Source organism: Erythrobacter sp. (genome assembly GCF_035194505.1).
Lineage (GTDB): Bacteria > Pseudomonadota > Alphaproteobacteria > Sphingomonadales > Sphingomonadaceae > Erythrobacter.
The window spans coordinates 280,909-506,900 of record NZ_CP136573.1 but is presented as its reverse complement, the minus strand read 5'-3'; the positions used below and the strand labels follow the sequence as shown (position 1 = coordinate 506,900).

General features: G+C 63.4%; 222 protein-coding genes, 5 tRNA genes, 1 other RNA gene and 2 pseudogenes (2 of these 230 only partly in view). 124 read left to right on the top strand and 106 right to left on the bottom strand.

Annotated features, from left to right (window positions below; genetic code table 11):
* Together RSE14_RS02590 and RSE14_RS02585 are read left to right on the top strand one after the other, a co-directional pair.
* Positions 1–79, top strand: partial view of a dienelactone hydrolase family protein gene (locus RSE14_RS02590; RefSeq protein ID WP_324075682.1) — the end only. It extends 626 nt beyond the left edge of the window; the window shows 79 of its 705 coding nt (coding positions 627–705); the start codon falls outside the window, past its left edge; its stop codon occupies positions 77–79.
* A gap of 56 nt (positions 80–135) precedes the next feature.
* Positions 136–624: a hypothetical protein gene (locus RSE14_RS02585; RefSeq protein WP_324075681.1), complete on the top strand. Its 489-nt coding sequence runs from the start codon at positions 136–138 to the stop codon at positions 622–624.
* 3 nt (positions 625–627) lie between these two features.
* Here RSE14_RS02585 and RSE14_RS02580 read toward each other — a convergent pair whose 3' ends face one another.
* Entirely contained in the window at positions 628–1,857 is a 1,230-nt protein-coding gene (locus RSE14_RS02580) for a M20/M25/M40 family metallo-hydrolase (protein ID WP_324075680.1), read from the bottom strand.
* A 203-nt stretch (positions 1,858–2,060) separates the two neighbouring features.
* Between RSE14_RS02580 and RSE14_RS02575 the strand changes: the two genes are divergently transcribed.
* On the top strand, positions 2,061–3,569 hold the full coding sequence (locus RSE14_RS02575; RefSeq protein ID WP_324075679.1) for a M20/M25/M40 family metallo-hydrolase: 1,509 nt from the start codon (positions 2,061–2,063) through the stop codon (positions 3,567–3,569).
* A gap of 3 nt (positions 3,570–3,572) precedes the next feature.
* Here RSE14_RS02575 and RSE14_RS02570 read toward each other — a convergent pair whose 3' ends face one another.
* From RSE14_RS02570 to RSE14_RS02550, 5 genes are all read right to left on the bottom strand, one after another.
* Complete coding sequence (locus RSE14_RS02570) at positions 3,573–4,469, bottom strand: alpha/beta hydrolase family protein (protein WP_324075678.1); 897 nt, start codon at positions 4,467–4,469, stop codon at positions 3,573–3,575.
* Positions 4,470–4,567: 98 nt separating this feature from the next.
* Positions 4,568–6,373, bottom strand: coding sequence for an acyl-CoA dehydrogenase C-terminal domain-containing protein (locus RSE14_RS02565; protein WP_324075677.1), 1,806 nt, complete (start codon positions 6,371–6,373; stop codon positions 4,568–4,570).
* A 52-nt stretch (positions 6,374–6,425) separates the two neighbouring features.
* Complete coding sequence (locus tag RSE14_RS02560; RefSeq protein ID WP_324075676.1) at positions 6,426–6,890, bottom strand: MerR family transcriptional regulator; 465 nt, start codon at positions 6,888–6,890, stop codon at positions 6,426–6,428.
* A 32-nt stretch (positions 6,891–6,922) separates the two neighbouring features.
* The gene (hisI, locus tag RSE14_RS02555) at positions 6,923–7,318 is read right to left on the bottom strand and encodes a phosphoribosyl-AMP cyclohydrolase (protein WP_324075675.1); all 396 of its coding nucleotides are present in this window, start codon (positions 7,316–7,318) and stop codon (positions 6,923–6,925) included.
* 373 nt (positions 7,319–7,691) lie between these two features.
* Positions 7,692–8,408 (bottom strand): ComF family protein, encoded by a 717-nt coding sequence (locus RSE14_RS02550; RefSeq protein WP_324075674.1) that lies wholly within the window; start codon positions 8,406–8,408, stop codon positions 7,692–7,694.
* A gap of 57 nt (positions 8,409–8,465) precedes the next feature.
* Here RSE14_RS02550 and RSE14_RS02545 point away from each other — a divergent pair, with 57 nt between their 5' ends.
* Positions 8,466–9,230 carry a class I SAM-dependent methyltransferase gene (locus tag RSE14_RS02545; RefSeq protein ID WP_324075673.1) on the top strand — a complete coding sequence of 255 codons (765 nt, stop codon included), beginning with the start codon at positions 8,466–8,468 and terminating at the stop codon, positions 9,228–9,230.
* Here RSE14_RS02545 and ppdK read toward each other — a convergent pair.
* Genes ppdK through RSE14_RS02530 form a run of 3 tightly spaced genes read right to left on the bottom strand, consistent with a single transcriptional unit; the run spans position 9,227 to position 14,878 of the window.
* On the bottom strand, positions 9,227–11,899 hold the full coding sequence (ppdK, locus tag RSE14_RS02540; protein WP_324075672.1) for a pyruvate, phosphate dikinase: 2,673 nt from the start codon (positions 11,897–11,899) through the stop codon (positions 9,227–9,229). The genes RSE14_RS02545 and ppdK overlap by 4 nt on opposite strands.
* A 37-nt stretch (positions 11,900–11,936) precedes the next feature.
* A complete protein-coding gene (gene glyS / locus RSE14_RS02535) occupies positions 11,937–13,949 on the bottom strand; it encodes a glycine--tRNA ligase subunit beta (protein ID WP_324076801.1) in 2,013 nt (670 codons plus the stop codon).
* Positions 13,949–14,878 (bottom strand): glycine--tRNA ligase subunit alpha, encoded by a 930-nt coding sequence (locus tag RSE14_RS02530; RefSeq protein WP_324075671.1) that lies wholly within the window; start codon positions 14,876–14,878, stop codon positions 13,949–13,951. The genes glyS and RSE14_RS02530 overlap by 1 nt, the downstream gene beginning before the upstream one ends.
* A 308-nt stretch (positions 14,879–15,186) precedes the next feature.
* Between RSE14_RS02530 and RSE14_RS02525 the strand changes: the two genes are divergently transcribed.
* The 11 genes from RSE14_RS02525 to ychF all read left to right on the top strand — a co-directional run bounded on the left by RSE14_RS02525 (position 15,187) and on the right by ychF (position 22,994).
* Entirely contained in the window at positions 15,187–15,381 is a 195-nt protein-coding gene (locus RSE14_RS02525; RefSeq protein WP_324075670.1) for a helix-turn-helix transcriptional regulator, read from the top strand.
* 79 nt (positions 15,382–15,460) lie between these two features.
* The gene (locus tag RSE14_RS02520) at positions 15,461–16,063 is read left to right on the top strand and encodes a hypothetical protein (RefSeq protein WP_324075669.1); all 603 of its coding nucleotides are present in this window, start codon (positions 15,461–15,463) and stop codon (positions 16,061–16,063) included.
* 71 nt (positions 16,064–16,134) lie between these two features.
* The gene (locus RSE14_RS02515; protein WP_324075668.1) at positions 16,135–17,049 is read left to right on the top strand and encodes a TraB/GumN family protein; all 915 of its coding nucleotides are present in this window, start codon (positions 16,135–16,137) and stop codon (positions 17,047–17,049) included.
* On the top strand, positions 17,049–17,963 hold the full coding sequence (locus RSE14_RS02510) for a TraB/GumN family protein (protein ID WP_324075667.1): 915 nt from the start codon (positions 17,049–17,051) through the stop codon (positions 17,961–17,963). Before RSE14_RS02515 ends, RSE14_RS02510 begins: the two co-directional genes overlap by 1 nt.
* Positions 17,964–18,092: 129 nt before the next feature.
* Positions 18,093–18,692 carry a 50S ribosomal protein L25/general stress protein Ctc gene (locus RSE14_RS02505; RefSeq protein ID WP_324075666.1) on the top strand — a complete coding sequence of 200 codons (600 nt, stop codon included), beginning with the start codon at positions 18,093–18,095 and terminating at the stop codon, positions 18,690–18,692.
* A 94-nt stretch (positions 18,693–18,786) separates the two neighbouring features.
* Positions 18,787–19,356: an aminoacyl-tRNA hydrolase gene (pth, locus tag RSE14_RS02500; RefSeq protein WP_324075665.1), complete on the top strand. Its 570-nt coding sequence runs from the start codon at positions 18,787–18,789 to the stop codon at positions 19,354–19,356.
* A 5-nt stretch (positions 19,357–19,361) separates the two neighbouring features.
* Complete coding sequence (locus RSE14_RS02495; RefSeq protein WP_324075664.1) at positions 19,362–19,784, top strand: DUF1330 domain-containing protein; 423 nt, start codon at positions 19,362–19,364, stop codon at positions 19,782–19,784.
* Positions 19,785–19,786: 2 nt separating this feature from the next.
* Positions 19,787–20,302: a hypothetical protein gene (locus tag RSE14_RS02490; protein WP_324075663.1), complete on the top strand. Its 516-nt coding sequence runs from the start codon at positions 19,787–19,789 to the stop codon at positions 20,300–20,302.
* Complete coding sequence (locus RSE14_RS02485) at positions 20,299–20,805, top strand: AAA family ATPase (protein WP_324075662.1); 507 nt, start codon at positions 20,299–20,301, stop codon at positions 20,803–20,805. The genes RSE14_RS02490 and RSE14_RS02485 overlap by 4 nt, the downstream gene beginning before the upstream one ends.
* Before the next feature lie 24 nt (positions 20,806–20,829).
* Positions 20,830–21,825 carry an SDR family oxidoreductase gene (locus RSE14_RS02480; RefSeq protein ID WP_324075661.1) on the top strand — a complete coding sequence of 332 codons (996 nt, stop codon included), beginning with the start codon at positions 20,830–20,832 and terminating at the stop codon, positions 21,823–21,825.
* A 68-nt stretch (positions 21,826–21,893) separates the two neighbouring features.
* Positions 21,894–22,994: a redox-regulated ATPase YchF gene (ychF, locus tag RSE14_RS02475; RefSeq protein WP_324075660.1), complete on the top strand. Its 1,101-nt coding sequence runs from the start codon at positions 21,894–21,896 to the stop codon at positions 22,992–22,994.
* A gap of 15 nt (positions 22,995–23,009) precedes the next feature.
* On the opposite strand, the gene mutL is transcribed toward ychF, so the two are convergent.
* A complete protein-coding gene (gene mutL, locus RSE14_RS02470; protein ID WP_324075659.1) occupies positions 23,010–24,866 on the bottom strand; it encodes a DNA mismatch repair endonuclease MutL in 1,857 nt (618 codons plus the stop codon).
* Positions 24,867–25,068: 202 nt separating this feature from the next.
* Between mutL and RSE14_RS02465 the strand changes: the two genes are divergently transcribed.
* From RSE14_RS02465 to RSE14_RS02405, 14 genes and pseudogenes are all read left to right on the top strand, one after another.
* A complete protein-coding gene (locus RSE14_RS02465) occupies positions 25,069–26,112 on the top strand; it encodes a rod shape-determining protein (RefSeq protein ID WP_324075658.1) in 1,044 nt (347 codons plus the stop codon).
* Between the two features lie 49 nt (positions 26,113–26,161).
* On the top strand, positions 26,162–27,118 hold the full coding sequence (mreC, locus tag RSE14_RS02460; protein WP_324075657.1) for a rod shape-determining protein MreC: 957 nt from the start codon (positions 26,162–26,164) through the stop codon (positions 27,116–27,118).
* Complete coding sequence (mreD, locus tag RSE14_RS02455; RefSeq protein ID WP_324075656.1) at positions 27,118–27,672, top strand: rod shape-determining protein MreD; 555 nt, start codon at positions 27,118–27,120, stop codon at positions 27,670–27,672. Before mreC ends, mreD begins: the two co-directional genes overlap by 1 nt.
* Positions 27,673–27,716: 44 nt before the next feature.
* Complete coding sequence (gene mrdA / locus RSE14_RS02450; RefSeq protein WP_324076800.1) at positions 27,717–29,843, top strand: penicillin-binding protein 2; 2,127 nt, start codon at positions 27,717–27,719, stop codon at positions 29,841–29,843.
* Positions 29,840–30,982 carry a rod shape-determining protein RodA gene (gene rodA, locus RSE14_RS02445; protein WP_324075655.1) on the top strand — a complete coding sequence of 381 codons (1,143 nt, stop codon included), beginning with the start codon at positions 29,840–29,842 and terminating at the stop codon, positions 30,980–30,982. Before mrdA ends, rodA begins: the two co-directional genes overlap by 4 nt.
* Before the next feature lie 118 nt (positions 30,983–31,100).
* Positions 31,101–31,176, top strand: a tRNA-Lys gene (locus tag RSE14_RS02440).
* 542 nt (positions 31,177–31,718) lie between these two features.
* A pseudogene (locus RSE14_RS02435) lies at positions 31,719–32,867 on the top strand (DUF932 domain-containing protein); the annotation flags it as partial.
* A pseudogene (locus RSE14_RS02430) lies at positions 32,868–33,161 on the top strand (ParB/RepB/Spo0J family partition protein); the annotation flags it as partial.
* A gap of 73 nt (positions 33,162–33,234) precedes the next feature.
* Positions 33,235–33,522: a putative entry exclusion protein TrbK-alt gene (trbK-alt, locus tag RSE14_RS14825; RefSeq protein ID WP_416379373.1), complete on the top strand. Its 288-nt coding sequence runs from the start codon at positions 33,235–33,237 to the stop codon at positions 33,520–33,522.
* Position 33,523: 1 nt separating this feature from the next.
* A complete protein-coding gene (gene trbL / locus RSE14_RS02425; protein WP_324075654.1) occupies positions 33,524–34,843 on the top strand; it encodes a P-type conjugative transfer protein TrbL in 1,320 nt (439 codons plus the stop codon).
* Positions 34,844–34,848: 5 nt separating this feature from the next.
* Positions 34,849–35,532 (top strand): conjugal transfer protein TrbF, encoded by a 684-nt coding sequence (trbF, locus tag RSE14_RS02420; protein WP_324075653.1) that lies wholly within the window; start codon positions 34,849–34,851, stop codon positions 35,530–35,532.
* Positions 35,529–36,494, top strand: coding sequence for a P-type conjugative transfer protein TrbG (gene trbG, locus RSE14_RS02415; RefSeq protein WP_324075652.1), 966 nt, complete (start codon positions 35,529–35,531; stop codon positions 36,492–36,494). Before trbF ends, trbG begins: the two co-directional genes overlap by 4 nt.
* Positions 36,491–37,663, top strand: coding sequence for a TraB/TrbI/VirB10 family type IV secretion system protein (locus RSE14_RS02410; protein WP_324075651.1), 1,173 nt, complete (start codon positions 36,491–36,493; stop codon positions 37,661–37,663). Before trbG ends, RSE14_RS02410 begins: the two co-directional genes overlap by 4 nt.
* Positions 37,660–37,887: a DUF2274 domain-containing protein gene (locus RSE14_RS02405; protein WP_296310775.1), complete on the top strand. Its 228-nt coding sequence runs from the start codon at positions 37,660–37,662 to the stop codon at positions 37,885–37,887. The genes RSE14_RS02410 and RSE14_RS02405 overlap by 4 nt, the downstream gene beginning before the upstream one ends.
* Here the strand turns inward: RSE14_RS02405 and RSE14_RS02400 are convergent.
* The 9 genes from RSE14_RS02400 to RSE14_RS02360 all read right to left on the bottom strand — a co-directional run bounded on the left by RSE14_RS02400 (position 37,875) and on the right by RSE14_RS02360 (position 45,582).
* On the bottom strand, positions 37,875–38,768 hold the full coding sequence (locus tag RSE14_RS02400) for a LysR family transcriptional regulator (protein ID WP_296310776.1): 894 nt from the start codon (positions 38,766–38,768) through the stop codon (positions 37,875–37,877). The genes RSE14_RS02405 and RSE14_RS02400 overlap by 13 nt on opposite strands.
* Before the next feature lie 207 nt (positions 38,769–38,975).
* Positions 38,976–39,503 carry a YybH family protein gene (locus tag RSE14_RS02395; RefSeq protein WP_296310777.1) on the bottom strand — a complete coding sequence of 176 codons (528 nt, stop codon included), beginning with the start codon at positions 39,501–39,503 and terminating at the stop codon, positions 38,976–38,978.
* A gap of 31 nt (positions 39,504–39,534) precedes the next feature.
* Positions 39,535–40,443 (bottom strand): CopD family protein, encoded by a 909-nt coding sequence (locus RSE14_RS02390; RefSeq protein ID WP_324075650.1) that lies wholly within the window; start codon positions 40,441–40,443, stop codon positions 39,535–39,537.
* A gap of 31 nt (positions 40,444–40,474) precedes the next feature.
* A complete protein-coding gene (copC, locus tag RSE14_RS02385) occupies positions 40,475–40,864 on the bottom strand; it encodes a copper homeostasis periplasmic binding protein CopC (protein WP_296310780.1) in 390 nt (129 codons plus the stop codon).
* A 16-nt stretch (positions 40,865–40,880) separates the two neighbouring features.
* Entirely contained in the window at positions 40,881–41,690 is an 810-nt protein-coding gene (locus RSE14_RS02380; protein ID WP_416379357.1) for a copper resistance protein B, read from the bottom strand.
* Between the two features lie 305 nt (positions 41,691–41,995).
* Positions 41,996–43,861 (bottom strand): copper resistance system multicopper oxidase, encoded by a 1,866-nt coding sequence (locus tag RSE14_RS02375; RefSeq protein WP_324075648.1) that lies wholly within the window; start codon positions 43,859–43,861, stop codon positions 41,996–41,998.
* Between the two features lie 6 nt (positions 43,862–43,867).
* Positions 43,868–44,440, bottom strand: a complete 573-nt coding sequence (locus RSE14_RS02370) for an RNA polymerase sigma factor (protein ID WP_324075647.1) — start codon at positions 44,438–44,440, stop codon at positions 43,868–43,870.
* Positions 44,437–44,874, bottom strand: a complete 438-nt coding sequence (locus tag RSE14_RS02365; RefSeq protein ID WP_324075646.1) for a Spy/CpxP family protein refolding chaperone — start codon at positions 44,872–44,874, stop codon at positions 44,437–44,439. Before RSE14_RS02365 ends, RSE14_RS02370 begins: the two co-directional genes overlap by 4 nt.
* 300 nt (positions 44,875–45,174) lie before the next feature.
* The gene (locus RSE14_RS02360; RefSeq protein WP_324075645.1) at positions 45,175–45,582 is read right to left on the bottom strand and encodes a MerR family transcriptional regulator; all 408 of its coding nucleotides are present in this window, start codon (positions 45,580–45,582) and stop codon (positions 45,175–45,177) included.
* A gap of 73 nt (positions 45,583–45,655) precedes the next feature.
* Here RSE14_RS02360 and RSE14_RS02355 point away from each other — a divergent pair, with 73 nt between their 5' ends.
* Positions 45,656–46,393, top strand: coding sequence for a MauE/DoxX family redox-associated membrane protein (locus RSE14_RS02355; RefSeq protein ID WP_324075644.1), 738 nt, complete (start codon positions 45,656–45,658; stop codon positions 46,391–46,393).
* Between the two features lie 16 nt (positions 46,394–46,409).
* Here RSE14_RS02355 and RSE14_RS02350 read toward each other — a convergent pair whose 3' ends face one another.
* The 7 genes from RSE14_RS02350 to RSE14_RS02320 all read right to left on the bottom strand — a co-directional run bounded on the left by RSE14_RS02350 (position 46,410) and on the right by RSE14_RS02320 (position 54,588).
* The gene (locus tag RSE14_RS02350) at positions 46,410–47,357 is read right to left on the bottom strand and encodes a cation diffusion facilitator family transporter (protein WP_324075643.1); all 948 of its coding nucleotides are present in this window, start codon (positions 47,355–47,357) and stop codon (positions 46,410–46,412) included.
* Between the two features lie 86 nt (positions 47,358–47,443).
* The gene (locus RSE14_RS02345; RefSeq protein WP_324075642.1) at positions 47,444–50,686 is read right to left on the bottom strand and encodes an efflux RND transporter permease subunit; all 3,243 of its coding nucleotides are present in this window, start codon (positions 50,684–50,686) and stop codon (positions 47,444–47,446) included.
* A gap of 11 nt (positions 50,687–50,697) precedes the next feature.
* Positions 50,698–51,897, bottom strand: a complete 1,200-nt coding sequence (locus tag RSE14_RS02340; protein ID WP_324075641.1) for an efflux RND transporter periplasmic adaptor subunit — start codon at positions 51,895–51,897, stop codon at positions 50,698–50,700.
* A gap of 2 nt (positions 51,898–51,899) precedes the next feature.
* Positions 51,900–53,117 carry a TolC family protein gene (locus RSE14_RS02335; RefSeq protein ID WP_324075640.1) on the bottom strand — a complete coding sequence of 406 codons (1,218 nt, stop codon included), beginning with the start codon at positions 53,115–53,117 and terminating at the stop codon, positions 51,900–51,902.
* Between the two features lie 70 nt (positions 53,118–53,187).
* The gene (locus RSE14_RS02330) at positions 53,188–53,526 is read right to left on the bottom strand and encodes a hypothetical protein (RefSeq protein WP_324075639.1); all 339 of its coding nucleotides are present in this window, start codon (positions 53,524–53,526) and stop codon (positions 53,188–53,190) included.
* Between the two features lie 52 nt (positions 53,527–53,578).
* Positions 53,579–53,965: a DUF3703 domain-containing protein gene (locus tag RSE14_RS02325; RefSeq protein WP_324075638.1), complete on the bottom strand. Its 387-nt coding sequence runs from the start codon at positions 53,963–53,965 to the stop codon at positions 53,579–53,581.
* On the bottom strand, positions 53,962–54,588 hold the full coding sequence (locus RSE14_RS02320) for a cation efflux transmembrane domain-containing protein (protein WP_324075637.1): 627 nt from the start codon (positions 54,586–54,588) through the stop codon (positions 53,962–53,964). Before RSE14_RS02320 ends, RSE14_RS02325 begins: the two co-directional genes overlap by 4 nt.
* Positions 54,589–54,671: 83 nt before the next feature.
* Here RSE14_RS02320 and RSE14_RS02315 point away from each other — a divergent pair, with 83 nt between their 5' ends.
* Positions 54,672–55,076, top strand: coding sequence for a MerR family transcriptional regulator (locus RSE14_RS02315; RefSeq protein ID WP_324075636.1), 405 nt, complete (start codon positions 54,672–54,674; stop codon positions 55,074–55,076).
* A 130-nt stretch (positions 55,077–55,206) separates the two neighbouring features.
* Entirely contained in the window at positions 55,207–55,545 is a 339-nt protein-coding gene (locus RSE14_RS02310; RefSeq protein ID WP_324075635.1) for a YnfA family protein, read from the top strand.
* A gap of 189 nt (positions 55,546–55,734) precedes the next feature.
* Here RSE14_RS02310 and RSE14_RS02305 read toward each other — a convergent pair whose 3' ends face one another.
* Positions 55,735–55,884, bottom strand: coding sequence for a hypothetical protein (locus RSE14_RS02305; protein WP_324075634.1), 150 nt, complete (start codon positions 55,882–55,884; stop codon positions 55,735–55,737).
* A 649-nt stretch (positions 55,885–56,533) separates the two neighbouring features.
* Here RSE14_RS02305 and RSE14_RS02300 point away from each other — a divergent pair.
* The 5 genes from RSE14_RS02300 to arsH are packed head-to-tail and all read left to right on the top strand — an operon-like array spanning position 56,534 to position 59,675.
* Complete coding sequence (locus RSE14_RS02300; RefSeq protein ID WP_324076798.1) at positions 56,534–56,890, top strand: ArsR/SmtB family transcription factor; 357 nt, start codon at positions 56,534–56,536, stop codon at positions 56,888–56,890.
* A 16-nt stretch (positions 56,891–56,906) separates the two neighbouring features.
* Positions 56,907–57,428, top strand: coding sequence for an arsenate reductase ArsC (locus RSE14_RS02295; RefSeq protein ID WP_324075633.1), 522 nt, complete (start codon positions 56,907–56,909; stop codon positions 57,426–57,428).
* Positions 57,425–57,853 carry an arsenate reductase (glutaredoxin) gene (arsC, locus tag RSE14_RS02290; RefSeq protein WP_324075632.1) on the top strand — a complete coding sequence of 143 codons (429 nt, stop codon included), beginning with the start codon at positions 57,425–57,427 and terminating at the stop codon, positions 57,851–57,853. Before RSE14_RS02295 ends, arsC begins: the two co-directional genes overlap by 4 nt.
* Positions 57,850–58,920 (top strand): ACR3 family arsenite efflux transporter, encoded by a 1,071-nt coding sequence (gene arsB, locus RSE14_RS02285; RefSeq protein WP_324075631.1) that lies wholly within the window; start codon positions 57,850–57,852, stop codon positions 58,918–58,920. Before arsC ends, arsB begins: the two co-directional genes overlap by 4 nt.
* A 14-nt stretch (positions 58,921–58,934) precedes the next feature.
* A complete protein-coding gene (gene arsH, locus RSE14_RS02280; RefSeq protein WP_324076796.1) occupies positions 58,935–59,675 on the top strand; it encodes an arsenical resistance protein ArsH in 741 nt (246 codons plus the stop codon).
* Between the two features lie 80 nt (positions 59,676–59,755).
* Here the strand turns inward: arsH and RSE14_RS02275 are convergent, their stop codons facing one another.
* Positions 59,756–61,000 (bottom strand): tyrosine-type recombinase/integrase, encoded by a 1,245-nt coding sequence (locus tag RSE14_RS02275; protein WP_324075630.1) that lies wholly within the window; start codon positions 60,998–61,000, stop codon positions 59,756–59,758.
* 313 nt (positions 61,001–61,313) lie between these two features.
* Here RSE14_RS02275 and ribB point away from each other — a divergent pair, with 313 nt between their 5' ends.
* The 4 genes from ribB to RSE14_RS02255 all read left to right on the top strand — a co-directional run bounded on the left by ribB (position 61,314) and on the right by RSE14_RS02255 (position 63,927).
* Positions 61,314–62,561, top strand: coding sequence for a 3,4-dihydroxy-2-butanone-4-phosphate synthase (gene ribB / locus RSE14_RS02270; RefSeq protein WP_324075629.1), 1,248 nt, complete (start codon positions 61,314–61,316; stop codon positions 62,559–62,561).
* Between the two features lie 5 nt (positions 62,562–62,566).
* The gene (gene ribH / locus RSE14_RS02265) at positions 62,567–62,989 is read left to right on the top strand and encodes a 6,7-dimethyl-8-ribityllumazine synthase (protein ID WP_324075628.1); all 423 of its coding nucleotides are present in this window, start codon (positions 62,567–62,569) and stop codon (positions 62,987–62,989) included.
* A gap of 161 nt (positions 62,990–63,150) precedes the next feature.
* Entirely contained in the window at positions 63,151–63,324 is a 174-nt protein-coding gene (locus tag RSE14_RS02260; RefSeq protein ID WP_324075627.1) for a hypothetical protein, read from the top strand.
* 126 nt (positions 63,325–63,450) lie between these two features.
* Positions 63,451–63,927, top strand: a complete 477-nt coding sequence (locus RSE14_RS02255; protein ID WP_324075626.1) for a MarR family transcriptional regulator — start codon at positions 63,451–63,453, stop codon at positions 63,925–63,927.
* Positions 63,928–63,939: 12 nt separating this feature from the next.
* On the opposite strand, the gene eno is transcribed toward RSE14_RS02255, so the two are convergent.
* Positions 63,940–65,226: a phosphopyruvate hydratase gene (gene eno, locus RSE14_RS02250; RefSeq protein ID WP_324075625.1), complete on the bottom strand. Its 1,287-nt coding sequence runs from the start codon at positions 65,224–65,226 to the stop codon at positions 63,940–63,942.
* Positions 65,227–65,389: 163 nt separating this feature from the next.
* Here eno and RSE14_RS02245 point away from each other — a divergent pair, with 163 nt between their 5' ends.
* The 6 genes from RSE14_RS02245 (at position 65,390) to RSE14_RS02220 (ending at position 68,184) form a co-directional block, all read left to right on the top strand.
* Positions 65,390–66,040, top strand: coding sequence for a hypothetical protein (locus tag RSE14_RS02245; protein ID WP_324075624.1), 651 nt, complete (start codon positions 65,390–65,392; stop codon positions 66,038–66,040).
* A gap of 38 nt (positions 66,041–66,078) precedes the next feature.
* Positions 66,079–66,501 (top strand): phage holin family protein, encoded by a 423-nt coding sequence (locus tag RSE14_RS02240; RefSeq protein WP_324075623.1) that lies wholly within the window; start codon positions 66,079–66,081, stop codon positions 66,499–66,501.
* Positions 66,498–66,875 carry a hypothetical protein gene (locus RSE14_RS02235; protein WP_324075622.1) on the top strand — a complete coding sequence of 126 codons (378 nt, stop codon included), beginning with the start codon at positions 66,498–66,500 and terminating at the stop codon, positions 66,873–66,875. The genes RSE14_RS02240 and RSE14_RS02235 overlap by 4 nt, the downstream gene beginning before the upstream one ends.
* Before the next feature lie 2 nt (positions 66,876–66,877).
* Positions 66,878–67,402 carry a hypothetical protein gene (locus RSE14_RS02230; RefSeq protein WP_324075621.1) on the top strand — a complete coding sequence of 175 codons (525 nt, stop codon included), beginning with the start codon at positions 66,878–66,880 and terminating at the stop codon, positions 67,400–67,402.
* 67 nt (positions 67,403–67,469) lie between these two features.
* Positions 67,470–67,700: a DUF4170 domain-containing protein gene (locus tag RSE14_RS02225; protein WP_069310170.1), complete on the top strand. Its 231-nt coding sequence runs from the start codon at positions 67,470–67,472 to the stop codon at positions 67,698–67,700.
* Positions 67,701–67,704: 4 nt separating this feature from the next.
* Complete coding sequence (locus RSE14_RS02220) at positions 67,705–68,184, top strand: GNAT family N-acetyltransferase (RefSeq protein WP_324075620.1); 480 nt, start codon at positions 67,705–67,707, stop codon at positions 68,182–68,184.
* 111 nt (positions 68,185–68,295) lie between these two features.
* On the opposite strand, the gene RSE14_RS02215 is transcribed toward RSE14_RS02220, so the two are convergent.
* The 4 genes from RSE14_RS02215 to carA all read right to left on the bottom strand — a co-directional run bounded on the left by RSE14_RS02215 (position 68,296) and on the right by carA (position 73,825).
* Positions 68,296–68,583, bottom strand: coding sequence for a hypothetical protein (locus tag RSE14_RS02215; RefSeq protein ID WP_324075619.1), 288 nt, complete (start codon positions 68,581–68,583; stop codon positions 68,296–68,298).
* 20 nt (positions 68,584–68,603) lie between these two features.
* Positions 68,604–69,080 (bottom strand): transcription elongation factor GreA, encoded by a 477-nt coding sequence (greA, locus tag RSE14_RS02210; RefSeq protein WP_324075618.1) that lies wholly within the window; start codon positions 69,078–69,080, stop codon positions 68,604–68,606.
* A gap of 121 nt (positions 69,081–69,201) precedes the next feature.
* The gene (gene carB / locus RSE14_RS02205; protein WP_324075617.1) at positions 69,202–72,540 is read right to left on the bottom strand and encodes a carbamoyl-phosphate synthase large subunit; all 3,339 of its coding nucleotides are present in this window, start codon (positions 72,538–72,540) and stop codon (positions 69,202–69,204) included.
* A gap of 103 nt (positions 72,541–72,643) precedes the next feature.
* A complete protein-coding gene (gene carA, locus RSE14_RS02200) occupies positions 72,644–73,825 on the bottom strand; it encodes a glutamine-hydrolyzing carbamoyl-phosphate synthase small subunit (RefSeq protein ID WP_324075616.1) in 1,182 nt (393 codons plus the stop codon).
* Between the two features lie 141 nt (positions 73,826–73,966).
* Here carA and RSE14_RS02195 point away from each other — a divergent pair, with 141 nt between their 5' ends.
* The 4 genes from RSE14_RS02195 to rpoD all read left to right on the top strand — a co-directional run bounded on the left by RSE14_RS02195 (position 73,967) and on the right by rpoD (position 78,854).
* Positions 73,967–74,419, top strand: coding sequence for a GatB/YqeY domain-containing protein (locus RSE14_RS02195; RefSeq protein ID WP_324075615.1), 453 nt, complete (start codon positions 73,967–73,969; stop codon positions 74,417–74,419).
* An 89-nt stretch (positions 74,420–74,508) separates the two neighbouring features.
* Complete coding sequence (locus RSE14_RS02190; RefSeq protein WP_324076794.1) at positions 74,509–74,859, top strand: GIY-YIG nuclease family protein; 351 nt, start codon at positions 74,509–74,511, stop codon at positions 74,857–74,859.
* Between the two features lie 6 nt (positions 74,860–74,865).
* Positions 74,866–76,737: a DNA primase gene (gene dnaG / locus RSE14_RS02185; protein WP_324075614.1), complete on the top strand. Its 1,872-nt coding sequence runs from the start codon at positions 74,866–74,868 to the stop codon at positions 76,735–76,737.
* A gap of 83 nt (positions 76,738–76,820) precedes the next feature.
* Positions 76,821–78,854, top strand: a complete 2,034-nt coding sequence (rpoD, locus tag RSE14_RS02180) for an RNA polymerase sigma factor RpoD (protein ID WP_324075613.1) — start codon at positions 76,821–76,823, stop codon at positions 78,852–78,854.
* 31 nt (positions 78,855–78,885) lie between these two features.
* Here the strand turns inward: rpoD and RSE14_RS02175 are convergent, their stop codons facing one another.
* Positions 78,886–80,034 carry a sterol desaturase family protein gene (locus tag RSE14_RS02175; protein WP_324075612.1) on the bottom strand — a complete coding sequence of 383 codons (1,149 nt, stop codon included), beginning with the start codon at positions 80,032–80,034 and terminating at the stop codon, positions 78,886–78,888.
* Positions 80,035–80,150: 116 nt separating this feature from the next.
* Here RSE14_RS02175 and RSE14_RS02170 point away from each other — a divergent pair, with 116 nt between their 5' ends.
* The 8 genes from RSE14_RS02170 (at position 80,151) to RSE14_RS02135 (ending at position 85,321) form a co-directional block, all read left to right on the top strand.
* Positions 80,151–80,630: an RpiB/LacA/LacB family sugar-phosphate isomerase gene (locus tag RSE14_RS02170; RefSeq protein WP_324075611.1), complete on the top strand. Its 480-nt coding sequence runs from the start codon at positions 80,151–80,153 to the stop codon at positions 80,628–80,630.
* 41 nt (positions 80,631–80,671) lie between these two features.
* On the top strand, positions 80,672–81,949 hold the full coding sequence (glyA, locus tag RSE14_RS02165; RefSeq protein ID WP_416379372.1) for a serine hydroxymethyltransferase: 1,278 nt from the start codon (positions 80,672–80,674) through the stop codon (positions 81,947–81,949).
* Between the two features lie 13 nt (positions 81,950–81,962).
* Positions 81,963–82,184 (top strand): hypothetical protein, encoded by a 222-nt coding sequence (locus tag RSE14_RS02160; protein ID WP_324075609.1) that lies wholly within the window; start codon positions 81,963–81,965, stop codon positions 82,182–82,184.
* Positions 82,185–82,192: 8 nt separating this feature from the next.
* Positions 82,193–82,654, top strand: coding sequence for a transcriptional regulator NrdR (nrdR, locus tag RSE14_RS02155; RefSeq protein WP_324075608.1), 462 nt, complete (start codon positions 82,193–82,195; stop codon positions 82,652–82,654).
* 7 nt (positions 82,655–82,661) lie between these two features.
* Complete coding sequence (locus RSE14_RS02150) at positions 82,662–83,408, top strand: RNA methyltransferase (RefSeq protein ID WP_324075607.1); 747 nt, start codon at positions 82,662–82,664, stop codon at positions 83,406–83,408.
* A gap of 103 nt (positions 83,409–83,511) precedes the next feature.
* Entirely contained in the window at positions 83,512–83,781 is a 270-nt protein-coding gene (locus tag RSE14_RS02145; protein ID WP_324075606.1) for a hypothetical protein, read from the top strand.
* Between the two features lie 186 nt (positions 83,782–83,967).
* Positions 83,968–84,582, top strand: coding sequence for a 30S ribosomal protein S4 (gene rpsD, locus RSE14_RS02140; RefSeq protein ID WP_324075605.1), 615 nt, complete (start codon positions 83,968–83,970; stop codon positions 84,580–84,582).
* Positions 84,583–84,685: 103 nt separating this feature from the next.
* A complete protein-coding gene (locus RSE14_RS02135; protein ID WP_324075604.1) occupies positions 84,686–85,321 on the top strand; it encodes an NAD(P)H-dependent oxidoreductase in 636 nt (211 codons plus the stop codon).
* Here RSE14_RS02135 and RSE14_RS02130 read toward each other — a convergent pair.
* The 11 genes from RSE14_RS02130 to RSE14_RS02080 all read right to left on the bottom strand — a co-directional run bounded on the left by RSE14_RS02130 (position 85,318) and on the right by RSE14_RS02080 (position 95,060).
* Positions 85,318–85,629, bottom strand: a complete 312-nt coding sequence (locus RSE14_RS02130; protein WP_324075603.1) for a chorismate mutase — start codon at positions 85,627–85,629, stop codon at positions 85,318–85,320. The two genes, RSE14_RS02135 and RSE14_RS02130, sit on opposite strands and share 4 nt — an antisense overlap.
* Before the next feature lie 51 nt (positions 85,630–85,680).
* Positions 85,681–87,678 (bottom strand): alpha/beta hydrolase family protein, encoded by a 1,998-nt coding sequence (locus tag RSE14_RS02125; protein ID WP_324075602.1) that lies wholly within the window; start codon positions 87,676–87,678, stop codon positions 85,681–85,683.
* Between the two features lie 58 nt (positions 87,679–87,736).
* On the bottom strand, positions 87,737–88,873 hold the full coding sequence (tgt, locus tag RSE14_RS02120; RefSeq protein ID WP_324075601.1) for a tRNA guanosine(34) transglycosylase Tgt: 1,137 nt from the start codon (positions 88,871–88,873) through the stop codon (positions 87,737–87,739).
* A 104-nt stretch (positions 88,874–88,977) separates the two neighbouring features.
* Positions 88,978–89,505 carry an outer membrane beta-barrel protein gene (locus RSE14_RS02115; RefSeq protein ID WP_324075600.1) on the bottom strand — a complete coding sequence of 176 codons (528 nt, stop codon included), beginning with the start codon at positions 89,503–89,505 and terminating at the stop codon, positions 88,978–88,980.
* Positions 89,506–89,673: 168 nt separating this feature from the next.
* Positions 89,674–90,441: an ABC transporter permease gene (locus RSE14_RS02110; protein WP_324075599.1), complete on the bottom strand. Its 768-nt coding sequence runs from the start codon at positions 90,439–90,441 to the stop codon at positions 89,674–89,676.
* The gene (locus RSE14_RS02105; protein WP_324075598.1) at positions 90,441–91,385 is read right to left on the bottom strand and encodes an ABC transporter ATP-binding protein; all 945 of its coding nucleotides are present in this window, start codon (positions 91,383–91,385) and stop codon (positions 90,441–90,443) included. Before RSE14_RS02105 ends, RSE14_RS02110 begins: the two co-directional genes overlap by 1 nt.
* A gap of 9 nt (positions 91,386–91,394) precedes the next feature.
* Positions 91,395–92,432, bottom strand: a complete 1,038-nt coding sequence (gene queA, locus RSE14_RS02100) for a tRNA preQ1(34) S-adenosylmethionine ribosyltransferase-isomerase QueA (RefSeq protein ID WP_324075597.1) — start codon at positions 92,430–92,432, stop codon at positions 91,395–91,397.
* A gap of 42 nt (positions 92,433–92,474) precedes the next feature.
* The gene (locus RSE14_RS02095) at positions 92,475–93,224 is read right to left on the bottom strand and encodes a peptidylprolyl isomerase (RefSeq protein ID WP_324075596.1); all 750 of its coding nucleotides are present in this window, start codon (positions 93,222–93,224) and stop codon (positions 92,475–92,477) included.
* Between the two features lie 94 nt (positions 93,225–93,318).
* Positions 93,319–93,831 carry a pantetheine-phosphate adenylyltransferase gene (gene coaD / locus RSE14_RS02090; protein WP_324075595.1) on the bottom strand — a complete coding sequence of 171 codons (513 nt, stop codon included), beginning with the start codon at positions 93,829–93,831 and terminating at the stop codon, positions 93,319–93,321.
* 30 nt (positions 93,832–93,861) lie between these two features.
* The gene (locus RSE14_RS02085; RefSeq protein ID WP_416379371.1) at positions 93,862–94,749 is read right to left on the bottom strand and encodes a polyprenyl synthetase family protein; all 888 of its coding nucleotides are present in this window, start codon (positions 94,747–94,749) and stop codon (positions 93,862–93,864) included.
* 29 nt (positions 94,750–94,778) lie between these two features.
* Complete coding sequence (locus RSE14_RS02080) at positions 94,779–95,060, bottom strand: exodeoxyribonuclease VII small subunit (RefSeq protein ID WP_324075593.1); 282 nt, start codon at positions 95,058–95,060, stop codon at positions 94,779–94,781.
* A gap of 68 nt (positions 95,061–95,128) precedes the next feature.
* On the opposite strand from RSE14_RS02080, the gene RSE14_RS02075 reads away from it, so the two are divergent.
* Genes RSE14_RS02075 through RSE14_RS02060 form a run of 4 tightly spaced genes read left to right on the top strand, consistent with a single transcriptional unit; the run spans position 95,129 to position 98,931 of the window.
* Entirely contained in the window at positions 95,129–95,557 is a 429-nt protein-coding gene (locus tag RSE14_RS02075; protein WP_324075592.1) for a DUF2177 family protein, read from the top strand.
* A 7-nt stretch (positions 95,558–95,564) separates the two neighbouring features.
* Positions 95,565–96,239: a hypothetical protein gene (locus tag RSE14_RS02070; protein WP_324075591.1), complete on the top strand. Its 675-nt coding sequence runs from the start codon at positions 95,565–95,567 to the stop codon at positions 96,237–96,239.
* Between the two features lie 30 nt (positions 96,240–96,269).
* A complete protein-coding gene (gene purL / locus RSE14_RS02065) occupies positions 96,270–98,519 on the top strand; it encodes a phosphoribosylformylglycinamidine synthase subunit PurL (protein ID WP_324075590.1) in 2,250 nt (749 codons plus the stop codon).
* A 4-nt stretch (positions 98,520–98,523) separates the two neighbouring features.
* Positions 98,524–98,931, top strand: a complete 408-nt coding sequence (locus RSE14_RS02060; protein WP_324075589.1) for a hypothetical protein — start codon at positions 98,524–98,526, stop codon at positions 98,929–98,931.
* A gap of 4 nt (positions 98,932–98,935) precedes the next feature.
* Here the strand turns inward: RSE14_RS02060 and RSE14_RS02055 are convergent, their stop codons facing one another.
* Positions 98,936–99,742 (bottom strand): Coq4 family protein, encoded by an 807-nt coding sequence (locus RSE14_RS02055; protein WP_324075588.1) that lies wholly within the window; start codon positions 99,740–99,742, stop codon positions 98,936–98,938.
* A gap of 105 nt (positions 99,743–99,847) precedes the next feature.
* Between RSE14_RS02055 and RSE14_RS02050 the strand changes: the two genes are divergently transcribed.
* Positions 99,848–100,534, top strand: a complete 687-nt coding sequence (locus RSE14_RS02050) for a nitroreductase family protein (protein ID WP_324075587.1) — start codon at positions 99,848–99,850, stop codon at positions 100,532–100,534.
* Positions 100,535–100,538: 4 nt separating this feature from the next.
* On the opposite strand, the gene RSE14_RS02045 is transcribed toward RSE14_RS02050, so the two are convergent.
* Together RSE14_RS02045 and serB are read right to left on the bottom strand one after the other, a co-directional pair.
* Positions 100,539–101,378 carry a Coq4 family protein gene (locus RSE14_RS02045; protein ID WP_324075586.1) on the bottom strand — a complete coding sequence of 280 codons (840 nt, stop codon included), beginning with the start codon at positions 101,376–101,378 and terminating at the stop codon, positions 100,539–100,541.
* Positions 101,379–101,496: 118 nt separating this feature from the next.
* Complete coding sequence (serB, locus tag RSE14_RS02040; RefSeq protein WP_324075585.1) at positions 101,497–102,369, bottom strand: phosphoserine phosphatase SerB; 873 nt, start codon at positions 102,367–102,369, stop codon at positions 101,497–101,499.
* On the opposite strand from serB, the gene miaA reads away from it, so the two are divergent.
* The 9 genes from miaA to RSE14_RS01995 all read left to right on the top strand — a co-directional run bounded on the left by miaA (position 102,362) and on the right by RSE14_RS01995 (position 112,056).
* On the top strand, positions 102,362–103,330 hold the full coding sequence (gene miaA, locus RSE14_RS02035) for a tRNA (adenosine(37)-N6)-dimethylallyltransferase MiaA (protein WP_324075584.1): 969 nt from the start codon (positions 102,362–102,364) through the stop codon (positions 103,328–103,330). The genes serB and miaA overlap by 8 nt on opposite strands.
* A gap of 134 nt (positions 103,331–103,464) precedes the next feature.
* Positions 103,465–105,252 (top strand): biosynthetic-type acetolactate synthase large subunit, encoded by a 1,788-nt coding sequence (gene ilvB, locus RSE14_RS02030; protein WP_324075583.1) that lies wholly within the window; start codon positions 103,465–103,467, stop codon positions 105,250–105,252.
* A gap of 9 nt (positions 105,253–105,261) precedes the next feature.
* Entirely contained in the window at positions 105,262–105,783 is a 522-nt protein-coding gene (gene ilvN, locus RSE14_RS02025; protein WP_324075582.1) for an acetolactate synthase small subunit, read from the top strand.
* Positions 105,784–105,820: 37 nt separating this feature from the next.
* Positions 105,821–106,840, top strand: a complete 1,020-nt coding sequence (gene ilvC / locus RSE14_RS02020; protein WP_324075581.1) for a ketol-acid reductoisomerase — start codon at positions 105,821–105,823, stop codon at positions 106,838–106,840.
* Positions 106,841–106,937: 97 nt separating this feature from the next.
* Positions 106,938–107,591: a YceI family protein gene (locus RSE14_RS02015; protein ID WP_324075580.1), complete on the top strand. Its 654-nt coding sequence runs from the start codon at positions 106,938–106,940 to the stop codon at positions 107,589–107,591.
* 46 nt (positions 107,592–107,637) lie between these two features.
* A complete protein-coding gene (locus RSE14_RS02010) occupies positions 107,638–108,795 on the top strand; it encodes an alpha-hydroxy acid oxidase (RefSeq protein ID WP_324075579.1) in 1,158 nt (385 codons plus the stop codon).
* A gap of 66 nt (positions 108,796–108,861) precedes the next feature.
* The gene (locus RSE14_RS02005; protein ID WP_324075578.1) at positions 108,862–109,320 is read left to right on the top strand and encodes a hypothetical protein; all 459 of its coding nucleotides are present in this window, start codon (positions 108,862–108,864) and stop codon (positions 109,318–109,320) included.
* Between the two features lie 194 nt (positions 109,321–109,514).
* Positions 109,515–111,194, top strand: a complete 1,680-nt coding sequence (gene leuA / locus RSE14_RS02000; RefSeq protein WP_324075577.1) for a 2-isopropylmalate synthase — start codon at positions 109,515–109,517, stop codon at positions 111,192–111,194.
* A gap of 82 nt (positions 111,195–111,276) precedes the next feature.
* The gene (locus RSE14_RS01995) at positions 111,277–112,056 is read left to right on the top strand and encodes a DUF2189 domain-containing protein (protein WP_324075576.1); all 780 of its coding nucleotides are present in this window, start codon (positions 111,277–111,279) and stop codon (positions 112,054–112,056) included.
* On the opposite strand, the gene RSE14_RS01990 is transcribed toward RSE14_RS01995, so the two are convergent.
* Positions 112,035–112,592, bottom strand: coding sequence for an SEL1-like repeat protein (locus RSE14_RS01990; RefSeq protein WP_324075575.1), 558 nt, complete (start codon positions 112,590–112,592; stop codon positions 112,035–112,037). The two genes, RSE14_RS01995 and RSE14_RS01990, sit on opposite strands and share 22 nt — an antisense overlap.
* Positions 112,593–112,612: 20 nt before the next feature.
* Positions 112,613–113,131 (bottom strand): SEL1-like repeat protein, encoded by a 519-nt coding sequence (locus RSE14_RS01985; RefSeq protein WP_324075574.1) that lies wholly within the window; start codon positions 113,129–113,131, stop codon positions 112,613–112,615.
* A gap of 208 nt (positions 113,132–113,339) precedes the next feature.
* Between RSE14_RS01985 and RSE14_RS01980 the strand changes: the two genes are divergently transcribed.
* Together RSE14_RS01980 and RSE14_RS01975 are read left to right on the top strand one after the other, a co-directional pair.
* On the top strand, positions 113,340–114,383 hold the full coding sequence (locus RSE14_RS01980) for an amidohydrolase family protein (RefSeq protein ID WP_324075573.1): 1,044 nt from the start codon (positions 113,340–113,342) through the stop codon (positions 114,381–114,383).
* Between the two features lie 179 nt (positions 114,384–114,562).
* On the top strand, positions 114,563–115,567 hold the full coding sequence (locus tag RSE14_RS01975; RefSeq protein ID WP_324075572.1) for an NAD(P)H-dependent flavin oxidoreductase: 1,005 nt from the start codon (positions 114,563–114,565) through the stop codon (positions 115,565–115,567).
* 3 nt (positions 115,568–115,570) lie between these two features.
* Here RSE14_RS01975 and RSE14_RS01970 read toward each other — a convergent pair whose 3' ends face one another.
* The 3 genes from RSE14_RS01970 to RSE14_RS01960 form a co-directional block, all read right to left on the bottom strand.
* On the bottom strand, positions 115,571–116,116 hold the full coding sequence (locus RSE14_RS01970) for an AHH domain-containing protein (RefSeq protein WP_416379370.1): 546 nt from the start codon (positions 116,114–116,116) through the stop codon (positions 115,571–115,573).
* Complete coding sequence (locus RSE14_RS01965; protein ID WP_324075570.1) at positions 116,088–116,837, bottom strand: hypothetical protein; 750 nt, start codon at positions 116,835–116,837, stop codon at positions 116,088–116,090. Before RSE14_RS01965 ends, RSE14_RS01970 begins: the two co-directional genes overlap by 29 nt.
* Positions 116,838–117,032: 195 nt before the next feature.
* Positions 117,033–117,527 carry an NAD(P)H-dependent oxidoreductase gene (locus tag RSE14_RS01960; RefSeq protein ID WP_324075569.1) on the bottom strand — a complete coding sequence of 165 codons (495 nt, stop codon included), beginning with the start codon at positions 117,525–117,527 and terminating at the stop codon, positions 117,033–117,035.
* A gap of 85 nt (positions 117,528–117,612) precedes the next feature.
* Between RSE14_RS01960 and recJ the strand changes: the two genes are divergently transcribed.
* From recJ to phoB, 8 genes are all read left to right on the top strand, one after another.
* Positions 117,613–119,430, top strand: coding sequence for a single-stranded-DNA-specific exonuclease RecJ (gene recJ, locus RSE14_RS01955; protein ID WP_324075568.1), 1,818 nt, complete (start codon positions 117,613–117,615; stop codon positions 119,428–119,430).
* Between the two features lie 95 nt (positions 119,431–119,525).
* Positions 119,526–119,600, top strand: a tRNA-Glu gene (locus RSE14_RS01950).
* 127 nt (positions 119,601–119,727) lie between these two features.
* Positions 119,728–120,993, top strand: coding sequence for an ATP-binding protein (locus RSE14_RS01945; RefSeq protein ID WP_324075567.1), 1,266 nt, complete (start codon positions 119,728–119,730; stop codon positions 120,991–120,993).
* Positions 120,994–121,105: 112 nt separating this feature from the next.
* On the top strand, positions 121,106–122,491 hold the full coding sequence (gene pstC / locus RSE14_RS01940) for a phosphate ABC transporter permease subunit PstC (protein WP_324075566.1): 1,386 nt from the start codon (positions 121,106–121,108) through the stop codon (positions 122,489–122,491).
* Entirely contained in the window at positions 122,488–123,759 is a 1,272-nt protein-coding gene (pstA, locus tag RSE14_RS01935) for a phosphate ABC transporter permease PstA (protein ID WP_324075565.1), read from the top strand. The genes pstC and pstA overlap by 4 nt, the downstream gene beginning before the upstream one ends.
* A gap of 17 nt (positions 123,760–123,776) precedes the next feature.
* Positions 123,777–124,544, top strand: a complete 768-nt coding sequence (gene pstB / locus RSE14_RS01930; protein WP_324076792.1) for a phosphate ABC transporter ATP-binding protein PstB — start codon at positions 123,777–123,779, stop codon at positions 124,542–124,544.
* The gene (gene phoU / locus RSE14_RS01925; RefSeq protein WP_324075564.1) at positions 124,544–125,212 is read left to right on the top strand and encodes a phosphate signaling complex protein PhoU; all 669 of its coding nucleotides are present in this window, start codon (positions 124,544–124,546) and stop codon (positions 125,210–125,212) included. The genes pstB and phoU overlap by 1 nt, the downstream gene beginning before the upstream one ends.
* 301 nt (positions 125,213–125,513) lie before the next feature.
* Positions 125,514–126,203, top strand: a complete 690-nt coding sequence (phoB, locus tag RSE14_RS01920) for a phosphate regulon transcriptional regulator PhoB (RefSeq protein ID WP_324075563.1) — start codon at positions 125,514–125,516, stop codon at positions 126,201–126,203.
* 16 nt (positions 126,204–126,219) lie between these two features.
* On the opposite strand, the gene RSE14_RS01915 is transcribed toward phoB, so the two are convergent.
* Genes RSE14_RS01915 through RSE14_RS01900 form a run of 4 tightly spaced genes read right to left on the bottom strand, consistent with a single transcriptional unit; the run spans position 126,220 to position 133,431 of the window.
* The gene (locus tag RSE14_RS01915) at positions 126,220–129,660 is read right to left on the bottom strand and encodes an error-prone DNA polymerase (protein ID WP_324075562.1); all 3,441 of its coding nucleotides are present in this window, start codon (positions 129,658–129,660) and stop codon (positions 126,220–126,222) included.
* A complete protein-coding gene (locus RSE14_RS01910) occupies positions 129,635–131,113 on the bottom strand; it encodes a UdgX family uracil-DNA binding protein (protein ID WP_324075561.1) in 1,479 nt (492 codons plus the stop codon). The genes RSE14_RS01915 and RSE14_RS01910 overlap by 26 nt, the downstream gene beginning before the upstream one ends.
* Positions 131,110–132,351: a putative DNA modification/repair radical SAM protein gene (locus tag RSE14_RS01905; RefSeq protein ID WP_324075560.1), complete on the bottom strand. Its 1,242-nt coding sequence runs from the start codon at positions 132,349–132,351 to the stop codon at positions 131,110–131,112. The genes RSE14_RS01910 and RSE14_RS01905 overlap by 4 nt, the downstream gene beginning before the upstream one ends.
* A 54-nt stretch (positions 132,352–132,405) precedes the next feature.
* Positions 132,406–133,431, bottom strand: a complete 1,026-nt coding sequence (locus RSE14_RS01900) for a winged helix-turn-helix domain-containing protein (RefSeq protein ID WP_324075559.1) — start codon at positions 133,429–133,431, stop codon at positions 132,406–132,408.
* Between the two features lie 83 nt (positions 133,432–133,514).
* On the opposite strand from RSE14_RS01900, the gene RSE14_RS01895 reads away from it, so the two are divergent.
* Positions 133,515–134,054 carry a hypothetical protein gene (locus tag RSE14_RS01895; RefSeq protein ID WP_324075558.1) on the top strand — a complete coding sequence of 180 codons (540 nt, stop codon included), beginning with the start codon at positions 133,515–133,517 and terminating at the stop codon, positions 134,052–134,054.
* Positions 134,055–134,060: 6 nt separating this feature from the next.
* On the opposite strand, the gene RSE14_RS01890 is transcribed toward RSE14_RS01895, so the two are convergent.
* From RSE14_RS01890 to RSE14_RS01875, 4 genes are all read right to left on the bottom strand, one after another.
* Positions 134,061–134,381 carry a PilZ domain-containing protein gene (locus tag RSE14_RS01890; RefSeq protein WP_324075557.1) on the bottom strand — a complete coding sequence of 107 codons (321 nt, stop codon included), beginning with the start codon at positions 134,379–134,381 and terminating at the stop codon, positions 134,061–134,063.
* A 55-nt stretch (positions 134,382–134,436) separates the two neighbouring features.
* Positions 134,437–136,044, bottom strand: a complete 1,608-nt coding sequence (locus RSE14_RS01885; protein ID WP_324075556.1) for a Y-family DNA polymerase — start codon at positions 136,042–136,044, stop codon at positions 134,437–134,439.
* Positions 135,953–136,729, bottom strand: coding sequence for a recA-like protein (locus tag RSE14_RS01880; RefSeq protein WP_324075555.1), 777 nt, complete (start codon positions 136,727–136,729; stop codon positions 135,953–135,955). The genes RSE14_RS01885 and RSE14_RS01880 overlap by 92 nt, the downstream gene beginning before the upstream one ends.
* A 101-nt stretch (positions 136,730–136,830) precedes the next feature.
* Positions 136,831–138,393 (bottom strand): amino acid permease, encoded by a 1,563-nt coding sequence (locus RSE14_RS01875; protein WP_324075554.1) that lies wholly within the window; start codon positions 138,391–138,393, stop codon positions 136,831–136,833.
* A 194-nt stretch (positions 138,394–138,587) separates the two neighbouring features.
* On the opposite strand from RSE14_RS01875, the gene panB reads away from it, so the two are divergent.
* Both panB and RSE14_RS01865 read left to right on the top strand, forming a co-directional pair.
* Positions 138,588–139,460, top strand: a complete 873-nt coding sequence (gene panB / locus RSE14_RS01870) for a 3-methyl-2-oxobutanoate hydroxymethyltransferase (RefSeq protein WP_324075553.1) — start codon at positions 138,588–138,590, stop codon at positions 139,458–139,460.
* Positions 139,461–139,498: 38 nt separating this feature from the next.
* On the top strand, positions 139,499–140,542 hold the full coding sequence (locus tag RSE14_RS01865) for a DUF475 domain-containing protein (protein ID WP_324075552.1): 1,044 nt from the start codon (positions 139,499–139,501) through the stop codon (positions 140,540–140,542).
* A gap of 142 nt (positions 140,543–140,684) precedes the next feature.
* Here RSE14_RS01865 and RSE14_RS01860 read toward each other — a convergent pair whose 3' ends face one another.
* From RSE14_RS01860 to RSE14_RS01840, 5 genes are read right to left on the bottom strand one after another with little or no spacing between them, the layout of a single operon-like run.
* Positions 140,685–141,653 carry a bile acid:sodium symporter family protein gene (locus RSE14_RS01860; RefSeq protein WP_324075551.1) on the bottom strand — a complete coding sequence of 323 codons (969 nt, stop codon included), beginning with the start codon at positions 141,651–141,653 and terminating at the stop codon, positions 140,685–140,687.
* Positions 141,654–141,686: 33 nt separating this feature from the next.
* Positions 141,687–143,162, bottom strand: coding sequence for a tetratricopeptide repeat protein (locus RSE14_RS01855; RefSeq protein WP_324075550.1), 1,476 nt, complete (start codon positions 143,160–143,162; stop codon positions 141,687–141,689).
* On the bottom strand, positions 143,146–144,510 hold the full coding sequence (gene prsR / locus RSE14_RS01850; protein WP_324076790.1) for a PEP-CTERM-box response regulator transcription factor: 1,365 nt from the start codon (positions 144,508–144,510) through the stop codon (positions 143,146–143,148). Before prsR ends, RSE14_RS01855 begins: the two co-directional genes overlap by 17 nt.
* Positions 144,510–146,639 (bottom strand): XrtA/PEP-CTERM system histidine kinase PrsK, encoded by a 2,130-nt coding sequence (gene prsK, locus RSE14_RS01845; RefSeq protein WP_324075549.1) that lies wholly within the window; start codon positions 146,637–146,639, stop codon positions 144,510–144,512. Before prsK ends, prsR begins: the two co-directional genes overlap by 1 nt.
* On the bottom strand, positions 146,636–148,021 hold the full coding sequence (locus RSE14_RS01840; protein WP_324075548.1) for a TIGR03013 family XrtA/PEP-CTERM system glycosyltransferase: 1,386 nt from the start codon (positions 148,019–148,021) through the stop codon (positions 146,636–146,638). Before RSE14_RS01840 ends, prsK begins: the two co-directional genes overlap by 4 nt.
* A gap of 243 nt (positions 148,022–148,264) precedes the next feature.
* On the opposite strand from RSE14_RS01840, the gene RSE14_RS01835 reads away from it, so the two are divergent.
* Complete coding sequence (locus tag RSE14_RS01835; protein ID WP_324075547.1) at positions 148,265–148,690, top strand: nuclear transport factor 2 family protein; 426 nt, start codon at positions 148,265–148,267, stop codon at positions 148,688–148,690.
* 15 nt (positions 148,691–148,705) lie between these two features.
* Here the strand turns inward: RSE14_RS01835 and RSE14_RS01830 are convergent, their stop codons facing one another.
* On the bottom strand, positions 148,706–150,058 hold the full coding sequence (locus tag RSE14_RS01830; protein WP_324075546.1) for a helix-turn-helix domain-containing protein: 1,353 nt from the start codon (positions 150,056–150,058) through the stop codon (positions 148,706–148,708).
* A gap of 181 nt (positions 150,059–150,239) precedes the next feature.
* Between RSE14_RS01830 and RSE14_RS01825 the strand changes: the two genes are divergently transcribed.
* Both RSE14_RS01825 and RSE14_RS01820 read left to right on the top strand, forming a co-directional pair.
* On the top strand, positions 150,240–151,838 hold the full coding sequence (locus RSE14_RS01825; RefSeq protein ID WP_324075545.1) for an isocitrate lyase: 1,599 nt from the start codon (positions 150,240–150,242) through the stop codon (positions 151,836–151,838).
* A gap of 112 nt (positions 151,839–151,950) precedes the next feature.
* Complete coding sequence (locus tag RSE14_RS01820) at positions 151,951–152,136, top strand: hypothetical protein (protein WP_324075544.1); 186 nt, start codon at positions 151,951–151,953, stop codon at positions 152,134–152,136.
* A gap of 220 nt (positions 152,137–152,356) precedes the next feature.
* On the opposite strand, the gene RSE14_RS01815 is transcribed toward RSE14_RS01820, so the two are convergent.
* The 4 genes from RSE14_RS01815 to efp all read right to left on the bottom strand — a co-directional run bounded on the left by RSE14_RS01815 (position 152,357) and on the right by efp (position 155,663).
* Complete coding sequence (locus RSE14_RS01815) at positions 152,357–153,673, bottom strand: amidohydrolase (protein ID WP_324075543.1); 1,317 nt, start codon at positions 153,671–153,673, stop codon at positions 152,357–152,359.
* 194 nt (positions 153,674–153,867) lie between these two features.
* Positions 153,868–153,952, bottom strand: a tRNA-Leu gene (locus RSE14_RS01810).
* A 229-nt stretch (positions 153,953–154,181) separates the two neighbouring features.
* A complete protein-coding gene (locus tag RSE14_RS01805) occupies positions 154,182–155,000 on the bottom strand; it encodes an inositol monophosphatase family protein (RefSeq protein ID WP_324075542.1) in 819 nt (272 codons plus the stop codon).
* Between the two features lie 99 nt (positions 155,001–155,099).
* Positions 155,100–155,663 (bottom strand): elongation factor P, encoded by a 564-nt coding sequence (gene efp / locus RSE14_RS01800; protein ID WP_324075541.1) that lies wholly within the window; start codon positions 155,661–155,663, stop codon positions 155,100–155,102.
* 174 nt (positions 155,664–155,837) lie between these two features.
* Here efp and RSE14_RS01795 point away from each other — a divergent pair, with 174 nt between their 5' ends.
* Positions 155,838–156,263: an elongation factor P gene (locus tag RSE14_RS01795; protein WP_324075540.1), complete on the top strand. Its 426-nt coding sequence runs from the start codon at positions 155,838–155,840 to the stop codon at positions 156,261–156,263.
* Here the strand turns inward: RSE14_RS01795 and thiE are convergent.
* The 7 genes from thiE to tkt all read right to left on the bottom strand — a co-directional run bounded on the left by thiE (position 156,260) and on the right by tkt (position 163,168).
* The gene (thiE, locus tag RSE14_RS01790) at positions 156,260–156,895 is read right to left on the bottom strand and encodes a thiamine phosphate synthase (protein ID WP_324075539.1); all 636 of its coding nucleotides are present in this window, start codon (positions 156,893–156,895) and stop codon (positions 156,260–156,262) included. The genes RSE14_RS01795 and thiE overlap by 4 nt on opposite strands.
* A gap of 41 nt (positions 156,896–156,936) precedes the next feature.
* On the bottom strand, positions 156,937–157,821 hold the full coding sequence (locus RSE14_RS01785) for a fructose bisphosphate aldolase (protein WP_324075538.1): 885 nt from the start codon (positions 157,819–157,821) through the stop codon (positions 156,937–156,939).
* A 112-nt stretch (positions 157,822–157,933) separates the two neighbouring features.
* The gene (locus RSE14_RS01780) at positions 157,934–158,386 is read right to left on the bottom strand and encodes a PaaI family thioesterase (protein WP_324075537.1); all 453 of its coding nucleotides are present in this window, start codon (positions 158,384–158,386) and stop codon (positions 157,934–157,936) included.
* 2 nt (positions 158,387–158,388) lie between these two features.
* Entirely contained in the window at positions 158,389–158,814 is a 426-nt protein-coding gene (locus RSE14_RS01775) for a YybH family protein (RefSeq protein WP_324075536.1), read from the bottom strand.
* Between the two features lies 1 nt (position 158,815).
* The gene (locus RSE14_RS01770; protein WP_324075535.1) at positions 158,816–160,021 is read right to left on the bottom strand and encodes a phosphoglycerate kinase; all 1,206 of its coding nucleotides are present in this window, start codon (positions 160,019–160,021) and stop codon (positions 158,816–158,818) included.
* A 126-nt stretch (positions 160,022–160,147) separates the two neighbouring features.
* A complete protein-coding gene (gene gap / locus RSE14_RS01765) occupies positions 160,148–161,155 on the bottom strand; it encodes a type I glyceraldehyde-3-phosphate dehydrogenase (RefSeq protein ID WP_324075534.1) in 1,008 nt (335 codons plus the stop codon).
* A gap of 15 nt (positions 161,156–161,170) precedes the next feature.
* A complete protein-coding gene (gene tkt / locus RSE14_RS01760) occupies positions 161,171–163,168 on the bottom strand; it encodes a transketolase (protein ID WP_324075533.1) in 1,998 nt (665 codons plus the stop codon).
* A 17-nt stretch (positions 163,169–163,185) separates the two neighbouring features.
* Here tkt and RSE14_RS01755 point away from each other — a divergent pair, with 17 nt between their 5' ends.
* The 5 genes from RSE14_RS01755 to RSE14_RS01735 all read left to right on the top strand — a co-directional run bounded on the left by RSE14_RS01755 (position 163,186) and on the right by RSE14_RS01735 (position 165,191).
* Positions 163,186–163,623: a hypothetical protein gene (locus tag RSE14_RS01755; protein WP_324075532.1), complete on the top strand. Its 438-nt coding sequence runs from the start codon at positions 163,186–163,188 to the stop codon at positions 163,621–163,623.
* Complete coding sequence (locus RSE14_RS01750) at positions 163,620–164,072, top strand: cell division protein ZapA (protein WP_324075531.1); 453 nt, start codon at positions 163,620–163,622, stop codon at positions 164,070–164,072. The genes RSE14_RS01755 and RSE14_RS01750 overlap by 4 nt, the downstream gene beginning before the upstream one ends.
* Positions 164,073–164,082: 10 nt before the next feature.
* A non-coding RNA gene (gene ssrS / locus RSE14_RS01745) (6S RNA) lies at positions 164,083–164,256 on the top strand.
* 138 nt (positions 164,257–164,394) lie between these two features.
* Entirely contained in the window at positions 164,395–164,967 is a 573-nt protein-coding gene (locus RSE14_RS01740) for a 5-formyltetrahydrofolate cyclo-ligase (protein WP_324075530.1), read from the top strand.
* Entirely contained in the window at positions 164,967–165,191 is a 225-nt protein-coding gene (locus tag RSE14_RS01735) for a DUF2842 domain-containing protein (protein WP_324075529.1), read from the top strand. Before RSE14_RS01740 ends, RSE14_RS01735 begins: the two co-directional genes overlap by 1 nt.
* Positions 165,192–165,287: 96 nt before the next feature.
* Here the strand turns inward: RSE14_RS01735 and RSE14_RS01730 are convergent.
* The 5 genes from RSE14_RS01730 to thyA form a co-directional block, all read right to left on the bottom strand.
* Positions 165,288–165,364 (bottom strand) — tRNA-Asp (locus RSE14_RS01730).
* Positions 165,365–165,482: 118 nt separating this feature from the next.
* Complete coding sequence (locus RSE14_RS01725) at positions 165,483–166,805, bottom strand: dihydrolipoamide acetyltransferase family protein (RefSeq protein ID WP_324075528.1); 1,323 nt, start codon at positions 166,803–166,805, stop codon at positions 165,483–165,485.
* Positions 166,806–166,810: 5 nt separating this feature from the next.
* Positions 166,811–167,863: an alpha-ketoacid dehydrogenase subunit beta gene (locus RSE14_RS01720; RefSeq protein WP_324075527.1), complete on the bottom strand. Its 1,053-nt coding sequence runs from the start codon at positions 167,861–167,863 to the stop codon at positions 166,811–166,813.
* Positions 167,860–169,155 (bottom strand): 3-methyl-2-oxobutanoate dehydrogenase (2-methylpropanoyl-transferring) subunit alpha, encoded by a 1,296-nt coding sequence (locus RSE14_RS01715; protein WP_324075526.1) that lies wholly within the window; start codon positions 169,153–169,155, stop codon positions 167,860–167,862. The genes RSE14_RS01720 and RSE14_RS01715 overlap by 4 nt, the downstream gene beginning before the upstream one ends.
* Positions 169,156–169,280: 125 nt before the next feature.
* Positions 169,281–170,249 (bottom strand): thymidylate synthase, encoded by a 969-nt coding sequence (gene thyA / locus RSE14_RS01710; RefSeq protein WP_324075525.1) that lies wholly within the window; start codon positions 170,247–170,249, stop codon positions 169,281–169,283.
* 111 nt (positions 170,250–170,360) lie between these two features.
* Here thyA and RSE14_RS01705 point away from each other — a divergent pair.
* Positions 170,361–170,437, top strand: a tRNA-Pro gene (locus tag RSE14_RS01705).
* 308 nt (positions 170,438–170,745) lie between these two features.
* Here the strand turns inward: RSE14_RS01705 and RSE14_RS01700 are convergent.
* The 17 genes from RSE14_RS01700 to RSE14_RS01620 all read right to left on the bottom strand — a co-directional run bounded on the left by RSE14_RS01700 (position 170,746) and on the right by RSE14_RS01620 (position 196,532).
* Positions 170,746–171,726 carry an HIT family protein gene (locus tag RSE14_RS01700; RefSeq protein ID WP_324075524.1) on the bottom strand — a complete coding sequence of 327 codons (981 nt, stop codon included), beginning with the start codon at positions 171,724–171,726 and terminating at the stop codon, positions 170,746–170,748.
* Positions 171,727–172,673 (bottom strand): IS630 family transposase gene (locus RSE14_RS01695; protein ID WP_324072659.1). Its coding sequence is split into 2 segments (ribosomal slippage): positions 171,727–172,337 and positions 172,337–172,673, totalling 948 coding nucleotides; the frame shifts between segments, so codons are not numbered across the junction.
* 142 nt (positions 172,674–172,815) lie between these two features.
* Complete coding sequence (gene dpdD, locus RSE14_RS01690) at positions 172,816–174,897, bottom strand: protein DpdD (protein ID WP_324075523.1); 2,082 nt, start codon at positions 174,895–174,897, stop codon at positions 172,816–172,818.
* Positions 174,894–175,421, bottom strand: a complete 528-nt coding sequence (gene dpdK / locus RSE14_RS01685; protein WP_324075522.1) for a phospholipase D-like domain-containing protein DpdK — start codon at positions 175,419–175,421, stop codon at positions 174,894–174,896. Before dpdK ends, dpdD begins: the two co-directional genes overlap by 4 nt.
* Positions 175,418–179,896, bottom strand: coding sequence for a protein DpdJ (dpdJ, locus tag RSE14_RS01680; RefSeq protein ID WP_324075521.1), 4,479 nt, complete (start codon positions 179,894–179,896; stop codon positions 175,418–175,420). The genes dpdK and dpdJ overlap by 4 nt, the downstream gene beginning before the upstream one ends.
* Before the next feature lie 2 nt (positions 179,897–179,898).
* Complete coding sequence (locus RSE14_RS01675; RefSeq protein ID WP_324075520.1) at positions 179,899–180,621, bottom strand: hypothetical protein; 723 nt, start codon at positions 180,619–180,621, stop codon at positions 179,899–179,901.
* Complete coding sequence (dpdH, locus tag RSE14_RS01670; protein WP_324075519.1) at positions 180,611–183,625, bottom strand: protein DpdH; 3,015 nt, start codon at positions 183,623–183,625, stop codon at positions 180,611–180,613. Before dpdH ends, RSE14_RS01675 begins: the two co-directional genes overlap by 11 nt.
* A complete protein-coding gene (dpdG, locus tag RSE14_RS01665) occupies positions 183,622–184,497 on the bottom strand; it encodes a protein DpdG (protein ID WP_324075518.1) in 876 nt (291 codons plus the stop codon). Before dpdG ends, dpdH begins: the two co-directional genes overlap by 4 nt.
* Positions 184,494–187,004 carry a protein DpdF gene (gene dpdF, locus RSE14_RS01660; protein ID WP_324075517.1) on the bottom strand — a complete coding sequence of 837 codons (2,511 nt, stop codon included), beginning with the start codon at positions 187,002–187,004 and terminating at the stop codon, positions 184,494–184,496. Before dpdF ends, dpdG begins: the two co-directional genes overlap by 4 nt.
* Positions 187,001–190,111 (bottom strand): protein DpdE, encoded by a 3,111-nt coding sequence (dpdE, locus tag RSE14_RS01655; RefSeq protein WP_324075516.1) that lies wholly within the window; start codon positions 190,109–190,111, stop codon positions 187,001–187,003. Before dpdE ends, dpdF begins: the two co-directional genes overlap by 4 nt.
* A gap of 286 nt (positions 190,112–190,397) precedes the next feature.
* The gene (gene queC, locus RSE14_RS01650) at positions 190,398–191,108 is read right to left on the bottom strand and encodes a 7-cyano-7-deazaguanine synthase QueC (protein WP_324075515.1); all 711 of its coding nucleotides are present in this window, start codon (positions 191,106–191,108) and stop codon (positions 190,398–190,400) included.
* Positions 191,105–191,479, bottom strand: a complete 375-nt coding sequence (locus tag RSE14_RS01645; protein ID WP_324075514.1) for a 6-carboxytetrahydropterin synthase — start codon at positions 191,477–191,479, stop codon at positions 191,105–191,107. The genes queC and RSE14_RS01645 overlap by 4 nt, the downstream gene beginning before the upstream one ends.
* On the bottom strand, positions 191,479–192,111 hold the full coding sequence (gene queE / locus RSE14_RS01640) for a 7-carboxy-7-deazaguanine synthase (protein WP_324075513.1): 633 nt from the start codon (positions 192,109–192,111) through the stop codon (positions 191,479–191,481). Before queE ends, RSE14_RS01645 begins: the two co-directional genes overlap by 1 nt.
* 3 nt (positions 192,112–192,114) lie before the next feature.
* Entirely contained in the window at positions 192,115–193,215 is a 1,101-nt protein-coding gene (dbpB, locus tag RSE14_RS01635; protein WP_324075512.1) for a DGQHR domain-containing protein DpdB, read from the bottom strand.
* Positions 193,202–194,491 carry a tRNA-guanine transglycosylase DpdA gene (dpdA, locus tag RSE14_RS01630; protein WP_324075511.1) on the bottom strand — a complete coding sequence of 430 codons (1,290 nt, stop codon included), beginning with the start codon at positions 194,489–194,491 and terminating at the stop codon, positions 193,202–193,204. Before dpdA ends, dbpB (RSE14_RS01635) begins: the two co-directional genes overlap by 14 nt.
* Positions 194,488–195,609, bottom strand: coding sequence for a DGQHR domain-containing protein DpdB (gene dbpB, locus RSE14_RS01625; RefSeq protein ID WP_324075510.1), 1,122 nt, complete (start codon positions 195,607–195,609; stop codon positions 194,488–194,490). Before dbpB (RSE14_RS01625) ends, dpdA begins: the two co-directional genes overlap by 4 nt.
* Positions 195,606–196,532, bottom strand: a complete 927-nt coding sequence (locus RSE14_RS01620) for a hypothetical protein (RefSeq protein WP_324075509.1) — start codon at positions 196,530–196,532, stop codon at positions 195,606–195,608. Before RSE14_RS01620 ends, dbpB (RSE14_RS01625) begins: the two co-directional genes overlap by 4 nt.
* A gap of 133 nt (positions 196,533–196,665) precedes the next feature.
* On the opposite strand from RSE14_RS01620, the gene RSE14_RS01615 reads away from it, so the two are divergent.
* The gene (locus RSE14_RS01615; protein ID WP_324075508.1) at positions 196,666–197,235 is read left to right on the top strand and encodes a hypothetical protein; all 570 of its coding nucleotides are present in this window, start codon (positions 196,666–196,668) and stop codon (positions 197,233–197,235) included.
* 18 nt (positions 197,236–197,253) lie between these two features.
* Here RSE14_RS01615 and RSE14_RS01610 read toward each other — a convergent pair whose 3' ends face one another.
* The 4 genes from RSE14_RS01610 to RSE14_RS01595 all read right to left on the bottom strand — a co-directional run bounded on the left by RSE14_RS01610 (position 197,254) and on the right by RSE14_RS01595 (position 200,453).
* Positions 197,254–197,646: a hypothetical protein gene (locus RSE14_RS01610; protein ID WP_324075507.1), complete on the bottom strand. Its 393-nt coding sequence runs from the start codon at positions 197,644–197,646 to the stop codon at positions 197,254–197,256.
* Positions 197,643–198,956: a recombinase family protein gene (locus RSE14_RS01605; RefSeq protein ID WP_324075506.1), complete on the bottom strand. Its 1,314-nt coding sequence runs from the start codon at positions 198,954–198,956 to the stop codon at positions 197,643–197,645. Before RSE14_RS01605 ends, RSE14_RS01610 begins: the two co-directional genes overlap by 4 nt.
* The gene (locus RSE14_RS01600; protein WP_324075505.1) at positions 198,953–199,399 is read right to left on the bottom strand and encodes a DUF2924 domain-containing protein; all 447 of its coding nucleotides are present in this window, start codon (positions 199,397–199,399) and stop codon (positions 198,953–198,955) included. The genes RSE14_RS01605 and RSE14_RS01600 overlap by 4 nt, the downstream gene beginning before the upstream one ends.
* A gap of 328 nt (positions 199,400–199,727) precedes the next feature.
* Positions 199,728–200,453 (bottom strand): LexA family protein, encoded by a 726-nt coding sequence (locus RSE14_RS01595; protein WP_324075504.1) that lies wholly within the window; start codon positions 200,451–200,453, stop codon positions 199,728–199,730.
* A gap of 331 nt (positions 200,454–200,784) precedes the next feature.
* Between RSE14_RS01595 and RSE14_RS01590 the strand changes: the two genes are divergently transcribed.
* The 9 genes from RSE14_RS01590 to RSE14_RS01550 all read left to right on the top strand — a co-directional run bounded on the left by RSE14_RS01590 (position 200,785) and on the right by RSE14_RS01550 (position 207,551).
* Positions 200,785–201,126: a hypothetical protein gene (locus RSE14_RS01590; RefSeq protein ID WP_324075503.1), complete on the top strand. Its 342-nt coding sequence runs from the start codon at positions 200,785–200,787 to the stop codon at positions 201,124–201,126.
* A complete protein-coding gene (locus RSE14_RS01585; RefSeq protein ID WP_324075502.1) occupies positions 201,126–201,914 on the top strand; it encodes a PD-(D/E)XK nuclease family protein in 789 nt (262 codons plus the stop codon). Before RSE14_RS01590 ends, RSE14_RS01585 begins: the two co-directional genes overlap by 1 nt.
* 79 nt (positions 201,915–201,993) lie before the next feature.
* Positions 201,994–202,578 carry a hypothetical protein gene (locus RSE14_RS01580; protein ID WP_324075501.1) on the top strand — a complete coding sequence of 195 codons (585 nt, stop codon included), beginning with the start codon at positions 201,994–201,996 and terminating at the stop codon, positions 202,576–202,578.
* A 118-nt stretch (positions 202,579–202,696) separates the two neighbouring features.
* Positions 202,697–204,715 carry an AAA family ATPase gene (locus tag RSE14_RS01575; RefSeq protein ID WP_324075500.1) on the top strand — a complete coding sequence of 673 codons (2,019 nt, stop codon included), beginning with the start codon at positions 202,697–202,699 and terminating at the stop codon, positions 204,713–204,715.
* A 193-nt stretch (positions 204,716–204,908) separates the two neighbouring features.
* Positions 204,909–205,451: a hypothetical protein gene (locus RSE14_RS01570; protein ID WP_324075499.1), complete on the top strand. Its 543-nt coding sequence runs from the start codon at positions 204,909–204,911 to the stop codon at positions 205,449–205,451.
* Between the two features lie 115 nt (positions 205,452–205,566).
* Entirely contained in the window at positions 205,567–206,106 is a 540-nt protein-coding gene (locus RSE14_RS01565; RefSeq protein WP_324075498.1) for a crossover junction endodeoxyribonuclease RuvC, read from the top strand.
* Positions 206,103–206,360, top strand: coding sequence for a DUF6378 domain-containing protein (locus tag RSE14_RS01560; protein WP_324075497.1), 258 nt, complete (start codon positions 206,103–206,105; stop codon positions 206,358–206,360). The genes RSE14_RS01565 and RSE14_RS01560 overlap by 4 nt, the downstream gene beginning before the upstream one ends.
* A gap of 156 nt (positions 206,361–206,516) precedes the next feature.
* Positions 206,517–207,128 carry a hypothetical protein gene (locus RSE14_RS01555; protein ID WP_324075496.1) on the top strand — a complete coding sequence of 204 codons (612 nt, stop codon included), beginning with the start codon at positions 206,517–206,519 and terminating at the stop codon, positions 207,126–207,128.
* 156 nt (positions 207,129–207,284) lie between these two features.
* On the top strand, positions 207,285–207,551 hold the full coding sequence (locus RSE14_RS01550; protein WP_324075495.1) for an HNH endonuclease: 267 nt from the start codon (positions 207,285–207,287) through the stop codon (positions 207,549–207,551).
* A 114-nt stretch (positions 207,552–207,665) separates the two neighbouring features.
* Here the strand turns inward: RSE14_RS01550 and RSE14_RS01545 are convergent, their stop codons facing one another.
* Positions 207,666–208,235: a hypothetical protein gene (locus RSE14_RS01545; protein ID WP_324075494.1), complete on the bottom strand. Its 570-nt coding sequence runs from the start codon at positions 208,233–208,235 to the stop codon at positions 207,666–207,668.
* Between the two features lie 133 nt (positions 208,236–208,368).
* Here RSE14_RS01545 and RSE14_RS01540 point away from each other — a divergent pair, with 133 nt between their 5' ends.
* Positions 208,369–209,658, top strand: a complete 1,290-nt coding sequence (locus RSE14_RS01540) for a site-specific DNA-methyltransferase (RefSeq protein ID WP_324075493.1) — start codon at positions 208,369–208,371, stop codon at positions 209,656–209,658.
* Here RSE14_RS01540 and RSE14_RS01535 read toward each other — a convergent pair.
* Positions 209,603–210,019, bottom strand: a complete 417-nt coding sequence (locus tag RSE14_RS01535; protein WP_324075492.1) for a thermonuclease family protein — start codon at positions 210,017–210,019, stop codon at positions 209,603–209,605. The genes RSE14_RS01540 and RSE14_RS01535 overlap by 56 nt on opposite strands.
* An 86-nt stretch (positions 210,020–210,105) precedes the next feature.
* Between RSE14_RS01535 and RSE14_RS01530 the strand changes: the two genes are divergently transcribed.
* The 17 genes from RSE14_RS01530 to RSE14_RS01450 all read left to right on the top strand — a co-directional run.
* Positions 210,106–210,588: a phage terminase small subunit P27 family gene (locus RSE14_RS01530; protein ID WP_324075491.1), complete on the top strand. Its 483-nt coding sequence runs from the start codon at positions 210,106–210,108 to the stop codon at positions 210,586–210,588.
* Between the two features lie 25 nt (positions 210,589–210,613).
* Positions 210,614–212,341, top strand: coding sequence for a terminase large subunit (locus RSE14_RS01525; RefSeq protein ID WP_324075490.1), 1,728 nt, complete (start codon positions 210,614–210,616; stop codon positions 212,339–212,341).
* Positions 212,338–213,585, top strand: coding sequence for a phage portal protein (locus tag RSE14_RS01520; protein WP_324075489.1), 1,248 nt, complete (start codon positions 212,338–212,340; stop codon positions 213,583–213,585). The genes RSE14_RS01525 and RSE14_RS01520 overlap by 4 nt, the downstream gene beginning before the upstream one ends.
* On the top strand, positions 213,582–214,241 hold the full coding sequence (locus tag RSE14_RS01515; protein ID WP_324075488.1) for an HK97 family phage prohead protease: 660 nt from the start codon (positions 213,582–213,584) through the stop codon (positions 214,239–214,241). The genes RSE14_RS01520 and RSE14_RS01515 overlap by 4 nt, the downstream gene beginning before the upstream one ends.
* 23 nt (positions 214,242–214,264) lie before the next feature.
* Positions 214,265–215,530: a phage major capsid protein gene (locus tag RSE14_RS01510; RefSeq protein WP_324075487.1), complete on the top strand. Its 1,266-nt coding sequence runs from the start codon at positions 214,265–214,267 to the stop codon at positions 215,528–215,530.
* A 54-nt stretch (positions 215,531–215,584) separates the two neighbouring features.
* Entirely contained in the window at positions 215,585–215,785 is a 201-nt protein-coding gene (locus RSE14_RS01505; protein WP_324075486.1) for a hypothetical protein, read from the top strand.
* Entirely contained in the window at positions 215,785–216,327 is a 543-nt protein-coding gene (locus RSE14_RS01500) for a head-tail connector protein (RefSeq protein ID WP_324075485.1), read from the top strand. The genes RSE14_RS01505 and RSE14_RS01500 overlap by 1 nt, the downstream gene beginning before the upstream one ends.
* Positions 216,312–216,665, top strand: a complete 354-nt coding sequence (locus RSE14_RS01495) for a phage head closure protein (protein ID WP_324075484.1) — start codon at positions 216,312–216,314, stop codon at positions 216,663–216,665. Before RSE14_RS01500 ends, RSE14_RS01495 begins: the two co-directional genes overlap by 16 nt.
* Positions 216,662–217,225 (top strand): HK97-gp10 family putative phage morphogenesis protein, encoded by a 564-nt coding sequence (locus RSE14_RS01490; RefSeq protein ID WP_324075483.1) that lies wholly within the window; start codon positions 216,662–216,664, stop codon positions 217,223–217,225. Before RSE14_RS01495 ends, RSE14_RS01490 begins: the two co-directional genes overlap by 4 nt.
* Positions 217,222–217,626 (top strand): tail completion protein gp17, encoded by a 405-nt coding sequence (gene gp17 / locus RSE14_RS01485; RefSeq protein WP_324075482.1) that lies wholly within the window; start codon positions 217,222–217,224, stop codon positions 217,624–217,626. The genes RSE14_RS01490 and gp17 overlap by 4 nt, the downstream gene beginning before the upstream one ends.
* A 27-nt stretch (positions 217,627–217,653) precedes the next feature.
* Positions 217,654–218,115 (top strand): hypothetical protein, encoded by a 462-nt coding sequence (locus RSE14_RS01480; protein WP_069309497.1) that lies wholly within the window; start codon positions 217,654–217,656, stop codon positions 218,113–218,115.
* A gap of 27 nt (positions 218,116–218,142) precedes the next feature.
* Positions 218,143–218,559, top strand: coding sequence for a hypothetical protein (locus RSE14_RS01475; RefSeq protein ID WP_324075481.1), 417 nt, complete (start codon positions 218,143–218,145; stop codon positions 218,557–218,559).
* A gap of 107 nt (positions 218,560–218,666) precedes the next feature.
* Entirely contained in the window at positions 218,667–219,014 is a 348-nt protein-coding gene (locus RSE14_RS01470; RefSeq protein WP_324075480.1) for a hypothetical protein, read from the top strand.
* A complete protein-coding gene (locus tag RSE14_RS01465) occupies positions 219,011–223,138 on the top strand; it encodes a phage tail length tape measure family protein (RefSeq protein ID WP_324075479.1) in 4,128 nt (1,375 codons plus the stop codon). The genes RSE14_RS01470 and RSE14_RS01465 overlap by 4 nt, the downstream gene beginning before the upstream one ends.
* Positions 223,135–224,028 carry a hypothetical protein gene (locus tag RSE14_RS01460; RefSeq protein WP_324075478.1) on the top strand — a complete coding sequence of 298 codons (894 nt, stop codon included), beginning with the start codon at positions 223,135–223,137 and terminating at the stop codon, positions 224,026–224,028. The genes RSE14_RS01465 and RSE14_RS01460 overlap by 4 nt, the downstream gene beginning before the upstream one ends.
* A gap of 21 nt (positions 224,029–224,049) precedes the next feature.
* Complete coding sequence (locus RSE14_RS01455) at positions 224,050–225,138, top strand: hypothetical protein (protein WP_324075477.1); 1,089 nt, start codon at positions 224,050–224,052, stop codon at positions 225,136–225,138.
* On the top strand, positions 225,138–225,992 hold the 5' portion of the coding sequence (locus tag RSE14_RS01450) for a hypothetical protein (protein WP_324075476.1). The gene runs 54 nt beyond the window's last position; only the first 855 of its 909 coding nucleotides appear in the window; the start codon lies at positions 225,138–225,140; its stop codon lies beyond the right edge, outside the window. Before RSE14_RS01455 ends, RSE14_RS01450 begins: the two co-directional genes overlap by 1 nt.

Here is a 225,992-nt window from a genome sequence, read left to right as displayed (position 1 = left end):
CTATGATGCGCGCGCCGATCGCCAGTCGTGGAACGCGCTGATGGACCTCATCGACGAAATCGCGCCGCCGCAGCACTAACCCCTCAAGCACATTGACCGATTCCTTAACCCGTGTCGTGCTAGCGCGGCGGTGTCATGAAGTTCATCAAGCTGGAATCGCGCGGCGGCAATTATCTTGTGGTGGCCGAAAACGTCGCCTGGCTGCGCGTGGCTGAGAACGGCCAGACCAGCGTCGGTATCGTCGGCGGTCAGCCGCTGCTGGTGGTCGGCTCGCTGGAGGAAGTCGCGGCCAAGCTGCTGGAAGCGACGGCCGGCGAAGACGCTCAGGAACAACAAGCACCTGCGCCCGAGATTGCCTCTGCCGCCGCACCGGCACCGGAGCCGCAACCTGCCCCTTCGCCCGTTGCGGAGGTTGCCCCCCAGCCTGCGGCCGACGCCGCGCCTGCGCCGCAACGGGTCGTCGAACCCGTCGCCGACGCTGCGCCCGAACCGCAACCGGCACCCAAGCCTGCGCCCACCATCGTCAACCTGTCGCTCAAACCCGCCCCTTCCGCAGGCGGCACCAGCCTGTCCGAGCGCCTCGCGGCAGCCCGTCCGAAGGCCCAGCGCGTCGCTGCCGAATAGGGCTTAAGGTGCGCTCGTCTGGGTCTGCGCGAGGATGATCGCGAGGCCCACCGAAACCCCTGCCACGAAACGCTCGCGTCCGGTTTCGAGATATTCCTCGACGCTATGAGTGCGCCCGCCGCCCGCGCCGGTGCCGATTGTCAACGCAGGCACGCCGAGGCTCATCGGGATGTTCGAATCGGTCGAGGATTGGTCGAGCCGCGCGTCAAAGCCCGCCGCGCGCGAGGCTGCGAGCGCATCGCTCACCAAGGGATGAACCGGCTGAGTTGTGCCTGCGGGACGGTCTCCGATCAGTTGCGGATCAAGGCTGATCGAACCGGGCCGCACCGATCGCGCGGCATTCTCGGACGCTACGCCCGCGGCTGCTGCCGCCAACACATCGTCTTCGAGCTTGCGCAGCGCGGCGGGATCGCCCGAGCGCATGTCGACTTCGAGCGTCACCAGATCGGGGATCGCGTTGACCGAGGTTCCGCCATGGACGACCGTAGCGGCATAGGTCGTCTTGGGCTCGGCCGGCACGTTGATGGCATAGATCCCGCGCACAGCCTCGGCCATGGCGGCCATCGGATTGACGATGCCGAAAGCCCCGTAAGAGTGGCCGTCCGGCCCCTTGAAGCCGAGACGGTAGCGCCGTGAGCCGACAGCTGCGTGAACCACGCGTCCTGCATCAGCATTGTCGACCGAAAGGAACGTGCCGATCCGCCCCTTCCATGCACCCTTGGTGAAGAGGTGACGCACGCCGCGCAGATCGCCCGCGCCTTCCTCGCCCACAGTGCCGACAAACAGGATGGGTTGGCGGGTCGGGATGCGGTTGGCCTCCAGAATTCGGATCCATGCCAGGATCGATGCGAGGCCGAGGCTGTCGTCACCAATGCCGGGAGCCAGCAGGCGTTCGCCTTCGCGTGTCACTTTGATGGGCGTGCCTTCGGGAAACACGGTGTCGAGATGGGCCGAGACGACGAACACGGGCGCATTTGTCTGTCCGGGGCGAAGAGCGAGGACATTGCCCTCCTCGTCGATGCTGACATCCTTGAGCCCGGCATCGCGCAGCATCTGCGCAAAAAGTTCGGCGCGCTTGTGCTCCTTGAACGGCGGCGCAGGGGTTTCGGTGATGCGGATGAGATCGGCGATGATCCGGTCATATTGCGCATCAAGCTGCGCCTTGAACGATGGCGAAAGCGCGCCGGCCTGCACCGGCTCGGCCGCGAGCGGCATCGGGGCAAGCAAAGCCATTGCTGCTGCAAATCCAAGCCAAGGTCTCGCCATTGCGTCTCGCTCCAAGTCTGATCAGTGCGCGATTGCTGTGGCCGACCCCCGGCACCCTGACCAGTATTCAAGCTCGCAGGGTCCCCAGATGCCTGCAAGCGCAAAAGCCTTTGCGCTCCCCGTGGCGCCTGATACCTCATTGTCACAACCACCGAGGGGGGAAAGACCGGATGAAACGATCATTGGCCGCAATGACCATGGCCGCCACGATTGCGCTGGCTACCGCACCTGTCGCTGCCGAAACGCCGCAGCGCGAAAAAATCGTCGCCACTGTTGAGGCCCAGCATGATGCGACCGTGAAGGCGCTCACGGACTGGGTCGCCCTCCCCACCATTGCCGCTGAAAAACGCGGAACGCCCGAGGGCGCGGAATATATGCGCAAGCTGGCGCTCGATGCCGGGTTCCAGCAGGCCAAGGTGATCCCGACCGATGGTGTGCCGGCGGTTTTCGCTACGCTTGATGCCGGGGCCAAGATCACGGTCGGCGTCTACTTCATGTATGATGTGAAGCAGTTCGATCCGGCCGAGTGGAACACCCCGCCACTCACCGCGACGCTGGTGGATCGCCCGGGTGAAGGCACGGCCATCGTCGGACGCGGAATGGTGAACCAGAAAGGCCCTGAAATGGCCTTTCTCGCTGCGGTCAAGGCGATCCAGGCGAGCGGACGCAAGCTCCCGGTCAACCTCGTGCTGGTGGCCGAGGGCGAGGAGGAGGTCGCCTCAACCCACTTCGATCAGGTGGTCGCGGTGCCCGAAGTGCAGGCCGCGCTCTCGAAGGCAATCGGCGTGTTCATCCCTGCCGCCAACCAGAACCGTGACGGCAGCGCCGGGATCACCCTGGGAGCCAAGGGAGCGGTCGAATTCCAGCTGTTGGTGGGCGGCGAGACCTCGGACAAATATCCCAAGACCGACATCCACTCTTCAAACCATGCCCGCATCGAAAGCCCGGCCTGGCGGCTCGTCAAGGCGCTCGATACGCTGGTGGCCGATGACGGGCATACGCCGACTATCGATGGCTGGTTCGAGAACGTCCAGCCCCTCAGCCCGCGCCAGAAGGAACTGATCGCCCAGAGCGTAAAGCCGGGGGCGGAAGCGGGCGAGAAGGCGCTGCTGGGTGTCGGACGCTGGATCAATGACGAGGATTACACCACCAGCCTCGAACGCTTCTTCTCGCAGCCAACGGTCAACATTCAGGGTCTGGTTGCAGGATATACTGGCGAAGGCGGCAAGACCGTGCTTCCGGGGCGCGCGGAGGCGAAGCTCGAATTCCGTCTTGTGCCGAACATGACCAAGGCCGAAGCGGTCAGCAAATTGCAGGCCCACCTTGCGCGCCGCGGTTTCGATGATGTGCGCGTCACCGTCTCTGGCGGTTATGGTCCCAACGAGACGGCCGAGGATTCGGCCCTGATCCGCGCGCAAAAGAAACTCTTCGATGCTCAGGGTATCCCCTACACCATCCGCCCGCGCAACGCGGGAAGCTGGCCGGGGGTGATCTTCAACGGTCCGCCGCTGAACCTGCCCGCCTCGCAATTCGGGCTTGGTCGTGGCGGCGGTGCCCATGCGCCCAACGAATGGTTCCTGATCGAGAGCAGCGACCCCAAGGTCTACGGCCTCGACGAAGTGACCATGGCTTACGTCGACTACCTCTATGTCCTGGCCGAGGAAGCGGCGAAGAAATAGGGATCAAGGTTTGGCGAGCAACGCGGCGGCGGCTTCGGCCATGCCCGCGTTGCTGTGGCCAATGCCGGGCACTGTGACCAGCGTCCATCCAAAGGGCGTCCCGATCTCGCTCGCCGCGGCCTTTCCACGCGCAAAGAACGTCTGCCCGCGGGAAAAGCGGGTGAGCCCCTGCGCATCAGCCTCGGGGGTCTTCCGCAGGTCGGGATCATCGCGGTCGGTATCCGCTGTGCCGAGCAGCACCGTGAGCGGCTTGCCAAGCGCGGCTCCCAGTGCCGCATCATCGACCGGGGTTTCCGCAAGGCCATAGGGAAACCCCATGGAGCGATCAGGCATGGTGTACCAGCCCGCATTGGCAGCGACGGCCTTGTTGATCCGTGCTTCGGGCATGAACAGCACAAAACGGTGCACGAACTGCGCGCCAGCGGAATGGCCGTAGATACTATAGCGCGCGGTGCCTGTGCCGAAACGCTTGCGGACATCGTCGAAAAGCGGCTCGATCGCCGCGAATGACCATAGGCTTCGTGGACGCGGGCTGCCGTCCTCCTCGCTGAAATAGCCGGTGTTGTAGCCGCGCGAGCCGGGGAAATCGGCGCGGCTGAACTGCGGGACGATAGCGATGAAGCGGTGGCGTCTGGCGAGCGCGGCCCATTCGTCGCGGTAACGATCCGCATCACGATTGACGCCGTGCATCACGAAAACCACAGGGGTCTCGGCGGTGACCTTATCGGGCAGCTGGTAATAGACTGGCAGATCCGGGCCATCCCATCCGGTAAAGACGAAACGAGCGGCCGAAGGCGCCTCGACCAGCGGCGCATCGTCCGGCGCGAGCAGCAACACGGCAGCGCCCGCCAGCAGTAAAACCCCTGCCGCAACCGACAGCCACAACCGCCGCATCATCATGTCACCACGCTCCCCACACCGTCCCGAATGAACAAGGGCCGCCATGCCTTAACATGGCGGCCCTGCAAAAGTGCCCGCAAAAATTCGCAAGGAGACGATCAGGCGGCGGTGGCAAAGGCCTCGGCCGGCAGCTTCATCATGTATTCGCTGCCCGCTTCGAGCTTGCGCCGCAGCGCGCCCGCATCGGGCAGGAAGCGTTCGGCATAGTAATTGGCCGAGACCAGCTTCGCCTCGTAGAACGCCTTGTCCTCCGGCGTGCCCGCGAGCTTGGCGAGCGCCACCTTGGCCATCTTCAGCCAGAAGAAGCCGAGCGTCACGATGCCCATGATGTGCATGTAGTGATGTGCGCCGGCGCCCAGGTGATTGGGGTTGGCCATGGCGTTCTGCATGAACCACATGGTTGCGGCCTTCTGCTCGCCAAGCGCCTTTTCGAGGCGTTCCGCCACACCAGCCAGTTCCGGCACCTGCTTGGCGGCGGCGATTTCCTCGTCGATCATGGCAAAGAAGGCCTGGATCGCCTTGCCGCCGTTCATGGCGAGCTTGCGGCCGCACAGGTCCATGGCCTGCACCCCGTTGGCGCCTTCGTAGATCATCGCGATGCGGCTATCGCGGACGAACTGCTCCATGCCCCATTCGCGCACATAGCCATGGCCGCCGAACACCTGCTGCATGTTGTTGGCGATGTCATAGCCCTTGTCGGTGCCATATCCCTTGATGACCGGGGTCATCAGCCCGATCAGCATATCGGCAGCCTCGCGCTCCTCGGGAGTCTGCGCCTTGTGGGTCAGATCGACCTGGAGCGCGCCCCACAGGCACAGGGCGCGCATGCTCTCGGTGAACACCTTGGCGTCCATCAGCATCCGGCGCACATCGGGGTGGACGAAGATCGGATCGGCCTTGGCTGCGGGATCGGCCGGGCCGGTGAGCGCGCGGCCCTGGCGGCGATCGAGCGCGTAGTTGACGGCGTTCTGATAGGCGACTTCGGCCTGGGCATAGCCCTGGATGCCGACCCCGAGGCGGGCAGCGTTCATCATGATGAACATGGCCGCGAGCCCCTTGTTCTCCTCGCCCACCATGTAGCCCGTCGCGCCGTCATAGTTGAGGAGACAGGTGGCGTTGCCGTGGATGCCCATCTTCTTTTCGATCGAACCGCAGGTCACTCCGTTGCGCACGCCCGGTTCGCCGTTTTCATCGAGGATGAACTTCGGAACGATGAACAGCGAGATGCCCTTCACGCTGTCGGGCGCGTCCGGGGTCTTGGCCAGCACCAGATGGATGATGTTGCTGGTGAGGTCATGCTCGCCGGCCGAGATGAAGATCTTGGTGCCGGTGATCGCATAGGTGCCATCGCCGTTGGGCACAGCCTTGGTGCGGATCATGCCGAGGTCGGTGCCGCAATGCGGCTCGGTCAGGTTCATCGTGCCCGACCATTCGCCCGAGATCATCTTGGGCACGAAGGTCGCCTTCTGCTCGTCCGAGCCCTTGGCGAGAATTGCCGAGATCGCACCGGCGGTGAGACCGGGATACATCGCGAAAGCCTGGTTGGCGGTGCCGGAGAATTCCTCGAAGGCAAAGCTCAGCACATGGGGAAGCCCCTGCCCGCCGAATTCCACCGGCTGGCCGAGCGTGCCCCAGCCATTCTCGACAAAGGCCTGATAGGCTTCCTTGAAACCCGGAGGGGTGGTGACGCTGCCGTCTTCGTGACGGGTGCAGCCATGCTCGTCACCCGCCTGATTGACCGGTGCAAGCACCTCAGCACAGAACTTCCCGGCCTCGTTGATCACGGTGTCGATCATGTCGGGCGTGGCATTCTCGAAGCCCGGCAGATTGCCGTAGCTGGCAAGGTCGAGCACCTCGTTGACGATGAAACGCGTGTCGCGGGTGGGCGCGGTATAAGTCGGCATCACTGGATCCCTTTGGTGATGGTGGTCGTTTGAAAGCGGGGGTGGCTACAGCTCAGCGCAGATCGAGCTTTTCGATCTCGGCGACAAAATCGGTGAGTTCGTTGATCGAACTGTCGATGTCGTCGCGCTGGGCCTTGAGCTTGGCGATATGCGCACGGCACTTCTCGACCGTGACGCGGCGCTGTTCGACGCGGCCATCGTCCAGATCGTATAGGTCGATCATTTCGCGGATTTCGGTGAGGCTGAAGCCCACGTTCTTGGCGCGCATGATCCATGCGAGCCGCGCACGGTCGCGCTTGGAATAGACGCGGGTCAGCCCGACACGGGCCGGACTGATCAGCCCCTCGTCCTCGTAGAAGCGCAGCGCACGGGCAGTGCAGCCGAATTCGCTGGTGAGATCCGAGATGGTGAACTGTTCGCGCGCGTGGATATCGGGCCGGTCGAGATGCGCGCCATTGCGACGCGGTTCTGCCTCGGGGTTATGCGCGGACGCGGAAGGTGCAGGTGCGGTAGCCATGCCGCACCAGATACCTTCCCTTTACGTGAGCGTCAAGTCTTGACCTTTACGAGAGCACGCGCGCCCTCGCCGACCTCGAGCCTGCGATAAAAGCAACTCTGTGCGCCCGTATGGCAGGTCGGACCGGCAGGCGTTGCCCGAATCACCAGCGCATCCTGATCGCAATCGACCAGGACCTCTGCCACCTCGAGAAAATGCCCCGAGGTCTCTCCCTTCAGCCACAGCTTCCCGCGCGAACGGGACCAGAAATGCACCCGTCCGCTCTCCAACGTCGCATCGAGCGCTTCGCGGTTCATATGCGCGACCACCAGCACGCCGCCCGTGAGCGCGTCGACAACAACTGCCGTCAGCAATCCCGAAGCATCAAATTTGGGCGCAAAGACAGAGCCATTTTCCTGCTCCTCGGGAGTCAATTGGGGATCAGCCATCTGGATTGTCCGCTCGTCATCATGCCGAAAACGGGCTGCTCATGCGCGGATTGTTGCACGATCACAACAGCAGGTTGCAAAAAATGTCGGCAGGCAAGGTTAGCCCTTCCGAATGAACAGGCGGGATGGAACAAGGCGCTCAGGAATTGTCGCAAGATGGTTCTCCACCGAATACCGGCATCATCTGATGCCAGGTTCAGGGGGTGACCGGACCGCAGACTGGCAGCGGGGTGCCAGTGCGACCGGTTGAACGATAAGGGACAGGATCCCGGATGGCCAAGCTAGGGGGTGGCCATTCTGGCTCGAAAGAGCGGATCCACACCGTTTCGTCACGCGGCGCCCGGAGCTCACAAGGCTCCGGGCGTTTCGTTTTTCAGCCGCCCCGCCCCGGCACAGCATCATCCACCCGCGCAAAGCTCGCTACGCTCAGGCTGCGCGCACCCGCAGCGGCGAGTGCAGCGAGGCAGGCGTGAGAGGTCGCACCGCTGGTGAAGACATCATCGACCAGCACCACATCACGGCCCGCAATCAGACCCGCCTTGCGCGGATTGATCACGATCGCGCCTGCCAGCGCCCGCTCGCGCGCCGCGCGCCCCAGCCCGCCGAGGCTCGGCGTGCGTTTCCTCCGGATCAGCCCGTCCACCAGCGCCTCACCCCTGCCAAGTTTCGCCAGCTCGCCCGCCAGCAGCGCTGCCTGATTGAAACCGCGATGCCACAGGCGCCAGCGATGCAGCGGCACGGGAACGAGCAAAGGCTGTGCGCCGCTCGCCGCAGCAGGAAGCCGCGCCGCGATCAGGCGCGCCAGCAGGGCTGACAGCGCAATCCTGCGACCATGCTTGAAATCCAGCACCAGCCTGCGCGAGGCATCATTGTAGAACGTCGCCGCATGGACAGGCACGCTCTGGCCAAGATCGGGCCATGAAGCCAGCGCATCGCAGCCGCCTTCGCCGGGAATGTCGATCTCGCTCCAGCAATCGGCGCAAAGCCCGCCCTGATCTGCCAGCGCCGAGCCGCACAGCGGACAGCGGGGCGGATAGACAAGATCCACCAGCGGCTTCATGCCGCGGCTCAAGTGTGCGACCACTGCCATAGCGCTCGAGTGTCGCATGGCTTGCACTCGGCTGGCAAGCGCGGCAGGGCGTCGCGGATGAACACCCCGGCTATCCCGACGATCTTTGCAGCGCGCCGCCGCGAGGCGCGCTTTGTCCGTGCGTGCAGCCGGCTCGGACAAGCAGATGCCGCGCGCTTTCTTGCCGACGACTGGATCGAGGATACTCTCGAACGGCTCGCCTTCCTGCGCCATGCACCGGGCCGTGCGCTGGTGCTTGGCGACTGGACCGGCGATCTTGCCCGCCAACTTGCCGCCACAGGGGCCGAGGTCGAAACACCGGAAACCCTCGATCCCGAGCAGCCCTGGCCCATCACAGGCCTTGATCTCATCGTCGTTGCGGGCCTGCTCGATGCAATCAATGATCTGCCCGGCGCGCTGATCCACACGCGCAATGCGCTCGCGCCTGCCGGGCTGGTGATCGCCCATTTCATTGGCGGCCAAAGCCTGCCTGCCCTGCGCGCCACGATGTTCGCCGCCGAGCCTGATCGTCCGGCAGCGCGCATCCACCCCTTGGTCGATCCGCGCGCCGCGCCCGCACTGCTCCAGCGCGCAGGCTGGAAAGACCCTGTGGTCGACACGCACCACCTGACGGTGCGTTATTCCTCACTCGACCGGCTGATTGCCGACCTGCGCGATCAGGGCCTCGGCAATGCCCTTGCCAAACCCGCCGCGCCGCTGGGAAAAGCGGCCCTCGCCCGCGCCCGCGCCGCCTTTTCCGCGCACGCCGACGCGGATGGCAAGGTTTCCGAGAGCTTCGAGATCGTCACCCTGACCGGGCGGCGATCGCTCGCGGGAACCTAGCCCCGCGCCAGCGCTGCCTGGGCCGCTGCAAGCCGCGCGATCGGCACGCGGTAGGGCGAGGCGCTGACGTAATCGAGGCCGACGCTCTCGCAGAAGGCGATGCTCGCCGGATCGCCGCCATGCTCGCCGCAGATGCCGAGCTTGATGTCGGGTCGGGTCGCCCGCCCGCGCTCTGCCGCCAGTTCGACAAGCTGGCCAACGCCCTCGATATCCAGGCTGACAAACGGATCGCGCGGGAAGATGCCTTTGTCGACATAGACCGAGAGGAAGCGCGCAGCATCGTCGCGGCTGACGCCGATGGTGGTCTGCGTCAAATCATTGGTGCCGAAGGAGAAGAACGCGCCCTCTTCGGCAATCTCGCCCGCCATCAGCGCGGCGCGCGGCAGTTCGATCATGGTGCCCACGAGATAATCGACCCGCACGCCGGTTTCGAGGAACACCGCGTCCGCCGTGCGCTCGACCAGCGCGCGCAGCAGCGCCAACTCACGCTTGGTGGCGACCAGCGGGATCATGATCTCAGGCAGCGGCGCCTCGCCGCTCGCGGTCTTCACCGCACAGGCGGCCTCGAAGATCGCGCGCGCCTGCATCTCGTAGATTTCGGGGAAGGTTATGCCGAGGCGGCAGCCGCGGTGGCCGAGCATCGGGTTGAATTCATGCAGTTCACCCGCACGGCGCTTTAAGTGATCGACTCCGAGGCCGGTGGCATCGGCCAGTTCGGCGAATTCCTCGTCCGCATGGGGCAGGAATTCGTGGAGCGGCGGATCGAGCAGACGGATTGTACAAGGCAGACCCGCCATCACCTCGAAGATCGCGGTGAAATCGGCGCGCTGTTCGGGCAGCAGCTTTTCGAGCGCGCGGCGGCGGCCGGCCTCGTCATCGGCGAGGATCATCTGGCGCACCGCGCTGATGCGGCTTGCCTCGAAGAACATATGCTCGGTGCGGCACAGCCCGATGCCTTCCGCGCCGAACTGGCGCGCCATCCGGCAATCGTCAGGCGTTTCGGCATTGGTGCGCACCTTCATGCGCCGCAGCTTGTCCGCCCACACCATCAGCACGCCAAAATCGCCAGCCAGCTCCGGCTCGACCGTCGGCACAATGCCGAGCATCACCTGCCCCGTCGCCCCGTCGAGCGTGATGGCATCGCCTTCCTTCAGCTCGGTCGAACCGATGCGCAAGCTGCGGCTCGCCCGGTCAATCGAAACCGCACCTGCACCCGAGACGCAAGGCCGGCCCATCCCGCGCGCAACCACGGCAGCGTGGCTCGTCATGCCGCCGCGCGCCGTCAGGATGCCTTGGGCTGCGTGCATGCCGTGAATGTCCTCGGGCGAGGTCTCGACCCGCACCAGAATGACCTTCTCACCGCGCCCGGCCCATTGCTCCGCCGTATCAGCATCAAGCACGATCTTGCCCGCCGCCGCGCCCGGCGATGCAGGCAGGCCGGTGGTCAGCACGTGTCGCTCGGCCTTGGGATCGAGCGTGGGGTGGAGGAGCTGATCGAGCGCCATCGGATCGACCCGCCGCACCGCCTCGCGCTCGTCGATCAGGCCTTCGCCCACCATCTCGACCGCCATCTTGAGTGCAGCCTTGGCAGTGCGCTTGCCCGAACGGGTCTGGAGCATCCACAGCTTGCCGCGTTCAACGGTGAACTCGATGTCCTGCATGTCCTTGTAGTGCAGTTCGAGCAGATCGAAGACGCGGGCGAGCTCGGCATAGGCCTCCGGCAGCGCCTCTTCCATCGAGAGCGGCTTGGCCCCGGCGGCCTCGCGTGCGGCTAGGGTGAGGTATTGCGGCGTGCGGATCCCCGCCACCACGTCCTCGCCCTGCGCATTAATCAGATATTCGCCGTAATAGGCGCGGTTGCCGGTGGCCGGATCGCGGGTGAAGGCAACGCCGGTGGCGCTGGTCTCGCCCATGTTGCCGAACACCATCGCCTGAACGTTGACCGCAGTGCCCCAGTCGCCCGGAATATCGTTCAACCGGCGGTAGACCTTGGCGCGGTCAGAATCCCAGCTGTCAAACACGGCGCGGATCGCGCCCCACAGCTGTTCGTGCACATCCTGCGGGAAAGGCTTGCCGAGTTCGTCCGCGACGATGCCCTTGTATTCGTGCACCAGCGCCTGCCAATCGGCGGCGTTCAATTCGGTATCGTTGTAGAAGCCCTTGTCTTCCTTGGCGATCTCCAGCGCTTCCTCGAACAGCCCGTGATCAATGCCGAGCACCACGTCCGAATACATCTGGATGAAGCGGCGGTAGCTGTCCCACGCGAAACGCGCATCGCCACTGGAGGCCGAGAGCCCTTCCACGGTCGCATCATTGAGCCCGAGGTTGAGCACGGTGTCCATCATCCCGGGCATCGACACCCGCGCACCCGAACGCACCGACACCAGCAGCGGATCGGCGGCATCGCCGAAATTCTTGCCAACGGTGGCCTCGACATGGGTCAGAGCCGACGCGACCGCACTGCGCAAACCATCAGAGAAATCCGCGCCATCCTTCAGATAGGCGATGCATTCCTCGGTCGTGATGGTGAAGCCCGGGGGCACCGGCAGGCCGATGCTGGCCATCTCGGCAAGGTTCGCGCCCTTGCCGCCGACGATGGTCTTGTCCTTCTGGCGCGGGTCAGAATGGTCGGCAGAGCCTCCGAATACATAGACCGTCTTCAACGTCATGGCAGTTCCCGCTGGAATGGTGGAGAGGCGAGAAGGATCATCCTTCAATGCGGCTGAAATCGGCAACCCGGTGGACAGCATCGCGGAACGCGCCCAGCAGCGCGAGGCGCGCGGTGCGCTTGTACGGATCGGCATCGTTGACGGTGACGTCTTCAAAGAAGCGATCGATAGGCGCACGCAAGCTGGCGAGCGCAGCCATCGCATCGGCGAATTGCTCCGCATCCACAGCCGCCGCAGCACGCGGCGCGGCGTCCGCGAGCGCGGCGATCAACGCGGCCTCTGCCGGATCGGGCGTGTAGGCGATAGCTGCCAATTCGCCCTTCCCCTCGAAGCCTTCCTTCTTGAGGATATTGGCCGCGCGCTTGTAGCCCGCGAGGAGGTTGGTGCCGTCCTCGGTGGTGACGAAGGCTTGCAGCGCATGGACGCGGGCGAGCAAGCGGACGAGATCGTCCTCCCCGCCGAGCGCGAACACTGCGTCGATCAGGTCGTGGCGGACACCGGCTTCGCGCTGCTGGACCTTGAGGCGGTCAGCGAAGAAGTCGAGGAGTTCGCCCTCGGCAACACCCATCCGCAACCCGTTTTCGGTGATGATGCGGATAATGCCAAGCGCAGCACGGCGCAGCGCGAAGGGATCCTTCGAGCCGGTGGGCTTTTCGTCAATCGCGAAGAAGCTGCGCAGCGTATCCAGCTTGTCCGCTAGGCTCACAGCCACCGTCACCGGCGCGGTCGGCACGTCATCGCCCTGCCCGACCGGCTTGTAGTGATCGCGGATCGCCTCGGCGACCTCAGACGTCAAACCTTCCTTCGCGGCGTAGTAGCCGCCCATAAGGCCCTGCAATTCGGGGAACTCGCCGACCATTTCGGTGACGAGATCGGCCTTGCACAGGCGCGCGGCTTGTTCGGCCAGTGCGGGGTCGCCTGCGACAATCCCCTCCTCGCACAGCCAGCGCGCCAGCTTGGCCACGCGCTCGACCTTGTCGGCGACGGTGCCGAGCTTCTCGTGGAAGGTGATGCGCGCAAGCTTTTCGGCATGAACTGCGAGCGGCGTCTTCTGGTCCTGCTCCCAGAAGAAACGCGCGTCCGACAGCCGCGCCGCGAGCACCTTGCGGTTGCCGTCCACCACCACGGCGGGGTCGACCGGATCGATGTTCGCGGTGCAGACGAAGGCGTTGGCGAGCTTGCCCCCCGAATCCTTGGCGCTATCCTCGCACACGAAATACTTCTGGTTCACCCGCGCGGTAAGCTGGATGACTTCGGGCGGCACGTCGAGGAAGGTCTCGTCGAACCGGCCGAGCAGCGGCACGGGCCATTCAGTAAGGCCCGCGTTCTCGATCACCAGGCCTTCGTCGGCGACCAGCGTCAAGCCAGCCTCAGCCGCAGCCTTCGCCGCGCCTTCGCGGATGCGCTGGCAGCGTTCGGAGAAATGGACGATCACATGGGCGGCGCGCAGGGTTTCGACATAGGAGCCTGCGTCGGCGATCTCGACCGGGCCGGAATGGTGGAAGCGATGCCCCATGGTGGTGCGGCCGCTCGCAATCCCGTCAACCTCGCAAGGCACCACCGCGCCATCGAGCAGCGCGATGATCCCCGAAAGCGGGCGCACCCAGCGCAAGCTTTCGGTGGTGAGCGAAGCTGCGCCCCAGCGCATCGACTTGGGCCAGGGAAAGGCGTGGATGATCGCGGGGATGGTTTCGGCCAGCACCTCGGCAGTGTCGCGGCCCTGCTTCTCGACAACGGCGAAATAGACGCCGTCACGCTCGGTCAGCTGCTCAGCGGTGAGGCCGACCTTGCGCAGAAATCCCTCGAGTGCCTGCGGCGGCGCGCCAACCTTGGGGCCCTTTGTTTCCTCGCTCACAGCCGCGGTCGCCAGCGGCAGGTCCTTGGCAATCAGGGCCAGACGGCGCGGCGTGGCAAAGGCCTCAACCGACGCTGCCTTCAACCCGGCCTTGTCCAGCGCATCGGTGAACAGCCGCGCAAGGTCTTCCTTGGCCTTGGGCTGCATCCGGGCGGGGATTTCCTCGCAGCGCAATTCGAACAGGAAGTCGGCCATCAGACGAGACTCCACCCGGGATATTTCGCTTCCCATTCCGGCGTCATCTTGGCGGCATAGGCCTCGCAGGAGGAGCGCGCGAGGTCGCGCACGCGGCCCATGTAGCTGGCGCGTTCCTGCACCGAGATCACGCCGCGCGCCTGCAACAGGTTGAACAGGTGGCTGGCCTCGATCGCCTGTTCATAGGCGGCGATGGGCACGCCCGCTTCGAGCGAGCGCAGACACTCGGCCTCGGCCCGGCGGAAGCCTTCGAACAGGGTCTCGGTATCGGCGACCTCGAAGTTCCACTTCGACATCTGGCGCTCGTTCTCGAGGAACACGTCGCCGTAACTCACGCCCGCCGTGTTGAACGCGAGGTCATAGACGTTGTCGACGCCCTGGATGTACATCGCCAAGCGCTCAAGCCCGTAGGTCAGCTCGCCCGCGACGGGCTTGCAATCGAAGCCGCCCATCTGCTGGAAATAGGTGAACTGGGTGACTTCCATCCCATCACACCAGACCTCCCAGCCCAGCCCCCATGCGCCCAATGTCGGGCTTTCCCAATCGTCCTCGACGAAACGGATGTCGTGCGCCAGCGGATCGATCCCGATCGCGGCGAGGCTCTGGAGATAGAGCTCCTGAATGTCGGACGGCGAAGGCTTCAGGATCACCTGATACTGATAGTAATGCTGGAGCCGGTTGGGGTTCTCGCCATAGCGCCCGTCGGTTGGGCGGCGGCAGGGCTGGACGAAGGCCGCATTCCACGGCTCCGGCCCCAAGGCGCGCAGCGTGGTCGCGGTGTGAAACGTGCCCGCGCCCATACGCATGTCATAGGGCTGCAGGATGACGCAGCCATTGGCGCTCCAGAAATCATGGAGCGTCAGGATCATGTCCTGAAACGAGCGCGCAGGATCGCGCGGTGCAGGGGTAAAAGACAGGGCAGCACTCATGGCGGCTCGCCATGGCGGAACACCCCCTGAGCGTCAACGCCGCAGTGCAGCAAAGCGTGGATGTGCGAACCGATGGTCACGTTCTAGCGACAGAAAGTCAGGACTGCTTGACATGGTCAGCGAATCGCGACATATAGTCATGCATACCTGACATATGGTCAGGCGAACCTGATGGAGTGTCCTGATGAATACCCTTACCGAAACGATCAGCCTCAAGCGCTTGCACGCCCTCGCCCTGCTCGCCATGAGCGGCTATGCGATCGGCAGCATCCTCGCCAAGGTTGCCACAACGCTGGGAATGTGAGGCCGTGAAAAACCGCCTCAAGGTGCTGCGCGCCGAACGCGACTGGAGCCAGGCGGAACTGGCCGGACGACTCGATGTCTCGCGCCAGGCCGTCAACGCCATCGAAACCGGCAAGCACGATCCTTCCCTTCCTCTCGCCTTCCGCATTGCGCGTCTGTTCGACATGCGGATCGAGGAGATTTTCCATGACGAATATTGATCCCCCTCGCAGCGACTCCCAAGCGCCCGAAGGATTCCAGTTGCTCGGCTGCATAGTCTTGGCGTTTGGCGCTGGCATCGTGGTGCTTTTCCTTGCCGCAGCCATGGTTGGCTACGTCAGTGTGATGATCGAGAAGGGTGATCCGGCTGCGCGGGATTTCGCCATCATCGGTGCTCTCGCCCTCGCGATTGGCGCCGCTGCCTTTACGGCCCTGCGGCTGTGGCGGCGCATGACCCCTGATGAAATCCAAACCAAAGGCCCCGGCGAGGCGCGCACCCGCCAGCGCCAGCGCCGCCAGATGCTCTATTTCGGCGTTGCCGTCATGGTCGGCGGGATCATCGGGCTTGTCACCGGCGCCTTCGATCAGGGCGACGGAAGCCTGTTCAGCAACGACTGGGACAAGCTCTCCCTCGATCCGGCGGTGGCGATCCTGCTCGCGATACTGGTGCTGTTCGGCTTTGCGGTTCTGCCGCTCTGGGGCTTCCGGACGATCGACGAGATGAAGCGCGAGCATAACCTTATCGGCTTCGCCGGTGGCTGCGTCGCGGTGCTGGCAGGGTTCCCGATGTGGGCCGTGCTTCACGCTGGCGGGCTCGGTTCCGCGCCGAACCCCTTCGGAGTGTGGCTGCTCGGATTTGTCGGGATGATGGTCGCCTATCTCTACGCCTGGTGGCGGGCCTGACCGCGACCGCACGATTGCAATTCTTCTTAACTAGCCTGCTGTTTTCTCATACCCTCAAGAAAGGAACCACCATGAAACTTACCTCTCTCCTTGCTCTCACCGCTGCACCTCTGGCGCTGTTTGCCGCCAGCCCTGCGCTGGCCGATAATCACGCTACAACCGCCGCTGCCACCCCTGCCGCCAAGCCGGCTGGCCCCGCGCTGTGGAAGGTCGCCGACGAGGACACCACGATCTACCTGTTCGGCACGGTGCACGTGCTGCCCCAGGGCATCGACTGGTATGACACCACCATCGCCAAGGCGCTCGACAGCTCGGACATGATCGTCACCGAGATCAAGATGGACAAGGCCAGCGAGGCCGAGATGCAGCAGCTCACCATGAAGCTCGGCATGCTTCCGGGAGGCACCACCCTGCGCTCGCTGCTCACCCCGGAGCAGACTGCCGCCTATGAGGCCGGCCTTGCCAAGCTTGGCGCCCCGCCGGCTGCCTTCGATCCGCTCAAGCCGTGGCTCGCCGGCCTCACCCTCTCGCTGCTGCCGCTGATGCAGCAGGGTTACACCCCCGATAGCGGGGTCGAGAAGGTGCTGCTCGGCAAGGCCGGGACCAAGGGCCAGGGCGCGCTCGAGACTGCCGAATTCCAGCTCGGCATTTTCAACGGCATGTCGACCGAAGCGCAGGTCGCCTTCATGATGGAAGCGGTCGAGGGCATGGACGAGGTCAAGCCGACGCTCGATCGCATGGTCGCCGAATGGGCCGAGGGCGATGCCGAAGGCCTGGCTGCGGTGATGAACGAGGGCATGAGCGATCCGGCCGTGGCCGAAGCGCTGCTCTACAGCCGCAATGCCAACTGGGCCGAGTGGATCGACACCCGCCTCGACAAGCCGGGCACCATTTTCATCGCGGTCGGCGCAGGCCACCTTGCGGGCGCCAAGAGCGTGCAGGACTACCTCGCCGGCAAGGGCATTGCCGTGACCCGGGTCAAGTAATGACCCTTGCGATCCGGGCGATGATCGGACGTTGCTCTGCAGCGATCATCGTCCCGCTCCTTCTCCTTGCCCTCGCCGGATGCAGCAATGCCCCCGGCGAGGAGCAAGCGGCGCCTCCCCCCAACCCGCTGCTCTATGAAATCGCCAGCAGCGATGGCGCGGTGGAGGGCTGGATGCTCGGCACCATTCACGCCCTCCCCGATGGCACCGAGTGGCAGACGCCCGCGATCTCCAGGGTCGCGGGCGATGCCGATTTTCTGGTGGTCGAGATTGCCGCGCTTGACGATGGCGACAGGGTGGCGCGCACCTTTTCGGCGCTCGCCCGCACCCCCGGCCTTCCGCCGCTCGACGCCCGCCTTCCCGCCGATCTGCGCCCTCGCCTTGCTGCCATGCTGGAGCGCGGCGGCATGGATGCGGTCAGCTTTACCGATACCGAAACCTGGGCTGCGGCCCTGATGCTCGCACGGATCGATGCCGAAGGCGATCCTGCCAACGGGGTCGACCGCGCGCTGATCCGCAGCTTCCCGTCTGACAAAGTCCGCGAGCTAGAGGGTGCAGCCGGCCAGCTCGCGATCTTCGACACCCTTCCCGAAAGCGTCCAGCGCACCATGCTGGTAGCGGTCGTCGGCGATGCCGAAGCGGCCAAGACCCGCGCTCTCCAACTGCGCAAGGCATGGCTGACGGGTGACGAGACCACCCTACTGGCCGCCGGGACGACCGGGATCATGACCGATCCGGCTCTGCGCGAGGCGCTGCTTGTGGCGCGCAACCGGCGCTGGGATGCCAGCATTGCCGCCATGCTGGCGCAGCAACCAAAGCCGTTGGTGGCGGTCGGCACGGCGCATCTGATCGGCCCGGACGGCCTTGCCGCCAGCTTGCGCGCGCGCGGATACCGTGTCACGCGCATCCCCTGACCCGGCCCAATCGGCTTGCCTTTTCGCCTTTCCCTCTCTAAGGGCCCGCGCTTCGGCGCTTCCGGTCATCCCTGGAGGCGGTCGCGCCGTGATGACTGAACTTCAAACACGCATTCGAAAGGCAAATGTATGAGCGAGACTCTTACCCTGCCGGCTGAAGCGCGCGAACGGGCTGGCAAGGGAGCCTCCCGTGCAATTCGCCGCGATGGTCGGACCCCTGCTGTCATTTATGGCGGCAAGGAAGAACCCACCCTGATCCACGTCGAGCAGAAGGAACTGGTGCGCCAGCTTGGCACCGGCCACTTCATGAACTCGATCGTCAACATCGAGATCGGTGGCAAGACCATTCGCACTCTGCCCAAGGATGTTGCGTTCCACCCGGTGACCGACCGCCCGCTTCACGTCGACTTCCTGCGCCTGACCGGCGACAGCAAGGTCGAAGTGTCCGTGCCGGTGGTGTTCGTCAACGAAGACGCCTCGCCGGGCCTCAAGAAGGGCGGCGTGCTCAACATCGTGCGCCACGAGCTTGATCTGCTGTGCCCCAACGCCGACATCCCTGAAGAAATCCAGATCGATGTGACCGGCCGCGAAATCGGCGATTCGATCCACATCAGCAGCGTGACCCTGCCCAAGGGCGTGTCGAGCGTGATCACCGACCGCGATTTCACCATCGCCACCGTGATCGCCCCGTCGGGCCTCAAGAGCAGCGAAGGCGAAGCCGCCGCTTAAGCGACGCGATGCCATTCATGGCTTATCGACGCCGGGCTTCCTTTACGGGAAGTCCGGCGTTTCGTTTTATGCGGGAGGCAAGTAGGAGCACATCATGCAGATCTGGGTCGGCCTCGGAAATCCCGGACCGCGCTATGCGCTCCACCGGCACAATGTCGGCTTCATGGCGGTGGACGTCATTGCCGAGATGCATGCTTTCGGCCCCGTGCAAAAGAAGTTCTCCAGCTGGGCGCAGGAGGGGCGGATCGGCACAAGCAAGGTGCTGCTGCTGAAGCCTGCGACCTTCATGAACGAAAGCGGCCGGGCGGTGGGCGAGGCGCTGCGCTTCTACAAGCTTGGCACGGACGCGCTCACCGTGTTCCACGACGAGCTTGATCTTGCCCCCTTCAAGGTCAAGGTGAAGCAGGGCGGCGGACATGCGGGCCACAATGGCCTGCGCTCCATCGACCAGCATTGCGGACCCGAATTCCGCCGCATCCGGCTCGGCATCGGCCACCCGGGGCACAAGGACAGGGTCACCGGCCATGTGCTCGGCAACTTTGCGAAGGACGAACAGGACGATCTCGTCGCCATGCTCGGCGCGATCGGTTCGGAGGCGGAGTGGCTCGCCAAGGGTGATGACGTGCGCTTCATGAATGATGTGGCGCTGAGGATGCAGGACTGATCCCCATGATTAAAGCGCGCGCCTATCTCGACGTCAGCTCGCAGCAGGGCGCCGCGTTCTTCGGATCGCCGGATAGAGGCCCGGTGCTGATGCTCAACTTGCTCCGGTTCCGCGAGCGGGCCGACTATTCCCATGCGCCCGAACTCGAACCCGCCGGAGGCACGACCGGGCGGGAAGCCTATGCCCGCTACATGCGCGAGATGTTGCCCCTGCTGGAAGCGAGCGGCGGCGCAGTGCTGTTTTCGGGAACGTGCGCGCCGTTCCTGATTGGTCCGCAAGACGAGAACTGGGATCACGTGCTTCTGGTTCGGCAGGCGAGCAAGGCAGCGTTTCTTGCCTTTGCCAGCGATCCCGAAAGCCAGCGCATCACCGCCCACCGCACGGCTGCAATTAGCGATTCCCGGTTGCTGCCGATCCTTGAGGACTGACCATGTCCGGCAGCGTCATCACCATCCGGCGGCGCTGGTGGGCGCATTGCATGATGCTTATCCCGATCGGCGTGTTTCCGGTGCTTTGTGCCGTCATGGCCATGGCCGCCGTTGATATCCTCGCCGAGCCGGGCGGATGGTGGAGAGCGCCCATCCTGTTGATCGGGTCGGGCGTGATGGGGCTGGCCTTCGTGATCGCACTCAATGCGCTGTTCACCTACCGGGTGGAGCTCGATGCGCGGGGGCTGAGAATCATCGGCAATCTCTACACCCATGACATCACCTGGGACGAGATCACGCAGATCACCAAGCGGCACAATTATCGCGCGCCCGGTTATCATGTCGGCATCGAAGTGGACGGCTCGAACCTGCCTGTCCGCCACTGGTGCAATTTATGGGTGAAGGGCTATCTCATCCACCCCGGCATGGAAAAGGGCGGCATCGCGCTGACCGCCTATTTGAAGCGCAAGCGGCGCGAATATCTGAAGCGTCAGCAGACGGAAACGAGCACCACATGAACCGCGTCATCATCATCGGCCCCTGCGGTTCGGGCAAAAGCACCCTAGCCCGCGAGCTTGCTCCGCGCATGGGCCTGCCGCTGATCCATATGGACCAGCTCGGCTGGCAGGCAGGCTGGGTCGAGACCGAAAAGGCCGAACTGCGCGCCCGTCTGGCCGAGGCGGTGGCGGGCGAGCGCTGGCTGATCGAGGGCAATTACGGAAGCGTCCTTCCCCCGCGGCTCGAACGGGCGGACACGGTGATCTATCTCGACTTCCCGATCCGCCTGTGCCTTGCGCGGCTGATCAAGCGGATCGTCACCCTGCGCGGCCAATCGCGGCCCGACGTGCCCGAAGGCTGCCCCGAGCGCTTCGACCTCGCCTTCTTCTGGTATGTGATGAACTGGAACACCGGTCCGCGCGTGCGCACCGAAGCGCATATCGCGCCCTATGCCGACAAGGTGATCCGCCTGCGCTCGCCGGATGCGCTTGCACAATGGCGCAAAGCCAATAACCTCGCCTGATATTCGCCAGCCAAGGATTGCCCCATGACCCTCGACCGCCGCACGCTGCTTGCCGGAGCCGCCGCCACCGCCTCGCTGGTCGCCGGCACCCGGGCGATGGCCGCTGACGAGGGAAGCAGTCCCGCGGTCAGCCTTGCCGGAAAGAGCGTGCTGATCACCGGCTGCTCCTCGGGCTTCGGGCGGCTCGCGGCGGAATTGCTGGCGCGGCAAGGCGCGCGCGTGTTTGCCTCAATGCGCGGGCTCCCGCGGCCCGAAGGCTTCGAGCTTGCCGAAATCGCGCGCATGGACCGGCTCGCCATCGCGATCATCGGGATCGACGTGTCCTCGGATGAAAGCTGCGCGCGCGGCGTCGAGATGGCGATGGAGATGAACGACGGCCCCATCGATGTGCTGGTCAACAATGCCGGCATCGGCATCACCTCCCCGATCGAGGTGCAGGACATGGAGGCCACCCGCCTGATGTTCGAGACCAATGTCTTCGGGCCCCACCGCATGGCGCGCGCGGTGCTGCCGGGGATGCGGCAGAAGGGCGCGGGCCAGATCATCCAGATATCCAGCCAGCTGGGGCGCGTTATCACGCCGTATTCAGGACATTATTCTGCCACCAAATTCGCATTGGAGGCGATGAGCGAACAGCTCGCCTATGAACTCGTGCCGCACAATATCGACGTCTCGATCATCGAGCCGGGCGGCTATCCGACGCGGGTGTGGGTCAACCGCAATGCCTATTCCGTCGCGCTCAAGGAACGGGCCGATGCGAAGTACACCGACGGCTACCCGCAGCAGGTGGCACAGATGGGCAAGGAGGACGGCTCGGGCCGCCGCAATGATCCGATGGATGTCGCCCACGCCATTTCCGGCCTGATCGCACAGGCCCCCGGCACGCGCCCACTGCGTCTGCCGGTCTCGCCCGGGAACAAGCCGCAGGTGCCGATCAACGAAGTGACCGCAAAGGTGCAGAGCGAATGGCTCGGCAATTCGCCCTATGGCCCGCTGATCCGTGCGGTGCATGATAGCTGACGCTCTGGCCATGGCGGCCAAGCGGCGCTAAGGGCCTGCCCTTTCCAGCTAGCCAAGGCACAATCATCATGGGTTTCCGTTGCGGGATCGTCGGCCTGCCGAATGTGGGCAAGTCCACTTTGTTCAATGCGCTCACCGAGACGCAGGCGGCGCAGGCGGCCAATTATCCCTTCTGCACCATTGAACCCAATGTCGGGCAGGTCGCCGTGCCGGACGAGCGCCTGCAGAAGATCGCCGCAATCGCCAAGAGCGCCAAGATCATCGAGACCCAGCTCGGCTTTGTCGACATTGCGGGCCTCGTGAAGGGCGCGAGCAAGGGCGAAGGGCTGGGCAACCAGTTCCTCGGCAATATCCGCGAGGTTGACGCGGTGGTTCATGTGCTGCGCTGCTTCGAGGATGACGACATCCAGCATGTCGCCAACAAGGTCGATCCCATTGCGGACGCCGAAGTGGTCGAGACCGAGCTGATGCTGTCCGATCTCGAAAGTCTCGAAAAGCGTGTGCCCGCGGCGGCCAAGCGCGGGGCAGCGGGCGACAAGGAAGCCAAGGCGATGGCGAGCGTGCTCGGACAGGCGCTTGAGCTGCTGCGCGACGGCAAGCCCGCGCGCCTCACTGTGCCAGCTGATGACGAGGAAGCCCGCCTGTTCAAGCAGGCCCAGCTGCTCACCGCCAAGCCCGTGCTTTACGTGTGCAATGTGGCGGAAGAAGACGCGGCAGAGGGCAACGAGCTCTCGGCCAAGGTCTTCGCCAAGGCGGCGGCCGAAGGCGCGCAGGCCGTGGTCGTTTCGGCTGCGATCGAGGCCGAACTGGTCGCCATGCCGGTGGAAGACCGGGCTGAATTCCTCGAAGCCCTCGGTCTCACCGAAAGCGGTCTCGCCCGCGTGATCCGCGCCGGATACAAGCTGCTAGGCCTCAAGACCTTCTTCACCTGCGGCCCCAAGGAAGCCCGCGCCTGGACCTTCCCCGATGGCGCCAAGGCCCCGCAGGCAGCCGGCGAAATCCACTCAGACTTCGAACGCGGCTTCATCCGCGCCGAGACCATCGCCTACGAGGACTACATCGCCCTCGGCGGCGAAGCGGGCGCGAAGGAAGCGGGCAAGCTGCGGCAGGAAGGCAAGGAATATGTCGTGCAGGACGGCGACGTGCTGCTCTTCAAGTTCAACGTTTGAGGGTGCGGCGGTGGCTCAATGCCGCCCGAACAGCTTCTCGACGTCTTCCATGCTGAGCTTCACCCAAGTCGGGCGGCCATGATTGCACTGGCCTGAGCGCGGGGTGGCTTCCATCTCGCGCAGCAGGGCGTTCATCTCCGCTACGCTGAGCGTGCGCCCTGCCCGCACCGATCCGTGGCAGGCCATGGTCGCGAGCACGAGTTCTAGGCGCTCGGCGAGCAGCAACGCGCCGCTGTCCTCCTGCTTGCCATGCTTGGCGATATCGTCGGCAAGGTCGCGTAGCAGCGCGGTGCTATCAGCCTTGGGAAGGGCGGCAGGGAGCGCTCGGACCAGCATGGCGCTTGGCCCGAAGCGTTCGATCACGAGGCCGTAGCGCGCGAGGCCTTCCGCCGCGTCCTCCAAGCGGTCGCAATCGACCTCGTCCAGCTCGACCACATCGGGGACCAGCAAGGCCTGACTGCGCCGTACATCGTCGGCGGCACCGGCGGCGCGAAGGCGTTCGAGCACGAGGCGTTCATGCGCGGCGTGCTGGTCGACCAGCACCAGCCCGTCCGGCGCTTCCGCGACGATATAGGTGTTCGCCACTTGCCCGCGCGCGATGCCGAGGGGGTAACTCTGTGCCTCAGCTGGAACAGGCGCGGCTTCTTCGGCGCGGCCCTGTGGCTGGGCCAACGGCGCGGTCCATGCAGGGCGCGCTTCGCCGAGGCGCGGTTGCGGCGCGGTCCAGTCTCGTCCGGAGAAGATGCTTTCCAACAGCGGCGATGCAGAAGCGGGAGCGGTAGTAACCGGCTCTGCCTGCCACCGCGCCATTGCGCCCCTGTCGGGTGTCTGCGCAGAGCGCCGGTCGCCCGTCGCCAGCGCCTGCCGCAGCCCCGAGACGATGAACCCGCGCACCCCGGCGCTGTCGCGGAACCGCACTTCGGTCTTGGCCGGGTGGACGTTCACATCGACATCCTGCGGCGGCAGATCGAGGAACAGCGCCAGCACCGCGTGGCGATCACGCGCCAGCATGTCGGCATAGGCCCCGCGCACTGCGCCCACCAGCAGGCGGTCCTTCACCGGGCGGCCATTGACGAAGAGGTACTGGTGATCGGCCACGCCGCGGTTCCAGGTCGGCAGGCCCGCCACGCCGGTCAGCCGCATCACCCCGTGCGGCGTTTCGCGCGCGAGTTCGATTGCGACCGAATTGTCCTTCAGCTCGTGCGCGATGATCCGCGCCACGCGGGTCGCCAACTCCTCACCGGCCTGAAGCGACAGCACCGTGCGCTTGGCCCCCTCGCCTGCCGTTTCCAGCGTGAAGCCCACATCAGGCCGCGCCATGGCAAGGCGGCGCACCACATCGAGGCAGGCGACATATTCGCTGCGGGCCGAGCGCAGGAACTTGCGGCGCGCGGGGACCTTGGCGAACAACTCCTCGACCCGCACGCGGGTGCCGGGCGGCAGCGCGGCGGGCTCGTCCGCCAGCAAGGCGCCATGATCCACCATGCGGCGCCAGCCTTCCTGTGCGCCAGCCTCGCGGCTCTCGATGGTCAACCGTGCGACGCTGGCGATGCTGGGCAGCGCCTCGCCGCGAAAGCCCAGGGTGGTCACCAGTTCGATCGCGCCATCCGGGCCGATCAGCGAATCGGGCAGCTTGGAAGTCGCGTGCCGTTCCAGCGCCAGCGCCATGCCTTCAGGGCCCATGCCGCAGCCGTCATCGACCACTTCGATCCGGGCGAGACCGCCATCGGCCAGCACCACGCCGATTCGCCGCGCACCGGCGTCAATCGCGTTCTCGACGAGCTCTTTCAGCGCGGCAGCCGGGCGTTCGACCACCTCGCCCGCAGCAATGCGGTTCACCAGAGCGGACGGGAGGCGGCGGATTTCGGGCATTTGTCGCACGCTAGCCGTCGGCGGTCGCAAAAACGAGGGTGAAGGCCCAGAAATCACCAAGGACAGCCACAATTATTTTGGCCTTTTGGCTGCGGATTCGCTAGGCGGGGCGCTTGATGTCACAACCGGGTCGAAAACCCCTGCAGCCATCCCCATCTATGGCCTGCAGTCCTGCCCCGCCACCATTGGAACACCAACCGACATGAGCTTCCTGTCCAATCTCTTCAAGTTCGGCTCGCAGAACATGGCGATCGATCTCGGGACCGCCAACACCCTCGTCTATGTGCAGGATCAGGGGATCGTGCTGAACGAGCCGTCGGTGGTCGCGATCGAGACGATCAACGGGATCAAGCGCGTGAAGGCCGTGGGCGATGATGCCAAGATGATGATGGGCAAGACCCCCGACAGCATCGAGGCGATCCGCCCGCTGCGCGACGGCGTGATTGCCGACATCGAAATCGCCGAAGAGATGATCAAGCACTTCATCCGCAAGGTCCACGGGAAGCGCAACCTGTTCCGCTATCCCGAAATCGTGATCTGCGTGCCCTCGGGCTCGACCTCGGTCGAAAAGCGCGCGATCCGCGATGCGGCCTCCAATGCGGGCGCATCCGAAGTGCACCTGATCCTCGAGCCTATGGCTGCGGCCATCGGCGCCGACATGCCGGTGACCGAGCCGGTCGGCTCGATGGTGGTCGATATTGGCGGAGGCACCACCGAAGTCGCCGTGCTCTCCTTGCGCGGCCTTGCTTACACCACCTCGGTTCGCACCGGGGGTGACAAGATGGACGAGGCCATCGTCAGCTATGTGCGCCGTCACCACAACCTGCTGATCGGCGATGCCACGGCGGAGCGGATCAAGAAGGATTACGGCATCGCCATGATCCCCGAGGACGGGATCGGCGAGACGATCACGCTCAAGGGCCGCGATCTCGTCAACGGCGTGCCCAAGGAAATCACCATCAACCAGGCGCATGTTGCCGAGGCGCTCAGCGAACCGATCGGCGCGATCGTCGAAGGCGTGCGCATCGCGCTGGAAAACACCGCGCCGGAACTGGCTGCCGACATCGTCGACCAGGGCATTGTGCTGACCGGCGGCGGCGCGCTGATCCGCCGTCTGGACGAGCACCTGCGCGAGGAGACCGGCCTGCCGGTTTCGGTCGCCGAGGATCCGCTCACCTGTGTCGCCATCGGCACCGGCCGGGCGATGGAGGATCCGGTCTACCGCGGCGTGCTGATGACGGCGTAAGCCCCATCGGCCTGACGCCGGGGGATCTGGCAGAAGGGACGGAAAAGCCATGGCGCCGCCTTCATCGCGACGGTCGGGCTTCTCGAAGAAGGCACAGTTCTCGGTGTTCGCCGCCTATCTGCTGGCGGGCACCGGTGCGCTGGCGGGCCTTGCGCTCCTGATGCTGTCCTTGTGGCAACCCACCGCCTTTGCCCCTTTGCGCGGGCTGGCGGGCGACATCGTTGCCCCAGCAGGCGAGGCCAGCGCCGCCATGCGCAATGGGCGGCAGGGCCTGTTCAGCGGCATCACCGCCTATTTCCGCGCCGGAAGCCAGAACGCGGCGCTGCGCGAGGAAATGGAGCTTGCCCGCATCCGTCTGGCCGAGGCCGAGGCGGTGAAGGACGAGAACCGCCGTTTGAAGGCGCTGCTCGGGCTTGGCGACAAGGACGTAAAGCCGGTCGCCGTGGCGCGGCTGGTCGGTTCCAGCGCCACCAGCGGACGCCGCCTTGCCTATCTTGGCGCGGGCAGCAGCGATGGCGTTGCCGAAGGCATGCCAGTGATGTCCGAGCGCGGGGTGATCGGCCGCGTGCTCGAAACCGGGCGCAAGGCTTCGCGCGTGTTGCTGCTGACCGATAGCGAAAGCGTGCTGCCGGTGCGCCGCGCCAAGGGCGATGTCGTCGCCTTTGCCGAGGGGCGCGGCGACGGGATGCTGCGGGTGCGGCTGGTCAATCTCGGGATCAATCCCCTGAAGCCCGGCGATCTGATGGTGACCAGCGGTGCGGGCGGTTATTACCGGCCCGGCGTCGCGGTGGCGATCATCACCAAGACCACGCCCGATGGCGGGCTGGCGCGGCTGGTGGCCGAACCTTCGGCGATCGGCTTTGTCGCGGTCGAGCCGGTCCATCAGCCCGAAGCTGTGGCCGCGCTGCAATCGGCACGCGCGCCGCTTGACCCGGCGCCGGCAACCTCTGTTCCCTCCCCCGCACCGAGTGCGTCCGATGCCGCTGCCCTCGAGGACAGCGACTGATGGAGCGGCTCAATCCGAACGCCCGCTCCGATCGCTATGGCAGCCGCATCAACCGCACCCAGTCCCCGCTCCGCGCAGGGCTGGTACCCTATGTCTCGATCATGCTGGCATCGCTGCTACCGGCACTGGTGCTGGCCGATGTGATGCCGCTGGTACCACCGCTGGGTTTGCTCATGCTGCTCGCATGGCGGATGGTGCGACCGGGCCTGTTGCCACTGTGGATCGGCGCGCCGCTTGGAGCGTTCGACGATCTGTTCAGCGGCCAGCCTTTCGGCAGCGCCATGCTGCTGTGGTCGCTCGCGCTGATCGCGATCGAACTGATCGAGGCGCGCTTTCCGTGGCGCGGCTTCTTCCAGGACTGGTTCTCCGCCGGGCTCGCGGCCACCATCGTCTGGCTCGCCAGCCTGATGCTGTCGGGCGCCAAGCTGACACCGGAAATGCTGGTGGTAGCCATGCCGCAGGCCTTGCTGTCGGTGCTGCTCTATCCGATACTGGCGCGTATGGTGGCCAGTCTTGACCGTTTCCGGCTCGCCCGCGCACGGAGAATCGGGTGAAGCTGCCGTTCCTCAGCGGCAAGGGCGCTTCCCGCCCTGCCAAAATGATCAACGCCTCGATCCTGCGCTCATCCTTCGAGCGGCGCTCTGTGCTGATCGGCACGGTGCAAGGCGGGATCGGCGTACTGCTGGCCGCGCGCATGGGCTATCTGGCGATTGCCGAGAACGAGAAATACCGCCTCGAGTCCGAGAGCAACCGCGTCAATCTCACCCTCATTCCGCCGCGGCGCGGGTGGATCCTTGATCGCGACGGCGCACCGCTCGCCTCGAACCGCGCTGACTTCCGCGTCGACATCATTCCCGAGCGCCTGTCCGATCCCGAAGCCACAATCGACCGCCTCGGCACCCTCCTCAGCCTCGAGCCTGCGCGGATCGCCGACATCAAGGCCAAGGTCGCCGAGGCGCGCGGCTTCCAACCTGTCGAGGTCGCCAGCGGGCTCGATTACGAACAATTCGCCGCCGTCAGCGTGCGCTTGCCCGATCTGCAAGGCGTGGTGCCGCAGCGCGGCTTTTCGCGCTTCTATCCGACCGGGTGCAGCGTCGGCCATCTGATCGGCTATGTCGGCCCGGCCTCGGCCGAGGAGTTCAAGGCAGACCCCAATCCGCTGCTGATCACGCCGGGCTACAAGATCGGCAAGGACGGGCTCGAGAAGAAGTTCGAGAAGGATCTGCGCGGTGTGCCCGGCGCACGGCGGGTGGAAGTGACCGCGGGCGGGCGTATCGTGCGCGATCTCGAAACCCGCGAGGATGTCCAGGGGCAGCCGATCCGGCTCACTATCGACGGCCCTTTGCAGGACTACGCTGCACGCCGCATTGGACTGGAAAGCGGCTCGGTGGTGGTGATGGACTGCCGCAGCGGTGACGTCCTGTGCATGGCCTCGATGCCCAGCTTCGATCCCAATTCCTTTTCCGACGGCATCGGCGGGGTGGAATATGCGATGCTGAGCGAGGACGAGCGCGTCCCGCTGCGCAACAAGGTTCTGAAGGGGCTCTATCCGCCCGGCTCGACCGTCAAGCCGATGGTGTCGATGGCGCTGATGCAGGCCGGTGTCGATCCGGAAGAGACCGTGTTCTGCGGCGGGGGCCTGCGCGTCGGCAATCGCGTATTCGGCTGCTGGAACCGGCGCGGGCATGGCGCGGTCAACATGGCCAAGGGCATCTACCAGTCCTGCGACGTCTATTTCTACGCAATGGCCCAGCGGGTCGGGATGGACCCGATTGCGGCCATGGCCCGGCGCTGCGGCATGGGGCAGGAATTCCCGCTCCCCGTCATCAGCCAGTTCTACGGCACCGTGCCCGATCCGGCGTGGAAGATGAAGAAATGGGGCCGCGAGTGGCAGACCTTCGACACGGTCAACGCCACCATCGGGCAGGGCTACATGCTCTCGAACCCGCTGCAGCTGGCAGTGATGGCATCGCGGCTTGCGACCGGGCGCCACGTGATGCCGCGCCTGAACCTCGAGACCGCGCCCAAGGGCTTCGACAATATCGACTTCCCCTCCGAGCAGGTGGAATATGTCCGCAAGGCAATGAGCGATGTCGTCAATGGTCCCGGCACGGCCGGCCGCGCGCGGCTGCCGATCGATGGTACGCTGATGGCGGGAAAGACGGGCACGGCGCAGGTCGTCTCGCTGTCGATCTCGAACGGCAAATCCGGCCCTTGGAAATATCGCGACCACGGCTTGTTCATCTTCTTCGCCCCCTATGACAACCCGCGCTATGCGGGCGCGGTGGTGATCGAGCATGGCGGCGGCTCGGGCGCGGCCTATCCGATTGCGCGCGATGTGATGACCTTCCTGTTCGATCCGGCCAAGGGGATGGACGCGCTGCGCTCGCTCGAGGCCGGATGGGGCGGCACCGCGCAGCAGCGGCTCGATGCGCGTTACGCGGCCTATGCCGCAGCGCGCGGCACGACTGTCAGCCGTCCGCCGCGGCGCGAGGAGGATATCTTCGACCGGGTCGAGGCCGAAGCCCGCCTGGCTGCGCAGCAATCGGAAGCCATCGCCAACCAGGTGATCGCCCCAAGACCCGAAGCCAATCCTTCGAGCACCCCTGGGGCAACGACGGGTACGGCTCCGACTGATCCCGCAGCGCCCGCCGCCGCTGCCGCCGCCCCTGCCCCTGCGCCTGCAGCTCCCGCTGCCGCCGCGACCGGGAGCACGCCGCAATGAACAACACCACCCTTGGCGGCGCGACCGGGATCGTCCCTGCGCCGATGGCCCGCCAGCCCTGGGAAATGCTGATCCCGGTGCTGCTGCTCACCTGTTTTGGCGGGCTGGTGCTCTATTCGGCGGGCGGCGGTTCGATGCAGCCCTTTGCCACCTCACATTTCATCCGCTTCGGGGTGTTCATGGTGATGACCGGGATCATCGCCTCCATGCCGCGCGAGGCGGTGCGGGTTCTGACTTACCCCGCCTATCTGATGGTGCTGGTGATGCTGCTCGGCGTCGATGTGGTCGGCGCGGTTGGCGGAGGGAGCCAGCGCTGGCTCGAATTCGGGCCGATTCGCATCCAGCCTTCGGAGCTGATGAAGCCAGCGGTGGTGCTGGCCATGGCGCGCTTCTACGAGACCCTGCCGCCCGGCATGATCGGATCGTGGCGTTCGCTGGTGCCGGCTGGCGGCCTGATCGCCCTGCCGATGGGCCTGGTGCTGATGCAGCCCGATCTTGGCACCTCGGTGGCGATTGCTTTTGGCGGGGTGGTCGTGATGTTCTTTGCCGGCCTGCCCCTGTGGTGGTTCCTGATGGCCGGCGGCGGGCTGGTCGCGGCCATGCCGCTGGTGTTCTTCTTCGCGCTCCATGATTATCAGCGCGCCCGCGTGACGACCTTTCTCGATCCCGAAAGCGATCCGCTCGGCGCAGGCTATCACATCGCCCAGTCCAAGATCGCGATCGGATCGGGCGGCTTGTTCGGCAAGGGCTTCAACAACGGCACCCAGAGCCACCTCGAATATCTGCCCGAACCGCACACCGATTTCGTCTTCGCAACCATGGCCGAGGAATGGGGGCTGATGGGCGGCCTGTTCGTGCTGGCGATGTACGGGATGATCCTGTGGTGGGGGACCAAGGTTTCGCGCGAATCGCAGGACCGCTTCTGCGCCCTGCTCGCCGCAGGAGCGACCGCGACGATCTTCTTCTACATCGCGATCAATCTGCTGATGGTGATGGGCATGGCGCCGGCCAAGGGCATTCCCCTGCCGTGGATGAGCCATGGCGGCTCATCGATGATGACCAACATGATCTGCATCGGCCTGTTGATGATGGTCAACCGCTGGAACCAGGACGCCCCGCGCCGCGGCCTGGCGAACTGATCGCGGGTTTTCGCGAATAGGCTCTTGCCATCGGAGCGAGAGCCGCTAAATGCAGCGCCTCACGCGAATCAAGGGCCGTCTGCGGCACGGTTTCGCGGGTTTCCGACCAGATCGGAATGGACGCATAGCTCAGTTGGTAGAGCAGCTGACTCTTAATCAGCGGGTCCTAGGTTCGAGCCCTAGTGCGTCCACCAAACTTCTCAACGACTTAGGTGCAAATATACACCCCTTCCAAGGGGCTGTCGAGCGCCACTTAATCGCCACGTAATCAACGTGTTTCGTAGCCTGGCGTAGAAGCTTGATTTTCGATGTGCGGGAGGAGGTTTCCTCCCTGGTCGAAGCCGCTGTGCATCTTCTTCACACCCACCTCAGCGGGGACACCCCGCAACGCCCCTAAACAAGGAGCGGGGCTGGCGGCGCGCTCGGTCCCGTGCGCCGTTCCGGCGCACTCCTGCGGGCGCGGCGTTTCACGACAAGGGCCCCGCACGCACTCTGAACCGACGGACATGGAACAAAGCGCAGGCCGGGAAAGCCGACAGGCCCCGGCTTTCCGCCTGCGCGAGCGATGGCATGATGCTCCGCCTCTTTCAGGGTGCAGTTTCTTGCTTTGGCGATCTCGCTGGCCGCTCGCGCGGTTGTAAGCTTTGAGGGGGGAGAGTGAGAGTCTGGCGGGCTTCGCCGTGACGGGATGAAGGTCGAGAGAGAGGCTCCCGGCCAGCCGTCATGGAGATTTCCCATGGATATGCAGGTTCTCGATACGCGCCGCGACTCAAGCGGCGGTTACAAGGTCGATGTCTCGCGCGGCTCGCGCGTGAGTCGGGTGTCTTCGGAGTGGTTCTCGCGCCCAGGTGACGAGCGGTTTCTGTCACTGGGCGATCTGGCCCGATCAGTGCGCGGTCGGTCTGACCGGAGCCGGACGCGCGTGGTCGAGACGGCGCTGATACATGTCGAAGCAAACCGCAATGATCCGGAACGCCTGGCTCTCATGTTGCCGGGTGCAGAGGCACCGGTGACGCCAACCCACTGGAGCTTTGGGCAACTGGCCAGCCAGGTAGGCGCTCCTGCTGCCTATCTACGCCAACTTCCGGCGCCGCTCGCCGCGATCAATCTGCAATACGGGCTGACCTCCAACCGAGCCGAGCAGATCAAGACGCTCGAAACCGACGATGCGGTTTCCGGGGGCCGCCTCGAACTGCGCGCCGTGACGGGCCCCGATTACGGCCGGATCTACGACCATGAGCTCGTCGAAGCGGTGCAGAAGATCGCTGGCAACGGCACCGGCGACACACGCTGGAAGGTTCCAGGCGTGCTCGACTGGTCGACCGGGGTCTACAACCCTAACGTCGACATCTCGAAGGATACGACCACGCTCTACGCGTCGGATCGCGACGTCTTCGTGTTTCTGGTCGATGATCTCAACCCGATCGAAGCCGGGCGGCTGCCCGACGGATCGCCCGATCTCTACTTCCGCGGGTTCTATTGCTGGAACTCCGAGGTCGGCGCCAAGACGCTCGGCATGGCGAGCTTCTACCTGCGCGCGGTCTGCCAGAACCGGAACCTGTGGGGGGTGGAGGACTTCGAAGAGATCAGCATTCGCCACAGCAAGTATGCCGCCAACCGCTTTGCCCACGAAGCAGAACCGGCGCTGTTGAACTTCGCGAATTCCTCGCCGCAGCCGTTCATCAACGGCATCAAGACCGCGCGGGAGCGAATTGTCGCACGTAGTGACGAAGACCGGCAGGATTTCCTCCGGGCGCGCGGATTCTCCAAGGCTGAAACCGGCCGGATCATCGAGACCGTCCTCGCCGAGGAAGGCCGCCCGCCGGAATCGATCTTCGATTTCGTACAGGGCATCACCGCATTGGCGCGGTCCAAGGCCCATCAGCCGGTCCCTTGCGTCGTGCGCGAAGCCGGGATCGCCGAAGAGGACTCACTCGCCGAAAACGTCATGCGCGTCGCGCTGCATCCGCTCGACCAGTTCCGTGCCTTCAGCGCGCTGATCGAAGCGGGCCTGTCCGAGGAAGACATCGCCGCGCGGTTCTTCGTCTCTGTCTCGACCGTACGCCAGCGCCTGCGGCTCGCGTCGGTCTCGCCCACCCTGCTCGAGATCTATGGTGAGGACGGCATCACACTCGAACAGCTCATGGCCTTCTCAGTCACCGACAACCACGCGCGCCAGAGGCCGCCAACGTCACAAGCAGCGAGGGCACGCTCAACGCACAGGCCAAGTCTGCGGCCCGCTCGGCGTTTGAATCCGCCAAGCAGCGCTTCTTCAATCATCTGATTACGGCGATGAAGAGCCTGCGCCACCGCCAGGCGATGTCATCGCCGCGGCACATGAAGCCGGAGACGATACAAAGGCCACCCTCGCCTATTGCGCCGCCCTAGGCTTTGAGGCGGCATCAGTCGATATCTGCACCGCAGCCTGGGCTGCGGAACGACGCCGGTTCCTGGGGCAAGCCGAGCGTGATGCGGCGGTCGTGGCCCCTGTGACTGACAACAGCGGGGATCCCACCCTCGATATGGCGAGGGATCGCTGACATGGGTGGCACCGGCGTCGTCGACCGCTTCCTCGACATCTTCTCGCGCTACATTGACAGCGGGTTCGGCCTTTTGGGCGGCGAAGTCGCCTTCATCGCCACGACGCTGATCGTCATCGATGTCACACTGGCAGCGCTGTTCTGGTCATGGGGCGAGCAGGACGACATCCTTGCCCGCCTCGTTAAGAAGACGCTCTTTGTCGGCATCTTCGCCTATATCATCGGCAACTGGAACAGCCTCGCACGCATCGTGTTCGAGAGCTTTGCCGGCCTTGGCCTCAAGGCCAGTGGCACCGGGTTTACCGCTGCCGAACTGCTGCAGCCGGGCCGCGTCGCGCAAGTGGGGCTTGATGCCGCCTATCCCTTGCTGGAGTCGATCTCCGAGCTGCTCGGCTTTGTCAGCTTCTTCGAGAATTTCCTGCAGATCGTGATCCTGCTGGTCGCCTGGGCGATCGTCATCATCGCCTTCTTCATTCTATCGATTCAGCTGTTCATCACGCTCATCGAGTTCAAGCTGGCCACGCTTTGCGGCTTTGTGCTGATCCCGTTCGGCCTGTTCGGCAAGACCGCCTTCATGGCCGAACGCGTGCTTGGCCATGTCGTCTCGTCGGGCATCAAGGTGCTGGTGCTCGCGGTGATCGTCGGCATCGGCTCGACCATCTTTTCCGAGTTTACAACCGCCATCGCGGGCGAGCCCACCATCGAGGACGCATTGTCGATCGTGCTGGCGAGCCTGGCGCTGCTTGGCCTCGGCATCTTCGGTCCCGGGATCGCCAATGGCATTGTTTCCGGCGGGCCGCAGCTTGGCGCAGGTGCCGCCGCCGGCACCGCGCTACTCGCTGGCGGCGCTGCCGCAGGCGCTGTCGCCGGTGCCAAACTGGCGGGCGGCGCAGTGGCCAGTGCGGCCTCCAATGTCGCGCAAGGGACGTCGCGGGCCGCAGGCGGCGCAACCATGGCTTACGCCCTCGGCTCAGCCGGCAAGTCGGGCGGCGCAGCAGTGGCAGGCGGCGCGCGTGCCGTCGGCGAATATGCCGCCAGCGCCGCGACATCGCCGCTGCGCAAGGCCGGTGAAGGCGTGAAGCAATCGTTCCGCGAAGGCAGCCGCGACGCCATCACAAAAACAGGCGGCAGCATCACGCCCGGTCCCAATACGCCGCCGTCATCGCCGTCTGCAGCTTCTGATCAGGGCCAGCCCGCATGGGCCAAGGCGATGAAAGACCGGCAGACGATCTCACACGGCGCGAGCATCGCCGCGCACACGCTCAAATCGGGCGACAGCCATGGCGGCGGCGCCTCGGTCGACACCTCAGAAAAGGACTGACGCAGATGTATCGACGACCCTCAATCCGCTACGGCAAGACCCCCGAACCGGAAACGCCGTACCAGCGCGCTGCGCAGGTCTGGGATGACCGGATCGGCTCGGCGCGGGTCCAGGCGCGAAGCTGGCGCTATGCCTTTTTCGGCGCACTCAGCCTGTCCGCCTGCCTCACAGCCGGGATCGTCTGGCAGGGTTCGCAGGGCTCGATCATCCCATGGGTGGTGCAGGTCGACAAGCTTGGCGAAGCCCAGGCCGTTGCCCCTGCGGTCAGCGACTTTGACCCGAGCGACCCGCAGATCGCGTTTCATCTGGCGCGGTTTATCGAACAGGTGCGCAGCATTCCCGACGATCCGATCATCGTTCGCCAGAACTGGCTGCGCGCCTATGACTTTGTTACCGACCGCGGCGCATTGGTGCTCAACGATTATGCGCGGACCAATGATCCTTTTGCGCTGATTGGCCGCGAACAGGTCGGGATCGATGTCACCAGCGTCATCCGCGCCTCGCCGAGCAGCTTCCGCGTTGCCTGGGTCGAACGCCGCTACCGCGATGGGAGCCTTGCCGAGACCAGTCGCTGGACCGCGATCCTGACGATCACCGTCCAAACCCCGCGCACCCCCGATGCCCTGCGCAAGAACCCGCTCGGCATTTTCGTCAATGCCATCAACTGGTCAAAGGAACTTGGCTCATGATCTCGCCCATTCCCGGTCGCCTTGCGGTGACCCTCCTGCCCGTCCTGCTTGGAACAACCGCCTGTCCGGCTTCAGCCCAAGTGGTGGCATCAGAACCGGCGCCAGTGGTCGCCGATGCGGGGACCACTGCGACAATTCAGACGCAATCCGAACCGCGGCGAGCCCCCTCCCCCGCCGCGCGCCGCTCCCAGCCATCCGCCCCCCGGGATCGGGTGGGAGCGGCAAACGCCGCCGCGCGCGTGCAGCCCGAGGGCGGGCAATTCATCAACGCGATCCAGAACTATGCCTGGGCTCCCGGCGCGCTCTATCAGGTCTATGCCGCGCCGGGACAGGTGACCGACATTGCGCTGCAGCAAGGCGAGCAGCTGGTTGGCGCCGGACCTGTTGCTGCCGGTGACACTGTGCGCTGGCTGATCGGCGATACCGTAAGCGGGCGCGGGGCCACTGCGCGCGTCCACATTCTGGTAAAGCCGGTCCGCTCCGACATCACCACCAACCTCGTCATCAATACCGACCGCCGCACCTATCATATCGAGCTGCGCGCCAATCCGTCGGTCTACATGGCGTCGGTCTCCTGGACCTATCCGCAGGACGAGCTGATCGCCTTGCAGCAGGCGCAGGAAGCCGAGGCGCGCGCCGCTCCGGTTGCCGCCAATATTCCGATCGAAGCGCTCAATTTTGCCTACCGCCTGTCGGGCGATCGGCCTGCGTGGCGACCGGTGCGCGTGTTCGATGCCGGGCGGCAGACCTTTATCGAATTTCCCGAAAGCGTTGCGCAAGGTCAGATGCCGCCGCTGTTCGGGCTTGGCGAAGGCAATCAGGCCGAGCTCCTCAACTACCGCGTATCAGGCCGCTTCATGATCGTCGATCGGCTGCTCGAGCGCGCCGAACTGCGCCTTGGCGACCGCCGTTCGCAGCAGCGCGTCGAGATCCGCAAGGAACGCCGGAGGACGCCGTCATGAGCGACGAAGCTGCCCCAACGCCAGAAGAGGCGGTCAAGCTGCGCGGCGATCCCCCGCGCGTCATGCGGCTGTCGCGCAAAGCCATCGGCATTGCCTCGGCCTGCGGCTTTGCCCTTGTCGGCGGTGCGCTGATCTATGCCCTGCAGCCCGCTAGCCAGGCCGAGCGCGAGGAGCTGCTCAACACCGAAGGCGCAGCGCGGCCCGATGCCTTGGCCGATGCCCCTCGCGACTATGGTGATGTCCCCAAGCTGGGCCCGCCCCTGCCCGGCGATCTCGGTGCGCCGATCCTGGCGGCACAACAGCGCGGCGATGTGGCTGAGCTTCCGCCGATCGGCGCTGCGCCGCCCAGCGGACCTGCGCCAACGCCAGCGCAGACGGCTGCCGAGGCGGAGCGGCAGCGGCTACTGCAGGAACGCAGCGCCGCGCGCGAAAGCCGCCTGTTCTTTGGTGGCAGTGCGGGGGCAGCTGCTGTCGGTGACGGATCGGAAGTTGCCGATGCCGGAAGTGGGCCGCCGGTGCCGCAGCTTGCAGCAGAGGCTCAGCGTCCCGCCTTTGCCGAGCGCCCCGCCGAGCGCCGGACGGTATCAGCGAGCCGGATCGAACCGCCTGCGGGCACCCATGTCTTGCAGGCGGGCAGCATCATTCCTGCAGCGCTGATCACCGGGATTCGTTCCGATCTTCCGGGTCAGGTCACCGCGCAGGTGACCGAGCCTGTCTATGACAGCGTCACCGGGGGCATTCTGCTCATCCCCCAGGGCTCGCGGCTGATTGGTGACTATAATGCCGACGTGTCCTTCGGCCAGCGCCGGGTTCAACTCGCATGGAACCGGCTGATCTTGCCCGATGGCCGGTCGATCGTGCTGGAACGCCAACCCGGCGGCGATCCGTCCGGCTTTGCCGGGCTGCAGGACGGCGTGGACTTTCATTGGGGCGGAGTTCTGCGCGCGGCGCTGGTCTCGACCTTGCTGGGCGTTGGCGGCGAGCTTGGCGCTGGCAATGACGACAATCTCACACGCGCGCTGCGCCGCGGCTCGCAGGACAGCATCGGCCGTGCGGGCGAACAGGTGGTCAGTCGCGAGCTTGATGTCAGGCCAACCCTGACCATCCGTCCCGGTTTTCCGGTGCGCGTGCTGGTGACCCGTGATCTGATGTTGGGAGGCGGATCGTGACCCGATTGAAACTGGCCGATCTGGCGGACGAAAAGCCGGTCAAGGTAACCATCGAGCTTTCATCCCGCCTCTACCGCGACCTGCTTGCCTATGGCTTGGCGATCAACGGCGGCGATACCAAAGATGCTCCCACACCCGAACGACTGATCCCGCCGATGATCGAGCGCTTCATCGCGACCGACCGGTCCTTCGCCAAATTGCGGCGCTCGGGTCAGGCCGGGTAGCGTTCGCTGATCAGTTCGAAGAAGCGCTTCAGCGCTGGGTTATCGTTATCCTCGCGCCAGTAGAAGGCATAATCGAGGCGCGCAGCACCGCCTTGATCGATAATTTCCGCGAAGGTCAGTTCTGGCCAATGCACACCGATCGATGCTTCAGTGGCCAGCGTGATGTATCGCCCGAACGGGACCGTGCTCAAAACACTTTCCAGACTCGTGTCTTGCATGATCAAGTTCGCACGATAGCCCTGATCCGATAAGCGACGTTGCAGAATTCGGGCCATCGCAGAGCCTACACTTTGGCTGGGCAATACAAAGACCTGTCGGCGAAAATCACTCCAGTGAAGCCGGTCTGACTTGGCCAGTTGATGGTCTTTCGGAAAAGCGACAAGCAATCGTTCTGACCATGCCGAGCGCCGCGAGATGCCGGCGTCGTGCGCATCCGACGGCATCAGCGCGACGTCAATGATCCGGGCCTTCAGGTCACTGAGCATCCGCTCGGGATCGGCTTCGATCCCGTCAAACTGAATGTCGGGGTGACGCCGCATATATTCGCCAATGGTCGCGCGCATATTGCCGGCCATCAGGGACGCAGAAAAGCCGACCGCGATTCTGCCTTCTTCGCCATAGCTGACGGCGCGGGCTGTCGTCTGAAGATTGTCGATATCGGTGAGGATGCGCCGGGCAACGCTCAGGAATGCCTTGCCCTGTTCGGTCGGTATCGCGCCGCGCGTGCTGCGTTCAAAGAGCTTGATCCCTAGGCGGGCTTCCAAGGCGGCTATGCGTCTGCTCAAAGTCGATTGCTTGATCCGCAATGCTTCGGCGGCGCGTGAGAAATTCTGGGCATCGGCTGTCGCAACAGCAAATCTGAGCTGACGCACTTCGATCATAGGCTACGCGACCTTTATCATCTTCTCCCCGGCCGCATTATCACCAATAATCAGGATCACCCAAATTTTTCCAATGTCTTCAATAACCAGCGGGCAAGATCGCTGCCGCTACAAGCACGTATTCGTGCTCTTCGCACCCATTAATTCACTATGGGTCATCTCGCTCGAGACCTCAGATTTCCTGCCCGATGTGAAACGAAGATCGGTTCAGGATACATCGGCCGACGACCAGTGAATGTGTACGATACGCCATTGCCCGTTCACTTGCCGGAGCATCATCGTCTCGACCGACCGGCTGTTGATCGCACGCGTGCGGTACGTTCCGGTCACCGTTTCGACACTCATGACCCAGGCCATATCGCCTTGCATACCATGCGTGCGGCTGACCAGGGTTCGCGGCACTGCGGCGCTGAAGGCAGCGTCGGCTTCCAGATGATGGCTGGCATATTCGGCGCGGCTGTTTTCAACGCCGCCAGATTCGAAAATAACGATGTCTTCAGAAAGGTGCATCAGCGCCGCGTCCGTATCGCCGCTGGCAAGTGCAGCGTGGAAGGCCATGACAGTTCCGACCGGTGTTGCAGCGTCGATAGTGGCGCTCGGCGCTCCCGAGACCGGCATTCGCGGCGCATCATGCGCCCCGGGATGCGCAGCCGTCAGACTTAGCCCGATCGCTACCATTGCAGCGAGACGCGCCGCGCGCCGCCCTGCCAATTGACCCACTTCACTCTTTAACATGACCTTGTTCCTCCCTGTGTCCCGTTTGCATTTACATCATCATTGGCATCATTGGCGACATCGTGCCCAGCACGGCAACCAGACCGATTACACCGCCGGCCAGCAGCAGCTCGCCTGCCAGGCTTCTGCGAAGGCGCAACAATGCGGTATGGGGCTCGGCAGTCTCGTGGCGTTGGTCGAGAACCTCCCATCGTCCGATCGCGGCGTTTTGAGCACCGAACGCCAGCATCATGCCAACCAGTATGACTTTGGCGACCAGCAAGATGCCATAAGGCGTGGACAAAACCGCCACGCTGTTCTCCAGTCCGAAGATCAACTGCGCGTTGATCACGCCCGTCAGTGCAGCTGCAGCGACCAGGCCGACGCCCAGCGGCGCGAACGCGTGCATCACGCGAAGCAGCGGCAAAGCAGGGATGAGATCGGGCTGCCGTTGGGCTTTGACCGTAAGCATCAGGAACCAACATATTGCGCCCAGCCACAGGCTGGTCGCCAGCAGATGGACGCCATTGTTCAAACGGTGGAACAGGCCCAATCCGCCTTCAGTCGCAGCCGCATGGCCGCTCCAGCTGAGCGTCAGCAATGCGCCAGCGAAGCACATGGCCGCAATCAGCGTGGCTTGCCTCCCTGCTCGGTCTGCCAGCAGTGCGCAAAGGCCGGCGATCAGCAGCGCAAGGCGTACCAGAAACGCCATGCCCATCTCGGTGCCGATGATCATCGCCTCGATCATCGGCCAGTCGAGCGAAGCAATCGGCGCGCCCATCATCGCTGCAATCGACACAAGCATCAGCGCGATTGACAACAGCGGCGCACAAATGGCGACGAGGGTCAGGGCAGTCCTGCCCTCATCCTGCGACACCCACTCAAGGTGCCGCAGCTTCAGCAAACGAAACGCCGTCCAACCGAACAGCCAAAGCAGCGCACCATAATGCGCGAAGCGCAACCCCTGTTCAGTCCAACTCCCCACGCTGTGGTCAGCTGACGATGAAGTTGACGGTGCCGTTCATGCGATGCCCATCGGCTCCGGCGGCTTGCCAGCGCACCTCATAGGTTCCGGCGCGCAGCGGCTGCCGCAGGGTGAGCGTCATGGTCTTGTTGCCATTGCTCCAGGCCGTCGTGAAATTGCGGATCACCATCTCGCCGTGGTTCGCCATCCCAGGCATCGCGGTCATGACGATGCTGGCGGCGGCGGTCGGCGGCAACAAGGCTTCGCTGAATGTGAGGGTCACCGCCCGCGGGCGCACAACGGTTGCGCCCTCAGCAGGAGTCGAGGCCACGACGCGCGTATGGGCAAGCGCGATCGACGGGGCCGCAAGCGGCGCAGCAATCATGGCAATTGTGGCGAGGAGAGATGCGAATTTCATGGGGTATTCCTTTACTTCAAAACCAGAAACGGATGCCGACGAGATAATTGGTAACGCTGGGATCATCGCCGCGTGCGCGGGCGTAATCGGCGCTGCCGCCGAGGCGCCAGCTTTGTTCGATGCCGATATAGGGGGCAAACTCGCGGATGAATTCGTAGCGCAGCCGCACGCCGACCTCGACCGAGTCGATCCCTGAACCGATGCCGAGGCGCGGAATGTCCTGCGCCGACAGGTTCACCTCGGCGCGCGGTTGCAAGATCAGACGCTGCGTGATCCGCTGGTCGACCTCGCCCTCTATCCGCGCCGTGAGATCGCCGCGCTGTGACAGAAACAATGCGGCGTCGACTTCGAACATATAGGGCGAAAGCCCTTGCACGCCGATCACTGCATGTGTGGTGTCGGGTCCGCCGAGGTCTTGCCGCACGCCCGCCTGCAGATCCCAGAAGGGCGCAATGGCCCGGGCGTAAAGCGCCTGAACTTCGGCTTGTTCAATCGGTTCGCCGAACGTGCCTTCACCTTCGCTCTTGAACCAGAGCCGGCTCGTCGGCCCGCCATAATAGCCCTGAATATCCCACAGATAGCCCTCACGGCCGTCGCGCACCTGCGTCTCGAAACGATCTCCCTGGAACCAGAAGACCGGGAAATCGCCATGGGTGCGTTGCAAATCCTCACGCGAAGCCCGCATCGCGTCGGCGCCCCAAATGGCATCGGCAGCACGCGGTGGACCGCTTCCGGCCTCAGGTGGCGGCGGGGTTTCCATGGCAGGTCCAGGCGATGCCGACGCTGCGCCGCCCATCATGCCATGATCCATGGTGCTGTGGTCCATGCCAGTCATCGGATCGGCAGGTGCAGCCGCCTCACCCGTCATGTCATGGCCCGCGTGAGGGTCGATTGTCTCAGAGGTCGCAGGCTGCTCAGGCATTACGTGCCCCGCGTGCGGATGGGACGGATCAGGCGCGGGCGTAGTCGGCGCGGCCGGCATGCCGTGCCCGGCATGGGGATCGCCGGGCGCTGGAGCAGGTGTCGGCGCTGGCGCTGGCGCAGGCATTGCATGCCCTTGATGCTGCGCGAAGGCCGGGACGGAGATCATCGCGCTCCCGAGCAGGGCCGCTGACAGCACAGACCGCACGCTCATGCGCCGCCTCCCGGACCGACCACGGTCACGGTCTGCATCATCCCGCCATGCATGTGATACATCAGGTGGCAGTGGAATGCCCAGTCGCCGGGTTCGTTGGCGGTGAGATCAAATTGCGCGCTGGCGCCGGGCTGGACGATCACGACGTTCTTGCGCGGCTGATGCTCAGCGCTTTCCCCGTTGACCAGTTCGAAGAACATGCCGTGAAGATGGATGGGGTGCGCCATCATCGTGTTGTTGATGAGCTTCACCCGCACCCGCTCGTTCCAAGCAAAACGGATCGGCACATCGCTGACGGCCGAATACATTCGCCCGTCAAACGACCACATGTAGCGTTCCATGTTGCCGGTGAGGTGCAGCTCTAGCAGCCGCGAAGGCTCGCGCGTGTCGTGGTTGGCCTCAAGCGCGGTGAGCATCCGATAGTTGAGCACCCGGTGCGGCACATCGCGCAGGCCGAGGCCGGGATCGCCCATTTTGTCCGTCGGTGCCATCGACACCATGTCGATCCCCGGACCAATCGCCACGTCAGGCGGTAGCAGCGTGGTGTCGCGCATCATCATGCCGTCCATGCTCATTCCGCCCATCGCCATGCCCGCCATTGCGCCATCGGCGGCGTCAGCAGGTACGGCCGGATCGCTATGGCCCATGGCGGCGTGGTCCATTTCGCCTGCTGCAGCATCTGCGGCGGCGCCGCCATGATCCATCATGCTGTGGTCCATGCCATCGGAGCCGTGGTTCATGCCCATGTCGCCCATGGTCAACAGCGGCGGATCACGTAGCGCCGGCACCGCCGCCCGCGCACCCGGGCGGCTCGCCAGCATCGCCAGTGCCATGCCTGATCGGTCCATCGATTCGCCCACGATGGCATAGGCATCAGCCTCACCAGGAGTGACGATCACGTCATAGATTTCAGCCGTGCCGATCTGGAATTCGTCGACCTCAACCGGGCGCACATTCTGGCCATCGGCAGCGATGATAGTCATCGGCAGGCCGGGAATGCGAACATTGAAGAAGCTCTGCGCCGATCCATTGATGATGCGCAGCCGCACGCGTTCCCCGGCGCGGAATAGATATTCCATCCCCTCGGTTGGGCCGCGCCCGTTGGCGAGGAAGGTGTAGGTCGGCGCGCCGATATCCATGATGTCGGTCGGCATCATCCGCATTTCGGCCCACATCCGCCGTTCTTCACCCGACATCGGATATTGGTCGGTCCAGGTGCTCAGCTGCCGATTGAAATAACCTTCGCCCGTGCGCAACCGGCTCATGATGAAATGCGGATCGAGCACGGTGAAGTCGCTCAGCAGCAGGATGTAATCGCGATCAAACTGCACCGGCTCGGCCCCTGCCGGATCGATGATCATCGGGCCGTAATGGCCGGATTGCTCCTGCAGACCCGAATGGCTGTGATACCAATAGGTGCCCGACTGACGGATGGGGAACTCGTAGGTGAAGGTCTGGCCCGGTTTGATACCGGGAAAGCTGATGCCGGGCACCCCATCCATGTGAAACGGCAAAAGGAAGCCGTGCCAGTGCACCGACGTATCGGTCTCCAGATTATTGGTGACATTGAGGCGGACATTCTGCCCCTCGCGCAGCCGGATCAGCGGGCCGGGGACACTGCCATTGACGGCAATGCCCGGACCGCGCCGCCCCTCGACAATGCGGTGGCCGCTGCCAACGGTCAAGTCGATGACATCGCCTGACAGCTCGCCAAAACCTGCAGGAATACGCGGGCCGCCGCGCCCATGGCTGCCGCTGCGGTGGACGTTATGACCCTGCGCCCAGGCCGGCATGGCAGCGAAGGCTGATCCCGCGCCAAGGGCGGCGATGAGGTGACGTCGTGTAAGGTTCGGACTGTTCATACGGTTCTATACGCGTGCGTCCGGGCCACCCCTCACAATGCCCACCAATTTTTGACGCGCGCGAAAAAGCCGCGTCTCGACCGCCTTGACACTGATGCCCAGCGTCATTGCGGCCTCCTGCTGGCTCAGGCCCTCAACCGTGCACAAAATCAACACGTCTTTCAGCTTGGCTGGAAGCTCGGCGATCGCACGGGCGGTCGCGGCAAGCTCGGCGCGATCTGCAGCAAGTGTTTCCGCCGAAGGCGCATCATCAGCAATCCAGTCCGCCGTGTGTTCCGGCATCGGCAGACCGATGAACCGCCTGACCGCGCGGCGACGAGCCCAGTCCCGGCATTTGTTGAGCGTGATGGCGCTGATCCAGGCCTTGAATGGTCGCTCGGGATCATAACGGTTCAGCGCAGCAAACGCGGCAACGAACGTTTCCTGCGCAATATCGAAGGCCTCCTCGGGATCGCCTGTCGCCGAGCGCGCAAGCCGGTACACGGTCTCACGGTAGCGCTCGACGAGCGCACGTTGCGCGCCGACCCCGCCAGCCCGTGCGTCGCGTATGAGCGCAGCATCCAGATTGTCAGAGGTCACTGCGGCTGTGCAGCGAGGCTCTTGCTAACCACCGCATCGAACCGCGCCTGTTGATCGGGGCGAAGAATGGCCCGCATCGCGAAAACATGCTCGAGCGTCGCCTTCTGGAGATCCCCCATCGCATCATGCGTATCGTCCACCGCCGCAGAAACGCGGGGACCATACTCATGTTCAGCGGCAATGGCGTCGCCAAGCAGTGCATTGCTGCGCTTCAGCCGGTCTTCGAGCGCCTCGCGCCGCGCTGCAAACTGGCGCTCCAATGCGGTCAGTTCTTGTTCCTGGGCCGGATCGAGGTCGAGCTCACCATGAATCAAGGCGTGGAGTTCAGCCCCACCATGGTGCGGTGCGGGCTGAAGCATGCGCCCGAGCCATACGCCCACCAGCGCGAGCGCAATAATTAGCCCTGCCGCCAAGGCGATACGACGAAGGTTCATTCCTGACCCAGTGCAATCAAGGGCGTAAGCGAGGCCGGCGGCCCGAACGCAGCAAGGGGCACCTCGGCGCGTGCAGGCGCCTGGAGCCCGCCAACGACCCCCATCCCAAGCGACACAACGAGCCCGAGTCCGAGCACTGCACGCGTCTGCCGGACCTCGTTCTGCGCGCGGGCCGCCAGCCTTCCGCCATCAATGGCGGAGAGATCCGGAACGGAAAGCCTAGCCAGTCGGGCGAGATTTGTGTCTAGGTCCATCATGAAGCTCCTTCGGTATTGTATACGCGGGCGCGGCAAATACCCCTCATCTTGCCACCTTCGAGCCTGTATTTTCGTGGTCAAAGCTGAAAGCATCGATGATGGGACAGAGTCCGGATCGCTCCGACGCGCAGTCATCGGCGAGCCTGACGAGGGCTCCCCGCATGGTTTGCAAGGTCGCGATTTTTTCATCGAGAGCCGCGATCCGAGCGCGCGCCAGATCCTGCGCCGCTGTGCGGTCGCCGGTATCGAGAGCAAGAAGGGTCGCGATCTCGTCAAGCGTGAAGCCCGCAGTCTGCGCCGAGCGGATCGATTGCAAGCGGCCAAGATCGCTGCGCGTATAGCGCCGTGGCCCCTCATGCCGCGCAGGCTGCGCCAGCAATCCGCGTCGCTGATAATAGCGGATCGTCTCGACATTGACCCCGCCTGCGCGGGCAAGTTCACCGATTTTCATTTTAAGCCTTGATCCCGTACCATGGTACGGAACCTATATGGGCTGCATTGCAGCGTTTCAAAGGAATTCACTAATGCCCTCACCCGCCAAAACCGCGGTGCTCCACCGCATGGTCATGCCCAATCACACCTGCCCCTATGGCCTGAAATCCAAGCATCTGCTCGAAGCGCGCGGCTACAAGGTGGATGATCGGCACCTTACCACGCGCGAACAAACGGATGCCTTCAAGGCTGAACACGGCGTTGCGACCACCCCCCAAACCTTCATCGATGGTGAGCGTATTGGAGGTCATGACGACCTGCGGCGATTCTTCGGGATCAAGGTCCCTGATCCCAATGCTACCAGCTATCGTCCGATCATCGCGCTCTTCGCCATGACCGCAGCGATGGCAATTGCGGCCGGCATCGCGGTCGATGGCACGGCCCTGAGCATTCGCGTTGCCGAGTGGTTTATCGCGTTCAGCATGTGCGTCTTGGCGCTGCTCAAGCTCCAGAACGTCGACAAGTTCGCGACGATGTTCCTCAATTACGACCTTCTGGCAAAGCGCTGGGTGCCTTATGCGACCCTCTATCCCTTCGCCGAGGGCCTGGCCGGTGTACTCATGGTTTCAGGCCAGCTGCATTGGATCTCGATACCGGTGGCGCTGTTCATCGGAACGATCGGTGCGATCTCGGTCTTCAAGGCAGTCTATATCGATAAGCGCGAACTCAAATGCGCTTGCGTCGGCGGCGACAGCAATGTCCCGCTAGGCTTTGTCTCATTGACAGAGAACCTGATGATGATCGGCATGGCGCTGTGGATGATGACGTAGGGTAGAAATCGCCAAGTCAGCGATGCATTGGCGTTTCATCAGTGCACGGCACAGCTTCTGTCTGGATCGTGACATGATGGATCGCAAACTGCGCTTTCAGCATAACAGTAACGGCGAGCCGCACCGCTTCTGCATCCTCCACGCCGCCAATCGCAACATGCGCGGTTAGGCTGGCATCGTCGCCCGCGACTGACCACAGGTGCAGGTCGTGAACCCCGTTCACGCCCTGCATCTCGGCCATCGCAGTGCGGATGGCTATGAGGTCAAACCCGCGTGGCACGCCTTGCAGGAGGATATTCGTGGTGTCGCGCAGCAATATCCACGTGCGCGGCAGCACCCAGAGACCGATCGCGATCGCGACGATCGGGTCGATCCAGTTGAGACCGGTGAAATAGATTGCGATCGCCGCACCAATGACGCCAAGCGAGCCGAGCATGTCAGCCCACACCTCAAGATAGGCCCCCTTGATATTGAGGCTGTCGTCCTTGCCACCAGCAAGGATTCGCATGGCAATAAGGTTCACGAGCAACCCGAGCGTTGCGACAATCAGCATCCCGACCGATTCAACGGGCTGCGGTGCGAAGAACCGCCCAATCCCCTCGATCAGAATGTATCCGGCGACCGCAAACAGCAGGATCGCGTTGAAGGCAGCAGCCAATATCTCGAATCGCCGATAGCCGAAGGTACGCTGATCATCAGGCGGACGCTGACCGATCTTGACCGCCGCCAGCGCAATCGCCAGCGCCGCACTGTCAGTGAACATATGCGCAGCGTCAGAAAGCAGCGCCAGGCTGTCAAAGACAAAGGCCCCGACCAACTCGGCGATCAGGAAGGTCGTCGTCAGTCCGAGTGCAATGGCAAGGCGCCGGGTGCTGGCACCAGCGCCATGGCTGTGGCCCTGGTGACCGGCACTGCCATGATCATGACCCGCGCCCATCAGCTTGCCACCAACGAGCCATTGCAAGGGCCGCCAAGAGCCGATGCACTTCGCTTACCGCTGCTGTTCATTGCGTCTCTCCTGAGCTTTGGTCTATTTTCTTGGTCATTCGTCTAAGCCATCACGGGCGAAAGCGGCTGAGGCTCTTCGTCCGGAAAGCGCCTGGCTTCCCGGCCAAGCACAAGCCGGGCCAGCGCCGGCAGGACGACCAAGGTCAGCAAGGTCGCAGAGATCAATCCGCCGATCACCACCGTCGCGATCGGTCGCTGCACTTCCGCACCTGTGCCGCTCGCCAGCGCCATCGGCACGAAACCAAGACTGGCCACCAATGCCGTCATCAGCACGGGTCGCAAACGCATCAGCGCCCCTTCGCGCACCGATTCCAGCACGCCCTTGCCGTTCTGACGCAGCGCAAGGATGCTCGACATCATGACCAGCCCATTGAGGACTGCCACGCCCGACAGAGCGATGAATCCCACTGCTGCCGAAACAGAGAAGGGCATCCCGCGCAGCCACAACAATAGCACCCCGCCGCTGAGTGCCAGCGGCACCGCCGAGAAGACCATCGCCGCACGGCTTGCCGACCCCAGCGCTGCGTAGAGCAAGGCGAATATCGCCGCGAAGACAAGTGGCACCACGATACTAAGGCGGTTTTGCGCACGTTCGAGATTCTCGAACTGGCCGCCCCAGTCGATCCACAGACCCGGAGGAATCTGCACATCATTGGCGACCGCGGCTTGCGCATCGGCAACGAACGAGCCCAAGTCCCGCCCGCGTACATTGGCCTGCACCACCACCCGGCGTTTGCCGTTTTCGCGGCTGACCTGGTTGGGACCGTTTTCGATGCGGAAGCGGACGAGTTGGCCCAGTTGTACGGATCTCGCCGTGCCATCGGCCGATGGCAATGCCACCGGCAAGGCCGCAAGCGCATCGAGATCGCGTCGCTGCTCTTCGGGCAGGCGCACCACGACATCAAACCGCCGGTCGCCTTCGAACACCAGCCCGGCCTCGCGGCCGCCGAGCGCGATCTGCACCACATCGGTCACATCGCCAACCGACAGACCATAGGCTGCAATCGCCGCCCGGTCGAAATCGATCACCAGCGCCGGCAATCCTTCGGTCTGCTCAACCTTGACATCCGAAGCACCGTCGACCGCACGCAGCGCAGCTGCAACGCGCTGCGCCGTGGCATTGAGTGTTTCGAAATCATCGCCATAGACCTTGACCGCCACATCGGATCGAACGCCCGAAATCAGCTCGTTGAAGCGCATCTGGATGGGCTGGCTGAACTCATAATTGTTGCCGAGCAGCGTGTTCAGCCGGGCTTCCACCCGGGCAATCAGCGCGGCCTTTGTTTCGGACGGATCGGTCCACTCCTCGCGTGGGCGCAGGATCACAAAGGTGTCGGACACATTGCCGGGCATCGGGTCAGTCGCAACTTCCGCCGTGCCCGTCTTCGAGAAGACCGTCGCGACCTCCGGAAAGCCAGCAATCACCCGTTCGACCTGCAACTGCATCGAGGCCGATTGCTCGACACTCGTCGACGGGATCCGCATCGCGTGGAGCGCGAAATTCTTCTCGTCGAGCTGGGGAATGAACTCGCGACCAAGGCTGGTGAAGGCGACGAGCGCGACAAGGAAAATCGCCGCTCCCGAGCCGATGGCCACCCATGGCCGGGCCAGCGCCTTGTCGAGCAAGGGCTCATAGCGGCTTCGCGTTGCTGCCAGCACGCGCGGCTCCTTCTCCTCGACCTTGCCGGTCACGAGCAGCGCCACCATCGCTGGGACGAAGGTCAGCGACAAAATGAACGCTGCTGCAAGCGCCAGCATCACCGTGATCGCCATTGGCGCGAACATCTTGCCTTCCACCCCGTCGAACGCGAGCAGCGGCAGATACACCAGAATAATGATGGCCTGACCGAACACCGACGGGCGGATCATCTCGCGCGCCGCAACCATCACTTCGTGAAGCCGCTCCTGCAAACTGAGCAGCCTGTCTTCATGGTGTTGGCGCTCGGCCAGACGGCGCAGGCAATTTTCAACGATGATGACCGCGCCATCGACAATCAGCCCGAAATCGAGCGCGCCGAGGCTCATCAGATTGCCTGAAACACCCCCTTTGACCATCCCGATTGCCGCCAGTAGCATCGACAGCGGGATCACCAGCGCCGTGATGATGGCTGCGCGGAAATTGCCGAGCAGCAGGAACAGGACGACAATAACAAGGAGCGCGCCCTCGGTCAGGTTCTTGGCCACCGTGCTGATCGTCGCATCGACCAGCACCGAACGATCAAGCACCGGCGTCACGACAATGCCGGGCGGGAGGGCCGCGCCGATCTCATCGAGCTTCGCGGCGGATTCGGCCGCCACCGTGCGGCTGTTGCCGCCTGCAAGCATCAGGGCAGTGCCAACCACAGCGCCATGACCATTGACGCTGGCTGCACCCGTGCGGACCTCGCGGCCCGACGAAATGGTCGCCACATCAATGACCCGCACCGGCGCCCCGCCCCGCTGGGCAATCACGATATTGGCAATCTCAGACCCGCGTGATACCCGGGCATCGGCGCGAACCACCAGTCCTTCCCCGCTGCGCTCGACCACACCCGCACCGCTCGACACATTGCCACGTTCGAGCGCGTCGACGAGGTCGGTCATCGAAAGACCGGCGGCGGCGAGCCGCACCGGATCGGGCGCGACTTCATATTGCTTCACGAAACCGCCGATGGCGTCGACACCCGCGACATTGGCAACCTGACGCATCTGTGGCCGAATGATCCAGTCCTGGACCGTACGCAGGTAGGTCAGCCGCTCTTCCGGCGTCGTCAGCCGCTGTCCTTCAGGAGTAAGATAGCTGTCGTCAGTTTGCCAACCCGGCTGCCCGGCCCGCGCGCGCGGAGCCCCGCGCCCGTCGGGATGCGCGAAGTCGACCGTCCACATCAGCACTTCGCCAAGGCCGGTCGACACCGGTCCGATTTGTGGATCCACCCCGGGCGGCAATGTGCCCGCCGCCTGCGTCAATCGCTCCCCCACTTGCTGGCGGGCGAAATAGAGATCGGTATCGTCGGTGAAGATCACCGTGACCTGCGCAAACCCGTTGCGCGAGATCGAGCGGGTTTCAACAAGGCCGGGCATGCCCGCCATGGCAGTTTCAATGGGATAGCTGACCTGGCGTTCCATTTCCGTCGGCCCGAGCGAGGGCGCGACGGCGTTGATCTGCACCTGCCGGTTGGTGATGTCGGGCACTGCATCGACAGGCAGTTGGACAAGTTGAGTGGCGCCATAAATGGCGGCGAATGCGGTCAGGAGGACCACCAGCACCCTTCGCTCGACGGCGAAGGCGAGGATTTTTTCAATCATGGTTCGTCCTCTCAATGATCATGTTCGGCCTCGGCCTTGCCGAGTTCCGCTTTGAGGACGAAGGCATTGACGGTCGCCACGCGTTCGCCGACGCGCAGACCCGAGATGATCGGCACAGCGGCATCGCTGCCGGTGCCCACCGTTACCGGCCGCACGACAAATCCGCGCGGCGTGCGCACGAACACAACACTGCGCCCCTCAACCTCCTGGATCGCACTGCGCGGCACGACTGGCACCCGCTGGCCATCGCTTCCGGGCGTCGTGACCCGCGCGCTGACATTCTGGCCGACACGAAGGTCGCCATCGCGATTGTCGATGGTGGCGATCGCCTTGGCCGCGCCAGTGGCCGGATCGACAGCGGGAGAGAGAAAGCGGATGCGGCCTGTGTGCGGGTGATCGCTTCCCTGGACAGAAAGCATCATCGTCTGCCCGACCAGCACACGCTGGATATCACGTGCCGGGATCATCAGTTCCGCCCAGACCGTGCGCGGATCGGCGACCTGAAAAAGCTCGCGCTCGGGCGGAACATACTCGCCGGGCGTTACGGTCACCGACGTGACTTCGCCGGCGACCGGCGACCGCAGCGTCATCAGCCTGGTGGTGCCCCCGCCCGTTCCCGCGCCGAGCGCGCGCAAGGCTTGTTCGGCCTGGCTCGCCTCAATCCGCGCCGCGTCATAGGCGGCTTGTGCTGCCTCATAATCCTGACGCGCGGTGACCCGTTGCCGGAACAGGCTTTCCTCTCGGGCGAGAACAGTGCGCGCGGCTTCGGCTGCGCGCCGCGCCCGCGCCGCTGCCCCTTGCGCTTCGGCCACCTCGCGGCTGTCGATGACAGCGAGCGCATCGCCAACCGCGACCCGGTCGCCCAGCTGGCGAAGGATCCGCACGACAACGCCCGACGTGCGCGCGGTAACATGGCCGACCGACTGTGTCGGCGGCACCAGCACTCCCGCAGTCGTCACTTCGCCCCCGGCAAAGCCTTCGCCAACCGCCGCGACCACAATCCCGGCCGTGCGCAGCTGCGCTTCAGTGACCATGATGGTGCCCTCTGCCGGTGCCGTTTCGGCTTCTGCTGCATTGCCGGGCTCGTCGCCATGGGCGGCCCCCTCACTGTGCGCAGCTTCACCGCGCAGCACATAGCCCGCGCCGCCGCCAACGAGTGCGATGATCGCGGCCCCGCCAATCAGGGCCAGCATTTTTCGGTCAATCGTCATGATCAGTTCTCCTCGCGCGCATAGGCGCGATTGAGCGCGGCAATCGCGCGGGCCCGGTCGAGCCGGGCTTCAATGATGGAACGGCGTGCTGTGGTCAGCGCGCCTCGGGCGTCGAGCAATTCAAGCAGCGAGAAGCGCCCGGCATTATAGCCAATCTGCGCCAACCTCACCGCCTCCTCGGCCTGAGCGAGGCCCGGTCCTTCAAGTGCAGCCAAGCGCGTCTCGGCAGCGTCGACCAGCATTTGTGCCTGCGCCCTGTCACGCCGCGCCTCGGCTCGCACCCGCTGCACCTGATATTCGGCTGCGGTCTCGTCGGCGCGCGCTGCCTCGATCCCGCCGCGATTGCGGTCGCGGATTGGGATGGGCAGCGACACGCCTGCAACAAGCGCGGTGTCGCGCCCGTCATTGAACCGCCGCAGCCCGCCGCTTACCGTCACATCGGGCGTTGCCGCCGTCCGGGCCAGCGTAACGCGCGCAGCCGCAACCTGACGCTCCGCCTCTGCAAGCCGTTCATCGATGCCGATAAAGGCAGGATCATTTGTGCGCTCTCGCGGCTGCGGCGCACCGGTGACCGCCGTCAGTTCCGGGTCGTCGGACCCGATCAGCACGGAAAGGTTGCGCCGCGCGGCCAGCATCAGGCTGAAAGTCTCGGCCTCGGCCGCACGGGCTTCGGCAAGTGCCGCTTCGGCGCGCAATTGCCGGAGCGGCGGATCGCGGCCCTCTGCAACCAGAATGCGCGCAGTGTTGGCCAGCGATGCCGCTTGTTCAGCATTGTCGCGGGCCAGGACCGCATGATCCGTCGCCGCGTCAAGTTCGGCAAATGCCAGTTCGACATCCCGGATCAGGTCGATGCGTTCGCGCAGCAATGCGAGCGCCGCCACGTCGCGTTCACTCGCCGCGACCGCTCGGCGGGCACCGCGCTGACCGCCAATCTCGAGCTGCTGGCTCAGTGCGAGCGTGGTCTGCGTGCTATCCAAGCCATGGAACGGACCACTTCCGGCGAAATCCTCGACCTCGAGGCTGACCTGCGGATTGGGGCCGACATTGGCCTGACGCGTGCGCGCTTCGGCAGCGTCGACACGCGCCGCAGCTGCAGCAAGGCGCGGTTGACTTGCAATGGCACGCTCGATCGCAGCCTCGAGCGTTATGGGTTCGGCCAAGGCCGGAAAGGCAGTGACCAGCGCCGCAGCCATAAGGGCGGCGCGCAAGGATATGGGCATGAAAGGCTCCTGAACTTGGCATGCGTTCAGCGCGCGAACCCACAGGTCCGTGCGCCGTTACGGTGCAAGTTCAGGCAGAAGGTGGCTGAAGCGGCGGAGCTTGCGCCAGAGAGCTCAGAATGGCGCTGTCTTGCGGCCGCATCGCGACACGGGCCAGCGACAGGCTTTCGGCCATGACCGGCGCGCCGGCATCAAGCCCCACGCTGCAATGGTGATGAACCATCGCGTGGCAGGGTGCATTCTCATCGTCGGGAGCATGTTCGCGGTGCGCTGCATCGGCATGACCGCCTGCGTCGGCTGACGCAATCACAGCACTGTAAGGCAAGGCATCATGCGCCATCGACGGCGATTCGACGCCGCCAAATGCCAGTCCAATCGCCAGCCAAAACAGAAGAAGCACGCGCGCCATCAGCGCCGCAATACCTGCAAAGGGTTAATCAAGCAATCTGACAGCTGCGATGTCACGAATCCATGTCCTGCTGGCGCAACGTGTCCGCCAGATCGGCAGGTATCGGCATCGGCGCAAACGCGCTCACATTAGATCGCCCGGTGTTGCCCACCGGCAACCGACCCGTCAGCGCGCCGAGCGGAGCCAGAATGATCCGGACCATCTGACCAAGCACTTCGCCCCAATCGCGCTGCCGGATTGCAAACCCTAGCATTGCACCGTGACTGGCGAGATGCGGGCCAAGATAGGGCTGAGAAACGATATGAACCCGCTCCAGATGGTGCCACGCACGATCATCGTCGCCCGCTGCTACCGCGAACCGGTATGCCGCCATTTCAGCCGCGATCACCCGCTGTGTGGCCTCGCGACCCGCGAAGCCTGACGATCGCGCTTCGTTCATGCCACCACCCCTTGCAGCTCACGCCGTGCCTGCCAGACAATCTGAATGCCGCCGCTGATCCCGAGCAGCGCGAGGATCGCTGCAACAATAAGGTCGGGCCAAGCCGTCCCGGTACCGAACACGCCAAGTGCGGCCGCCATCACGGCGATATTGCCGATCGCGTCATTGCGCGAGCAGATCCAGACCGAACGCATGTTCGCGTCTCCGGTGCGAAAGCGATAGAGCATGATGGCGACCCCGGCATTGGCCGCCAGCGCGAGCCCGCCGATGATCCCCATTAATTCAGGCTCGGGTGAAGCCCCGCCCAATGCCGCCAGAATGGCCGTGATCATCACCCAACAGCCGAGACCGATGAGGGTAAGACCCTTGGCCAGTGCAGCCCGGGCCCGCCATGCCAGCGCCAACCCAGCGACCAGCAGGCTGATCGCATAATTGGCGGCATCGCCCAGAAAATCGAGCGCATCAGCCTGCAATGCGCGGCTGTCAGCAGCGGCCCCTGCTGCCATCTCGACAGCGAACATGGCGGCATTGACGCCAAGCGCGATCCACAAGGCCCTGCGCCAGCGCGGGTCGTTCAGCGTTGCCGTCGTTCCGCACGCGGCCTTGCAGCAATCATCAGCCATCTTCTTACCTTCTCGACAATCGGCGAGTCGGCCCTCTATCTACACCCTGTAGCAACTACAGGGTCAAGCCCGCAGGAGTGGCGATGAAGATTGGCGAACTCGCGAGCGCCACGGCGACCAAGGTCGAGACCGTGCGCTATTACGAAAAGATCGGGCTTTTGCCGGCGCCTGCGCGGACAAGCGCCAACTATCGTGCCTATGGTCATGAACATTTGGCGCGCCTGTCATTCATCCGCCGCGCCCGCGATCTCGGCTTCACACTCGAAGCGGTGCGCGAACTGCTCACGCTGTCGGATGACAAGGCCCAATCCTGCGATGCCGTTGACGGAATCGCGCGCGTCCACCTCACCGAAATCGACCGCAAGATCGCTGATCTGAGCGCACTGCGCGGCGAACTTGACCGGGTGATCGGTTCCTGCCGTCACGGGACCGTCGCCGACTGCAAGATCATCGAGACCCTCGCTCCGCGCGCACTGCCCGCGACGTGATCGAAGATCGCTACATTGGCACCGACGCTTCTGCCTCGCGTCCATGTATTCGCCAGATGGCGTTGACGATGCTGCGACACCCGGCAATTGTCTGCCCAGCCCCTCTATCGCCACGGATCAAGCACTAACCATGCCGACCCTGCAAACCGGACTCATCTATGCGCTCGCCGCGCTGGCGGAGATCGCCGGTTGCTTTTCGTTCTGGGCATGGTTGCGGCTCGGCAAATCTGCCTGGTGGGTCGCGCCGGGCATGGTCTCGCTCGCGATCTTTGCCTGGCTCCTCACGCTGGTCGATACACCCGCTGCGGGCCGTGCATTCGCAGCCTATGGCGGCGTCTACATCGCAGCGTCACTCATCTGGCTTTGGAGCGTCGAGGGCGCGCGACCCGACCGCTGGGATGTCATTGGCGCCGCGATTTGCCTCGTCGGAGCAGGATTGATTCTGATGGGTCCAGGACGATCAGCCTGATGGCAGCTAATGGGATGGTCACTCCAAGAGCTTTTCGTGAACATCGCCGAATGCCAACGGATTAAAGGCCGCAATGAAAAGCTCTTTCGAGGTCCGCTAGACTGTTGGGCATTCGCGCGAGAGCGGCGCAAAATAAAGCGGGCGCCCAGTCGGTGACCGGACGCCCGCCCTTATGCCTTGGCTAGTCCCTTACGGGCAGCAGTCCATGGCAGCCTCGCAGCATGCGAGCACGAGGTCGCAGCAGGACATTGCGAGCGATGCGACCTGATCCGGCGCAGCGGCAAAAGCAGCCGAGCTGGAACCTAGCAGCACTGCTGCAGCGATGATGTACTTCTTCATGATGTTATCTCCGTTGAAATTGAATTGCGTCGATCAGCGGAGCATTCGGGGAGGCGGCGGTTCCGGCCCTCCGTTTCGCAAGGGCGGTGAATTGGCGAGAAGCGGGAGAAACGTGAGCGATGACAGATCGCGCACTTCAAGCGGTGAAATGCGCGCTACTGGCAGCGTCTGGCACAAGGCCAGACAATAGCTCCGACACTGCTCGCGTTCGTCATCCATGCAATCGCCGCAGTCGCCTGCGTCGGCGTTCATCTCTGCCATGGGCGCGCAACCGTTCGCTGCATAGGTTGCCTCGACGGGAAGCAGCGCGACCAGAAATGCCGCGAGATAGAGGAAGAGGCGCCGTGTCACTGGGAGGACCATAATGCGGTGTTCGGTTGGATCAAAGGCAAAGTTACACAGGTATCTCGGAGCCATCATGCCGTCTTGAGCAACGCGCACTCCAGCGCAAAATCATCACTCTCCCCGTCATCGCATTTGTGAGAGCTGAGGCGCGCGACGGTTGGGCGTTGCCCCTGCTTATATGTGAGCGCTTCAAGCCTTTCGAGCCTTGATGACGGTGTTCGCCCAGTCATTGATTCGATATTTTTGGAAACATCGATTGACTGCGCCGGTTCAAACGCTAATTCGACGCCATCGAAAGGACATAATGGTGGACGATCTCAACGCACAGGTCTGGGCGGTCGATGCGCTGGGTGCGCTGGCGCATGAAACGCGCCTGTCAGTGTTCCGTATGCTGGTAAAGGCGGGGCCGGACGGCATGATTGCCGGCGCAATCGCCGAGCATCAGAGCGTACCACCGTCCACGATGTCGCATCATCTGGCGACGCTTGAGCGTGCCGGTCTTGTCCAGTCGGAGCGCGAAAGCCGCCTGATCCATTACCGCGCCGACTTTGACGGTATGCGCCGCCTGCTGACTTTCCTGATGCAGGATTGCTGTCAGGGCGCGCCCGAAATGTGCGGCGACCTGCTGGCTGAAATCTCCTGTGAGACCGTCAATCTGTGAACGCCTGAGGCTGAAAATGTCCGATAAAATCTACAACGTCCTGTTCCTGTGCACCGGCAACAGCGCTCGCTCGATTTTGGGCGAGGTGCTGATGAACAAGCTGGGCGAAAACCGCTTTGCCGCTTACAGCGCGGGCAGCCAGCCCAAGGGTAATGTCCACCCAATGGCAATCGAGGTGCTGGACGGGTTCGGCTTTCCGACCAACGGCCTGCGATCGAAAAGCTGGGACGAATTCACCCGGCCCGACGCGCCCGAATTCGATTTCATCTTCACCGTCTGCGACAATGCCGCAGGCGAAAGCTGCCCGGTCTTTCCCGGCAAGGCGATCACTGCACATTGGGGCGTGGAAGATCCCGCCGCTGTCGAAGGCGAAGGCCAGCGCAAGGCGTTCCTGGAGGCGCTGACCTATCTCAAGCGCCGGATCGAGCTGTTCCTCATGTTGCCGATCAAGAGCATCGACGAGATGGCGATGCGCGGCAAGCTTGCCGAAATCGGGCGCGAGGAAGGCGCCAGCATCCGGGCAAAGGACACCCAATGACCACTGACATCGTCATCTATCACAACCCCGAATGCGGCACCTCGCGCAACACGCTGGCGATGATCCGCAATGCCGGGATCGAACCCCATGTGGTGGAGTACCTCAAGACGCCGCCCTCGCGTCCGCTGTTGGAAAGCCTGCTTGATCGTGCGGGCATCACCCCTCGTGCCCTGCTGCGCGAAAAGGGCACGCCATTTGCCGAGCTTGGGCTGGATGATCCCGCGCTGACCGATGCTCAGCTGATCGATGCGATGATGGCGCATCCGGTACTCATCAACCGCCCGCTGGTGGTCTCTCCGCTGGGCGTCAAGCTGTGCCGTCCGTCCGAAGAGGTGCTTGATCTGATCTCTGCCGATCAGCGCGGAGCGTTCGTCAAGGAAGACGGCGAACAGGTCGTCGATGCATCGGGGCAGCGCATAAAATGAACCAAACCCTCGCCAATCCTTCGCCTGCCGCCTCGCCGCTGGGCAACTTCGAACGGTATTTGTCGGTCTGGGTGCTGCTGGCCATTCTGGCGGGGCTGGCACTGGGTCTGGTTGCTCCCGGTGCAGTCGGAGTGCTGGCCGGGCTGGAATATGCCTCGGTCAATCTCGTCGTCGCGGTGCTGATCTGGGCGATGATCTTTCCGATGATGGTCGGGGTCGATTTCGGCAGCATCAAGGACATCGGCCGCAAGCCCAAGGGGCTCGTCATCACGCTGGTGGTCAATTGGCTGGTCAAGCCGTTCACCATGGCAGCGCTGGCGGTGTTGTTCTTCGATTACCTCTATGCCGGGCTGATGAGCGAGGGCGATGCCGATCAATACATCGCGGGCCTGATCCTGCTCGGCACGGCGCCCTGCACCGCGATGGTATTTGTCTGGTCGCAGATGACCAAGGGCGATCCGGCCTACACGCTGGTGCAGGTTTCGGTGAATGATCTGGTGATGATCGTCGCCTTTGCACCCATCGTAGCGCTGCTGCTGGGCGTCACCGACATTGTGGTGCCGTGGGATACGCTGCTGCTGTCGGTGGTGCTCTATGTCGTCGTGCCACTGGTGGCGGGGGCCATCACGCGGAACCGGGTGATCGCGTCGCATGGCGGCGATGAGGCTGCGGTGGACGCCTTCACTGCCCGATTGAAGCCGTGGTCGATCATTGGCCTGCTGGCGACCGTGGTGCTGTTGTTCGCCTTTCAGGCTGGCACGATTGTCTCCAATCCGCTGCTGATCGTGCTGATCGCGATCCCGATCATCATCCAGTCTTACGGCATTTTCGCGGTCGCCTATGCCGCCGCAATGGCGTGGAAGGTGCCGCACAATATCGCAGCCCCTTGCGCGCTGATCGGCACGTCGAACTTCTTCGAACTGGCGGTGGCGGTTGCGATTGGCCTGTTCGGCCTGTCGAGCGGGGCCGCGCTGGCGACGGTCGTCGGCGTGCTGGTCGAAGTGCCGGTGATGCTGTCGCTGGTCGCATTCGCCAACCGCACCCGCGACCGTTTTCCCGCTGCATGACTGAAAGCATCCTGATGGCCCGCCTGCGCGCTTTGCCCGATCCTGAACACCTGCCCGCGCTGCGTCCCGAATACCTGCACCGCAATCCGGCGAGCGGCCTTGGCGCGATCGATCAGCCGCCGCGAATCCTGTTGCTTTACGGCTCACTCAGGGAACGATCCTTCTCTCGCCTGGCGGTGGAGGAGGCGGCGCGCCTACTGCAAATGTTCGGCTGCGAAACGCGGATTTTCGATCCGTCAGACCTTCCATTGCCCGATCAGGTGACCGGCGACGATCATCCGGCGGTGCACGAATTGCGTGAACATTCGCTGTGGTCGGAAGGGCAGGTATGGTGCAGCCCCGAACGCCACGGCACCATCACCGGGATCATGAAGGCGCAGATCGATCACCTGCCGCTCGCCTACAAGGGCCTGCGCCCGACGCAGGGCCGCACGCTGGCAGTGATGCAGGTGTGTGCAGGCTCGCAGAGCTTCAACACGGTCAACACCCTGCGCATTCTTGGGCGCTGGATGCGGATGGTCACGATCCCAAACCAATCGTCGGTCGCCAAGGCCTATGACGAGTTCGACGAGGCGGGCCGCATGAAGCCATCCGCCTATTACGACCGCATCGTCGACGTTATGGAGGAACTGGTGCGCTTCACCGTCCTTTTGCGCCCGCACGCCGAAATGCTGGTCGACCGCTATTCCGAGCGGGTCGAGCGCGATCTGCCGGTCGCAACCCCGGTTGAAAAGGCGGGGATTGCTTCAAGCTGAAGACCGGACCATTGGATGGACGCCGTTGGCAATGAGGCACCGCTCGCAATGGTCTGGATCTGATCGCGCCCCATAACGGCCTAGGCCGACAGGAGAGACCGCAGCTTCGTATCCCAGGCATCCAAAGCGGTCCGCTTCTCATCGTCATACTTGTAGCGATTATAGATTCCCGCGACCCCTGCCCTTGTTCCGCTGATATGATTTAGCACGCTTTCGGTCACCTCCACAGGGACTCTCAGCGATTGAAGATGGGTTGCCCCGGTTCGGCGGATATCGTGCAGTCGCCAATTCGGAACCTCGACCTGGTCGGGGTCTCCCCCCTCTTCGATCTGCTTTGCCTTAAGGTATGCAATCATGTCCTTGTGGAGCGCCGCCCGTCCTTTGAAGAAGCCCGAGACGGGAGTGGTCCCTGTCGTGGTGAATACCAGGCCCTTGCGCTTCGGACCCAGCAGCTGGAGCTCTGCGAGCGCTAGGCTCGTCAGCGGGATGACGTGTTCCTGATCATTCTTCGCCCGATCGGCCGGCAAGGTCCATCGGCGCGCGTCGAGGTCGATTTCGGACCAGTCCATCTCGGCAACTTCCTGACGCCGTTGCATCGTCAGGATCAGCATCCGGACGAAGGGCCCCCACGGCCATCCGGAATTCTCGGTCGCCCGCCACAAGGCGACAATCTCCTCGTCGCTCAGCACCCGGCGGCGCGACGGGACAGCCTTTGGCGCCTTCATCCCGGCCAGCGGAGAGACGTCGATATCCTGCCGGTCGGTCGCCCAGTTGAAGAGCTTGCGCAGCAGCGAGTGGATCTCCTTGCGCCGCGCAGGGCGATCGGAATACTCGTCCAGCACCTTCACGATGTCGGCGCGGGTGATCTCATGGACGGGTCGGTTGCCCCAGCGGGGAATAAACACGTTGTTTATCGTGCAATTCGCCGAGCCCCACGTCCCCCGCCAGTTCGGCTTGAGATAGAGCTCTACGAACCTTTCGCTGTAGGTCCGAAAGTTTAGCGTCTCCTTTTTCCGCTTCGCTTCGCGCTTGGCTTCGACCGGATCGATACCTTGATAGACCTGGACCAGCAGCCGCTCGGCTTCTTTGCGCGCTGTTGCTGGGGTCCATGGACTTCCGACAGGGCCGATTGTCTTGCGGCGTGCAGGCCCGCCGTCGACCCGATATTGGAACACAAAGGACTGCGCTCCTCTTGGCGTGATACGGAGTCCGAAGCCCTTTAACCGGGGGTCCCACACGTAAATGTCGCGGTGCGGGTCCGGTGTGATGGACTGGATTGTTCGCAATGTGATTGACTGATTCGGCATGATCTGGCGCTCGTCCACGTAATCGCCACGTAATCAGATGTCGGGATTACGATGGCGTAGCGAAGGGTAATCCACGGCGGATTTATTCCAACCGTTTCAAGCCCTTGAGCGTAGTTTGGCGTAGTATTGGAAAGGAACGAAAAGGGCACAAAGCTCCGCTCTTAATCAGCGGGTCCTAGGTTCGAGCCCTAGTGCGTCCACCATCCCCTTCAATTTCCTGTTTCGCTCAGTGGCACGGCGCGGCACAAGCTCGCAGATTTGCCATGCCCGAAACCCGCGATTGGCGGCGAACCTGCCTTGCAATCACATCCTGATGTGATACATCGCCAGTATGAACACATCACTCATCACACGCGTTCGCGATCTCGTCACATCGGGCGCCATGACCCGCGCCGGCCTCGCCCGCGCCGCAGGGCTCCACGCCAATACCCTGCGCGATTGCGCAGAAGCGGGCTGGAACCCGACCGCCGAGACCCTCGCCAAGCTCGAGGCTTTCCTCGACGCCAATGACGACAAGCCGGTGCTCGCCACAATCGAGGAGATCATCGACGAGGCGCGCAATGGCCGCATGTACATCCTCGTCGACGACGAGGACCGCGAGAACGAGGGCGATCTCATCATCCCGGCGCAGATGGCGACCCCGCAGGCGATCAACTTCATGGCGATGTATGGGCGCGGCCTCATCTGCCTCGCGCTCACCAAGGAACGCGTCGACCTGCTCGGACTCGAACCGATGAGCCGCAACAACAAGGAATCGATGCAGACCGCCTTCACCATCTCGATCGAGGCGAAGGAAGGCGTCACCACCGGCATCTCGGCAGCAGACCGCGCGCGCACCATTTCGGTGGCGATCGATGCCACCAAGGGCGCGGACGATCTCGTCACCCCCGGCCACGTCTTCCCGCTGATGGCGCGCGATGGCGGCACGCTGGTGCGCGCAGGCCATACCGAAGCGGCGGTCGACATCTCGCGGCTGGCTGGCCTCAATCCGAGCGGCGTGATCTGCGAGATCATGAACGAGGACGGCACCATGGCCCGCCTCGACGATCTCGTCAGCTTCGCGCGCAAGCACGACCTGAAGATCGGCACAATCCGCGATCTCATCGCTTACCGGATGCGCAATGATCACCTCGTCGAACGGCTGGGCGAGCGCGGCTTCGAGAGCGATTACGGTGGCCAGTGGCGGATGATCACCTATCGCGACCGGGTGGCGGGTAACGAGGCCTATGTCCTCCAGAAAGGCCATGTCATCCCCGGCGAGCCCACCCTCGCCCGCGTTCACCCGATTTCGGTGTTCGACGATGTGCTGGGCCAGCCCGGCCCGCGCAAGCGCACGCTCCAGCGTGCCATGCAGGCAGTGGGAGCACATGGCTCGGGCGTCATCGTGATCCTCACCGGCCGCGTCGGCACGGGCGAATGGAGCCGCGACGAGGAGTTGCGCAGCATCGGCATCGGCTCGCAGATCCTTGTCGACCTCGGCGTAACCGACATGGTGCTGCTGTCGAACAGCCGCCCCGATCTGGTCGCGCTCGAAGGCTACGGCCTGACCATCACCGACTTCCACCCCATTCCGGAGTAAGCCCCATGTCCCGTTTCCTGATCGTCGAAGCGCGTTTCTACGCCCACCTTAACGACATGCTGATCGAGGGCGCGCGCGCCGCGCTGGAAGCGGCCGGGCACGAGGTCGAGGTGCTGACCGTTCCAGGCGCACTCGAAATCCCCGGCGCCATCGCACTTGCGGCAGAGGCCGATCTCTATGACGGCTTCGTCGCCATCGGCGTGGTGATCCGCGGCGAGACCTACCACTTCGAGATCGTCGCCGGCGAGAGTGCCCGTGCGATCATGGCGCTGACGATGGACGGCATTGCCATCGGCAACGGCATCCTCACGGTCGAGAACGAAGCCCAGGCTCTGGTGCGCGCCGATCCCGCCCAGAAGGACAAGGGCGGCGAGGCGGCCAAGGCGGCGCTGGCGCTGCTCGCCCTGCAGGATCGCTTCGGGCGTTAGGGTGACGTGGGGGCAGGTGTTCCAAATTGGGCCCGCCCCCACACTAGGTATTTTCCCTCTGTAGCTTTCCCTAAGCCATTAACGCGATATCCGAGCAGCTTCTGCTGTTGCTCGCCGGTCGCACGGGTTAGCAGCTGTTCCAGCAGCTTCGGGATATCGCATTGGAAAACTCACCTTCTCCGGCACCGGATTTTTCCGGCTTGCCTGCTATCATTACCTCGCTTGAAGCGCAGTTGTGCGCGCTTGATACCATGGGCGCACATATTGGCGCAGCCCATCTGGATGCAGCGATCCAGCAGTTGCGGCTTGATCTCGCGCGCCACAGCATGGCCTGATTTCCTCAAGGAAAAGAGCGGCCTGCGTAGTAACCCGTAAAGCCAAGGACAGCCGCGCTCGCTAGATTTGCGGCGTGATCCAAGGCAGCACCCCGTCACCCGCAACGCACGATCGGACGCTAGCCGATGGATAGCTCCGCACCTGCTGCCGAAGCGGACGAGCTTGCCGCGCGGCTGCTGCATCCGCTGGCCGATGAATTGCTCGCCATCGCCACAAGGCTGCGCGATGCGGCGAGTGCTCCCGGCGATCAGAGCCCGCGCCCGCAGCGCAGTGACCGGCGCTACCTCGCCCTCGCCCGCCAGGCCTATACCCTACGGCGCAAGCGGGCGGCGATCTTCGGCAATCCCGAGCTTTTCGGGGAACCCGCGTGGGACATCCTGCTCGATCTCTACATCGCCCATGGCGAGGGCAAACCGGTCTCGGTGTCGAGCGCCTGCATCGGTTCAGCCGCGCCGCCCACCACGGGGCTGCGCTGGCTGGGCGTGCTGGCCGATCACGGCTTTGTGCTGCGCGAGAATGATCCCGAAGATCACCGCCGCGTGCTGGTGCGGCTGACCCGCTCCGGCATCACGGCGATGGAACGTTTCTTCGACGCGATCTAGCCCGCGCAGGGCTCAACAACGCCCGCCAAAGCAGCCGCGCCCGGCATAAACGGCACTGTCGCCCAGCTCTTCCTCGATGCGGATCAGCTGGTTGTACTTGGCAAGCCGGTCCGACCGCGCGAGGCTGCCAGTCTTGATCTGCCCGCAATTGGTGGCAACCGCGAGATCGGCGATGGTCGCATCCTCGGTCTCACCCGAACGGTGGCTCATCACGCAGGTGTAGCGCGCGCGGTGCGCCATATCGACAGCGGCGAGCGTTTCGGTCAGCGTGCCGATCTGGTTGACCTTCACCAGCAGCGAATTGGCGAGACCCTTGGCAATCCCGTCAGACAGGCGCGCGGGGTTGGTTACGAACAGATCGTCGCCCACCAGCTGCACATTGTTGCCGATCTTGGCGGTGAGCGCCGCCCAGCCCGCGAAATCATCCTCGCTCATGCCGTCCTCGATCGAACGGATCGGATATTCGGCTGTGAGCTTGGCGAGGTAATCGGCCATTTCCTCCGGCGACAGGCTGAGCCCCTCGCCCGAGATTTCGTACTTGCCGTTCCGGAAGAACTCGGTCGCGGCGCAGTCCAGTGCCAGCACGATGTCCTCGCCCGGCGTGAACCCTGCCTTGGTGACGCTTTCCATGATGAAGTCGAGCGCAGCGCGGGTGCTGGCAAGGTTCGGGGCAAAGCCGCCCTCGTCGCCGACACTGGTGGCGAGGCCCTTCTGGTGGAGGCCCTTCTTCAAGGTGTGGAACACCTCCGCACCCCAGCGCACCGCCTCGGCCAGACTGTCTGCGCCGACCGGCATGATCATGAATTCCTGAATGTCGATCGGATTGTCGGCATGCTCGCCGCCGTTGATGATGTTCATCATCGGAACGGGGAGCACATGGGCCGAGACCCCGCCGAGATAGGAATAGAGCGGCAGGCCGCGCGCATTGGCCCCAGCCTTGGCCACCGCCAGCGAAGTGCCGAGGATCGCATTAGCCCCGAGGCGCGACTTGTTGGGCGTATCGTCCAATGCGATCAGCGCCAGATCGATGTCGCGCTGGTCTTCGGCATCGAAGTTCTCGATCAGCATTTCGCGGATCTCGGTGTTGACCGCTTCGACCGCCTTCAACACGCCCTTGCCGAGATAGCGCGACGCATCGCCATCGCGCAGTTCCACCGCTTCATGTGCGCCGGTCGATGCGCCCGAGGGCACCGCGGCGCGGCCGAAGCTGCCATCGTCCAGTAGCACATCGACTTCGACGGTGGGGTTACCGCGACTGTCGAGAATCTCGCGGCCGTGCAGGTCGATGATGGCGGTCATGTTTGGCTCCGGCTGGAATGTGTTGTAGGATGGTAAGACACTCTGGACGGCATGATTCTGGGTCACACCGCTTAGTGTTCGCGTCCCTATGCGCCCGAACTCTCCGGCGCAAGCGTGAGCGCCTCAGGCTGGCCCGGAGCATGAGAGACAAGGATCAAAAACCATGGCAGACGAAACCTCTCCGAAGAAAGCCCCGGCCAAGAAACCCGCGGCCAAGAAGACCCCGGCAAAACCGGCCAAGGGCGGCACGACAGCAAAGACCGCCGGTGCCACCAAGGCCGCGCCGCGCAAGACCGCCGCCACCGCAAAGAGCGCTACGCCCGCTGCTGCGCCTGCGCCGGTCGCCGCCGCCAAGAGCCGCTTCAACGCCGCGCTGGAAGAAGCCAAGGCCGGCGCCGCGGCCCTGCGCGCAGAAGCCGAAACCCGCCTCACCACGGTGAGCGGCCAGGCCAAGGACAAGAGCACCGATCTGGTCGCCGATGCCAAGGCCTACGGCGAACAGGCGCTCGGCAAGGCTGGCGAAATCGCGGTCGAGGGCAAAAAGGTCACCAGCGACGCGATCGCCTCGCTCGGCAAGGTGGTGGGCGAAAGCGCTGCCCAGATCGACGAGAAGCTGGGCGAACAATATGGCGACTATGCCCGCAAGGCCTCGCGCAGCTTGCAGGAAACCTCGGCCAAGCTCGATGCCAAGAGCGTCGAGGAACTGGGCGATGATGCCCGCGAGATGGTGCGCAAGAGCCCCGGCGTGGCCGTGGGGATTGCCGCCGTGTTCGGCTTCTTCATCGCGCGCCTCTTAGGCGGCAAGCGCAAGTAAGGGAGCCAGGCACCCTGAGCCTCGACGAGATCCCGGACATGGCTGACAGCCCGCCCGCTGCGCCGCAGGATGCTGCTTCCGGCGACGGCGCACCCGCGCCTGAAGAGGCCGCAGCAGCGGACGCGCTGGCGGCCCTGCGCGAGGAAATCGCGATCCTCGTCGAGGATGCACGCACCTACGCCGAGGCCGAGGCCGCCTTCCAGAAAACCCGCGCTGCCATAGCGGGAAAGACGGCGGGGCGCGCTCTGGTCTTCGTCGTGCTGGCGCTGGTGCTGCTCAATATCGCGCTGATCGCGCTCGCGGTGGGCGCGGTGTTCGCGCTCGCTCCACTGGTGAGCGTGTGGGGCGCGATCGCGATTGTGGTCGGCGTGCTGCTGCTGGGCGTCGTGCTGCTGGTGCTGGGCGCAAGGAATGACGGCGCGCTGCTTGCCGCGCTGTTTGCCGCCGGGGGCAAGCCATGAGCGTCCTGCCCCAGCGCTTCATTGAGGACCGGGCGCTGCGCGATGCGGCCCGTGCGGTGCTGGACGAGGACATTGCCCGCCTGCGCACCAGCCTCGGCGAACAGGGCGTGGCGAGCCGCGTTACCTCCAGCATCGGTACGACTGTCACAGGCAGATTGAAGGCCGGGGCGAGTGATGTGCTCGAATCCGCCAAAGACACCGCGATCGACAATCGCGGGGTGATCGCGGTGCTCGTCAGCGCGATCCTCCTGTGGCTGATGCGCGGGCCGCTGCTCTCACTGGTGACCGAGGAAGATTTTGCCCATGAAGAGGGCACGGATTTGGACGGCGCAGAAGCGGCGGTGGCCCCCGCTTCGCCCGCCGAGGGAGAGTAACGATGAATGACCCCACCCCTGTTCTTGGACGCGATTCGCTGCGCGCCCGGATCGAGGCGGCCGAGCGCCGCAATGCCGAGCGGAGCCTTGCCGATCAGGCCCGTGCGGCGGCGGAGAAGGCGAGCGATTTCGCCCGCGCCAATCCGCTGACTGTGATCGGCGGCGCGCTGGCGGTGGGCCTTGTGATCGGGCTCGCCACCCGTCCGGGGCGCAAGGTCGCCGGACGCGCGGTCGGCGCTGTGAGCGCAGCGGCTTCGGGCGTGGCTGACAGCGCGAGTGCGAGCGTCAAGGGTCTGGCCGCCCGCGGTGGATCGCGCATCGCCACGCTGCTGGGCGAAGCAGCGATGGCCTATGCGGTGAAGCTGCTCGACGAGATCCTCGCCGATGCCGATGCCGGGCAGGAGAAGCTCTCCGAACTCGGCAAGAAAGCCTCGGGCGCAGCCGACACGGTGATCGAGGCTGGACGCAAGACCGGTCGCAAGGCCGCTGACGGGGTCCGCAGCGCCGCGGCGAGGCGCAAGCGCTGATCGAGGCTTGCCCTAGGCGAGCAAGGCGTTAAGGGGCGCGCATCCTCCCTCCCCAAGGATTGGCAACATGGCTGAAACCACCCCTACCCAGCGGCTCCACCTCGTCATGGGCGGTCGCGTCAAAGACCCGCGCGGCATCGAATTCCAGGACCCGGAAAGCATCCACGTCGTCGGCGTCTACAGCTCCTATGACGCGGCGGTCGACGCGTGGCGCGCGCAAGCGCAGCGCACAGTCGATGATGCCGAGATGAAGTATGTGGTGGTCCACATCCACAAGCTGCTGACCCCGGAAGACTAAATCCGTGATCCGGCCCTTCCGCGCCAGTGACGCCGGGGCCGTTGCCGACCTGACGCTGGCGGCGATCCGCGCCATCGGGCCGCGCGCCTATTCGCCTGCGCAGGTCGCTGTCTGGGCGGGGCGCCATCCCGGGCCCGAGCGCTTCCTTGACCGCGTGGCCAAGGGGGATCGCATCCTCGTTGCCGTAGACGCGGGCGATGTGCCGGTGGCCTATGCCCTGACCGAGCCGGACGGGCATCTCGACATGCTCTATTGCCACCCCGATCACGCTGGACGCGGGCTCGGCCTTGCGCTGCTGGAGGCGGCCGAAGCCGAGGCTCGGGAGGGCGGGCTCGCCCATCTCTTTACCGAAGCGAGCGAACTCGCCCGCCCGGTGTTCGAGCGTGCCGGATATGCCCTGCTCCACCGCCGCGACTTCACCATCGGCGAGGGAGACGCCGCCGTCGCCATCCACAATTACGCGATGGAAAATGTGCTCGGCTAGCAGCGCAAGAGGCCGGAATGTTTCACGTGAAACACGCGCCATCCCGCGCTCATCTCGGGGTCAAAGCGAGGCTAAGGGGGGTCTAAAAATCCCGCTTTTTTCGACGACAGCCTAGCGCAGCGCGGCCACGGCGGCCGCGACACCCACGGCCAACAACGCGAACATCGCCTTGGTGCGGCGGTCCGAACGGCGGCAGGACCAGCGTTCCTCGTCGAGCCACCACCTGCCCTTGCCATCGGTGCGCAGCACATCCGCGCCCTTCAGCCGTTCAAAGGCACGCAAGCGGCTCGGACGGGCAGGCGCATAGGGGATGGCATCGGCCATGCTGGTGGCACCGGCATCGAGAAAATGCCGGGCAACCTGACGTTCGGCAATCGGATGAACGGGAACAGCAGCCACGGTGCAACCCCTTTGGCGGGTTAGATGAACTCGATCTTGTCGACGAGGTAGAACTTCTCGCCCGAAGGCACGGTCACCTCGATCTCGTCACCCACAATCTTGCCGATCAGCGCGCGCGCCAGCGGCGAGTTGTAGCTGATGCGGCCCTTGTTGGCATCGGCCTCGGTCTGGCCGACGATCTGGTAGCGCACCGGCTTGTCGTTCTCGTCCAGCAAGGTAACGGTCGCGCCGAAGATGATCTTGTCGCCCGACAGCGTCGTCGGATCGATGATCTGCGCGCGGCTTACCATGTTCTCGATCTCGCCGATCATGGCTTCGACCTGGCCCTGACGCTCCTTGGCGGCATGATATTCGGCGTTTTCCGAAAGATCGCCATGCGCGCGCGCTTCCTCGATCGCCTCGACGATCCGGGGGCGCTCGTCGCGCAGTGCCTTGAGGTCAGCGGTGAGCCGCTCGTACCCTTCGGCCAGCATCGGGACCTTTTCCACGGTAGCCATGTCTCGCGTCTCTTCCTGTATGCTCTTGGCTCTCGCCGATAGGGGATGAAACTATCATGGCCGCGCATTTGTTAAAAACGCGGCCACGACGAACATCTTATGTCGGAGGGAGCGAGGTCAGTTAAACCCCATAATAGTCTTGCAGGGAGCGGACTTCAAGTTGCTCGGGTCCAACAGCGGCAATCGCCGCCGCCGCAGCGACCGATGCGGTTGCCGTGGTGTAATAGGGCACCTTGCCCGCAAGCGCGGCCTGACGGATCGATTTGGAGTCCATCAGCGACTGCCAGCCTTCCGTGGTGTTGAAGATCAGCGCGATATCGCCATCGATGATCTTGTCGACGATATGCGGCTGACCCTCGGCCACCTTGTTGACACGCTCGACGGCAAGGCCCTGTTCGGTCAGCCAGCTTTGCGTGCCGCCGGTGGCAACAACGCGGAAGCCGTGCTCGATCAGGCGGCGGATGGCCGGCACGATCATCGGCTTGTCGGTATCCTTGACCGAAACGAACAGCGTGCCGGCACGCGGCAGCTTCATGCCCGCCCCGATCTGCGACTTGAGGAAGGCGGCCTCGAAGGTGCGATCGATGCCCATCACCTCGCCGGTCGACTTCATTTCGGGGCTCAGCACCGGATCGGCGCCGGGGAAGCGTGCGAAGGGGAACACCGCTTCCTTGACCGACATATAGGGCAGATCGCGCTTGAACGGCTCGAACGAGCTCAGCGGCTCGCCCGCCATGACCCGCGCGGCGATCTTGGCGACCGGCTGGCCGGTGGCCTTGGCAACGAAAGGCACGGTGCGGCTGGCGCGCGGATTGACCTCGATGAGGTAAACCACGCCGTCCTTCACCGCGAACTGGATGTTCATCAGGCCCTTCACGCCCAGCGCAAAGGCCAGCGCCTCGGCCTGACGCTCCATCTCGGCGATGATCGCCGGCGGCAGCGAATAGGGCGGCAGGGTGCAGGCAGAATCGCCCGAGTGGACACCAGCTTCCTCGATATGCTGCATCACGCCCGCGATCCGCACCTCGGTGCCATCGCACACCGCATCGACATCGCATTCGATCGCATCGCGCAGATACTGGTCGATGAGGACAGGGCTGTCGCCCGACACGTTGACCGCCGTGGCGATGTAGTCATCGAGCTGGGCTTCGGAATCGACGATCTCCATCGCCCGACCGCCCAGCACATAGGAAGGGCGCAGCAGCACCGGATAGCCGATGCGCGCGGCGACCGCTGCGGCCTCGTCGCGGCTGCGGGCGATGCCGTTTTCGGGCTGCTTCAGCTTCAGCTTGCTCACCAGCTTGGCGAAGCGCTCGCGGTCTTCGGCAAGGTCGATCGCATCGGGCGAGGTGCCGAGGATCGGGATACCAGCATCCTCCAGCGCCTGTGCCAGCTTCAGCGGGGTCTGCCCGCCGAACTGCACGATCACGCCCAGCAATTCGCCGTTCTGCTGCTCCACCCGCAGGATTTCGAGCACGTCTTCGGCGGTCAGCGGCTCGAAATAGAGGCGGTCGGAAGTGTCGTAATCGGTCGAGACGGTTTCCGGATTGCAGTTGACCATGATCGTCTCGAAGGCCGGGCCATGCCATTCCTCGCCCAGCGCAAAGCAGGCGTGGACGCAGCAATAGTCGAACTCGATCCCCTGCCCGATGCGGTTGGGCCCGCCGCCAAGGATGACGATCTTCTTGCGGTCAGACGGCGCGGCTTCGCACACGGGCTCGCCGAAGGTCGGGGCCTCGTAGGTCGAATACATGTAGGGCGTGATCGCCTCGAACTCGGCCGCGCAGCTGTCGATCCGCTTGAACACGGGGAAGACGCCGAGCTTGTGGCGCAGCGCGCGCACTTCCTCTTCGCTGGTGGCACCGGCCATGGCGACGAGCGCATCGTGGAGCAGGCCCGAACGCTTGGCCTGCGTCTCGGCCAGCCCGCCCGCCACACCCACCGAGCGCACCGCAAGGGTGGCAAGGCGCTTGTCGGAAAAGCCCATGCTCTTGAGACGGCGCAGGCCTGCGGCATCACGCGGCAAGCCATCGGCCTGCACTTCGCGCTCGGCCGCGATGATCTGTTCGATCTGGCGCAGGAACCACGGATCATAAAAGGTGACCGCGGCGATTTCCTCCACGCTCATGCCTTCGCGGAAGGCCTGGCCGACCTTGAGCAGCCGGTCCGGCGTGCGGCGCGAGAGCGCGGCGGTGATGACATCACGCCCGGCCCCTTCGAGCTCCGGCACGCGGTTGAAGCCGTCGAGGCCGGTCTCCAGCCCGCGCAGGGCCTTCTGCACCGACTCCTGAAAATTGCGCCCGATTGCCATGACTTCACCGACGCTCTTCATAGCGGTCGAGAGGTCATTGGCCGCACCCTTGAACTTTTCAAAGGCAAAGCGCGGGATCTTGGTGACGACGTAATCGATGGTCGGCTCGAAGCTCGCCGGGGTCGCGCCGGTGATCTCGTTGGTCAGTTCGTCGAGTGTGTAGCCCACGGCCAGCTTCGCCGCGATACGGGCGATGGGGAAACCCGTCGCCTTCGACGCCAGCGCCGAGGAGCGCGACACGCGCGGGTTCATCTCGATCACGATCAGGCGGCCATCCTTGGGGTTGACCGCGAACTGGACGTTGGAGCCGCCCGTCTCCACCCCGATCTCGCGCAGGCAAGCGATGCTCGCATTGCGCATGATCTGGTATTCCTTGTCGGTCAGCGTCAGCGCCGGGGCGACGGTGATGGAATCCCCGGTGTGCACGCCCATCGGATCGACGTTCTCGATGGCGCAGACGATGATCGCATTGTCCTTGCGATCGCGCACCACCTCCATCTCGAACTCCTTCCACCCGAGGAGCGATTCCTCGATCAGGACTTCGTTGGTGGGCGAAGCATCGATGCCTTCGCGCACGATCTTCTCGAATTCGGCCTTGTTATAGGCGATGCCGCCGCCGGTGCCGCCGAGGGTGAAGGACGGGCGGATGATGGACGGGAGCCCCGTGCGTTCGAGGATCGCGAAGGCTTCTTCAACCGTATAGGCCACGCCCGAACGCGCGCTTTCGAGCCCGATCGAATCCATCGCCTCGCGGAAGCGCTGGCGGTTCTCGGCCTTGTCGATCGCGTCAGCCTTGGCCCCGATCATCTCGACGCCGTATTTCGCGAGCGTGCCGTCGGCATCGAGCGCCAGTGCGCAGTTCAGCGCGGTCTGTCCGCCCATCGTCGGCAGCAGCGCATCGGGCCGCTCCTTCGCGATGATCTTGGCGACGATATCGGGCGTGATCGGCTCGATATAGGTCGCGTCGGCAAACTCCGGATCGGTCATGATCGTCGCGGGGTTCGAGTTGACGAGGATGACGCGGTAGCCCTCCTCCTTCAACGCCTTGATCGCCTGCGTGCCGGAGTAGTCGAACTCGCAGGCCTGCCCGATGATGATCGGACCAGCGCCAATGACGAGGATCGAGGAGATGTCAGTTCTTTTGGGCATCAGAAAACCGATCGGATGATTGTGAGACTGGCAGAGCGGTCGTTCCCGCTTACCGAAGAGGGGCGACCTTGAATGGGCAATTCAGGACCGCGCGAGAGGGGCACTAGACCAGTCCCCCCACGAATTTCTCGAACAGGTAGAAGCTGTCCTGCGGCCCCGGCGAGGCCTCGGGGTGATACTGCACCGCGAAGGCCTTCTTGCCCTTGATCGCAATCCCGCAATTGGTCCCGTCGAACAGCGACACGTGGGTCTGCTCGACATTCTCCGGCAGCGTGTCCACATCCACCGTGAAACCATGGTTCATCGAGGTGATCTCGACGAGGCCGGTGGTCTCGCCCCAGCCCTCGCCCACACGCTGCACCGGATGGTTCGCGCCGCGGTGGCCCTGGTGCATCTTGATCGTCTTCGCGCCCGCGGCGAGCGCGAGCATCTGGTGGCCCAGACAAATGCCGAACAGCGGCACGTCCGCCTCCAGCAGCGCTGCAATCACCGGCACAGCATATTCGCCGGTCGCCGCCGGATCGCCCGGGCCGTTGGAGAGGAACACGCCATCGGGTGCGAGCGCCATCACCTGGTCAAACGAGGTCTTGGCCGGCACCACCGTCACCCGCGCGCCGGCGCGCACCAGATTGCGGAAGATATTGTCCTTCGCGCCGTAATCGATCGCGATCACGTGGGGCTTGGCATCGAAGGCCGCGCGGCCATAGCCCTTGCCCAGCGCCCAGGCACCGCCCGCCCACTGCTCGCCGCCATCCCGCGTCACGCGCACGGCGAGGTCCATGCCTTCGAGGCCCGGCCATGCCTTGGCGCGCTCCAGCAGCGCGGGGATATCGAACTTGCCGTCAGGCGCATGGGCGATCACCGCATTGGGCGCGCCCGACTGGCGGATGCGGCGGGTGAGCGCGCGAGTGTCGATGCCCGAGAGCCCGATCTTGCCGTTCCTCGCCATCCATTCGCCGAAGCGTTCGATCGAGCGGAAGTTCGACGGCTCGGTCACATCCTCGCGCACCACGCAGCCCACCGCGCCTTCGACGCGGCTCTCGATATCCTCGCCATTGGCGCCGACATTGCCGATATGCGGGAAGGTGAAGGTGACGATCTGCGCGGCGTAGGAGGGATCGGTCATCACCTCCTGATAGCCCGTCATCGCGGTGTTGAAGCACACCTCGCCCACGGCAGAACCCGCCGCGCCGAAGCCCTTGCCCCACACCAGCGTGCCGTCGGCCAGAACAAGGACTCCGGTTGCCCCTGAAGGTTGCGCGCGAGTGGATGCGGGGTCGGCCATAGGGCGCTCCGTTATTGGGTTTCCGGCGATGGTGCTAAGTTTTGCCCGCTAGGCCCATGCTCCCCCCGCGTCAACCTAGGCGCGGGCCGATATTTGCGTTAGGGGGCCGCGCAAATCCCAAATCCACAGGAAATGACGCAAATGATCCGTGACGATATCAAGGCCGCCACCATCGCAGCGATGAAAGCGGGCGAGAAGGACCGCACCGCCGCGCTCCGCCAGATCAGCGCCAAGATCAAGGACCGCGACATCGAGGAGCGCACCAGCGCCAAGTCCATCCCCGACGATGAGCTGGTGGTGAGCGTGCTCCAGAAGATGGCCAAGCAGCGCCGCGAATCGATCGAGATGTATGATGCCGGTGGCCGCAAGGAACTGGCCGACAAGGAGCGCGGCGAACTCGCCGTGATCGAGGAATTCCTCCCCCAGATGATGGACGAGGCCGCCACCATCGCCGCAATCGAAGCGATCAAGGCGGAGACCGGCGCATCGACCATGAAGGACATGGGCACCGTCATGGGCGAGCTGAAGGCCCGCCACGGCGCAGTGCTTGACGGGAAGCTGGCCAGCACGCTGGTGAAGGCTGCGCTGTCTTAAGCAACATCCGTTCGTGTCGAGCGAAGTCGAGACACTTTGCGCTGAGTGTCCTCTCGACTTCGTTCGAGGGGAACGGCAGTGTGCTTGGCATGGCTTTCTGGTGCTACATATTGCGCTGTTCTGACGGCAAATATTACACGGGACACACCGATAACCTCGAACGAAGGCTGGCCGAACACCATCACGGCGGCTTTTCCGAGTTCACCTCCAAACGGCGACCGCTCACACTGCTTTGGGCACAGGATTTTCCGAGCCGGCACGAGGCCCTGGCAACCGAGTTGACCGTCAAGAAATGGTCCCGGGCGAAGAAGGAAGCGCTTGCCCGGTCCGACTGGAAAGCCCTGTCGCACTTCGCCAAGCCGCCATCGGAACGATCCACAAACGCTCCACCGCTTGGTGTCTCGACTGCGCTCGACACGAACGGAGATGAGGGGCACTAGGAAGAGATGGCTATCACCCCGCAATGGAAGGACGAGCTGCGTGCGCGGATCACGCTGTCCTCGCTTGTCCAGCGCAGCGTCAAGCTGACGCGGGCGGGACGCGAATGGCGCGGGTGCTGCCCGTTCCATGACGAGAAGACCCCGAGCTTCTACGTCAACGACCAGAAGCAGTTCTATCACTGCTTCGGCTGCGGGGCGCATGGCGATGCGATCAGCTGGATGGTGGACCAACAGGGCCTCCAGTTCATGGACGCGATCAAGGAGCTGGCGGGCATGGCCGGGATGGATGTCCCGGCGCCTGATCCGGTGCAGGCCAAGCGCGCCGAGCAGCGCGCCAGCCTGATCGATGTGACCGAGGCGGCGCAGCGGTTTTTCGTGGAGAGCCTCGCCGCGCCGGGCGGCAAAGTGGCTCGCGACTATCTCGAACGGCGCGGATTTGCCCCTGCCGTGATGCGCGAATTCGGCTTCGGCTGGGCACCGGACGAGCGGCAGGCGCTCCCCAAAGCGCTCGGGCAATTCGGCGAGGACATGCTCGAAGGCGCCGGGATGCGCGCCGCGAACGAGGCGGGCGAGCGCTATGACCGCTTCCGGGGCCGCGTCATGCTTCCCATTCAGGACGCGCGCGGGCGGGTGATCGCGTTCGGCGGGCGCATCCTCGACAAGCGGGATGGCGTCGCGAAATATCTCAACTCCCCCGATACCGAGCTCTTCGACAAGGGCCGCACGCTCTACAACCTCCACCGCGCCGCGCCCGCTGCCCGCCAGACCGGCCGCGTGGTGGTGGTCGAAGGCTATATGGATGTGATCGCGCTCGCCAATGCCGGGATTGCCGATGCGGTCGCGCCCTTGGGAACCGCGCTCACCGAGATGCAGCTCGAACTGCTGTGGCGCATGGTCGAGGTGCCGGTGCTGTGCTTCGATGGCGATGCGGCGGGCCAGCGCGCGGCGATGCGGGCGATTGCGCGGGCGCTGCCGCTGCTCGCCCCGATGCGCTCGCTCAGCATTGTGCGCCTGCCTGCGGGGCTCGATCCCGATGACCTCATCGAGGCCCAAGGCAAGGGGGCGATGGAGCGGCTGCTGGCCGAGCCTGCCAGCCTGGTCGACACGCTGTGGGAATTCGAGCGCGATGCCCAGCCCCTTGCAACGCCCGAGGCCAAGGCCGGGCTGAAGGCGCGGCTGATGGCGCATGTGGAGACCATCGCCGACCCCGAGATCAAGAGCCTCTACCGCCGCGAGCTGGGAGACCGGTTCTCGGCCTTCGCCTACCCGCCCCGCCCGCAGCGCGCGCCTTCTGCTCCCATGCCTCGTCAGGGCCAGCGCGGCCCATGGAAGGGTGCGCCGATGCCCCCGCCGGGACTTTCGGAAGAAGCACGGCGGCAGCTTTCGGGCATCATGGCAGGCGGCCAGCGCAAGGGCTTGCTTGCGGCAGTCATCGCCGGCCTCACCCGCTATCCGCAGGAGATCACCCGGCATACAGAGGCGCTCTCTGCCCTCGCGCGGCATGACCCCAGGGCCGCGCCTTTGGTCGAATCGCTGTTCGAACTTTCAGAAACGCTTGATTCGCACGCGGCAAACGCCATATGCGGAGAGTTAGGCCAACCTGCCCCGCCGGCAGACATCCGTTACGCCTTCCTTGATGAAGGCACATCCACCGGCGATGCGTGCGAGGAACTGGCTGAAGCTGTGTCGCTGCTGGTCGAACGGCCAGCGCTTGAGGCTGCGCTTGCGGCCACGATAGCCCGTTTCGAAAGCGATCCTGAAGGATCGTTTGCCGAACAGACGCGGCTGCGCGCACAGCTCATGACAGTGGACGAACGCCTCAAGGCATTCGGGCGCAGGAAAGCCGCGCAGGCGGCAACGGGTGACGATACCGCCTGACCGGCGGATCTGGGATAAACACGGCGGCGGTCCTCGGCAGGGTGCGAGGGTTGGCCATCACGGTAACGGATTGATTGCAGAATATGGCCGAAAAAGAAGATGCTCCGCTGATCGATCTCAACGAGGCTTCGATCAAGAAGCTGATCAGCAAGGCCAAGAAGCGCGGCTATGTCACCTATGACGAGCTCAACGAAGCGCTGCCCTCGGGCGAGATGAGCCCCGACCAGATCGAGGACATCCAGACCGCCTTGTCGGAAATGGGCGTGCAGATCGTCGAAAGCGACGAGGAAGCCGAAGCCGAAGGCGACGAGGACGGCGACGAGGTCGAGGATATCGGCTCGGACGACGACGATGATGACGAGGACGGCGAGAAGAAGGGCCCGTCCAAGGATGCCCGCGCCGGCAACAAGAAGCTCGTCACCGGCGAGCGCACCGATGATCCGGTGCGCATGTATCTGCGCGAAATGGGCGCGGTGGAACTGCTCAGCCGCGAAGGCGAAATCGCCATCGCCAAGCGCATCGAGGCCGGGCGCGACATGATGATCATGGGGCTTTGTGAAAGCCCGATCACCTTCCACGCGATCATCCATTGGTCCGAAGCGCTCAACAATGGCGACATGCAGCTGCGCGAGATCCTCGATCTTGACGCGATGCTCTCCAAGGAACCGCCGGCCGACAAGATGGCCGAAGGCGCCGAGGATGACGACGACGACGGCGAAATCTCCGAAGCCACCGCCGGCCCGACCATCCGCGAGGATGACGAGGTCGAGGACGAGCCTGATGCGGACGGCGATGACGACGAGGACGGCGAAGGTCGCCCCAAGCGCGAAGAGGAAGAGGAGGAGGACAACACCCTCTCCCTCGCCCAGATGGAAGCCGCGCTGAAGCCCGAGGCGCTCGAACGCTTCGCCCGCATCACCAAGCTGTTCAAGAGCTTCGAGAAGCTCCAGGCCGAGCGGGTCGAGACGCTGGGTGCGGGCAACGAATTCCCGGGCGCCAAGGAAAAGAAGTACGAGGCCCTGCGCGAAGAGCTGACCGCCGAGGTCGAAAGCGTGCAGTTCCACGCGACCAAGATCGAATTCCTGGTCGACAACCTCTACGCCTTCAACCGCCGGCTGACGACGCTGGGCGGGCAGATGCTCCGCCTTGCCGAGCGCCACAAGATCAAGCGCATGGACTTCCTCGATTCCTATGTCGGAAACGAAATGGACGATGCCTGGATCAGGGAGCGCGCCAAGAAGGACAAGAAGTGGGCCGCCTTTGCCGAGCGCGAGGAAGCCCCGATCGAGCGCATCCGCGCCGAAATCGCCGACATCGCCGCACAGACCGGCATGAGCCTCACCGAGTTCCGCCGCATCGTCAACATGGTGCAGAAAGGCGAACGCGAGGCGCGCATCGCCAAGAAGGAAATGGTCGAGGCGAACCTGCGTCTGGTGATCTCCATCGCCAAGAAATACACCAATCGCGGCCTGCAATTCCTTGATCTCATTCAGGAAGGTAACATTGGTCTGATGAAGGCGGTCGACAAGTTCGAATACCGCCGCGGCTACAAGTTCAGCACTTACGCGACGTGGTGGATCCGGCAGGCGATCACCCGTTCAATCGCCGATCAGGCGCGCACCATCCGTATTCCGGTGCACATGATCGAGACGATCAACAAGCTGGTGCGCACCTCCCGCCAGTTCCTCCACGAGGAAGGCCGCGAGCCGACGCCGGAAGAAATGGCGCAGCGCCTCTCCATGCCCTTGGAGAAGGTGCGCAAGGTGATGAAGATCGCCAAGGAGCCGATCTCTCTCGAAACGCCCATCGGCGACGAGGAAGACTCACACCTGGGCGATTTCATCGAGGACAAGAACGCGATCATCCCGGTGGATGCCGCGATCCAGGCGAACCTCAAGGAAACCGTCACCCGCGTGCTCGCCTCGCTCACCCCGCGTGAAGAGCGCGTGCTGCGCATGCGCTTCGGCATCGGGATGAACACCGATCACACGCTGGAAGAAGTCGGCCAGCAGTTCTCGGTGACGCGCGAACGTATCCGTCAGATCGAAGCCAAGGCGCTGAGGAAGCTCAAGCACCCGAGCCGGTCGCGCAAGATGCGCTCGTTCCTCGATCAGTAAACCGCGAAAGGCCCCGCTTCGGCGGGGTTTTTCATGTGCGGCCCAGCGGCCACACCAGCTGCCGCGCCCAGCCCTCCGGAGCGCGCTCTCCTGCGATGCCGTAGCCGCTCGGCCAGCGATCGTCCGGCATGTGATGCGTGCCGAACCAGCGGTCGATCATCGGCAGGTGGACCGCGAAATTAACGTCGCGCGCCTCCGGCTCGATCCCGTGGTGCCAGTGGTGGAAGCGGGGCATGGCGATCCAGCGCTCCAGCCATGCGGCGCGCGGCGCGAAGTTGGCGTGGATGAACACCGCGTGGAAGCTCACCAGCGCGAGGTAGGCATAGACCGCCGTATCGGCGAACCCCGCCACCAGCAGCGCCAGCAGCACCAGGCCTCTTGTAACGATCACATCGACAAGATGCAGCCGCGATCCCGCGATCCAGTCCATCGCCTCCAGCGAATGGTGGACCTTGTGGAAGCGCCACAGGAAGGGGACCGCATGGAAGGCGCGGTGAACCCCATATTGCGCAAGGTCCGCCACCAGCACCGCGAGCGCGAATTGCACTACCACCGGCAGGCTCTGGACCGCGCTTTGCGCTGACGGCACCGCCAGCAGGCTCCCCAAGGCCACGGCAGGCGCGAGCACGGCGACGCTCATCACCTGTGCAAGCGCGTGGCTGGCGAAGAAATATTGCGTGTCGGTCAGCCACCCCCGCCGGAACGCGCCCTGCTCGGCGCGCAGCGGGAAAGCGCGCTCCAGCGGCACGAACACCGCCGCCGTGCTGAGCGTGCCCAGCACAAACCAGTCGAGCCCGAGATAGACCGCGCTGGCTCCCCCGCGCGGGATCTCCACGCCCCCTGCCCCCAAGGCAAGCGCCGCGCCCGCCAAAACCAGCCCCGTCACCCCCAGTGCCTTGCGCCGTCGCAGCAGCATCGAAAGGCCCGCCAGCGCCATCGCCGCGAGCAGCCCCACATCAATCGCAAGCCGCACCAGCTCCAGCGGATAGCGGCTCCGCAACTCCGGCAGGGTCAGATATTGCGGGAAGTGCAGGCACAGCACGGCGAAGAGCGCCAGAAGCCCCAGCACGATTCCCAGAATCCCGCTGATCCAGCCCGTGCCGAAGGTGCGCGGCCGCCCGTCGGCAAAGACGCGGGCGAGCCATTGCTCGGCATTGAGGGGACGCGCGGGTTGCTCCATGGCCAAGTGCCTAGCATCCATGCCCTTTCCGCGGCGTAAAGCAAAAGCTGCGCTGGCGGTCGAAAAGCGCGGCCAAGGGGTGGAGAATCGCGCCCCACACGCCTATGTGGGGGCCCATGCGCATCGCCATAGCATCCGATCACGCCGCGACCGAACTGAAGGCGGACCTCGCCGAATGGCTCGTCGAGGAAGGCCACGAAGTCGCCGATCTCGGCCCAGAGCCCGGCCAGTCCGTCGATTATCCCGATTACGGCTATCGCCTCGCCGAGATCATCGCCGAAGGGACAGTCGAATTCGGCATTGCCCTGTGCGGCAGCGGGATCGGCATCTCGATAAGCGTCAACCGCCACCCGCAGGTGCGCTGCGCGCTGGTGTCCGAGCCGCTCTCGGCCGCGCTCGCCCGCGAACATAATAATGCCAATTGCATCGCAATGGGCGCGCGTCTCGTAGGGATCGAAATGGCAAAGTCCTGCGTTGCGAGTTTCCTTGATACCGAATTCGCCGATGCCGGCGATCCTGCCGGGCGCCACCAGCGCCGGGTGGGCAAGCTTGGCAAGCCCCCGTTCCTGCCCGTTCACATCGAGACCCATCAATGAGCACCGCTCCCGTAGATTTCGCCGCCCGCGCTGGAAACCCCATGGACGGCTTCTGGCATGATGACTTGGCCCACGCCGATCCCGAGATCGCGGCCGCCATCGCCAAGGAACTCGCCCGCCAGCGCGACAAGATCGAACTGATCGCGTCAGAAAACATCGCGAGCCGCGCGGTGCTCGAAGCGGCCGGTTCTGTCTTCACCAACAAGTACGCCGAAGGCTATCCCGGCAAGCGCTACTACGGCGGCTGCGACTATGCCGACGTGGTCGAGACCCTCGCGATCGAGCGCGCCAAGCAATTGTTCGGCTGCAACTTCGCCAATGTGCAGCCCAATTCGGGCTCGCAGATGAACCAGGCGGTGTTCCTCGCCCTGCTCAATCCGGGCGACACCTTCATGGGGCTCGATCTCAACTCGGGCGGCCACCTCACCCATGGTTCGCCGGTGAACATGAGCGGCAAGTGGTTCAACGTCGTCTCCTACGGCGTTTCGCGCGAGACCGAGACCATCGACATGGACGAGGTTGCCGCCAAGGCGCGCGAACACAAGCCGAAGATCATCATCTGCGGCGGCACGGCCTATTCGCGCACCTGGGACTTCCCCGCCTTCCGCGCCATCGCCGATGAAGTGGGCGCGGTGCTGCTGTGCGACATGAGCCACATCTCCGGCCTCGTCGCCGGCGGCGCGCACCCCTCGCCCTTCCCGCATTGCGATATCGTCACCTCGACCACCCACAAGAGCCTGCGCGGACCCCGCTCGGGGATCATCCTGTGGAATGACGAGAAGTATACCAAGCCCCTGAACATGGCCGTCTTCCCCGGCCTGCAGGGCGGCCCGCTGATGCATATCGTCGCGGCCAAGGCGGTGGCCTTCAAGGAAGCGCTCGACCCGAGCTTCAGCGCCTACGCGCACCGCATCGTCGAAAACGCCCGCGCGCTCGCCGCGAGCCTTGAGGAGAACGGTTTGCGGATCGTTTCGGGCGGAACCGACAACCACTCGATGCTGGTTGACCTCACCGCCAAGAACGTGACCGGCAAGGACGCCGAAAAGGGCCTCGATCGCGCCTTCCTCACCTGCAACAAGAACGGCATCCCCTACGACACCCGCTCGCCCTTCATCACCAGCGGCGTCCGTCTCGGCACCCCGGCGGGCACCACCCGCGGCTTTGGCCCGGACGAGTTCCGCACTGTCGGCAAGCTGATCGCCGAAGTGGTGGAGGGCCTTGCCAAGAACGGCCCCGAGGGCGATGCCCAGATCGAAGAGAGCGTCCGCGCCCGCGTGAGCGCGCTCTGCGCTGCCTTCCCCGTCTATCCGGGCATGTAAGGAGCCTTTCGCAATGAACGATCAGGAACCGCGCGGCTCGCAAGACTGGGTCGAAGATGCCAAGACCGAGATTTCGGGCATGGCCAAGGAAGGGATCAACCATCCCTCGACCCCGCCGGTGCTGACCGGGGCGGCGATCGGCGCGGTGGCCGGTGCCTTGCTGCCGGTGATTTCCTGGCCGCTCGGCCTTGCGATTGGTGCAGGCTTTGCGTTCTATCAGCGGATCAAGAAGTAACATTCTGAATGCGCTGCCCCTTTTGCGCCCATGATGATACCCAGGTCAAGGACAGCCGCCCGACCGAGGATAATGCCTCGATCCGGCGGCGGCGCCAGTGCTCGTCCTGCGGGGCGCGCTTCACCACCTTCGAGCGCGTCCAACTGCGCGAGGTCGTGGTGGTCAAGTCGGGCGAACGGCGTGAGCCCTTCGAGCGTTCCAAGCTCGAACAATCGGTCGCGCTCGCCAGTCGCAAGCGCGGGATCGATCAGGAACGGCTCGATCAGCTGATCTCCGGCATCCAGCGCCAGGTCGAAACCTCGGGCGAGGCCGAGGTGCCCTCGTCCCACATCGGCGAGCTGGTGATGGAAGGCCTGCGCCAGATCGATTCCGTCGCCTATATCCGCTTTGCCAGCGTCTACCGCGATTTTTCCGAAGCGCGCGACTTCGAGGAATTTGCCAGCACTGTCCAGCAAGCGGCCAAGGAATAAGCGCAAAATGGCCGATCTGAACAAGCCGGTGATCGTGCTGGTGCGCCCGCAGCTGGGCGAGAACATCGGCAAGGCGGCGCGCGCGATGCTCAATTTCGGGCTGACCGAATTGCGCCTTGTCGCCCCGCGCGACGGCTGGCCCAATCCCTCGGCAGGCCCGGCGGCATCGGGCGCGGATATCGTGCTCGAACAGGCCAAGGTCTATGCCACCACCGCTGAAGCCGTGGCCGATTGCCAGCACGTCCACGCCACCACTGTCCGCAAGCGCGGGGTCACCAAGCCGGTGATCGGCGCGGACGAGGCCGGACGGCTGGTGCACACCGAGGCCGGGCGCCACGCGATCCTGTTCGGCCCCGAACGCTCAGGGCTGGAGACCGAGGACGTCGCGCTTGCCCGCAATATCCTGACGATCCCGATCAATCCCGAATTTGCCTCGCTCAATCTCGCCCAGGCGGTGATTCTGGTCGCCTATGAATGGTCGCGCATGGGCCGCGAGTTGGCCGATGCCTCGGGCGTGCTGGTGCAGCCGACGCTCGAAGAAGTGCTCCCCCCTGCCCCGCAGGACGAGCTTGACGCGATGATCGCCCATTTCGAGAAACTGCTCGTCCCGCGCGGCTATTTCCGGCCCGAGGCGCGCGCCGAGAGCACGCGGCGCACCTTGCGCGGCCTGCTGACCAAGCCCGCCTGGAACCACCTCGAAGTGCGCACCCTGCGCGGCATCCTGTCCTATCTGGAGCGCGAGCCGGACGCCTGAGCGGACCTTCACGCCTTTTGTATTGGACGGGCGGGAACACCGGAGTTAGTCGGGCGTTCGCGCTGAAACCCCTCTCCCTCAAACAAACCCCATGAGATTGCTGATGAAATCGATGTTCCTGCGTTCCGGTGCGGTGTTCGCTGCCTCGCTCCTCGCCGCCTCTGCCCTCGCCGCCCAGAAGACCCCGGCCGACGAGCCCGAGACCGCAGCCCCGGCCGAGCAGACCGCCGAAAAGCCCGAAACGGCCGAAGCCCCCGCCGAGGCCGAGCCCGAGCGCATCTGCCGCTACATCAAGCTCGACACGGCAAGCCGCCGCAAGACCAAGATCTGCCGCACCACCGAAGAGTGGCGCGATCTTGGCAATCCGCGCTGATCCGCGCAGCCGCCGGGCCACCCCGCGGGCTTGACGCGCGCGCCAATCCTGCTATCGGCGCGCCTTCGCAAATGGGCCCTGCACCCCGGTGAAGCAGTGGCCGCATCAGGAATATCGTCCTGATGGAGCGATGCCGGGTTGAATGGCCGCCACAGGGGCGGTCCAGCACATTGAAGGATACGACTTATGTCGAAGCGCAAGAGCGCCAAGTACAAGCTTGACCGCCGGATGGGTGAAAACATCTGGGGTCGCCCGAATTCCCCGGTGAACAAGCGTTCCTACGGTCCCGGCCAGCACGGCCAGCGCCGCAAGGGCAAGATGAGCGACTTCGGTCTGCAGCTGCGCGCCAAGCAGAAGCTCAAGGGCTACTACGGCGACGTCACCGAAAAGCAGTTCAAGCGCACCTACGCCGAAGCTGCCCGTATGAAGGGTGACACCAGCCAGAACCTGATCGGCCTGCTCGAGCGTCGTCTCGACATGGTGGTCTACCGCGCCAAGTTCGCGCCGACCATCTTTGCCGCGCGCCAGATCGTCAGCCACGGCCACATCTATGTGAACGGCGTGAAGTGCAACATCGCCTCGCGCCGGATCGACATCGGCGATGTCATCAGCCTCGGCAGCAAGGCCAAGGAAATGGCGCTGGTGATCGAAGCCCAGGGCCTGCCCGAGCGTGATATCCCCGATTACGTCGCCACCGACGGCAACGACAAGGTGCAGTTCACCCGCGTGCCGAAGCTCGACGAAGTGCCCTATCCGGTGACGATGGAACCGAACCTGGTGGTCGAGTTCTACTCGCGCTGATCCTTCGGGCATCGCAAGAACACCAAGAGGGCGGCCTTTCGGGGCCGCCCTTTTCTTTTGCGCGGCGGCGAGGCACTCATCTGGGCGACGAGAGGGATTCGCGATGAATGTGCTGCTGATCGATGCCCATCCTGACACGGGGCGCTATGCCTCGCACCTGCTGGAGGTCTACCGCGCCGCGCTGCCTGCCTCGGCCGAGGTTACGCTGGTGGCGCTGCGCGACCTCACCTTCGATCCCAACCTCGCCCACGGCTATCGCCAGCGCACCGAGTGGGAGCCCGATCTGCGGCACTTGGCCGAGCTGCTCGACGCCTGCGATCACCTCGCGCTGTCTTTCCCGATGTGGTGGGGGGCCGAACCGGCAACGCTCAAGGGCCTGCTCGACCGGCTGTTCCTGCCCGGCTTCACCTTTGCCTATCATGACAATGACACATGGTGGGATCGCAACATGGCGGGCCGATCAGCCGATGTGATCATCACCATGGACACCCCGCCGTTCTTCCTGCGGCTGGCCTATGGCAATTCCATCATCCACCGCTGGAAGAAGCAGGTGCTGGGCTTTGCGGGGTTCAAGCCGGTGCGCATCCTGCCGCTGGGGCAGGTCAAGTTCGGCGGGGCGGAGCGCAAGGGCGCGAAGTGGGAAAGCAAGGTGCGCGGCCTTGCGCAATCAATCCGTCAGGCACAGCCGGACAAGAAACAGCCGCGGCTTGAGGCCTTCCTCAACTGCAAGAAATCCTAGCTGCGGACCTTGTCCCACTCGGTGAATTCATAGGCGATCGAGCCTTCGACGAGCCGTTCCCAGATATCGGCCACAACCTCGCCCGGGATGCCATGGGCCTCGGCCTCGGCCACGGCGGCCGCGATCACGCTGGCCTTGCGCTCCTCGTCGCGCACCGCATCGCGGCTCGGCTTGATCCGGGCGGCGGCGCGCATATAGCCGAAGCGCGTTGCCAGCAGCGCCACCAACTCGCGGTCCAGCGCGTCAACCCCGGCGCGCACCTCGGCCATGGTGGTGCAATCTGCGGGGGCAAGGGGTCTATCAGTCATGGCACCCGCCCTAGGCGGTGCAAGGCCGATTTGTCGAGTGCCTTCGCGCCGTTACCCGCCCTGCCCGAGATGGCTGTCGAGAAAGCCGCCGATGGTGGTGAGCATGTCGATGCGGGCCGTGGTGTCATCAAGGCCGTGCTGCAGGTCTGCATATTCGTGATAGACCACGCGCTTGCCCGCCGCCTTGAGCGCCTTTTCCATCGCCTGGACGTGGCGCACATCGACATTGAGATCGCGGGTGCCGTGGAACAGCGCGACCGGGGCGGCAAAGCGATCAGCATGGCGGCGCGGACTGCCGGCCTCGACATGCGGGCCGGTGCCGACGAATTGCTGGACGAGCCGCGAGGAGGTGTAGCCGCGCTTGTCCTCGGCCAGAAAGCCGAGATCGGTCACCGGCGCGATCGCCACCACCGCCTTGAACAGCGCCGGATCGAGCACCTGCGATTGCAGCGCGGCATAGCCGCCGTAGGACCAGCCCAAAATCGCGAGACTGTCGCCGCGGGCGATGCCCTCCTTCACCAGCCAGCGTCCGGCATCATTGACGTCGCCGATCGCCACGTCCCACGCCTTGAAGCCGTTCTTGCCATACCACGCCTCGCCATAGCCCGATGAGCCGCGGTAATTGGGCTGGAGCACGGCATAACCGCGCGCGGTGAGGAACTGCACCAGCCAGTCGAAGCCCCATTCGTCGCGCGCCGCAGGCCCGCCATGCGGCAGCACCACCGCCGCAAGGTTCTTGCCGTCAGAACCGGGCGGCAGGGTGAGATAGGCCGGGATCAGCGTGCCATCGGCGGCGGGATAGGTGACCGGCTTCATCGTCCCCATCGCCTTGCCTTCAAGCCCGGCGCGCACCGGTATCAGGGGTTCAAGGCTGCGGGTGGTCTTGTCGTAGAGATAGGCCATGCCGGGCTGGGTATCGCTCGATGCGATCAGCAGGATGCGGCTTTCATCGCTGCTGGCGCCGACGATGTTGATCAGCGGCGTATCGGGCAGCGCCTTGGCGAGCCCGGCGGCGAGTTTCTTCAAGTCGGGATCGAAATAGGCGACCTCGCGCTTTTCGGTGGCATAGCTTGCGCCCAACACGCGGCGCTTGCGGCCGATGCGGATCAGCGCGTCGACATCGACATCGCCGCGCGCCAGCACCAGCCTGCCCGCGTCGCTGCCATCGAGCAGCACCTCGATCACCGCGTCATAGCCGCCCTTGGTGATGAAGCCGTAGGCGACATTGCGGAGGCTATCGACAGCGACGGGCGTGAAGCCATTGATCGGCTGGCCGTCGACTGTGAGCCTTTCGAACTTCTTCCACGTGGTGCTGCCCGGCGTGCGGTAGAGATAGACATATTCGCCGGTGAGCCGGCCATTATTGTCCAGCAGCGCGCGGACCTTGATCCGAACCTGCCCCTGCTCGTCAGCCACGTAGCGCAGGGCCGTCTCGTCCGCACCTTCGAGAACCCGGCGCCTTGCCGTCATCGCATCGACCAGATCGACACCGAACCCGCGCTCGTCCTTGTAGGTGCGGGTCGCGGCGTTGATTTCGGGCACATATTGCCGCGACATCAGGATCTGGCCCTGATCGCCGCCGACATCGAAGGCGATGACATCGCCTCTGAACTGCAAATTCTGGACCGCATCGGCCGACTGGCGCTGGCTCAATTCGGTGAAACCGCTGCCATCATCATTGACCGCAAACAGCCATTCGAATGGCAAGAGGCCTCCCGTAGACCCGTTGGCCATGCCGGACACCTGGCAAACGAGGCGGCTGTCAGTCGCCCATTCGCACCAGTCGAGATCGGTGATCTTTTCTCGGTTGGTGGCGACAAGGCGATCCTTGAGATCCCCTGCAAGATCGAAGACATAGACCAGCTCGCTGTGTTCAGGTCCGGCTGCGACATAGGCGACTTTGGTGCCCGAGGGCGACAGACTGATCAGGAGCACCCTGGCACGCGCACCGAAATCGCGTGCCGCATCGGCGGGCTTGTCCTGCGCAAAGGCAGGCATGGCGATCAGCGCGGCCGCTGAAACCAGCGCGGCCTTGACCTTGCGATACATGATGCTGTCCCCCCGCCCCTTCTGCGACAGGGACAGCCTAACCCATGTCCTGCGCGGTTCAAGCCCTGGCGTGGAGGTAATCTGCCCGGAAGGTGCTGGCAAAGCTGGCGAATGTGCCTGCCGCAATGGCATCGCGCATGCCTTGCATCAGCGCCTGATAGAAGCTGAGATTGTGCTCGGTCACCAGCATGGCCCCCAGCATCTCGCCCGACTTCACGAGGTGGTGGATATAGGCGCGGCTGTAAGTCGTGCAGACCGGGCAATGGCAGCGATCATCGAGCGGGCCGGTGTCCTCGGCAAAGCGGGCATTGCGCAGGTTCAGCGGGCCGTTCCAGGTGAAGGCCTGCCCGTTGCGGCCCGATCGGGTCGGCAGGACGCAATCGAACATGTCGATCCCGCGCTCGACCGCGCCGACAAGATCGTCGGGCTTGCCCACCCCCATCAGGTAGCGCGGGCGATCGGCCGGGAGCATGTCGGGGGCATAGTCGAGCACGCCGAACATCGCCTCCTGCCCCTCGCCCACCGCCAGCCCGCCGACGGCATAACCATCGAAGCCCACGTCGATGAGCTTGTCGGCGCTGATGCGGCGCAGGTCTTGGTGGAGTGCGCCCTGCTGGATGCCGAACAGCGCGGCGCGGCTCGCGTGCTCCTCGCCGGCGTCAAAGCCCTCGCGGCTGCGCTTGGCCCAGCGCATCGAGAGTTCCATGCTGGCGGCAATCTCGTCACGCGGGCGGTCCGCGCGCGGGCACTCGTCAAACGCCATGACGATGTCCGAGCCGAGCAGGCGCTGGATTTCCATCGAGCGTTCGGGGCTCAGCATATGCCGCGAGCCATCAAGGTGGCTCTTGAACTCCACCCCTTGCTCGGTGAGCTTGCGCAGGTCCGAAAGGCTCATCACCTGATAGCCGCCGGAATCGGTCAGGATCGGGCGCGGCCAGTTCATGAATGTGTGGAGGCCGCCCAGCCTGTTCACCCGCTCCGCGCCCGGGCGCAGCATCAGGTGATAGGTGTTGCCAAGGATGATGTCGGCGCCCGTCTGGCGCACGGCTTCGGGCTTCATCGCCTTCACAGTCGCCGCCGTGCCGACCGGCATGAAGGCCGGCGTGCGGATTTCGCCGCGCTGCATCGCGATGGTGCCGGTGCGGGCCTTGCCGTCGGTGGCATGCAGAGTGAAGGCAAAGCGCGGGAGCGTCATGCGGCGGGTGCCTAGCGTGCCTGCCCCAAGGCGCAAGAAAAAAGGCAGGAGCAGCTAGCGGGGGGAAAGCTGCTCCTGCCTGACAGTGAGGGGAGGCTCAGGCCTTAGAAGGCGTAGAGCACGCCCACGGTCGCGCGGGTGGTGTCGAAGGCGATGGTGTCGATCCCGGCGCGGAAGCGGACCGGGGTGTCGCCCAGGCCGAATTCGACGCCAGCACCGACGAGGTAGTCGCCATCGGTGTCATCGAAGCCGACGACCGCCGGGACGACCAGGCCGCCAAGATCGAAATCGACCTCCTGATAGCCACCGCGCACGAAGATCTTGCCGGTCTCGCCCACGCGCACACCGGCGCGCGCGGCAATACCGTATTCACTGTCGATGCGGCCGTCGCCGATGTGGTAGTTGCCCTCGGCGCCGACGAAGAAGGTCTTGCCCACCGGCACATCGACCCCGGCCACGATGCCGTAGATGCCGCCATCGTCATCGGGCAGACCCGTGCCGAGATCGTGGATACCGGCCGATGCACCGACATAGGTTTCGACCTTGGGGTCTTCGTTCGACTGCGCCTGGGCAGCCGCCGGAAGTGCCATCGCGCCCAGCGCCGCAAGCGTGGTGAATGCGATTTTCCTCATGCAAAACATTCCTTATTGCTATCCTGCCGCAGGGGGTGCGGCGGTAGGCAAGTCTCTAGAAATCAGACACTTTCACACCGATGAACAGGGCGGCCAAGAACCGTTCAGGTCAGACGGGCGGTGGTTATCGCTCGACGAAAGGCATTCGCAGACCCGCCTCGCTCACGATCATTCGCGCAGCCGCCATCCGGTGCGGAAAATCACCGCGATGATCATCACGCAGATGGCGAGGAAGCCGAGCGTGAGACCGAAGGACACCATGATCGGCACGTCCGAGGTGCCATAGAAGGTCCAGCGCAGCCCGCTCACCAGAAAGGCGATCGGATTGCCGAGCGCGATGGCGTCCCACGGGCTCGGCAGATCGCGGATCGAATAGAAGGTGCCGCCCAGAAAGGTGAGTGGGGTGAGGATCAGCATCGGAATGATGCCGAGCTTCTCGAAGCTGTCGGCCCAGATGCCGAGGATGAAACCGAACAGCGCGAAACTTGCCGCCACCAGCATGATGTATCCCGCGGCAAGCAGCGGATGGGCGATCTCGTAATCGACGAAAAGCCGCGCCGTGCCGAGGATGATCGCGGCAAGGATCAGGCCTTTGGTCGCCGCCGCGCCAACAAAGCCCGCCAGCGTCTCGGCCACGCCGACAGGGGCGGAGAGGAGTTCGTAGATCGTGCCGGTGAAGCGCGGCATGTAGATGCCGAAGCTCGCATTGCTGGTGGTCTCGCCCAGCAGAGTGAGCATCAACAGGCCGGGGATGATGAAAGCGCCGTAGGGCACGCCGGCAACCGGCTCCATCCGCGCACCGATCACCGATCCGAACACCACGAAATAGAGCGAGGTCGTCAGCACCGGCGAGAGGATCGACTGGAAGGCGGTACGAAAGGCGCGGGCCATTTCGCGGCGGTAGATCGCATAGGCGCTGCGGAGGTTGAACTGCATCACGCCGCCTCCGCCGTCTCGCCCAGCAGGGAGACGAAGATATCTTCCAGCGAGCTGTCGTGAATGTCGATGCTGGTGTAACCGATGCCCGCATGGGTGAGCGCCTGGGTGAGCCGGGCGACGTCCGCTGCGCCCCCGCCCTCGCCCGATCCCCCGCGATAGACAAGCCGCCTGCCCTCGCCCGCCAGCTCCAGCGGAAAACCCACCAGCATATCCGGCAGCGCAGCCAGCGGGGCGGCAAGATCGATCACCGCCTCGGTGGTGCCCAAGCGCTCCATCATCGCAGCTTTCTCGTCGACCATGCGGATGCGGCCGCGCTGGATAATGCCGACGCGGTCGGCCATTTCCTCGGCCTCCTGGATGTAGTGGGTGGTGAGAATGATCGTCACCCCGCGCTCCTTGAGCGCGGCGATCTGCTCCCACATCCCCTTGCGCAGCTCGACATCAACGCCCGCCGTGGGTTCATCGAGGAACAGCAGTTCGGGATCATGCGCCAACGCCTTGGCGATCAGCACGCGGCGCTTCATCCCGCCTGATAGCGCCCGGATCTGCGCGTCTTTCTTGTCCCACAGCGAGAGCGAGCGCAGGATCTCCTCGATCCGCGCAGGATCATGGGCTTTTCCGAACAGCCCTTGCGAATAGGCGACCGCGCGCCACACGGTCTCGAACATGTCGGTCGCGAGTTCCTGCGGCACCAGCCCGATCCGTGCGCGGGCAGAACGCCAGTCCTTCGCAAGATCATGCCCGAAAGCGGTGATCGTCCCGCCCGAGGGCCGCACCAGCCCGCACACCGCGCCGATCAGCGTCGTCTTGCCCGCCCCGTTCGGCCCGAGCAGGGCGAAAATCTCGCCCTTGCGGATGTCGAGATCGACATTGTCGAGCGCGCGGGGGCCGTTCTTGTAGGTCTTGGTCAGGCCGCGGATCGACAGGATGGGTTCGTGCATGCCCGATGGTTACGGGAGCAGCAGCGAGGAGTCACCATAGGAATAGAAGCGGTATTCCTGCGCGATGGCGTGTTGATAGGCCGCCATCATCCGCTCGCGCCCCATCAAGGCACTCACCAGCATCATCAGGGTCGATTTGGGGAGATGGAAATTGGTCATGAGGCCATCGACGGCGCGCAATTTGTAGCCCGGCGTGATGAAGATCGCCGTGTCCCCCGCGAAAGGTTGAATCACGCCGTGCTCGTCCACCGCGCTCTCTAGCAGGCGCAAGCTCGTGGTACCGACCGCGATGATGCGGCCACCGGCAGCGCGCGCCGCGTTCAATTGATCGGCGGTATCTTGGCTGATGCGTCCGAATTCGGCGTGCATCTGGTGGTCGTCGGTATCCTCGGCCTTCACGGGGAGGAAGGTGCCCGCGCCCACGTGCAGCGTCAGCATCGCGCGGCCAATCCCGGCGGCATCGATCGCATCGACGAGACGCTGGGTGAAGTGCAGCGAGGCTGTCGGCGCGGCAACCGCCCCTTCCTCGCGCGCGAACATCGTCTGGTAGTCTTCGAGATCAGCCGCGTCGATCCCGCGCTTGGAGGCAATATAGGGCGGTAGCGGCATGGTGCCGGCGCGGTCGAGCAGCACTTCGACCGGCTCCTCGCCCTCGAAAAACAAGGTGAGCGAGCCGTCCCCATGGCGTGCCTCGGCAATCGCGGTGACCCCGCCGCCGAAGATCAGCTGGTCGCCTTCCTTCACGCGCTTGGCATTCTTCAGGAAGGCCTGCCAACGGCGCAGGTCAATGCGCTTGTGCAAGGTCGCGCCGATCTTCGCCTCCCCATCGGCGCGGCGCCCTTCGAGCTGGGCGGGGATCACGCGGGTGTCATTGAACACCAGCACATCGCCGGGATTGAGGAGGGCCGGCAGATCCCGCACGCCCCGGTCTTCAAACGGCGCGTCGGTGCCGCGCACCACCAGCATCCGCGCCGCATCGCGCGGACGCACGGGCCGCAGCGCGATGCGCTCTTGCGGAAGTTCGAAATCGAAGAGGTCTACTTTCATCGCGCGCGCCCCTAACCCGAAGGGACGCAAGGCGAAAGCCCCTTAGGGAATGGGCGCGCTCAGCATGTCGGCCGAGATCGGCGCCTCTTCGGCCGCAGGAAGCGGCGGCGGGGGCGGCAGGTTGTCGCTCGCCAGAGAGGCCTGGGTGATGAAGGTCGGCTGGGCCGGCGGCTCACCCTTGTTGATCGCGTCCACGGCTTCCATGTTCTCGATCACGCGGCCGAAATTGGTGTATTTCTTGTCGAGGCTGAAGCGCGGGTAGAAAACGATGAAGAACTGGCTGTTGGCGCTGTCCTCTTCCGAAGCGCGCGCCATCGACAGCGTCCCGCGCACGTGCGGCATGGGGTTGAATTCGGCCTTCAAGTCGGGAAGCTCGCTGCCGCCCTGCCCGGTGCCGGTCGGATCGCCGCCCTGCGCCATGAAGCCGTCGATCACGCGGTGGAAGATCACCCCATTGTAGAAGCCGCGGCGCGACAATTCCTTGATGCGTTCGACATGGCCGGGCGCCCAGTCGGGCATCAGGCGGATCTTGACGCGCTGCCCGTTCGACAGATCGAGCACCCAGATATTGTCCGGATCGGCGTTCACATCATAATTGATCGCGGCATAGACCTTGGCCGGGACAGGAGCCTTCTCGTCCTCGTCCTCGTCCTCTTTGGGGGCATTGTCCCCGAAGGCGACCGGCGGGGTATCGTCCTTCTGCTTCTGGGCAAGCGCGGGCTGGCCGGCGAAGGCGATAAGGAGCGCGGCGGCCAGAGTGGCAGGGACGCAATTGAGCTTGGCTTTGATCATGATGTCATCCGTTCTGCCCCGCCGTTTAGCCATGCCGGGCTGACACTTCAATGAATGAAGCGGGCCTACCCACAAAGCGTGGCTGCAAATCTGCCTAGTAATCGCCTTTGGTGCCAGTCTCGCGCACCCGTGCGATCACTTCCTCGCGCACCGGCGGGCTCACGAACTTGGCGATATCGCCGCCATAGACCGCGATTTCCTTGACCAGCTTGGAGGCGATCGGCTGCAAGGAAACATCGGCCATCAGGAACACAGTCTCGATATTGTGATCGAGCTGCTGGTTCATGCCGGCCATCTGATATTCATATTCGAAATCGGCCACGGCGCGCAGGCCGCGGATGATGACGGACGCGCCCTGTTTCTGCGCGAATTTCACCAGCAGGGCGTTGAAGCCCACGACCTCGACATTGGTCAGGCCCATGCTCGCCACCTCGCGCTCTACCATGCGGAAGCGTTCCTCGGTGGTGAACATCGGGTTCTTGGACGGATTGGTGGTGACCCCGATGATCAGATGATCGACCAGCTTGGAGCCGCGCCGGATGATATCGGCATGGCCAAGGGTGATGGGATCGAAGGTTCCCGGGTAAATCCCGACGCGGCGTGTCATGGTTTTATCCTCTCTCAGGGCCTCGAAGCCCTAGCGATCCCGCTCGACAATATAGCGGGCCAGCGCGCGCAGGATATCGGCTTCGGGGCCATAGGCGGCGAGATGCCCGACCGCCTGATCGACCAGCGCGCGCGCCTGTTCGCGGGCCTTGTCGATCCCCATCAGGGTGACGAAGGTCTGCTTGCCCTGTTCATTGTCCTTGCGCAGCGCCTTGCCGGCTTTCTCGACATCGCCTTCGACATCGAGCAGGTCATCGGCAATCTGGAAGGCGAGCCCGATATCACGGGCATAGGCGCGCAAGGGTGCCCGCCCCTGCGGCGGCACCTTGCCAAGGATCGCCCCCATCTCGACCGCGGCAGCGAGCAGCGCGCCGGTTTTCAATTGTTGCAGGCGGGTGATCGCGGGAAGATCGTAAGTCACGCCTTCCTCGTCGGCGACCATGTCCATCATCTGGCCGCCGGCCATACCGCTCATGCCCGAAGCGGTGCCGAGGGTGGAAATCAGCTCGACGCGGCTGAAGGGATCGGCGCTGGTTTCGGGATCGGCGAGCACTTCGAAGGCCAGCGCGTGCAGCGCATCCCCCGCCAGCACGGCCGTGGCCTCGTCATAGGCCTTGTGCAGCGTCGGCTTGCCGTGGCGCAGATCGTCATCATCCATGCAGGGCAGGTCGTCATGGATCAGCGAATAGACGTGGATCGCCTCGATCGCCGCGCCGGCGCGCAGGGCCGGCTCGCGCGCGACGCCGAACAGGCTTGCGGTGCTCACCACCAGCAAGGGGCGCACCCGCTTGCCGCCGCCAATCGCCGCATAGCGCATCGCCTCGATCAGGCGCGCGCTGGTATCCTCGGGAACGGGCAGCAGCGCATCGAACAGCGAATCAACCTCGCCCTGCACCCGCGCAATCGCATCGCCCAGCATCGAGCCTCCGGTCTGCACCAGCATCACCCTCAGTTTCCTGCGTCGAAGGCTTGGGTGGATGCCGCCCGGCCATCAGCGCCGGTGACGATCTTCTCGATCCGCGCCTGCGCCGCATCGAGCCGCTGCTGGCACGCGGAGCGCAGCGCCTCGCCGCGCTCGTAAAGGCTGATCGACTGATCGAGCGGCACGTCGCCGCGCTCGAGCTGCTGCACGATCTGCTCGAGCGCGCCCAGCGCCTGCTCGAAGCTCATTTGCGAAATGTCCGGCGCCTGTGCCCCGGCGGTGTTGCCCTCGTCCATGCCCGCCAGCATTGACGCGGCCGCCCCGTCCGGTCAAGGCTGCGCGCATCGGGGCGGGACAAACCGGGACAAAGAAAAACATGACGAAATGGATCATCGCCTATGGCACGGCAGCCCTTGCCTTTGGCGCGCTGGACGCAATGTGGCTGCGCTGGGCGGCAGGCAATCTCTACCGTCCGGTGATCGGCGATATCATGGCGAAGGATTTCAACATGGCCGCCGCCGGGGTGTTCTACCTGATCTATCTCGCCGGGATGATGTGGTTTGCGGTGCGCCCGGGCCTTGAAAGCGGCACGGTGCAGGCTGCGATGCTGAACGGCATCCTGCTGGGCGCGCTGTGCTATGCGACCTTCGATTTGACCTCGCAGGCCGTATTCAAGGTGTGGGCGACCCATATCAGCGTGCTCGACATCCTGTGGGGCGCCTTTGCCACCGGCGCGGCGAGCGCAATCGCCTGCTACGTGACTTTGCGCTTCGCCCCTGCGGCGGCCGCGACGGCGGCGGGCTGAGCTTCCCATGTTCATCGGCCATTTCGCTCCTGCCTTCCTCGCGGCTGCATCCAGTCCGCGCAGCCCGAGGCTGGGCACGCTGTTCGTGGCCGCACAGCTGGTCGACTGGGGGTTCTTCACCCTCGCAACCATCGGCGTGGAGGCGATGCGGGTCGATCCGAAGGCGAGCGTGATGAACCCGATGGACCTCTATCACATGCCCTTCACCCACAGCCTGCTGGGCGCGGGCGCATGGGCGCTCGCGTGCCTGATCGTGGTGGCCATCGGCCAGCGCAACCTGTTTGCAGGCTTTGTCGCGGGACTGGTGGTGCTGTCGCACTGGCCGCTCGACTGGCTGGTGCATGTCCCCGATCTGACGATCGACGGCACCCCGCCGAAGCTCGGCCTTGGCCTGTGGAACCATCCGGCGATTGCCATGCCGCTGGAACTCGCGCTGACCGGCGGAGCCTTCGCGCTCTATGTGCGCCGCACGCGCGGGCCGATCGGGCCGCCAATGGTGCTGCTTGCGGTGATGCTGATGTTCCAGGCCCTGAACTGGTTCGGCCCGCAGCCGACCAGCGCCGGGCCATTCCTTTACCTTCAGGCCCTGCTCGCCTTCGCGATCCTGACCGCGCTGGCTGTCTGGGTCGGGGAGAATCGCTGGTTCCAGAAACGCGGCGGCTTGGCCTTCAGCGATCAGTAATCTAGGGGGCGGCGCAAGGAGTCCCCACCCATGACCCAATCGTCCGCCATCACCCCCGAAATCGTCGAACAGCACGGCCTTTCCCACGAGGAATACGAGCGCGTCCTTCACGCGCTGGGCCGTGAGCCGAACCTTGTGGAACTCGGCATCTTCTCGGTGATGTGGTCTGAGCATTGCTCCTACAAATCCTCGCGCATCCACCTGAAGAAGCTTCCGACCGAGGCGCCGTGGGTGATCTGCGGCCCGGGCGAGAATGCCGGCGTGATCGACATTGGTGACGGGCAGGCGGCGATCTTCAAGATGGAGAGCCACAACCACCCCTCCTATATCGAGCCCTATCAGGGCGCGGCGACTGGCGTTGGCGGCATTCTGCGCGATGTCTTCACCATGGGCGCGCGGCCGATGGCGAATGCCAATGCGCTGCGCTTCGGGCGGCCCGATCACCCCAAGATGAAGCACCTCGTGCAGGGCGTGGTCGCAGGGATCGGCGGCTACGGCAATTGCGTGGGCGTGCCGACGGTGGCGGGCGAGACCAATTTCCACCCGGCTTACGATGGCAACATCCTTGTGAACGCGATGACGGTGGGCGTCGCCGATCAGGGCAAGATCTTCTATTCGGCCGCCACCGGCCTCGGGAACCCGATCGTCTATGTCGGCTCCAAGACCGGGCGTGATGGCATCCACGGCGCGACCATGGCTTCGGCCGACTTCGGCGAGGATGCCGAAGCCAAGCGCCCCACGGTGCAGGTCGGCGATCCCTTCACCGAAAAGCTGCTGATCGAAGCCTGCCTCGAATTGATGGCGACCGACGCGATTGTCGCCATTCAGGACATGGGCGCGGCCGGCCTCACCTCCTCCTCGGTGGAAATGGCAAGCAAGGGCGGCGCGGGCATCCGGCTCGACATGAACAAGGTGCCCTGCCGCGAGACCGGCATGACGCCCTACGAGATGATGCTCTCGGAAAGCCAAGAGCGCATGCTGATGGTGCTCCAGCCCGGTAAGGAAGCCATGGCTGAGGCGATCTTCCGCAAGTGGGAACTCGATTTCGCGGTGATCGGCGAAGTCACCGACACGGGGCACATGGTGCTCGAATTCAATGGCGAAGTTGTGTGCGACATTCCGCTCGCCCCGCTGGCGGACGAAGCGCCCCTGTATGACCGGCCCTACCTCTCCAAGGAGGAATATGCCGTCTGGGCGGGCGTCAAGCCGCTGGGCGAAGTGCCCTCGACCGATGATGTGGCTGCGGACCTTCTGACGCTGATGGGCTCGCCCGATCTCGCCTCGCGCGGGTGGATTGCGCAGCAGTATGATTCGCAGGTCGGCGCGGACACGCTCCAGACTGGCGGCGATGCCGGCGTGGTGCGCGTGCATGGCACGGGCAAGGCGCTCGCCATCACCACCGATTGCACCCCGCGCTATGTCTTTGCCGATCCCTATGAGGGCGGCAAGCAGGCCATCGCCGAGGCCTACCGGAACCTCTGCGCCGTGGGCGCGCGGCCACTGGCAGTGACCAACTGCCTCAACTTCGCCAATCCGCAACGCCCGGAAATCATGGCGCAGATCGTCTATGCATTGGAAGGCATGGCCGATGCCTGCCGCACGCTCGATTTCCCGATCGTGTCGGGCAATGTCAGCCTCTACAACGAGAGCAAGGCGACCGGCGGCGGCTCGGCGATCCTGCCCACCCCGGCAATCGGCGGCGTCGGCATCATCAATGATCTGTCGAAGATGATGACGATGCACTTCAAGCAGGCAGGCGATGCGATCTACCTCGTCGGGCCGGAATTCTGGGCCAAGCCCGATCCCACCCGCTCGCACCTCGGCCAGTCGCTGTGGCTGCGCGTCATCAAGGGGATGGAAGCGGGCCGCACCCCGCCGACCGACCTTGTGGTGGAACGCACCGCGGGCGAGATCATCCATGAGCTGATCGCCGACGGCCTCGTCAATGCCGTGCATGACCTTGCCGATGGCGGCCTTGCCGTGGCGCTCGCGGAAATGGCGCTGGCAGGCGGCATCGGGGCCGAGGCCGACATGGCGGGCAACCCCGACTACACCCCCGCGCAGTGGTGGTTCGGCGAAGATCAGGGCCGCTACCTCGTCACCGTGCCCGACGTCGCGGCCTTGAACGCAGCCCTCGCCAAGGGCACCCGCGATGCGGATACGGCGCAGATCGGCTTCCAGCGGATCGGCACGGTTGGCGGCGACAATGTTCTGGGCGTTCCGCTGGCCGAACTGCGCGCGGCGCACGCCCGCTTCTTCCAGGACTGGATGGAAGGCTGATCCGATGAGCAGCGGCTATTCCGGCACGCCGCTCGTCAAGAAGCTCACCTTGCGTGACGGGATGCGGGTGTGGTTCGACGCCATGCCCGAACACGTGATCGACGAGATCGACGAATATGCGCTCGATCTCGTCTTCGTGGCCGATCCCGCGCAAGGGCTGGACGCGGCGCATATCTTCGTCACCGAGCGGGCAGCACTGGAAGCGCATCTCGCGGCGCTCCGGCACCAGATCGCGCCCGATGGTCAGATCTGGGTGAGCTGGCCCAAGAAGGCCGCAAAGATCGAAACCGACCTCACCGAAGACACGATCCGCGAGGTCTGCCTGCCGCTGGGGCTGGTCGACACCAAGGTATGCGCGATCGACGAGACCTGGTCGGGTCTCAAGCTGGTGATCCGCAAGGAATTGCGCTGAAGGCTTAAGCCGCCTGCGGCTGCGGCTGGGGCGCGCTGCCGAGCGTCAGATCCTCGCTGAGGATACCCTCGCCCGCAAGGATCGCAAGGCACTGGCGGTAGACCTCGGGCTTGCCGATGTTCAGCCGCGCGCGCGCCTCGGTGATATCCTCGCGCATCAAAGCAGCAATATCCTGATGCGAAATCTTCGCCGCGGCGCGGCCAAGCTTGCGCCCTTCCTTGATCGCGGCGAACAGCGGCGCCTTGGTGCCGGAAACCTTCTTGATCTGGCGTGCGCCCGCATAGGCGATGAACAGGATGCCCGTATTGTGGTTCTGCTCGTAGCTGAAACCGAGCAGGCTCGCCTCGCCCAGCGCATCGCGGCCGTAGCCGGTCAGCACGTGGAACAGATCATGCGTGTCGCGCAGGCGATCAAAATACCACTGGGTCAGGTCGCGCGGCAGGCTTTCGGGCGGCGCCCACTTGTGGCTTTCGGCCACGAGGCCCGCCGCCGAGAGCCCCTCGCGCTTCATGAAGGCGATGTAGTGCGCGGCCACCTTGTTCGGCCCGCAATCGGCCCAGCGCGAATGATCATCGAGCATCGCCGGAATGTCGACGCCATCGGCCAGAAAGCGCTGCCCCTCGGGCGAACGGATGAATGCATGGGCCTGAGCATGGCTGCGCTTGCCCTTGGTGGCTTCGATGATGTGGAACACCTGCTCGGTGTCTTCCTTGTCCTCCACCAGCTTGCCGAAATGGTGCAGCACCTTCAGCGGCCGGAAACCCGAGGTCTTGCGGGTCGGGGCAACGAGCGGAAGATCAAGAACCGACATGGTGTAACGTCCTTTGCGCGAGTCGCGAGTTGCGTTCAGCCACTCCTACTTACATTGCTGTCAGTTAAAAGTCCATTCCCCGTTGATCGAGGTCAAAACCGGACAATGCCCGAAATCGAAACCCTGCCCTACGCGCTGCAACGCCTGCCAGACGACACGGCAATCGCCCGCGCCGAATCATTCAGCGCAAAACTCAAGGAACGCCGCACATGTCGTTTCTTCAGTGATGCACCCGTCCCGCGCCTGGTGATCGAAGCGGCCATTGCCGCCGCCGGCAGCGCGCCATCGGGCGCAAATCACCAGCCCTGGCATTTCGCCGTCATTGCCTCGCCCGACAAGAAGCGCGCCATTCGTGAAGCGGCAGAGGCAGAGGAGCGGCGCTTCTATGGCGCGGACGGCGCTGATCCCAAGGCCAGCGGGGAATGGCTCGATGCCCTCGGCCCGCTCGGCACGGACGCAGACAAGCCCTTCCTTGAAACCGCGCCATGGCTGATCGTCGTCTTTGCCCAGCGCAAGGGCGGCATCGCCGAGGATGGCGAGACCCAGAACTACTACGTCAATGAAAGCGTCGGGATTGCCTGCGGGATGCTGCTCGCCACCCTGCACGAGGCAGGCATCGCCACGCTCACCCACACGCCCTCGCCCATGGGCTTCCTGCGCGAGGTGTGCGCGAGGCCGGATTGGGAAAAGCCGGTGATGATCGTGGTTGCAGGCCACCCGGCATCAGAAGCCACAGTGCCCGCCCACGCGCTGGTCAAAAAGCCGCTGACGCAGATCGCCAGCTGGCTCTAGCGGATCAGGCGGCGAGAAGTTCGCCCTGCGGCTTGGTGCTGGCGAGCAGGTTGTAGGGATCGATCCCTTCGGCCTGCCAGATGCGGTGGCATTCGCGGTACTGTTGCGGCTGCGGGATGCGCAGCTCGGCGCGCACGTCCTCGATCGGGCGTTCGAGCAGCTGGCGGATCGGCTGGGCGATCAGCGGCGGCGCGCCCTTGCCGGTGCGATGCGCCTCGCGCACGGCACCGAAAACAGGGGCCTTGGTGCCCTTCGCCATCTTCTTGATGTTGGCAGCGCCCGCATAGCCGATCAGCAAGTGGCCCTGGCTGGGCGACTGGCCGTGGGTAAACAGCAGCACCGACGCCTCGCCGAGCGCATCGCGACCATAGCCGGTCAGCACGTGGAACAGATCGTGGGTGTCGCGCGAGCGGTTGATGTACCACTCGACCAGATCAGGGAAGCGCGGACGCCCGGTTCGGTCGCTTTCGGCCACCAGCCCTGCGGCCGACAGCCCTTCGGCCTCCATGAAATCGCAATAGGCGTGCGCAAGGCTGCCCTTGGGCGTGCGGCGCAGCGCGGCGTGATCATCGAGAATCTCGGGCAGGCTGGGCTCGGTCTGGCGCAGATAGGTCCCGCGCTCGGACAGCGAGAGCTCCGCGATCCGCGGGATGAAGTCCTTCGAAGGCAGCGATTCGAAGATCCGGAACACCGCCGCGGTGTCTTCCTTGTCCTTCATCAGCATCTGGAAGTTGTGGACCGCGCGCAAGGGACGGTACTTGGCCTGCGGACGATCGGGGTGCAGCAGAACCGTGCCGTCGGCAGAGAACATCCGGGTAAACTGGTCACGAGCGGCTTCGGTCATGCTGGCAATTCCTGTGGTGTGGCGCTGGTGGTGCCACGACTTGCTTACATGAGTGTTAATAGACGATTCGGTTCAGCGAATAAAACCCTTTTTGCGACGAGCCGTGCGAGCCTAGCGATCAGGCCTCGACCCAGTCGCTGCGCGCAATGCCCAGCAGCGAAAGCACCGCCGTCAGATCGCCGCGATCGACCCGGCCATTGGCGGCCGCGCGCGCCTTGGGCTTGGCGAGATAGGCAAAGCCATAGGTCGCCGCCGCGATCATCGGAATGTCGTTGGCGCCGTCGCCCGTCGCAAGACTGATGCGCCCGCCCGCCGCTTCTTCGGCCAGCACCGCGGCCTTCACGCCGCTGTCGACAATATCGCCCAGCAGCCCGCCCGTGAGCTTGCCGCCCACAACCTCGAGCCGGTTGCCGACCACCCGGTCAAACCCGAGCATCGCGCCCACCGGATCGGCGAAGTGGTGAAAGCCGCCGGTCACCAGCACGGTGCGGCAGCCTTGCGCCGAAAGCGTCGCCACCAGCGTCTTTGCGCCCGGCGTGGGCGAAATCCGCTCCGCCAGACATTCGCCGATCGCGCCCTCGCCCAGCCCTTCGAGCAGCGCCACGCGTTCGCGCAGCGCGGCGACGAAATCGAGCTCGCCCTGCATCGCGCGTTCGGTGATTTCGGCGATCTGCGCCTTGATCCCGGCGTAATCGGCCAGCTCGTCGATGCATTCCTGCCCGATCATGGTCGAATCCATGTCCGACACGAAGACTTGCGGAAGGAAAATCGGTCCACGGCTGACCAGCATGTCGGCCGGGGAAAAGACGCTGTCGATCGCGGCGAGCACCACTTGCGGATCGCCATCGGTGAAGCGCATCTCGAGCACATCGCCGTCGGCCAGCACCTCCGCCGTCGCCAGCGCCACGCCTTCTTCGCGCAAAGCACGCGCCAGCAAGTCTTGCGATGTTTCCCTTGTCGCTATGTCTGCTATCAGCCGGGCAATGAGCATCGTGAATTCTCCAGCAGGCCCCGTGGCGCCCTCCGTCGCGCTCATTGCAGGGCCGACCGCAAGCGGCAAGAGCGCGATTGCGCTTGCCCTTGCCAAGCGGCTTGCCGCTGACGGGCGGCGCGGCGTGATCGTCAATGCCGACAGCGCGCAGGTCTATGCCGATCTCGGCGTGCTGTCCGCGCGCCCCTCCGAAGAGGAGATGGGCGGGATCGAGCACCGCCTGTTCGGGGCGTGGGACGGGGCCGAGGCTTGCTCGGCCGCCGCATGGGCCGCGCGCGCCAAGGCCGAGATCGCCGATATCCACGCCAGCGGCGGGGTGCCGATCCTCGTCGGCGGCACCGGGCTCTACATCAAGGTGCTGCTCGAAGGCATCGCCCCGATCCCGGAAATCGATCCCGCTGTGCGGGCCACAGTGCGCGCCCTGCCCGAAGATGCGGCCTATGCCCTGCTCCAGGTCGAAGACCCCGAGCGCGCCACCGAACTTGATCCCGGCGATCGCCAGCGGATTGCCCGCGCCTTGGAAGTGAAGCGCTCGACCGGCGTGACGCTGGCTGACTGGCAGCTCGCCAAGGCCGGCGGGATTGCCGAGGACATCACGCTCCACCCGCTGCTGGTGCTGCCGGACCGGACATGGCTTTATGAACGGTGCGACCTCCGGTTCGAGGCGATGCTGGAAAGCGGCGCGATTGCCGAGGTCGAGGCGCTGCTCGCCCGCAATCTCGATCCCGATCTGCCGGTGATGCGCGCCATCGGGGTGCCGGAAATCGCCGCCTTCCTTGCTGACGACATGGAGCCTGAGGCGATGATCGCCACGGGGCAACAGGCGACGCGCAATTATGCCAAGCGCCAGTTCACCTGGTTTCGGCGCCAGACTCCGGAGGAATGGCTCCGGATCGCGCCCGGGCCTGAATCCGAAAATATCGACATTGAGGCCTGTTTCGCATCATTATTGCGCGATTAGGGGTTGACCTATCAGATTATAACCTATAGCGGCGTAATCACTCGGTCCGATGCGCCCCCCCTGCATCGGGCCGGTTTTGTTGTCAGGCATGGGTCGTTCGTTTCGGCCTGCCGCCCAACCCGATGGAGTTCCCCGTGCCCGGCAAGCCGGACAAAGCCGCAAGTCACAGCGCCCCCAAAAGCGGTGCGGCGATCCTTGTGCAGTGCCTGATCGAGCAGGGCGTCGAATATGTCTTCGGCTATCCCGGCGGCGCGGTGCTGCCGATCTATGACGAACTCTTCGGCGATGAGCGCATCCGCCACATCCTTGTCCGCCACGAAGCGGGTGCGGCCCACGCGGCCGAAGGCTATGCCCGCGCCACCGGCAAGCCGGGCGTGGTGCTCGTCACCTCGGGCCCGGGCGCAACCAATGCGATAACCGGGATTGCCGATGCGTGGATGGATTCGATCCCGCTCGTCGTCATCACCGGACAGGTGCCCACCAGCCTGATCGGCACCGACGCGTTTCAGGAAGCCGACACCATCGGCATCACGCGTCACTGCACCAAGCACAATTATCTGGTGAAGGACCCGGCCGATCTCGCCGCGACCATCGCCGAGGCCTTCCGCATCGCCACCACCGGGCGGCCCGGTCCGGTCGTGATCGACATTCCCAAGGATGTGCAGATCGCCGTGCCGTCCGAGCGCCGCGCCTTCGTGCGTCCGGGATCGCACCGCTATGCCCCGCAGATGGTCGCGCCCGCCGAACAGATCGTCGAGGCGATCGAGCTGATCGCCAAGGCCGAGCGTCCGATCTTCTACACCGGCGGCGGCGTGATCAATTCCGGCCCCGAGGCAAGCGAACTGCTTCGCCGCCTCCAGGACCTCACCGGCGCGCCGGTTACCTCGACCCTGATGGGCCTCGGCGCCTTCCCGAGCACGCACCCCGACTGGCTCGGGATGCTGGGGATGCACGGCACCTACGAAGCCAATATGGCGATGAACACCTGCGACGTGATGGTGTGCATCGGTGCGCGCTTCGATGACCGGGTGACCGGCAGGCTCGACGCTTTCTCGCCCCATTCGACCAAGATCCACATCGACATCGATCGCTCCTCGATCAACAAGACCGTGCCGGTGGACATGGGAATCCTTGGCGATTGCGGCACGGTGCTGGGCCAGCTGATCGCGGCCTGGGGCACTCGTCAGGCCCGCGATCTGGGCGAATGGAAGGCCCGCATCGCCGGCTGGCGCGCGCGCGAATGCCTCGCCTATCCGCCGCGCTCGGTGAAGCACCCCAACATGATCATGCCGCAAAAGGCGGTCGAGCGGCTCCATGCCCTTACCCACAAGCGCGCGCCGATCATCTCCACCGAAGTCGGCCAGCACCAGATGTGGGCGGCGCAATATTTCGGCTTCGATGATCCCAACAAGTGGCTGACCTCGGGCGGGCTCGGCACCATGGGCTATGGCCTGCCCGCCGCAATCGGCGCGCAGCTTGGCCACCCCGACGCGCTGGTGATCGACATTGCGGGCGAGGCCAGCATCCAGATGAACATCCAGGAACTGGGCACCGCCAGCCAGTACCGCCTGCCGGTCAAGGTGTTCATCCTCAACAACGAATATATGGGCATGGTCCGCCAGTGGCAGGAGCTGACCTACGAAAGCCGCTATTCGAACAGCTACTCCGACAGCCTGCCCGATTTCGTGCGGCTGGCCGAAGCATACGGGTGGAAGGGCATTCGCATCCACGATGAAAGCGAACTCGATGAAGGGATCGCCGCCATGCTTGCGCACGATGGGCCGGTGATGGTCGATTGCCTCGTCGCGCAGGATGCCAACTGCCTGCCGATGATCCCGTCAGGGGCGGCCCATACCGACATGATCCTCTACGGCGACAAGGTCGACGGGACGATGGACGACGAAGCCAAGGCGCTGGTTTAGGAAACGCTCATGCCCCTCAAGATTGCCGCCGCCGCTTCCGAGCGCCATGTGCTCGCCGTCACCGTGGACAATGAACCCGGGATCCTCGCCAAGATCACGGGGCTGTTCACCGCGCGCGGTTACAACATCGACAGCCTGACCGTGGCCGATATCTCCGAAGACCACGCGATCAGCCGCATCACCATCGTCACCAACGGGCCGCCTTCGGTGATCGACCAGATCGAGGCGCAGCTGGAACGGCTGGTGCCGGTGCACAAGGTCACCGATCTCACCACTGCCGGGCCTCACGTCGAGCGCGAGCTGGCGCTGATCAAGGTCAGCGGCACGGGCGAAAGGCGGGTCGAGGCGCTGCGCCTTGCCGACATTTTCCGCGCGCGCCCCGTCGATACCACCACCGAAAGCTTCATCTTCGAGATCACCGGCCCGCCTGATAAGGTCGACAGCTTCATCGCCCTGATGCGCGAGCTGGGGCTGGTCGAAGTCGGCCGCACCGGGATCGTGGGCATGATGCGCGGGGCCGAGGGTGCCTGAGTTTTTCAAAAGTTACAAAGCACAAGAGAGAATAGTGATGAAAGTCTATTACGACGCCGATGCCGATCTCAATCTGATCAAGCCCAAGAAGGTCGCGATTGTCGGCTATGGCTCGCAGGGCCACGCCCATGCCCAGAACCTGCGCGATTCCGGCGTCGCCGAAGTCGCCATCGCCCTGCGCGAAGGGTCTGCGACTGCGAAGAAGGCCGAAGGCGCAGGCTTCAAGGTGCTCTCCAACACCGAGGCCGCCAAGTGGGCCGACATCATCATGATCCTCGCGCCCGATGAACATCAGGCCGCGATCTGGGAGAATGATCTCAAGGGCCACATGAAGCCCGGCAGCGCGCTCGCCTTTGCCCACGGGCTCAACATCCACTTCGGCCTGATAGAGGCGCCCGCCGATATCGACGTCATCATGATCGCGCCCAAGGGCCCGGGCCACACTGTCCGCTCCGAATATGTGCGCGGCGGCGGGGTGCCCTGTCTCATCGCCATCCATCAGGATGCGAGCGGCGCGGCGCATGACGTGGCGCTTGCCTATGCCAGCGCGGTTGGCGGCGGGCGCTCGGGCATCATTGAGACCAACTTCAAGGAAGAGTGCGAGACCGATCTGTTCGGCGAACAGGCGGTGCTGTGCGGCGGGATCACCCACCTGATCCAGGCGGGCTTCGAAACCCTGGTCGAGGCCGGATACGCGCCGGAAATGGCCTATTTCGAATGCCTCCACGAAACCAAGCTGATCGTCGACCTGCTCTATGAAGGCGGCATCGCCAACATGCGCTATTCGATCAGCAACACTGCCGAATATGGCGACATCACCACCGGTCCACGCATCATCACCGCCGAAACCAAGGCCGAAATGAAGCGCGTGCTGGCCGACATCCAGTCAGGCCGTTTCGTGAAGAACTTCGTGCTCGATAATCGCGCCGGCCAGCCTGAACTCAAGGCCGCGCGCAAGGCGGCAGAAGCGCATCCGATCGAAAAGACCGGCGCCACCCTGCGCGCCATGATGCCGTGGATCAGCGCCAACAAGCTGGTCGATAAGGCCAAGAACTAGGCTGCAAAGAATTCCACCGCCCGCCTGTTGCGGCGGGCGGTGGAACCATCGCGGGGCGTCGGGTATTGGGTCTTCACACCTTGAGGAGACCCACCCGATGAACCGCACCGCCCTCGCCGCTCTTGCAGCGCTTGCCATCACCGGCATCAGCGCCGCTTTCGTCCCCACGCTCGCAGCCCAGGATGCCCCGCGGATGCCGGGCGTTCAGGATCCCTCGCGCGTCACGGCAGGCACCTATGCCGCCGATCCGGGGCACTCGCTGATCGGCTGGGAAGTCAGCCATTTCGGCTTCAGCGACTATTTCGGCATCTTCGGCGATGTGGCGGGCACGCTGGTGCTCGATCCGGCCAATCCGGATGCGGCCAAGGTTGATGTGACGATCCCCGTCGCCAATGTCACCACCGCCAGCAAGGGCCTGACCGCGCACCTCCTGCGCCCGGGCAAGGACGGGGGGGCGCCCGATTTCTTCGGCCCCGCACCGGCCCCCGCCCGCTTCGTCTCCACATCGGTCAAGGCCAAGGGCATGACCGCGATCATCACCGGCGACCTCACCTTGAACGGCATCACCAAGCCGGTCACCTTCGAGGCCGAGTTCGTGGGCGCGGGCAACAACCCCTACAACAAGAAGGCCACGGTCGGCTTCGAAGCCGAGACCGAAATCAAGCGCTCCGACTTCGGCGTGAATTACGCTATCCCCTTCGTCAGCGACGAGGTGGAGCTGGAGATCTCCGTCGCCTTCGAGAAGCAGTAAGAGCCTCTCGACACATCATCTCCAATCGGGCAGGCCTCTCTCCACGATGCGCCTGTCCGATTGCCACAATATCGACGATTTCCGGCGGCTGGCCAAAGCCCGCCTGCCCTTCCCCGTGTTCGATTACATCGACGGCGCGGCTGATGACGAGCTGACCAAGGCGAGGAACACCGCTGCCTTTGCGGGGGTCGATCTGGTGCCCGATGTGCTCGCCGGGGTGGAGGTGATCGACACCTCCTGCACCATTCTCGGGCGCAAATCCGCGCTACCGTTGATGCTCTCGCCCACCGCAGTCCAGCGCGCATTCCACTGGCAGGGCGAGCGCGCGGTGGCCAAAGCCGCCGAGAAATACGGGCTGTGGTTCGGCATATCGAGCCTTGCGACGCGCTCGATCGAGGAGATCGCCGCGCTCACCAGCGGGCCGAAGCTGTTCCAGCTCTATGTCCACAAGGACAAGGGGCTGAACACCCACATGATCGAGCGCTGTCAGGCGGCAAAGTTCGATGCGCTGGCGCTGACGGTGGACACCATCGTTTCGGGCAAGCGCGAGCGGTGCCTGAGGAGCGGCTTCACCACCCCGCCGCGCTTCACGCCTGCCAGCATCCTCAGCTACGCCGCCCGCCCGCGCTGGACGCTCGACTATGTGTTCCGCGAGAAATTCCGCCTCCCCAATCTCGACACCCATGTCAGCGAGGGCACGAACAGGGCGGTCAGCATCGCGGAATATTTCAACACCATGCTCGATACCGCGATGACATGGGACACCGCCGCAAGCATCCGCCAGCAATGGGGCGGCACCTTTGTGCTGAAGGGCGTGATGAGCGCAGCCGACGCGCGCCGCGCGGTCGAGATCGGGGCCGATGCGATCATGATCTCGAACCACGGCGGGCGCCAGCTCGATGGCTCCCGCGCGCCGTTTGATCAGCTGCCAGAGATTGTCGATGCGGTGGGGGGCAAGATCGAGATCATCTGCGACGGCGGCGTGCGGCGCGGCACCCATGTGCTGAAGGCCCTGTGCTCGGGCGCCACGGCGGCCTCGGGCGGGCGGCTCTATCTCTATGCGCTGGCGGCGGCGGGGCAGGACGGGGTCGAACGCGCGCTCGGCATCCTCAAGGACGAGATCGAGCGCGGGATGCGGCTGATGGGGGTGACGCGGACCAGCCAGCTCACCGGCGAACGCCTGCGCCAGCGCCCGCCGGCATGAACTGTCATGATGTTGCAATTTTCCGGTCGTTTGGGATGATGTAAGGCCCATTTACGGACACCGACCATGACCAATCGCCCTGCCGCTGCCCTGCCCCTGATGCTCGCCGCTCTGATGCTTGCGGCCTGCGGGAGCGAGCCCGATCCCGCCGCCAGCAGCGCGGACAGCTTTGCGTCACGGATCAACAAGAACGCCGCTGACGCCTCGGCCACACCCGCGCCTGCGGCCACCGCCACGCCGCAGATCGCCCAGCCCCTGCCGGGCGCCGCGCCGGGTGCCTTTGCCGAGGGCACGCTCACCGATCCCGCCTCGCAGACCTGCGGTGCCAATCTGATGGGGCCCTTCATCGGCAAGCCCGCCGATCAGGGCACCCGCGCCGCCATCGCCCAGACCCTGGGGCGCACCGAGAACCTGCGTTTCGTGCCCTTCGGGAGCGCGGGCTTCGTCAATCCCGATCCCACCAATCCGCGTTTGAGCCTGATGCTCGATGCGCAGAACATCATCCGCGACGCACGCTGCGGGTGATAGCGGAGGTATTCCCGGCTTGCGCCCTGCGCAATAATCGGCAAAGACTGCCCGCATGACGGGACACGGACTTGCGCTGCTTCGACTTATGCGCCCTTGGGCGTAGGCAGCCGCGCGCGAGGATGCGAGCGGCCCGCTCCCAAGGGTAACCCGCAAGCCTCCTTTCTTCCCCTGTCCGCGACGAGCCATTTTCCATGCCCATGCTCCAGCATCCTTCCGCCAAGTACCGCCCCTTCGGCCAGATCAACCTGCCCGACCGCCAGTGGCCCTCGAAACTGATCGAGAAGGCCCCGCACTGGCTCTCCACCGATCTGCGCGACGGCAACCAGTCGATCATCGATCCGATGGACGCGGTGAAAAAGCGCCGTTTCTTCGATCTGCTGGTCGAAATCGGGGTCAAGGAAATCGAAGTCGGCTTCCCCAGCGCCGGCGCGACCGAGTTCGATTTCATCTCCGGCCTGGTGCGTTCGGGCGACATTCCCGATGACGTGATCGTGCAGGTGCTGACGCAGAGCCGCGAGGATCTGATCCGCACCAGCTTCGACAGCCTGACAGGCGCGCGCGCCGCCATCGTCCACCTCTACAACGCCGTCAGCCCCGCATGGCGCGACATCGTGTTCCGCATGAGCAAGGACGAGGTGAAGGCCATCGCCGTCGCGGGTGCCAAGGTGATGCGCGACGAGGCCGCCAAGCGCCCCGATACGGACTGGCATTTCCAGTATTCGCCGGAGACCTTCTCCACCGCCGAACTCGACTTCTCGATCGAGGTCTGTGCCGCGGTCATGGAGGTGCTGGCCCCCACGCCCGAGCATCCGATCATACTCAACCTGCCTGCCACGATCGAGGCGGCGACCCCGAATATCTATGCCGACCAGATCGAATATTTCGGACGGTACCTGCCGAACCGGCAATCCGCGATCCTGAGCCTTCACACCCACAATGATCGCGGCACCGGCGTGGCGGCGGCGGAACTCGGGCTGATGGCGGGCGCGGACCGGGTCGAGGGCTGCCTGTTCGGCAATGGCGAGCGCACCGGCAATTGCTGCCTCGTGACCATGGCGCTCAACCTCTACACCCAGGGCGTCAATTCCGGGCTCGACTTCTCGAATATCGACCGGGTGATCGAGACGGTGGAATATTGCAACGACATCCCCGTCCACCAGCGCCACCCCTATGGCGGCGAGCTGGTCTACACCGCCTTTTCCGGCAGCCATCAGGACGCGATCAAGAAGGGCTTCGAAGCGCGCGACACCCAGAACGACGAAGTCTGGCGCGTGCCCTATCTCCCCATCGATCCGGCCGATCTCGGGCGCAATTACGAAGCGGTGATCCGCGTCAATTCGCAGTCCGGCAAGGGCGGCTTTGCCTGGGTGCTGGAGAAGGATCAGGGCCTGAAGCTCCCCAAGAAGATGCAGGCCGATTTCTCGCGCCATGTGCAGCATCTCGCCGACGAGCTGGGCCGCGAGTTGAACGCCGCCGACATCTGGGACGCGTTCCGCCGCGCCTATCACGTCAAGACCCACCCAAAGCATTTCCAGCTGGTGCGCTACGAGGAAAGCCGCGCGTCGGATGGCACGCGCATCTTTGCCGGCACCATCGCGGTCGAAGGCACGGAGCAGAGCGTTTCGGGGCGCGGCAATGGCCTCATCTCCTCGGTGATGGGCACTTTGCGCGAGGCCTTCGGGGTCGAGCTCGAGGTGTCCGACTACACCGAACACGCGCTGGGTAGCGGCACGGATGCACGCGCGGCGGCCTATCTCGAATGCCGCACGGCTGACGGGCGCACGCTTTGGGGCTGCGGGATCGACGAGGATATCGCCACCGCCAGCGTGCGCGCCGTGCTGAGCGCGGCCAATTCGGCCGTGGCGCGCTAGGCAAGGCGAGCGCAATGCTTGCCTGATGCACGCTTTGCGCGCATCATCGGCGCCGCTGTCACGGGAGAGAGGGCCAGCGCCGATGAGCGTGCTCGAACAGGGTTCCGTCATGCCCGCAACCCTGCCGCAGGTGGCGGGCGATCTTGCTGCGGCAGACCTGCGCGCGGCGCTCGCGGCGGGCTGGCGCGATTTCCTCGCCATGCCGCGCTTCGGCCAGTTCTTCGGCGGGGTCTATGTGCTCGCCGGTCTTGGAATCGGCTGGGCCACGATCACCGGCGGCAACCTCTCCTGGCTGATCCCCGCGATCGCCGGCTTCCCTCTGATCGCGCCTTTCGTGGCCGTCGGCCTTTACGAGGCAAGCCGCAGGCGCGAGGTGGGCGAGCCGCTTACATGGCGTGCGGTGCTCGGCGCATTGAAGGGCCACGGGGATGACCAGATCCTCTCGATGGGGGTGATCGTGTTCGTCGCCTTCTCGTTCTGGATGATCATCGCCCACGCAGTTTTCGCGATCTTCATGGCCGGGAGCCGGATGGGCGGTGAAACGCTCGCCGCCCTCATGACCCCGCCGGGCCTTGCGATGCTGGCGGTGGGCAGCGCGGTCGGCGCGGTACTGGCCTTTGCCTTCTACGCGATGACGGTGATCAGCCTGCCGCTGCTGGTCGAACGCAAGGTCGATTTCCTCAATGCGATCATTGCCAGCCTCAAGGTGGTGCGGCGCAATTTCGCGGTGATGCTGGGCTGGGCGGAGGTGATTGCCGTGCTGCTGTTTGTCGCCATGATCCCGGCCTTTCTCGGCCTTGTCGTGGCGCTGCCGGTGCTAGGGCACGCGACCTGGCACCTCTACCGGCGTGCGGTGGTCTGAACCGCCTTCAGGGTTTTCCTGCTGCGCGAAGGCGCGCCGTGCTCAGGGGGCGGCAAGGCTTCGAGACGTGCCTTGGCCTCGGCCAGACCGGGCTCTTCAGGCGCGAAGAGCGGGATCAGCTGACCGGCATTGCCGTTTGCACCGGGCGAATAGTAGAAGGTCGTACCGCCGGTCGAGATGACGGCTATCCTGTAGAGCTTGCGCGCCTTTTCCAGATCTCGCGGCACCCCGCGCCCTTCCTCGAAGCGGATTCCCAGTTCGAGCGCGGCCGGCTTGTTGGCGGTCCAGGCAAGGCCCGCGAGCAGCGACGGGGGCATCACTTCGCAGGCGACCGTAATCAGCCCCCCGTCAGGCCCCGGCCACGGACAGGCATTGGCTGGCTGCGCCCCGCTGGCCAGCGAGGCCTCGATCCGTGCGCGGTCCTCGGGCGAGAGCGGCGTGCGGGTGTCGATCCCGAGATATTGCTGCGGTGTCGCGCATCCGCCGACCAGCAGCGCGAGCACAACCGGAACGGCAAGCCGTGCTGCCCGCAGCATCAAAACCGCCCGCCCATATTCTAGTCAGCCGCTGCGAGATTGCGCAGCCGTTCCTGCGCTTCGGGCAGGCCGACGCCCCGGGAGCGGGTGTAGATCGTGTGCCCGCCGATGCCCGAGACCACGAAGCTCGCGATGCCTTCGGCGTTGACCGGCGCGCTGCGCTGCGAATCCCGTGCCGCCATCCGGTAGAAACGCCGCGCAAGTTCAGGGTTGCGCGCGACCCCGCGCCCCTCCTCCAAGCGCTTGGCGAGTTCGAGCTGCGCCCGCTTATTGATGACATTGCGCGCCATGTCCGCAAGCACCGGCAGCGGCACGACTTCGCAGGGGATCCGCGTCGGCCCCTCGGTGACCGGATGCACCCAGTCGCACTGCCCCGATCCCAGATCGCCGCGCTGATAGGCTGCCGCAAGAACTCGCAATTCGGCCTCGCTCACCGGCCGGTCAAGCGCGGCAGAAGCGGTCTCCTGCGCCGCCGCAGCGCCTGCCGCCAGCACCATCGCAGCGCCCATTCCGAAGCATTTCACGACCCGCGACGCCATTGCCTCTCTCCATCTAAGACACTGATAACACGAGATATATTTCCACGAAACCGGCTTAATCGTCAATGAACAAGCCGCTGCGCAAAAGCAGCCATGCCCTGCAAAAAGACCATGGCGCTCGGCCGCCTTGCCGTTACATCTGGCAGCGAGACTGCGCATGAAGGAAGGCCTGCCAAGGGCCTCGCGTGCGGCACGAGGGAGAGAGACCATGACCGAAGCCATCATCGAGCCAGAACTGGCGATCATCGATCCGCACCATCACCTGTGGGATCTGCGCCCGCTGCTGCCGATGTTCCCTGAACCGCGCCACCGCTTTCTCGAAACGCTGGTGCCGGCCGCGCATTACACCTTCGATCACCTCCATGCCGATGTCACCACCGGCCACAACATCATCGCCACGGTGTTCATGGAATGCGGCGCATTCTACAATTCGGCCTATGGCGATGCGCTGAAGCCGGTGGGCGAGGTCGAATATGTGAACGGCGTCGCGGCGCAATCGGCGAGCGGGCTCTACGGGAAACTGCGCGCCTGTGCCGGGATTGTCGGCCATGCCAACCTGATGCTCGGCAGCGACGCGGGCGCAGTGCTCGACGCGCTGGTTGCCGCCGCGCCTGCGCGCTTCAAGGGGATCCGCCATCAGGGCGCATGGGATGCCGATCCCGACGTGCTCGGCCCGCCCTTCCACGCGCCCCAAGGCCTCTATCGCGACGCGACCTTCCGCGCGGGCTTTGCAGAGCTCGGCAAACGCGGGCTCAGCTTCGATGCCTGGGTGCTGGAGCCGCAGATCGGCGATGTGATCGATCTTGCGCGCGCCTTTCCCGATACCCCGATCTGCCTCGACCATTGCGGCACCCCGCTGGGCTCGGCGAGCTATGAAGGCCGGCTGGAGGAACGCTTCGGCGTGTGGCGCGACGCGATCATCGAACTGGGCAAGTGCGAGAACGTGATGGTCAAGCTCGGCGGGCTGGCGATGCACAATTGCGCGATGCCCGAGGCCGGGCCTGCCGCCGGCGTCGGCTCGGAGGAACTGGCGCGGCTGTGGAAGCCCTATATCGAGACCTGCATCGAAGCCTTCGGCACGCGCCGCGCCATGTTCGAGAGCAATTACCCGGTCGATCGCTGGGGCGCGACCTATCCGGTGCTGTGGAACGCCTTCAAGCGCATCACCAGCGGGGCCAGCGCGGAGGAGAAGGCGGCGCTCTATGCCGGCAACGCGGCGCGGTTCTACAGGATCGAGGAACTGCTGGGTTAGGGCCCATCGCCCCCCGTTCGCCTCGAGCGTAGTCGAGAGGCCGTGCACCCTGTGTCTCGACTGCGCTCGACACGAACGGGATGCGGCAAGCCCTGCTGACTCGCAAAAACGCGCTTGGCTCGGCAGGAACCCGCGCTAGAGACACCCGTTCAAGCCGAATACGTTTTGAGGAGAAACCCATGCCCCTTCCCGCCCCGTTCGATCGTCTGCGCCTGCCGCTGATCGGATCGCCGCTGTTCATCGTTTCGGGCCCGGAACTGGTGATCGCGCAGTGCAAGGCGGGGATCATCGGCAGCTTCCCGGCGCTGAATGCGCGCCCGCAGTCGCAGCTTGATGAGTGGCTCCACCAGATCACCGAGGAACTGGCCGCCCACAACCGCGCCCATCCCGATCGTCCCGCCGCGCCCTTCGCGGTCAACCAGATCGTCCACAAGACCAACGACCGCGTCGATGCCGACATGGCGACCTGCGCAAAGTGGCAGGTGCCGATGATCATCACCTCGCTGGGCGCGCGCGAGGATATCTACACCGCGGTGCGCAACTGGGGCGGCGTGACGATGCACGACGTCATCAACAACCGCTTCGCCCACAAGGCGATCGAAAAGGGCGCAACCGGTCTCATTCCGGTGGCAGCTGGTGCAGGCGGCCATGCAGGCGCGCTGTCGCCCTTCGCGCTGATGCAGGAAATCCGCGAGTGGTTTGATGGCCTCGTCGCGCTGTCAGGCTCGATCGGCCACGGCGCCTCGATCCTTGCCGCCCAGGCCTTGCGCGCCGATTTCGCCTATGCCGGCAGCGCCTTCATTGCCACCAAGGAAGCCAATGCCGAGCAGGGCTACAAGCAGGGCATCGTCGAAGGCTCCTCGGAAGGGATCGTCTACACCAACCTGTTCACCGGCGTGCACGGCAATTACCTGCGCTCCTCGATCGAGGCGGCCGGGCTTGATCCCGACGATCTGCCGGTCAGCGATCCGAGCAAGATGAACTTCGGCAGCGGCGGCAACACCAAAGCCAAGGCGTGGAAGGACATCTGGGGTTCGGGCCAGGGCATCGGCACGATCAAGGAAGTCGGGACGGTCGAAGACCTCGTCGCCCGGCTGGAGCGTGAATATCACGCCGCCAAGGCACGTCTTGCCGATAACTCGGGCTATGCCGCCTGGGCCGCGCTCGCCGAGGCTGCCGAATAAGCGCTATTCGGCCGCCCAGAGCAATTCGGCCATCGCGTCGAGCTCGGTGAAGTCAAAGCCGGTGCCGAGCGGGTCCCTGCGGTTGAGCAGGACCCGCCGCCGCTCGTTGAGCAATTGCCGCCGCAGCGCGGCTTGCAGCAGTTGCAGGCGCATCAGCGCCTCTTCCAGCGCGATGTCGGGATGGTGGCTCCGCACCGCCGACCAGCGCGCCTCGATCCGGCCGACGCGGGCGATCACCATCTCGTTATAGCGGTGATGCGGCCCGCGGTGCAGCGGCATGCGGGTGCGCAGGCTCGCCTCTTCGCTCGCGGGCAGCAGCAACCCGTTGGCGCGGAAATCGTCGAACCCCACCCGCTCGCGGCCGAGCGCCTCGAACAGTGTGCCGAAGCAGCGGCGGCTCAGCAGCTGGCGCGGGAGCAGGTGGTGGCGTTGGAGTGCGGGGTCATATCCGGGCACATCCCGCCGGTTGACCTCCCGGAAAGCGATGACAGACCTGATGGCGGATCCCCCCTGCCAGCATCTATTCGCGCCACACCCTGATGAAATCACCATTGCGCGACGTGCGCATCACCAGCCTGGTTCCGTCAGGCGCGATGATCCGCTCGCTTTCTTCTAACCCCCCGACAATGACCAGTTGGTTGACAAGCCGCACGCCCAATCGCGTCGCGGCGACCTTGTCCGAGGTGAGCGGTGGCTCGATCCGCAATTCCTGCCCGATCCAGAAATTGAGACCCACGGTCTGCAAGGCGCCGTCCTCCACCTGCTCGAAAGCGGTGAGGCCGAGCGCGGGGAAGGCCCCGCCTTCGAGCCATGCGGTGATGACGGATTCGAAGAACCGTCGCCCGATCGCACTGCGCGACGGATCCCACACCACCGCCACAAGATCCTCGAAATGCTGGGTCAGATCGCGCGCGAGGCCGAGCATGCCGCGCAGCACCGGCATCGAGCGCTCGCCGCCGGTCAGGTGCGGGCCCGGCGTGATGGTCAGTGCTTCGAGCGCCTCCTGCCCGGCAGCGCTGGCGGGAAAATCGAAGCGGTGGGCGATCACCGGCAGCACGCCCGCAGGCCCCGGCGCCAGCCCGCGCAAATCAAACGTCAGCCCTTCGCGCAGCAGTTCCAGCCACGCCTGCGCTTGCGCCTCGGCATCAGCCCTCGCCGGCACGCCCGCCTGCGCGCTGTCTGCCTGCGTCACCAGCAGGCCCGCAGCGGCATCGCCGGCAGGATCATGGCTCAGACTGACCGCGTGCTGATGCGAGAGAAACGCGAGCATATCCGCGCGCGTCGGCCGCTTGCCCGCGGCAAACAGCAAATGAAGCCCTGCAACATCAGCGTAAGGCGACGGTGAAATCTTCGAGGCCCCCTCTTATCGCACCTGACCGGGCGACGACCGGTAGGCATCCTTGGCGTGTTTGACCACTATCGTCGAGTCCCCAAAGGACCTCCCTGTCCCGATAAGGGTCATAGCCTAGAAGATGCCGAGTTGCAGCCCCTCGGCCAGAGCTGCGCCGATTTCCCGACATTTTTTCAGCGCCTTGTCCGGCACCTGTTTGGGGGCGGCGATAGCCTCGGGAGTCTGGGCCGAAAAATTGACGATCACGCCGTCCATGACACGGCGCAGTCGCCAACCGGTCACAATCCGGTCAAGCTGCCGCCCAGCCCCGGCCCCGTCCGATCCGGCGGCGATGATCGTGGCATAGGGCCGCCCCTCGATCTGCCCGAGCACATCATAATAGGTGCGGTCGAACATCTCTTTCATCAGCCCGGAAAGACTGCCGAGATTTTCGGGCGCCACAAACAGGTATCCGCCTGCCGCCAGCAGATCGGCAGCGGTCACCGCCTCGGCGCGCAGCAAGCGCGACCCCGCAGCAGCCTCCGCAGCCGCCCGCGCCAGCGCCTCGCTCGCGCCGGTGCGGCTGTGCCAGATCACCAGCAGGTGCGGCGCGGGAAGGCTTGTCTCCATGCCCACGCTGCGTGGCCTGCGTTCCTGTCGATTGTCAATTGCCTGCGCCTGTGCGCTGGCGCGGCTTTGGGCTATGCTGCAGCCCATGTCCTCCGCCCCGCTGTCGCCTGCCTCCTCTCTGGCCCCTCATGCCCATGTGCTGGGTGTCACCTCCTCGCTTTCGGGCAAGGCGTGGCGCTGGCGCGGCGGCAATATGGAACTGGGCGAGGATGCTGCGCGCGGTCTTGACCGCTCGATCCTCGATCAGCTGCTGCTGACCCGCGGCGTGGCCGAGGATGATCTCGCCCGCCATGCCCGCCCGACCTTGCGCGAATTCCTGCCCGATCCGTCCGCCTTCCGCGATATGGACACCGCCGCCGCGCGCCTTGCCCGGGCCGTCACGACGGGCGAGCGGGTGACGATCTATGGCGATTATGATGTCGACGGGGCGACCAGCGCGGCGCTGCTCGTCGAACTGCTGCGCCAGCTCGGGCTTGATGCGGGCTATTACATCCCCGATCGCCTGCTCGAAGGCTATGGCCCTTCCGGAGAGGCGCTGGTGAAGCTGGCCGAGGCCGGATCGCAGCTGATCGTGACGGTCGATTGCGGCGCAATGGCGCACGAGGCGCTGGCCATGGCGAAGGATGCAGGCGTCGATGTGATCGTGGTCGATCACCACAAGTGCTCGCCCGAACTTCCCGTGACCGCCGCCCTCGTCAATCCCAACCGGCTCGACGAGAGCGATCTGGGCGCGGCGCATGGCCACCTTGCTGCGGTGGGCGTCGCCTTCCTTCTCGCCATCGCGCTGGTGCGGACCTTGCGCGAGGAGGGCTGGTTTGCCGCAGGAGAGCGGCGCGAACCCGATCTTATCGGGCTGCTCGATCTGGTGGCGCTCGGCACCGTCGCCGATGTCGCCGCGCTCCACGGCCTCAACCGCGCCTTCGTGGCGCAGGGGCTGAAGGTGCTGGCGAAGCGCGAGCGGATCGGCATGGCCGCGCTGATCGATGCGAGCCGGCTGACTCGCGCACCACAAGCGAGCGACCTCGGCTTCGCGCTCGGGCCGCGCATCAATGCCGGCGGGCGGATCGGCGAATCGACTTTGGGCGTGCGCCTGCTCACCACCACCGACGCCGAGGAAGCGCGGACCATCGCGATCCAGCTCTCGCAGCTGAACGAGGAACGCCGCGCGATCGAGGCCGAAGTCCAGGAGGCCGCCGAAGCCATGCTCGCAGGGCAGCACAACATGGCGGTGCAGGTGCTCGCCGGATATGGCTGGCATCCGGGCGTGATCGGGATCGTGGCGGGCCGCATCAAGGAGAAGACCGGCAAGCCCGCCATCGTCATCGCGCTCGACGACACGCAGGGCAAAGGCTCTGGCCGTTCGATCAGCGGGGTCGATCTTGGCGCTGCGATCATCGCCGCGCGCGAGGCGGGGCTGCTGGTGGCGGGCGGCGGCCATGCCATGGCGGCGGGGCTGACCATCGAGCCGGGGCGGCTGGCGGACTTTGCAGGCTTCCTCGACGAACGGCTTGCCCGCGATGTCGAGCGTGCGCGGGCGGGCGCTGCGATGCTGCTCGATCTTGCGCTCGCACCCGGCGGGCTCACGCCTGATCTGGTCGATACGCTGGAGGCAGGCGGGCCTTACGGCGTGGGCTGGCCTGCGCCGCGCGTGGCGGTCGGGCCGGTGCGGATCGTCAAGGCAGATATTGTCGGCAAGGATCACCTGCGGATTGTTGCCAGCGGCAATGACGGGCGCTCGTTCAAGGCGATCGCCTTCCGCGCCGCCGAGACCGAAATGGCGCAGACCCTGCTCCATCGTAGCGCCGGGCGGCGCTTCCACCTCGCGGGCCGCGCGCGGATCGACGACTGGGGCAGCCGTCCGGCGGCCGAATTGCAGCTGGAAGATGCAGCCTTCGCCGACTGACAATCGGGGGCAGCACAATTTTTCCGAGGCCGCGCGCAAACGGGGCTTGACCGGTCCAATTCACCCCCCTAGTAGCGCGCTCTCGCAACCGACGAGGCCCCTTCGTCTAGCGGTTAGGACGCGGCCCTTTCACGGCTGAAACACGGGTTCGATTCCCGTAGGGGTCACCACCTTTAGGATGCGAGACACGAACGGGCGGCAGGCTTCGGCCTTGCCGCCCTTTTCGTTTGTGACCCTTCGCGCAGCCGATTGTGACACGGCGCTCTGGGCGCTTTGCAGCATCGGCGCTTGGCTGTAATGCGCTCGCCCATGGGCATGGGGCAGAACCTTCCGGTCGCGGGCATATCGCTGGCAGCGGGGACCTTTGTGGCGATGATGCTGCTGGGGGTTGATCCGGTCATTGCCATTGCCGTCACAGTGGTGTGGATCGGTTCGCTGATGGTGATCGCGGGCCGCCCGCCCGAGCCCGCGCCGGTGGTGCGCCGCCAGCCCCTCAGCCTCGAATCGATCCGCGATCTGATCGAGAATTTCTCCACCCCGCTGCTGATCACCGATCGCAGCACCATCGCGCTGGCCAATTCTGCGGCGCGGACCATGCTGGGCCAGCACATGATCGGGCAGGATGCACGCGTGGCGCTGCGCCAGCCCGAGGCGATTGCGCTCCTGAACGAAGGCCGCAACGGCGAGGCGATCGTGCGCGGGCTCGTGCGGCGGCAGGATATCTGGCAGATCAGCCGCCGCGCGATCGATGACCGGCTGGCCCTGCTCGAACTCACCAACCAGACCGCCGAGGCCGATATCAGCCGCGCGCACACCGATTTCGTCGCCAATGCCAGCCACGAATTGCGCACGCCGCTCGCCGCGATCCTCGGCTATGTCGAGACCCTGCGCGAGGATGACGGCCGGGTCGATACGCCGACCGCGCAGAAGTTCCTCGGCATCATCGAGCGCGAGGCGCACCGGCTTCAGGCGCTGGTGAGCGACCTCATGAGCCTCAGCCGGGTGGAGGCGGAAAAGCACGACCTGCCGACCGAGCGGATCGCGCTGGCCCCGCTGGTCGAGCGCGCCGCGCGCGATGCGGCGGGCCCCGAGCGGTTCGAGCGGATCGCGCTCGATCTGGCGGCGGCGCCGTTTGTGCTCGGCGATCATCATCAGCTTGAACAGGTGGTGCGCAACCTCGTCGACAATGCGCTCAAATATGGCGCGGCCGAGGGCAAGGTCGCGGTCGCGCTCGATCTGGCGCCGGGCGATCAGGCGCGCATTGCCGTGGCGGACGAGGGAGAAGGCATCGCGGCCGACCAGATTCCCCACCTCACCCGCCGATTCTATCGCACCGATCCGGGCCGCAGCCGCGCTTCGGGCGGCACGGGGCTTGGCCTTGCGATCGTGAAACACATCGTGGAGCGCCATCGCGGTCGGCTCGACATTTCCAGCGAGCTTGGCAAAGGCACCCGCGTCGTGGTGCGCATCCCCTTGGCGCAGAACGATATTCCTGAAAAAACCGGCAGCAGCGCGGCGGACGCAGACGGGAACCGGATGGGCGAAACCCAACAACTGTCATAGTATTGTCTTATTTCTTCAACATGCGCCCGCCATGGCATGGACGCGGGGACTTTGCGTCCCTATCGGCGTGCCGGTCCGGACACGCCTCGCGCGGGGTAAACAGGTTCATTCAATGTCGCCGATCATGCTTCTCCTGATTGCCATCGGGCTCGGCCTTGCCGGATGGCTGGCGGGCCGCGCCAAGGCGTGGAGCTTTGCGAGCAGCGATCCGGCCGCGCGCCCGGTCTCGCGCCCGATCTATCATGCCTGGTATGTCGCCCTGTGGGTGGTGCTGCCGGTGATCGCCTTTGTCACCGTGTGGTCGGTCATCGCGCCGCAGCTCGTCACCCAGAGCGTGCTCGCCTCGCCTGCCGCTGCCGAATTGCCCGCCTTCGGGTTCGAGCGTGACGCCTTCATCGGCGAAGCCCGCGCCGTCGCCCAAGGCTCTGCCCCCGGCGTGTTCAACGACGAGGCCGAGGCCCTGATCGAGCCCTTCCGCTCCGCGATGATGCGCTACAACATCATCGGCATTGCGGTGGCCGTGCTGATCGCCTTTGCCTGCGGAGGCCTTGCCTTCCTGCGCCTGCGCCCCGATTTCCGCGCCCGCAACAAGGTCGAGCGCACGGTGATGGCGATCCTCCTGCTCGCCTCGCTGGTCGCGATCCTCACCACCTTCGGCATCTTCGCCAGCCTCGTGTTCGAAACCGTGCGCTTCTTCGGCATGGTCTCGCCCATCGATTTCCTGTTCGGTACCAAGTGGGGTCCGGACACCATGGTCTCGCCCGAGGCGGTCGATCCGACCCGCTACGGCGCGGTGCCGCTGTTCTGGGGCACGCTGTTCATCGGCGCGGTGATCGCCATGATCGTCGCCATTCCGCTGGGACTGATGAGCGCGATCTACCTCACCCAATATGCCGATCCGCGGGTGCGCACCTGGGTCAAGCCGCTGCTCGAGATTCTCGCGGGCGTGCCCACCGTGGTCTATGGCTATTTCGCCGCGCTCACCGTGGCCCCGGCGATCCGCGATGCGGCGGTGGCAATCGGCATCACCAGCGCCTCGACCGAAAGCGCGCTCGCCGCGGGCGTGGTGATGGGGGTGATGATCATCCCCTTCGTCTCCTCGATGGCGGACGATTCGATGGCCGCTGTCCCGAGCGCGATGCGCGACGGCAGCCTTGCGATGGGCGCGACCAAGTCCGAAACCATCCGCCGCGTGCTCTTCCCCGCCGCGCTGCCCGGCATTGTCGCCGGCATCATGCTCGCGGTCAGCCGCGCAATCGGCGAGACCATGATCGTGGTGATGGCCGCATCGCCCGCCGCCAATCTCACCGCCAACCCGCTTGAGCCGATGTCGACAGTCACCGTGCAGATCGTCAAGCTGCTGACCGGCGAGCAGAGCACCGATCACCCGGCCACGCTCAGCGCCTTTGCGCTAGGCTTCGTGCTGTTCATGGTGACGCTCGCGCTCAACTTCATCGCCCTGCGCGTCGTCAAGCGTTTCCGCGAGGCCTACGAATGAGCGATACCGTCATCCCCGATGCTGGCCCGCTCGGGCCGACCCGCACGCCTGCCTTCGAAAAGCGGCTGGCCCAGCGTTACCGTGCCGAGCGCAATTTCCGCCGCCTCGGCCTTTCGGCTGTGGTCTTCTCGGTCGCGGTGCTGGTGTTCCTGCTCGCCTCCATGCTGGTGAACGGCGTGGGCGGGTTCCAGCGCGCCGAACTTACCGTCACCATCGACTTTGCCGAAAGCGGCCTGTCGGGCGATGCCACCTCGCTCTCTGCGCCCAGCGCTGTGCAGACGCTGGAGATGCAGGGCCTGCCGGAAATCGTGCGCTTCTACGGCGAACAGACGCTCGGGGCCGATGGCGCAGAGCAGCTTTCGACCGACGCCTGGCGCGATGTCGCCGCCGCGCTCACTGCCGATCCGGCGATGATCACCCGCAAGGAGAGCTTCGCCCTGCCCGCCGCCTCGACGCTCGCCGCCGGGCTCGAAGGCGAAGGCTCGCCCGAAATGCAGGCGCTCGCGGCGCGGCTTTCGAAGGAAGGCAAGCTCGCCAAGAACTGGGACTGGGGCTTCCTTGCCCGTTCCGACGCCACCAGCCCGCAGGCGGTCGGCATCTGGGGCGCGCTCAAGGGTTCGATCCTGACGATGCTGGTGACGCTGGCGCTGGCCTTCCCGATCGGCGTGCTCTCGGCGCTCTATCTGGAGGAATATGCGGCCCGCAATCGCTGGACCGACCTCATCGAAGTCTCGATCAACAACCTTGCTGCCGTGCCTTCGATTATCTTCGGCCTGCTGGGCCTCGCGGTGTTCCTGACGCTGTTCCCCAACCTGCGCTCGGCCCCGCTGATCGGGGGCATGACGCTGGCGCTGATGACCATGCCGGTGATCGTCATTTCCGGCCGCAACGCGATCAAGGCCGTGCCGCCCTCGATCCGTGACGGTGCGCTCGCCATCGGGGCCTCGCCGGTGCAGGTGGTATTCCACCATGTCCTGCCGCTGGCCCTGCCCGGGATGCTGACCGGCACCATCATCGGCATGGCGCGTGCGCTGGGCGAAACAGCGCCGCTGCTGCTGATCGGGATGCGCGCCTTTGTCGCCACCCCGCCTGACGGCTTTACCTCGCCCGCCACGGTGCTGCCGATGCAGATCTTCCTGTGGTCTGACGAAATCGACCGCGGCTTTGTCGAGCGCACTTCGGCCGCTATCATCGTGCTGCTGGTGTTCCTGCTCGCCATGAACGGCCTCGCCATCTACCTTCGCAACAAGTTCGAGAAACGCTGGTGACTGTAATCCATCCCAACATGGCAGACGAAAACGCGAAGATTCGCGCGCGCGACGTCTGCGTCCATTACGGCGACAAGCTGGCGATCGATCATGTCTCGATCGACATCTCGCCCGATTATGTCACCGCCTTCATCGGCCCGTCGGGCTGCGGCAAATCGACCTTCCTGCGGTGCTTCAACCGCATGAACGACACCATCGGCGCGGCCAAGGTGACGGGTCTGATCGAGCTTGAGGGCGAGGATATCCACGGCGAGCGGATGGACGTGGTCCAGCTGCGCGCCCGCGTGGGCATGGTGTTCCAGAAGCCCAACCCCTTCCCCAAGTCGATCTACGAGAACATCGCCTACGGCCCCAAGATCCACGGGCTGGCCGAGAAGAAGGCCGATCTCGACGTGATCGTCGAACGCTCGCTCACCCGGGCGGGCCTGTGGGACGAGGTCAAGGACCGGCTCGAGGATTCGGGCACCGCGCTTTCGGGCGGTCAGCAGCAGCGCCTGTGCATTGCCCGCGCCATCGCGGTCGATCCCGAGGTGATCCTGATGGACGAGCCGGCCTCCGCGCTCGATCCCATTGCGACCGCCAAGATCGAGGAACTGATCGACGAGCTTTCGGGCCGCTATGCCATCGTCATCGTCACCCACTCGATGCAGCAGGCCGCCCGTGTCAGCCAGCGCACAGCCTTCTTCCATCTGGGCAAGATGGTAGAGTATGGTCCCACATCCGAAATCTTCACCAATCCCATCGAGGAGCGGACGAAGGACTATATCACAGGAAGGTACGGCTGATGGCCGAGCATACCGTCAAGGCATTCGACGAGGACATCACCCGCCTGCGCGGCCTGATCGCGGAAATGGGCGGTCTGGCCGAAGTCGCGATTGCCGAGTCGCTCGATGCGCTGGTGCGCGGCGACGAGGCGCTGGCCGAACAGGTCGTGGCGCGCGACAAGCGCATGGACGCGCTCGAAATGGAAGTCGACAAGCTGGCGGTGCGGATCATCGCGCTGCGGGCGCCGATGGCCGATGACCTGCGCGAAGTGATCGCGGCGCTGAAGATCGGCGGGGTGCTGGAACGCATCGGCGACTATTCGAAGAACATCGCCAAGCGGGTCGGCATGATCGAGGGCCGCGCCCGGTTCGAGCCGCTCACCCTGCTGCCGACCATGGGCGAGCTGGCGGGCGAGATGGTGCACGACGTGCTCACCGCCTATGCCGCGCGCGATCCTGATCTGGCGCGCGAGGTGATTGCGACCGACGCCAAGGTGGATGCCTTCTACAACTCGATCTTCCGCAATCTGGTGAGCTACATGGTCGAAAACCCCTCGACCATTTCGAGCGCGGCGCAATTGCTGTTCGTCGCCCGCAATATCGAGCGCATCGGCGATCACGCGACCAACGTGGCCGAGATGGTGCACTTTGCCGCGACCGGTCTCTACCCGCCCGAAGGTGATCGTTAGGGCGCTCTTGAGGCGCAGTTGGCAGGCGGTTGGGCCTGACGGGCGGGCGCCAGAGGGGCGCAAGCCTGCCCTTGCTCTGATGGCTCGCTGATGCGGGCCAGCGCCCTTCCAGACCCCCGCCAGACCCCCTCCAGCCTCTGTTTGGGGGCTCCAGCGTGCTTATCCGGCCATGTTTCACGTGAAACATTGCGGCAAGATCATTGCCGATATTGAAATCCGTTCCGGTTTCATCAAACTGTCGCGCAAGTGACACATAGGGGCATGGAACCGCCCCTGCTGGGGCACGAGGAGGCATCCCTGCATGTCCGCTGCCAAACTGCTGCTGGTTGAAGATGATCCGTCCCTGTCGGAGCTGCTGGAATACCGTTTCCAGAACGAGGGCTACAATGTCCGCTGCACCGGCGACGGGGACGAAGCCCTTGTTCTGGCTGCCGAAGAGACGCCCGATCTGATCATCCTCGACTGGATGATCGAAGGCACCAGCGGGATCGAAGTGTGCCGCCGCCTGCGCCGCGACAAGGCGACCGCCCATGTCCCGATCATCATGCTCACCGCGCGCGAGGCCGAGGATGACCGGGTCCGCGGGCTTGAGACCGGGGCCGATGATTACCTCACAAAACCCTTTTCTCCCCGCGAGTTACTCGCCCGCGTCGCCGCTGTCATGCGCCGCATCCGTCCGGCGCTGGCGGGCGAGACGATCGAGGTGGGTGACCTCAAGCTCGATCCGGTAGCGCACAAAGTCCAGCGCCGCGGCAAGCCGCTGCAACTCGGGCCGACCGAATATCGGTTGCTCAAGTTCTTCATGGAAAGTCCGGGCCGGGTGTTCAGCCGCGGCCAACTGCTCGACGGGGTCTGGGGCACCGGCTCCGACATCGAACTGCGCACGGTCGACGTTCACATCCGCCGGTTGCGCAAGGCAATCGACGTGGACGGTAGCAAGGACCCGATCCGCACCGTCCGCTCGGCCGGATACGCGCTCGAGACGAACTGAGGCCTACCGCCTAAGTCTAATGAAAGTCGCGTGATTTCGGGATAATCCGGGCATCGCGCGGATGCCCTCCCGGCCCGCTTTGGAGCCCGCGTTCGGGCACCGGACGGTTGACCTCGTCCGCCCGTGCCAGCGGCGCATCAAGCAGGTCGTCCGACAGCGCGTGAAGCCGATGGGTGGCATCGGTGAGGTGGGCAGCGATCACGTGGATCACCTCGTCATCATACTCGACGCGGCCCCGCACCTCCATCAACCGCGCCCCCATCACCACCTTGCGCAATTTCTCTTTTAAATCAGGCCAGACCACGAGGTTGACCACGCCGGTCTCGTCTTCAAGCGTGATGAAAGTCACCCCCTTGGCGCTACCCGGCCGCTGGCGGATCAGCACCACGCCGGCGATCTGCACCATGCTGCGGAACTTGCGTTCCCTGAGGTCACAGGCCCGCACAAAACCGCGCTGCGCAAGCTCTGGCCGCAGGAAGGCCATCGGGTGCGCCTTCAGACTGAGGCGGGTGGTCTGGTAATCGGCCACCACCTCCTCGGACAGCGGCATGGCGGGAAGCTGCATCTGCGCCCGCTCCGCCCCCTCCTCGCGCACGCCCATGGCGCGGAACAGCGGGAGATCGGGAGCGGCCACAAGGCTCCGCGCGTCCCACAGGGCCTGCCTGCGCGAGACGCCCAGCGACGTGAAGGCATCGGCGCTGGCAAGCCGCTCGATATGGGCCGGTGAAAGCCCCGCCCGCCTGCGCAGCGCGGCAATATCGCGGTATTCCCCCTGCCCCTCGCGCTCCGCCACCAGCATGGCGGCGACATGCTCGGGCAACCCGTCGATCTGCCTGAGGCCGAGCCGCAGCGCCCCGTTCTCGAGCGTGCAGTCCCAGTCCGAATGGTTCACATCCACGGGCAGAACCCGCACCCCGTGCTCGGCCGCATCGCGCACGATCTGCGCGGGCGCATAGAAGCCCATCGGCTGCGAATTGAGCAGGGCGCAGGCGAAGGCCGCGGGGTAATGGCACTTGAGCCAACTCGAGACATAGACGAGCTGGGCAAAGCTCGCCGCGTGGCTCTCGGGAAAGCCATATTCGCCGAAGCCCCGGATCTGGTTGAAACAGCGCTGCGCGAAGTCGCGATCATAGCCGCGCGCGACCATCCGCTCGACCATCATGTCCTGCAATTCATCCACCATCCCGCGGCTGCGGAAGGTCGCCATCGCCTTGCGCAACCGGTTGGCTTCAAGGCTGGAGAACTTCGCGGCATCCAATGCGATCTTCATCGCCTGTTCCTGAAAGATCGGCACGCCCAGCGTGCGGCCGAGGATGCTGGTGAGCTCGTCCGGAGGGCCGTGCTCGGGCGCGGGCGCGGGGATCTGCACGGGCTCAGCGCCCCGGCGGCGCTTGAGATAGGGGTGCACCATGTCGCCCTGGATCGGCCCGGGGCGCACGATGGCAACCTGGATGACGAGATCGTAGAATTCCCGAGGCCGTAACCTCGGGAGCATGTTCATCTGCGCCCGGCTTTCCACCTGAAACACCCCGAGCGAATCGCCCTTGCGCAGCATCGCATAGGTCTCAGGATCCTCGCGCGGGACGCTGGCGAGAGTCAGCGCGCGGCCGTGATGCGCCTCCAGCAGATCGAGGCATTTGCGGATGCAGGTCAGCATCCCCAGCGCGAGCACGTCGACCTTGAGAATGCCCAAGGCCTCGATATCGTCCTTGTCCCACTCGATAAAGGAGCGCTCCGGCATCGCACCATTACCGATCGGCACGGTCTCGCTGAGCGGGCTTTGGGTGAGGATGAAGCCGCCGACATGCTGGCCCAAATGGCGCGGCATTCCAATCATCTGCTCGGTGAGTTTCAAAACCCGCCGCAGATGCGGATCGGTGATGTCGAGACCGGTTTCGGCGGCGTGCTTCTCGTTGATCTCGCGCCCCCACCCGCCCCACACGGTGCGCGCGAGCGCGGATGTGACGTCCTCTGATAGTCCCATCGCCTTGCCGACCTCGCGGATCGCCATGCGCGGGCGATAGTGGATCACGGTGGCGCACAGTCCGGCGCGCTGGCGGCCATATCTGGCGTAGATATACTGGATCACCTCCTCGCGCCGCTCGTGCTCGAAATCGACGTCGATATCGGGCGGCTCCTTGCGCTCCTCGGAGATGAAGCGGTCGAACAGCAGCTGGTGCTTGGCCGGGTCGACGCTGGTGATGCCGAGCACATAGCACACCGCCGAGTTCGCCGCGCTCCCGCGCCCCTGACACAGGATCGGCGGCTCCTGTCCGCGCGCGAAATCGACGATATCCTTGATGGTGAGGAAGTAGCGCGCAAGATCGAGCTTGGCGATCAGCGCCAGCTCGCGCTCCAGCGTGGCGCGTACGCTATCCGGCACGCCGGAAGGATAGCGCCGCGCAGCACCTGCCCAGACCTCGCTTTCAAGGAAGGCCTGCGGGGTCTGGCCGTCGGGGTAGATTTCCTCAGGGTATTCATAGCGCAATTCATCGAGGCTGAAATTGCACCGGTCTGCTACTTCGCGCGCGGCGGCAATCGCGTGGGGCCAGCGCGCGAAGAGGCGCTGCATCTCGGCGGGCGACTTGAGGTGCCGCTCGGCATTGGGGTGGAGCAGGTGCCCGGCCTTCGCCACGGTGGTCTTGTGCCGGATCGCGGTCATCACGTCCTGAAGCGCACGGCGCTCGGGGGCGTGGTAGTGGACGTCGTTGGTCGCCAGCAGCGTCAGGCCATGGGCGCAGGCCAGCGAGTCCAATCGCTCGATCCGGGCGATATCGTCCCCGCGATAAAGGTAGCTCGCGGCGATGTGAAGGAGCGTGGGCAGCTGGCGCACGAGGTGGGGGAGAAGGTCTGCGAAGGCCAGTGCCCGCTCGTCATCCCGGTGCAGGCCGAGATCGCTGCCCGCAAGCGGTTCCGGATCAAGCCCGGGCCGCCGGAAAGGGATAATGTTGCTCGGCACCCGAATGGTGAAACGCGCCTCCAGATCATCGGGCGGCAGCAGGATCAGTTGCACGCCTTCCGAATGCTCAGCCAGCAGCGCGAGGTCGATCTCGCACACGCCCTTGTCCTGCCATTCTCCGGCCAGCGTCTGCATCCGTCCGGCGCTGATCATGCGGGTGAGGCGGCCATAGGCGGCGCGGTCCTCGGGATAGGCGAGAAAGGCGAGGCCCTCCACCGTCTCGATCCGACAGCCGATCACCGGGCGCAGCTTCAATGTCTTCGCCTCGGTGTGAATGCGCACCACGCCGGCCATGGAATTGACGTCGGCAATCCCAATCGCGTCATAGCCCACCATATGCGCGGCGAGCACCAGATCGACCGCATCCGAGGCCCCGCGCAGGAAGCTGAAACAGCTTACCAGCCCGAGTTCGACAAACGCCGCGCGCGGCGGCGGCGCGACACGCTCGGGATCGATATCGAGCCTGCGCTTGTCAGGCGTGAGCGGCGCGTCGGGCATCCGGCCCCTCCAACCGCGCCCGCACCGCCGCAAGATCGGCGGCAAAGCGGGCCTCCTGCGCGGCCCGCGCCTCTCCGTCCAACCGCAGCAGGTAGGAAGGGTGCACCGTCACCCACAGCTCGGCCCCGTCATCGAGCAGGGTCGCGCGGCCCCGCGCCTGATTGACGCTGAGCGTGCGGCCGAGCAATCCGCGCGCCGCGCTCGCTCCCAGTGCCAGCACGATGCGCGGGCGCACCAGAGCACGCTCGGCTTCCAGCCACCAGCGGCAGGTGTCGATCTCCTTGGGCGTAGGGGACTGGTGCAGGCGATGTTTGCCCTTGGCCACAAACTTGAAGTGCTTGACCGCATTGGTGACATAGGCGGCGCTGCGGAGAATCCCGGCGGCTTTGAGGTGCTGATCGAGCAATTGCCCTGCGGGACCAACGAAAGGCCGGCCCGCGATGTCCTCCTGATCGCCCGGCTGCTCGCCCACGATCATCAGCCCTGAAAATCCTTGGGCCTGCGATGGCCCCTCGCCCGCCACGGCGCGGGTGGCGCATTCGGCAATCGCGCAGTCGCGACAGGCAGCGATCCCTTGCGCCACCTCGGCAAGGCTTGCGGGACGCGCCCGCTCGGCCCGCGCCCCTGCCGCCACCATCGCCGCCTCGCGCGCCTGAGCCCCTGCGATCAGCTGCGGGATCAGCGCGGCCTCGGGCAGGTTCTTCCAGTATTTCTTGGGCATCTCCGACAGCATCGCGCCGACCTTGAGGCGCGCCGGATTGAAGATCGAAGCATAGTAGGAGCGCCACAGGTCCTCGCAAGCATCGCCCGAAGGCGCATCCTCGGGCCGTGCGGGCGGGCCTTCACGCATCGTGATGCCGTCCCAGTGGATGGTGCCGCGCGGGGTCAGGATCGACCAGCGCATATTGGCAAAGCGGCGCATGAAGAACCCAGCCTCGGCGCGCAGGATGTGGTGATCGGGCTCGAACCAGGCGACGAAATGGGGCGTGCCGTCCTCCTCTGCGACCTCGCGGAAGCGCACGAAGGCATGCATCTTGTGCGCATCGCGGCGCACCGATTTGGCGAGTTCCTCAAGCCGGCGCACTTGGCTGTCGGCCTTGTCCTCCATCAGGCGTGGGCATCGCTGCAAGCGCCACAGCACGTGGTAGAGCAGGCCGAAGCGGGCCGGATCGGAATGGAGCGCAGCGCTGCGGGCGATGGCGAGAAAGCGCTGGCTGGCGCGCACTGCACGCGCATCGGCGGGCGGCACGGGCAGGCGCTTCTCGCCACGAGATGGCCCATCGGACGCGAACAGATCGCCCGTTCCGCCCGGTTCGATCCAGCTCACCCGGTCAGGCGGAATATCGCACTGCACCAGCCCCCGCGCCCGTTCGCGCCAGAACGCGAAATCATCGGGTGCGGGCAGGTGGACCGCGTAATGCGCGCCGAACGAGACGTGCTGCATGCTGGTCATCCGAACAGCTCCAGCTGCTCAGGTCTGGGCGCAACGAACTCGCGCAGATCAGCCCGGTCGGTCAGCAGCGTCGGGCGCCAGTCCACGGTGCAGATGAAGGGCCGCACCTTGGCAAGCGAGGCGGTCAATCGCGCCACATCATCGAGCCGCAGGCTGCGGTGGCGCCGCACGGCAAGGATGCGCGCCACCGCCTTCGTCCCCAGCCCCGGCACCCGCAGCAGCAGCTCCTTGGGCGCGCGGTTCACATCGACCGGAAAGCTTTCGCGGAATTTCAGCGCCCAGGCGAGCTTGGGGTCGATATCGAGCGGCAGGTTGCCGTCCGCCCCGGCCGCATCCGCCACCTCCTGCGGGGCAAAGCCGTAGAAGCGCATCAGCCAGTCGGACTGGTACAACCGGTGCTCGCGCAGCAGCGGCGGGCGCTTCAGCGGCAGCACGGCCGAGGCATCGGGGATCGGCGAGAAGGCGCTGTAATAGACGCGCCTCAGGCCGAAGCTGTCATAGAGCCGGCTCGCCTTGCCGATGATCGCCGTGTCATTGGCATCGTCCGCGCCGACGATCATCTGGGTCGACTGGCCCGCCGGAGCAAAGCGCGGCGCGTGGCGGAAGCGCTTGCGCTCGTCCTTCGCCTCGATAATCCGCGCCTTGGTGCGCGCAATCGCCCCCTCGATCTGGCCCGCGTCCTTGTCGGGCGCGAGGCGGGTGAGACCGGCATTGGTCGGCAGTTCGACATTGATCGAGACCCGGTCGGCATAGAGCCCGGCCTGATGGATGATCTCCGCGTCCGCCTCGGGAATGGTCTTGAGGTGGATATAGCCGCGGAAGTCATGCTCCTCGCGCAAGGCTCGCGCGACCTCGACCAGCTGCTCCATCGTGTGATTGGCGCTCTTCACGATCCCCGAGGAGAGGAACAGGCCCTCGATGTAATTGCGGCGGTAGAAATTGAGCGTGAGGTCGACGACCTCCTGCGGCGTGAAGCGCGCGCGCGCCACGTTCGAGCTCTTGCGGTTGATGCAGTAGTGGCAATCGAAGATGCAGTGGTTGGTCAGCAGGATCTTCAAAAGCGAGATGCAGCGCCCGTCCGGCGCATAGGCATGGCAGATGCCCATCCCCTCGGTCGAGCCCACGCCTTTACCGCCCAGCGAGTTCTTTTTGGCTGTGCCGGATGACGCGCAAGAAGCATCATACTTGGCCGCATCGGCGAGGATTTCGAGGCGTTGGCGCAGGGTTGGGACGGACATTTGTTCATTATATGTTCCAACGCGCGGGCGAGCCAGTGCGTTCTTTGCAACGCGCTAATCCGACCTGTCGAAGCGCCGCAGCCCCCACACCATCGCCGCCACAAAGGCCGCGCCTTCGATCCCGCCAGTCACCGCCAGACCGGCTGGCCCCAGACCGCTCTCGCCAAACACCCCGCCGATTGAAGAGGCGGGAAAGGCAGCGCCCAGCGCCTGAAAACTGCCGGCCATCATGCGCCCGTCTGCCAGCGATACCGCCACCCCGCCGATCAGCCCCAACCAGGCGCCAAGCGCAAGCGGCGCAAACCCGCGCGCAGCACGAGCGGCGGCAAGGCCAGTCGCCGCGCCGATGACCACCCCCTCGCCCGCGCCGGCAAAATGATCGAGATCGCCGCCAACCAGCAGCCGGAAGGCATCTGCACCGATCACATGGCCGAACCCGCCGAGCAACAATCCGCCGAGCGCGCCTCCGGCAAGGCTCCAGTACCATGCCTGCGGCCGGATCAGGCGCGCCGCCGCAATGCCCGCGGCAATGCCGAGGCCTGCCACCGCTGCGGCAAACACCGTCACCAGCATCAGCACCAGAAGCAGCGAAAGCGCGCCGCCCCCGCCGGCAGAGGGCTGGCCTGCCGCACCCAGAAATCCATAGACCAGCCCGATCCCCACGCCCGCCAATCCAGCGCCTGCCGTTCCGGCCAGCACCGTGCGGATGAAACCGCGCCGGGCGAGCGGGACGGACGGCGCCGGCAGCGCATCATCCTGCACTTCCCCATCGAGGCTGGCAGCGAAGCGATAGCCATATTTGGGCACGGTCTCGATATAAACCGGGCGTGCGGCATCGTCCCCCAGCGCGCGGCGCAGGCTGCGGATCGCCTGGGTCAGCGCCTCGTCTGTCACCGGAATGCCGCGCCACACCTCGTCCATGAAGCGATCCTTGGTGACAAGGTCACCCTGCGCTTCGACCAGCAGGATCAGCACATCGAGATAGCGCGCATTGAGCTCCACCGCCGCATCGCCGCGCCACAGCCTGCGATTGGGCGGATCGAGCCGGAAAGGGCCGAAATGAAGGCTCGCGCTGCTCATTTCAGGAAATACTCATGATCCTCTCATGCCGCTCAGAACGGCTTGGGGCAGTGATGGAGCCCTTGAAACAAGGAGGCAAGAGCATGAACCGACAAGCCGGGCGCAAAGGCGCCTTTCTCAACCTCTGGCGCATGATCGGCTGGGGCACTATCGCCGCGCTGATCGGCTTGCCGGCCGTGGCGATGCAATTCACCCGCGAGGTGAACTGGACCGCATCCGACTTCGTCTTTGCCGCAGTGCTGCTGGGCGGGGTGGGCCTCGCGTTTGAAATGGCGGTGCGGGCCAGCGGGAACATCGCCTATCGCGCAGGCGCCGCGATTGCACTGGGCCTGTCGCTGCTCTTGCTGTGGGCCAATGCCGCCGTGGGGATCGCCGGATCGGAAAACAATCCGGTCAACCTGTGGTTCAACCTCGTGCCGCTGGTGGCATTGATCGGGACGCTGGCGGCCAGATTGCGGGCGCGCGGCATGGCTGCGGCGATGGTGGTTGCGGCGCTGGCGCAGCTGCTGGCGGGTGTGATCGCGCAATCCCAGGGGCACTTCACCTGGGTGTTCACCGGGCTGTGGATGTGCGGCTGGCTGGCTTCGGCCTGGCTGCTGCGGCGGGCGGCGCAGACAGTCTAGCGGGAACTATCGGCCGGACGCGACCCGGCGGATGCCGCCCTGAGCGCACAGATGATCGAGAATCGCCGGGTGCATCGCGCCTTCGAAGGCGACGCCGGCGTAGGAACCATCCACCCAGGCCACCGTGCCGAGCGGCGCGTTGATCCCGGCGACCTTCATGGTCACCCGGTCCCCGATTGCGGCAAATCCGGCCTTGCCGCGGATTTTGCAGCCTCCTTCGGAGATGTCGATCAGATCCACAAACACCTCGCGCGACTTCACCCGGCTCTTCACCATCAGGCTGAGCGAACGACGCTCCGAGGCGCGGCGGATCGTGTAGAGGTTCATCGCTGCGAATCTTGCATCAAGGGGTAAAAAAATGATGAGCGGATTAACCTTCTGATTACGGGAAAATTCCGTGCAGAAACCAGTCCGGAACCCCGCCCCGTCCGTCGCCTGCAATGCCCTGCCGGTAGATCCAGTAACGCCCGCCAGCGGCATCCTCGATCCGGTAATAATCGCGCAGCCGCACGCTTGAGCGTTCGCGCCACCATTCGGGCGCGATCCGCTCCGGCCCTTCCACCCGCACCACCTCGCGCACCGCCCCGCGCCAGCGGAAGCGCTGCGGATAGCCATCGGGCGAGGCATAGAGCACCGCGATCGGTTCCGCCCGGTCAAGCAGCTTGATCGGGCGGGTGCCCGGCGCCGGGCTGCCCTGCCCCGGCGGCAGGGGATCAAGCGGCCGCTGCCAGCTTTGCGCGCGTTCGGGAATATGGCTGGCGCGCATCACCGGGCGGGTCACCGCCTGCGGGCCGAGGCGCACCCCGAGCCTGTCGATACAGGCGGCCAGCGATGTGCCGTGCTGCTCGGCTGCGGCATCGAGATCGGCCTGCGAGAGGGGAAGCGGCTCGCTCCAGCTGGCGCGCAGCTGCACTGCCTCGATCCCGAAGCCTGCCTCGACATCGTCAAGCCGTGCCGCGAACAGCCGGAGCATATGGCTCGCCTCGCGGGTGGCGGCGGCCAGTTCGATCCGGCGCAGCAACACCTCGCCATCGACCCGCCACAGCGCCAGTTCGAGCCGCCGTGCCCCCTCGCCCCGCGCTTCGAGGCTACGCACCATGTCATGGGCGAGATCGGCCACCACCTGATCGAGCAGATCGCGGTGGCGCAGCGGCTCCATCAGCCGGCGCTGGACCATCGGCATGACCTGCGCGATGACCGGCAGCAGCGGTTCGGGCACCTTGCCCAGCAGCTGGTCGAGCCGCAGCAGCGGATTGGCGGCGGGCGAGCGGCGATTGCGGAAGCGACGGGCGAGCGCATCGCGCGCGGCGGCCTCGGCGCAGGGGTCATCCTCCCCCGCCCCGCTCACTCCGGCAAGCTGGCCGAGCCGCTTGATCCCCAGACGCCGCAACACGGTGAGCACATCATCATCGAGCCGCAGGGCTGCGACCGGCAGATCGGCCAGCGCATCGAGCGGTGCGGTATCGGGGGCAAGGATCGCGCCCGGTGGGCCATGATGGGCGAGCGCCCAGGCCGCCCCGGCTGTCGGCGCGAGGGCAGACCGCACCGCAAGGCCCCGCGCAGCGAAAGCGCGGGCGACATCGGCCAGCAACCGCTCCTCCCCGCCAAACAGGTGGCTCACACCGGTCACATCGACCAGCACGCCATCGGGCGGGTCCATCGCGCTCCACGGCCCCCAGCGCTGCGCCCACAGGGCAAGCTTCTCGAGCGCCGCCAGATCGCCCGCCGGATCGGCCGGGACCGCGGCAAGCTGCGGACACAGCGCGCGCGCGTCGGCCAGCAGCATCCCGGCCCGCGCACCGGCGGCGCGTCCGGCATCATTGGCATCGGCAATGCGCGGCCCGTGCGCAGTCTCGGCGATCAGCGCTGTGGGCGTGGCCTCGGCCGCCGCGCGCTCCTCAGGCGCGAGCGCGAGCCGCCAGCGATCGACCGACAGTCGGGCGAGCCAGATGGCGAGAATACGGCGCGGCAAGACGAGCGGGGGCGACATCGGCGACGGGCGGCTTGACGATGTGCAGACTTCCATGGGCATCGCTCAAGATCCATTGGCCTGGCGCATGGGTGCGGGCGCGGAACAGTTCGGCCTGCCAGTTGGCAGCGCCGGGTGCAGTTGCGTTCCAGCGCGGCGGCAGCGAGGGCGCAGGCCGCACCCGCCAGCGCATTCGGGCCGATGACAGATCAGGCTCGGCATCGAGGCGCACTAGCCACAGCGCTACGGCGTGCCGCTCGGCGGTGAGGCTCAATCGGCGCGAGGCGGTGAAGCTGAGCGCGCGCGGATTGCCCGCAATCTCGCCGATCACACAGGCAAGATCGCGGCACTTGAGCCCCTCCTCCAGCGCGAACAGCGCATCTTCCGGCGTGGCGGCGGCGACATGGATCAACCGGTGGCGCAGATCTGGTGGCAAGCCCGCGACGAATGGCCGCCCGCCGAGGCGGATCGCCTTTTTGTCCTGCACCCACAGCACCTGACGGCGATCATCGCCCGCCCCCTCTGCCGCCAGCGCATCGCGCGCCAGAGCCATCGCCAACCCCGCCCCACTCGCTTCGGTGGCGGGAGCGAAGATTTCCGAATGGAACGGCTGCGCGGGCGAACCCGGACGCCAGCGCGCCTCGGCCGCAGCGCGGGCCAGCACGCGGGCAGGTGAAAGCGAAGGGAACATGGGCGAACGACTCATATGTTCGCATTATGTTCCAAAATCGGCGGCGTTGCAATGCAAAGGGCGCGGGAAGCGCATATCCGCTCCCCGCGCCCTGCAATTCCAGCCGGAAAGGCTGATCAGTCTTCGATCACCGGCCCCGGAAACTCGCCCATGTCGGGCGCGTCGTCCTGCGGTTCGCCGTGCTGCAGGTTCGAATTGCGCAGCCCGTAGACAAAATAGAGCGCAACCGCCCCTACCATGAAGTAGGCGAAGAACATCAGCACGTTCAGCGGAACAGTGGTGATCAGATAGACGCAGGACAGGATGCCCAGCACCGGCAGCACCGGATAGAGCGGCACCTTGAACCCGCGCGGCAGTTCCGGCGCGGCACGGCGCAGGTAGATCACCGAGAGGCACACGATCGCAAACGCCGCGAGCGTGCCGACCGAGGTCATGTCGCCCAGCACGTTGATGTCGAAGAAGCCGGCAGCCACCGCCGTCACCAGGCCCACCACCACAGTGTTGAGCGCCGGAGTGTGGAAACGCGGGTGAACATTGCTGAACACCTTGGGCAGCAAGCCGTCGCGGGCCATGGTGTAGAAGATGCGGGTCTGCGCGTACATCAGCACCAGCACCACCGAGGTAAGGCCGATGATCGCCCCCACCTTGATGATCTTGGCAAGCCAGCCCCACTGCGCGCCGAAATTGTCGACCACGACCGCAACCGGATCGGGCACGTTGAGCGTGCGGTAGTCGACCAGCAGCGTCATGATCGCGGCGACCAGCATGTAGATCACCGTGCAGACGACCAGCGAACCGATGATGCCGAAGGGCATGTCCTTGGCGGGGTCCTTGGCTTCCTGGCCGGCAGTCGAGACCGCCTCGAAGCCGATATAGGCGAAGAACACGATCGAGGCGGCACGCATGATCCCGTCGATCCCGAACTCGCCCGGACCGGTGTTTTCAGGAATGAACGGAACCCAGTTTTCAGCCATCAGAGTGGGCAGATTGCTCAGCACGATTGCTCCGCCGACCAGAATGAACGCAGCCAGCACGCTCACCTTGATCGCGACAATCGCGTTGTTGACCTTGGCGCTTTCCGAAACGCCCACCACCAGCAGCAGCGCAAGCACCATGCAGATCAGGAAGGCGGGAAGGTTGAAGAGCGTCGTCACCGTCTGACCGTCGATCAGCACCGGCGCGCCATCCTTCATCAGGGTGTAGCCCGCAGGACCGGTGAACTGCGGCGGGATGACAAGGCCGAAATCCGCCAGCAGACTGACGACATAGCCGGACCAGCCCACGGCGACCACCGATGCGGCCAGACCATATTCGAGCAGCAGCAGCGCGCCCATGATCCACGCCACGAATTCACCCAGCGTGGTGTAGCTGTAGGTATAGGCCGAACCCGAGACCGGCAGGGTCGAGGACAGCTCGGCATAGCAAAGGCCGGCAAAGGCACAGACGATGCCTGCCACCACGAAGCTCAGCAGCACGGCCGGGCCGGCGTGAAGTGCCGCGGCACTGCCGGTGCGCACGAAGATGCCCGCCCCGATGATGCAGCCCACGCCCAGCAGCAGCAGGTTCCACTTTCCGAGCGAGCGCTTGAGTTCGCTCGTCTCGCTCTCGCGCTGGACCTGCGCAATCGACTTGCGCGCGAACATGCGCTCCATAACGCCCTTCCGGGGTGTGCTCGCCATTACAATTCTCCCCTGCACGCCTGCGCGGCGCGCGGCTTGATCCTGTCAAGAAACATCTGGAATAGATCTCCCATTGATCGCAAGGGCGCCCGCCTCGCGACCGAATGGCCGTAACGCTAGCGCAACAGGCTCGCAACACAAGCGGTAAAGCGCGCTCTTTCCCCCGCAGGCGACAGCGGCTAGACGCTTCCCCCATGTCCACGACCTTCCAGCTCGACACCAGCACCAGCCGTGCCAACCCCACCCCGGCGCCGATGCGGCGGCTGACCGTGCCCGGCATCCGGGCGCGCAAGACAGACGGCGTCACGGCCGAGCCACTGGTGATGCTCACCGCCTACACCGCGCGGCAGGCGCAGTTGCTGGACGCGCATTGCGATCTGCTGCTGGTGGGCGATTCCCTCGGACAGGTGATCTATGGCCTGCCCTCGACCATTCCGGTGACGCTGGAGATGATGGCCAATCACGGCGCGGCAGTGGTGCGCGGCTCGTATCATTCGGTGGTCGTGGTCGACATGCCTTTCGGCTCCTACGAAGCATCGCCGCAGCAGGCTTTCGAGAGCGCTGCCTTCCTGCTCAAGGCCACGGGTGCTGCGGCAGTGAAGCTCGAAGGCGGGGCAGCGATGGCGCCGACGGTGGAGTTCCTGAATAGCCGCGGCATTCCGGTGATGGGCCACGTCGGCCTCACCCCGCAGGCGGTGAACGTGCTCGGCGGTTATGGCGCGCGCGGCCGCTCGGATGCCGAGGCGGAAAAGATCGTCTCGGATGCAAAGGCCCTCGACGCAGCCGGCGCCTTTGCCATCGTCGTCGAAGGCGTGGTCGAGCCGATCGCGATTGCCGCCACCAAGGCGGTCTCCTGCCCCACCATCGGCATCGGCGCTTCGGCCCAGTGCGACGGGCAGGTGCTTGTCACCGAAGACATGCTCGGCATGTTCGAACGCGTGCCGCGTTTCGTGAAGCGTTATGAAGACATCGCCGGGGTGATCGACCGCACCGTGGCCCGCTATGCCGAGGAAGTGCGCAGCCGCGCCTTCCCCGGCGAAGACCAGACCTATCAGCCCAAGAGCTGAATTCCCCCCTCCCCATTACAAGGCTCAAGACACCAGCCATGCAGACGCTGCTTCGCTATTACGGTTTCTCCGTCATCTTCACCGCCATCTGCCTTGCGCTTGCCGGGTACTACGGCTTCGTCAGTCAGGGCACGCTGGTCGGCATGGCGCAGGTGCTGTGGATCGTGGTGATCCTCTCGGTGCTGGAAGTCTCGCTCAGCTTCGACAATGCCGTGGTCAATGCCTCGGTGCTGAAGGAAATGGACGAGGTCTGGCAGAAGCGCTTCCTCACCTGGGGGATCGCCTTTGCGGTGTTCGGGATGCGGATAGTCTTCCCGCTGGCGATTGTCGCGATTGCGGCCGGGATCGGCCCGATGGAAGCGCTCGACCTGTCGCTCAACAAGCCGGCCGAATACGAACGGCTCGTGAGTTCAGCCCATATCGGCATCGCCGGTTTCGGCGGAGCCTTTCTCGCGATGGTGGGGATGAAGTTCTTCTTCGACGCCGACAAGGACGTGCACTGGATCGGCGCCATCGAGCGCGCGCTGTCGAAGGTGTCGAACCTGCCCGCGATCGAGATCGCGATCCTCCTGCTCGGCATGTGGGGTATCTCGGCGCTGCTGCCGGTGGAAGATGCCCACACTTTCCTTGTCTCGGGCATGCTTGGCCTTGTCACCTTCATCGCGGTGGAAGCGGTGAGCCACTGGCTTGAAATGCGCGAGGAGGCCGCAAGGCTGGCAGGCGCGGTGGTGCGCAGCGGCTTTGGCGGGTTCCTCTATCTCAACATCCTCGATGCAAGCTTCAGCTTCGACGGGGTGATCGGCGCCTTTGCCCTCTCGAACAACATGATCGTGATCGCGCTCGGCCTTTCGATCGGTGCGATGTTCGTGCGCTCGATGACGGTGCATCTTGTCAAGCAGGGGACGCTGGCGGAATACCGCTACCTTGAACATGGCGCCTTCTGGGCGATCGTGGTGCTGGGTGCGATCATGCTGGTCTCGGCCGTGGTGCATATCCCCGAGACGATCACCGGCCTGATCGGCGCAATCCTGATCGGCCTGTCCTTCTGGTGGTCTGTGCGCCACCAGAAGGCCGAAGGCTAGGCTACACCCGGCATTCAGCCCTGACGCCCTGCAAATGGCCCGTTTTCGGGCTTCCGGTGCTCACGGCCAGTAAGGCCGCTGCGCTCCGGGTCCTGAAATCGCACCATTTTCGGCGCGCCATCATCTGAATGTCGTGTGCAGCCTAACCGCGCGCCAGCCGCGCGGCGAGCGGGGCAGCCAGCACCAGCTGGGCAAGGTGATAGAGCAGCAGCGGCGCGATCACGAAGCCTGCGGCTGCGGGCGGAAACAGGATCGCGGCGAGCGGCGCGCCAGTCGCCACGCTCTTCTGTGATCCGGCGAACAGGAAGGTGATGCGGTCCGCGCGTGGCAGGCCGAGCAACCCGCCCAATGTCCATGCCGCCCCCAGCGCCAGCGCCAACAGCAACAGTACCAGCGCCACCAGCACCGCCCAGTCGGCGAGTGCAAACATCCGCGCGAGCCCCTGCTCGACCGCGCCCGAGAACGCGACATAGACCGCCAGCCCGATCACCGACCGGTCGAGCCAGACGATCCGCGCGCGTTGATCCGCGAGCCGGTCGATCACCCATGGCTGCACCGCCTGCCCGATAACGAAGGGCAGCACGAGGATCAGCCCGATGCGCAGCACCGCTTCGGTGCCGATGGTGCCTGCCCCGCCGCCGCCCAGCACCGCGAAGAGCGGCGCGCTGATAAACACCCCGGCGATATTGATCAGCGCCGCGCCGACCACCGCGAGCGCAACGTTGCCATGGGCAAGACTGGTGTAGGAGGTGGCCGACTGGATGGTCGAAGGAAGGCAACCCAGATAGATGAAACCCAGCGCCACCAGCGGCGGCAACACCCCCGTTGCAATGCTGGCAAAGCCCACGCCGGCCAGCGCCATGGCGCCGAAGACGAACAGCATCAGCGGCCCGAAAAAGCGCCAGTTGGCCATGCCCCGCGCGATCTCGCTACGACGGATGCGCATGCCGTTGACGAGGAACAGCAGGAATATCCCGCCATTGGAAATGTGGGTCGCAATCGTCCGCTCCTCGCCGGTCGCGGGCAGCACCAGTGCGAGCGTGGTGGTGATGACCAGCACGGCGATCATCGGATCGGTCAGCAGCGGAAGGCGGCGCAGCAGCATGGCCATGCGCCCTGCCCGCCAACGCAGCGATTGTCGAGCCTAAGGCTTTACGAGCGAGGCAGGGTGGAGATCGGCATGGGCAGCGGCCAGCATTGCAGCCAGATCGCCCTGCCCAAGCTTGCGCGCTGTCTTGCTGCGCAGGGCCAGCACCACCGGATCATGCCCGCCGCCGAGCGCAATCGCGTGATCGAGCAACATCGCCGCGCGCTGCCAATCGCCGCGCTGCGCCAAGGCCTGGGCCAGCGCAGTGAGGCCTGCAACATTTTGCGGCTCGCCAGCGACATGGCGGGCGAGCAAGGTGTCCGCCGCAGCATCGTCGCCCGCCTGCCGATAGGCAAACACCGCCTTGCGGGTCAGCACCCAGGGGCGCCGCACCCTTGCCGCAAGCGCATAGGCCTCGAGCGCAGCGACGGCATTGCCGCCGCCAAGCTGCGTATCGCCAGCCAGCACGGCGATATCGGCCGAAGCCGGAAAGCGGCCGCGCAACGCCTGCGCATCCATCGCAGCCGTGCCCCAGCCCGCTGACGCCGCCGCCTGACGCAGGCCGGCGGTTGGCAAAGGCAGCCCGGGCCGGTCGGCGAGCATAAGCGCCCCATCGGATTGGCGTGCAGCGCGCTCCAGCAAGGGCGCTGCCGCTGCCCGGTCGCCAAGGCGCTCATGGGCACGGGCCAGCAGCGTCAGCAGATAGCGCGAGGCCTCGGGCCTTGCAGCTTCGGGAGCAAAGCGCGTCACCAGTTCCGCTTCGCGCCCGCCCAGCAGCAAGGCGCGGGCCAGCAGATCGCGCAACCGCACATTGGCCGGTTGGCGCTGGCTGAGGGCATCGAGCGTTTCGGCAGCGCTTGCATGGTTGCCCTGATCGAGATCGATCAGCGCTGCCAGCATCAGCGCGGCGGGCACGCCGTCTGTGGCCATGCCGCTGCGCTCCAGCAGGCTGCGCGCCAGCACTGGCTCGCCGCCGCGCTGCGCCAGTACTGCCTGATAATAGAACACGCGGGCGTCATCGGGGGCAATTTCGGCGAGCGCTCGCACGGCAGCAAGCATCTCGCGATGCCGTCCGAGATCGCCGAGCGTCGCGGCATATTCCGCGCGCGCGTCGACATAGCCGGGATCTGCCGCCACCGCGGCCTCGAACCACGGCAGGCTATCTGCCCGTCCGTGCGCATCGCGCACCATCAGCGCACGCATCAGCAGCGCAGGCGCATGGTCGGGGCCGAGCGCCAGCGCCCGGTCCGCAGCCTCGATCGCGGTCAGATGCTCGCCGCCGCGAAAGCGCAGACGGGCAATGCCGACCCAGAGATCGGGATTGTCGGGCTCAAGCTCCCGCGCTTCGTCAAGCAGCCGCCCGGCCTCGGGCAAGGCTCCGCCCGCCATCGCAGCATCGGCATCGCGCACCAGCTTCACGAACTGCGCACCGCCCGACACCGCGCCGTTGCGGCTCGCAGGTTCGCTGCTGCAGCCCGCCAGTGCCAGTGCCAGCGCGAACAGCGCGGTTCTTGCTCTAGGCCTGAAGATCATACTGCTTGATGAGGTCATAAAGCGTCGGACGGCTGATGCCGAGCAGCTTTGCGGTGCTGGAGATATTGCCCTCGCTGCGCGACAAGGCGTGGCGGATCACCCGGCGGTCTGCCGCCTCGCGCGCGGCCTTGAGGTTGAGCACATCGGCGCTTTCCTCGGCGGGTCCGCTAAAATCAAGATCCTCGGCCGCGATCAGCTTGCCATCGGCCATGATCACCGCGCGCTTCACGCGGTTTTCCAGCTCGCGGACATTGCCCGGCCAGTCATGGGCATCGATCGCCGCAAGCGCATCGGGCGCAAAGCCGGTGACGGCCGGGTTCATCTCGGCGGCAAAGCGCTTGAGGAAGGCTTTCGCCAGCAGCACCGGATCGCCGTGCCGCTCGGCAAGGCCGGGGATGCGCACGACGATTTCGGCAAGGCGGTAGAACAGGTCCTCGCGGAACGTGCCGCCCGCGATCATGCTCTCAAGATCCTGATGGGTGGCGCACACGATGCGGGTGTTGACCGCAATCGCGCGCCGCCCTCCGATCCGCTCGATGGTGCGTTCCTGCAGGAAGCGCAGCAGTTTGACCTGAAGCGGCAGCGGAATGTCCCCCACCTCGTCCAGGAACAGCGTGCCGCCATGGGCGCTCTCGATCTTGCCCTCGGTGGTCTTGACCGCACCGGTGAAGGCGCCCTTTTCGTGGCCGAACAGCTCGCTTTCGAGGAGGTTTTCGGGGATCGCGGCGCAATTGATCGCGATGAAGGGACCATCGGCGCGGTCGCTCGCATCGTGGAGCCCCTTGGCGAGCAGTTCCTTGCCCGTCCCGCTCGCGCCCAGCAGCATCACCGAAACGCTGGTCTTGGCCACGCGTTCGATGGTGCGCGCCACCTTCACCATCTCCCTCGCGCCCGTGATGAGGCGGCCGAGCACGGTCTTGTCCGCGCTGGCGCTGGCGACAAGGCGGCGGTTCTCCGCTTCGATCTGGTGGAGATTATAGGCGCGGCGCACGATCAGGCCGAGCGCGTCGATATCGAGCGGCTTCTGGTAGAAATCGTAAGCCCCGCGCTCGATGGCTTTGAGGGTGCTCTCGCGCGCGCCATGGCCGCTTGCCACCACCACCTTGGTATCGGGCTTCAGCGCCATGATCGCATCGAGCACGGCAAAGCCTTCGCTCGTCCCGTCAGGATCAGGTGGCAGGCCGAGATCGAGCGTCACCACAGCCGGCATTTCTGCGCGCAACGCGGCAAGCGCGGAATCGCGGTCGCCGGCAATGATCACCTCGAAATCGTCATAAGCCCACTTGAGCTGCGCCTGCAGGCCCGGATCATCCTCGATCACCAGCAGCGGGGGTTTCTTGTCAGCCATCATGCGGCCTCCGTTGGAGAATTCAGGTCAGCATCCTCGCGCCCGCCCAGTAGGCGCGCGGCATCGGCCAGCGGCAGCACCACGCTGAACCGCGTGCCCAGCCCCTCGCGGCTTTCCACCATCACCCGCCCGCCCATCGCCTTGACGAGCTCGCGCGCCTCGAAGGCGCCGATGCCGAAGCCACCGGACTTGGACGAGACGAAGGGCTTGAACAGGCCGGTGCGCACGAATTCGGGGCACATACCGCATCCGGCATCGATCACCTCGACAGTGCCGTACAGCCCCTCCGCGGTGACATCGAGATAGACCGGGCTATCCGGCTCGCTCGCATCGATGGCGTTCTGCACGAGGTGCACCAGCGTCTGTTCGAGCGCTTCGGGATTGCCGATCACGTGAACGCTGGTCTCGCGCGTCAAGGCGACATTGTGGCCTACGCGGAACCGGTCTGCCACCTGCCGCGCGAGCACGGCAAGATCGATCTTGCGCAGATCATTGACCGGGCTCGAACCATAGCGCCCGAGCCGCGCCAGCAGGGCCGAAAGCTTGTCGGCCGAATTGCGCAAGGTCACCAGCATGTCGGCGCGGAAGGCCGGGTTTTCGGCGTGCTTTTCAGCGTTGGCGGCGAGCAGCGACATCTGGCTCGCAAGGTTCTTGATGTCATGCATCACGAAGGCCATGCGGCGGTTGAAATCGTCGAAGCGGCTCGCGTCCATCAGTGCCTGCTGGCCCGCCTGTTCCGAGAGGTAACTCGCCAGCTGCTGCCCGGCGACGCGCAGGAGATCGAAATCCTCCCAGTCCAGCCGGCGCGGCGTACGCGGGCGGGCGAGCACGATGACGCCGACCAGCCGGTCGAAATGGGCCAGCGGTACCAGCGCCCAGACATCCTCGGCTTCCATCAGCCATTCGGGCAGGCAGGCAATCTCGCCCTGATGCTGGATACCGCTGCGCGCTTCATCGAGCGCGACAACCAGATTGTGCTGTTCGAGCAGGCCCGCCAACTGGTGTTCGCCGGCAATCGCAGGCACCGCGATGGTCGGCCAGTTCCAGCGCGCCGTCAGTTCAAGCTGGGCTTCCTCGTTGGGCATCAGCAAAAGGCCGGCCGGGCTTTCGGTGATGTCCGCGAGCGCTTTGACCGCGCGTTCCTCCAGGCTCGCGCTGCCCGCACCGCCGCGTCCCACTGTGCGGGTGAAGCGCAGCCATTCCTCGCGGTAATCGTAACGGTGTTCGAACAAGTGCTTGCTCGCCGTGACCCGCAGCCATCCGCGCAGCCGCGGCGACGGCAATGCCAGTGCCACGCCGCCAGCGGCCAGGCCGATGAACACCACCTGTGCTGTGCGGGCAAAATCGCCGCCGATCAGCGGCAGGAACTTGGCCACCAGCAGCATCAGCGCCAGATAACCACCCACCAACAGCAAGGAGAGCGTGCGGAAGGTCACCGCGCGCGAGGGCGCGAACTGCACCCGTGGCCCCGCCGGGCTCATTCCCAGCGCGAACAGCACGCTCATCAGGCCGGAGAACACCCCGCGAAGATCGCGCAGCAGCAAGGGATATTCGCCGCCCAGATAGGCAATCGTGGCAAGGTTGAGATCATAGGCGAAGATCCCCGCCAGCGCGATCACCGACCAGCGCATCAGATAGCGCGAACCGCCCGCAGCCCCGGCATAGAGATTGTGCAGCATCAGCAGCACGCCGATCGCCAACAGCATGTCGATCAGCAGACGCACATCAAAGGCTGCCGCCGCCACGATCGGCGGGATATCGCCGCGCAGTTCCAATCCCAGCACCAGCGGCTGGCACAGCTGCACCAGCACCAGCGCGATCATCACCGGGCGGATCGGCCTGAGACTGGCAGCGCGCCCGTCGGCGCTGAACATGCCGTAGATCGCTGCGATGAGGGCAAGGTTGCGCGCCATCAGCGCCAGCGCGGCAGACGCATCCTCAGGCCCCAGCGTCACACCGAAAACACAGGCCGCACAGGCGAGCGCGCTGGCCATCGCCAGCGGCTTGCGATCGGGCCGCGCGGGATCGCCCAGCTGCCACATCCACACCAGCGCCCCGCCCGAAAGCAGCGCGCCCACGGTCCAGACGATGATCACACCGAGCGCCATCTGACCGGACAGCCCGCTCACCGCGCGCCCTCCGGCCACAGGATCACCCGCACCGTCTGGAGCAGGATCACGAAGTCGAGGAAAGGCGTGTAGTTCTTGGCGTAGTAGAGATCATATTCGAGCTTGCGCCGGCTATCTTCGACCGAGGCGCCGTAAGGGTAATTGATCTGCGCCCAGCCGGTGATGCCCGGCTTCACCATGTGGCGCTCGCCGTAGAAGGGGATTCCCTCTTCGAGGCTTTCGACAAAGGCCGGCACTTCCGGACGCGGGCCGACGAAACTCATGTGGCCCTTCAGCACGCTCCAGGCCTGCGGCAGCTCGTCAATCCGCACCTTGCGGATGAATCGCCCGAGGCGGGTCACGCGCGGATCATTCTCCTCGGCCCACTTGGCCCCGTCCTTTTCGGCATCGGTGCGCATCGAGCGCAGCTTGATGAGGGTAAAGGGCTCGCCGTAAAGGCCAACGCGCTGCTGGCGGAAGAAGGCCGGGCCTTTGCTGTCGAGCTTCACGAGGCAAGCGAACAGCGCGATCACCGGCAGGGTAAGCGCCAGCAGAACCGAGCTCGCGGCAATATCGAAGATGCGCTTCACCGCGCTCGAGAACATCCGCGAGCTGGAAAAGCCGTCGGAGAAAATCAGCCAGCTGGGATTGACCGTATCGAGATCGACTCGGCCCGTCTCGCGCTCGATAAAGCTCGAAAAATCATTGACGTGGACGCCCTTGGTCTTGATCCGCAGCAGGTCCTTCAGCGGCAGGGCATTGCGGCGTTCCTGCAAAGCGAGCACCACTTCGGACACGCCGAGGTTCTCGACGAAGCGGCCCAGATCGTGGATCGCCGAACGCGGGATTGCCTCTTCAACCACGCGAGGGTCATCGCTCATCGCGATATAGGCGACGATGGCAAAGCCGGTCTCGGGCTTGTCGCCCAGCTCGCGCAGGCGCTGCGCCCGGTCGCCCGCGCCCAGCACCATCACGCGGCGGCGGAAGGCGGAGGAGCCGAGGAAGGAATTGAGCAGCAGCCGGTCTGCCACCAGCACCAGGATCGCAAGGCCCATGGTGTAAAGCAGGGTCGATCGCCAGAAGAAGTCGCTCGGCACCACAAAGTCGATCACCGCGAGCGCGATGATGCCGAGGCTGATCGCCACCAGTACCCGCGCCCCGGCAAAGCGCAAGGATCGCAGCGCATTGGGACCGTAAACGCCGACCGCGATCATCGCCAGCCAGATCACCATCGCGGTGCCGAACAGCGGAACCCAGCGGGTGCCGAATTGCGCGATATCCATGCCGATCTGCCCGGCGCGCAGCTGCCATGCGAGCTCGCTCGCCAGCACCAGCAAGCCCAGATCGAGCAGGCCGAGCAGCAGCACGGCGTGCGGGATATAGTGCTTGAACAGGCGGATCATTACGGGGCTGGCCTCTTGCGCGTTGGCCTGCCTTCTAGGCCCGAGACCTTAAGTGTCGGTAAACTTTACACCGCCCACGCGACGCCAGCTTTTCCGCCTCTTTCGAGGGTTAATGCGACGATCATTCGCACCGAGTGCGCTATCGGTTATGCAGTCACCGAAACAGCCGTGGGGAAGGAAATTATGCAAGGCAGCAATCGGCGGGAAGCGCTCGGAATAGGGCTTACTCTTACCGCGACACCCGTGGCAGCCCTGAATGGCGATGATGCCGCTTCGGCCGAGGCCGCCTTGTTCTCCTTCCTGCGCAGCTTTGCCGCCTGCGATCTGCCGGCGATGGAAGCCGCCTTCGCGCCCGATGCGACCAGCTTCAACGCGGTGAACGCGGGCACCGGCGATCCCGCGCCCGAGCGGCAAAGCCTCAAGCGCGCGCCGGGAATGCCGGACGGCATGCGCCGGTTAGCACTCACCCTCCCGAAAGAGCGGCCCGGACCGCCGTATCACCGCCCCGATCTGATCAACGATCTGATGGTGCAAGTGGTGGGTGACATCGCGCTGTGCACCTTCCACTTCGACAATCCCGAACGTCTCGGGCGGCGCACGATCATCCTTGTCCGCCGCGCCGGCGGCTGGAAGATCCTCCATCTCCATGCTTCCAACCAGCAACTCTGACCAGAGCCGCGACGATCAGGAACCCGGCCTCAAACGCGGCAGATCGCTGGCCATGCGGGCGGGTGCAGGCGTGAGGCACTCCGCCCGTCCGCAGCGCAGGCACGGCGTGCCGAGCGGCACGGCATCGGCAGGATCGAGCGAGACGCCGCGGGCATAGGCAAGCTCGGCGGCAAAGCGCGCCTCGATCCCCAGCACCACCGCACGGCGCGCCGCGCAGGTCACTCCGTCGCCATCGACCGTGCGGGTGATGGTGAACCAGTGGCGCGGTGTGGCCTCGCCCTCGGCGAAGGTCACGGCCTGGGTCAGCACTGTGCCCGGCCGTTCGAAGGCGCCATAGGGGATCCATGCGGGCCAGCGCGCGCCTTCTAGCGGATAGAGTGCGCCCGATCCCCCCGCGGTAAAGCTTTCGAGCCGTCCGGCGCGGTCGATGGTTGCCATGAAGAACGGCAGGCCCCGCTCCCCCACTCGCCCGAGCGTGGTGAGCCGCTGGGCGGCCTGATCAAAGCTGACCGCAAAGCGGCGTTGCAGCACCGCAAGATCATAACCGGTCTGCTCGCAAGCGCGCAGGAAGCGGCGGTAGGGCAGCAGCAGCGCGCCGGCGAGATAATCGGTGATGTGTTCGCGGAAGATGTGCCTGGCCTCGCCCGAGGGCAGATTGGCGCCCGCGACCAGTGTCTCGATCGCCTCGCGCATCTCCAGCGCCCCGACCTGCCGCGCGATCTGGAACCGCCGTGCCGCACCGGGGAGCATTTCGGAGAGCTGCAACTGGCGGGCGTGAAGATCGAGCCTGTGGACCTGCCCCGGCATCACCTCGGCGGGCAGGATGCGCACTGTCATGCGGTGTTTCTCGCGCAGCCGCTCGCCCAATGCCGCACTGATTTCCCCGCGCGACAGGCGCAGTTCGTCGGCGAGGTCCTCGGCCGCGTGATCGAGATCGGCAAAGTGGTTCTGCCAGCGCTCGATCGCCCGGCGTGCGGCAACTTCGGGGTCTTCGGCTTCGGCCATACCCGTGCCGGCATGATCATAGAGCCGCGCAAAGGCCGCCGCGATCTGCGGGGCCGCGGCAAGGAATTCCTGCACCTCCTCGCGATCAATCCCGAGATCGGCGAAGCGCTTGTCCGCCATGCGCCGCACCAGCCCGTCGAGCCCGCCGATTGCCTCGTCCTCGCGCAGGGAGCGCGGATCGAAGTCGAACCGCTCGATCACCTGCACCAGCACGCGGGCCGAAAGCGGGCGCTGGTTGCGCTCGATCAGGTTGAGATAGGAAGGCGAGATGCCGAGCATCGCGGCCATCGCCGCCTGGGTCAGCCCGTCGCGTTTGCGTAAGCGGCGCAGCGCCGGCCCGGCGAGAAGATTGCTGTCTGCCATGGCTGTGGTTTGTAAATTAATTTACCGATTGACACAAGAATGTTGGAGAATGTCGGTATGGCGACAAGATTTCTTGTAAGTTTTCCTGTCGTGCTGCGCCGCAACACGGCAGAGCGAGCCCATCCGATAGGGCGAGTCTCTCAACCGGCTCGCCGCTCCCCAGGATGGACAGGAGAACGCCATGACCTACCAGAACACCATCGCCCGGATGCGCGACATCGTCACCACGAACGGACCGAGCTGGGCCGCGATCGATCCCGAAAGCGCCGCGCGTATGGCGATCCAGAACCGCTTCGCCACCGGCCTCGACATCGCCAAGTACACCGCCAAGATCATGCGCGCCGACATGTCCGCCTACGATGCCGACACGGCCAACTACACCCAGTCGCTGGGCTGCTGGCACGGCTTCATCGCGCAGCAAAAGCTGATCGCGATCAAGAAGCACTTCGGCACCACCAAGCAGCGTTACCTCTACCTCTCGGGCTGGATGGTCGCCGCGCTGCGCAGCGAGTTCGGCCCCCTGCCCGACCAGTCGATGCACGAGAAGACCTCGGTGCCCGCGCTGATCGAGGAGCTCTACACCTTCCTGAAGCAGGCCGACGCCCGCGAACTGGGCATGATGTTCCGCGCCCTCGACGCCGCCCGCAAGGCCGGTGACGCGGTCGAAGCCAAGCGCCTCGAAAACGCCATCGACAACTACGAAACCCATGTCGTGCCGATCATCGCGGACATCGACGCGGGCTTCGGCAATGCGGAGGCGACCTATCTCCTCGCCAAGAAGATGATCGAAGCCGGTGCCTGCGCGCTCCAGATCGAAAATCAGGTCTCGGACGAAAAGCAGTGCGGCCACCAGGACGGCAAGGTCACCGTGCCGCACGAGGACTTCCTCCAGAAGATCCGCGCCTGCCGCATGGCCTTCCTCGAAATGGGCGTGGATGACGGCGTGATTGTCGCCCGCACCGATTCGCTCGGCGCCGGCCTCACCAAGCAGATCGCCTTCTCGAAGGAGCCCGGCGATCTGGGCGACCAGTACAACAGCTTCCTTGATGCCGAGGAAGTCGATCCCGCCAACATCACCAATGGCCAGGTCTTCATCAGCCGCGACGGCAAGCTGCTTTCCCCCAAGCGCCTGCCCTCGAACCTCTACCAGTTCCGCGCCGGCACGGGCGAGGACCGCGTCGTGCTCGACTGCATCACCTCGCTCCAGAACGGCGCCGACCTGCTGTGGATCGAGACCGAAAAGCCCCATGTCGAGCAGATCGCCGGCATGGTCGACCGGATCCGCGAAGTCGTGCCGAACGCCAAGCTGGTCTACAACAACTCGCCCAGCTTCAACTGGACGCTGAACTTCCGCCAGCAGGTGTTCGACGCCTGGGAAGCGGCGGGCAAGGACGTGTCGGCCTATGATCGCGCGCGTCTGATGAGCGTCGATTATGACGGCACCGCGCTGTCGGACGAGGCTGACGAGAAGATCCGCACCTTCCAGCGCGATGCGGCGGCACGGGCGGGCATCTTCCACCACCTCATCACCCTGCCGACCTACCACACGGCAGCGCTGAGCACCGACAACCTCGCCCGCGAGTATTTCGGCGAGGCGGGCATGCTCGGCTACGTCAAGAACGTGCAGCGCGAGGAAATCCGTCAGGGCATCGCCTGTGTGAAGCACCAGAACATGTCGGGCTCCGACATCGGTGACGATCACAAGGAATACTTCGCCGGTGAAGCGGCCCTCAAGGCAGGCGGCGCGCACAATACCATGAATCAGTTCGAGGCTGCGTAAGCGCTTCTTACAAGGTGGGAGAGAATCCCGGGAGGACCGGACAATCCGGCCTTCCGGGATGCCCCCGAAGGGCCTAAGAGCCTGCGGGTGACATCACCCAGCGGAGAGTGACATGAGCGATACCGATACCCCGAAGACCGAACCCGCCCGCGCCCGTGCGCTGCTCTCGACGGCGGACATGAAGCTGCTGCGCCGCGCGCTGGAAAGCCACGCGCGCGCCACCGAAGACCGCGAGGAGCTGGCGAAAATCAACGCCCTGCACCACCGCCTCGGGACCTACGTTCCCGCTTCGGAATAACCCCTTTTCACAGTTCTCCTGGGGAGGAGAAACGGCCGTCGGAATGCTCCTGAAAAGGCGCGATCCGGCGGCCGTCTTTTTTGGGTCCGCTACATCGCCACTAGAGAGCGAGAACGGTTGCGCAGCAACCGCAAGGCCGACCGGCCGCCCGCAGCGACGCGACCTTCAGGTCGCATGAGCGAGGATTTCGCACGCCGGATGGCGTGCGGACCACAAAAAGCTACTTCTTCAGCAAATCCAGCGTCGCGGAGGTCATGGCTTCGGTCGCGGTGGCGATCACCACCGGGGCGTCCGGCGCCCAGAACGGCGAGTGCAGCGAGGGCAGCTGGGCCTCGCCCTTCTGCGCCTTGTCCCATTCGGCCTTGGCCACGCCGCCGACCCAGAAGATCAGCGATTCCACAGTGGCCTTGTCGGCGCGGTAGAACTGGCTGAAATCCTCGCCGCCCATCACGCTGGGCACTTCGAACACGCGGCCTTCAAAGCGGGTCTTGAGGCCCGTCATCACCCGGTCGGTGAATTCGGGGGTGTTGTAGGTGGCAGGCGTATAGGGATCCTGCACCGTCACGCGCGGCAGCTTGTCCTCGGGCATGCCCGCGGCCAGCGCCTCGCCCTTGGCGATCCGGGCGATCCCGTCGAGCAGCTTCTGGCGCGTCTCGTCCTTGTAGCTGCGCACGGTGATCTGCAGGCGCGCTTCATCGGGGATGATATTGTGCTTCGAGCCCGCCTGGAAACTGCCGACGGTGATCACCGCCGGCTCCAGCGGATCCCGCTCGCGGCTGATCAGCGTCTGCAGGCGGGTGACGATGCTGGAAGCGATGACGATCGGGTCTTTGGTGGTGTGCGGATAGGCTCCGTGCCCGCCGACACCGGGCACCACGACATCGACCGAATCGACATTGGCCAGCGCAAAGCCCTTGGAATAGCCGATGTTCCCGGCCGGAAACTGCGCGGCATCGTGGAAGGCGAGGACATAATCGGGCTTGGGGAAGCGGGTGTAGAGCCCGTCATCCAGCATCGCCTTGGCGCCCTCGCCGATTTCTTCGGCGGGCTGGAGGATCATCACCAGCGTACCCGACCACTGGCTCTTGCGCGCCGCCATCTGCTGGGCGGTGCCGATCCACGCGGTCATGTGGGTATCATGGCCGCAGGCGTGCATCACCCCGGTCTCGATCCCCGTCGCGGGCACGGCGCGGCGCTTGGAGGCGTAGGGCAGCCCGGTCTGTTCGATCACCGGCAACCCGTCCATGTCGGCGCGCAGCATCACCACCGGGCCGGGGCCGTTCTTCATCACCGCGACCACGCCGGTCTTGCCGACGCCTTCGGTCACTTCAAAGCCCAGCGCACGGGCGCGGGCAGCGAGTTTCTTCGCGGTCTCGACCTCCTGGAAGGAGAGCTCGGGATTGGCGTGGAGATCCTGATAGAGCGTCACCAGCGCGGGCATGTCAGCCGCCACGGCCGCACGCAGATCATCGGCCTTGGCAGGCACTGCGCCCAGCGCCAGCACGCTGGCTGCGGCGAGAAGAAGTTGGTTGCGCATCGGCTGAGTCTCCCTGTTACGGGGGCGACAATGGCACACAGTGCGGCCCGATGAAACGTGGCTTTGCGCAGACCCCCCGCCCCGCCTCCCCGCCCGGCCACCATAACATAGTGGTACTATTGGTGGCCGGGTTGGGCCAAAGAACTAAGAGGCGGGGCGGGAGGTCTGCATCGCGCGTCAGCGCGACACGAAAGTGGTGCCCCTGGCCAGACTCGAACTGGCACATCTTTCGATAACCGATTTTGAGTCGGTCGCGTCTACCAATTCCACCACAGGGGCCCTGCGCGGATGCATCGCGCTGTTAGCGGGGCGCATCCGTGCTGGCAAGCAACCCGCGCTTTTGCCCCCAAAACCGGCCAAATGTTTCACGTGAAACATCCGCCCGCAGGTGCCAACTGGGGGTCATCAGGGGGTCAACTCGGGATCAAATCGATCCTGGAAGGCAGCGCCTGCCCCCCAAATTTTCCAACAAACCCCGAAAATCGCCCCAAAACCGGCAAAAAGCGCCTTAACGCAGCGCCCCTGCCAGCAGCTTGTGCAGCTTGGAATGCAGCGCGTCATTCGCCGCCAGAACCTGCTGAGAATGGATCGGCGAGGAGCGCCCGCGGAAGTCGGAAACGAACCCACCCGCCTCGCGCACCAGCAGGCAGCCTGCCGCCGTGTCCCAATCGGACAGCCCGCTTTCCCAGAACCCGTCGAAGCGACCCTGCGCCACATAGGCCAGATCAAGCGAAGCCGCGCCAAAGCGGCGGACGCCTGCAACCTCGGGGCCGATCGCGCCGAAAATCCGGCTCCATTCGGCAAAGTCACCGTGGCCGAAGAAGGGAATGCCGGTCGCCACCAATGCGTCCGACAGGCGCGAGCGGGCCGAGACGCGCAGGCGCGCATCATGCAGCCACGCCCCGCGCGACTTTTCCGCCCAGAAGGTCTGATCGGTGACCGGCTGGTAGACCACGCCCGCGACCACATCGCCCCAGCCGCTGCCATCGGGCTTGGGCTCCTGCGCGGCGATGGAAATGGCGAAGTGCGGGATGCCGTGCAGGAAGTTGCTGGTGCCGTCGAGCGGATCGACGATCCAGCGCGGCATGCCGGGATCACCCTCGATCACACCGGCCTCTTCCATCACGAAACCCCAGCCCGGGCGCGCCGCGAGCAGTTCGTCATAGAGCGTGCGCTCGGAGCGCATATCCGCCTTGCTGACGAAATCGGCCGGGCCCTTGCGTGAGACCTGCAAATGTTCGACTTCGCCGAAATCGCGGCGCAGGCGGCCGCCCGCCTTGCGCGCGGCGCGCTCCATGACGCGAATGAGGCCGGAAATGGCTGCCATCTTGAACTCTCTGCCGTTCGCCTCGAGCACAGTCGAGAGGCGGGGATTACGGCGCTATGGTGTCTCGACTTCGCTCGACACGAACGGGGGCTTTCGGACTCAGCCGGCCTTGCCGACGTAGGCTTGCTCGTAGACATCGACGATGATGCGCGTGCCGCTGCCGATGTGCGGCGGCACCATGATGCGCACGCCGTTATCGAGGATCGCGGGCTTGTAGCTCGACGAGGCGGTCTGCCCCTTCACCACCGCGTCCGCTTCAACGATTGTGGCTTCAACCTGCGCGGGCAGTTCGACCGAGATAGGCTTTTCGTCCCACAGTTCGAGGTTCACCTGCATCCCGTCCTGAAGGAACGGGCGGGCATCACCGAGCAGGTCGCCCGGCAGCGTGATCTGCTCGTAGGTGTCGTTGTCCATGAAGACGAGGTCATCGCCCTCGGCATAGAGGAACTGGAATTCCTTCGTATCGAGGCGCACGCGTTCGACCGTGTCGGCGCTGCGGAAGCGCACGTTGGTCTTGCGGCCATCCTGCAGGTTCTTCATTTCGACCTGCATATAGGCCCCGCCCTTGCCGGGCTGGGTGTGCTGGATCTTGGCGACTTTCCAGATGCCTTTTTCATACTCAAGGATATTGCCGGGGCGAATATCGACGCCGCTGATCTTCATGGGGCTGATGGCCTTCTTCAGGTGATGACAAAGAGCAAGGGACGCGCCGGCAAGGGCCACGCGAGCCGCAAATGATGCGCGCCGATAGCCGATCACTGCCGACACGGCAAGCGCGGGCAAGTCGCGATGCGAAAGGCTTGGCAGGCAAGCCCTGCCCCTGTTAGGGCACACCCCATGCGAACCCGCACCATCATCATCCTCACGATCTTTGCCGCAGCGATTGCCGCCTTCGGATCGGGCTATGCCGATGCGCAGGACCGCAAGGATGCCGTCCCCGGTGCCCGCCCGCTGGCGGCGGCGGACGGAGGGATGCTGGCAACGCTCCAGCGCGGCGAGTGGGAATGTGCCCTGCCCGGCGATGCAGGGGGCGAGGCCTATGTGGTGGTGCCCGAAGAAGGCTTCCGCATCGGCAATGCGTCAAGCTATCGCAACGCGGAGGGGCGGGGCATCTATCTGCTGCGCGGCAACAGCCTCGTCTTTACCCGCGGCCCCAAGCAGAACGAGCGCTACACCGTGCTGGGCGAGAACACCCTGCGCAAGCTCGCCGCGGACGGCAGCGACAGCAAGCTGATCTGCACAAGGCTCGGCAACGCGCGTTAACGTGCGGCTTCGATAGCCTTCGCGAAAGCTTCAATCGCGGCGACTTCATCCCCGCCCCACACCGCGCCTGACACGGCGAGGAAATCCGCACCTGCTGCAACCAGCGGCGCGCAGTTATCGGGCGTGATGCCGCCGATGGCGACGCAGGGGATTTCGAAGATCTGGCTCCACCATGTGAGCAGTTCGGGCTCGGGCACCTCGGCGTCCGGCCCCTTATCCTTGGTGGTCGAGGGATAGAAGGCACCGAAGGCGACATAGTCCGCGCCTGCCTCGCCCGCTTCCATCGCCATGTGGCGGCTGGCGTGGCAGGTGACGCCGATCTGCGCCTCGCGCCCCAATTCCTCGCGCGCCTCGCGCGGCGCGCCGTCGCCCTGCCCCAGATGCACCCCGTCGGCCTTCAACCGCTTGGCCAGCGCGACCGAATCATTGACGATGAAGGCGACGTCTTGCGCGGCGCAGATCGCCTGAAGCGGCGCGGCGAGCGCGGCGGCGCTGTGCTGGTCGACACCCTTCACGCGGAACTGGAAGGCGGTCACCAGCCCCTTGCCCGCCGCCAGAGCGCGTTCGAGCCGCTGCGGAAAGTCCCCGCCAACCTCGAGCGGGGAGATGAGATAGAGCTGCGTATCGGTCATGACAGGGCGCGCTAGAGCCTTGCGGGCCGCCTGTCACGCCTTCACACGCTGGCGCTGGCGATCTGGTCGATCGCCTGACCGAGGACGGTGTTGAACTCCTCGTCCGACTGGCCCTTGCGCAGGTCCTGCAAGAGGCCGCGGCTGAAGCTGGCGATCATGCCCGGGTTCTGGGCGAGGCGCGAACAGGCATCATCGGTCGAAAACCCGCCCGAGAGCGCGACGACGCGCAGCACCCTGGGGTGGTTCACCAGCGGGGTGTAGAGGCCGGTGGTGGCGGGGATCGAGAGCTTGAGCATCACCTGCTGGCCCTCCGGCAGGGCATCGAGATGCCTGGTGATCTCGGCGAGCAGGATCGCCTCACCCGCCACGCGGTCTTCCGAGGTGATGTCGTACTCGGGCTCGATGATCGGCATCAGACCGGCAGCGATGATCTGCGCGCCCACTTCGAACTGCTGGGCGACAACGGCGGCGATACCGGCGGGATTGGCCGACTTGATCACCGAGCGCATCTTGGTGCCGAACATGCCCGCCGCCACCGACTTTTCAAGCAGCGCCGCCAGCTTCACCATCGGCTTCATCAACTGCACGCCGTCGGCTTCATCGGCGAGGCCTTCATCGACCTTGATGAAGGGCACGACCCCGCGCGCCTTCAGCGCATCGCCGGTGGTCTTGCCGTCAACCATGCCGTCCATGGTCTTTTCGAACAGGATCGCGCCGATCACCTTGCCGCTGCCGAAACAGGGCGAGGTGATGACCCGCGCGCGCATCGCGTGGATCTGGGCGAACATCTCGTCATCGCCCGACCACTCGTGATCCTCCACCCCGTAACCGCGCAGAGCCTTGGGGGTCGAGCCGCCCGACTGGTCCAGCGCCGCGATGAACCCCTGTCCGGTGGCGATGCGGGTCGTCATGTCGAGGGTGTTCATGGTGGCCTGTCTCCGTTGGCGAGAGGTGTGTCTGGCGGGTTATGCATAGGTATGCACAAACTACTCGGAGCGGCCCTTAGCGAGGCCGCACGCGTGCTGCAACCGCGAAGGATTATCTCTTGGACAGGCGGCGGATAATGCCGGTGAAGCTCAGCGCCGGTTGCCCGTCACCCGTCACCAGCCCGCGCACGAAGATCGTCTTGCCCCCGCCGCGCGTCACCTCGCCGCGCGCCTCGACCAGCGCGCCCTGCTGCACCGAGCCGAGGAAATCGCCCGAAAGATTCAATGTCACCGCGTGATCGCCATCAAGCACATCGGTGGCGATCGCGAACAGCGCGAAATCGGCGAAGGTCAGCATGCAGCCGCCATGCATGAAGCCGCCGCCGTTCATGTGGCGCGCCTCTGCGCGGAAGGCGCTCACGTAGGAGCCGTCATCCTCGCGGCGGTAATAGAAGGGGCCGGAGCGCGTCTCGAAGGGATCGCCGTTCCAGAACCGCCATCCGGCAAATTCGCCCTCCTCCATCACGCTGAGGAGCCCGTAGGAGGTTTCGACCGCTTCGCTCATGCCTATTTCCACAATTGCAGCTTGGCGACCGAGGCCGCGAGGGTTTCGGCGGGATCGAGCCGTGCGATGCTGCGCTCGGCCAGTTTCCACCCGCCGATGGTACCCTTGCGCCACAGGGCGGTGACAAGGAACGGCCCCGTCCAGCCCTTGAGCCCCAGGCCCAGCTCCAGCTCGGCTCCGGCGACGAACCACGCGGTCTTGCCGTGACGACGCACGAAAACCTCGCGATAGTTGAACTTGGTGCAGGAAAAGCCGCGCTCGGCCCCGGCCAGAAAGCTCGGCCGGTCCAGCAGCTGCGGCGGCATGGTGCCCACCATCGCCATGAAATCGCGGGCGAGGAGCTTCTTCAGCTCCTTGGCATCGCCTGCCACCCAGGCGCGCATGAAGCGCAGCTCCAGCGCCTCGATCTCGGCTTCGACCAGCGCCATCTCAGCCCTCGAGCGCGGCGACGCCCGGCAGCACGCGGCCTTCCATCCATTCGAGGAAGGCGCCGCCCGCTGTCGAGATATAGGTGAAGTCCGACTCCACGCCCGCCGCCGCCAGCGCTGCGACCGTGTCGCCCCCGCCCGCCACGCTGATGAGCGAGCCTTCGAGCGTCAGCGCAGCCGCCGTGCGTGCCAGCGCAACCGTGGCGGCATCGAAAGGCTCGGTCTCGAAGGCGCCCAGCGGCCCGTTCCACACCAGCGTGCGGCAGGTCTTGAGCACGTCCGCCAGGGCTTCCACAGCCTGCGGGCCGACATCGAGGATCATCTCGTCAGCGGCGACCTCGTGGACGTTGCAGACGCGCAAGGACGGGGGATTGGCGGCAAATTCCTTGGCCACCACCACATCGTAAGGCAGGTGGACGGTGCAGCCGGCGTGATCGGCCTCGTCCATGATCCGCGCCACAGTGGAGGCAAGGTCATGCTCGCACAGGCTCTTGCCCACATCCACACCGCGCGCGGCGAGGAAGGTGTTGGCCATGCCGCCGCCGATAATCAGGTGCTGGACCTTGCCCACGAGGTTTTCGAGCACGGCCAGCTTGGTCGAGACCTTGGCCCCGCCGACGACCGCCGCAACCGGCTGCTGCGGCGTGCCGAGGGCGGCGTCCAATGCCTTCAATTCGGCTTCCATCGATCGGCCCGCATAGGCCGGCAGGACGTGGGCCAGCCCCTCGGTGGTGGCATGGGCGCGGTGCGCGGCGGAGAAGGCATCGTTGACGTAGATCGTGCCATGCGCGGCAATCGCGGCAGCGAGCGCCGGATCATTGGCTTCCTCGCCCGGCCAGAAGCGGGTGTTGTCGAGCAGGCCGATATCACCGGGGCGCAGGATATCGCCTACCGCCTGTTCGACCACCGGCCCGGCGATCTCGGGAATGAACATGATCTCGCGCCCCAGCACCGTCTCGACATCGCCGATCACCATGCTGGTGGAGAGCGTCGAAGAGCGCTGGCCGCCCGGCCGTCCGAAATGGGCCAGCAGCAGCACCTTGGCGCCCTTGTCGGCGAGTTCGATGATCGTGGGCTTCACCGCCTCCACACGGGTGACGTCGGTGGCCGAGCCATCCTTCATCGGCAGGTTGAGATCGACGCGCACCAGCGCGACTTGGCCGGTCAGATCGGCGGGCAGATCATCGAGGGTCTTGAACTTGGGCACAACCAACTCCGTTCGGTTCGAGCCCTTCGGCAGGCTCAGGATGAACTGCCGACTTCGCCGTCAGCCGAGAACCGTTCGTGCCGAGTTGTGTCTCGACGTCGCTCGACACGAACGGAAGTATGGGTGTTAGAGGAACTTCGCCACCACGCCTGCGGTGTCGATCATGCGGTTCGAGAAGCCCCACTCATTGTCGTACCAGCTGACGACGCGGGCAAGCTTGCCTTCCATCACGCTGGTTTCGAGGCTGTCGACCGTCGAGGAGGCCGGATAGTGGTTGAAGTCCGAGGAGACGAGCGGCTGATCGGTGAAATCGAGCACGCCCTTCATCGGGCCTTCAGCTGCGGCCTTGAGCGCAGCGTTGATCTCTTCCGCCGAGGTATCGCGGCTCGGCACAAACACCAGATCAACCATCGACACGTTGGGGGTCGGCACGCGCACGGACGAGCCGTCGAGCTTGCCCTTCAGTTCCGGCAGCACCAGGCCCACAGCGCGCGCGGCGCCGGTGGTGGTGGGGATCATGTTCTGCGCGCCAGCACGGGCACGGCGCAGATCGGAATGGATCTGGTCGAGCATGCGCTGATCATTGGTGTAGGAGTGGATCGTGGTCATGAAGCCGCGCTCGATCCCGATCACGTCGTTCAGCACCTTGGCCACCGGCGCGAGGCAATTGGTGGTGCAGCTGGCGTTGGAGATGATCACGTCATCGGCGGTCAGCGTTTCGTGGTTCACGCCATAGACGATGGTCTTGGAAACGCCGGTCGCGGGTGCGGAGATGATGACGCGCTTGGCCCCGGCAGCGAGATGCGGGCGGCTCGCCTCGTCCGATTGGAAGAAGCCGGTGCATTCGAGCACGATGTCGACGCCCATGGCGGCGTGCGGCAGGTTGGCGGGGTCACGCTCCTTGGTCACCGCGATGCGCTTGCCATTGACGATGATCGCATCGCCATCGGCGGTCACTTCGCCGCCGAAACGGCCGTGGACCGTATCGAAGGCGAACAGCAACGCGTTGGACTTGGCATCGGCCAGATCGTTGATCGCGACCAGATCGAGATCATGGTCAGTGCGTTCGAGGATCGCGCGCGCGACGAGACGGCCGATGCGGCCGAAGCCGTTGATGGCAACCTTGGTGGCCATGGGATATTCTCCTGCTTAAGCGTTCAATTTCTGGAGGATTTGCGGGACGATTGCCGCCGCGGTGAAGCCGAAATGGGCAAACAGGTCTTCCGCCGGAGCCGAAGCGCCGAAGGTGTCGAGACCGATATTGAGGCCGCTCCTGCCGGTGTAGCGTTGCCACCCGAGGGTCGAGCCGGCCTCGATCGAGACGATCAGCGCGTCGGCAGGCAGAAGGTCGGCCTTGTAGGCATCGGGCTGCGCATCGAAGAGTTCCATGCAGGGCATCGAGACCACGTCAGCCCCGATCCCGGCGGCTTCGAGCTCGCCTGCGCATTCCACCGCCAGCGCGACTTCCGATCCGGTGGCGACAAACACCACCTTGCGCGCGGCCGTGGCGGCGCGCAGACGATAGGCACCAAGCGCGCAGCGGTTGGCCGATTGCGACCATGCCTCGTCCCCTTCCCCGCGCAATTGCGGCAGGTTCTGGCGGGTCAGGGCGAGCACCGAAGGCGTCTCGGGCGTCATCAGCGCCATCGCCCAGCATTCCGCCGTCTCGATCGCGTCGGCCGGACGATAGACATTGAGATTGGGGATCAGGCGCAGGCTCATCACCTGTTCGACCGGCTGGTGGGTCGGCCCGTCCTCGCCAAGACCGATGCTGTCATGCGTCAGCACATAGACCGCGCCGACCTGCTGGAGCGCCGAAAGGCGGATCGCGTTGCGGCAATAGTCCGAGAAGATCAGGAAGGTGCCACCATAGGCCACGATGCCGCCGTGCAGCTGCATCCCGTTCATCGCGGCGGCCATGCCGAATTCGCGGATGCCGTAATAGACATATCGCCCGGAATAGTCCGCGGCGGTCATCGGCAGGGTGGAGGGGGTCTTGGTGTTGTTCGACCCCGTCAGGTCCGCCGAACCGCCTACCAGCTGCGGGATCGCCGCGGTGAGCGGGCCGAGCGCGATTTCCGAAGCCTTGCGGGTCGCAATCTTCTGCGGTGCGGCGGCGAGGCCGCGGATGTGGCCTTCGATGGCGGCGGGGACCAGATCGGTGACCGGGGCCATCTGGGCGAGGAAGGCATCCCGCTTGTCCGAAGCCGCCAGCCTGCCGGCCCATGCGCCATGCGCAGCGCGGCCCGGCTCTGCGGCGCTGTGCCAGTCAGCCAGAATATCGGACGGCACCTCGAAAGGCGCGTGCGGCCAGTCCAGCGCCTCGCGCGCGGCGGCGACTTCCGCCCCGCCCAGCGCCGCGCCGTGCACGCCGCTTGTGCCCTGCTTGTTGGGCGCACCCTTGCCGATCAGCGTGCGGCAGGCGATCAGCGAGGGACGCGGATCGGCCTTGGCCTCGGTGAGAGCGCGGTCGATATCGGCAAAGTCATGCCCGTCGCATTCCGTCACGTGCCAGCCGGTGGCGATGTAGCGGGCCTTGATATCCTCGGACGAGGACAGATCGGTCGCCCCGTCGATGGTGATGCGGTTGTCGTCCCACAGCACGTTGAGGCCGCCCAGCTTGAGGTGCCCCGCAAGGCCGATCGCCTCGTGGTTGATGCCCTCCATCAGGCACCCGTCGCCCGCGACCACCCAGGTGCGGTGATCGACCAGATCGTCGCCGTAGATGGCGTTGAGATGCCGTTCGGCCATTGCCATGCCCACCGCCATCGCAAGGCCCTGCCCCAGCGGGCCGGTGGTGCACTCTACACCGTCGATCAGGAAGTTTTCGGGGTGACCGGCGCAAGGGGATCCGAGCTTTCGGAAATTGCGGATGTCGTCAATCGTCGGCGATGCGTAGCCGGTGAGATAGAGCAGGCTGTAGATCAGCATCGAGCCGTGGCCGGCGGACAGCACGAAGCGGTCACGATCGGCCCAGTCGGGCGCGGCAGGATCGAACTTGAGGTGGCCGGTGAACAGCACACTCGCCGCATCGGCCATGCCCATCGGCATGCCCGGGTGCCCCGAATTGGCGGCCTCCACCGCGTCCATCGACAGCGCGCGGATGGCATTGGCCATGAGCTGGAGGCGGGCGGGTTCGATCGTCATGGCGCGCAGTTCTCCTGATGGTGCCCCGGGCCGGTGAGCTTGGCCCGCAGCCTGTCCGTCCGCGCTCGCAGGCGGGCGGGCGATTCGAACCCTCGGTCCGCGGGCGTGCCATTGCCGAGCCATGGGGCAAGGTCAACCTCGCGTACACGCGCGCGGAGCGCCTTGCTGCGCATGACTTATCAACAGGCGCGCCCAAGACTTTGCGCCTGCGGGCCAATCTTGGTAAATCGCAAGCCATGCAGAGCGACCGCATCGACAGCGCGCTGGAGCGTATCGAACTGGCCATGGCCCGCATTGCTGCCGCGCGGGATGCCGCCGAGGCGCAGGGTGGCCAGAACGCAGCCGGATCGGCGCGGGTCGTCGAACTGGTCAACACCCATGAGAAGCTGCGCGAGCAAGTCGCGGAATCCCTGCGGGAACTTGATGACCTGATCGGCAGTCTGGACAATTCATGAGCACGGTCACGCTCACCATCGGCCCCAAGTCCTATGCCATCGCCTGTGCCGACGGGCAGGAGGCGCATATCACGGCTCTGGGCGCGATGATCGCCGAGAAATATGCCCAGCTCGGGTCCGCGCGCGCACCGCTGGAGGCGCAGAACCTGCTGTTTGCCGCGCTGTTCCTCGCCGATGAACTGGCCGAAGCGAAAAAACGTCTGCCCGGCGGCCCTGCTCCGGTGGACGAGACGCCCGCCCTGCGCGCCGAGATCGCCCAGCTTCAGGAAGACCTCGCCGCCGCCCGCAAGGCAGCCGCTGCCCCCCGCCCTGCTGTCGCCGCCACACCGCAGGCCGATCTTTTCGGCGGGCCGGATATGACGGAAGCGCTCGCCGAAAGGCTCGAAGCCCTCGCCACCCGCGCCGAAGCGAGTGCCGCAGCGCTTGAAGCCCTCGTCGCCAGCGCCTAGATAGGACACGGCGGGACTGCCCGGCACGAGCCGATTGAATATCCCTGAGGCTATAAGTAATCCAAATGGGAGTTGTCCCTGCCCTCGTCTGCTGGTTCGTCCGGAAGGCTTGGGTATACGGCGCCCACCTGACGTACCACGCGTCAGAGGATTTCTAGCGCAAACGACCCATGGTGGTTCCGCCACGTTTTTGAATTTCGCATCGCCTCCGCGATGCGGTTCCTCCGGGGGCCCGGCCCTGCGGGCCACCCCTGCGGGCGGCCGGTCGGCCTTGCGGCCCTTTGGGCCGTTTGCCGCACAAGTATTCGGGTAACCAGAGCGCGTGACCACCAAATCAGATCTCCGCCGCACGCTGCGCGCCTTGCGCAAGGCCCATGTCGAGAGCCTGCCCGATTCGATCCGGGGCCTGCTGTTCCACCGCCCGCCTGCGCCGCTGCTGGCATGGATCGGGGACGAGGCGGTGATCGGGCTCTACCATGCCGGGCCATGGGAGGCCCCGGCGGGCGGCTATGCGCGCTTTTTCCGCGATGCCGGGCACACGCTGGCCCTGCCCCACTTCGCAGGCCGCGATGCGCCGATGACCTTCCGCCACCACAAGGATCCTTACGCGCAAGATGATCTCGAAGTCGGCCCCTTCGGGATGCTCCAGCCCGCCGCCGATGCGGAGCCGCTGGTGCCCGATGTGCTGTTCGTCCCGCTGGTCGGCTTTACCGATGATTGTGCGCGATTGGGCCAGGGCGGCGGCCATTATGACCGCTGGCTGGCGGAACATCCCCCCGCCCTCGCCGTTGGCCTCGCATGGGATACACAATTATGCGATTCCCTTCCCATCGAAGCCCATGACAAGCCGCTCGATGCGGTCGTCACCCCGACGCGAATTTACGGAAATCTGTGATGCGTGAGACCCCGACCTGGCGAATCCCCTTCGGCATCGTCAGCCTGTTCATTCTCTTGATCGTCTATGGCGTGGTGATCGCGCGCTATGCGCCGGGAATCATCGGCAGCTGGTCGGGCGGCGCGCAGACCGTGGTCTATGTGGTGCTTGGCCTCGTCTGGCTGCTGCCCTTGAAGCGTTTCCTGATCTGGATGGAGACGGGGAACTGGAGCCCGCCCGAATAGGCGGCTCCATCGCAGGCAAAAAAAGGCGCAGGCAAAAGAAAAGGCGGACCGAAGCCCGCCTTTGCATGCCCTTGAGGGCGTTTTCCAGGGAACAAGTGGCGCGAGTGACGGGGCTCGAACCCGCGACCTTCGGCGTGACAGGCCGACGCTCTAACCGACTGAGCTACACCCGCGCATCTTGTCCTTTCGAGCATTCCGGCGATGCCGTCCCGCTCGTGGAGCAGCGCCATTAGGGCCGGTGCATCGGGCTGTCAACGCTCTCTTGCCCTGCCTTGGCGCAATATTTTTCGCCTAATCCACCAGCAGCAGCGCAGGCGTCTCGATCAGGCGCTTCATCCCCTGCACGAAGCTCGCCGCATCATGCCCGTCGACCACGCGGTGATCGCAGGAAATCGAGATGTTCATGAGCTTGCGCTTGGCGATTCGCTCGCCGCCCATGCCGTCGGAGACGAACATCGGACGCTCGACGATGCGGTTGGGGCCGATGATCGCCACTTCCGGCCGGTTGATGACCGGCGTGGTTGCCACCCCGCCAAGCGGCCCGAGCGAAGTGATGGTGAGGGTCGAGCCGCTGAGCTCCTCCGAACTCGCCTTGCCGCTGCGCGCGGCCTCGGCCAGACGGCCGATCTCGCGCGCGAGCTGCCACAGGTTCTTGGCCTGCGCGTCGCGGATCACGGGGACCATCAGGCCGCTTCCCGTCTGCGCCGCCATGCCGAGGTGCACCGAGCCGTAGCGGGTGACCACGCCCGCCTCGTCATCATAGCGCGCGTTGATCATCGGGAAGGCCGGCACCATCTTGCAGATCGCGGTGACGAGCATGGGCAGCATGGTGAGCTTGGGACGATCCCCGCGTGCGGCGTTCAATTGCGCGCGAAGTTCCTCGAGATCGGTCACATCGCACTCTTCGACATAGGTGAAGTGCGGGATGTGGCGCTTGGAGGCGGCCATGTTCTGGGCGATGCGCTTTCTGAGGCCGATCACCTTGATCGTCTCGTCGGCCCGCGCCTTGCCCGCCGCGCCAAACCCGCTGCCGGCGTTGTAGGCGAGGAAAGCGTCGAGATCGCCGTGACGCACGCGGCCATCCTCGGCGGGCTGCACCTGTGCCAGATCAATGCCGAGATCGCGGGCGCGCTGGCGGACGGCGGGGGAGGCGAGGAATTTCGTACCATGGTCCGTTTGCACTGAGCTTGCTTCCAACTCCGTTCGTGCTGAGCTTGTCGAAGCACCGCTCTTCTCTTCCGAAAGGAAGGACGGCCCTTCGACAGGCTCAGGGCGAACGGGTTCAGTGGTTTCCGCCCCGTCGGCATCGGACATGTCGTCCTCGATATGCTGGGCCGCCGCTTCGGCTTCCTCAGCCTCTGCCGCATCCTCGCCCTCGGTCTCGATCACCAGCAGCATTGCGCCGATCGCGATCACGTCACCCGCTTCGCCCGCCAGCTGCGTGACGATACCCGCCACCGGGCTTTCGATATCGATCGTCGCCTTGTCGGTCATCACGTCGACGAGGTGCTGGTCCTCCTCCACGCGGTCACCGACCTTGACGTGCCATTCGACGACTTCCGCCTCGGCAACGCCTTCGCCCACATCGGGCATGTTGAATGTGAACTTGGCCATGCGGGTCAGTCCTTCAGAAGCTTGTCGATCGCCTCGCCGATGCGGACGGGGCCGGGGAAATAGGCCCATTCGAGACTGTGGGGATAGGGCGTGTCGAAGCCGGTGACGCGTTCAACAGGGGCTTCGAGATGGTAGAAGCAGCGTTCGGTGACGAGCGCGGAAAGCTCAGCGCCGAAGCCCGAGGTGCGGGTCGCCTCGTGAACGATCATGCAGCGCCCCGTCTTCTCGACAGAGGCCTCGATCGCCTCGATATCAAGCGGGACGAGCGTGCGCAGGTCGAGGATTTCGGCATCGACGCCCTTGGCCTTGCACACCGCTTCGGCAACGTGGACCATCGTGCCGTAGGCGAGCACGGTGAGCGCCTCGCCCTGTTGCACGATCCGCGCCTTGCCGAGCGGTACCTTGTAATAGCCTTCGGGCACCACGCTGTCCGGATGCTTCTTCCACGGCTCGACAGGCTTGTCGTAATAGCCCGAGAACGGCCCGTTATAGATCCGCTTCGGCTCGAAGAAGATCACCGGATCATTGTCCTCGATTGCGGAAATCAGGAGACCCTTGGCATCATGCGGGGTCGAGGGGATCACGGTCTTGAGACCCGCGACGTGGGTGAACAGCGCCTCGGGGCTCTGGCTGTGGGTCTGGCCGCCGAAGATGCCGCCGCCGAAAGGCGAACGCACCGTCAGAGGCGCGATGAAGTCGCCGGCCGAACGATAACGCAGGCGCGCTGCCTCGCTGATCAGCTGGTCGAGGCCCGGATAGATGTAATCGGCGAACTGGATTTCGGGCACGGGGCGCAGGCCGTATGCCCCCATCCCCACCGCCACGCCGATGATCCCGCATTCGCTGATGGGCGTGTCGAACACGCGGGTCTTGCCGTGCTTGGCCTGAAGGCCCGCCGTGGCGCGGAACACCCCGCCGAAATAGCCCACATCCTCGCCCATGATGATCACGTCGGGATCACGCGCGAGCATGATGTCGAGCGCCTCGTTGATCGCCTCGATCATGTTGAGGCGGCGTTCGGTCTCGGCCGCGACCGTGGTGTCGGGGTTCGCGCTCATCCGAAGGGCCTTTCGCTGCCGAACTTGGTGATGCGTTCGCGGATCGCCTGTTCGGCCTGCTCCTTGAGGTGCCAGGGCAGCTCTTCGTAAACATCCTCGAACATGGTGTGGAACGGGTGGTGGAGGCCGTGGCCGAGGATGCCGTTCTTCTCGGCCTCCTTGGTGGTTTCCTTGACGAGGGTCGCGCAGCGCTCGTCCATTTCGGCCTGGCGCGCCTCGTCCCATTCGCCAATCGCGATGAGGTGGTTCTTGAGGCGCATCACCGGATCGCCCAGCGGCCATTCCTCGCGTTCCTGCGCAGAGCGGTAGCCGGACGGATCATCCGAGGTCGAATGGCCTTCGGCGCGGTAGGTGAAATATTCGATCAGGGTCGGGCCGTGATTGGCGCGGGCGCGGTTGGCGGCCCATTGCTCGGCGGCAAAGCAGGCAAGCGCGTCATTGCCGTCCACCCGCAGCGCGGCGATGCCGTAGCCGAGCCCGCGCGCGGCAAAGGTGGTGCGCTCGGCCCCCGCAAACCCCGAGAAGCTCGAAATCGCCCACTGGTTGTTGATCACGTTGAGGATCACCGGCGCGTTGTAGACCGCCGCGAAGGTGCAGGCGGAGTGAAAGTCGCCCTCCGCGCTTGATCCCTCGCCCACCCAGGTCGCGGCGATCCGGCTGTCGCCCTTGGCCGCGCTCGCCATCGCCCAGCCGACCGCCTGCGGGCACTGCGTCGCAAGGTTGCCCGAGATGCTGAAGAACCCGAACTCGCGGCTCGAATACATGATCGGCAGCTGGCGGCCCTTCAGCTTGTCGGCCTTGTTCGAATAGATCTGGTTGATCATCTCGATCAGCGGATAGCCGCGCGCGATCAGGATCCCCTGCTGGCGATAGGAGGGGAAGATCATGTCGTCGCTGGCGAGCGCCATCGAGGTGGCGATCGAGGTCGCCTCCTCGCCGGTGCACTTCATGTAGAAGCTGGTCTTGCCCTGCCGCTGGCCGCGGAACATGCGTTCGTCAAAGGCCCGCACCATCGCCATGTGGCCGAGCATGGTGCGCAGGGTTTCCGGATCGAGCCGCGGGTTCCACGGCCCGTGGGCGTGGTTGTCCTCCCCCAGGACGCGGATCAGGCTGTAGGCCAGATCGTGCATCTGCGAAGGATGGGCGCTTTCGTCCGGACGCGGCTGGCTGCCTGCGGCGGGGATGTCGATATGCGAGAAATCCGCCGTGTCGCCCGGGCGATATTTCGGCTCGGGCACGTGCAGCGCGAGCGCCGGACGATTGGTGTCAGCCGGCTTCCCAGAATCGGCCATGGCGGCGCTCTCCCCCTTGCTGGCACCCCCATGTCCGGGCCGGACACGGCAGGTGCAATCATTGCTTGGAAGTGTATTTTTATTTCAGCGCCCGAGAGCGGTCAAGCGCGCTGCACGCAGCTGCCTCACACCGCAACAGGGGCGCTGATCGGGGGCAGCGGCGCGTAATCATGCACCGCGAAATCCTCGATCCGGTAATCGAATATTGTTTCGGGCCGCCGCGTGATCTCCAGCCGGGGGATGCCCTGCGGGCGTCGGGAGAGCTGTTCCTCGATCAGGTGAGCGTGATTGAGATAGAGGTGCACGTCCCCGCCCATCCACACCAGTTCTCCGGGAAGCATATCGACCTGCTGCGCGATCATCCGCGTCAGCAGCGCGGCCGACCACAGGTTGAACGGCAGGCCCAGCGCCACATCGCAGCTGCGCTGGTAGAGCAGACAGTTGAGCCGCGCCTCGCTGCCCTCCCCCGCGACATGGAACTGATAGGTCTTGTGGCAGGGGGGCAGCGCCATGCGATCAAGCTCGGCGACGTTCCAGCCTTCGATGATGTGGCGGCGGCTGCCGGGACTGGTGCGCAAGGATTCGATCACCGCGGCGACCTGATTGATCCCCTCACCCTTCTCGTAAAGTCCGTCCGCGCGGTAGCGATAGGTCGGCCAGTCGACCCATTGCTTGCCATAGACCGGCCCCAGATCGCCCCAGCGCGCGGCGAAACCCGCGTCATCGGCGATTCGCTGGACGAAATCCTCCAGTGTGATCGCCTCGCCGGTTGCGCGCACATAATTGGCGTGTGGCCATTCATTCCAGATCTTCACGCCCTGGAGCACCAGCGGGCGGATGTTGGTGTCGCCGGTGAGGAACCACAGCAGTTCGCGCGTGGCGGTCTTCCAGTAGACCCGCTTGGTGGTGAGCAGCGGCATGGCGCCATCTGCCAGATCGAATCGCAGCATGCTGCCACACACCGACCTGGTGCCGACACCGGTGCGATCGATCCGCTCGCTCCCGCCGGTCCAGATGGCGCGCATCAGATCGAGATATTGCTGTTCCGGGTGCGGAAAATCGCTCGTCGGACTTGGAATCGCGCTGCTGGCCATGGGCGCGACCATAAGGTGCAATTGCCCGCTTGCCACTATGCTAATCCACACCTATAGGGCGCGCCTTGCCTCGACCCGCGTGGCCTTTTGACCATGCGGGACCGACACGGTCGGGGAGTAGCTCAGCCTGGTAGAGCACTGTCTTCGGGAGGCAGGGGCCGGAGGTTCGAATCCTCTCTCCCCGACCATTTTCTTCACTTCGAAATGATCTCACCCCCTCATGGGGTCCTGAAATGGCGCAGTTCGCCGCCGTTTTGGGCGCAAGCGAAAAAGTCTGGGTCAGGGAAATTGGCCCATGCTCTCTCCGTCGCCCCCGCTCTCTCCAAAACCTCTGGACCGCGCAGGTTTGGTCACAGAAATTTGCACTTCTATTTCATTGCCTTGGAAGCTTTTTGAACTGCACTTTTGAGACCCTATTTGCCTACCAAATCTTACACAGCACTGAAAACGAAATTGCCCTCAAATTTGAGACGCGCGCGATACGCTGACCCCAGCTTCAATACTTCTGCTTCGCCGGAATGACCCCTCTCACGCCGCCACGAGGCTCTTCGACGTCACCCTTGCGCCGTGGGATCAAATGCATGTGGCAGTGAAAGATGGTCTGGCCGGCGTCTGCGCCGGCGTTGATGCCAACATTGAACGCGGTGACTGTCGGATCGATTTGAAGAATCAAAGCGCGCTCCTTTTCCATCAGCGCCTGCATGGCATTCCGCTCAGGTTGGAACAGGTCGAAGTAGTCAGATACGTGGCGCTTCGGGATTATCAGGGTGTGATGTTCGGTAACAGGAAAGCCATCCCGGAACGCGAGGGCCAACTCATTCTCTGCAATGATGCGCTCTGCTGGCAGCTCACAGAATGCGCAGCCTTCGCTCCGGCAAGCATAGGCTGCACTCATCCCTCTGAAGTCCGTGTCGTCACGGTCACGTTTCGTGGCATTGCACGAGTAACATAGCGCCTGGAGGTTATGCTGCTCGTCACTCCCACCGAGATTTCTCGGCAGGATGTGATCTACTTCGAGCGCCTTCTCGTCCGCTGAAATCCCACAAAGTTCGCACCTAAACTTTGCCTGCTTCAGGATCTCATATCGGGCAGTTCCGGGAACATAGCCCGTTGATTTTCGACGGTGTGCCCAGATCGCCTCTCCCCGCTTTCCGACATACTCATCGATCTTGGCCTGGCACAGAGCAACCAGTGCAGAAACCTCGTCCGAGGTCAGAACCTCGAAATTCTTGAGCCGAAATTCGTCAGCTTTGCGTTCGGTTACCTGACGGTTTTTGGTCAGCACCTTGCCGACCATATTTTTCGTGATCTGCTCGTAATACTCGATCTGGGACGCATCATGAGCCAAAAGTGCCTTTGCAATCTGATTGACCGATGCGGTACCTTTGGAATTGAGCAGTTCCAACAGCATGACAGGCTGATAAATGTGGGACATCCGCATTTCTTTGCGAATGAAATGCTCTAGAGCGGTTTCCATTCATTCCGGCTCATATCCGCAAGATTTGAAGTAATTGGCGCATTCGGCAGGCTGGAAGATGTCGACGAGCCGGCCGATCAAGTCCCACAACCCGCTGACGGTTCGCTCACCCGCCTTGCGGAGCATGGCTTTGAGCCGGGAGAATGCCTTCTCGATAGGGTTGAAGTCCGGGCTGTATGGCGGGAGGAAGCGCAGCGTTGCACCGGCCGCTTCGATCCTTTCCTTCACTGCCGCCCGTTTGTGGCTCGAGAGGTTGTCCATGATGACCACGTCACCGGGTTGCAACTCGGGCACCAGAACCTGCGCCACATAGGCTTCGAACCAGTCGCCGTTGATCGGCCCGTCCAGCACCATCGGCGCGACCATGCCGGTCATTCGCAGTCCCGCGACCAGCGTGGTGGTCTTGCGGTGGCCGTGCGGGAAGCCCATCCGCAGCCGCTCGCCCTTCGGGCAGCGGCCATGGCTGCGGGTCATGTTGGTGGCGGTCCACGTCTCGTCGATGAAGACGAGGCGTTCGGGTTCGAGATCGATCTGGCCGTCGAACCAATGCTGCCGTTGCCTCAGGACGTCGGGACGGTCCTGCTCGATCGCGTGGCCGGTCTTTTTTTGCGCGTGATCCCGTGACGCACGAAGAAGCGATGCACCGTGCCGATACCGACCAGGGCCCCACGCTCGATCAGCCGCGCCTGAACCTCGACCAGGGTCATGTCGCCTTGCTCGGCGATCAGCTCCCGAATGAAGCCGCCGTGCGCTTCGATCTTGCCTGAATGCCGGTCACCGCCGCGCGGCTTGGCAACGGCCCGGCCATGCTCAAGCGCTCTTCGCCGCCAGCGGATCGCGCTCGACACGCTGACCCCAAAGCGCGCCGCCGCCGCGTGGCAGCTCAGGCCGCCATCAATCGCTGCAACGACCCTGTCCCGAAGATCCTGTGAAAGCGTTCGTGCCATCCGTGCTGGCCTCCTGCCACCAGCAGGAAGTCTGAATCACAACGGCGCCGCGAAGGGAATCCCTGACGAATCAGATCGTGTGGAAACCGCTCTAATTTTGCAAATACATCTTTCATGTGGTCACTCTAGATTTAACGATGCCTTAGGAGTGATCTCCGCCTATAAATTCTTCGACCGCCCTAACGATGCTTGTGAAGCCACGGCCTGCAGCCCAGCATATTGGCTTCGAAGCAGGACGGTGAGCTCGAATGAAATCCGTCGCTGCGTGAGTGGCAGACAAAGATGTTATAATGAGTAGGTCAGAGTTCTCAGCCATAGCTTTCAGTTGCGCGGACCCCACATGTTCGGACGAAGTCTGGACTATCACGCTCGGTGCAACACGGGCCAAAACTGACGCTGCCTGCCTAGCGGCTGATTCTGTTAGCGTGTAAATGCCGATCCGAAGGTTCGCGAGTTTTGTGCCGAATTGGCTTGGAGCCGCCGTGGCAGCATCTGCAAACGGCGGATCACTCCATCCTAACAGACCGCCAAGCGTCGCTAAGCTAGCCAGCTGGACTGGCTCCAACCGGTGTCGCAAGGGTTCTAGAACGGCCAGTGCGGTTAACCAGAAACCCTCTCTAGCTGAACTATCCGGACAAGGGTGACGTATTGTCGCCTCAATTAATTCCAGGAGCATATGGACGCTCCCGGTGCCCGTACCCTCGGTTATCAGCGTCTCTAGAGAATGTATTAGCCGCTGGTAATCTGAGACAGAGTTTCCAATTGCCAGTATAGCTTCCCCGACGACCCCCGAAGATGCCATGATGCCTTGGTCGCGGGCCTCTCCTAGGGCGAATAGGGTCAGAACCGTCTCGTAAACAGGCCTCATCGAGGCCCGTGGAAACAAAGCGTCGCGTTGCAACCAGTTCACTATCAACGGCAAGGCTTGCGCGAGCCTTGCGCGCGACACTTTATCCGCGAGTGCGTCTGCCAAGTCCTCCGCTAACGCTGTCGCTTCAACTGGGTCCGCAGCAACCTCGATAGGCCACTCAAGAGCGCCTTTACGGGCAATCTCAAATGCTATGGTGTAATCCGGGTCAGGAATGCGCTTGAGCCAATCGCGCCAACCAAGCGGGATACTAGCAGGTTGCACCTCGGCACCACCGGCAAAAAGAGACCGGAAAGGTTCGATCTCCAAAAGACGGATACGCTGCTCTTCGGGTAGATCAGTGAGGCGCTCGAGGGCCTTGCGGATCTCCGCAAAATCGGCGTCTGGTTCTGGAGCGACCAGGACCTCGGCTTCTATACCGGGTGCCTTGAGGTGTGAACTTATCCATCCCAGATCTGGTCCTTCGGCAAGTGACCGTAGCAAGCCTGGATCTGGATTTTCTGACGAAAGCGCAGCCATCGCATATAGCCTCCATCCCCCTGGCCCAAGCGCTGCCGGAGGAGGTACTGCGATGAGTGGCGTTCCAAGTGAACGAATTTTTGAATATTCACGACGACAATTATCAATGTCTTCAGTATAGAATGCAGCCGCTAAGTCTGTTTGGAAAAGGGCCTCAGCTAAATGAGAAGCAATGGCTCCAGGTTTGCGCGCAAGGCAAAGATCAATGAAGTAGTTACTTTCACGTAATTCAGCCCAACTCTCCAAGCTGGCAAGCAGTTGTACGCTCAAAAATCTAAGATTGAGCGCGTCTAAACGACATTCGTCACGAAGCCTCCCGACCAGTCGCTCTGCTCTGGTACGGTCGCCAACATTAAGTGCATCCTCGAAATCAGAAAGCAACCAACTCGTCGGGCGTGGTGGTTTCAAAGAGCCTTCAGGCGCTTGGCGTATCATTGCCAACATGCGGCGCAGCGCTCGCATTGCATCAACGCCGGTATCGAGCGCCTCTGCAACAGCAATCACTTCCGCTGGCAACGAACTTGCAAACGCATCCATTGGATCCGTACTGGATGGCGCTTGTACGATCCCAGTGAAGTTGGTCAGTGTTGGGCCAGCGAAAGCGGAAAGCAAAGGACGCAACCGCCGCCATTCGGTTTGATCAGCAGCAACTGCATAGATGCGACATCCTTTGCCCATGGGCGCGGGCAGTATTGCCCCTGGAATATGAGGGTCCACAGCACTTGTCAGAACGTCTTCAAAGAGCGTTCGCCACTTAGTTGGCAATCCACTAAAGCCGGCAATGTTTCGAAAATCAGAGGCAAACGCCTCTGCAACTGCAGCATCATGCCCGATCATCGGAGCTTCCCTTCCCATCGGTCAGCAAACTCCAAGCGCTGCTGGGCGAGCAGAGCGGGGTCGAGACGAAGTACGACGTGCTCCTCGTTCACGCTCACACCGTTTATTGTTAAATTCATCGATCCATTAAGGAAGTAGCTGTCTCCCAAAAGACCCTTCGCATGAAAATTATCACCGACTGCCCAACGAATCCCCTTGCCGTGATCTGCACGCAATCTCTCCAGCGCTGCGATGAAGGCCATGTTATGACTGTCTTCTCGGATAACCACATTAATCTGCCCGCCGCGGGCCAGCAGTGCGCCGAGTACCAGGCTGAGGCGGACAGGCGCGGCAGGCCAGTCAGGCTGCAGCAGCGCAAATTGGCGTGCGCTGTTATCCAACACATGTAGATCCGTAACCCATGCGAAACAGAGCCACAGTGGCTTGCTCGGCTTAAGCAACTCGGTCGCAAACAAGGTCTGTAAAACGTCACGGATAGCCCGTGATTGTGCCGGGCCATGAATATCGCGGGAAACCTTTGTCATACCTGCTCCCTGAGAGACAGGATGGCGACAAGGCGCTCGCCTTCGTCCTCAAAGCGTTCTAGCGACGGAAAGAACTGCAAATAGGCAACATCAATTGGCGTAGCGGCAAGTTCGATCAATGCCGAGTGCAAATGAGCATTTTTTGATTTGTGGACTGACAGACGAACTGTGCCATGCTCGGCCAACTCACTCGCGATGGAGACGCGCCAATCGCCGTCTTCGACCCGGACCTCCGGAGCGAGACCAGCCATTAAAATTGCGCGTGCCAGTCCTGGATCCGTAAAGCGTGGCCGTCGAAATGGATTGTAAGACTGAAGTGCGCGCTGTCTAATTTCCACCCCACGCGGCCAGAGCAATCCACTAACGAGACCAATGCGTTCGATGCGGTCTCCAGTTGATCCAGGTATCTGTGACGACAAGAAATCACGCAGCGATTCTACGAGACGTTCGTCTTGCCCGGCAAGTGTTGAAAACTCGCGCAGGCCAACGGCGATACCAAGGTCTTGTTCAATTTCCCGCCAACGAGAAAGCAGTAGTCCCAGTAACTCGTCAAGATCTGGGCCGGATCCAGCCCGCATCAACCGACCATTTAGAGACACCGATAGGCTATGCCCTATGGGTAAGCCTCTTTGTGCCATTTCCGCTCTGAACAAAGACCAGGCAAGCTCTCGTTCCTCGTGCCCTTCGGCCGATCGCACATTTCGAATTGCATCAGCAATCGTAGGATCAGATGTAGTCAGATCAACGACGCGCTCCAGTCCAGCAGCGGAGATCTCGAGATCAGTCGGTGCAAGCGCAGCTTCCAAGGCACTGAATAAAAGTCGAGGTTCAGTAGCAAAGCGCTCAGAAAACGCCTGAAGTACCCCGGCACCGCCTAACGTCCCTTCAGTGATCCAGATGCGTATAGAACCATTGTCCAACGGTTCGAAGTCGAGCAGCAGGGTATCAATGGTTGCTTGACGAGGAGCAGTTGCAAGGCAAGCTTGGAGAAGCGCCTCACCGAGGGTCTCTGCAAGACAACTGCGCAACCAGCTACCGAATGCCACTTCGTCAGGAGTATCGAACTCAGACGCAAGTGCACGCAGACGCGCCTGAACCTCAATTCGTGCAACTTGTGCGGTTAGAGTTTCCTCAAGCCTCCCCGCTTTAACTGCTAATTCTTCTTCAACGTTTTCCGCCGCGTCGTCATCATCGTTCTCGAATGCACCAGCGCCAAAAAAGTCGGCCATGCCAGCTTGCATGGTGTTCAAAAGCTTGTCTTCAGAGAAAATTTCGGCAGCCGCGATACTTGCGGAACAGCCCTCACGCATTGCTTTTGAAAGCACAACAGAAATGGCTATCTGGATCAACCAATCACGCTGAAAAATGTTAAGATCAGACGGCAAGCCAGGATCGCCAAGGAAACGGCTCCGCAGATATGCTGCCCGTGCTGATGCAGCGAGATTAGCAGGCAGTTCTATCCGCGCGAGTTCTTCAGCAGCAGGAAGGCTTAGGTCAAGCCGCATCCCGTCCACGTCCATTGCAAAGCCCAATGCAGCTGCTTCCCCGTCGGATGTCACGAACTTGATATGGACCGGATAGTCAGCATCGGCTTTGCGAATGTTCGCATCAACAGATCCAGCAAAGCGCCTAACCGTCACGCCGCCACGAAAGCGGTGGACGTGAAACGCCGTTGCGCCGATCCAATCTGACCAGCGAGACCGCGGGGGTGGTGGAACAATGAGCGGTTCACCATGAGGGGAGAACTCGCTGTCCCAATTGAACCGCGCATTGCTACTCGGCAGAGCATCGCTTCGCCTTGCTTGTCGGAGCGCCACTTTCCAAGGTCGGAAAACATAGCGCGGGTTTCGATCGAGTGGGTCGTTACAACTCGGAGTGAACGCGCCAATAAACTCATGTTCACAAGCATAATCCTCTATGGACATCACTTGTTCGGGTTCAAGAGAACCCACCGGGACCCAATGGCAGAGTTGGCCACGCTCGTGCGCAAATCGACGCGTCACTCGACCTGGCACCAACTGACCAAGCGCCTGGATAATCGGCAAGCTCTCGTTTCGTGCCTCGTGCTGTACGGTGGCTGGCGGAATCTCGACAGTCACTTCTGGAAGACTAAGGTCACTAAACAGTGCGCGCGGAACGAAGTCCGGAAGCGGATGATTTGGAATACATAGATCAAGAATCGTGCCACCGCTGGGGAACGCCAACTGCCAATTTTGAGATATCCGACGATACAAAGTCGGAACCGCCTCCAGCATTAGTGATCGCGGTGGGTCCCACATAAGAGCATCGACCGTCGCCTCGTCGATACGAAGCGACCGTTTCAGGTGATATCGCAACTGCCCAATCAACGACGTATCGCCAACCATTAGCCCATCAAGGATCTTAATGGTCGCTTGTCCGAGGGCTCCAGACTTCTTAAGTGCGTCGGGTCCACTGAGAATACGCCACATCGTGCCCTTATATGTCGTCATGTGACTAGCCCGCACTGACAGCCAATCAAATAACGAAAACACTGCCTGCATCTTTAGGACGTATTGATTACCGATCGGCAATTGCTGAGGCGGCAACTCTGGGTCAAATAGATGCTCGTACGTCTGGAAGGACAGCCTGTCCCTCCCATAATCGGAGAGAATTGTCGTTGTTATTGGTCGCATAGCCCGGTTACGACCAGCGCGCCCCTTACGCTGCAGGAAAGACGCAAAGTTTCTCGGGGATTTATGCTGTAATACTGCACCGACATTTGGATCATTGAAACCCACCTCAAGAGCCGCGGTGGCAACGATCACGTTCGCCCTTGCATTAACACCGGCGTCCTGGGATGTGGTGCGACTGACAATAAGCGAAGTGGCGAGATCATGGCCAATTTGCTCACACAATCGCCAGCGCTGACCGTCGCGATCGCGAACTGCTCCATCTTCTCCACTTGACCGCAGTGCCGCGAGAGGCTCACGCCTCTGATCGCGCTTGCCAAATAAATCGTAAGCCTCAGCATCACGCAGATCGTCAAATAGGCGATTTGTGACATCGAGATCGTCCGTGAACACGAACAACCGCTGCCCGAACACACCTGATGAGCACCCATGATCGGGCGGATCGAGCGTGCGAGCAATCAACATTGAAGCCTGAATGCTGGCAGACAGCAAGGAGGCCCTGGAACCGGCGTCACCCTGCAGAATAATCTGATATTCGGCGCCTTCGGACTCCATCTCAGATGCCTCTGGCGATATGACTTCCACACGGTCTTCACGAACGCCTGTGAGATCTGCAAAAAAACGTTGTGCTTCAGCGAGTGTTGCGGAGAGCCCCGACCAAGTGATCGGCGTATCGACAGCATGACGCCAGCGTCGCAGCACTAGGGCTGCTTGTGCACCACTCGTGCCACTGTAAGTGTGTACTTCGTCGAGCAAAGCGAGAAATGGCTTATGGTGGCTTGCAACACCCACCCCAAATAGGCCTCTGTACCAATGATCAGAAAGTCTCTGGTTCAACATCTCCGTCGTCGTGAACAAGATATCCGGCGGCATGTCGTTAAGACTGCGGCGGGTAAGCACAACTTCGTCCGAGCTAATTAACTTATGGCAACCCGGTTGCAGACAGCTAAGTTGTTCAATACTCTTCTCAAAATCTTGCTTGCGCCAAACGAGGTCAGAGTCACAGTTCGGACAACGCAACCATGGGCAGATCCTTCCCGCCTTAGTGTCGCGCCAATCTTCACTAAAAAAAGGTTGTTGAACTGAGTTTGGCGTCGAACCGAAAAAAGCACCAATCTTGATTTTTCGCTTTCCGTGTCGAGCAAGCGTCGAGTCTAATCGGCGCGCCATGCGATAAGCTTCGGCCAACTGATCCTTCAACAACTCGGTGCGAGGATATATGGCTATAACCTTCGTCCAGTGTCCTTCATCGATCGCCTCGGCGATCCGCATTAGCGCTGGGAGGTAAAATGCCATCGTTTTACCGCTGCCTGTACCAGCGGTAACTATAGTCCCACTATCAGAAGACGCCTCTAACTGACGGACTGTCGCGCGCTCCTGAAAAGAGGCCAATCCCGAGATCTCATGAGTCAGCGCTTGCCAAACCTCCCGCTTTCTCGGCGTAGCGGAAATCGAGCCGGTATTCTTGTTGGCGATGTCCTCAGGGGTGCGATCCCGCTTAGGATAACGGCGCGGACGTCTATCGATCCTAAAATCAGAGACCAAACGAGGAGCACCGACCCAAGGTTTACCTGGGAAGATCTGACGTAAGCGGACTAACAAACGAACCAACTCTGCAAAGCGCGAGCGATAACGTGGCGTCCCTCGACTGTCCGGTAGTTCTAAGATCAGTCGAGCATCGATAAGTTCGTCTATTGCCGAAACTGACCCCAAAGACATGAGTTCAGCCTCACTTAGGGAACCCTCAGAGTAACCCCAAGCAAGCGACCGCATTTCGATTGTCTCGACAGCGTCCAGAATTTGCAGCGCGATATTAGTGACCATTGTCAAACAGCGTGTCGGGGTTTGATACGGAATGCGCTATCGAGACCTCGAGATTTAAGCCAATCAATCACGTCGGACGTCAGCAATCGGAGTTCAGCGCCCTCACCCATCGAGGCGCGCAAAAAGAGGACGACACTCTCAGGCAGTTCGCCGCCCGTCAACTGTCGCCATGCCTCCCGCTGCTCACTGGCTAATTCAGAGAGACGCTGATTAGCATTCGTAACATCTTCCGGAAGGGAACTTGCCAGAATTTCGATCTGCTCTTGGCACCTTTGAACTTTAGCAACGATTGGTCGATAATCAGGCACCGCTCGAAGTGCATTCAGAATTTCCGAAGACACCCGTTCACGCCGCCCAGCGATGTGCTCCTGCCAGGCCTTCAGTGCAGATTTTTTTGCGCTTTCCGCCAAGCCACCGAGCGGGGTCGCGTATTCAAAGCGCAAGTCAAAGCCCGGATTATCTACAAATGCTGGATCAAGGGCAAAACCTTGCAACAATTGCTCAGTTCGGGCTCGGGTTTGATCCGTGCGCGCCAAAGTGAATGCAACGGGTACCCCCGCAGCTTTCAAAGACTTAATACCAAAAACAGCCTTCTCGAGGCCGCTTGCCAATTTCTGTAATTGGCTGGCACGGGTCTCAAAAGTCTGGGCGTGTTGCGCCTGCTCTCTCAGTTTCTGATATTGCGTGATCCGCGACGAGAGGGCTTTCGCCTCTTCAAGCAACATTAGCAGTCTCCAGAAAATCCAGATCATCCGAGATAGACTGTAGAGCGGTTTTGATGGTTTCTTGGCTCTGCGCTAACGCCGCGTACTTGGCACCGTCCTCCTGTTCGCGGAGCGAAAGGCTTCTATCAACATCAGCAAGGAAGGTCTGTAGCCTACGGCCAAGTTCACGCCCAGCGCCCACTGCCCCCTCACGCGCCCGAGCATATGCTGGCAGACTCGCAACCGGATCAATTTCAGCACGCAGTTCACGTGCGCCGAAGATCGCATCGTCAAACTGGCGACCAGCAAAATTGTCGAGTGCTGCCTGAAGAAGCGTGGACGCATTTCCGCCAAAACCACTTGCACTAACCGTTTCGCGGACAGACCTTACACATTCAACGATGGCAGCACGCTTAGGTTCGGGACCAAACATTTCCTCCATCTCTTCGAGCCACGCAAGGCGAGCTGCGCGCTCGGCAGCCGCACTATCAGCGAGGGCATCAGCAACGACTGAATAGAGCCTCGCGACTTCGAACGGATCCCCACGCCCTTCACGCGGAGGTGTCTGGACTAAGCGCCAGCCGGAAGCCTTGAGCCCGCGAAGGACTCGACGTGGAAGTCGCGGGTCAATTAGCGCGCCCACCTGACCACCCTTAGTTGCCGAGACATGAGCACGAACAAAATCCGCAAGCATTTGACGTTGGCGAGCAATTCTCGCGAAAAGGCCCCGCATCTCATTCGTTTCCGCGGCCGTATCCTCCCAGACCCGCAAGCAGGCGTCGAGGAGGTCAGTAATCGTCCAATCCGAACGCAACTGCCCGGCTAGCGCTGCCCCAACTGCAAGAAGTTCAAGAGCGGCACCGACCGCATTCCAATCTGTTGACGCAGGCGCAAAGGCGAGAAGGTCGGCCTCGACCCGAGCTGTCCATTCAGAGAGGCAATCAAGAAAGGCTGCGAGCATCTCGCCACCACGCTCAAAAGACCAATCAAAAGTGTCACCGGCTAGGATTAATCCCTGAAGCGCAAGGGCTGTTTTTTGAACTTCCGCGTCGGTTGCGTCTTTGCGTGGTACGTGAAGATCAATTTGTGTCTGAACGCCCGCTGTGCTCTGTCGAAGTATCTTAATGCTGTTGTTTCTGAATGGTCTGTTGGTCGCTGCTGCCGCATAGGAGGCGCGCTCGAGCCCCAACCTGTCCCAATCGACCGCCTCAACCACGGCACGAAAAATGCGCTCGCGCAATTCTTGCGAGAGGGCCTGGGAGAGGTTTCTACCTTCAGTCCAAGCATGCAGTTCTATAATGCGTGGGTCTGTTGCCGGTCCAACAGGTGTCGGACCCGGAGGGAGGGGATCTGGCGTAGGTGGCGTATCCACTTCGCCAAGTAGAGGCAGATTGAAAGAGCGGCGAATTCCCTCTTCAAGGTTCACGGTCTTGCCAGAACCGTCGTAGAGTTCGATAGCCGTTATCAAGCGATCACCAGCGGCCGGTGCTTGACGGCGTATCGCGCTTTGGTCGAGCACGCTTAGGCGCTTGCCCCCACCCAGTTCATCGAGCAATTCGGCAGGTGGGAAGGCTCCTTCGGACACCGTAAGACCGTGATCTGCAAGGACGCGCGCGAGCACGTCCTTCTGCAAGATGCGAGGATTAAATTCTTGCCCTAGCCGCGGATCCGTTCGTTCGGCCATGTTCCATAATGCTGTCTCCGTGAACGGATAAAGACCTACACCTTCGTGAGCCCCGAAACTGTTATGGCACTCACTACGCAGATCGCAGCGAGTACAAGCATTAGGCACTGGAACGTCGGTTGCATGCGAGCCCCAGTTCTGGATCGGATCAATACCAACCCTGATCGCATTCAAATAACGCGCAGCAAAGCCAGCAAGCGTATCCCGGGTCATTCCCCCCGTTCCACCCCCACTGGATTTGTCCATATCGATGAACCAGGTCATCCTAGTGTAGACAGTCTCGGCAATTGTCTCAAAAAAACCAGTCGTAACCGCCATAGCCCAGCGCAGCTTGCACAAATCTTCGCTGCCTTGATCAAGCAACGATTGTAAGAGCGCTCGGTCGATACCCTGAAGTCGGGCGAAATCCTCAATTAGGAGAACAAGTTCACGATCCTGACGGCGAAGATGACGCCGCAGCGAGGTCATCAGCCCAATTAGCCTGTCTCCGGAAAAGCTAAGTGTTCGACTGATCGCCAAGTCGAGGCTGCGGTTCAATATTTCGACAGCCTTTGGAAGACCGCCATCAAGACGAATTAAGCTCATCGCGTTCCGCGCGAGTTGAGCCGCGGCGAGATAATCTCCGCCTCCGAGCGGCAGATCTCCATCTACAAAAATTCGTCTATCTTCAGCGGGCTTATATTCTTCAGGTGCCGCGAATACATGATCAACGATATCGGCAATGATCGTCTTTTCTTTTAGAAAATGCGTCTGCCGCATATGCGGATCATAGAGGATGTGCGGTAATTGATCGATTAGCTCAACCTCGAGTTCATCCTCAGGGTCGCTAGGGGCAAGACCACGCACCGCTTCCGCAAGCTCGTTAAGAAGCCGCCCCTTCTGCCCGTCGCGCGTCATGGTAGCATCGCCTGCACGACTGAGTGCATCCCGGAATGGCTGCTGCTCCGCTGGATCCAACCGAGAGACGATAAGTTCAATTATCGATCGAAGGCTGGTGCCGGCCTTTGGAACGACAAGCACCATGCGTTCAGAAGTTTCCGGGATGTTAAGGCGCATCCAGTGAATGAAGTGCGACTTACCAGATCCGCTTCGGCCAAGCGCGGCAGCTTGCACATGCGGTCGTTCGGGCTGCAGGAATTGCTCGAGAAACTCGCGAGGTGACAGCGAACGGAACGAGGTTGTCGACAACTCTTGAAAAGCAGTGCCCTTTGGAGGGGCCACCTTCAAGGACCAGTCACTATGAACTGCCCGAAAGACTGCGTCTGGGACTGCCTCGGCTTCAGGATTGATAATTTCGCGAACCCTAGCAGGCTCCCAGCAAAGATGGTTCTGCATTATCATAGGCCCTTCGATGCAACATGGCTGAAGCGGCGATCGCTCGTGCCGAGATCGAGTATTCCCACCTCGGCATCGGAACTTTGTTGAAGTTCGATGCGGCCGCATGATTCGAGCCTAAGCAGGGCGAGGCTCGTCGAGCGAGAAAGACGTTGCGGATTGGACCGAACGATTTCACCTTTTGCACGCTGCTCGACACGGGCACGGACGGTACCGTCCTCAAGAACTGGACATAGCTCAGCCAATCGCTTGCGGAATTCGTTGGCCCGCAAAGAAGTCGCATTACCAAAAACAACAGGTAGGAGGCGGGCGATGGCGTCATGCGGATCAGGTACAATAAAAACCTGCCCAGCTCCGACCATTCGAGCGAAGCCAAGGTGTCGCGTCCAATAGGCGAGCGTCTGCAGCCTGCTCGCATTGCCAAGATCGAAATTCTCGTCGCCATCCAACTGTCGATTAATGGTTGGCAGTGGATTTTCGCTCCACGGTATTGGCCTCAGCGGGTCCTGCATCAGCAACCAGGCAATCGCTGGGGCAACTTTGGCCTGGTTAGCTTCATCGGCAAGGACATCGTCACACAAAACACGAATAACGTGGGCCAGAAATGCATCTTCCTCGGTTTGCTTGGGCGCAGGTCGAGCCGTCACTGGCACTACGAGATTGTCCCCATCCTCAATTACCAGGCCAATAGCCCGAGCCTCACGCAGACTGTTATCGAATACTGCCGTGCTCTGATTATCGCGCCCGCCCCGCAAACTAGGGGGCACCATCTGAGATTTCAGTCGCTCGCGAGTTTCACCTGCGTTGCGGCCGAGAAGAGTACCGTAAATGGCCAGTAACCGGTTGGGCACCGCTTCAGCGACGCTAACAATGCTCATGCCGTCAATCTCCCACAAAGTTGCGTGAAACTAAGTTGGGGCCCGTCGAAAATCTCTGTTAAGGCCAGGTCCGGTTTATCAGGCGCAACGAAACCCGGCGGCAGAATGAAGATCCGCTCGTCTCCCGGAGCACGGTGTTTAAAATTCGCCTTCCTCAACGGCACGCCGCGGCCAATCACAACTAGTTCGGGCCCTGGTGGCAGGCCGGTCGCCAGTAGTGTCTCTGAACGCCCAACAAAGAATGCGCGACGCTGTATCTTCGCAAAGGCCCGAGACTCATCAATCCCGGTGTCGCCAATCAAAGCTAACTTGCTCATACCCTGCCGAGCAAGCGCATCTAGCAGATCTGAGAACCTACGATGCCAACGGCCTTCACGGAGTTCAGGGTCATCGCTGACTAGAAGACGTCCACCACCGCCAATGAGCGCAGCAAGTCTTGGCTGCAGTGGCTGTCCAGGCCAAGGTGAGAAGGGCTCTCGAGGAGTTGGTTGAATACCCCTGCGTGAGGGTTCAGCACGGCACAAACTGCAGCGACTGCATGACGGAGCGATCTTTTCAGCACCATAAAGTGCCTCAAAAATTCGAGCCGGACATTCAACCGAGCGAAGAAACCGCTGCATAAGGCCAAAATTGCGCTGACTCGCCGCAGCAATGCCGTCACGAACCGATGTTACACGGCTGGACCAGCAGGCCAGACGAAGGTGACCATCGTCGAGGACGCGGATCGTAAGGCGTGCTGGCCCGGTCTCCGCAGTGCGCGCCTGGCGTCCGACCAACTCAATAATGCCCGCGCGCGCCATCAATGTAAGCGTTCGAACATTCCAGTCGATGTTTCGATCACCGCTCATGTCAATGTCGTCTTCTGAAGCGCTCGGCCGCGCGTCGACATCTACAGCGATCAAACCGTCCCCTAATGTTACAGCGCTTTCAAACATGGCCGTCCAGCGGACCATTCCACGATCAACGCTGATAACCTTTTGTTCGCCTAGGCGCTGTGCTGGACCAAAATCATCATTTGCCGGCATCGCGATGGAAAGTGACGCGCGGCCGTCGCGACCAGCGCGACCAACCTCCTGATAAAACCGGTCAAGCGTTTCTGGAACACACGCATGCAGGATAGAACGGGCGTGCTGATAATCGATGCCAAGACCAAACGCAGAGGTACCGATAACCAAATCTAGTGCGCCATCACGCCAGAGCTTTAAGATTTCTTCTCGCGCATCGGCGCTTGTGCTTCCGTGAAGCATGCGAACGCGAAGATAACCGGCCTGGCGGACCACACGCAGCCAAGCCTCTGCATGCTTCACCTCCGTAACATAGAGAATTGCCGGTCGCGGAACATGAGCGAGCGCCTCCAGGACCCGATTTTCTCGCTCCGCTGCAGCACACGGTTTTGCAATCCAGTAATCCGGTTCAGGACGAAGATTGACCGCGGACAGCGACCGTATAGGACCGCCATCCCCAAACAGAGCTTCTAACGTTCCAAGCGAGCTCTCGGTAAGCGTTGCTGACAGCAACAGGGTCCGTAAGCGCGAATTCGCAGATGCAGCGGCTAGGAGTTCACGGCGCAATCCGCTTAATTCCTGAAATTCTGTTCGGAAGCCCGTCCCCCATTGGTCAACAAGATGAGCTTCATCGACAATTAATGCGTGCAAATTACCGACTTCTGCAGCGGCGATCAGTGCTGACCTGAGAGGTCCACAGGCTGCCTCAGGAGAAGCGAAGCACAGGCCTTGTGAACCCTCGCGAATGCGATCGACAAGCAACACATTGCTTTCTGCGCCACTCCGATAGGCAAGCGGCAGACGATGACCGACGATCTTTATTGAAGAAGCCTCGTGATCGAGCGCCAGAGCAACAGTTGGAACAATTACCAAGGTCGTGCCGGGGACGCCGCCGCGCGCTGGATCGCCAGCAAAGCCAACAGCCTGAACAAGTTGAAATAATAAGCTCTTGCCTTCCCCTGTCGCAAGCGCGACAGCTAATGTGCCCCCTGGTGGAGTGCTCAGTGCTGCACGGGCAGCAGCCCTTTGGCCGAGACTCCGGTAACTCGGCCGTTCAACAGCGGAGAGAAACGGGTCACCGGTGACGCCACTTCCCTCACCAAAGCGACAGGGGAGTTCTGAGGCAGCACGCGCCTCCACGCTCTCGTCCGGTTTCCCCAGCCAGGGTGGTGACCAGGTTTCAAGACTAACGCGGTTTCCACCCTGAATGGGCCGAGATCGTAAACTTGACGCCGTCCAATCTGCACCTGCAAATGCCGGGTGCCTGATTATTGGCTCCGGACCAGTTCCACCATCGCCACGACGGAACTTTTCGTACCAAAGAGCCTGCCTTAAAAGCACCACTAAATCTTTTACAGAAGCTCGAAGCGACGGTTCAATCAGCGCCTTTCGAAGGCGTTCAAAGGCTGGATCGGCCGCGGTCCAATCATTATCGTCTCGTTCCGCATCACTGAGCATATTTGCTAGTGCCTGGTAAGCAGACGCCCCTTCGAGTTGGCTCATGCTTTGAGCCCCGAAACGATAAAGAACCCGATTGCGTCAAGCCGCACAGAAGGCGAGGAAACAGCGTCTAAAACGGCTTGTGCGGCCGCTATTTCACCATCAATTGTTTCGCCAGCAGCAGCACGCCGTTCTAGACGCGCGCGCCGCCGTTCAAGGTCCGCTCTTGCAAGAGTCTCTGCCTGGCTTGTCTGATCCCTAAAATCGTCACTCTCACAAAAGGCAGAAAGGGCCTTTTCTCGCACTGACCTGCAGATTTGCGAAAACTGACCCGGATCAATAATGCTCGAGAAGAGTTCTGGTCGACTGCCGAGGTTAACATCTAACCACCGTTGCCCCGGCGCACGCTCATTAGAATAGGGCAAATTCAAAATGGCGTTAAGTGGCCCTTGGGCAACCGGTTCGCCGGAGGCCTCTATGTGTAGAGTAATGTATTTTGGGGGAAGATAGTGCTGTGCGCGCCTAGCAATTGCCAATTTCCGCGGATCAGGACGCAGGAGATTATCCTCAGGAACATTGGGCTCCACGCTAAGGCAGACCCGAAAACCCATCCAAGCTTCACCAGTCCAATCAGCATGCTTACGCCAAGTCGCGAAGGCAGAGCCTCTATCGTCCCAGTGGGTAAAACGTTCCAGAACGTCGACTAGCGGCATGCCTGGCCGAAGCAACGCTACATTACTCTGACGCATCGCGATGCGTCGACGCCATGTAAGCGGCTCATCTTCGAAGAACTCAAATGTTTCACGCCAAGGCAGTTTGGGGATCAGCGTTGTCTGCGCTGTTCGCCAAAAAAAAGGATCTCGGACGTCTTCAGCGCATGGTCGTTTGCGTAAAAGTAGCGTCTTGACTGCCCAGGTCTCAACAGCAGCTTCGATCCCTTCTTCTTCGGCTTCGGCATCATTGATTGCATCAATTAGTAATTCCGCCGGTTCTTCAGCAAGAGCAATACGATCCAGCGCCGACTGCTCGTGTTGAGCACTGCGTTCAGCGGTGATGCGGGCGAATACCTCCGGGATCAGCTCTTCAACGGCCGCAGCACCTTCATGCAAAAATGCCCGAGCGATCTGAGTTTCGATCTCCTCAAGAAGGAACTGAACATCACTGATAGAGCCGTGGTAGATCATCATACCTTCGGCCAACAGTCGCTGCCACGCTGCCCAGGGACTGGCGTCTTCATCGGAAGGAAGCAGAACGCGGTGTCTAATGGCGTCCTTGGTGCGGCCGAACCGATCGAGACGCCCAATCCTTTGCTCAACACGCGCCGCCGAAAACGGAAGATCAAGATGCACGATTGCGTCAGCAAAGCTGAGGTTCAGTCCCTCCTCGGCAGCGCGATCAAGAATGAGAACGGATGCCCCCCCCTGTGCAGCAAAGCGCCCAAGTACGGCTTCGGCGTGCCCTTGATCCCCACCGGCTACCAACAGTGCCGCATCCGGGACAAGGGCGGCCAGACTGCTTGCCCGTTCGGACGATGAGGAGAAAACTACGATCTTCGGTGCTGCAGATCCGCGAGCTAGGTTGTCGTTTAAGCGGTGGATGCTCTGTGCGATAAGGTCCAGGCTATCAGCATCGCACCCCCCGTTGCTTGTTAACCGGATTAAGTCTGCACGAATTTCTTCCTCGCCCGGAAATTCTACCTCAGATTTGAGCACAGCGTTAAATTGAGCACAACTGACCCCGGCAGCTTCCAACAAGCTGATGTAACGAGCAGAGATTCTTGCCTCGTCTATTACACCTCGACCGACCGCCGCTAATGCAGCAGAGCGCCAATCTTCTAACCCGCTGATAAGATCTGCCATCACAGGGTGATCAATGATCTCTTCGCGGACATGAGACATAGGCGGCAACTCGCCTTCCTCGAAGGATGGGCCACGGGGACGGAACTCCCAACCTGCAGCGTCGGCGCGACGAGAACGGATAAGTCTCTGGTGAATACGATAGCTATCTGCAACATGATTGCGTAGCGCAGTGGCGAACCGCGACGTTTCAGGCATTTTGGCCTTGCTTGCCTCGATCAATTTCCCAGCAAGACCCTGAACGACCGCATCATCCGGGAACAGGCTTATCAGCTCCGCTGCACGCTGGCGTAGCACTAGACCTGAACCCTCAGGATCCAGACTAAGCAGTAACCGACCAAGATCTTGTCGCTGTTCGAGTTTCGCTCGGAATCCTTCGATGTCATTCAGTGGATGCGCGACCGGATCTAGCAGGTTCAGAAGTGCTAGGAACTTGACTTCGTCGCCAAGAGCGGGCGTCGCTGACAGTAGGAGCAGCGAGCCCACTCGTTTGCTTAGATCGATAAGGTGCGCTTCAGCGCCCTGTAATTCTCCACGACTGCCTCCCACCAGGTGATGTACTTCGTCTACTACAAGCAAATCTGGTGTTCGGTGAACACGGGTCAGGTCTTCATGAGCGCACACTTCGAAGCGCCCATCAAATTGAGAAAGCCGCAACTTGCCGCTGAGTTCGACCTGCCACTGGGCAACAAGATGACGCGGAACAGACACCAAAACCTCGGTGTCCGGATCATCAATTAGTCGCTGCCGGATGACTAATCCTGCCTCTATAGTCTTACCTAACCCCACTTCATCCGCAAGCAGATAACGCTGAACCGGATCCGACAAGACTCTTCGCACGGCGGCAACTTGATGCGGCACGAGTTCGATGCCGGCCGACACCAAAGCTGTCATTCCCTGCGCCGCACTGCGTAGATCGATTAGCGCTTTTCGCGCAGGCAATCTGGCGTCATGGAGGAACTGGCTTTCACCTCCCCCGGCAGCTAGCACTTCGGCCGGATCATCAGGCGCATGCCAAGGCCTTAGAAACAAATTAGCTTCGTTAAAGTCTTTAACCACCCCGTTTGGGAAGCGCACCTCGTAAGTCACAAGGCCATCGTTTCCGGTCAAAAAGTCAGAAATACGTCCAACCCGGTGCACGCCGTTATCCAGCACGTAAACACGAGTTTGCGGGCTAAGATAGGCTCTAGAAAGTGATTTTATTGGGTGAGAAACAGTCTCGGTGCGAACAATCGAGTAAAAAACGGAAACGTCACATACATCTCCATCGACAGCCTCTAACTTTCCGACACCTCTGCCTTCAGGCAGTGCCAATAACATGCCCCTTATCAGCACATACCCCCCTCGAGTAATTTGCCTCCGCTGGCCTCGCTAACCCCTCGCGAGTTAGTAACTTTGCAGCACATTCTCAATACGTTTGCGAACTATTATTTCTCAATTCAGCAGGGCGCTGCCAACTGAAAACGACCCAATCTAGCCGGAATCAGACCGCCCGAACGCAGTCTGCCGGCATATCAGGGTACGCACAAGGGTGCTGGGTAAATCTAGCAAACGAAGGTGCCCCGCTTTGGCACCTTTCATGAGGGTGGCAAAGCGTCCATCAAGTTCGAGAAACTGCCACGAACTTCCGATAGCCGGTCAACCGGAGGTCACATGCTGGACAATGGCCGCAGCCAAAGCCCCAATCATGCTCTTGATCGCGCACACCCAAGTAGCAGGTGTGGGTCGATGTCCTGATCAAATCAACCAGTTGCCCACCGCCAAGATCAGCGGCCATTTGCCAAGTGCTAGCCTTGTCGATCCACATCAACGGGGTATCGACGACGCAGTTTGACCCCATTCCAAGGTTGAGGGTCACTTGAAGCGACTTGAGGGTGTCATCCCGGCAATCAGGATACCCAGAGAAATCCGTTTCACACATCCCGCCCACTAGGTGACGTAACTGACGCCGGTATGCGACCGCGGCGGCAAGCGTGAAAAAGAGGAGATTGCGTCCGGGTACAAACGTGTTGGGCAAACCATCTTCTCGGAGGGCAATCTCGGCCTCCTGTGTCAGGCTGGTCTCACTGATTTTGCCCAAAACGGATAGGTCAAGCTTGTGATCTGGGCCCAAGCGAGCCTTCCATTCTGGCTTGATCTCAACGACTTTTGCGAGGAACTCTTCCCGGCATTCGAGTTCGACCTTGTGCCGCTGTCCGTAGTCGAAGGCCACTGTCTCTACCGCACTGAAGCGCTCAAGAGCCCAAGCGAGACACGTCGCAGAATCTTGTCCGCCCGAAAACAGGACCAGAGCCTTCTCGCCAGAGTTCATCCCTGACCACCCTCACCCCAATAGCTGCATGCATCGCCATTGCTGGAGCGAGACACGCTGACCTTCCACAAAGCTGGAAGCCCAGGCTCTAACTTGACCCAAATCCAACGGCAGAGGTTTTCCATAGTCGCGGGACCCAGGTCATTAATTTCATCCAGAAACCGATGATCCAGTGCATCGCGTACGGCCTCAAGCTCTCGCTCAAGATTGCCAACATCCATGATCATACCCGTTGCTGGGTCTGGGTGGCCGCGAAGTGTGACCTCAGCACGATAGCTATGGCCATGGATCCGCAGGCTCGACTCGGTCTCAATTTTGCGATGCAAAGTGTGGGCTGCATCAAAAAGGAATTGTTTGCTGAGCTCGTACATCACCGGATCCCGACAGTCTTATGCGTTTGAAGCGAAAGCCTCCAACGCGGATTATTCATGCAGTAATTGATCGCCTTTTCAGTATGGGCTGCTGATTCATCGCAATCCATCGGCTGCAGATAGAAATGATCAAACGCTAAATTCTCATATTGGCTCGGCAGTGCATTGTCCTGGGGATAAACCAGCTTGAGTTCGTTACCCGAAGTCAGGACAAGATCCGTCCCCGCCTTGGGGCTTACGCATATCCAATCCAGCCCCTCTGGGGCAGGCTGGGTGCCATTAGTCTCAACACCGATCTCGAAGCCCAGAGCATGCAGCGCGTCGACCAATGGCCCATCGACCTGAAGCAAAGGTTCGCCGCCGGTCAGCACCACATACCGTCGCTCTCCTGGGCCGCCCCATTCCGCCTCAATTGCCTTTGCCAAAGTTTCTGGATCGGCGAAACGGCCGCCTCCTGTTCCATCCACACCCACAAAATCCGTGTCGCAGAACCGGCATTGCGCCGATGCGCGGTCCTGCTCTCGACCAGACCAAAGATTGCACCCGGCAAAGCGGCAGAACACCGCCGCCCGGCCAGTGTGGGCGCCCTCACCTTGAAGGGTCTTGAAGATCTCTTTAACGGCGTAGCTCATCGGCTAAACTTCCGCCGTTTCAAAAAGTGGCGCTGGGGCAGCCTGGCGCTTTTGGCGCAGGTCAGCCTTGATCAGGCCAACAAGGTAATGCTTCAGGAGAGCAACGTCGCGGTTTACATTCTGAAGTGAATTCCACCGACGCACCTCACCTCCGAGCTCCCACTCACCCTCGGTCCAAGCTGCCTTATCTCTCAAACATGCCAGGCCCTCGACGAATTCCTCAACGGTTCGGGCATCAGCCCTCGCCGCCAGCACTTCCATCACATCGCCCAAAGCTTGAATGCCGGCCCCGTGAACCAAGCGCGAAGTGGTAGGCTTGTGCCCGTACCAAGCGTCTGGAAACACGCGTTTGACAGCCTCGAAGAAATTGGAAATCAATCGAAGGCACTCATCCTCGCCCTTTGCGTGACGTATGAGATCGCGCATCACCCCATTAGCCAGAGATTCCATGATGATCTTTTGCATCACGGTGTCGGCGATGATCCCCTCGGGGCAGGTGTGCTGCCTAATGTAACCCTTCAGAGCAGTGTTCTCGAAGTTCAGACGAGCAGTCAGATCAGCCGCAGTGGATCGGCGGCTAAGCCGCGCAGGGAGATCATCAACGGTCGGCAACAGTTCATAAATCAGAGATTTAGGGAGCGGCTTGGTGTTGTTTATCAGCACGAATTGACGCCGAAGCTCCGCCTCATCCTGGCAGATCAAAACCGACACAAACACCTGGAAGTCACGCTCTACCGCGGAGAGTGCCGTTAAACGCTGCTGGCCATCCACTACCAAACCAGGAGGGCCATCGCTCAAATCGATCGTCAGCTGCGCGGACCCATTACCCAGATCTTTGACACCGACCTTCTCGGTGAAGGCAACCACAATGGGGTTCGGCAAAACCGAGTTGGGCTTCTCGAGATAATCCTGAATTTCTCGGATATGCGCCGCCACTTGCGGCCGCTGGAACCCGCTGAGCACCCCTTGGGCGTCTCGCCCAATTCGATCGATGGTGGCGAAGCGCAGAATGTCCGATGCCTTTGCCGCGAACACTAGAACCGTATGCTCACTGCTCTGCTGGGCGGTGACCGTTAGGTATTGCATGGTTTCAGATGACGGCACGCTTCAGATCCAATCGTTCAATGTGGTTTTTATAGACTGCGAGGTTGTGAATGCCTCGCCGCTTGTTCCGATTGCTGCCTCGGAAAATGATCACATCCACAGATGCGTGCTCACAGATCGAACACGAGCATTCCTTCCAAGGCTTGGCAGCAAGGGTCTCGCGATAGCGCTCAGCCAATCGGGTCATCCCGACCGATCCGTGGCAATCCTCGTAGGGTTTCTCCTCCGCCAGTGGCGCAGTGTAGACCATCACGTTGTGCAGGGTTTCCTCAAGATCCGCTTCGCCACGATCATATGCACGCAATGCTTTTAAGGCGGCGCCTTCCATCGCGATTAGATCCTCGGCGCGAAGGACCCCCCGCTTGACCGAACGCTGAAGCCTAGGATTTTCAATCGCTTGAGGAACGCGGATGGATGTAAAATAGCGCAAACGGGTGTCCGGCCCCGGCAGATAGTAGTTCTGCTTGGCATCCTTGAACGCCCTTATGAGGGGGGATGTCGTATCGAAACTCGCGATATCGTAGCTATGAAAGCTGTCGATATCGTCCGCCTTTGCAAAGCCTAAAATATGCAGACGCGTTGACGCTGGCACAACCTCACGGATGGCAGCGAGGCATAGCTTGATTTCAGGAGATTTTAGCGGAACCATGCCCCCGAGAGCTAGGTAATCGTATCCCATCCCGACGAGACGCCTGGCCGCCTCCGCCATGCTCCCTGGCGACCACCCCTGCACGACCCCCATTGGGGTAAAAGCCGCACCGATAGACAAAGCCTCGCGCCGAAAATTGTCTGCATTTTCTAAGGTAATCTCGAAGCGGTCTTTCGCATCATTCGACCCACCTTCCATGCCGGCATCGGAGGAATTGAAATCGAAGATAATGTGGTCGACTGAGCAACCGTGTGTGAAGCCACATTCGTCGTAGAACTCGGCGATTTCGGCAGGCGAGTAAGGGGGCTTTGCTTCGCTGGCGTAGGTGAAAGCGCCGCAATCTCCGAAGATATCCAGGTGAGCGAACTGCGGCTTGTCGAGACGCAGAAACTTGCGCACCCCCACCAGTTCAAAGCGCCTCGCTTGGCTCGCAGTGTATTTGCCTTTCACACGATGGTCGCCGACGATGCCCTTAGAAACCAGCACGCCGTCATAAGGAGCGTAACCCAGGATCTCATGAGGGTAGGCGTCATCCCAGTAAGGCTGACGCTCTGCCGCGCTGCGATCAGCGATAAAATCGAAGGCAGGGTCAACGTAGTCCAAACTGTCCGCAAAGATAAATTTCACGCGCCACCCCTCGCCAGGTCTCGCTCCAGGTGCATAAGATGCTCTGTGAGCTTGGAAATGTGCTGGGATGTCGACTGAACTTCATTCCACACAAGGTTGATCTCGTCCCACCGCCCTGCGGTCCAATTACAATAGGGTGCGAGGCGCCTGAGTATCGCAGAAACGGCTGCCGATCGGTCTGACGCGCCGTCGGTTCTCAGCATGATTTGATCCATGAGGGCGCCCATGGCTCGAATGCCAGCACTATGCATCAAGCGGCTATGTGTAGGCGGCTTGCCCCAAGCATCGGGAAACTCATCGCGAACCGCTTTCCAATATAGAACTAGCGCCTCGTACATCCCATTCGCGTCAACACCGTCTCCGCTACGCTTGAACTGCCCCAGGGCTCCCGTGGGCGACTTGAGACTAAGGCGCATAGCCTCAATCAGCGCAGAGTCAGCCACGATCCCAGAACCACTTTTGGCGTTAGACTCGCGCTTAATCAGTCCGAAGAATGGGGACGCCTTGTCCTCGTTGAGCATCTCGCACAATGCGCTCGGCAATTGCCGTGCAGCCAGATCACGGGGCAACAGTACGCTGACTTCAGGGAGGAGTTCATCGATCAACCGTTTAGGAAGCGGCCTAGCTTTGTTGACCAAGATGAACTGCTCACGCTGTGCTTCTACATCATCGGACACGAAACCAATCACAGGGACCGCGATCGACTGGTTCTTAGCCCGAGCCAGCGCTAGTGATCGTTGCTGCCCATCAACAATCCAGGCCGCCCTCTGCCCAGTAGGATGGATTGGAATGGTGAGCGTTCCAGCATCACCCACTTCGCAAATTTTGCCTGGCTTTCGCCCACGTGCCGATGCGAACTCCACCTCGGGTGATAGAGCCAAAATAATCGCATTGGGGAACAGCACCTTACCGCTGTCCAAAAACTCAGTTATCGAATTGACGTGGGCTTTGATTTCGCCCCTCTGGAAGCCTTTGAGCTCTTGCTCGTCTCTTCTCAGTCGGGCGATGTCGGCGATCCGAGTGATGTCGGCTCCATGAATAAAGAAGGCAAAGATCGGGGTCCCATCGCCCTGCTCCGTCCTGACAGCTCGCACTGAAAGTGTCTCTTTAGCCATCATGAAAGCTCCGCACGCACCTGCCGCGCGAGAGCGGCAAACCGCCCTTGCTCACAGGCGACATTTAGCTGGTCGCGAAAAACTCGAAGCAGGGCCGAGGTGCTGCCTCTTGCAGCCTCCCAATGCTCATGCAGAAGCGCAAGGATCTCATCGTCGGATAGTCGCTGACGCTCTACCATTGAGGGAAATGGCCATTCTTCCATAGCCTCGCGGACTGCCTGGCTATGGCGATCAGGCGTGTCGCCTTCGGCGCCAGGTAGGATGTAATCGGAGAAATGCCGAAGTGCCCGCCCAGCGAAGTCGCTTCGCGTACCTTTGATCGGGCTCGCCGGGCCGTCCAAGCGGTCATCGTAAGGCATTACGCATGGCTGCAATCTAACCGGAATTCGGTCCAAGGGGGCTCGGGTGAACACACGCAGCCTGGCTAGGCGCTCATCTGCAAGCGCCATGAGATCCTCAGAAAGCATTCGGATATAGCTGTCCGAAAGCGCGGCAAGTACGAGCCTGTCCTCGGCGCTTGCGACAACCTCTAGGAGGTCTCTGGCAAATGGCGACACTCGCTTGAGATGATCCCACCACTCCATGCTCGAAAAATCACCCAAAACCTTGGGCTCAATACCGTCCTCGGCGCCATCCAAAACGGTGCAAGCATATGAGGGGATCGGTTCGGAGGCATCAACCAGACCAAGCCCTGCGGAAATCACAAAGACATCGGCATCCAGACGCTCCGCGACCGCTTTGGCCTCCTGGAATGACCTGCCTCCATATACCTCCATGACCGGGAAAAGCTGATCGGGCTGCCGAAGGCGGCGCCCCCACTCGTCTGCCACATCCGTCAAATCACCAACTGCAAGCGAAGCGGCGTGCAAACCCTGGGATACAGGCTTACGCTTCCGATTTGTGCAGGTGGTGATAACAATGGTCAAAATTCAGTCTCTTGGTGCGTTGTTTTGTCCGCATTTTTAGTAGCTCAGGTTCGCATGGACTTCCAGATAAATGCGACGCTTTTCCCATGGAATTTTGAAAACAAATGCCAGAACGAGGCTTGAGGGATGCGGAATGATCACCGTTGACGACCTTGCAGATCGCCAATCCAAGATATTCGACGCGCTCAAACGCAGACACGCCGACCTGGATCGATACGCCTACACTATACGATCGCTCAGATCGCTGAATGTAGCCCAGAATCAGGAATACCAAAGGACATTCAACGGCTTATATATGGTCAGAAGGAACGCATCTTGGCGTTCAAAGTTTTACGGCCTACTCGAAACGTGCAAAACCGATAGCGAACCGAAATTCGTCATGGTTCTGGATAAGTTGTTTAAGGAAACGGGGCGCATTGAAGCCTCCTTCGCCTCCAAGCTTATCGCGACAATCAATCCAGCTCTCCCTGTTTACGACTCAATCGTCCGCATTAACCTTGGGCTTCCTCAAAGGAGTGGCCGCGGCAGTGACCGTATCGAACTTCTCTTGACCGATTATGCGAATATCCAGGCTCACTCTTCCGAACTGACCAAAAATCTGAAATTTCAGGAATTGCGAGCAACGTTCGATAAGCAATTCCCAGAATTTATGGATTTTTCAGACGCAAAGGTCCTTGATTTAATGATCTGGCAGGTGCGCTAATTCGCAGTATCGGAATATCTAAAGTTCCCGAAACATCTCTCGCTGCTCCTTCCAGCAATATGGGATTGGACGCTTGAGCATCTGCAGTTTGATGCCGCGCGGTTGTTTGCCGGCAAGCACCATTTCCACAATGTCTGGAGCCAGAAGGGTCATTCGCAAAAGTCGGCTAACATAGGAGCGGTCGATCTTTTCTTTGGCCGCAATCTCATCAACGCTCTCATAAACCCCTTGCTCGATGAGATTGCGCCAGCGGAACCCCCGGGCAATCGCTTTCACCAGCGTTAGGTCCTGCGCATTCGGCAGCCCAACACTCCGCCCTTCCTCGGTATCCGGAGTGATGATCAGCTTACGTCCTCCCCGCCGACGAAGGGCAATGGGAACACGGATCTCTATTTGCCGCTCCGAGTTCACGCAGCCTCCAACTCTCGCGGCTGCATAGCTCCTATGTCTTCAACAAGGTCGAAAATTCCATTCGCATGGAACCTGATGGACATGCTGTCGACGCCAAGTTCGACACGAGATACGAGCAGCCTGACGACGCGGGACTGTTCGCCTGGGAACAATTGATCCCAGAGCAGATCCAACTCGATCAGCGCCGAACGCATTTCCATCTCACCAAGAGGCAGTGCCATTTTCCGAGCAGCGTTTACCGCTTCTGCGAGGACCTCGGGTGTTTTGATGCGATCGCGCAGTTGCTTAACCACTGCGGCCTCGATTTCCGCCGCGGGCACTCGAGGCACGAAACCGCTGCCTGCGCCGAGCTTCAGTTCAGTTTGGCTGACATAATAGCGATAGAGCTTACCCTTTCGACGCGTATGCGACGGCGACATGGCCCGACCGTCCTGGCCAAACAACAAGCCCTTCAGCATCGAAGGCGTGGTGGCGCTGTTTTGCCGCGAGCGTGTCCCCGGGTTGATGGCCAGGATCTTTTCGACCTTTTCCCACAGCGGCATGTCTATGATCGCTTCGTGCTCCCCAGGGTAACTCACCCCCTTGTGCAGCGCCTCGCCCAGATAGACGCGGTTGCGTAGGACCCTTGCGACAAAGGCCTTGTCGAGCGGCTTTCCACGCCGATTCTTGATACCATCAGCCTGCAACTCGCGGACAATGTCGACATTCGAGCCGATCTGCACGAACCGCTCAAAAATCCGCTTCACGACCTTTGCCTCCTGAGGGTCGACCAGGAGTTTCCGGTCGAGGACGCGGTAGCCCAGTGGCACCGCGCCACCCATCCACAAGCCGCGTTTTCGGGAGGCAGCAAACTTATCCCTGATCCGCTCGCCAATGACCTCTCGTTCGAACTGCGCGAAGGAGAGCAGGACATTAAGGGTAAGTCGGCCCATGCTCGTGGTCGTGTTGAAGGATTGGGTAACCGAAACAAAGGTAACACCATTTCGCTCGAACGTGTCGACGAGCCTCGCAAAATCCATGAGCGAACGAGACAGGCGATCGATCTTGTAGACCACCACGACATCGACTTGCCCCTCCTCGATGTCTGCCAGAAGCCTCTTCAGGGCCGGCCGCTCAAGAGTTCCGCCGGATACCCCGCCATCATCGTAGTGGTTCGGGAAGAGCATCCAGCCCTCAGCACGCTGACTGGCAATAAACGCCTCGCAGGCATCCCGTTGCGCATCCAGGGAGTTGAATTCCTGATCGAGCCCCTCTTCGGTGGATTTGCGCGTGTAGACAGCGCAGCGCAGTTTGCGGACAGGCTGGTTCATCCCAGTTCTCCCGAGCGCTTCAATCCGAAGAAGACCAGGCCATTCCAACGAGTCCCCGTGATCGCCCGGGCTATGGCCGAGAGAGAGCGATAGGGCTTTCCTGCATATTCAAAGCCATCCTCGAGGACGGTCACACGATGTTCGGCCCCTTGGTATTCGCGGACGATCTGCGTGCCGGTGACCAATCGGCCACGGACAGAAACTTCACGCACCGCCTTCTTACCTCCATCAAGCTCCTCACCAAGGGCTTCAAGCCTGGCGACCGTTTGACGACTGAGCGTGCCCAGGGCCAATTCCTGGATGCGATAGGCGATGCGGCTTTCGAGAAACCTGCGGTTGTAGCCCGGCGCTTCACTGTCGAAGTATCGGGTCCACAGATCCCGCAACTCAGTTGTGCTGGCTTTTTTGAGCCCGGCGAGGCGGGACAAGACCGTTTCGTTCATGCGTCACTCCCGTTTGTTCGGGAGGCACTACCGCTCTGCTGCGAGGCAAAGTCGACCGAACTATCTCCATGGCCGTCAGATAAAGAACTGGACTTTCCGTGCATGCGCATGGCGCCAAGAGCCAAGATCTGACCCAACTCGGCCATCCGTTCGGCTGCTGTCATATGCTCCGGCGCAAGGCCGTTGGATCGGGTTAAAACACGCATCTAACATCCATAGGTTCTGGTTTGGCTCAACGATTCGAGCTGTTGCAACACCCACAGATATAGTTGGATTCATCCCTTCCAAATTGATGATGTGGTCAAAACCCTCTTGACAAAGGGTTCTGTCATCGCCGGCGCTTGTAGAGACTCTGATGCGCCCGCAGCACGATTGCGATGATCGTGACCCCTTCATCGCTGACACTGTTTTCGTCGGGCCGTCCGATGATGATTGGCTCCTGGAACTCCGCCCGCGTGGACTCGGCACGTAAGATGAAATTCTGCCCATCGTGGTCGAGTCGCTTGCAAGTCAGTTCGTGCAAATCATGTCGGTCTCGCTGCACGATGACGATATCGCCAGGCTGAGGCTCGACATAGCCATAGGCTACTCGAAGACACTCGAGATCCGATCCAGGCGGGATGACCTTGTCCATTGAATAGCCTTCCATGCGGAGAGCTAGTCGCTCACTGCCAGGAAATGGATTGGGCCCAACTTCAATGGAATAGCGATCTTCAGCACCCCATTCAGTTTCTTCACGCCAAACACCCGCGGCAACCGCACCGACGACTTCGAGCGTCTCATAAGGCTGTGCCCCGCCCACGCGGTGCATCACCGAGGCGGCTGCCGGTATCATCTGAGAAATATCCATTTCCAGGGCCTTGGAAAGCCCGACAAGCGTATCAAGGGTCGGGTTCGCGCTTTTCCCCTTGATGATGTCCCTGACCAGATACGGGTTCTTACCGCCAGTCGCTGCAAGCGAGAGGGACCGCGAGTTCCACTTGGCATCAGGGGCGGTCGCCTCTTCGAGAACCTTGCGAAGGAAGGCGATGTTGAAGGCAGAAGGCTGGGTCATAGTCTGTGGGTAACATTGTGGGATGCTTCCCGCAATCTTAATTGTGGGATTCCGCCCTACTTGTGAAGTTGGATTGCTCTCGAGATAAGGGGTGTATGACACATCCCATTGTCTCAGAAATTGATTCGTTCCTCAAGGCCAACCAGATGGCTGAGAGCTATTTCGGCCGCAAAGCCGCCAACGACTGGAAGCTCGTTCGCCAACTCCGGGCCGGACGCCGCCTTTGGCCCGACACCGAGGCAAAGATCCGCGCCTTCATGGCTTCGTACCAGAAACCAGCCCGCGGTCGCCTTTCCCATCGCTCATCCACCGATTCTCAAGGTAGGGTATAATGCAGAACATATCACGAACAAATACGCGTCGACAGCTTGGCCATGAGCTGCTGTTTTGCGCCTGGCTCGCCAATGCCACCGGCGGCGATCGCTACGAGTATCACCGCGGATTCCTCGCTAAGGACCTCGACAATGGTCCAAAGCGCCGCCTCGGCGATAAGGAGCGCAAGGTTCTCGAGCGGCTGGCCGAACGTGTTCGCTGGGCATCAGAAAAGGGGTGTGTCCACCTTCTGCAGGAGCGCCTGGGTCCTGATTGCTACAGCTATATAGCTGTCGCCAGGCCCAGAGCTCCCGGCGCACGACATCCCTTGGCAGACATCGAACTGGCGGAGGTGGCGTGATGGCAAACGCCTTTGAACGCCATGGTCTCGATCACCTCTCGGCATCCTCGATCAACCTATTTGTCGCGCAGCCTGCGATGTGGGCGATGCAAAAGCTGCTCCGCCGAAAATCATCGGTCGGGCCTGCAGCACACCGCGGCACGGCTATCGAGGCTGGTGTGGAAATGGGACTGTTCGATCCGGCCGTATCAGTCGAGGCCTGCCAGGACCTGGCGGTCGCCAGGTTCAACCAGTTGACGGCCTTGTCCTCCGATCCTGCAGTCCAGAAGGAACGCGTCAACATTGCGCCAGCCGTTGCCATCGCACTTGCGGAACTAAGGCAGTACGGGATCCCAGAGGCTGCGGAGGGCAACCGACAACACCGTATCGAGGTTCTGCTGCCTGGCGTGCCTGTGCCGTTCATCGGCTGGCTCGACTTCTGGTTTCCCGCGCGCGGGATCATTGTCGACCTTAAGACGCAGGGCAGGCTGTCCTCGAAGATCTCGGATCCCCATGCCCGGCAGGGCGCGATCTATCATGCTGCCCACGGCAACAACGAGATCCGCTTTGCCTACGTCACGCCCCAGAAGATCGGCGTCTACCGGCTGGAGGATCCGCGCACGCACATTGCCCGCGTGGTCAGCATCGCCCGGTCCATCGAGCGGTTCCTGAGCCTGTCGGATGACGGGGCTGAACTGACGGCCGCGCTCTCACCGGATCTGGACAGCTTCTACTGGAACGATCCCGGCTCCCGAGCGGCAGCTCAAGAAATCTGGGGCCTCGCCCCCGAGGCCGCGCCGCAGGCCTGACACGCGGCAACTCCCAAGCAAACAAGGAAACAGGAAAATGGGTTTTATGTCTGTCCCGTCGTCTGGCGGGGACTTCAAGGTGTTCGTCTCCTACAATGCGAAGGCGGGCCGTTGGTACACGAAGAATGACGGCAAGGACGAGCCGCTGTTCGAGGTGACCGACATGACCGCGGTCTTCGATATGCCGAACCTCGAAACCGGCTGGTTCAAGTTCAGTGCCGGCGTCGCGCCCGAAAAGATCATGGATCCCTCGCTGGCGGAAGCTGCCCCCAACCCCGGGGCGGACTTCAAGCGCGGCTTCCAGATCGACCTCTATTCCGAGAAGAACCTGATGGGACTGCGGGAGTTCAGCTCGACGGCTGGGATCGTCATTGAGGCGATGAACAACCTCTACGATCTCTGGATGGCAGCGCCGGAAAATGCGTCGGGCCAGCTGCCGGTCGTTCGCTGCTCGGGCGTGCTGCCAATCTCCAACAAGCACAGCACTAACTACCAGCCGACTTTCGAGATCGTGGGCTGGACTGATCGGCCGGCCGCTCTCGCCGGTAACGGGGCAGCGCCTCCGCGAGCTGCCGCACCTGCACAGGCCGCGCTTCCGCCGTCGGCACAGCATATGCCGCCGCCCGCGGTCGGCAGCGCGAAGGTTGGTGCGCCGGTGTTCTGATCCCCAATGCCGGGCTGCTTAGGTGGCCCGGCATCCCCCGGCGATCCCCCGCTATCCCCCACACATCCCCCAGGGGATCCCCCACCTGTCCTCCGTTCAGAAAGTGGTCCTGGCCGCCATGGCGCGTCGCATTGAAACCGGCAGCATCGACATCGACGCGATCAAGGACCAGTTCCCTCTGGCCGACGAGGTGCGCCGTCATCTGACGCTTAAGCGCCGCGGCGCAATGCTGGTCGGCCTTTGCCCCTTCCACATGGAGCGCACGCCCTCCTTCGCGGTCTATCCCGTTGAACAGCGGTTCCATTGTTTCGGCTGCGGAGCGCACGGTGACATCTTCGATTTTCTCGAGGCCCAGGAAGGTCTCGATATCCGCGGCGCTGCTGACCGGCTGACTGGCGGCAACTTTCCGGTCATGTCGGAAGCCCGCGTCGCTGAGCTCAGGGCGCGTCAGGCACGGTTCGAAGCCGAGCAGGCCGAGCGCCGCAAGCTCGCCGCTGACCAGATGCGTCTGCGCTGGGCTGGCGCTGATCCCACCTATTCATCCCACCCCTATCTCACAGCCAAGGGCATCAAGCCGGGTGGTACGCGGCTGGACCGCGAGCACATCCTGGTGCCGCTGTTCGATGCTGCCGGTGAGCTCACCTCGCTGCAGTCGATCGACCCGGCCGGCCACAAGCTGTTCGAGGCAGAACTCCCAGTTGCAGGCTCGGCCTTCGTCATGGGCACGCCAATCCCTATGACCAAAGCCCCGGTGCTCGTCTGCGAGGGTTTTGCGACGGGTGCATCGCTCCATGAAGCGACTGGCCATACCGTCGTGGTCACCTTCAATGCTGGGAACCTGACCAAGGTTGCCGAACGACTGGTCGCTGCGTTTCCCAAGACCCGCTGGATTGTGGCCGGTGACGATGATCGGCACAAGGTGCCCAATGTCGGCCGCGAGGCTGCGGGCAAGGCTGCCCAAGTCCTTCGCTGTGAGACCGTGTTCCCGGTGTTCCCCGAAGGCCACCTCGGCACCGACTTCAACGACATGGCCCAGCTAGCAGGTCACAAAGCGGTCGCGGCTCTGTTTGCCGCCAGCGCTGGCCCTGATGTGTTCGAGACCCTCAGTCTCGATGAACTCGTTAATATGCCACCGCCCACATGGCTGATCGAAGGGCTCGTCCCTCAACACGGTTTGGTCCTGCTTTATGGCCGGCCTGGCGAGCACAAGACCTTCATTGCCGTCGATGGATCCTTGCGCGTTGCCTATGGCCTCGACTGGCACGGCCGAGCCGTCAAACGCGTCGGCGTTCTCTACATTGCCGGCGAAGGCCGGTTCGGAATCGGGCAGCGCATCAAGGGCTGGCGCAAGAAGCATGGCCTTGCCGGTGTCGATGCGCCGTTCAAGCTGCTGCCGATCGCGGTCCACATGCTGGATCCAGCCAATGTCGAGAAGCTCAAGCGCACGATCGATCAGGTCCGCGAGGAGGTCGACTTCGAGATCGGGATGGTCGTCATCGACACTGTCTCGCGCGCCATTCCCGGCCAGGACGAGAACAGCCAGGAAGCGATGTCGCTGTTCGTCGATGCCTGCGCCGAGATCCAGAACCACTGCGGCGGCGTCGTCATCGGCATCCACCATTCGGGCAAGGATGCTGACCGGGGCATGCGTGGGTCCACCGTGCTGCTCGGTGGCTGCGATACGGCGATCCGGGTCGCCAAGGAGGAGGACCATACCGTCCTCTCGGTCGAGAAGCAGAAGGACGGTGAAGAGATCGAGGACGTCCATTTCACGATGGAGGTTGTCGATATCACCAGTGGGCTTGGCAAGGAGCAGAGCACGCTGGTTCCTGTCATCGGGGCTGGGGCAACGCCGGCCGCCGAGAAGCGGCTCAGCTGGCACCAGATCCGTGAAATCTTCAAATCGATCGACGACGCCTGGCGCGACGGGGTGCCCTGGTCGGTATTCCCGCACGCACGCCGCAAGGGACGTTTCGCGGTCGATCTCATCTCGGATCAATACGGTGTCACCAAGCGCGAAGCCGAGGCCTGCATCACCAAGTGGCAGCAGAATGGCTACCTCGTCACCGAGGCCGGAAAGTTCCACGGCAAGGCCTCCGGTCTCCGGGTCGTCAAGTTCCTGGAGCCGGACCGATGAACCCAAAATCCGAGTTGTCGGAAGCAGTCGGAAGCACGGAAATGCGTCAGTCGGAAGCTTGTCGCAAGCCGTCGGAAGCACGGTCGGAAGCAGTCGGAACGCGCAGTCGCTTCCCCCCCACACCCCCTAAGGGCTTCCGACTGCGCTTCAGGCGCGTCGTCAGCCTCAACTTTAGCGAAGAAAGGAGGGGCGCATGAAAGGCGCGCCACCGACCCGCCATGCGCAGATCAGCGACATGCAGGTCATCATCAAATGTGTCGACCAGCGGGGACGTGAAATGGACGAGCGCTGGGGCATCGGGCGTTTGCCCATGCTGGTTCCGATCGAGTGGGCTGAACGCTTCCATGCGCAGCACAAGATGTTCAACGCTGCGGTATGGGAGTTCGATCTCGCTCTCGTTCGCCGGCATGGTGATGCGATGCTGCGGGCTTACGACAAGCTCGACGAGCTCGCACGTGAAGCCAAGGGCGAACCGCTGCCGGTCGATCAGTGGGAGTTCGAGACGACTGATGGCCTCGTCATTCTGGTTCGTGATCTTCGCGATACCGGTCGGGCCCAGCGCCATGGCCGGGAGGCCCAGGTCTGGGCGCTGGACGAGATCGCCAACGTCATCCGCTGCCACCCGATCCTCGCTGCCGCGAAGGACGCGTTCCCCGGCGCGCAGGTCGTGAGTGTCCGGCCCAATAAGAGAACCCTCCAGGAGCTTGACGACGAGCTCTCGGACATCCCGTTCTGATGGAGGCGCCAATGTCCTGAAAACCATCACCCCAGACCGGACGACGGTGGTTCGTACCGCCAAGCACAAAACCGCCGCCGCCCGCACCACGACCCATCCCCATTGGAGAATCATCATGGATGTTCTGACTCTGCCTGCGTTCCCGCGCAGCGCAACCCCGCCGGCGAGCCCTCCGGTCACCATAACCCGCGGCGCGATGGTTGCGCTCGACCTCGGCACCAACACCGGTTGGGCCCTTCAAGGCCGCGACGACATCATCATCAGCGGCACCGTATCCTTCAGGCACACCCGCTTTGATGGTGGCGGCATGCGATACCTGCGCTTCCGCCGCTGGCTGGAGCAACTCGACATCGACGCCGGTCCCATTGAAGCGGTCTACTACGAAGAGGTCCGGCGGCATGCCGGGACTGATGCAGCCCACGGATACGGAGGATTTCAAGGGATTCTGTCTGCTTGGTGCGAGGAACACCTGGTTGCCTACCAGGGCGTGCCCGTTGGCACGATCAAGCGATTTATCTCTGGCAAAGGCAACGCCGCCAAGGCCGCCGTGATCGAAGCTGTTCAGCTTAGGGGCTTCGCCCCCGCAGACGACAACGAGGCTGATGCGATCGCCATCCTGCTCTGGGCCATTGAGACCCGTGGAGGTGTGCGATGACCACTTGGTCCATTCTCGGTCACACCGCAAAGGTTCTGGAAGAACGCCGCGACGATTACGGCGACCCCGCTGAACAGTTCCGGGCAATTGCCGATCGCTGGTCAATCACGCTGGGAGCCCCCATCACCCCGGCACAGGTTGCCCTGTGCATGATCGACCTGAAGCTTACCCGCCTCACTTACGATCCAGGCCACATCGACAGCATGGTTGATATCATTGGCTACGCAGCACTTCTGCGGGAGGTCCGCTCATGAGCATGACCTCAAGGATCTATGACAGCGCACGTCAACGAGACGGCGAGCAACTTCGTCGCGATGGATGGCGAGACGGCATCTTCGCTGTGAACGTCAGTGACCAGCGCCTCACTACCCTCGAACGTGAAGCGATCCGGTCAATCGGGGAACGGCTTTATGGAGGCGCCCGTGGCAAGAGGCCGTAAGCGCAAATCAGGAAAGCGTTATCCGTCGGGCAAACTGGTGCAACCGAGCAAGACGGAAACCCAGCGCGAAGTGACCGCAACGGTGATCGAAACCCGCCAAAGGCACTACGGAGTGACCGCGAGGCAAGCCAAGGATGAACGCCTTGGCTCTGCCATTGGGCGCCTGGCATTTGCCGGTAAAATCTCGGCCGAACAACTAGCAGCGGCTGAGCTTTACGGTGATCTAATGGCACGACACCGCGCGGTGATGGGCCTGCCAGCTGCAAACCCTGTCTCATCCGCTTGGCTAATAATGGAGCAAGGCATCATCGGTCGCAGCACAACCGAGCCAGATCCTGAGTATGTAACCAAGATCCGAAAGCGCACAGTTGCAGCCGTCGTGATGCTGAGAGCATGCGACAGTGACGCGCCGGCAACTACCGGCAGACGGCCCAGCATTTTGGTTCACAATGTCGTTTGCCATGAGGCGGATACTTCGGGCTGGTGCCCCGGAGATCTTCGCAATCTGAAGCACGGGCTCGAAGCGTTGGTCACTCTATTCAGGATCAAAACGACCAGTTCGTTACCGGATAACTCATCTTAGGATTCTTCATTATAAAACTGATCTATATAGATAATATTTTAGGAATGGGTTGACGAGAGATTGCCTATACTGTATGCACTTCCGAAATAGATCGTTGCGAATTGCGCCCGGAGCCTGGCTGGCCTTCCGGGCGTTATTCATTTCAGGCGTCGTGCAATGACTGAACGACTTCGAGGACGCCAGGCAGTTGCGCAGCGCCTCCGTCGCTTAAGGGCAGAACCACTCTGTCGTGATTGTGCCTCCAACGGGATCATCCGCGAGGCGACCGTACCTGATCACATTATACCCCTGGCCCATGGCGGATCGGACCGGGACAGCAATATCCGCTGCCTCTGTGCCGAGTGCCATGCCAAGCGGACTGCCGAGCAATTTGGCCAACGCAGGACGGCTAGCGTTGGCGCCGACGGGTGGCCGCTCGGATGACGGGGTCAGGGGGCGGATCGAAAGTCTGGGGCCTTCGGACGGGAAACCGCGCTTGGACCAAACTTTTCGCGCCCGCGAGTTAGCAACCGGGGGTGAACAACTAGTCGGCTCGATTTAACTGGACGGCGCACACCCGCAGGCACCGCATCCACAGACGATCCAGCCACAAGCTGGGCACTCGAATTGCACCATGTTGTCCAGCGGATGTTTACAGGCCCAGCAATGCGTCATGCGATGCACAAACGGCTTTTCAGAAGAACGCAACGCACCTGAAGGCATGCCTTGTTTCTCCAGAAACCTGTTGTGATTTTCCTGCGTCACCTTCGCTATCAGATTTGGCTCGGTATCGATCCGGTGGACTAGCGCATTGATTGCACCCTCCAAGCCAATGTCGTCTGTCGCGGAAAACCGGATGCTACCTCTCGTCGCAGTCGCGCGAAATTTCCCGGATTCATATGATGCTACGATCAGATATTCACCATGCCGGGTGGTTCTGACCTCCCTACTGCGCAAAATATCGTCAACGTAACCCTTCGCCTGATCTATCGCGTCTTCAAGGGTCGCGCCTTTGAACGTCTTACGGGCGATGCTTCTTCCGTGCACAGCAGCCTGGCAGTCGCCTTTCCAGAAGGCGGCAATGATATCAGCCCCCTTGTAAGATAGTTTCTGGCGCTGTTCTGGCACTAACCATTCCTCTTTTCGACTAGCGGATCACGCCCCCGCACTGAATTCAGAAGTTAGCCTCGGCTCAACAACCAAAACAAGCTCTGCTTGGTCGATTCACGACTCCTCTCTCGCCAATGTGATCGAGACATCTATGCAGCAAGATTGGCCGGCCCAGAACAGTGAGTTCTGGCCGATAGAGAAAATTACGCCCTACGCGCGCAACTCCCGCACGCACTCGGATGAACAGGTCGCCCAGATCGCTGCTTCGATCCGCGAATGGGGCTGGACCAACCCGGTGCTGGTCGATGAGGACGGCGGCCTGATCGCCGGTCACGGCCGCCTGCTAGCGGCGCGCAAGCTCGGCCTGACGCAGATCCCGACCATGGTCGCCAAGGGCTGGAGCGAGGCCCAGAAAAAGGCCTACGTCATCGCCGATAACAAGCTCGCGCTCAACGCCGGCTGGGACCTTGAACTGCTCGCCGTCGAACTCGGCGATTTGCAGGGCTTCGACTTCGATCTGCTCCTGACCGGGTTCTCGGACGACGAACTGGGCAAGCTGCTGGCTGAAAAGACGGGGGGTAACACCGACCCCGACGACATACCGGAAGCGCCGATCGATCCCATCGCCAAACCTGGCGATGTCTGGCTGCTCGGCAAGCACCGGCTGGTCTGCGGCGACAGCACGGATGCCGATACGGTCGCCAAGGCACTGAACGGCGTCTCGCCCCACCTGATGGTCACCGATCCACCCTATGGCGTGGAATACGATCCGGCGTGGCGGGAGAAGGCCGGTGTTGCCGCCTCCGGCACAGCCAAGGGCAAGGTACTGAACGATGACAAGGCGGACTGGCGAGATGCCTGGACCCTGTTCCCAGGCGATGTCGCCTATGTCTGGCACGCCGGCCTCTTCGCCGGTGTTGTGGGCGACAGCCTTGCCGCCTGCGATCTCATGCTTCGCTCCCAGATCATCTGGGACAAGGGTCAACTGGTTCTATCCCGCGGCGATTATCACTGGGAACATGAGCCCTGCTGGTATGCTGTAAAGAAGGGCGCCAAGGGTCACTGGGCCGGCGACCGCAAGCAGACCACTGTCTGGCACATCGCCAAGCCCAAGAAGAACGAGACGGGCCACGGAACCCAGAAGCCGGTCGAGTGCATGAAGCGGCCGATCGAGAACAATTCCAGCCCAGGTCAGGCAGTTTACGAGCCGTTTTCAGGCTCGGGCACGACCATCATTGCCGGCGAGATGACGGGCCGCTCGATCCACGCGATCGAGCTAAACCCGGTCTACGTCGATGTCGCAATCAAGCGCTGGCAGGATTTTACTGGAAAGGCTGCTACCCTTGAGGGTGACGGCCGTACCTTCAATGAAATAGCCGGGATCGTCAGCAGCGATGACCCCGCCAGTACCGATCCCATCTCAGAGCCCAGCCACCCCTGACCATCGCGCAAGAGATATCGCCAGATTTCGGCGACACGCACCAAGCCGCAGTTCGTGCCCCCCCGGCACCGCCTTCAGAGCGGCACTCCATTGCCGGACCGCTTACAAGAATATGCCCCTCACGCGACACGCCGACAGGGCGACCGATCAGCCTGACCAGCGCATCTCGAGCGTCTTCCGCTGAGGCACGCGGGCATGGTTGATTGGACCTGCAGCTGCCGTCCGATTCGCGGGCAGCGATGCCGGACAAGCGGATACGCGGACCTTCGGCGCACCAGACCGGCCCATCACCGTCCCAGACCCGGGTCGGCGTGCAAGTAAACGTCGTGCCTTGCGGTGCAATCACTGCGGCAGCGGCCATGATCAAAAATTCAAATATCGCCGTGTCCTCGGATTTTGGAGGCTTGGAACCTGTCTGGCGCGAGACATAGAGGAAGGCGCTCGGCCATGAAACCCGGAACGAAACCGAAGCCCACCCATCTGAAGTTGGTCACGGGTAATCCCGGCAAGCGGACACTGAACCGCAAGGAGGCTAAGGCCAAGGCTGCCATCCCCTTGCCACCCCACCATTTGACCACCGACGCAGTTGAAGAATGGAACCGGGTTGCAACCGAGCTCTATAATATCGGGATACTCTCCGAGATCGATCGGGCAGCCCTCGCTGCCTACGCCATGGCCTATGGCCGCTGGGTCCAGGCTGAACGGGCAATCGCGAAGATGGCCGAGAAGGACCAGCTGACCGGCGGCCTCATGATCAAGACATCGAACGGCAACGCGATCCAGAATCCGCTGGTGGGCACCGCCAACAAGGCGGCGGCGGACATGATGCGTTACGCCGCAGAATTTGGGATGACGCCGAGTGCCAGGAGCAGGATCGCGGCCCAGCCGCCAGAAGAAGGCACGGACCCCGCCGACCGCTTCTTCGCCTGACCGGACCCTCGCCTATGCCAAGGCGGTGGCCGCAGGCGAGATCGTCGCGGGGCCGCATGTCCGCAATGCCTGTAAACGGCACATAGCAGATCTGAAGCGCAAAGACGGGATCTGGTTCGACCAGACGGCCGCCAATCATGCCTTTGCCTTTTTCGAGGAGGTGCTGAAGCTGTCGGAAGGCCAGTTCGAGGGCGAGCCCTTCGAGCTCCAGCCCAGCCAGGCGTTCATCGTCGGTTCGCTGTTCGGCTGGAAGCGCAAGGACGGCCGCCGCCGGTTCCGCCGCGCCTACATCGAACAGGGCAAGGGCAACGGGAAGTCGCCGGTTGCAGGCGGCATTGGCATTTACGGGATGACCGCCTGCAAGGAGGCAGGCGCCCAGATCTATGCGGCTGCTGCCAAAAAGGAACAGGCCAACATTCTGTTCCGCGATGCGGTGAAGATGGTGCGGCAGTCCCCGGCGCTGGCCCGGCGCCTCGAGTTTTCTGGCGGCCCCGGCCGCGAGTTCAACATCGCGCATCTGGCCAGCGGGAGTTTCTTCCGCCCGGTGTCGCGCGATACAGGCAAGACCGGCTCGGGCCCTCGGCCATACTTCGTGCTGGCGGATGAGGTCCACGAGCTGCCCGACCGCTCGATTATCGAGATGCTGGAGCGCGGCTTCAAGTTTCGCCGCGATCCGCTGCTGTTCATGATCACCAACTCGGGCTCGGACCGCAATTCGGTCGCATGGGAGGAACACGAACACGCCATCCGGGTGGCGGCTGGTAACCCTGACGCAGTGACTGACCCGACCTTTCTCGGGCAGGTCCTCGACGACACGACGTTCAGCTATGTCTGCGGGCTTGATGAAGGCGACGACCCGCTGACCGACCCCAGCTGCTGGATTAAGGCGAACCCGCTGCTGGGCGTCACGATCACCGAGCAATACCTCTCGGAAGTCGTGGCGCAGGCGAAAGCCATCCCGGGGCAATTGAACGGGATCCTGCGGCTGCACTTCTGTGTGTGGACCGATGCCGAGACCGCCTGGATGTCGCGCTCGACGCTCGAGCCGCTGCTGGCAGAGTTCGAACCCAAGGCTGGTGGGCCCGTCTGGCTCGGGCTCGACCTTAGCCAGAACCGGGATTTGACTGCGCTGGCTGCGGTTCAGCGAAGTGGCGAGAAGGACGGCAAGCCCTGCTTTGATGCCTGGGTCGAGGTTTGGACGCCGGGTGACACACTGGCTGCACGGGTGCTGCGCGACAAGCAGCCCTATGACCTCTGGGTCGCCGACGGATTTCTGAACGCGCCTGCCGGCGAGAACATCAGCTTTCGCCATGTGGCCCAAGCCCTTGCCGAAATGGCCTCGGACTACCGGGTCGAGGCGGTCGCCTACGACCGATACGCTTTCCGGCGGTTCGAGGAGGAGGTCGCCGAACTCGGGCTCGACCTCGCCTTTGTCGAGCACCCGCAGGGCGGCACAAAGCGGGCCAAGCCTGCGGGCGAGATGACCGAAGGGCTCTGGATGCCGGGCTCGCTCCGGCGCGTCGAAGAACTGATCCTTGAGGGCCGCATCCGGCTCAAACGCAATCCGGTCCTCATCTCGGCAATGATGTCGGCGGTCACCGAGACCGACCGCTGGGACAACAAGTGGCTCTCCAAACAGCGGGCCATCAACAAGATCGACGCAGCCGTCGCGCTGTGCATGGCAGTGGGGGCAGCGATGGCAGGCGATACCTCCGGCTCCATCGATGACTGGCTGAAGAGCCTGGCATCATGAAGCTGCTGCAAAAGGCGGTCGGCTACCTCGCGCGCTCCATCGGCCTCACTGACCCGCGGCCGGTGCAAGCCGCAGGCGGCCGCACGACGACGACCGGTGAACTGGTTTCGGCCAACTCGGTGCTTGGGCTCGCCTCGGCATGGGCCTGCGTCAATCTGCTGGCCGGTACGATCGCCTCGCTTCCGCTCATGGTCTACCGGACCCGGGGCGGCGCAAGGACGGTGGCAACCGACCATCCGCTTTACCGGATCCTGCACGAGAGCCCGAATGCCGACCAAACCGCGGTCGACTTCTGGGAATTCATCTGCGCATCGATTGAACTCAGCGGCAATGCCTATGCCGAGATCATCCGTGGCAGCAATGGCCGGGTGGTCGCTCTCAGTGTTCCCATCGCGCCGGAACTCATGACTGTCCGCCGCCTGCGTGACGGCAGCCTCGAATATGAGTGGTCCGACAATGGGATCCGTTCCATCGTCGGCCAGGACAATATGCTGCATATTCGGGGCTTCGGCGGCAACCCGCTGGGCGGTCTTTCGACCCTCAGCTTCGGACGCCAGACTTTCGGATTGGCGCAGGCCATCGAACGGGCCTCAGGCGACACATTCCGCAACGGGGTGCGGCCGTCTGGCCTGCTCAAGACTGCCGACAGCCTGACGCTCGATCAGCGCAAACAGGCCGAGGAACTGCTGCAGGAGAAGTTTGCCGGCGCGATCAACGCCGGGCGGCCAATGCTGCTCGATCGCGGCATGGACTGGGTCCAGCTCTCGATCAGCCCGGAAGATGCCCAGATGCTGCAAAGTCGGGCCTTCTCGGTCGAGGAGGTTTGCCGCTTCTTCGGCGTGCCGCCGTTCATGGTCGGCCACACCGAGAAGACCACTAGCTGGGGCACCGGTCTCGAACAGCAGACGCTGGGGTTCCAGAAGTTCACGCTGCGTCGGCGTTTGAAGCGCATCGAACAGGCGCTGGCCAAACAGTTGCTCTCGCCCGCCGACCGGCAGGCGGGACTCGTCATCGAGTTTAACCTGGAAGGCCTGCTGCGCGGCGACAGCGCCGCACGCGCCTCCTTCTACCAGCAAATGCTGACCAATGGCGTGATGACAATCAACGAGGTTCGCGCGCTGGAAAACCTGCCGCCGGTCAATGGCGGCGATGTCCCTCGCATGCAGATGCAGAACGTGCCCATCAGTCAGGCAGGATTGCTGCCGCCAACCGGAGCGAATGCCCCATCGGAGCCCCCTAAATGAAACACCTCACCCTGACCCTCAAATCCAGTGACCTTCAGGACACCGGGCAGTTCGAGGGCTACGCCTCGACCTTCGGCAATGTCGACCAGGGCGGCGACCTCATCGAACCTGGCGCTTTCCGGGAGAGCGTCGCCAAGGCCCGCGCCGAAGGCTGGGGCATCCCGATGCTCTGGCAGCACGACCAGCGCGAACCGATCGGCGTCTGGCGTGACATCTTCGAAGATGACCGCGGCCTGTTCGTGCGCGGGCAGTTGATCCTGGACGGCGATCCCGTCGCCCAGCGCGCCTATGGCAAGCTGAAGCACGGCGCGCTTGGGGGCCTCTCGATCGGCTACACCATCCCCAAGGGCGGTGCCGCTCCCGATCCCTACAAGGCCGGCGTCTTGCGCCTCAAGAAGATCGATCTTCGCGAAATCAGCCTCGTCACCATGCCCATGAATACCGAGGCCAAGGTGACGGCGGTCAAGACCCTGACGGACGGGCAGATCCTGCCGTCGCTCCCAGAATTTGAGAATTTCCTGCGCGAGGCAGGGTTCTCGAAAAGCCAGGCCACCGCAATCGCGGGCAAAGGCCTCAAATCACTGCTCCGGAGTGAGTCCGGCAGTGAGACCTCTACCGACTTCCTGTCGGCACTCGCCGCGCAAATTCGCGGCTGAACCTCACTCCACGGAGCTACCAAATGACTGACACCAAGAGCGCCGAGCAGCTTGCCGGCGAAGTGAAGGCTGCGTTCGAAGCGCAGCAGCAGGCCGTAAAGAAGGACTTCGATACCCGCCATGACGAGGTCAAGGCGCTCGCCGAGGAAGCTCTTGGCAAGGCCGCCAAGGGCGAAGAGCTCTCTGCATCGACTAAACAACTGGCTGATGAGGCGCTTACCGCACTCAATGAAGCGAAGGCCCGCCTCGACGAGGTCGAGCAAAAGCTCGCCCGCAAAAAGCAGGACGATGAACGCGTCGCTCCGCGCTCACTCGGCGAACAGGTGGTCACTAATGAGGCGATCCAGCCGTTCCTCAACAGCAAGACTGCCCGGGGCCGTGCCAGCGTCGAGGTGAAGGCGATCATTTCCGCACTCACGACCGACGCCAATGGCTCGGCCGGCGACCTGATTGTGCCGGATCGTCAGCCAGGGATCATCGCGCCCAATCAGCGCCGGCTGACGGTGCGCGACCTGCTGACCCCGGGGCGCACCAACAGCAATGCCGTCCAGTATGTGAAGGAAACCGGCTTCACCAATGCGGCTGCCACCGTCTCGGAAACGGCTGGCGCCACCAAGCCGCAGACCGACATCAAGTTCGATGTCGTGACCAGCAGCGTTACTACGATCGCCCACTGGGTTCTCGCCACCCGCCAGATCCTCGACGATGTGCCGATGCTGCAGTCCTACATCGACGGCCGCCTGACATATGGCCTGGCGCTCGTTGAAGAGAACCAGCTGCTCAACGGCGGGGGTACCGGCACCGATCTGCACGGCGTCTACACCCAGGCGACCGCCTTTGCGCCGCCGATCACCATCCCGGCGCCTGTCACCCGCATCGATGTCCTGCGCCTCGCCATGCTGCAGACCGCTCTTTCCGAGCTTATGTCGACGGGCGTCGTTCTGCACCCGTCTGACTGGGCAGCGATCGAACTGCTTAAGGACACGACCGGCCAGTTCATCATCGGCAATCCGCAGGGCAACCTATCGCCGACGCTGTGGGGGCAGCCGGTAGTGGCAACGCAGTCAATGGCGACGGGCAAGTTCCTGACCGGCGCCTTCCAACTCGGCGCGCAGATCTTCGACCGCATGGACGCCATGGTCGAGATCTCGACCGAGGACGACCAGAACTTCCGCAAGAACCTGGTGACGGTCCTGGCCGAAGAGCGCCTCGCGCTCGCGGTCTACCGCCCGGAGGCTTTCGTGAAGGGCGACTTCGCCGCTGCTGCCACCGCGGCAACGGCTGCGTGATGATGCAGGGGCCGGCTCGTTCCGGCCCCTCTCATCCAACGGAAGGGATAACCCATGATCCTCAAAGCCCTTGATACCCTGCACATCAGCTCGGTCAGTTCCAACAACATCCTGGCTGGCCAGAGCTTCGAGCTCGACGATCATTTTGGCCGACAGCTGATCGAACGCGGGCTCGCGGTCGAGGTCGGCGGGAGTGAACCGGCCCCTGCTGTCACGCGCAAATCAGGCTCCACGCACCGCACCAAGGTGGAATAATGTCTGAGATCGTCACGATCGAGCCACCTCAGGACCGTGCCGTAACGCTCGAGGAAGCACGCCAGCAGCTTCGGCTTGATGGCCGCGACGAGGACCTGTTGCTCGGCGCTAAACTGGACGCGACCCAAGCCGAGCTTGAGCAGCAGACTGGCCTGAAGCTGTGCGAACAGACCATCGAACTGCAGCTGGAAAGCTGGGAAGATGAGATCACCGTGCCCATCCGGCCCTGCTCAGTGGCCGAGATCCGCTACACTGCCCCTAACGGGGCAACGATGACCCTGCCAGAGGCAGACTTTGTCGCCCGCAAGCGCCACGGGTTCACCCGCATCCGCCCGGCATCCGGGAAATCCTGGCCCGATCTGGGTGAAGACGGCCTGATCCGGATCACACTGTCGGCCGGATTTGATGAGAACGACCCTGATCTGGCGATCGCCCGCGCTGCGATCCTCGTCAAAACCGCATCCCTGTTTGAAAACCGCGAAGGTGCAGCCTGTCTCGCCTTCGACACGTTGGTGGGTCAGCTCAAATGTCGCCGGATCTAGCCTCGAAGCTCGACACAAGGATCCGGATTGAGCGCAAGGTAGTCACGCACGACCCGCACTATGGCACCGAACAGGTCAATTGGACCGAGTTCGCCTGCGTTTGGGCCGAGGTGAAGGACATTCTCCCGTCCAAGGCCGAGCGCCTGGCCGACAGCATCCAAATTGATCGCCGTCCCGCCCGGATCCGCATTCGGTACCTGGCAGGGCTCGCCGCAGGTATGCGGGTCATCATCGATTCATGCGTCCACCAGATCATTTCCGGCCCTGCAACGCTGGGGCGGCGGGAGGCCATGGAGTTCATGGTCGAGGAACATTCGAGCGAAGGAGCCGCACCATGACGATCCGGCTCAAGGGCGGCCCTGAACTGCTGCGTTTGCTCGATGAATTGCCCAAGAACCTGGAGCGCAACGTGATCCGTGGAGGTCTTCGGGCTGGCGCCAAGGTGATCCAGCAGCAGGCCAAGGCCAATGTCCCGGTCAAGACCGGACAATTGAAGCGCGCGATCGGGATTGGCACCCGAACCGACGGCGCCAAGCTCTCGTCTTACGTCAAACTGCGTGGGAAAGGCTCCTATCTTGGCCTGTTCATTGAATATGGGGTCGCACCTCACCTGATCTCAGTTTCCGAGGCGGACAAGCCGGTGCGTGAGACCCGGCGTGGCCCGCGCAAAGTCAGTATCGGCACAATCAACAAGATGGTGAAGCGCGGCAGCCTCAAAATTGGCGAGAACTTCGTCGGGCCCACGGTCATGCACCCGGGTCACGCCGCGAAACCCTTCCTGCGCCCAGCGCTTGACCAGAAAGCCGAGGAAGCGGTGAATGCCATGGGCTCCTACATCGCCCACCGCGTCCAGATCGGTAACCTGAAGGCACCGACCCTCGAGGTCGATGACGAATGAACGGTGTTATTGCGGTCCGCTCGCTCCTGGTGGCTGACACCGGGGTGACGTCGCTTGTCCCCGTTGCGCGGATCGCCGCTGGGATGCTGGCGCAGGGCACGGACTTGCCGGCGATATCGCTGATGTCGGTCAGCAGTGTCGACCGCAACGTTCCGGCTCCGGGCGCGAAACGCCGCGTCACCGAGCGCGTGCAGGTGACCGTTCTGGCCCGGACCTACCCTGAAGTGAAAGCCATTATCGCAGCCGTCCGCCAAGCGGCGGCCGACCAGATGCCTACCATCGACGGGCTCTTTGACGTGACCGTCCACACAGATTCCGCCGGTCCTGATTTCCTCGACGAGGAGACCGGCATCCACATGCAGACGCAGGATTTTCGCGTCTCATTCAACGAGGCGCGCTGAGCCTCACCTTCATAAGGAACTGCTACCATGACCGTTCGGACTTCCGCCGGCACCACCTTGAAGGTGTCGGCCTCTACCCCTGCGACCTTCGATGCCACCGGCTACAATGCGCTCACCATGACCGTGGTCGGCGAGGTTTCCGATCTCGGTGAGTTCGGCCGCGAGTTCAATCTCGTCACCTTCAATCCCGTAGGCAGCCGCGGCGTCGTCAAGAAGAAGGGCAGTTTCAACCAGGGCACGATGCAGATCCAGCTGGGTCTCGACACCGACGATGCCGGCCAGATCCTGCTCAAGTCCGCCTCGCTGTCGGACGCTGACCACAGCTTCCTCGTCACCACCCAGAACGGCGACAAGTACTATTTCCAGGCGCAGGTCATGAGCTTCAAGGTCAATGTCGGTTCGGTCGATCAGATCACCACCGCCACCGTGACCCTGGAACTCACCACCAACTCCGCCGGTGTGGGCATTGTCGAAGTCCTCGCGCCCTGATCCCTGACATCCTGACGGAGATATTCCATGTTTGACATCACGACCCTCGCTGCCACCGACACCTCGACGGTTGAACTGGTCGGCGGCGACGATGCCCCGCTCTTCGACGAGAAGGGCAAGCGCCTCTCGATCACAGTCTACGGCCCAGGCTCCAAGGTCTATCAGCGCGCCCAGGCTCGCCAGCAGAACCAGCTGATGGACAAGATCAAGAAGCGCGGGAAGATGGACCAGTCGGCCGAGGAGAAGCTCGCCGAACAGGCTGATTTTCTGGCTGCCTGCACGGTCAGCTTCAACGGCTTCACCTATCCGCCCGCCGACGGGCTCGAAGGCCAGGAACTGTTTCGCAAGGCCTATGCCGATCCATCGATCGGGTTCATCGCCACGCAGGTCGCCGCTCACATCAATGACTGGGCAAATTTTACGAAGAGCTCGGCCGAGAGCTGAGCCTTTACGTCCGGCAACTGGCGTGGCTGGGCACCGCGCCCAAGCCGCGCACTGGGAAAACGCCAAAGCCTGATCCGGAAAGCGAACCGCTGACCCGGCTGCAGCGAATGGCCATCGACGACCTTACTCCTGACTTTCCACCCATCCGAACCCCTTGGGTGATCGACTGGCTCATGGAAGTCGGCCCCACCGATCCCGGCGCGATGGGCGCAGTCCCCATCTCCTGGGCCACGATTAGCCAGTGGCAGCACTGCATGGGGCTCAATCTGCCGCCGTGGCTGGTCCGCCTCTTGCGACGGCTTTCTGTCGAATTCGTCGCTGAAACCCTCCGCGCCCGCGAGCCTGATTGCCCGCCGCCGTGGACTGCCACGTCCGTCCTCAACCGAGATGAAGTCTCCCGGAAAGTGACCAACGCCTTCCGGGCGCTGATGATGTCGAAGGAGCCCAGCACGTGAAAGCAGGCACCCTCGAAATTGAAATGATCACCAACGTCGCCCGGCTCCAGAAGGAGATGGCCGACATGAAGCGCACGGTGGCAGGCGCGATGGGCGATATGGCGGACAGCGCCTCGCGTGCTGACCGGGCGCTCAATGCGGTCGGGGGCGGCGGTGTGACGCGTATGGGTGGTTCGGCCAAGCTTGCCGGGCACCATGTCCAGAACCTCGTCTTTCAGCTCAACGACATGGTGGTCGGTCTGTTCTCCGGGCAGAAACCCATGACCGTGTTCATGCAGCAGGGCACGCAGATCGGACAGATCGCCATGCAGGCCGGTGTCGGCATCGGCGGCATGGCCCGGGCGCTGCTGGGGCTTGCCGCCAGCGCCGCCGCGGCAGCGCTGACAAACCCCTATCTTCTCGCAGCCGCTGCTGCCGCTGCACTCGCGTTCGGCGCCTTCAAGCTGTTCCAGTCGAGCGTCAAACAGACGGGCGAGCTCGACAGCTATGCGCAAAGCCTGGGCCTCACCAAAAAGGAAATGGAAAAGCTGGGCCCCGTCGGGATCACCGTCGGCGACACCATGAAGGGGCTGTGGAAGACCGTCTCGGATGGGCTCAACCTGGGCGCGGTGTTCTCGACCCTCAAGGACTGGGCGGTCACGGCCTTTGAGGTGGTGCTGACTGCTGGCAAATACGCCGTCGCCATTCTCTATGCAGGCTGGGTTGGCGGGTTCAATGCGATCCGCGTGACTTGGGCTGCACTGCCCGGCGTTATCGGAGAAGCCGCTGTTGGCGCCGCCAATCTGGCAATCAGCGGGATCGAATACCTCGCCAACAAAGCGATCGCAGCGCTCAACTGGCTCGCCGAATGGGTAAACCCTGTGCTCGACCGCGTCGGGCTTGCCACCATCACCCGGATCGAGAGCGTTGCTCTGCCGCGAATGGAAAACAGTTTTGCCGGCTCGACTGCCCGCATGGGCGCACAGGTCCGCGATGAATTCGCGTCCGCTTTTGGCGATGCGATGAGCATGATGGACGCCTTTTCAGCACGCTGGCGGGAAAACAGCATCGCTGCTGCCAAGGCCCGGCTTGCCGCCAAGGCGGAAGAGATCCGCGGCGACAGCACTGACCGTGCAAGCAGCGCAAAAGGCCCCAAGGAAACGGAAGCCGAACGCGCGCTTCAGGCCGCCCGCGACTTTGCCGCTAATCTCGCGCTTGAGACCGCCAAGATCGGCAAGACACCGATTGAGATCAAGCGGATGGAAGTCGCCATGGCCGCACTCAAGGCGCCAACCGACGAGGCGCGCATTGCCATTCTCGAAGCCGGTGAAGCCTGGGAAAAGGCCACCCACGCTTTTGCAACCTCGGAGTTCCTTCGCCAGACGGTTGCGCCGCTCGAACAGCAGGTCGCTCTGCTTGGCCAGTCGGCTCGGGCACAAGCACTCGCCAATCTCGAGGCAGAGCGCGAACAGATCGTGCTCGAGCGCGGGGTTGAAGCCTGGGAGCGGTATCGGGCCGCACGCATTCGGCTGATGGAAGCAGACTTTGCGCAAAGCGGTCAGGAACAGTTTCTCCAAAGCATGGAAGACATGGTCTCGGCCACGGAAGCAGCGGCCCAGAACATGGCTGATGCCTTCGGCTCGGTCGGCGGGGCAATTGGCGCGATTACGGTCGAGATCACCCGTTTTGCCTCGGCCCAAGCTGCTGCAGCCCAGCGCGTGGCTGAAGCCGAGCGCGAATATGGACGCACCTCGTTTCAGTATGCCGATGCGCGTGCGGCGCAGGCATCGGCCGAGATCAATCACTATGGTAATCTCGCCTCGGCCGCGAAGGGCTTCTTCAAGGAAGGCTCGGACGGCTACAAGGCGCTGCTCGCCGCTGAGAAGGTGTTCCGCGCCTTTGAACTGGCGATCGCGATCAAGAATGCTGCGGTGAAGATCGGGCTCATTGGCGCGCAAACCGCTGCCAAGGTCACCAGCGACACGGCCATGGCCGCCTCCGACACTGCGCGCGCCGGCGTCGAACAGGGCAACTCGATCATTACGACCGGCATCAAGGCGGTCGAAGCGGTGGTCAATGCCATCCGCTCACTGCCGTTCCCGCTCAACATTGCGGCAGGGGCCATCACGGCCGGCGTCATTGCCTCGCTCGGTGTCGCGATCAGCGGCGCCTTTGGCGGATCGCCAAAACTGCCCGCCGCCAATGATGGCACCGGCACAGTATTCGGGGACAGCACGGCCAAGTCGGAGAGCATTGCCAAGGCCATCGATCACCTGCGCGAGGTCGACACGCTGACCATGCGCTACTCCGCCGCCATGCTCGCTTCCTTGCGCAACATCGAGGGCAACATCGGCGGGCTAACCAATCTCATTATCCGCACCAATGGCGCTGAAGCCTCGGCTGCAGGTGTAAACACCGGCTATCAGTCCACGGGCGTGACCGGCCTCATCGGCAGGGGACTGGAAGGCGTCGGGGCCGTTCTGAACAAGATCCCCATCATTGGCGGCATTCTGGGAGGTCTGGTCGGGCTCGTCGGCAAGGCGTTCGGCGCACTGTTCGGCACCAAAACTACGATCACCGGCCAGGGCATCTTCGGTCGCGGCCAGTCGCTGGCAGACATCCTCTCCGGCGGGTTTGACGCGAGCTATTACAGCGACGTCAAGAAGACCAAGAAGTTCCTCGGGATCAGCATGGGCTCGAGTTACTCGACCCAATATTCTGCCGCTGATGCTGAGCTAGAGCGCCAGTTCGCGCTGATCTTTTCCGGTTTCTATGATGCGATCTCGGCCGCAGCAGGGCCGCTGGGCTTGTCGCTTGGTGAGGTCCAATCTCGTCTGCAGGGCTTTGTCGTCAACATCGGCAAGATCGATCTGAAAGGCCTGACCGGGGCCGAGATCCAGGAAAAGCTGACCGCTGTCTTTGGCGCAGCGGCCGACAATCTTGCCAAGTACGCGATCCCAGGGTTCGATCAATTCCAGAAGGTCGGCGAAGGCTATTTCGAGACGCTGATCCGGGTTGCATCGAGCGTCGAGGCGGTGAGTTCCTCGATCAGCCTGCTCGGCACCTCGGTCGAGGATCTGACCCTTGCGGCGAAAATGAACCTGTTCGACCTGTTCGGTTCGGCCGGTGACATGACCACCGCGACGGGCGAGTATTTTGCGCTCTATTACAGCAAGGCCGAACAGGCGACGGCCCAGACCGCGCAGATGGCCCGGGTGTTCGAGAGCCTGGGGCTTGGGCTGCCTCAAAGCATCGCAGGCTTCCGGGCTCTGGTCGAAGCACAGGACCTGACCACCGAGGCTGGCCGCGCGGCCTATGTCACCCTTATCCAGCTGGCCCCCGCCTTTGCCGAGTTCATTGGAGCGGCCCAGGACGCAGCCAGTGCGGCCGCCATTGCTGACGAGCGTCTGTCGCTCGAACGCCAACTGCTGGAGGTTCAGGGCAATACCGCGGCGCTGCGGGCGCTCGATCTTGCCCAGCTCGATGAAAGCAACCGCGCGCTGCAGCAGCAGATCTGGGCGCTGCAGGCCCAGCAAAAAGCAGCTGATGAGGCTGCCGCGGCGGCCGAAAAGCTGCGCTCGGCCTGGGAGAGCATTACCGATAGCCTGCTGTCCGAGGTCGCCCGCATCCGTGGGAGCATGGGCACCGGTACCAAAACCTACGCTCAGGTTTTGTCCGAGTTCAACGCTGCCACTCTTGCTGCCCGGGCCGGTGATCAGGAGGCGGCTAAGTCGCTGCCTGGGCTTAGCCAAAGCCTGCTGACCGTGGCAGCCGATGCTGCCACCTCGGCACAGGAACTGGCGCGCATTCAGGGCCAGACTGCTGCCAGTCTCGAGCAGACCGTCGCGATCATCAACGGGGTGGCCGGGTTGCCAACGGCCACTGCGACGGCAGCCGCATCAAGTACACCGACCTGGTGGGAACAGTTCGTTTCCAATCAGTCGGCCTCAATTGCTTTGCCGGCCAACGACAGCTCCACGGTTCTGGTCGACGGGCTCGCCGCGCTCCGTCAGGAGCTTGCTGACCTGCGCGATGAACAGCGGATTGCTTCGGCTACGATTGCATCTGGCACCAGCAAGACGGCCCGCATCCTCGAACGCGTGACGCCAGACGGCGATGCCCTAGCCGTGAGGACGGCGGCATGAAGCTAATCCGGCCGACCACACTGACCGATGCCATGCTGACGAGCAGCACGGCTCCGGAGAACGACCACCCGGTCTGGGCATCGGGGACAGCCTATGCGGTAGGCGCCAAGGTGATCGTGACGGCAACCCACCGGCGCTATGAAGCACTGGTCGCATCCACGGGGGTCAACCCGGCGAGCGATCCTACCAAGTGGCTTGATCTTGGGCCGACCAACCGCTGGGCCATGTTCGATGACCGCGTTGGGACAGCCACGACCCGGGCTGGCAGCTTGCAGGTTGTTCTGGCGCCAGGCGCAACCGACGGGGTTGCGCTTATCGACACCGATGCGGAGAGCGCGACGGTTTCGCTCACGGTTTCGGGCACGCAGCTCTATTCGAAGACCCAGAGCTTCAATGTCGGCGGTACGGCCATCGACAACTGGTTCTCCTGGTTCTTCGAACCTGTCGGGCGCAAGTCGAGCCTGCTGTTCCTTGATGTGCCCGTCTATGAGGCCGGCGTCATCACCGTCACCATTGCCCGCGACAATCCGGCTGACCTCGTTTCCTGTGGCGCACTGCTCTTCGGCCGCCAGTTCACGATCGGTGAAACTGAGCATGGCGCCGACATCGGCATCATAGATTATTCGAGGAAAGAGACCGACCAGTTCGGTGTCACCTCGGTAGTTGAACGCGCCTTTGCCAAGCGGATGACCGCGCGTGTCGTGATGCCGACCAGCGCCATCGATGACGTGGCCCGCAACCTTGCAGCGCTGCGTGCCTCGCCGGTCCTCTGGATTGGCTCTGAAAGCTTCGAGAGCCTTACCGTCTATGGCTTCTACAAAGAGTTCTCGATCGACCTTGCCTACCCGACCGTCAGCTACTGCAGCCTGACCATCGAAGGGCTCACTTGATCCACCCCGAGGGGTAATTTCATGCCTATAACAGCACTGCCAACGCCGCCGTCCCGGACGGACGCGGCGAACTTCTCTGCGCGTGCCGACGCCTTCCTCGGCGCGCTGCCGACCTTCGGCACGGAGGCCAATGCTCTGGCGGTCGAGGTCAATGGCTACGCGACCAACGCGGCCGCCAGCGCCTCAACGGCGGTCAACGCGCCTGGCACCAGCGCCACCAGTACCACCTCGCTCGCCATCGGCACGGGCTCCAAGTCGCTGACAGTCCAGACCGGCAAAGCCTTCGTCGTGGGCCAATGGGTGACCATCACCAGCACGGCCACACCCACCAACTGGATGCATGGGCAGATTACGGCCTACACCAGCGGCACCGGTGCGCTCGTCGTCAATGTGGCCATGGTGGGTGGCAGCGGCACGATTGCCTCCTGGACCGTAGCGCTCTCCGCGCCGTCGGTTTCCGGCAATGCCGTGCTCACCACCAGCACCTATGCTGATCCCGCCTGGCTGACCTCACTGGCTGGCACCAAGATTACGGGCACTCTCGCTGTTGCCAATGGCGGGACAGGTGCAGCCGATGCCGCCACCGCCCGCAGCAATCTCGGCCTCGCGATCGGCAGCGATGTACAAGGCTACAGCGCCAATCTCGCTTCCTGGTCCGGCAGGTCCGTTCCCTCCGGCGCAGTCGTCGGGACGACAGATAGCCAGACGCTTTCCAACAAGACGATCTCGGGTGCGGCCACCGGCTCCACCGTGAATGATGCCGGCGGCTCGGCATGGTCGATCGGTTTTCGCGAAGTCCCGCAGAACGCACAAAGCGCGTCCTACCAACTGGTTGCCGCCGACAACGGCAAGCACATCTATTCCCTGAATTCTGCTGCGCAGACCATTACTGTGCCCCCCAATGGCACGGTCAGCTTTCCGCTCGGCACTACTATCACCATCATCAACAATGGCGGTTCAGCCATCATCATCGCCCAGGGCTCCGGCGTCACGCTCTGCCAGGCTGGCACCACCAGCACCGGCAATCGGACGCTCGCCGTGCGTGGGCTCGCCACGCTTATCAAGGTCGAGACCAACGTCTGGTTCGTCTCCGGTACTGGGATCAGCTGATGTCGGGCGTACTTGGAGTACTGCTCGGATCGGGCAGCGACGAGCGGCAGATCGATCTGCCCGTCAGCTATTACTCGTGGGGCGACAAATACAGCGCTGGCGAGCAGTTCGGCGCTGATGGCGGCTATTTCACATCGCTTGTGGGTGGCGGCTTCACGCCGGCAAACTGGCAGGGTCGCAACATCCGCGCGATTGCCCATGAGTATGATTTCTACGCTGCGACGTCGCGCACGCTGATCGGTCTCGACGGATACGGTGTGACGCCCGAACCCAGCCGTTTGCGCATCAACGGTACGGTCTATCCATTGAGTGCGGGCTCGGTTTCCTGGGCGACTTACGTCACCGGGATCACCTTCAGTCCATCGCCAACCAACACCATCAACTGGACTTCGCATGGGCTTGCCGTTGGCGATCCGGTCCAGTTCTATTGCAGCGGCGGCATGCCCAGCGGGCTGACGGCGTTCACCATCTACTATGTCCAGTCGGTGGTCAGTGCGAGCGCATTCAAGATCGCGGCCACACCGGGCGGCGCGGCGCTCAACTTCACCGGCTCCGGCTCTGGTACACGCTACGGCTACAAGGACCCGATCACGGCTTATCAGGCCAACGGCACGCTGAGCGGCAATGTCTTTACGAGCATGCTGCCGCGCGCCGCTACCATCACGATTGCCACTCCAGCGACCGTCACTTCTGCTGCCCACGGTCTGACAAACGGCAAGCGTGTCCAGTTCACGACCTCCGGGGTGCTTCCGACCGGGATCTTCGCCAACACAACCTACTTCGTCGTCAACGCCGCGACCGACACGTTCAACCTTTCCGCCACTCTGGGTGGCGCCGCAATCAGCACGTCGGGC

Bases quoted from the DNA above. Each gene is read 5' to 3' on its own strand.
- RSE14_RS02585 (WP_324075681.1), top strand. From the start codon at position 136: ATGAAGTTCATCAAGCTGGAATCGCGCGGCGGCAATTATCTTGTGGTG.
- RSE14_RS02580 (WP_324075680.1), bottom strand. From the start codon at position 1,857: ATGGCTTTGCTTGCCCCGATGCCGCTCGCGGCCGAGCCGGTGCAGGCC.
- RSE14_RS02575 (WP_324075679.1), top strand. From the start codon at position 2,061: ATGAAACGATCATTGGCCGCAATGACCATGGCCGCCACGATTGCGCTG.
- RSE14_RS02570 (WP_324075678.1), bottom strand. From the start codon at position 4,469: ATGATGATGCGGCGGTTGTGGCTGTCGGTTGCGGCAGGGGTTTTACTG.
- RSE14_RS02565 (WP_324075677.1), bottom strand. From the start codon at position 6,373: ATGCCGACTTATACCGCGCCCACCCGCGACACGCGTTTCATCGTCAAC.
- RSE14_RS02560 (WP_324075676.1), bottom strand. From the start codon at position 6,890: ATGGCTACCGCACCTGCACCTTCCGCGTCCGCGCATAACCCCGAGGCA.
- hisI (WP_324075675.1), bottom strand. From the start codon at position 7,318: ATGGCTGATCCCCAATTGACTCCCGAGGAGCAGGAAAATGGCTCTGTC.
- RSE14_RS02550 (WP_324075674.1), bottom strand. From the start codon at position 8,408: ATGGCAGTGGTCGCACACTTGAGCCGCGGCATGAAGCCGCTGGTGGAT.
- RSE14_RS02545 (WP_324075673.1), top strand. From the start codon at position 8,466: ATGAACACCCCGGCTATCCCGACGATCTTTGCAGCGCGCCGCCGCGAG.
- ppdK (WP_324075672.1), bottom strand. From the start codon at position 11,899: ATGACGTTGAAGACGGTCTATGTATTCGGAGGCTCTGCCGACCATTCT.
- glyS (WP_324076801.1), bottom strand. From the start codon at position 13,949: ATGGCCGACTTCCTGTTCGAATTGCGCTGCGAGGAAATCCCCGCCCGG.
- RSE14_RS02530 (WP_324075671.1), bottom strand. From the start codon at position 14,878: ATGAGTGCTGCCCTGTCTTTTACCCCTGCACCGCGCGATCCTGCGCGC.
- RSE14_RS02515 (WP_324075668.1), top strand. From the start codon at position 16,135: ATGAAACTTACCTCTCTCCTTGCTCTCACCGCTGCACCTCTGGCGCTG.
- RSE14_RS02510 (WP_324075667.1), top strand. From the start codon at position 17,049: ATGACCCTTGCGATCCGGGCGATGATCGGACGTTGCTCTGCAGCGATC.
- RSE14_RS02505 (WP_324075666.1), top strand. From the start codon at position 18,093: ATGAGCGAGACTCTTACCCTGCCGGCTGAAGCGCGCGAACGGGCTGGC.
- pth (WP_324075665.1), top strand. From the start codon at position 18,787: ATGCAGATCTGGGTCGGCCTCGGAAATCCCGGACCGCGCTATGCGCTC.
- RSE14_RS02495 (WP_324075664.1), top strand. From the start codon at position 19,362: ATGATTAAAGCGCGCGCCTATCTCGACGTCAGCTCGCAGCAGGGCGCC.
- RSE14_RS02490 (WP_324075663.1), top strand. From the start codon at position 19,787: ATGTCCGGCAGCGTCATCACCATCCGGCGGCGCTGGTGGGCGCATTGC.
- RSE14_RS02485 (WP_324075662.1), top strand. From the start codon at position 20,299: ATGAACCGCGTCATCATCATCGGCCCCTGCGGTTCGGGCAAAAGCACC.
- RSE14_RS02480 (WP_324075661.1), top strand. From the start codon at position 20,830: ATGACCCTCGACCGCCGCACGCTGCTTGCCGGAGCCGCCGCCACCGCC.
- ychF (WP_324075660.1), top strand. From the start codon at position 21,894: ATGGGTTTCCGTTGCGGGATCGTCGGCCTGCCGAATGTGGGCAAGTCC.
- mutL (WP_324075659.1), bottom strand. From the start codon at position 24,866: ATGCCCGAAATCCGCCGCCTCCCGTCCGCTCTGGTGAACCGCATTGCT.
- RSE14_RS02465 (WP_324075658.1), top strand. From the start codon at position 25,069: ATGAGCTTCCTGTCCAATCTCTTCAAGTTCGGCTCGCAGAACATGGCG.
- mreC (WP_324075657.1), top strand. From the start codon at position 26,162: ATGGCGCCGCCTTCATCGCGACGGTCGGGCTTCTCGAAGAAGGCACAG.
- mreD (WP_324075656.1), top strand. From the start codon at position 27,118: ATGGAGCGGCTCAATCCGAACGCCCGCTCCGATCGCTATGGCAGCCGC.
- mrdA (WP_324076800.1), top strand. From the start codon at position 27,717: ATGATCAACGCCTCGATCCTGCGCTCATCCTTCGAGCGGCGCTCTGTG.
- rodA (WP_324075655.1), top strand. From the start codon at position 29,840: ATGAACAACACCACCCTTGGCGGCGCGACCGGGATCGTCCCTGCGCCG.
- trbL (WP_324075654.1), top strand. From the start codon at position 33,524: ATGGGTGGCACCGGCGTCGTCGACCGCTTCCTCGACATCTTCTCGCGC.
- trbF (WP_324075653.1), top strand. From the start codon at position 34,849: ATGTATCGACGACCCTCAATCCGCTACGGCAAGACCCCCGAACCGGAA.
- trbG (WP_324075652.1), top strand. From the start codon at position 35,529: ATGATCTCGCCCATTCCCGGTCGCCTTGCGGTGACCCTCCTGCCCGTC.
- RSE14_RS02410 (WP_324075651.1), top strand. From the start codon at position 36,491: ATGAGCGACGAAGCTGCCCCAACGCCAGAAGAGGCGGTCAAGCTGCGC.
- RSE14_RS02400 (WP_296310776.1), bottom strand. From the start codon at position 38,768: ATGATCGAAGTGCGTCAGCTCAGATTTGCTGTTGCGACAGCCGATGCC.
- RSE14_RS02395 (WP_296310777.1), bottom strand. From the start codon at position 39,503: ATGTTAAAGAGTGAAGTGGGTCAATTGGCAGGGCGGCGCGCGGCGCGT.
- copC (WP_296310780.1), bottom strand. From the start codon at position 40,864: ATGAAATTCGCATCTCTCCTCGCCACAATTGCCATGATTGCTGCGCCG.
- RSE14_RS02380 (WP_416379357.1), bottom strand. From the start codon at position 41,690: ATGGACCACAGCACCATGGATCATGGCATGATGGGCGGCGCAGCGTCG.
- RSE14_RS02375 (WP_324075648.1), bottom strand. From the start codon at position 43,861: ATGAACAGTCCGAACCTTACACGACGTCACCTCATCGCCGCCCTTGGC.
- RSE14_RS02365 (WP_324075646.1), bottom strand. From the start codon at position 44,874: ATGAACCTTCGTCGTATCGCCTTGGCGGCAGGGCTAATTATTGCGCTC.
- RSE14_RS02360 (WP_324075645.1), bottom strand. From the start codon at position 45,582: ATGAAAATCGGTGAACTTGCCCGCGCAGGCGGGGTCAATGTCGAGACG.
- RSE14_RS02355 (WP_324075644.1), top strand. From the start codon at position 45,656: ATGCCCTCACCCGCCAAAACCGCGGTGCTCCACCGCATGGTCATGCCC.
- RSE14_RS02345 (WP_324075642.1), bottom strand. From the start codon at position 50,686: ATGATTGAAAAAATCCTCGCCTTCGCCGTCGAGCGAAGGGTGCTGGTG.
- RSE14_RS02340 (WP_324075641.1), bottom strand. From the start codon at position 51,897: ATGACGATTGACCGAAAAATGCTGGCCCTGATTGGCGGGGCCGCGATC.
- RSE14_RS02335 (WP_324075640.1), bottom strand. From the start codon at position 53,117: ATGCCCATATCCTTGCGCGCCGCCCTTATGGCTGCGGCGCTGGTCACT.
- RSE14_RS02330 (WP_324075639.1), bottom strand. From the start codon at position 53,526: ATGGCGCGCGTGCTTCTTCTGTTTTGGCTGGCGATTGGACTGGCATTT.
- RSE14_RS02325 (WP_324075638.1), bottom strand. From the start codon at position 53,965: ATGAACGAAGCGCGATCGTCAGGCTTCGCGGGTCGCGAGGCCACACAG.
- RSE14_RS02320 (WP_324075637.1), bottom strand. From the start codon at position 54,588: ATGGCTGATGATTGCTGCAAGGCCGCGTGCGGAACGACGGCAACGCTG.
- RSE14_RS02315 (WP_324075636.1), top strand. From the start codon at position 54,672: ATGAAGATTGGCGAACTCGCGAGCGCCACGGCGACCAAGGTCGAGACC.
- RSE14_RS02310 (WP_324075635.1), top strand. From the start codon at position 55,207: ATGCCGACCCTGCAAACCGGACTCATCTATGCGCTCGCCGCGCTGGCG.
- RSE14_RS02305 (WP_324075634.1), bottom strand. From the start codon at position 55,884: ATGAAGAAGTACATCATCGCTGCAGCAGTGCTGCTAGGTTCCAGCTCG.
- RSE14_RS02300 (WP_324076798.1), top strand. From the start codon at position 56,534: ATGGTGGACGATCTCAACGCACAGGTCTGGGCGGTCGATGCGCTGGGT.
- RSE14_RS02295 (WP_324075633.1), top strand. From the start codon at position 56,907: ATGTCCGATAAAATCTACAACGTCCTGTTCCTGTGCACCGGCAACAGC.
- arsC (WP_324075632.1), top strand. From the start codon at position 57,425: ATGACCACTGACATCGTCATCTATCACAACCCCGAATGCGGCACCTCG.
- arsB (WP_324075631.1), top strand. From the start codon at position 57,850: ATGAACCAAACCCTCGCCAATCCTTCGCCTGCCGCCTCGCCGCTGGGC.
- arsH (WP_324076796.1), top strand. From the start codon at position 58,935: ATGGCCCGCCTGCGCGCTTTGCCCGATCCTGAACACCTGCCCGCGCTG.
- ribB (WP_324075629.1), top strand. From the start codon at position 61,314: ATGAACACATCACTCATCACACGCGTTCGCGATCTCGTCACATCGGGC.
- ribH (WP_324075628.1), top strand. From the start codon at position 62,567: ATGTCCCGTTTCCTGATCGTCGAAGCGCGTTTCTACGCCCACCTTAAC.
- RSE14_RS02255 (WP_324075626.1), top strand. From the start codon at position 63,451: ATGGATAGCTCCGCACCTGCTGCCGAAGCGGACGAGCTTGCCGCGCGG.
- eno (WP_324075625.1), bottom strand. From the start codon at position 65,226: ATGACCGCCATCATCGACCTGCACGGCCGCGAGATTCTCGACAGTCGC.
- RSE14_RS02245 (WP_324075624.1), top strand. From the start codon at position 65,390: ATGGCAGACGAAACCTCTCCGAAGAAAGCCCCGGCCAAGAAACCCGCG.
- RSE14_RS02240 (WP_324075623.1), top strand. From the start codon at position 66,079: ATGGCTGACAGCCCGCCCGCTGCGCCGCAGGATGCTGCTTCCGGCGAC.
- RSE14_RS02235 (WP_324075622.1), top strand. From the start codon at position 66,498: ATGAGCGTCCTGCCCCAGCGCTTCATTGAGGACCGGGCGCTGCGCGAT.
- RSE14_RS02230 (WP_324075621.1), top strand. From the start codon at position 66,878: ATGAATGACCCCACCCCTGTTCTTGGACGCGATTCGCTGCGCGCCCGG.
- RSE14_RS02225 (WP_069310170.1), top strand. From the start codon at position 67,470: ATGGCTGAAACCACCCCTACCCAGCGGCTCCACCTCGTCATGGGCGGT.
- greA (WP_324075618.1), bottom strand. From the start codon at position 69,080: ATGGCTACCGTGGAAAAGGTCCCGATGCTGGCCGAAGGGTACGAGCGG.
- carB (WP_324075617.1), bottom strand. From the start codon at position 72,540: ATGCCCAAAAGAACTGACATCTCCTCGATCCTCGTCATTGGCGCTGGT.
- carA (WP_324075616.1), bottom strand. From the start codon at position 73,825: ATGGCCGACCCCGCATCCACTCGCGCGCAACCTTCAGGGGCAACCGGA.
- RSE14_RS02195 (WP_324075615.1), top strand. From the start codon at position 73,967: ATGATCCGTGACGATATCAAGGCCGCCACCATCGCAGCGATGAAAGCG.
- RSE14_RS02190 (WP_324076794.1), top strand. From the start codon at position 74,509: ATGGCTTTCTGGTGCTACATATTGCGCTGTTCTGACGGCAAATATTAC.
- dnaG (WP_324075614.1), top strand. From the start codon at position 74,866: ATGGCTATCACCCCGCAATGGAAGGACGAGCTGCGTGCGCGGATCACG.
- rpoD (WP_324075613.1), top strand. From the start codon at position 76,821: ATGGCCGAAAAAGAAGATGCTCCGCTGATCGATCTCAACGAGGCTTCG.
- RSE14_RS02175 (WP_324075612.1), bottom strand. From the start codon at position 80,034: ATGGAGCAACCCGCGCGTCCCCTCAATGCCGAGCAATGGCTCGCCCGC.
- RSE14_RS02170 (WP_324075611.1), top strand. From the start codon at position 80,151: ATGCGCATCGCCATAGCATCCGATCACGCCGCGACCGAACTGAAGGCG.
- glyA (WP_416379372.1), top strand. From the start codon at position 80,672: ATGGACGGCTTCTGGCATGATGACTTGGCCCACGCCGATCCCGAGATC.
- RSE14_RS02160 (WP_324075609.1), top strand. From the start codon at position 81,963: ATGAACGATCAGGAACCGCGCGGCTCGCAAGACTGGGTCGAAGATGCC.
- nrdR (WP_324075608.1), top strand. From the start codon at position 82,193: ATGCGCTGCCCCTTTTGCGCCCATGATGATACCCAGGTCAAGGACAGC.
- RSE14_RS02150 (WP_324075607.1), top strand. From the start codon at position 82,662: ATGGCCGATCTGAACAAGCCGGTGATCGTGCTGGTGCGCCCGCAGCTG.
- RSE14_RS02145 (WP_324075606.1), top strand. From the start codon at position 83,512: ATGAAATCGATGTTCCTGCGTTCCGGTGCGGTGTTCGCTGCCTCGCTC.
- rpsD (WP_324075605.1), top strand. From the start codon at position 83,968: ATGTCGAAGCGCAAGAGCGCCAAGTACAAGCTTGACCGCCGGATGGGT.
- RSE14_RS02135 (WP_324075604.1), top strand. From the start codon at position 84,686: ATGAATGTGCTGCTGATCGATGCCCATCCTGACACGGGGCGCTATGCC.
- RSE14_RS02130 (WP_324075603.1), bottom strand. From the start codon at position 85,629: ATGACTGATAGACCCCTTGCCCCCGCAGATTGCACCACCATGGCCGAG.
- RSE14_RS02125 (WP_324075602.1), bottom strand. From the start codon at position 87,678: ATGTATCGCAAGGTCAAGGCCGCGCTGGTTTCAGCGGCCGCGCTGATC.
- tgt (WP_324075601.1), bottom strand. From the start codon at position 88,873: ATGACGCTCCCGCGCTTTGCCTTCACTCTGCATGCCACCGACGGCAAG.
- RSE14_RS02115 (WP_324075600.1), bottom strand. From the start codon at position 89,505: ATGAGGAAAATCGCATTCACCACGCTTGCGGCGCTGGGCGCGATGGCA.
- RSE14_RS02110 (WP_324075599.1), bottom strand. From the start codon at position 90,441: ATGCAGTTCAACCTCCGCAGCGCCTATGCGATCTACCGCCGCGAAATG.
- RSE14_RS02105 (WP_324075598.1), bottom strand. From the start codon at position 91,385: ATGCACGAACCCATCCTGTCGATCCGCGGCCTGACCAAGACCTACAAG.
- queA (WP_324075597.1), bottom strand. From the start codon at position 92,432: ATGAAAGTAGACCTCTTCGATTTCGAACTTCCGCAAGAGCGCATCGCG.
- RSE14_RS02095 (WP_324075596.1), bottom strand. From the start codon at position 93,224: ATGATCAAAGCCAAGCTCAATTGCGTCCCTGCCACTCTGGCCGCCGCG.
- coaD (WP_324075595.1), bottom strand. From the start codon at position 93,831: ATGACACGCCGCGTCGGGATTTACCCGGGAACCTTCGATCCCATCACC.
- RSE14_RS02085 (WP_416379371.1), bottom strand. From the start codon at position 94,749: ATGCTGGGCGATGCGATTGCGCGGGTGCAGGGCGAGGTTGATTCGCTG.
- RSE14_RS02080 (WP_324075593.1), bottom strand. From the start codon at position 95,060: ATGCTGGCGGGCATGGACGAGGGCAACACCGCCGGGGCACAGGCGCCG.
- RSE14_RS02075 (WP_324075592.1), top strand. From the start codon at position 95,129: ATGACGAAATGGATCATCGCCTATGGCACGGCAGCCCTTGCCTTTGGC.
- RSE14_RS02070 (WP_324075591.1), top strand. From the start codon at position 95,565: ATGTTCATCGGCCATTTCGCTCCTGCCTTCCTCGCGGCTGCATCCAGT.
- purL (WP_324075590.1), top strand. From the start codon at position 96,270: ATGACCCAATCGTCCGCCATCACCCCCGAAATCGTCGAACAGCACGGC.
- RSE14_RS02060 (WP_324075589.1), top strand. From the start codon at position 98,524: ATGAGCAGCGGCTATTCCGGCACGCCGCTCGTCAAGAAGCTCACCTTG.
- RSE14_RS02055 (WP_324075588.1), bottom strand. From the start codon at position 99,742: ATGTCGGTTCTTGATCTTCCGCTCGTTGCCCCGACCCGCAAGACCTCG.
- RSE14_RS02050 (WP_324075587.1), top strand. From the start codon at position 99,848: ATGCCCGAAATCGAAACCCTGCCCTACGCGCTGCAACGCCTGCCAGAC.
- RSE14_RS02045 (WP_324075586.1), bottom strand. From the start codon at position 101,378: ATGACCGAAGCCGCTCGTGACCAGTTTACCCGGATGTTCTCTGCCGAC.
- miaA (WP_324075584.1), top strand. From the start codon at position 102,362: ATGAGCATCGTGAATTCTCCAGCAGGCCCCGTGGCGCCCTCCGTCGCG.
- serB (WP_324075585.1), bottom strand. From the start codon at position 102,369: ATGCTCATTGCCCGGCTGATAGCAGACATAGCGACAAGGGAAACATCG.
- ilvN (WP_324075582.1), top strand. From the start codon at position 105,262: ATGCCCCTCAAGATTGCCGCCGCCGCTTCCGAGCGCCATGTGCTCGCC.
- ilvC (WP_324075581.1), top strand. From the start codon at position 105,821: ATGAAAGTCTATTACGACGCCGATGCCGATCTCAATCTGATCAAGCCC.
- RSE14_RS02015 (WP_324075580.1), top strand. From the start codon at position 106,938: ATGAACCGCACCGCCCTCGCCGCTCTTGCAGCGCTTGCCATCACCGGC.
- RSE14_RS02010 (WP_324075579.1), top strand. From the start codon at position 107,638: ATGCGCCTGTCCGATTGCCACAATATCGACGATTTCCGGCGGCTGGCC.
- RSE14_RS02005 (WP_324075578.1), top strand. From the start codon at position 108,862: ATGACCAATCGCCCTGCCGCTGCCCTGCCCCTGATGCTCGCCGCTCTG.
- leuA (WP_324075577.1), top strand. From the start codon at position 109,515: ATGCCCATGCTCCAGCATCCTTCCGCCAAGTACCGCCCCTTCGGCCAG.
- RSE14_RS01995 (WP_324075576.1), top strand. From the start codon at position 111,277: ATGAGCGTGCTCGAACAGGGTTCCGTCATGCCCGCAACCCTGCCGCAG.
- RSE14_RS01990 (WP_324075575.1), bottom strand. From the start codon at position 112,592: ATGCTGCGGGCAGCACGGCTTGCCGTTCCGGTTGTGCTCGCGCTGCTG.
- RSE14_RS01985 (WP_324075574.1), bottom strand. From the start codon at position 113,131: ATGGCGTCGCGGGTCGTGAAATGCTTCGGAATGGGCGCTGCGATGGTG.
- RSE14_RS01980 (WP_324075573.1), top strand. From the start codon at position 113,340: ATGACCGAAGCCATCATCGAGCCAGAACTGGCGATCATCGATCCGCAC.
- RSE14_RS01975 (WP_324075572.1), top strand. From the start codon at position 114,563: ATGCCCCTTCCCGCCCCGTTCGATCGTCTGCGCCTGCCGCTGATCGGA.
- RSE14_RS01965 (WP_324075570.1), bottom strand. From the start codon at position 116,837: ATGCTCGCGTTTCTCTCGCATCAGCACGCGGTCAGTCTGAGCCATGAT.
- RSE14_RS01960 (WP_324075569.1), bottom strand. From the start codon at position 117,527: ATGGAGACAAGCCTTCCCGCGCCGCACCTGCTGGTGATCTGGCACAGC.
- recJ (WP_324075568.1), top strand. From the start codon at position 117,613: ATGTCCTCCGCCCCGCTGTCGCCTGCCTCCTCTCTGGCCCCTCATGCC.
- RSE14_RS01945 (WP_324075567.1), top strand. From the start codon at position 119,728: ATGCGCTCGCCCATGGGCATGGGGCAGAACCTTCCGGTCGCGGGCATA.
- pstC (WP_324075566.1), top strand. From the start codon at position 121,106: ATGTCGCCGATCATGCTTCTCCTGATTGCCATCGGGCTCGGCCTTGCC.
- pstA (WP_324075565.1), top strand. From the start codon at position 122,488: ATGAGCGATACCGTCATCCCCGATGCTGGCCCGCTCGGGCCGACCCGC.
- pstB (WP_324076792.1), top strand. From the start codon at position 123,777: ATGGCAGACGAAAACGCGAAGATTCGCGCGCGCGACGTCTGCGTCCAT.
- phoU (WP_324075564.1), top strand. From the start codon at position 124,544: ATGGCCGAGCATACCGTCAAGGCATTCGACGAGGACATCACCCGCCTG.
- phoB (WP_324075563.1), top strand. From the start codon at position 125,514: ATGTCCGCTGCCAAACTGCTGCTGGTTGAAGATGATCCGTCCCTGTCG.
- RSE14_RS01915 (WP_324075562.1), bottom strand. From the start codon at position 129,660: ATGCCCGACGCGCCGCTCACGCCTGACAAGCGCAGGCTCGATATCGAT.
- RSE14_RS01910 (WP_324075561.1), bottom strand. From the start codon at position 131,113: ATGACCAGCATGCAGCACGTCTCGTTCGGCGCGCATTACGCGGTCCAC.
- RSE14_RS01905 (WP_324075560.1), bottom strand. From the start codon at position 132,351: ATGTCCGTCCCAACCCTGCGCCAACGCCTCGAAATCCTCGCCGATGCG.
- RSE14_RS01900 (WP_324075559.1), bottom strand. From the start codon at position 133,431: ATGAGCAGCGCGAGCCTTCATTTCGGCCCTTTCCGGCTCGATCCGCCC.
- RSE14_RS01895 (WP_324075558.1), top strand. From the start codon at position 133,515: ATGAACCGACAAGCCGGGCGCAAAGGCGCCTTTCTCAACCTCTGGCGC.
- RSE14_RS01890 (WP_324075557.1), bottom strand. From the start codon at position 134,381: ATGAACCTCTACACGATCCGCCGCGCCTCGGAGCGTCGTTCGCTCAGC.
- RSE14_RS01885 (WP_324075556.1), bottom strand. From the start codon at position 136,044: ATGTCGCCCCCGCTCGTCTTGCCGCGCCGTATTCTCGCCATCTGGCTC.
- RSE14_RS01880 (WP_324075555.1), bottom strand. From the start codon at position 136,729: ATGAGTCGTTCGCCCATGTTCCCTTCGCTTTCACCTGCCCGCGTGCTG.
- RSE14_RS01875 (WP_324075554.1), bottom strand. From the start codon at position 138,393: ATGGCGAGCACACCCCGGAAGGGCGTTATGGAGCGCATGTTCGCGCGC.
- panB (WP_324075553.1), top strand. From the start codon at position 138,588: ATGTCCACGACCTTCCAGCTCGACACCAGCACCAGCCGTGCCAACCCC.
- RSE14_RS01865 (WP_324075552.1), top strand. From the start codon at position 139,499: ATGCAGACGCTGCTTCGCTATTACGGTTTCTCCGTCATCTTCACCGCC.
- RSE14_RS01860 (WP_324075551.1), bottom strand. From the start codon at position 141,653: ATGGCCATGCTGCTGCGCCGCCTTCCGCTGCTGACCGATCCGATGATC.
- RSE14_RS01855 (WP_324075550.1), bottom strand. From the start codon at position 143,162: ATGATCTTCAGGCCTAGAGCAAGAACCGCGCTGTTCGCGCTGGCACTG.
- prsR (WP_324076790.1), bottom strand. From the start codon at position 144,510: ATGGCTGACAAGAAACCCCCGCTGCTGGTGATCGAGGATGATCCGGGC.
- RSE14_RS01840 (WP_324075548.1), bottom strand. From the start codon at position 148,021: ATGATCCGCCTGTTCAAGCACTATATCCCGCACGCCGTGCTGCTGCTC.
- RSE14_RS01830 (WP_324075546.1), bottom strand. From the start codon at position 150,058: ATGGCAGACAGCAATCTTCTCGCCGGGCCGGCGCTGCGCCGCTTACGC.
- RSE14_RS01825 (WP_324075545.1), top strand. From the start codon at position 150,240: ATGACCTACCAGAACACCATCGCCCGGATGCGCGACATCGTCACCACG.
- RSE14_RS01820 (WP_324075544.1), top strand. From the start codon at position 151,951: ATGAGCGATACCGATACCCCGAAGACCGAACCCGCCCGCGCCCGTGCG.
- RSE14_RS01815 (WP_324075543.1), bottom strand. From the start codon at position 153,673: ATGCGCAACCAACTTCTTCTCGCCGCAGCCAGCGTGCTGGCGCTGGGC.
- RSE14_RS01805 (WP_324075542.1), bottom strand. From the start codon at position 155,000: ATGGCAGCCATTTCCGGCCTCATTCGCGTCATGGAGCGCGCCGCGCGC.
- efp (WP_324075541.1), bottom strand. From the start codon at position 155,663: ATGAAGATCAGCGGCGTCGATATTCGCCCCGGCAATATCCTTGAGTAT.
- RSE14_RS01795 (WP_324075540.1), top strand. From the start codon at position 155,838: ATGCGAACCCGCACCATCATCATCCTCACGATCTTTGCCGCAGCGATT.
- thiE (WP_324075539.1), bottom strand. From the start codon at position 156,895: ATGACCGATACGCAGCTCTATCTCATCTCCCCGCTCGAGGTTGGCGGG.
- RSE14_RS01785 (WP_324075538.1), bottom strand. From the start codon at position 157,821: ATGAACACCCTCGACATGACGACCCGCATCGCCACCGGACAGGGGTTC.
- RSE14_RS01780 (WP_324075537.1), bottom strand. From the start codon at position 158,386: ATGAGCGAAGCGGTCGAAACCTCCTACGGGCTCCTCAGCGTGATGGAG.
- RSE14_RS01775 (WP_324075536.1), bottom strand. From the start codon at position 158,814: ATGGCGCTGGTCGAAGCCGAGATCGAGGCGCTGGAGCTGCGCTTCATG.
- gap (WP_324075534.1), bottom strand. From the start codon at position 161,155: ATGGCCACCAAGGTTGCCATCAACGGCTTCGGCCGCATCGGCCGTCTC.
- tkt (WP_324075533.1), bottom strand. From the start codon at position 163,168: ATGACGATCGAACCCGCCCGCCTCCAGCTCATGGCCAATGCCATCCGC.
- RSE14_RS01755 (WP_324075532.1), top strand. From the start codon at position 163,186: ATGGTGCCCCGGGCCGGTGAGCTTGGCCCGCAGCCTGTCCGTCCGCGC.
- RSE14_RS01750 (WP_324075531.1), top strand. From the start codon at position 163,620: ATGAGCACGGTCACGCTCACCATCGGCCCCAAGTCCTATGCCATCGCC.
- RSE14_RS01735 (WP_324075529.1), top strand. From the start codon at position 164,967: ATGCGTGAGACCCCGACCTGGCGAATCCCCTTCGGCATCGTCAGCCTG.
- RSE14_RS01725 (WP_324075528.1), bottom strand. From the start codon at position 166,805: ATGGCCAAGTTCACATTCAACATGCCCGATGTGGGCGAAGGCGTTGCC.
- RSE14_RS01720 (WP_324075527.1), bottom strand. From the start codon at position 167,863: ATGAGCGCGAACCCCGACACCACGGTCGCGGCCGAGACCGAACGCCGC.
- RSE14_RS01715 (WP_324075526.1), bottom strand. From the start codon at position 169,155: ATGGCCGATTCTGGGAAGCCGGCTGACACCAATCGTCCGGCGCTCGCG.
- thyA (WP_324075525.1), bottom strand. From the start codon at position 170,249: ATGGCCAGCAGCGCGATTCCAAGTCCGACGAGCGATTTTCCGCACCCG.
- RSE14_RS01700 (WP_324075524.1), bottom strand. From the start codon at position 171,726: ATGGAAACCGCTCTAGAGCATTTCATTCGCAAAGAAATGCGGATGTCC.
- dpdD (WP_324075523.1), bottom strand. From the start codon at position 174,897: ATGATCGGGCATGATGCTGCAGTTGCAGAGGCGTTTGCCTCTGATTTT.
- dpdK (WP_324075522.1), bottom strand. From the start codon at position 175,421: ATGACAAAGGTTTCCCGCGATATTCATGGCCCGGCACAATCACGGGCT.
- dpdJ (WP_324075521.1), bottom strand. From the start codon at position 179,896: ATGGTCACTAATATCGCGCTGCAAATTCTGGACGCTGTCGAGACAATC.
- RSE14_RS01675 (WP_324075520.1), bottom strand. From the start codon at position 180,621: ATGTTGCTTGAAGAGGCGAAAGCCCTCTCGTCGCGGATCACGCAATAT.
- dpdH (WP_324075519.1), bottom strand. From the start codon at position 183,625: ATGATAATGCAGAACCATCTTTGCTGGGAGCCTGCTAGGGTTCGCGAA.
- dpdG (WP_324075518.1), bottom strand. From the start codon at position 184,497: ATGAGCATTGTTAGCGTCGCTGAAGCGGTGCCCAACCGGTTACTGGCC.
- dpdF (WP_324075517.1), bottom strand. From the start codon at position 187,004: ATGAGCCAACTCGAAGGGGCGTCTGCTTACCAGGCACTAGCAAATATG.
- queC (WP_324075515.1), bottom strand. From the start codon at position 191,108: ATGAACTCTGGCGAGAAGGCTCTGGTCCTGTTTTCGGGCGGACAAGAT.
- RSE14_RS01645 (WP_324075514.1), bottom strand. From the start codon at position 191,479: ATGTACGAGCTCAGCAAACAATTCCTTTTTGATGCAGCCCACACTTTG.
- queE (WP_324075513.1), bottom strand. From the start codon at position 192,111: ATGAGCTACGCCGTTAAAGAGATCTTCAAGACCCTTCAAGGTGAGGGC.
- dbpB (WP_324075510.1), bottom strand. From the start codon at position 195,609: ATGATGGCTAAAGAGACACTTTCAGTGCGAGCTGTCAGGACGGAGCAG.
- RSE14_RS01615 (WP_324075508.1), top strand. From the start codon at position 196,666: ATGATCACCGTTGACGACCTTGCAGATCGCCAATCCAAGATATTCGAC.
- RSE14_RS01605 (WP_324075506.1), bottom strand. From the start codon at position 198,956: ATGAACCAGCCTGTCCGCAAACTGCGCTGCGCTGTCTACACGCGCAAA.
- RSE14_RS01600 (WP_324075505.1), bottom strand. From the start codon at position 199,399: ATGAACGAAACGGTCTTGTCCCGCCTCGCCGGGCTCAAAAAAGCCAGC.
- RSE14_RS01595 (WP_324075504.1), bottom strand. From the start codon at position 200,453: ATGACCCAGCCTTCTGCCTTCAACATCGCCTTCCTTCGCAAGGTTCTC.
- RSE14_RS01590 (WP_324075503.1), top strand. From the start codon at position 200,785: ATGCAGAACATATCACGAACAAATACGCGTCGACAGCTTGGCCATGAG.
- RSE14_RS01585 (WP_324075502.1), top strand. From the start codon at position 201,126: ATGGCAAACGCCTTTGAACGCCATGGTCTCGATCACCTCTCGGCATCC.
- RSE14_RS01575 (WP_324075500.1), top strand. From the start codon at position 202,697: ATGGCGCGTCGCATTGAAACCGGCAGCATCGACATCGACGCGATCAAG.
- RSE14_RS01570 (WP_324075499.1), top strand. From the start codon at position 204,909: ATGAAAGGCGCGCCACCGACCCGCCATGCGCAGATCAGCGACATGCAG.
- RSE14_RS01565 (WP_324075498.1), top strand. From the start codon at position 205,567: ATGGATGTTCTGACTCTGCCTGCGTTCCCGCGCAGCGCAACCCCGCCG.
- RSE14_RS01560 (WP_324075497.1), top strand. From the start codon at position 206,103: ATGACCACTTGGTCCATTCTCGGTCACACCGCAAAGGTTCTGGAAGAA.
- RSE14_RS01555 (WP_324075496.1), top strand. From the start codon at position 206,517: ATGGAGGCGCCCGTGGCAAGAGGCCGTAAGCGCAAATCAGGAAAGCGT.
- RSE14_RS01550 (WP_324075495.1), top strand. From the start codon at position 207,285: ATGACTGAACGACTTCGAGGACGCCAGGCAGTTGCGCAGCGCCTCCGT.
- RSE14_RS01540 (WP_324075493.1), top strand. From the start codon at position 208,369: ATGCAGCAAGATTGGCCGGCCCAGAACAGTGAGTTCTGGCCGATAGAG.
- RSE14_RS01535 (WP_324075492.1), bottom strand. From the start codon at position 210,019: ATGGCCGCTGCCGCAGTGATTGCACCGCAAGGCACGACGTTTACTTGC.
- RSE14_RS01530 (WP_324075491.1), top strand. From the start codon at position 210,106: ATGAAACCCGGAACGAAACCGAAGCCCACCCATCTGAAGTTGGTCACG.
- RSE14_RS01520 (WP_324075489.1), top strand. From the start codon at position 212,338: ATGAAGCTGCTGCAAAAGGCGGTCGGCTACCTCGCGCGCTCCATCGGC.
- RSE14_RS01515 (WP_324075488.1), top strand. From the start codon at position 213,582: ATGAAACACCTCACCCTGACCCTCAAATCCAGTGACCTTCAGGACACC.
- RSE14_RS01510 (WP_324075487.1), top strand. From the start codon at position 214,265: ATGACTGACACCAAGAGCGCCGAGCAGCTTGCCGGCGAAGTGAAGGCT.
- RSE14_RS01505 (WP_324075486.1), top strand. From the start codon at position 215,585: ATGATCCTCAAAGCCCTTGATACCCTGCACATCAGCTCGGTCAGTTCC.
- RSE14_RS01500 (WP_324075485.1), top strand. From the start codon at position 215,785: ATGTCTGAGATCGTCACGATCGAGCCACCTCAGGACCGTGCCGTAACG.
- RSE14_RS01495 (WP_324075484.1), top strand. From the start codon at position 216,312: ATGTCGCCGGATCTAGCCTCGAAGCTCGACACAAGGATCCGGATTGAG.
- RSE14_RS01490 (WP_324075483.1), top strand. From the start codon at position 216,662: ATGACGATCCGGCTCAAGGGCGGCCCTGAACTGCTGCGTTTGCTCGAT.
- gp17 (WP_324075482.1), top strand. From the start codon at position 217,222: ATGAACGGTGTTATTGCGGTCCGCTCGCTCCTGGTGGCTGACACCGGG.
- RSE14_RS01480 (WP_069309497.1), top strand. From the start codon at position 217,654: ATGACCGTTCGGACTTCCGCCGGCACCACCTTGAAGGTGTCGGCCTCT.
- RSE14_RS01475 (WP_324075481.1), top strand. From the start codon at position 218,143: ATGTTTGACATCACGACCCTCGCTGCCACCGACACCTCGACGGTTGAA.
- RSE14_RS01470 (WP_324075480.1), top strand. From the start codon at position 218,667: ATGGCCATCGACGACCTTACTCCTGACTTTCCACCCATCCGAACCCCT.
- RSE14_RS01460 (WP_324075478.1), top strand. From the start codon at position 223,135: ATGAAGCTAATCCGGCCGACCACACTGACCGATGCCATGCTGACGAGC.
- RSE14_RS01455 (WP_324075477.1), top strand. From the start codon at position 224,050: ATGCCTATAACAGCACTGCCAACGCCGCCGTCCCGGACGGACGCGGCG.